Raw genomic sequence first — 230,686 nt, forward strand, 5'->3', positions numbered from 1 at the left:
AAAAGCAAGCAGAAAGATAATCACCTTGTGGATAGGCATGATGCTCGAATCCGGTTCTGCCACGCATATCGGCGATGCAGGCTAACAGAAGTTGCTCCAGCCGTTCTGGTTTACGCCAAAAATCGGCTTTATCGAAGAGCTTGATGATGGTCTCGCTTCTTAACTCAAAAGCTTGGTGCACATTCTGATGCTGATCGCTCACTAAGAGCGCCAGATCGCGATACTCGTTCGGGATCCGCAGGCGTTCACACAGACTTTTTATAACGGGTAAGCCCTTCTGTCCATGACCATGGTGTTTAGGCCAATGCTCTTTAGGGCTTAATGCTTTACCCAAGTCATGCACTAAGGCGGCAAAGCGCACTGCTTTTTCCTCTGTCAGAGAGCTAGCTTGGGCTAACACCAACATAGTGTGCAAACCCGTGTCTATCTCTGGGTGCCATTTTTCCGGTTGTGGCACACCAAAAAGCGCCTCAATCTCAGGGAACAGAATATTCAAGGCGCCACATTGGCGTAGCACTTCGAAAAAGACTTCTGGGTGAGGGCCGCCAAGACTCTTATCGACTTCTTGCCAGACGCGCTCAGGCGTCAGCGCTGTTAACTCCTCGGTTTGGCTCATGTGCTGCATTAACGCCATGGTTTCATCGGCAATCACGAAACCTAAGTCATGAAAACGTGCGGCAAAGCGAGCAACCCTTAATACTCTGAGCGGATCTTCAGCAAAGGCGGCCGACACATGTCGCAGCTGACGCGCGTTGATATCTGCGATGCCATGGTAAGGATCGTACAAGTTACCCGCCTCATCTTGTGCGATGGCATTAATGGTTAAATCGCGTCTCAGCAAGTCTTGCTCTAGGGTGACATCCGGACTGGCATAACAGCTAAAGCCGCCATAGCCGAGACCGACTTTGCGCTCCGTTCGCGCTAAGGCATATTCTTGTTGGGTTTTAGGATGCAAAAAAACTGGGAAGTCTTTACCCACTTGGCGATAGCCTAACTGCTGCATTTGCTCCGGAGTGGCACCTACAACCATAAAATCTTTATCTTTTATTGGGAGATTGAGCAGGCTGTCTCGTACAGCACCGCCCACTAAATAAATTTTCACAGGAATATTTTAGCTAGTGTGTCATAAAGCTAGCTTAACATGATGAGGCGATGGCGAGGCGAATTTGGATGCAGATATTTATTGGGATGTCACATCCATGTTGCGGATGTTTTGACAATATCCCTGGGACGTTTTAACGTGGGGCGTTATTTTTAGCTTAGGATGATTGGTGGTATGTACAAGGCCTTTTATGGACTCAGTGATAACCCTTTTTCGATTGCACCCAATCCCCATTATTTATTTTTGAGTGACAGGCACAGAGAGGCCTTAGCCCATTTGACCTATGGACTGGGTGAAACTGGGGGCTTTGTGTTGTTGACGGGGGAGGTCGGCACGGGGAAGACGACAGTATCTCGTTGTTTGCTTGGGCAATTACCCGATCATACTGATACGGCTTTTATCTTAAATCCTTCGCTGACGGAGTTGGAATTACTCGCCACACTCTGTGATGAATTGAAGATCAGCTATGGTGAAAACCCGACTCTTAAACAACTCACTGACCATCTGAGTCGTTTTTTACTGGCCAATCATGAGAAAGGCCGCAATACCGTACTCATCATCGATGAGGCGCAGCATCTGCGTGCTGAAGTGTTAGAGCAATTAAGGTTGCTTACCAATCTCGAGACTGACACGAAAAAACTGCTACAGGTGATCTTAATTGGTCAGCCTGAGCTGCAATTGCTGCTTAAACGGCAAGAGCTTAGACAGTTAGCCCAGCGTATCACCGCTCGTTATCATCTATTGCCTCTTAATGAAGATGAAATCGCACTCTATGTGTTGCACCGTTTGCAGGTGGCAGGTCGTTTTGAACCGCTATTTACCCGTAAAGCGATTAAAGTGCTGCACAAATACAGTGGCGGTATTCCGCGGTTAATTAACTTGCTGTGTGAACGTGCTTTGATGGCGGGTTATGCACAATCTAAGGTGCCAATCGATCACCATATGGTGAGACAAGCGGCGGCCGAGGTACTTGGGGAAGAAGAACCACAGCCAAATAAACTCTTGTGGCCGAGCGCTATCGCGGCGGCATTGGTTGTGGCTTTCGGTGTGTCTTATTGGTTATTTACTGAAAGCCCAGCGGTTGCCAATGTGGCCAACTCGTCTGTGACACAAGCGAGCCAAGCGACTCAGTCAGTAACTCAAACATCGATTCAAGAGAAGAGTATTCAGCCGGAGCAAACATTGGCTTCGATGCCTAGTGCGCCAGTGGCTAGCGAGCCGCAAACCCTTGCTGCGCCGGATCCGAGTGTGCGGGTGTTGCAGGAGGCTATTAAACAAAGCCGCAGTATCGATACCGCCTTTGCTGGCCTCTTTAATGTGTGGGGTAAGGTTCCCTTTAAAGGCCTAACCGCGTGCCAGTCGGCGCTAGAACAAGGGCTTTCCTGCTATCAACAGCAGGGCAATTGGATGTCGCTGACAAGGCTCAATTATCCTGCGGTTGTGTATTTAGTGGATGATAATCAACAAGATTTTTATGGTGCAGTGATTGCCGTCGATGCTGACCAACTCTTAATGCAGTTGGGCGAGCAGCAGCTTTGGGTCGATAGGACCTGGTTTAATCAACATTTTAGCGGCACCTTTGAAATTCTCTGGCAGGCGCCTAATTTACCTATGCTGGAAATCAGCCAGAAGTCGAGTCCTGGGCAATTACAATGGCTTGAAAACGCCCTTGCCCATGTGGCTAACCGACCTTCGCGCCGGGTGTCTCAATTCGATCTGAAATTAGAGAATGATCTGAAAGCCTTCCAAAGCCAACATGGTTTAAAGGCCGACGGTATTGCCGGTAATCAAACCTTAGTGAGACTGAATTTGTATTTAAGCGATCAGGGACCGCGCCTTACCGATAAGGGAGCGCAGAGTTAATGTCCATTTTACTCGATGCGGTAACCCGTAATAAGCAGCAACAAACTTCCCCCTTACCCGATGCGGTATTAACGCCAAGGGCTAGTTATCCTTCGGTGCGTAAACCTGCATTCCCCGTGGCAAAATTATCCTTGCTCGCCGTCGCGGTGGCGCTTGGGGTAGGTGTGGCGTGGGGCGTGGCGAATTGGCAGCAGCAACATGCGATGCCGATAGTAAATGCGGCGCCTAGCAGTAGTATCAATCCAAGCATGGCTGATAGAACGGTTGAAAACACGCCGCAGACAGCCTCCACCGTGCAGCCATCTGCCGAAGGTGTTCGCGCCTCATCAGGTGCAGTTACTAGCGCTGCGTTGCAAACAGGTGTATCAGAGCAAACCTCAGCAGAATCATCAGGGTTTCGATTAGCGGGCAAAGTGGCACTGCCAAGGGAGCAGGTATTAAATGAAGCGCCTGCAAACGTGCAGCCTTATCAGAACCCCAACATGAGTTCGGCTCTATCTACCACAGCATCCGCTTCTACGAGTGCGGATCCGAGCTACGATGACTATCTGGCAACCTCTGCCGCCTTAGATGAAACGACCCGAACGCAGCAATCCTCTGCCGAAAACCTTGCGCCACAGGATACGAGCGAGTCAGAGCCTATTATGTTGGGCGCTAATGCGAATCGTCAGGGCTTAGCGACACTCGAGGCATTGCGTGAACAAGTTAATGCAGCGGCGGCCGATGTGGGCTTAGAAACGGCGCAGAGCCGCAAAGAGGATGAGTTAGTCGCGAATTTTCAGGATGCGCTCAAGGATGTGGAATATGTGAAAGCGGCTAAGACGCCAGTGACAGAGCCCAAGCTTGATCCTATTCCTAAGGTCGAAAACGACGACATTCCTAAATATGGGCAACTGCCCGCGGGGTTACAGCTACAAGTGCCTGAATTTAATATTGTTGCCCACGTTTATTCGACGGATGCGAGTCAGCGTTGGTTGAATGTCGATGGTGCCGAGTTACAGGAAGGCGACCAGATTGGGGGCAAGTTAAAGATTATTGCGATTCGCCCGCGGGATGTAGTGCTCGAAATCCAAGGCTCGCAGTTTAGGGTGCCAGCAATTTAACTTGTTATATTACAAACAAAAAAGGCGCCGATGGGCGCCTTTTTTATCGCTTAAAATCAAAACTTAAGCGAAGAAGTTGTAAGCCAAGAATAAGGTCAGGGCGTAACCCACGCTGTAGCATAGGAACAGGGCTGGCACATATTTCAGGTAGCTTACGAAAGTCAGCTCTTTTACTTTGCTCATGGCGACGATACCCGCAGCCGAACCAATCACTAATAGTGAACCACCCACGCCCACACTGTAGGTTAAGCCTAACCATTCTGGGGTGTTGAGCACAGGCTCTGCTTTAAGCAGCGCAGCCGTCAATGGCACGTTATCGATAAGGGCAGAACCCATACCAGTAACGAAGTTAGAGATGTTTGGATTAAACAGGCTGTAAGCTTCGGTCAGCATATCTAAGGTGCCGATTTCTTTAAGCATACCTACCAGCAGTAAAATTCCTAAGAAGAACAACAGAGTGTCGTATTCGACTTGGCGAATATATTCGAGGATCTTGATTTCTTCTTTATCACTGCGGGTGGTGTGGCCGATAAGGAACATAATCGACAGACCGGTTAAGAAGGTCAGTACCGGTGGAATACCGAAGAGAATGTTCAGCAGCATGGTCATCAGGATCGTGCAGAAGAACACTAAGGCAATTAGCAGATCCACGGTTTGATAGCTGTGCTTAATCGGGGTGGTGGACACCACGCCTTCAGCCTTCAATGAGAACAGCGTTGCCAGTAAAATCACACTCACGGCTGATGGGATAAACAGCATTAACAGTTCGGAGATGTGTACGTGGCCGCCTAAGAAGATCATCAGGGTGGTAACGTCACCGGTGATCAGGGCGACACCGCCGGAGTTCACGGCGAAAATAATCAACACCGCCATTCTGCGGCGCATTTGCTTTTCGAGCTTAAAGGTTGTTAACAAGCCTAAAGACACTAAGGTCGCGGTGACGTTATCACAGAAAGCCGACAGGATAAGCGCGAATAAGGCCACTTGGATCATTAACAGGCGTACAGAGACCTTCTGCGGGAACAGCTTCTGCACCATGATTTGGATCATACCTTTGGCGTTAAGATAGGCAACAAAGGTCATTGTCGACATCAAAAACAGCCACAGGGTGGCAATTTCGAGCAAGTTTTCATTGAGTTGATGGGCAACCAATTTCTCATGGTTGGCGTCTCCGGCAGCCATAAACAGTGCTACCCAGGAAATACAGCCAAAGAATAAGGTGGTTTTTGCTTTATTAAGGTGGGTGACTTCTTCGAAAATAATACTGAGCAATGCGAGCACCGCCAGTATGATCAGAAAGGTATATAACATAACTGCAATTCCAACTGCTGTTTTAATGTCGTGGCAAGCCAAAGGCGAGCTATTGAGTGGCATTATCAAGGCTAAATTAAGCTTGCCGTGTTAATGCGTGCGGATCAGAACATAATGGGGTGAATAACGCAACTGTTAGCTGTAACTCGGTTTTGCGTCATTTTGTGATATTGGTCTCAGTGAAAATGATTGTTTTTTAGTGTTAAACACTGTTTGGTTTTTAATGTGTAGTTTTTTATCTTGTTTAGTTGAGATTGCCAAAGGACTGTAAAGTAAGATCTACGATTAAAGTCTAAGCAGTTATTTTGCCGATCCCGCAATTAATTTTTCTTTATGAAGGAAATATTGCACGAAAATGCAGTCACACAGCTGAAGGATCGGATTTTGTGCTGTTTACGGTGCTGAGTGCGGGATTCTTTAGCTGTGTCACAAAAATGACCAAGTCAAAATATTGACTGGATAGAAAGTGAGCTGTATCTTGTGCCACTTTAGTAGTTAAGACACTGGATGTTGTATCTTAAGGATAACGCAAAATGACATTTGTGCTCCGCAGTCTGATGTTATTAGGCTCATTAGTGTGGTTAACATATAGTGGCAAGCAGCTGATAGCATTAGGAATATTACATAATCCTAGCCTGATGGTTGACCATATCACTTTGACTTTACAGGTCTTAGTCGCGGCGGTGGTATTTAAATCCGCTTTAGGCTCGAAACGATCCGATAGCTATTGATGGGGTCAAGGCTCACGCAATATCCAGTTCAAACGCCAAGCAATAAAAAGGGACGCTACTGCGTCCCTTAGTGTTTTTAGCTATCGCTTACATTGCCGCTTTCATACGACCTAATACACGGTCCGCCGCTTCTAGCGTGAGGCGCAGTTCTTCTTCGCCATGGGCCATCGACAGGAAGCCTGCTTCATAGGCGCTCGGGGCTAAGTAAACCCCTTCATCTAACATACCGTGATAGAAAGTGCGGAAGTGTTCGATATTGCACTTAGTCACTTGGTCGAAGCGCGTGATCTGCTCTTGCTCGGTAAAGAAGAAGCCGAACATGCCACCGACATAGTTGATGGCCATTGGAATACCGTGTTTGTCGGCAGCCGCTTTAAAGCCTTCGGCGATACGTTTGGTTTTCGCGCTTAGCTCCTCGTACAGACCTTCTTCACACAGGGCTTCCATTTGTGCTAGACCCGCTGACATCGCAATGGGGTTACCTGACAGGGTACCCGCTTGGTACACTGGACCCGTTGGAGCGATAAACTGCATCACATCTTTACGACCGCCAAATGCACCCACAGGCATGCCGCCGCCAATCACTTTACCCAGTGTGGTTAAGTCAGGAGTAACGCCATAGTGGCCTTGAGCGCCGCTTCTTGATACACGGAAACCTGTCATCACTTCGTCGATGATGAGCAGCGCACCAAACTCATCACACATAGCACGCAGACCTTCGAGGAAGCCTGGGATAGGTGGGATACAGTTCATGTTGCCAGCGACAGGCTCGATGATGATACAAGAGATTTCAGTCGGATATTGCTCGAACAGGCTACGAACTGAATCGAGATCGTTATACACAGCGGTTAAGGTGTGCTTGGCGAAATCTTCTGGGATACCTGGAGAGCTTGGTTGACCTAAAGTTAGAGCACCAGAACCTGCTTTAACTAATAGGCAGTCAGCGTGACCGTGGTAGCAGCCTTCAAACTTTAAGATCTTGTCACGATTGGTAAAACCGCGCGCTAAACGAATCGCACTCATGGTGGCTTCAGTGCCTGAGCTCACCATACGCACTTGCTCGATAGAAGGCACCATGGCGATGACTTTCTCGGCCATTTGCACTTCAAGTTCGGTTGGCGCGCCAAAAGACAGACCATTGTGCACCGCAGCTAATACGGCTTCACGGATTTTTGGATGGTTGTGGCCGAGGATCATCGGGCCCCAAGAGCCAACATAGTCGATATAAGCTTTACCATCGGCATCGTAAATATAAGCGCCATCGGCTTTTTCAATAAACAGCGGCGAACCACCTACACCGTTAAATGCACGAACCGGAGAGTTAACACCGCCGGGGATGGTTTTTTTAGCCTGTTCAAATAGCGCTTCGGAACGGGTCATGTTAAGTCCTTAAAGTAAGTAGCCGATTAGCGATCGGCTTTACGTGAATACCAATTAACGGGACACTCATATTTTTCGAGTTGCGAGTCAACCCCGAGTGTCAATGCAAACAGTGCCATACGAATTAGCAGTCCATTGTCCGCCTGTCTGAAGATAGCGAGATTAGGATGGCTGTTCAAATCATTATCTAACTCATTAGCTTGCGCACGCGAATCCCGTGGCAGCGGGTGCATGATCACAGTGTTAGATTTGCAATGTTGGGTATAAATACTGCGATTCAAACGGAATTTACCGCGGTATTTGTTCGCTTCTTCCTGGGATGGGAAGCGTTCTTCTTGAATGCGGGTCAGATAAAGAATGTCGGCTTTATCTAAGTGGCCTTCAAGCTGGTCTGTTATTTTGATGCTATGGCCAGCATTTTCAATGTCGGAGATCACATAGTCAGGCATTGCTAATTCAGCAGGCGAAATCAGTGTGAAGCTGATGTTCTTGTACATGCACAGTAGGCGCGACAGGGAATGAACGGTACGACCAAATTTTAAGTCACCGACCATAGCGATGTGCATGCCATCGATACCGCGGCCAGCATGGCCTAACTCTTTTTGAATGGTGAACAAATCGAGCAGGGCTTGAGTCGGGTGCTCGTTCGAACCATCACCACCGTTGATCACCGGAACGCGGCTACCTTCGGCAAACTCTTTTACTGAATAAGAGTCTGGGTGGCGCATCGCGATCACATCGGAATAGGTCGAGAGTACACGTGCGGTATCGTACAGTGACTCGCCCTTAGATAAGGACGAAGAGGCCATGCCTGTGGTTTCACGCACATGGCCGCCGAGTAAGTTAAAGGCACAGCCAAAACTCACACGGGTACGGGTACTAGGCTCGAAAAACAGGTTACCTAAAATGGCGCCTTCGAGCACCTTAGTGCGCTTCTCACGAAGTGCATAGGGCATCATACGATTGGCAACATTAAAAATAGTTTGGATTGAATCAAGATCTAACTGGTTTACGGAGAGGATATGAGATCCTTCGAACTGGTTCATCAGCCTGTTTTCCAATTGCTAGGGGGCGTTAAAGTGCAAGGTTGCGCTTTGTGCCCTGGTGTATATGTAGGGTGGCTGAGGCGCGATTGTAACAGATGCACTGGGGCAGCGAAATAGTCGCCGCCCCCTCGTATAGATTTTTTAGGCAGCTAATACAGGATTTTGTGAATCAAAGCCCATCTTCGCAGGGCTTAGACTTGGCCGGAGCGAATTTCCTGCTGTAGGTTCGACCAACTGACCACCCCCACCACATTGTCAGGGGTATCTTGATAGATAAACACTTCACCGCTGCGTTTGGGCGACAACAAGTTATACACCTCATCGAGGGTTTTAGTGTCACTCAGCCCCTGCATCGGATGGCGGGAGAGGGTGATGTTGTCATCGTAGGATTGCATCTCAAGGCTGAGCATTTCAATCACCCCATCGGCGTTACGTACTAACACTGGGCGACCTTCGGCGCGCTTTAACACTTCGAGCAGCAGCTCGTCGTTGTTGTTGACGATAACAAAACGCTTATCCATCAGGGCGCGCACGCCTTTTTTCTGTAGCGCCAAATTCACAGGGGCGACTTTATAACCTAAACCCATAATCTCTAGCTGCTTGAAGAAGATAGAGTTGGTTTTAAATCCTTGATAGGCAATCAAGAAGGCGGGAATCGTAACAAACATTGCTGGCAGAATGATACTGGCATCGTTGGTCATCTCAAGCAGCGCTACTAGGGCAGCGAGCGGCGCACTGAGGCAAACGCCCATCATCGCTGTCATGCCGATAACCGTATAGAGGCCAACGTAAGGTGCAATCGAAGGGAATAGAATGGCGCTAACTAAAGCTAAAATTGCGCCGATCAAGGCGCCGATGCCATAGAGTGGACCAATCAAACCGCCCGGGATACCAAGTCCGATTGCCGCTATGGTGGCGATAATCTTGGCCGCAAGCAGGGCGATTAACAGCAATAAACTGGGGTGTTCGCTAATGGCTTCACTGATCGCTAAATCACCAGTGCCGAGGGCTTGTGGCAAGATTAAGCCAATCAGCGTAGTGATACTGCCCGCCAATAATAGTCGATAAATCAGTGGCCAGTTTTGCCCAGTGGCGGTGACTTTAAGGAGGGCGAAATTGAAGAAGGCGGCCGCGCAGCCCAGTGCAACGCCGCCCAAGGCTAAAATGGGATAGTGATCTAATGGAATATGGATCACCTGAATACGGTCAAACTCGTGCACATTACCAAAAACCAGCTGGCTGGAAACCGCACCACAAATGGCGGACAGCATTATGGGGAAGAAGTAATGTACCTTGTACTCGCGCACTATCACTTCGAGTACAAATATTACTGCTGCTAGCGGGGCGTTAAAGGTTGCGGCTATCCCTGCGGCAATCCCACTGGCGCACATAATCCGCACACTATTATCGGGAAGATTAAATTTTTCAGCCAAAACACTGGCACTCACGGCGCCGAGGTGAATGGCGGGGCCTTCGCGCCCTACCGAGAAATTAGTACCTAAGGCAAACAGCGCCTGAAAAAATTGCCCCGCAGCAGATTGCAGTGGAATTTTGCCATAGTGCAATTTAACCCTATGTAATACATAGGCAATCCCCATGCGCTTGTAACGTTTGGAGCCGAGTTTGGCGACAATCCAGATCAACAAGGCGCCAAAAAGTGGCAACAGTGCTCGCCAGTCGGCGATGTTACCCGTAAAATCCAGCGTCTCGATTTGGGTGTAATGGTTCGCCCACAGGAGCAAGAGTCGAAACAACAGGATCACGCAGGAGGCGAAGATGGCGAATAGCAAGGCCAGTAAGCACAACTGCGCACTGATCTTGGCTTGGGATAAATGATCACGCAGCTCGTTAGTTAAGTACTTTTTAGCTGTGCTGATGGCGTCTTGAATCGCGGCTTTATTTATCGTTAATTGCACTGCATTGGCCTGAGTTGTATTGTATCGAACTCGTTCTTGAGTTGATTGTATTTTATATAAGGGGCTGTTACCTAATGCCAAATTATCATCGTTGGCTAGATCGGCTGCAAGTCATGGATCTAAAGTATCGTCCATCGACCAAGTATTTATTGTCCTTAGTCTTAGTGGCATTTCTGTTAGGCGCTTGGGTAAGCTTTATTGTGCTCAACAGTGACGAGCCCGTCGTAAAGCATATTGGCGGCGGTAAACTGCAACGTGTCACCGCGGAACTTGAGGCGCAAACCCAGGAACTTGCGACACGTAATTTAGAATTATCTGTCGAGCGTGAAGCCAATGTGCAAATGCAGGATATGTTTGCGCAGCAGATGAAAAAGCAAAAAGAGTTAGAGCGCGAATTAGCCTTTTATCGCAGTATCATGTCGCCGGATGACAATGCCGAAGGGGTGGCCATTCACGGTTTAGAAATGACTGCAGGTGCCTTGGCGGATGAATACAATTTAAAACTGATTTTGACTCAACTGCAAAAACGTAAGCAGGCGATTCAAGGTCGTACCGAAATCACCCTCATTGGCGTGCAAGACGGAAAATCCGTTGAGTTAAGTGTGAACAAACTCACGGGTTCTAAGCTCGAGTTTGATTTTCGCTATTTTCAGGTCATAGATACCAAAGTGAGTGTGCCTGCGGGATTTAACCTAGTGCAGGTTAAAGTCAAAGTTGTGGTGCCTTCGAGCCGCTGGACCAAAAATTCACAGACAGAACATGTCTATAGTGTCCCTGAGCTTTTACAGGGTGAAAAAGAACCGCGGGTAATACTTGAACAAAATAGTCAGGTAACGGATAATTTGCCCCAGAAAACTGATGTAAGAGGTAGTAATGACTGATCAAGCTGACGCAGCAATGCCTATCAAATTTACCGATGCGGCAGCCGCTAAGGTAAAGGGCTTGTTGGAAGAAGAGCAAAATCCTGCACTTAAACTACGTGTGTATGTGACGGGTGGTGGTTGTTCTGGATTTCAGTACGGCTTTACCTTTGATGAAAAGGTCAACGAAGGCGACTTCACCGTTGAGAAGCAAGGCGTCCAATTGGTCGTCGATCCCATGAGCTTACAATACCTCGTTGGCGGTGAAGTGGATTACACTTCTGGCCTCGAAGGTTCGCGTTTCTTTGTGAAGAACCCCAATGCGACAACGACTTGTGGTTGTGGCGCAAGTTTCTCTGTGTAAGTTTGTTCTACGAATGTAGTGAACTGATATAGAAGATAAAAAAGCCGTCGAAATGACGGCTTTTTTGTTGGTCTTTCCTGTATTGCTAGGATTGGCAAAGCAAGGCGTAAGCGCCTTGCTTTGGAGTTAATTCATAATATTCAGATTAAGCTTAGGTTTAAACCAAGCCTTCACTTTCTTATCGAATGCCACCCACACCTGCAATAAAGATAAGACAATTAACACGATAAAAATCACGTAATCGGGGAGCTTTTCTTGCCACTCGCCAAGATGCACTGTGGTGGGCCCTGCGACTAGGTTATCAGGATCATAAAGGATCACAGGTAACATGCTAACTAGCGCCAATTGCACTAAGGTGTAACCCCTTAGCATTACCAACCCAGCCTTTTGGCGACCGATAATCCCGAGCACCATCAATAGGGTTAACAGGCAGAAAAGTACCCCTTGTTTGGCAATTAAGCCGCTTACCGATGCTGCGACATAGAGTAGCAGTAAGGCAATTAAGCGTTTAGGTAAACGGGCTTTTGCCAAGGGCGGCGTAGCCTGTGTTGCCAAAGAGGATTCTTGCTCGTTCAGCGACATTGTGGTTTGCCCTTATGGATTAGTGGCTTTGTTTAGTGACTAAACGTTGATCTAATTCATAGGGTGGAATGACCACTCCTAAGTCATCCTGTACAGGGAATACGGCCACAAACAGGTCGTCTTCTTCCATGCCAGGAACCCATCTTTCATGCCATTCATCATAGGGAATCGCTAAGGTTTGGCAGTCACTCCAGTCATCGACTGCCCATGACTCGGCCGCTTCTTCGGTTGGCCACATTGGGATGCAATCTTCATCTTCTGTGGTCAGCATGACGCAACCATCTTGGTCCTGTAGCGTCCATAACACTTTGTGTTGTTTAACTTGTTCAACGAGGTAATCGTAACGACCTTCTGGAGTCATGCCAGCGGCTTCTGCAAAGGTTTTAACAGTCTTGCTCATGAAAATATCTCTTATGCGTGAATAGGGCGAAACCTGTTGTGCTACTCATGTATAGCGTCAGCACAGCAAAACTCACCAGTTGGCAAGATGGTAACATTAGAGCGGGGTTTGAAAAAGCACAACAGCGCCGCGAAGGCGCTGTTGCTAGCGGGGAATTACTCAGCAGCGTTGAAATAACGATAAATCATACCGGCGAGAACGGCACCTACGATAGGAGCAACCCAGAAAATCCACAGTTGCGATACGGCCCAATCGCCGACAAACAGCGCTGGGCCAGTACTGCGGGCCGGATTGACCGAGGTGTTTGATACAGGAATGCTGATCAGATGAATAAGGGTTAAACATAGACCAATCGCAATCGGCGCAAAGCCTTTAGGTGCGCGCTCATCGGTCGCCCCTAAAATCACCAATAAGAAGAACAAGGTCATCACGATTTCGCAGATTAACACCGACATCATGCTGTAACCGCCGGGGGAATGTTCGCCAAAGCCGTTAGAAGCAAAGCCTGCCGCAAGACTAAAGCCTTCTTGCCCTGAGGCGATGGCGTACAATACACCCGCGCCGACAATACCACCCGCCACTTGGGCAATGATATAAGGCAGCAGTTCCGATGCCGGAAAACGTCCGCCAGCCCAGAGTCCAAAGGATACCGCTGGGTTTAAGTGGCAGCCCGAAATATGACCAATGGCAAACGCCATGGTCAGAACCGTTAAACCAAAAGCTAACGCCACCCCGAGTAAGCCTATGCCGACTTCTGGAAAGGCTGCCGCCAGCACAGCGCTGCCGCAGCCGCCGAGAACGAGCCACAGAGTGCCCAAAAATTCTGCTGCCATTTTTTGTGACATATTCATTGATTGATTTCCTATTCAGTCGATTTATGCCGACATACGCTTCGCGCTCTTTGCATAAACCTTTGTTTATCTTGCTGGTTAAGTTGAGCTAGATAAATAACCATTCCCTTAATTGATATGTTTGCGCGCCCAGAGTGTGCAGGCACGAGTTGGCCTTCACAGTGAGTCAGTTGTGTATTTACTGCTTAGTTAACAATCACTTTAGCGAGTTTAGATGACACAACTGTGATCAAGCATAGATGGGTTTTTATATTGTGCATTTTTGAACGACTGTCATTGGTGCTATTTAAAGCATTTTTAGGCATCGTCTCTGCTGTTTTGTTACGTCTTATCGTGCCTATGTTCGGTAACAATGCAGCAGAACACTAACTGCTACACCAAGATTTTTAGCATTTTCAATAGTCGATTTATTCTCTTTGTTTATCTGTAATGCATTGAAAATAAATGAATAGATATTTAATAGATATAAAACGGGGAAAGAAACGAGGGACAGATGATTGCCGCTCTTCACTCGGCAAAGTACAAGGTTTTGGTTGCTGAAATGTTAATTGTGTTTTTGTGGTGTTGCTACCTCATATTCAAAGAACTTGATGAACATGAATAAGAAAACACGGTTAGCCGGATGAAGTAACAGCTCCAAATAACAACAAGAATGGCTTGCGCTGTAAAAGTGAAGGTGGGAAGGATGAAGAAGAAATTATTGACCTTGGCAATCCAAGCTTCGATGTTTGGTATTGCTCCTTCGGTAGCATGGGCTGCCGATCCAATAGAAGTGAATGCGGTGAATGAGAGCGCTAATCGGGTTGAAGTCGAGGTAGCGGATAAGCAAGAAAGCATTGAAAAAGTCACAGTCACGGGCTCGCGGATTAAGCGTGACAGCTTTTCCCTTAGCACTCCATTACAGGGCTTAGATGCCAAAGATATCGCCGATAGCGGTATTGGCTCATTGGCGGATATTTTAGTTGATCAAATTCCAGCGTTGTCGGAAGGCGTTAGCAGTACAAATAGCCAATCGAGCGTGCAAAATACGGGTCTTTCAACCATTGATTTACGTGACTTAGGAACGGATCGCACCCTGACCTTGATCGATGGTCGCCGTGTAGTATCAAACAGTTACAGCGGTAACTATGTCAGCTTAAGCACTATTCCTGCCGCTATGGTCGATAAGGTAGAAATCATTACCGGCGGGGCGTCGGCTGTCTATGGCTCCGATGCGATTGCTGGGGTGGTGAACATTATTACCCAGCAGAATAAGACGGGCTTTGAGATTAACGCCCGTGGCGGTGAAACCACCGAAGGTGGTGGTCGTGAAACTACTGTCGATGTAGGTTATGGCACTGATTTTAATGGCGATAAAGGTTATATCTTCGCCAGTGCGACTTATGATAAACAACATGGCTTATTTGCGACCGACAGGGAAAGAGCTCTGTATGAGTCAAGTTTTGCCTACGATGAAAAGCAAATGTGTAATGCCATGAACACGGTCGATGGCGACCAGTGTATGCGCGATATTACCCGAGACGACTGGCGCGAGCGCAGTAATGACATCGTCGGTGGCCGCTTTAAATCAAACTCTTGGTGGTACGATGGCACCGAGCTTAAAACCGACTTTAAAGAAGAACGTGATGGCTATAACGGTTACACCACGGGTCTCTTAAAGGTCCCCGAGGATACCTTGGCCGCTGCGGTCAAAATGAACTATGACCTCAGCGACGATGTGCGCGCGAATGTGCAAGTGCAGTTTAGCCGTAATACTGCGTTTCGTCGTACCGATGCCGAAGGCCAAGACTATAACGACGCTGAACTCTATATCGACCCTGTGACGGGTCTCCCTGGGACTATTGCTGCGGGCAGTATTTCTCCAAACAATCCTTATGTGCCAGCCGAAATTGCCGCGACAGCTGGCAAGAGCATCACTTGGGATCGCCGCTTCCAAGAAGTTGGCCCCGTTGAGAGCGATAACGAGCGCACCACTTTGCGGACTTGGGCGGGATTGCAGGGCAACTTATTTGAAACTTGGACCTGGGATGCCTCACTGGGTTACGGTAAGTTTGAACAGCGTCAGCGCCGCAGCAATGAAATCAGTATTCGTCGTCTGCAATATGCCTTGGATGCTGAATACGCCGACGATGGTGTGACTATCCAATGCGCCAGTGAAGAGGCCAGGGCTGAAGGGTGTGTTCCCGTCAATATCTTTGGTGAAGGTTCAATCAGTAAGGAAGGCGCAGACTACATCCGCGCCAATCCCTATATAAACACGGATATCACGCAATTTAATGCCCTAGGATTTATCTCGGGTGAATTGTTCGAATTGCCCGCTGGTGGCGTGCAGTCAGCATTCGGGGTCGAATATCGCCGTGATACTCAAGCCGTCGATACCGATAAAGCGATGCGTGGCGATGCGATAACCTTTAACGATGTACCGCCCTTCGAAGGGGATGTCACCGTATGGGAAGCCTTTGGTGAAGCGAATCTTCCTTTGTTAAGGGATGAGGCTTTTGCCAATAAGCTCGACCTAGACGTGTCATTGCGTCTTGCGGATTACAGCCAGAAAAACATCGACTTAATGTCGAGCTATCGCGCGGGGCTCCTGTGGGAGCCTATTGCCAACTATGCCCTACGTGCTAACTACTCTCGCTCGCAACGTGCGCCGAATATTACTGAGCTTATCTCTCCACCCCGTGGAGATTACGACAGTATCCGCGATATTTGTGATGGGGTAACAGCAACCTCAACTGGGGCTGGGCATGATAGTTGTCGCCAAGATCCTGGTATTGCAGCCGCAATTGCGACTAACGGTGTCTTTGAGGATGAGGGTGGTTCTAAATATTCGCCTAACGCCGGTAACGAAAACCTCACCGAGGAAACCGCGGATACCTATACCTTAGGCTTTACCATGGCGCCAGCCTTCCTCGAAGGCTTTAATCTGGCGGTCGATTATTACGATATTAAAGTCACCGATGCCATTGGTTCACTAAGCAACGAGGATATTCTGGCCGAATGTTATAACTCGAGTAATCCCTATGGCGCCGACAACGAGTACTGTCAGGTCATCAGCCGTGATACTGAAGGGCAAATCACTCAGGTTATCCAACAGGAACAGAACCTAAATGACATTGTCACCCGTGGTGTTGATATCGCCATGGCCTACGAGTGGCAATTAGACGGTTACGGTGAACTCAGCTTAAAAACGAATTGGACCCATGTGTTGGAATTCAGCACTAGCTACTACGGCGCCGATGGTTTAGTTGAAGATGACTACGTGGGTGAGCTTGCCAGCGGGATTTTTGAGGACAGAGGTGCAATCTCATTAACCTGGAGCAATGATGATTGGCGTGTACGTTGGAGCGCTAAGTATAAGAGTGCCATGGTCGATAGCCACGATAGAGTTGAAGAGTGGAACGTGCTGAAAGCCGAAAACCAAGCCAAACTCGATGCTGGCGATGCCAGTGCAGTGGCCAATCCAGAAACGCCCGCATTCCTATTCTACAGCTCGTATATCACCCACGATTTGTCGGTGTCTTACACTATGGACGTGAGTCAGGCTGAATTACGTTTATACGGCGGTGTGCGTAATATTTTCGACAATCAGGGTCCTTGGGTGGCCGATACTGGTGATTTAGTCGAAACAGGTAATGGTAACTACAGCAGCGCCTATGGCGGTGGTGTTGGTCGCTATGCCTACCTAGGTGCAGAGCTTAAGTTCTAATATCAGTTGAACTGATACTAACCACTTAAGTTTGCTCAACCGCATGTGGCTCCCTGCATGCGGTTTTTTATTGCCAATATCCGCAAGATATTGACATCAATAGGTTTGTCACACTCATCAAGCCTTAAGCCTTCAATGGGATAGATTGACACAGACCTTTGATACTTCTTCTGTCGAGAAGCGCTTAACGTTAACTCTTTCAGCCAGAGCTTGAGTTTCAGCCAGAGCTTGAATGAGTGCTGACTTGAAGTAAGTCGGCTAACGCGGAATAGTCAAAAGGCCAAAAAGGCAAAGCTTCGGTGCATACCTGAGGGGAGATACTCGCTTAAATACTGAATAAACACAGCATTTAAGGATAAGTGATAGCAGTAACTTGTTAAGCGATTGGCGGCTTATTATGCCGCCAATCATCTGATGGTGTGTTTTTGTGGAATGCTAAGCGCTGACTTCGCTCTTTGGCTTACAGGTTAGTGGATAGGCAGATTTGCCTTTAAGAACTGGCTTTGTTCCCAGAGCAAGTGTTCTAGGGATTCCTTAGCCGCATAACCATGCCCTTCAAAGGGTAGGATAACTAATCTTGCTTTACCGCCAAGGCCTTGAATGGCATCAAATAGTCGCTCCGATTGCAGCGGGAAAGTGCCTGAGTTTTGATCCATCTCTCCGTGAACTAAAAGCAAGGGCGATTTGATGTTGTCGGCATAATTAAATGGTGACATTTGTTGATAAATATCATTGGCTTGCCAGTAGTAACGCTCCTCATTTTGAAAGCCAAAAGGCGTTAGACTGCGATTATAGGCACCGCTACGGGCAATGCCTGCATAGAACAAATCCGTATGGGCGAGCAAGTTCGCCACCATAAAGGCCCCGTAGGAGTGTCCACCCACGGCGATTTGTTTGCGATCGGAAATGCCTAAATCCACCAAGGTATCGACAGCCGCCTGTGCGTTGGCGACGAGTTGTTCGCGAAAGCTGTCATTGGGCGCTTTATCCCCTTGAGCGATGATTGGCATAGAGACTTTATCAAACACCGCAAAGCCTTCGGCGACTAAAGGAATTGGGCCCCTTGGACTGATGCTGGGATATTGGTTGGCGCTAAAGCTGATTTGGCCCGCGACATCGGGATCGTTAAATTCCCGCGGATAAGCCCACATCAACACGGGTAAGGTGCCTTGTTCCTTGGTGTAATTAGCGGGTAAGTAGAGAGTGCCTGACAGAGGTACGCCATCGGCTCTTTTGTAGGTGATCAGCTGCTTCTGCATCCCCCGATACGCACTCAGTTCAGCGGCCTGTTGGTAGAGCACACTTTCTTTGGCGCCATCGATTAAGACAAGGCTTGGGGCTTCAGTCGGGCTTTCACGGTTAATAATCAGCTGTAAGGGCTCAAGATTGAGCACGTAGCGCACCGACTCTAATTGCTGGGCTGGCGATTGCCAAAGCAGTGACGACTCACCCGTCAGGAATGAGGTGCGCTTTAAGAAAGGCTTATCCCCCTGTGGCGATGCCCCTTGGCCGTAGTGAATAAGCCCAGCGGTTTGCGCCTGCTGCAGGCGGATCACATGCCCTTTACCTTGGGTATATTCTCTGGAGAATGTTCCAAGCTCTTGATATTTATCGCGCAGATTACGCTCGTTCAACGTTTGTAGGCTACTTTCTCCAAGGCGGGTGTCTAGGCTACTTAGTCGCAGTAACTGTGCTTTGCTATTGCGCTGGGTCACTAGGGCGATGTTGTTTTCCGCCCAGTCGATATCGATGATCCGCCAAGGGGTTTTGGCGATGAGTTTGGCCTTTTGGGCAAAGGGGGCATCGAGTTGCCATAGACTGTCCCGTAGCGGCGCCTCCTGCTGGCTATCGCCCTGATCTAGAGCCTCGGTAAAGGCTAAGGTTGCGCTTTGCCCTTGAACCCAATGGAACTGGCGTGGGCCTGGGAGCACAGAGTCTCTTCCTTGGGGCTTAGATTCTCCACTCTGGCTGTGGTGCAGTTGCGTAATACGTTGGCCATCAAGATTATAAATCTCTGTTAAGGTTGGAAAATCATAATACTTTACTTGGGTTGAGAAGGGCGCGGTGAGCTGATGGGTTAAAATGTAGCGCCCATCGGGTGACACCGAAAAATCCTCAAAAATACCCGGTGCGGCGATAGTTGTCAGCTTGCCATCTAAATCCACTCGGGCCAATTGACTGGTCGTCAGTTGGCTAAAGCGTTGTTTGTCGGCGCTGGTTTTCAATAAGTCCTGATAGGTGCGCTGCGGGCTTTGTTTGCCCGAGGTTTCCTTGGTTTTCGGTGCGTAAACGGCCTGAGCCATGCTTGTGTTGGCATTGGAGGCTACCACAAAGCGAGCGAGCAGACTGTTATTGTTAGCCCACTGATAATCAAGGCTAATCGTGCCATTCAATCGGTTGTCTGATAGGCGCTTGTGGCTATCTTGAGCGAGGTTGTAAACATATAAGTAACCGCCCTCTGGCGTTATGCTCACATAGGAGAGATAGCGACTGTCGGGGGAAAATTGCAGCTCGGTGATATCGTAGCCACCGGGCAAGCTTATCAGCCGCTGCCGCTTGTCCTGAATATTAATCAGCCTGAGTTGGTGATAGCGCTGGGTGATGCGACTCGGTAAATATTGCTCGGCGGCGATACGTAATCCTGCCAACTTTTGCTCTGGCTGGGCCAGCGTGGCAATGCTCGGCGCCGAAATCGGGCTGAGTAATGCCAGCCATTGATGATCGTTTGAGAGTCGAGTCGTGAGATTGCTACTGTGGCTGATGGTTTGCTGTAATGCGGGAGACGGTTTCTGGTAGTCCTGCGCTAAGGTTTTTGGGGCAAACAGCGGGCACAACATCATGCCGATGCAAATCAAGGCAAAGCGAAGCATATCTAGGTCCCTAAGATGTGACTCACGCCCGCACTACGCATTGGTAAACAGGTGTAAGACGTTGAGGTTTATGTTGTTATTGGTCATGCAGTTGTAATCAATCTGTTGCTTGGTCGCAATCGGCTTTGGCTCGTTTCTATATTGTTTAAATCTCTATTTTAGATTTTTTTCATGCTAATGTTTTGAATTTTAAATAGTTAGTTTAAATCATTCGTTTGCTAACCAGGCTCAGTCTTAGGTAGTATCTAGCCAAGATGTTGTACTCATTACCCTAACCATAAAAAGATGAATAACGCAGGTGTGAGAAAAAATGAAGGATAAGAGTAAGTTGAGTTTTTGTTTAGGAAGCTGTCGCATTGACCCTTCCGATAACTCAATTTCATTTCAAACGCAGGGGCAGGAAAGTGCCCAACAGGAATCGGCTAAGGTGTCACTTCAACCTAAGTTTATTGAAGTGCTTAGCTATCTCGCCCTGCGTCATCCTCATGTTGTGACCCGTGACGAGCTGATCGATAAAGTTTGGGAAGGCAATGCTTACGTTGGCACTAAGGCACTCACGAATGCCATTTGGCATTTACGTCAGCAATTATCGCCACTGGAGCTTGAAGGCGGCGTGATTGAAACCGTGCGTAAAGCCGGTTATCGCTTGTTATTACCGCCGGTGTATGACATTGCCGATGAGACAGATGACGATAAACTGCAGACCACAGAGGCGAAGTTACAGCACACCACACGACGCCTGTATTGGATGGCGAGTCTGATGGGGGCGGTCATGCTAGTGGCCGGTCTCTTTATGGGGGTGCATCTGTATCAAGATAAACAGCGGATGACGGAAACCCAAATCACAGTGCTTACGCGGGATCCGGGCTCTGAGCGTTACCCTAGGTTGTCCCACGATAGGCGTTGGCTTGTGTATGGTGCGAGTCGCCCCGGAGTGACATCCAGTCTGTATCTTAAAGATTTTAAACGTGAAGATGTCCCCGCCCGCCAGTTAACGCCTTCCACATCGGCAGAGCTTCGCGCAGTGTGGAGCTTAGATGACACTAAGTTGTTTTTTGCCTCCCGTATCCATGGCACGGGGAAATGCCATATCACTCAGTTGACTCTTGCGACCAACGAGACCCTCGCCTTAGCGCCCTGTAGTAGCGATATGGCGGCCATAGATATTTCTCCCGACGGTCAATATCTTGCTTATATTTCCTCCCACGAGGCGGATAAAGTGGGGGGGATTTACCGTTTAGCTTTGGCAAATGCGGACGCTAAGGCTGAAAGATTATCCTGCGAAAGCCAGTGTAATTATGAGGATAGAGATTTAGCCTTTAGCCCTGATGGTCGCTGGCTCGCGATAGCGAGGCGCTTTAGTAATATCTCTGAGGATATTTTTATTCGCGACTTAGCCAGTGCCAATGAAACACGCTTAACCCATGGGCTAGAAGATATTCGCGGCTTGAGTTGGACGCCTGATAGCCAGTCGCTGGTTTTTGCCACCGAAGATTCTGGCAGTCGCAACGGTTTTACTATCGATATTGAAACGGCCCATATTCGCCCACTCGATGTGGAGGGCATGAGCTATCCCAGTAGCGTATCCGATGAGGGCGAGCTGGTTTATCACCAGTATCGTCGTCAATTCCAGATGGCGTATTTTTCCCTCGGCGAATCCGTGCCCGGCAGCTTGTTTCCGCTGCTGTATTCCGGCATTAGCCACCGCAATCCCGATTATTCCCCTGAGGCGAAACGGATAGTATTTGTCTCCAGCGATACGGGCTATAACGAGATTTGGACTTCGGATGCCAAAGGCCAAAAGCTGGAACAACACACCCAGCTTAAGTCGCGTGTCGCTTATCCGCGTTGGTCCCCCGATGGTAGCAAAATCGCTTTTATCGCCCCCGACGATCGCAACGAAGGTAATCGTATTTTTATTTTAGATTTAACCAATAAGAACATTACCGCCTTAGCCTCGAGTTATCACAATCATGGCCGCCCCAGCTGGAATTGGCAGGGGACGGCGGTGTTGGCATCAACCAGCGATGGCATCACTGAATTCCATTTGGACAATAGTGCGCCTAAGGTGATTAGTCCGCTGAGTATGGCGGTGGGCTTTGCAAAATCGGCCAACGAATTTGTCTTTAGTCGCTATGGAATGAATGGACTCTGGCAGATAGACCTCACGCAGCCCGAACAGGTGCAAGAGATTATCCCGGGGAAGGTGTTTCGCGCGGGCAATAACTGGGTGCTTACTGCACACGGAGTGTATTTTAAATCGAGCAATGGTAATGAGCAGCGGTTGAATTTTTGGGATGCGAGTAGTCAGCAGCTGACATCACTCCTTAGGGGTCCCCGCTCTAGCCTAAGCGGCTTTGGCTCCATGACTTATATTCCGGAGTCAAACCGCTTAGTGATGACGCTCGATGGCTTTCCGCAGCGGGACATCATACAGCTTAAACACAAGCTACTTAAGTAGGTTTGAGTTTTATTTAGCGCTAAAGCGTCCGCCTAATACGGCTTCGCGCGAGGCGCCTGTCACTGCAGGTAGGTTAGCGGGCAAACCTAAATTGTGGCGCATTGCGAGCCACGCAAAGGCGATGCCTTCGGCCCATTTAGGGTCGACACCGAGTGCTGAGGTGGTATCGATGTGATAATCCGGCAGTAGCGCTGCTAAGCGCTGCATTAACTCGGTATTAAAGGCGCCGCCACCGCAGACAAATAACTCTCCCACTGGGGCAAGTTTAAGGATATCGCGGGCGATACTGTGGCAGGTTAAATCGAGCAATGTCGATTGGATATCTTCTTCATCCAGTTGATTAAACTGTGATAATTGCTGTTCTAACCAAGCCTGATTAAACAATTCGCGCCCCGTGCTCTTGGGATAGGCGAGGGAGAAATAAGGGTGCGATAGCAATTGCGCCAATAGCTGTTGGTCGGTATTACCCGAAGCGGCCCATTCGCCGTCTTTGTCATAGGGCTCATTTTTCACTTGCTGGATCCAGGCATCAATCAGCGTATTGCCAGGCCCTGTGTCGAAGCCTAGGACCTCTTCACGATTCCCGGTCAGATAGGTGATATTGGCAATGCCGCCGATATTGAGGATCACGCGCTTTTTACCCACTTGGGCAAAGGTTTGCTGGTGGAAGGCGGGCACTAGCGGCGCACCTTGGCCACCTAAGGCAATGTCTTTACGACGAAAATCGGCTATGACATCGATGCCAGTCTCGGTTGCTATGGTGTTTGGGTCGCCAATTTGCAGGGTAAAACCCACCTCAAGGTTTGGCATGTGGCGCACGGTCTGGCCATGGCTACCAATGGCAATGATGTCTTCTTTGGCTATCTGGGCTTTGGTAAGCAAGTTATTGACGGCGAGGGCAAATAATTTACCCACACTGCGGTCAAGGCGGCCAAGGCGGTTTATTTCATCATTGCCGGGCAGGCATAAACGCTGCAATCCCTTAAGCAAATGGCTTGGAATCGCCTCAGTGTGCGTTGCGATAAGCTGTGGCTGCTCGCCCGCAAAGTCGACTAACACCGCATCGACGCCGTCCATGCTGGTGCCAGACATCAGTCCAATATAATAAGCCTTGTTCATGTGAGGGGATCCGTCCGTCGTTATTGCATCGCCAATTGGGTTTGCTTGTTCTGTGAAATGCTGGCCATCAACTGTTTGCTGAGTGCATCGAATTGTGGCTTTTCTTTACGGGCAATCGATTCGGCCTTAGGTAAATCAACCGTTCTTGGATTACGGTGCACGCCATTAACGATAAATTCATAGTGTAGGTGAGCGCCAGTGACGCGTCCTGTTTTACCTAAGGTGCCGATAATTTGCCCCTGCTTAACGCTGGCCCCTTTACTGACGTTGCGTTTGGTCAAATGCAAATACTTAGTCGTGTAGGTATCGTTGTGCTTAATGAACACATAGTTACCGTTAAATTGATTGTAGCCGGATTCGATAACTCGGCCATTACCCGCCGCCTTAATGGGGGTGCCAATGGCGGCAACATAGTCAACGCCGCGGTGAGCCTTAACTTGCCCCGTCACAGGGTGTAGACGTTTCGGGTTGAAGTTGGAGCTGACATATTTAAAGTCGACCGGTGAGCGCAGGAAGGCCTTACGCATGCTAGTGCCGTTTTCGGAGTAATAGTTGCCGTCGGTATAGCGAATCGCAGTGTAGCGCTCATCTTGGTTGATAAACTCGGCGGCGAGGATATTGCCGTTACGTAAAAACTCGCCTTCGGCATATTCCTGCTCGTAGATAATGGCGAAGCTGTCGCCTTCACGTAAATCCAAGGCAAAGTCGATATCCCAGCCAAACACGGTCGAGAGCTGCATAATTTGGTTCGCGTTTAAACCCGCATCCACGGCGGCATTCCAGAAGTTACTCTTGATTTTCGCACTGGTGAATTGGGTGCGGATTTCAATGTCCTTTTCGGAGATTTTCTCGGAATACTTATCTTGATCCTTAGTGATGACTAAAGTCGATACCGCATCGACACGATAGCGGACTTCGGTTAAATCGCCCTTAGCATCCTTTGAAATCACGATTTCTTCGCCGGGGATGATTTTTAACAGATTCTGTTTGGCGAGTGGCAACTGGGTAATTTCATACACATCTTTGCTGGTGAGCCCCGCGCGCTCAAATACTGCAGCTAAGGTATCGCCATTTTTCACATTAAAATGTTCAACGTCCCTATGGTGGGCACTCTCTAAGGTTTCGCTGGCGGGCACATTGCCTGCGGCTAAGGCGTCGACAGAAGATAACGGCGTGGCGTTGGTGGATGCATCTTGTGATTGGCTCTCAACACCTTCTGGGCGCTCTGGTGAGCGAAAGGCTAAGGGAACATCGTAACGGGTATTGACTTGAGCTTGGTCTGCGACACCTTGAGTTTGTCTTGAAGCTTGCGCTTCTTCAGAGGGAAAGAGCAGGGTTATCGTAGTGATAACCGAAAGAATGCTGAGGAGAATTTGATGCTTTTTAGGCAGCAATTTAAATAACGTTATAACCTTTCCCATGTGACGCCGATACCGATTACCTAAGGCTTGAATAATCCCGTTAGTGTACACACTTTCAATTGTGGTGGCTAACAAGTAACATAAGTCTCCTCATTTTATGATCATGGCCTTAGGAGTCCCCGCCGAGATGGCTGATTTAGACCAAGTATTAGCAGAAATTAGACGTGGTACCGATGAGATCCTACTCGAATCGGATCTGCTGGAAAAACTCAAAGAAGGACGTCCACTTCGTATCAAGTTAGGCGCTGATCCTACTGCACCGGATATCCATCTTGGACATACAGTAATTTTAAATAAATTAAGATTATTCCAAGAGTTAGGTCATGAAGTCATTTTCTTAATTGGTGACTTTACCGGTATGGTGGGTGATCCAAGTGGTAAAAACAGCACGCGTCCACCCCTCACCCGTGAGCAAGTATTAGCCAACGCCGAGACCTATAAAGAGCAGGTCTATAAAATTTTGGATCCTGCAAAAACCCGTATCGAGTTCAACTCGAGCTGGTTAGAGCCATTAGGCGCAGCGGGGATGATCCGTTTAGCCTCGCAGCAAACCGTTGCTCGTATGATGGAACGTGACGACTTTAAGAAGCGCTATGCTTCGGGTCAGTCGATCGCTATCCACGAATTTATGTACCCACTTTTACAGGGTTATGACTCAGTAGCCCTGAAGGCCGACGTTGAATTAGGCGGAACCGACCAGAAGTTCAACCTGTTGATGGGCCGTGAGTTACAAAAAGCCGAAGGCCAAAAACCACAAGCCGTGATCATGATGCCACTGCTCGAAGGTTTAGACGGCGTGAAGAAAATGTCTAAATCGGCGCACAACTACATTGGTGTGAGTGAGCCCGCCAATGAAATATTTGGCAAGATCATGTCGATTTCTGACGAATTAATGTGGCGTTACTTTGAGCTACTGTCATTCCGTCCTTTGGCCGAGATTGAACAGTTCAAACAAGATATCGCCAACGGTGCTAACCCTCGTGATACCAAGATTGCGCTCGCGAAGGAAATTATCGCGCGCTTCCACGACCAAGCGGCGGCCGAGAGTGCCCATCAAGCCTTTATCGACCGTTTCCAAAAGGGCGCTATCCCAGATGATATCCCTGAGGTTGAATTAGCGGCGGGTGAAGGCTTAGCGATTGCTAACTTACTTAAAGATGCCGATTTAGTGGGTTCGACTTCTGATGCGATGCGTATGATCAAGCAAGGCGCGGTGAAGATGGACGGTGAGAAGGTTGACGATAGCCGTATGACCTTAAGCGCTGGCACGGTTGCCGTATTCCAAGTCGGTAAGCGTAAGTTCGCGAAAGTGACTCTGGTTTAAGCTCAATCGGATATCACCATGTGACTACAGCCAGTGAGTGCTTAAACGGTTAATAAGTACTTACCAAGCAGTAAAAAGAGCGCCTAAGGGCGCTCTTTTTATATCTGCATTTTATCTCGATAGCTTAAGAGACTGTGCTTAAGGTGCTGTGCTGGCCTCATGCTCGCCGATATTGCATCTGTCGGTACCGAAATGCTGACCATCGCGACACTTCCATGCCAGTTGGGCGGAATCCACTTGCCAGCGTTGGGCACTCTTCTTAAGCGACAAAATTAACAGCATTTGTGGGTGCTGCTGCGATAACTCGCTCACTTGGTAGGTAAATATTCCATCCTTGGTGGGCTGAGTACGAACAAGGGTAAATTTTTTACCTGCATATTGGCTGCTGATGGCGGTGGGATCTTCGCTCCAAGCTTGATGTTGCTTTTGGGCTGCCCGCAGTTGCTGGTTGAAATGGCTTACGGGTTGCACCGCGTAGGACACAATAATCGGCTGCTGCGCCTGTGCGTGGGGCGCGAGCATTAGGCCATTCAGGGCGAGTAGGGCAATCAGTCCAAACAACTTCATACAAACCTCATTGAAACGAAACGACCGTGGGCATAGGATGCCGCACCTCAGTCGTATTGACTCATTGCAGGTTTCGACTCGTTTTGAGGGCTCAAGTTTCAATAAAAGCTAAATTTTGTGACTACTGCATCGCTAATTGGTCTGACATGGTCTGGTAATCAATCAGATCCACATGCTCTGTGACCCTGTGATTACGCATATCGAGCTTAAGGCTAGTGACTCCAGGAATGGCGACATCAATAATTTTTCCGGGTTTACCAAACTGCTCGCCGGGCCCTTTAAAGTGATAGTTACCAATCATCACCACGAGGGAGCCTGCGTTATACATATGCTCGATATTGAAATCATATTCGAGCACACCTTCGTGGGCGCGCTCAAAGAAGTCGATAATAAACCGCCCACCCGTGTATTTACGATTGGCGGTTTTATCGAAGAAGACGGTATCACGGTTATAGAATTTGCCGAGTGTTTGATAGTCGTGCTCGGTTAGCGCGTTCATGTATTTTACGGCTAACTGCTGCTCTGCTGGCATTTCCCCTGAGTTAGCGTGTACTGACGCAGGAAACAAGGCCGGAACCCAAATAAGACAGACTAAAAGACACAATATTCGCAAACTATTCCCTCTTGGTTTTGAGATCAAAGGCGGGTAACGACAAATGCCATTTGATGGCGCATAGGCGAATGATTAAGGCACTGGTCATGGCTAAAAATAGTGCCGTTTTTTCGCCCATCCCGTAGGCAAGGCTTACGGTATAACCTATGCCGCCAATAATCGATGCTGTGGCATAGATTTCTGTGCGTAACACCATAGGGATTTGTCTGCACAGTAAGTCTCGAATAATGCCTCCTCCAACGCCCGTGATCAAGCCCATCACGACGGCAATCATGCCACTGAGTCCCATATTGAGGGCTTTTTCGGCACCAATCACAGTGAACAGGGCCAAACCTAAGGCATCGGCGACTGGCAGCGTATATTGAGGCATCTTGCGGGGACGGCGAACCAACAGCAAACAAGCTAGGACTGTGGCGAGTATCACTATGATGTAGTTAGGGTCGCGGATCCAAAACACCGGCGTGGCGCCTATCAGCGCATCGCGAATACTGCCACCGCCGACCGCAGTCACCGAGGCCAGTACGATAACGCCAAAGGGGTCCATACGGTGACGCCCAGCGGCTAAGGCGCCAGAAAGGGCAAATACCGCCGTGCCACATAAATCGAAGAAGTAAATCCAGTGGCTCATTTACTCATCTCTTTGATGTGGATATTCAGCGCGTCCACAGAGATACGAATTTCTATCACAGATAAAATCAGTGAATAGAGCAGCAGTAACAAGCTGGCACCGAAGATCACCGAGCCCGTCTTATTAAAACCGATATAGATGAAAATCATACAGAGCACACATAGGGCAAAGCTGGATACGCCAGCCTCCTGCATACGGCGAATAATCCGGATCCGCTGGCTTAAGTTTTTAATCTGATCCTTATGCACGGGTTTGTCGCCGTTACTCAACTGTCGGATCAGCGCGGCTAGCGCAAAGAAACGGTTGGTATAGGCGAGTAATAGCAGTGAGATCGCCGGAAATAGCAAGGCGGGAGTTGTTAATGAAACATGCATGTTTTCGAACAAGATAGTCAGCCTTTAACCTAATGTTAAGATTAAAGGCATCATATCACAGGGTTTGTAGCCAGCGTAAACCCGCCCAAATGATCGGAAGAAAGGTAATAAAACTAAACCAGATAGCACAGGCCCGTGAGGCGAGTTTTACCGCGGGGGCTATCATCTCTTGGTGCGGCTGCGGGCCATAGACTATCTTAGCCACATCAATGCGTTGCCCCGAAAACTTCTGCGGTCCACCCAATTCAATCCGTAAAATATTCGCCACTAAGGACACGCTCATCACATAACCACGCAGGGCTGGATGATTTTTAGAGGTGCGAAACAATAATGCTAAGGCCATGGGGCCGCCTTGAATCGCAATCGACAGGCTCCATAACCAAGCGGGGATTGCCAGTAGCGCCGTAGAAATCACGTGTACTGAACTGCAAAAGTGCTGGTACTTAGGTTGAATGGGCGGCCAACTGAGTTCGAGCTGTTTAATCATTCTCACCGCCAGCACCATAGGGGCGCCGGCGATCGCAAAGAAGAAGATAGTCGATGCCGTGCCATAAATCGGCGCGGTAGCGAGCTTTTCTATCGTGGCCTTGGTTAAGCCGACTTCCGACAGATTATCCGTATCACGGACAATCCACGGCTGTAATAGCTTTTTTGCGCTGGCATTGTCCTCGCGTTTCAATGCTTTAGCGATTTCGTCGGCGACTTGGCTAAAGCCTGCATCCGTCAAACACAGATACAGAACTAAAAATTCGAAGAACCAAGGGAAGGCGGCAAGCTCGAGTAAGAAAGTGATAATCGCCCAGAAGGGGAACACCAATAGCAACATGGCTAAAAAGCCGGCGGTTGCCTGTTGGCTGGGGGCGCGCCCGGGGCGATTGACTTTGGCGGCGAGCTGTTTGGCTAAGTGACTAAACCAAATCAGCGGCTGCATTTCCCTTGGCAATGGCGCTAAACGCGCCAGCAGTAAAGCAAAGAAAAGTACCAAGAAGCCCTCAAACAAAGCGCCATCAATTTCGACAAGTTGTTGATAAAAAGAACTGTGCATCAGGTACTTTCCGCAATCATGCTTTAGTCAATTACTTTACTGAGTTTGGGTCTAATTGCTCAAGCAGCAACATCACCATCAGTGCCGAATGGTAGCCTGCCTTCACAATGTAAGAATCGAAGTCGACCGGAGAGTCGTTGTTGGCGTTGTCAGAGAGCGAGCGGATCACCACGAATGGCACGCTAAACTGGTGACATACTTGGGCAATTGCCGCGCCTTCCATCTCACAGGCCGCCATGGTTGGGAAGTGCTCCAACATGGTCTTGGTGCGAACTGGGTCGCAAATAAAGCTATCGCCAGTACAGATTAAGCCTTCAATCGCTTTCACTTCGCCTAATTGTGCGATGGCCTTATTAGCCGCTTCGACTAAGTATGACGCGGGAATAAACGCCGCAGGTTGCTGCGCCATTTGGCCAATTTCGTAACCAAATGCGGTCACATCTACATCGTGGTGGCGCACTTCGGATGAAATCACGATATCGCCAATAGACAGTGAATCGACAAAACCACCCGCAGAACCTGTGTTGATTACCGCATCGGGGGCGTATTTCTCAATCAGCAGTGTGGTGGCGATACTGGCGGCGACTTTGCCAATACCAGAGCGTGTTACCACTACGTCTTTGCCCGCTAAGGTGCCAGCGATAAATTCAATGCCCGCAATCGTTTGTGAAGAGGCGTTTGTCATAGCCGCAATAAGATGGGCAACTTCTGGCTCCATTGCGCCAATAATACCAATTTTCATGGGAGACCCTTTTGATTCAACTGAATGTGTGATGCCACTAAAGCGTGGGATAACAGAATGGCGGCTAATATACCACAGTTATGCTTTGGCGTTATTGTGGGATTGCGATTGCTTGATTGGGATAGGATAAAACGCGCGGAAGATAAAAAAATGCGCACCCTAAGGTGCGCCAAAATTCACAAGCAAATGGTGGACTCGTGGGTACGAGTCCGAGACTCACAGGTACAGCGGTACAACAAAAAACAATTAATCTAAGTAGTTAAGAATGCCTTGCGCGGCATCACGTCCTTCGGCAATTGCGGTCACAACCAGATCCGAGCCACGCACCATATCGCCGCCAGCAAATACCTTTGGATTGGTGGTTTGGAATGGGTTATCGGCTTGTTTACTGGCTTTTACTCGGCCCCATTGGTCGAGTTCAATGCCGTAATCGGCAAACCAAGGCGCAGGGCTAGGTTGGAAACCGAAGGCGATAATCACCGCATCGGCGTCGAGTAACTGCTCACTGCCTTCAATCGCTTCGGCACGTTGACGGCCGCTGGCATCAGCTTTACCCATTTGGGTTTCAACGCATTCCACGCCCACCACTTTGCCATCCTGGGTTTTAATAGCCACGGGTTGACGGTTAAACAGGAAGTTCACGCCCTCTTCACGGGCGTTTTGCACTTCGCGGCGCGAACCCGGCATGTTGGCTTCGTCACGGCGATAGGCACAAATCACACTGCTGGCCCCTTGGCGAACTGCGGTGCGAACACAGTCCATGGCGGTATCACCGCCACCTAAGACCACCACGCGCTTACCGGCAAGGTTTAGGTAAGGAGTATTAGGGCTTGTGCTACCCATCAGGTGATGGGTATTGCCAATCAAGTAGGGCAGAGCTTGGTACACGCCTTGGGCATCTTCGCCCTCAAGGCCCGCTTTCATGGCGGTGTAGGTGCCCATGCCAAGGAAGACGGCATCGTATTCCTCAAGCAGTTGGTTAAAGGCGATGTCTTTACCGACAGTTACGCCCAGCTTGAACTCGATTCCCATGCCTTCTAACACAGTGCGGCGAGTCGCCATCACGGCTTTATCCAGTTTAAAAGAAGGAATACCGTAGGTCAGCAGGCCACCAATCTGGGGATATTTATCAAACACCACAGCCTTAACCCCATTACGGGCAAGAATATCGGCACAGCCTAAACCAGCAGGGCCAGCGCCCACAATCGCCACTTTTTCTTTACGGGGCGTGACCTTACTCATATCCGGACGCCAGCCTTGGGCGATGGCGGTATCGGTAATGTATTTCTCCACATTACCGATAGTCACGGCGCCAAAGTTGGCGTTTAGGGTGCAAGCGCCTTCACAGAGTCTGTCCTGTGGGCAGACGCGGCCGCAGATCTCGGGCAGAGTATTGGTCTCATGGACTAAATCCGCCGCCTCCATAATTCGGCCCTGCTGCGCCAGTTTCAGCCAGTTGGGAATATAGTTGTGCAGCGGACATTTCCATTCACAATAAGGGTTGCCACAATCGAGACAACGGTCCGCCTGTTCAGTCACCTGAGCTTGAGCAAAGGGCTGATAAATCTCAATAAACTGAGTCGAACGCTTTGCTGCAGGGTGTTTAGTTGGGTCTTTGCGACCCACTTCAATAAATTGAAAATCGTTACTCATCTGCTATTACCCCGCTTTAACTGCTAGTTCCGGGCTCGATTGCTCTAATTTGAGCAGATCTGCAACGGCGATATTTTTCGGTTTCACTAAAACAAAGCAATCTAACCAGTTGGCAAAGTCGCTTAAGATCATCTTCGCGTGCTCACTGCCAGTCTCGGCCACGTGTTCTTCAATCAAGCCTTTCAAATGCTGTTGATGAATCGGTGACTCGAGTTTTTGGGTGTCGACAAGCTCGTTATTCACGCGGCGATTAAAGCGGCCAAATTGGTCGAAGATATAGGCAAAGCCGCCCGTCATCCCCGCGCCGAAGTTCACCCCGGTTTTACCGAGTACGACTACGATACCGCTGGTCATGTATTCGCAGCCGTTATCGCCTAAGCCTTCAACTACGGCAATGGCGCCCGAGTTACGTACCGCAAAGCGTTCACCCGCTTGGCCCGCAGCGAAGAAGCGTCCGCCAGTTGCGCCATACAGACAAGTGTTACCGACAATCGCGCTGCGCTCGCTCTGGAACGGACTCCCTAGCGGTGGATAAATCACAATCTTGCCGCCCGACATGCCTTTACCGACGTAGTCGTTGGCATCACCGCAGAGCTTGAGTTCAAGACCTGGGCTGTTCCATACCCCAAAGCTTTGGCCTGCACTGCCATTAAAGCTGAGTTTAATCGGGGCCTTAGTGCCTTTTACGCCAAGGGTGCTGGCGATATAGCCCGATAGGCGTGCGCCCACTGAGCGGTCGGTATTGTTGATGCTGTAAGCGGCATCGAAACTCTCGCCCTTATCGACCGCACCTTGGCACTCGTTGAGCAGATGTTGGTTGAGTAAACCTAAATCCGCTGGTGGATTGGTTTCCTGCCAGGTGCGCGAAGTGCTGGCTCTGACCTTAGGCTGATACAGAATTGGCGCTAAATCGAGTCCACGTTGCTTATCGGTCTGGCCTTCTAAGGTATGTAGCCACTCACTGCGGCCCACTAAGTCTTCGAACTTGCTGACCCCTAGGGTTGCCATCCACTCGCGCACTTCCTCGGCGACAAACTCAAAGTAAGTCATCACTCGCTCTGGTAAGCCGTGGTAGTGGTTATCGCGCAGTTTCTTGTCCTGAGTTGCGACACCGGTAGCACAGTTGTTCAGGTGGCAAATACGCAGGTACTTACAACCTAAGGCAATCATAGGCACAGTCCCGAAGCCAAAGCTTTCGGCGCCGAGTAAGGCCGCCTTGATGACGTCGGTTCCGGTTTTTAGGCCGCCATCGACCTGCAAGCGGATCTTATGGCGCAGACCATTTTCCACCAGAGATTGATGTACTTCGGCAAGGCCGAGCTCCCATGGGCTGCCAGCGTATTTCACCGAGGTGATAGGGCTTGCGCCCGTGCCACCATCGTAGCCAGAAATAGTGATCATATCGGCGTAGGCTTTTGCTACACCGGTGGCGATAGTGCCGACACCTGGCTCAGACACTAACTTCACGGAGATCAGTGCCTTGGTATTGATTTGTTTTAAATCGAAAATCAGCTGGGCTAAGTCTTCGATAGAGTAAATATCATGGTGTGGCGGTGGTGAAATTAAGGTTACACCTGGGCGCGCGTGACGCAGCCCTGCAATTTCCACACTCACCTTATGGCCGGGGAGTTGTCCGCCTTCACCGGGTTTTGCGCCCTGGGCAACTTTAATCTGAAGCACATCGGCATTGACTAGGTAATGGGCGGTTACCCCAAAACGTGCCGACGCAATTTGCTTAATCGCCGAGTTACGTTCGGTGTTAAAGCGACGCGCATCCTCACCACCTTCGCCCGAGTTAGAGCGACCGCCTAAACGGTTCATGGCGATGGCTAATGCCTCATGGGCCTCGGGGCTTAGGGCGCCGATACTCATGGCCGCACTGTCAAAGCGTGGGAATAAATGGCTGGCAGCCTCGACCTTATCCAGTTCAATCGCGGCTTGGTCAGCCTTAATGCCAATCAAATCCCTTAGGGTGGCGACTGGGCGGTTATCGACTAATTCGGCAAACTTCTTGTAGGTCGCAAAATTCTTGTCGATTAATGACGCCTGCAGCGTGTTGACCACATCAGGGTTGAAGCAGTGGTACTCACCGCCATCCACGTATTTGAGTAAACCGCCTTGTGGTAGTGGCACATGGGCGCGGTAAGCGGCCTTATGCAGTAGCGCTTGATCTTGAGCGATATCCTCAAAGCTGGCGCCTTCGATACGGCTCACCACGCCTTTAAAGCAGAGTTCGATTACATCACTGGCAATACCAATGGCCTCAAACTGTTGGCTACAACGGTAGGAGCCGACGGTGCTGATCCCCATCTTGGACATGATCTTACGTAAGCCTTTTTCGATGCCGTAGCGGAAGTTCAGCATCAGCGCAGTGGTATCGGTCAACTGATGACGTTTCGCCAGATCTGAGATTGACTCATACACTAGATACGGATAAATCGCCGTGGCACCAAAGCCGAGTAGCACCGCAAAGTGGTGTGGATCCCGCGCCGATGCGGTCTCAACAATGATGTTGGTATCGCAGCGCAGGCTCTTACTCACCAGCATTTGTTGTACTGCGCCAACCGCCATGGCTGCCGGAATGACCTGCGCCGATTTATCAATCGCACGGTCGGATAAAATCAGCAGCGTAGTGCCACTGCGGGCTAAACGCTCGGCTTCCGAGGTGATGCGGCGGATAGCGTGTTCTAAGCCTTCCTTCGGATCGTAATTTAAATCGACGATATTGGCGCGATAGTAAGTGCTATCTAATCCGAGTAATTGATTGAAATCACTGAATAATAATATCGGCGAGTTGAACATTACCCGATAGGCATGACCAGTGGTTTCGTTGAAGAGGTTTTGCTCGCGGCCGATACAGGTCGCCAGAGACATCACGTGCTTTTCACGCAGCGGATCGATAGGCGGGTTTGTGACTTGAGCGAATTTCTGTCGGAAATAGTCATAGAGCGAGCGTGACTTTTTCGACAATACCGCCATTGGCGTATCATCGCCCATGGAGCCTGTCGCTTCTTCGCCTTGTTTTGCCAGCACCCAAATCACTTGTTCAAGCTCTTCGCGGGTGTAACCAAATTGCTTTTGGTATTGCAGCAGTTGCTCTGGAGTTAATTCGCTGGCGCCATGTTGCTCTGTTGCCAACTGCTCGGCTGGGACCAGAGTACGGCTGTTTTTTGCCATCCACTCTTTATAGGGGTGGCGACGCTTAAGATCGTTATCAATTTCGAATGACTGGTACAGACGGCCATTGAGAGTATCTAACACTAACAGCTCACCTGGGCCGACGCGGCCTTTTTCAATCACTTCATCGGCGGCGTAGTCCCAAATGCCCACTTCGGAGGCGAGGGTTAAGATACGATCTTTAGTGATCACATAACGTGATGGACGCAGACCGTTACGATCCACCGCGCAAGCGGCGTGGCGACCGTTGGTCATTACGATACCCGCTGGGCCATCCCAAGGTTCCATATGCATGGAGTTAAAGTCATAGAAGGCTTTTAGCTCATCATCCATCTCTGGGTTACTCTGCCATGCTGGCGGAATAAGCAAACGCATGGCGCGGTATAAGTCCATACCGCCTGAGAGCAGCATTTCGAGCATATTATCGAGCGATGAGGAGTCAGAACCCGTTTCATTCACAAAGGGCGCCGCCTGTTGCAAGTCGGGCAGCAGTGGTGAATTAAACTTGTAGGCACGGGCACGGGCCCATTGGCGGTTACCGGTAATAGTGTTGATCTCGCCGTTATGGGCAAGATATCTAAAGGGCTGAGCGAGTGGCCATTTAGGTGAAGTGTTGGTTGAAAAGCGTTGATGGAATAAACAAATAGAGCTCTTCAAACGGATGTCGGCAAGGTCGGGATAGAATGCGGGCAAGTCGGCAGGCATCATCAAGCCTTTGTAGACTATGACTTGGCCTGAAAGACTCGCGACATAAAAGTCTTTATCGTCAGTAATTTGTTGCTCTAAACGGCGGCGAGCCATGTAGAGGCGACGCTCAAGATCTTTCTCACGCCAGCCAATCGGGGCGTTGATCAGGACTTGATAGATTTGCGGCAGGCTCGATTTACCAATCTCACCCAATACCTCAGGATTGACGGGGACTTTACGCCAGCCGGCAATGCTTAAGGTTTCACGCTCGAGTTCGCGTTCGAGAATAAACTTGGCTTGGTCGGCCAGTTCTTCATCTTGGCTTAAAAACAACATGCCCACGGCGAATTTGCGGCTCAGGTGCCAGTCATTTTCCGCGGCAATGGCTTCAAAGAATTGCAATGGTAGCTGCATTAATAAACCACAGCCGTCCCCAGTTCGACCGTCAGAGGCGATACCGCCACGGTGTTTCATGCGATCGAGGCCATGGATGGCGGTGCGCACGATACGATGGCTGGCTTCGCCATCCATTTGTGCAATCAAGCCAAAACCACAATTGTCCCGCTCAAAACTGGGATGATATAAGCTCATACAAAAACCTCCCTTGACCTCAACGAAATTACTACTCGGGGAGAAATGTAAAGACTTTCTATAGATATGCACCCGAACCACCCAAATTATCCTGAGATTAACCAAAGGTCAAACCAAAAATTTGCATAAAATATGGGTATTCATTCATGTTTCATACACAAAATACAATTACTTGACGTTAACGTTAACTGATTAAAGTGCTGTATAACATTATGAATAAAAAGAATTTTAAAAAATGAAAAACGATGGGGTTACTAAAATGTAACATTGAAATCGATTGTTTTTGATTTAGAAATAGTGATTTTTATTGCAAATACAGTGATTGTATAAAAATTTATAATAAATGAATTGTTATTCTATTTGCTTGTGAGTGAAATCACGGAGTGTAAAGACACTGTGAGCAATGACTCAGGTTTTAAGCTTTGCCGCTGTGAATCTAACCGGAGTTTGATTTACAACCAAGAAAACGATGCTCGCTTTGTTTACCATGAGTTTTTTCATCTAAACACACGTCTTTATTTCTTCTTTTTTGTGATTTTATCTTGGTTATTTTTAATGAAACGACATGAAATTTGGCAGGCGAGCTAATGGGACTCGATGCATACGTAAACACATTCGGTGCCGTGTGTAAGGCGAAATACGGCGAGCGCTTACGCAAGTTGACTATCGATGCCAAATTCACTTGTCCTAACCGCGATGGCACCTTAGGGCGGGGTGGTTGCACCTTTTGTAATGTAGCCTCCTTTAGTTATCAGCAGGCGGAAACGCTCAGCATTAGTGAGCAGCTAGAACAAGGGAAAGCCCGTTATAAAGAGGCGAAACCTAAGCTGAATGCGGATAAGTTTATCGCGTATTTTCAGGCCTATACGAGCACCTATGATGAGTATCAAGTGTTGATGGCCAAATACGATGAAGCGGTCAAAGACAGTGAGATTGTGGGCCTGTGTGTTGGTACGCGTCCCGACTGTGTACCAGACAAGGTTCTCGATTTATTAGCCAGTTATCAGCAAAAGGGTGTCGATGTCTGGCTGGAGCTTGGATTGCAAACCGCCAACGATAGAACCTTGCATAAGATTAACCGTGGGCACGATTTTGCCTGTTATTGCGATACGGTTGCACGGGCCAGAAGCCGAGGCCTAAAAGTCTGTACTCACCTTATCTTAGGCTTACCCGGTGAAACTCACCTCGATTATATGGCGACACTGCAGGCGGTGCTGGCGCAGGGCGTCGATGGCTTAAAGCTACATCCATTACATGTCGTCGAGGGCAGTACGATGGCGAAGGCTTGGCGCGCAGGACGCTTGCCATTACTCAGTCTCGAAGAGTATGCGGCTTGTGTCGGCGAGCTGGTTCGGCATACACCTAAAGAAGTGATTTTTCATCGGGTGACCGCCTATGCGAAAAAACCAATACTGCTCGCGCCCGATTGGTGCGGTTATCGTTGGAATGGTTTAGTGGCAATTGTTGAGGATCTTGCGCGTAAGGGTGGACAAGGCGCTGCATTAGCGCGACCATAATGACCATATCGCTTGAAGGGATTCAGTTGGAATCGATTTATCGCTGAGAGTGTTTGAAATAGTTGATTTTTTGTTAAATAAAACATCATTTGACCACAAATGCTGCTATAAGTTGCACTGACAATTTTAGTGGGTATCATGTCATAAACGTGTTTTAAGCATTGGACTACTTAAGGGAGGCCTAGATGGCCACAGTTGAATTAGAAACAATCCTAGATCTCAATACGTTAGAACAGTATTGCAGTGCGATTGGTGCCGGAACTCTGCTAAAGAGTGTGGTCTTGTTTGAGCAATTAATGCCTGAGTATGTAGGGAATCTAGTCAAGGCTAACGAAGCTGCCGATAAGGACACTTTATGCGCCGAAGCCCATAAATTTAAAGGTGCAGCGGGCTCAGTGGGTTTAAAACGTATTCAGCAGATTGCCCAGTTACTCCAACATGGCGAAGAAGCACGTTGGGAAGCTGAACATGGAACCTGGGTCGCACAAATTGTTGAATTTGCAAGTGCCGATCTCCAGCAGTTAAAGCAATTCCTGCAGGCTAAAGCTTAGTCTGTACTATGGAGGTGCAGCTGCAGGTTGCACCTCAATAACCTCTATTCCAGTCTTTATCCCTTCCGTTTGTTCTTAGTAAGCGCTCTCTTAGGTTTTCCTTTGATTGAAAATCGATTTTGCTCACAGTATTGAGCAATTCAGCCGCGTTTTAGTTGATAACTTATGCTAGAGTTGATTAAATTTATTAATTCATAACCTTAGTGGCAATCGATTAAATGAAAAATTTACCTAGCCTCAAGAATTTATTCTATTTGGTGAATCTTCACCAAGAGCAGAATTTTAACCGCGCCGCTAAGGTGTGTTTTGTGAGTCAATCAACGCTGTCGAGCGGGATCCAGAATCTTGAAGAACAGCTTGGTCATCAATTGATTGAACGTGATCATAAATCCTTTATGTTCACCGCTATCGGTGAAGAAGTAGTGCAGCGTTCCCGCAAAATCCTGACAGATGTGGATGATTTAGTCGAACTGGTTAAAAATCAGGGCGAACCTATGACTGGGGATATCCGCTTAGGTTGTATCCCAACCATTGCGCCATTTTTATTAAGCCGCGTGGTTAAGCAATGCCAGCAAGCTTATCCGGCGATGAGTTTGTTACTCAAAGAAGATACCACTGAGCGTTTGCTCGATGCCTTAGGCAAAGGGGAGTTGGATTTACTGATCCTTGCTTTGCCTGTGGATACCAGTGGTTACCACAGCATGAAAGTTGGGATAGACCCCTTTAAGATGGTGATCCATAAAGACTTAGTGGGTGGCATTCATCAACCTATCGATTATCAGACCTTGCCCGATGAGAGTATCTTCCTGCTGCAAAGTGAACACTGTATTACAGGGCATGCGATTACCGCTTGTCAGTTAGGTGATAGCGCTAAGGTGAATCCCTTTGCCGCAACCAGTCTACACACTTTAGTGCAAATGGTGGATAGCAAGCTGGGCACCACCTTCTTACCGCAAATGGCGATCGATGCTGGCATCTTAAATGATACCGATCTGGTGGTGATGACACCGCCAGGTGAAGCGCCTTACCGTGATATCGGCTTAGTTTGGCGACAAACAACCAGCCGGATTTTGACCTTCCGTACCTTAGGTTTACTTATTCAAAAGCTGTTAACCAAAGAAATGGAATAATCGTTGTAAGTTAAAATAGTTAGGATATTAGAGAGGGGAAACACCAAACACTTCAATCGAGTGTTGTTTCCCCTTTAATTTGACTGGACCCAAATTGGTTAAGCGGTATTCGCTATTGGGATTGTCGAGTCGGCCCGCGAGCGCACCAGAAATCAACATGCGTTGCCCCAGTGGATTACACTGATCTTGAAGTCTGGCTAAGGTATTTAGCACATCACTAAAGAAGCTAATTTCTTGTTTTTGCACACCAACCACTGCAGCAACCACTTGTCCACAGTGCGCCGCTGCCTTAAATTTAGGCACAAAGCCATAGTGCTCTTCAAAATAACGTCGCTGCCAATTTAACTGCTGGCTAAATTCAAAATAGATATTCATGCAGCGGTCGTGTACCACGCCTTCTTCTAACGGCCAGTGGATCAATACTGCATCGCCCATATAACGGTAAATTTCGGCTTCGTTATTGGTCACAGTGTCGGATAGCAGGCTAAAGCTGTCTTGAATCAGGCGGCTAAAACGGTAATCTCCGAGGGATTCTGCGTGGGTTGTCGAGGCAACCATATCTAAATAAAGGAATAAACGCTGCTCGTATCGTGGTTTATGGTATTTACCTAAACCAATGTTGAGCAGAATACGCGGCCCAACTAAGAGTGCCATTTGTTCGACAAAGGCTAAGCTGACCCGTACAACCACTAAATAGACAATGAGCGCTTGGAAGGATGGACTATAGAGAATATGCGCCGTAAGCATTTGCCTTAGGGTCGACATATGATTTTCAATGGCCCACATATTCAAGAACTGGGTCATATAGGCTAAGGTCGTTGCCCCGAGTAGCAGGAACAAACCTTTAAAAATCACTGAGAATACATAGGGAAGACGATTGATGGCGCTGAAGTCGGCGATCAGGTTTGACATCCAATGTAGGCTGCCAAAAATGATGCCCATGTAGACGGCAAGCGTCGCGAGATCGGCCGAACCGACAGCCCATTGTGGTAACTCCGGCGACTGTGCATATCGGAAAAACACGAACGCAGCCATGGCTATCGCCCAAGCTAATATCGCAAAAAGAAGTTTTTTCGCTTGTCTACGTGCTCTCACAACGGGTTTTGTATCCGAATACGACCATATATTTCAGGATGCCGTAGTTTATAGAAAATCATCACTAGAGTGCCAGTGATATTTGTGATCTGGATCAATCCAACGCTATATAGCTACGAAAATTTAACCAAATACCTTATTTAATAGCGTGGCGGTAAAAGCGGTCTTTAAATAGAAACCCCGTGGATTGGTCATTTTTAGGCTACCGTCCTCGGCAATGCTCTGGGTCAGCGCCTTACTGTTGGCGGCTTTAGGGCGCAGTTGCAACACTTCGCCATGCCTTGCGGTGAGTTTTTCCACTTTACCTAAGGCGATAAGTTCCATTATCTCCTCCCAATCCTGTTGCAGTAACCTTTGCTCTTGGAGATCGGGTTCCCACAATATGGGTGTGCCCACTCTACGATCTCCCAAAGGAATATGCCGCTCACCCTCAACGGGTACCCAGAGTACACGCTGCAACTTGTGACACACTAAGCTGTCTTGCCAGGTTAGGCCTTCGATATTGGTTAGCGGCGCCACACACACATAGGTGGTTTCCAGTGGTTTGCCTTTGCTATCGATGGGAATGGTTTTTAGCTCAACACCGAGGTGAAGAAAATCCTGCTCGGGTTTTGAGCCGGCCGTCGCACCTAACTCCATTTCAATGAGTTGTCCGACCCAGCCCTTATCTCGCTTCAGATCCTTAGGGACCGCAATCCCGCGGTGAGCAGCAATTTGCGCCAAAGAGATGCCGGCCATCATATTGGCACGTTCGAGCAGTTCGCTCAGATTTTGAGGGGGGATTATCGGTTTCATAAGGCGAATTTTACTGGAAAATAGGTGCTTAGCAACAGAGGTTAAAAATTAAGCACTCGAAAAAGGATAAGATTGTACTCACAGATAAATCTGTAAGTGCATGATTTTAATGTTAGTTGTCGGTTTGCATTCTAATGCCTGTGAAAGTGTTCAAAGTTACTCTCGGTTTTCCCTTGCGTTTCTCACATATTTATCCACAGATATTATGGATAACTCACAATGCAGTGGGCTCTAACCGATTAAAAATCGTGAGTCAATGGCAAAAAGGGGCATTTTTCCACGGGAGTGTGGGTAATTTGGGGTGAGCTCTGTGTATAACATTTAGGTATTACTTTGATTAAATCGCTTAATTTGCATTAGGTTAAAAAGTGAGCTTTTTAGTTTTTGAGTCACATGTTTTTATACTGCTGATGTATAACTTTATAATTTTCATGTTTTTATTTTATTTGAACAAGCAGGCTGCCGTGAATGATATTTGCTGTTTTTTGAACGATATACCTAGTTTACCCGAGTTTCAAACAGAGATATCCACAGAAAATGTGGATATCCCCAAGGTTGAACCCCTTGGATTGTTGATAAAGTAGTAAGTTGAAGGTATTTATCCAAAAAATAGCTGTAAATAGAGGTTTGCTGAGAGACAGGCTTTGTGAAACAATCGGTTTATTAAAAGTTATCCTTATTTGGAGTCCATGTGATTGATAGCGACGGCTTTCGCGCAAATGTGGGCATAATAATTTGTAATAGATACGGCCAAGTGATGTGGGCCAGACGATTCGGACAACATTCATGGCAATTTCCTCAGGGCGGTGTCGATGATGGTGAGACGGCCGAAGAGGCGATGTACCGCGAATTGTATGAGGAAGTAGGCTTAAGACCCGAGCATGTCACTATATTAACCTCGACCCGTTCTTGGTTAAGATACCGCTTGCCCAAGCGTTTAGTGAGACAGGACAGCAAGCCTGTGTGCATTGGCCAAAAACAAAAATGGTTTCTGTTACAACTCAAAAGCCAAGATAGTGCGATTAATTTAAGTTCTTCAGGCCACCCTGAGTTTGACGATTGGCGTTGGGTAAGTTATTGGTATCCCGTGCGGCAGGTTGTCTCATTTAAGCGTGATGTTTATCGTAAGGTAATGAAAGAGTTTGCGGTAACGGCATTGTCATTCCAAACCCAGGAAATTCCGAGGAAGCGGGTAAGACAAAGAACAACGGGCTGATTTTCAAAAGAGGATTGAAAACAGTGTTAAATACGCTCAGGGATATTACGCAAGCTGTGGCGTCCGCCCACAGCTTAGAAACCGCATTAGAAGTCCTAGTTTCATCGACCAAAGCGGCGATGGAAACCCAATGTTGCTCGGTCTACATCCTAGATCAGCAAGAACTCGTATTATCAGCCACCGATGGTCTCGAAAAGAGTGCCGTTGGGCGCGTGCGCATGCCGTTAACCCAAGGCTTGGTTGGCTTGGCCGCAGAACGCGAAGAAGCGGTAAACCTTGCCGATGCCCGTTTGCATCCACGCTTTAAACTCTTCCCCGAAGTCGCTGAAGAAGAATACCGTGCCTTTTTAGCCGTCCCCATTATTTATCAAAAAGCCGTCGTCGGCGTAATTGTGGTGCAGCAGGCCAGCGCGCGGCAATTTAGCGAAGGGGAAGAAGCCTTCTTAATGACCTTGGCTGCGCAGCTCGCGATGGCGATCCGGGGATTAAAGCAAAAGGCGCAGGTCAGTTCGCTGCATCAACAGATTTTATTTCAAGGAACCTCTGCATCCAGCGGTATCGCCATTGCCCACGCCTTGGTGCTCGGTGGTGAAATATCCCTCGAACAGCCCGATGTGCGCTGTGAGGATATTGCCCTCGAATCCAGCCGATTAGTGGCGGCAATGGGGCGTTGTAAAGAGGCTATTGGTGCCTTATCTCAACGTTTCGACCGTGAGCAGGATGAAGAAGTCGCCTCAATATTCAACGCCTTGCAGCTGCTGCTCGATGATGCCAGTCTAGGTGGTGAATATGCCCGTGAAGTGCAGCAGGGCTGGGAAGCAGAATCGGCGGTTAGCCGGGTTTCGCTGCGTTATATTCAACAGTTTTTGGCGATGGAAGATCCTTACCTCAAAGAACGGGCGAGCGATATTCGGGATCTGGGGCAAAAGGTATTAAGGCAGTTAATCGAACCCGAACGTTTAGAGCTTGAACCCGATAAGCCGGTGATTCTAGTGACCCGTGAAGCGGATGCCACTATGTTGGCCGAATTCCCTCGGCAAAAATTGGCCGGTATTGTCACTGAATTAGGGGGCGTTAACTCCCATGCGGCCATTTTAGCGCGCGCACTGGGCGTACCTGCGATTACTGGCGTCGAGCAGTTATTGTCGGCTGATATTGACCAGAAGCTGTTAGTGGTCAATGCCAGCCGCGGGCAATTAATGGTGTCGCCATCGCCTGCGATTGTTAGCGAATACCGCAGTTTGATTTCGGCGCAAAAGGCGTTGCAACGTCAATACGCGCAGGAGTTAGCCCTGCCGTCGGTGATGCTCGATGGCACTCGCATTCGTTTGTACCTTAACGCTGGGTTACTCAGTGGTGTCGCCTCTGAAATCGCCGAAGGTGCCGATGGTATCGGACTGTATCGCACCGAAATTCCCTTTATGTTGCAGCAGCGTTTTCCGAGTGAGTCCGAGCAGGTAAAAGTCTATCAGCAGGTGTTATCGGCGGCATCGGGTCGCCCTGTGGTGATGCGTACCTTAGATGTGGGGGGCGATAAGCCGCTGCCTTATTTCCCGATCAAAGAAGATAACCCCTTCCTCGGCTGGCGCGGTATCCGCCTATCATTGGATCACCCAGAGCTATTCCTCGTGCAGTTAAGAGCGATGTTGCTAGCGGGGGGAGAGGGCAAACAGCTCAGTATTTTACTGCCTATGGTCAGTAACTTAGATGAAATAGATCAATCCTTGGCCTACCTAGAGCAGGCCTATGTTGAACTTAAAAATGATGTAAACAATCTGATTGAAATGCCGCGCATTGGCATTATGCTCGAAGTTCCAGCGCTGTTATATCAGTTAGATGAAGTGGCAAAACGCGTCGATTTTGTGTCGGTCGGCAGTAACGATTTGACCCAATATTTACTCGCGGTGGACCGTAACAACCCAAGGGTGAGTTCCTTATTTGATAGTTATCATCCAGGCATTCTTCGGGCACTGCATCAGGCAAGACTCGATTGTGACTATCATGAACTCGATATCAGTATCTGTGGCGAGCTGGCGGGGGAACCCATGGGGGCGATTCTGTTGGTGGCGATGGGATACCAGCATTTGAGTATGAACCAAGGCAGTTTAGCGCGGATAAATTACCTGCTGCGCCGAGTGTCCCGCGCCGATTTGACGCAACTCTTGTCGCAGGCCTTAAGTCTGTCGAACGGTTTCCAAGTGCGTGAGTTGGTTAAAGAATATTTAACACAGCAGGGATTAGCCACAATTCTTAATTAACTAATCGCGCCTTTTGCTTTAAGCTAAGGCTTCACTTAATCACGCTGTAGGTACCCGTGTGGATAGTTTGCTGTCGGTGTTCTTTATTTGCTTGGCTTTAGGCGCGTTTGTCGGTTTTATGGCGGGGTTATTGGGCATCGGTGGCGGCTTAATTGTCGTGCCTGCACTGCTTTATATCTTACCTTCGGTTGGCATCACTTCGGCTCAGTTACCCCATATTGCGATTGCCACATCCCTTGCGGCGATTATTTTAACCTCGATTTCTTCAGCCAGAGCCCACCATAAACGCGGTAATGTGCCCTGGGGATTGTTTCGAACCATGTTCCCTGGGATTATTCTCGGCGCCTTAATGTCCGGCTTTATTGCCGAGCAAATCCCTGCTGCGACGCTTAGACAAGGGTTTGCGGTGTTTGTGATGTTAATGGCGATTCAAATGGCTTATCCCTTTAAAACCGAATCGAATCGAGAACTGCCAAACTCGATGATTCTGTTTGTAGTGGCCGTGATTGTTGCCGCGATTGCAGGATTGATGGGGATCGGCGGCGGCGTCTTGTTAGTGCCGTTTTTAACCTATTTTGGTTTACAGATGCGCCTAGCTGTAGGATTTTCCGCCGCGACCGGATTATTAATCTCCTTGTCGGGCAGCTTAGGGTATATAATCGCGGGCTTTAACGCGCCGGATCTCCCAGAGGGAACCTTAGGGTATATCTATTTACCTGCGCTGTTTGGCTTAATAATAACCTCAATTTTAATGGCTCCAGTAGGCGTTAAGGCGGCAAGCACTTGGCCTACCTCGGTCCTTAAAAAAATATTTGCACTTTTACTCTTGTGTGTCGGTCTCAAATTAATTCTGAGCTGATTTTTAGTGTTTAGCCCTCGATTTGAGGCTGTTGATGGATAAGTTATGGCATTGAATTTTCCCAATATCGATCCCGTGATCGTGAAGTTTGGTCCCTTTGATATTTTTGGACAAACCTTTGAACCCGCCCTGCGTTGGTATGGATTTACTTACCTAGTTGGCTTTGTCGCCGCCATGTGGTTACTCAATCGTCAGGCCGACCGCTCCAATGGTTTATGGTCGAGGGAACAGGTTTCCGATCTGCTGTTTTATGGCTTTTTAGGGGTGATTTTAGGTGGCCGTATCGGCTATGTGCTCTTCTATCATTTCGATTACTTCCTCGCTAGCCCAATGTATTTGTTTAAGATTTCAGAAGGCGGTATGTCTTTCCACGGCGGCTTGATGGGGGTGATTACCGCCATGATATATATCGCCTGGAAGCAAAAGCGTACCTTCTTTGCGGTCGCAGATATGGTGGCGCCCGTGGTGCCCATTGGCTTAGGCGCGGGGCGGATCGGTAACTTTATCAATGGTGAGTTGTGGGGCCGTGTCACCGATGTCCCTTGGGCTATGGTGTTCCCAAGTGGTGGACCAGAACCTCGTCACCCATCTCAACTCTATCAATTCGCCCTTGAAGGGGTGGCCTTATTCCTGCTCCTCTATTGGTTCAGTAAACGAACGAAGAAAGTCGGCGCCGTGTCGGGCATGTTCTTACTCGGATACGGGATTTTCCGTGTGATTGTTGAAACCGTAAGACAACCCGATGCGCAGTTAGGTCTCTACTGGGGCTTTATGACGATGGGGCAGATCCTCTCTGTGCCGATGATCCTCTTCGGTTTATATTTAATTCTTCGTCCAGAGGGTAAGCAGTAATGCAACAGTATTTAGACTTGATGAAGCACATCTTAGCCGAAGGTGTGGATAAATCAGACCGCACAGGTACCGGCACTCGCTCGGTGTTTGGTTATCAAATGCGTTTCGATTTGAGTAAGGGGTTCCCCTTAGTCACTACCAAGAAATGCCATATGCGATCGATTATTCATGAGCTATTGTGGTTCCTGAAGGGCGACACCAACATTGCTTATCTGCGTGAGAATAAAGTCAGTATTTGGGACGAATGGGCCGATGAAAACGGCGATTTAGGCCCTGTTTATGGCGCACAGTGGCGCAGCTGGCCGACCCAAAGTGGCGATGCTATCGATCAAATTGCTCAGGTGATTGCACAAATCAAATCTCAACCCGATTCACGTCGTTTAATTGTGTCGGCGTGGAACGTGGGTGAACTGGATAAAATGGCGCTGGCACCTTGCCATGCCTTTTTCCAATTCTATGTTGCCGATGGCAAATTATCCTGTCAGCTGTACCAGCGTAGCTGTGATGTGTTCTTAGGCTTACCTTTCAATATTGCCAGTTATGCGCTGCTGACCATGATGGTGGCACAGCAATGTGATTTAGCTTTGGGTGACTTTGTGTGGACGGGCGGCGATACCCACTTGTACTCCAACCATATGGAACAAACGGCGTTGCAGTTAAGCCGCGAGCCAAGACCGTTACCCACCATGACAATCCTGCGTAAACCTGCTTCAATCTTTGATTATCAATTCGAAGATTTCGAGCTAACTCACTACGATCCACACCCGCATATCAAAGCCCCTGTCGCCGTTTAATGGCGAATTAATCGACTAACACCTCGGAATTACCGAGGTGTTTTGTCGAAACTATCGATTATACTTGTTTTTTTTCTTCGTCTACACTCAGTTCATTATGATTTTTTGGAGTGCAAGATGGAAAAAGCAATTAGAAATTTTCTGAGCCAAGAATCGGCTGGCGGCATCCTGTTATTGGTTGCTGTTGTCTTAGCTATGCTAATGGCCAATTCTCCTCTAGCGGGACTCTATCAAGGTTTTCTCGGTACTGAAGTACAAGTGCGCGTGGGTGCGCTCGATTTGCATAAGCCGCTGTTGCTGTGGATTAACGATGGCCTGATGGCATTGTTTTTCTTACTGATTGGCTTAGAGGTGAAGCGTGAACTGTTAGAAGGTGCCTTATCCAGTGTCGCTCAGGCTTCACTGCCAACCTTCGCGGCGATTGGTGGTATGTTAGTGCCGGCTGGCATTTATCTGCTATTCAACTACGGCGATCCTGTAACCCAAGCGGGCTGGGCCATTCCTGCTGCAACCGATATTGCGTTTGCACTCGGCATCATGGCGTTGCTGGGTAGCCGCGTGCCTGTGGCATTGAAGGTCTTCCTACTGGCGCTCGCTATTATCGATGATTTAGGTGTGATTGTGATTATTGCGCTCTTCTATAGCAGCGATCTGTCAACCATTAGCTTAATTATTGCCAGCATTGCGATTGTCGGTTTAGTGGCCTTAAACCGTAAAGGCGTGACCGCATTAGCACCCTATGGCGTGTTGGGACTCGTTCTGTGGGTCGCGGTATTGAAGTCAGGCGTCCACGCCACCTTGGCTGGGGTGATTATTGCCTTCTGTATCCCATTGCGAGCAAAAGATGGTAGTTCACCCTCTGAGCATTTAGAGCATAGCCTGCACCCTTGGAGCACCTTCCTTATCCTGCCAGTCTTTGCCTTTGCCAATGCGGGTGTGGCCTTAGGTAACATGAGTTTAGATACCCTGATTTCCCCTGTACCTGTCGGGATTGCATTGGGACTCATGTTAGGTAAGCCGATTGGTGTAATGTTGTTTAGTTATGTGGCCGTCAAACTGAAGTTAGCACAATTACCCGATGGGATTGGTTGGAAGCAGATTGCGCCAGTGGCGGCAATGTGTGGTATTGGTTTTACGATGTCGATGTTTATTGCTTCGCTGGCATTTGAGCAAGCAGACCCTATGTACGGCGACTTAGCGCGCCTTGGCACCTTGATAGGCTCAATTCTGGCGGCCTTGATCGGGTATTTCTGGTTATCAAAAGTGTTACCTAAAAAAGGAGTATAACTATGATAAATATGAAATTAGTAGGAATGGCAGCACTGTTAACACTTTCTTCAAGCGCAATGGCTTCGCAGATTGATGCCTGTAACAAGGATGTCGCATCACAAACCTGTCAAAGCTACCTTGAGGGCATAGTCGATGGCGCGTTAATGTTTAAATCTGAGGCATTAGGCGCGCGGCTTGAAACCAATGGCTATGAGTCTAGGGCGCTTAAGTACCGCGGCGGTAAACGTTTCCAAGAGGCTAATCGTACTTATTGCGCCAACCGTATTCCGGATAGAGACAGTTTAGTCTCTGGCGTAACGGAAGCGGTTAGCACGGGGACTGCAGCCGATTTAGAACAGCTGCAGGGAATAGTAGTTAACTTATTGGATTGTCAGCGTTTAAAATAGCGCAATCGACTCATCATTTGTTAAGCTGAGTCACTGCGATCCGACATACCGCAGCCCTTCAGGCTGCGGTATCCATTAGAGGAAGCTCATTGGCGATGCTGCATCTTAATTACAACCATCTTTATTATTTCTGGATGATCAAGAAGAAGGGCTCTGTGGCCAAGGCGGCCGAAGCCCTTTGTCTGACACCTCAAACCATCACGGGGCAAATTCGCGCCCTTGAAGATCGCCTTAACGGTAGTCTATTCAAACGTGTCGGACGCAATTTAGAGGCGACGGAACTCGGTGAGCTGGTATTTCGTTACGCCGATAAGATGTTTTCCCTCAGTTATGAGATGCTCGATTTACTCAACTATCAAAAAGATGACGCCATTTTATTTGAAGTGGGTATCGCCGATGCCTTGTCTAAAGCTTTGGCGAGTCGCGTATTACTTTCTGTGGTGCCTAATGACGGCTCTATGCACCTTGCTTGTTATGAAGCAACCCACGAAAGTTTAATGACCCGTTTACGCGAGCATAAACTGGATATGATCCTCTCGGACTGTGCGGGTGAGTCATTGAAATATCCTGAGATTTTATCGAAAAAACTGGGTGAGTGTGGCGTGAGTTTTTTCTCCGCCGAAACCTACAGCGCCGATTTCCCGGCTTGTTTAGAGCAAGGGCAATTGCTGATCCCCGGCCGTAGAACATCACTTGGGCAACAATTATACCGTTGGTTCGATGAACAAAATCTAAAAGTTAGCATCCTCGGCGAGTTTGACGATGCGGCGATGATGAAGGCCTTTGGCTACCTGAAATGCGGGATCTTCGTCACACCGTCGGTCTATCCTCAAGAGGTGATTTCCCATGGTATGCATCTCCTAGGTGAAACCTTAGATGTGAAGGAAGAATACCATGTGATGTTTGCCGAGCGGATGATCCAACATCCCGCGGTGAAACGTTTATTAGAGACGGATTTCAGTGATTTATTTTCCGGATTAGACAGCCAAGTTCAGCGGTGTTAAACCGAGTTTCAATACGGCTTGCATCGACACTCTACGGCGTGAACTGGTAAACTAAGGCGAAATTAGTTTTGGGAGAATTAACTTGGAGTTAATGAACATTGCACGGGTCCGCTGGGCATGTCGCCGCGGAATGCTCGAATTGGACGTCTTGTTCCAGCCTTTCGTCGAAAATGTTTATCAGGATTTGTCGGATGACGACAAGGCCCTATTCATTCGTTTACTCGAGTGTGAAGACCCTGAATTATTTGCTTGGTTTATGGGTCATGAAGCCTGTCCCGATGCAGAGCTTGCCCGCATGGTAGTGCAAGTCCGTGGCAGAGCGGCGCCATAGTTTTAGCGTAAAAGCCTCTCGCGACCAACGACTCTCGTTGGTCGTTTTTGTTTGTGTCTGCAGTACCTCTTTACTTATCTGGCCTGAAACGGATGTCGTATTTTGGCGTGTGCTTAAGTTGGTCTTCGCCGTTTTAATCCTCGGATTCTTGGGCTATCAGTTATGGCTACTGAGAAGTTGGCATTGCCGTTTTGAGCTGAATGGAAAAGGGGAAGGCTGGCTCTCGACGGGGGAGGCGTTTCATGTGCTCCCGAAAACTTGGGTAACGCCCTTTGTTTGCTTGGTTTATTATCAGTCCGCCGATAAGTTGCATCTGTTGCCCCTGTGGGCCGATATGTTTAGCGATACAGATTACCGCCACTTATGCCGGCTATTACTTAAAGTTAAAACTCAGACGACGAGCCAACGCGAGTCCTTGTAATTTAAATCTAAATTGGTTCCTTCAGCCTAAATAAAACGGGCTAAATCTGAGTAGATTTAGCCCGTTAAAAGTATCCCTTAAGCAACTCGGTTATTTTTCAGGTTGCAGAATCGTTGGTTGCGGTGAGTCTACTTTCTCGGGATGGTCGATATTGTAGTGCAGGCCACGGCTCTCTTTACGATCCATAGCGCAGCGGATAATTAGCTCCGCCACTTGCACTAAGTTACGCAGTTCCAGCAGGTTATTGCAGACTCTGAAGTTGCTGTAATACTCTTGGATTTCCTGCTGCAACATCAGGCAGCGGCGCAATGCACGCTCCAAGCGTTTATCTGAGCGGACTATCCCCACATAGTCCCACATAAACAGGCGCAGTTCGTGCCAGTTGTGGGCAATTACTACTTCTTCATCGGAGTTGGAGACTTTACTCTCGTCCCACGCCGGAATTTGCCCCGGTAATGGAATTTTGTGCATTTGGCTCTCAATATCCTGCGACGCAGCGCGGGCAAATACCAAACACTCTAGCAGCGAGTTACTCGCCAAGCGGTTCGCACCATGTAAGCCGGTATAGGCGACTTCGCCGATGGCATAGAGACCATTGAGGTCGGTTTGACCGTGTAAGTCCGTCATCACTCCACCACAGGTGTAGTGGGCGGCAGGCACCACTGGAATGGCATCCTTAGTGATATCAATACCCAGTTCCAAGCAGCGACTATAGATCGTTGGGAAGTGCTTGATGATAAAGTCGCTATCTTTATGGCTGATGTCTAAGTAGACGCAATCGGCACCTAAACGCTTCATCTCATAGTCGATGGCGCGGGCCACGATATCGCGGGGCGCGAGTTCGGCGCGCTCGTCAAAGTCAGGCATAAAGCGGCTGCCATCGGGGCGACGCAAATAAGCTCCTTCACCGCGCAGGGCTTCGGTTAGCAGGAAGTTACGCGCATCGGCATGGTAAAGGCAAGTTGGATGGAATTGATTAAATTCCATGTTGGCCACACGGCAACCTGCACGCCACGCCATGGCAATACCATCGCCACTCGCCACGTCGGGGTTTGAGGTGTATTGGTAGACCTTAGAGCTACCGCCCGTGGCTAATGCGACAAATTTTGCCTTAATGGTTTCGACCTGCTCGGCATTACGGTTCCACACATAAGCGCCTAACACACGATTGCCAGGGCGATTTAATTTACGGGTGGTGATGAGATCGATGGCGTTGTAACGTTCTAAAACTTGAATATTGGGATGGGCGAGGGCGCGTTCTTGCAGTGTAGTTTGCACTTCTTTGCCCGTCGCATCGGCGGCATGCAGAATGCGTCTATGGCTGTGGCCGCCTTCGCGGGTCAAATGATAAGGCGCGTCTTTGGCATTATCGCCAGCGGTTTCTTCTTTATCGAATGCCACGCCACATTCAATTAACCATTGCATGGCGCTTTTGGCGTTTTCAGCGGTAAAAGTTACCACTTCCTTATCGCACAAGCCGGCACCAGCCACTAACGTATCGGCCACATGGGATTCGATGGTGTCACTTTCATCGAACACGGAGGCGATACCGCCTTGGGCGTAGTATGTTGACCCTTCCGAGAGTGGGCCTTTTGAGAGCAGAATTACGTTTGCTTTTTCAGCAAGATGCAAAGCTAGTGTCAGACCTGCGGCACCGCTACCTATGACTAATATGTCAGATTGGTGTTCAACTACTTGTTTCATCGGGTATCATGCTATGACTGAGAGTGCCATCTATGGTAAACCAACTCACCGATTATGGGTACTTTCCTTTTAACCTTACTTTTTTTGTATAATTCTTAGAACTTTTTCAAAGCACGCTAGTCTACATAAGTGAATATGATTCGAGCGACTGAGAAATCAGCATTTTAGATTTGGGAGAAGTCGGCTCGGATGAGTGGACAAATAAGTGATCAACAATTAGTTGAGCGCGTACAACGGGGAGATAAAAACGCTTTTAACCTGTTGGTGCTTAAATATCAGAGTAAAGTAGTGAGCTTGATTTCACGCTATGTGCGTAACCAAGCCGACGTTACCGATGTGGCACAGGAAGCGTTTATCAAAGCTTATCGAGCTTTGCCAAACTTTCGCGGAGAAAGTGCGTTTTATACCTGGTTGTACCGCATAGCCGTAAACACGGCTAAGAATTACCTCGTGTCACAGGGGCGCAGAGCGCCTGCAAATGATGTGGATGCCGAGGATGCCGAATACTACGAAGGCAGTGATGCGCTAAAGGAGTTTGCCTCCCCAGAGCGACTAATGTTATCGGACGAAATCAAAAAAGTGGTTTTCGAGACATTAGAAACCTTGCCGGAAGAATTACGTATGGCGATTTCGCTGCGTGAACTCGATGGGATGAGTTACGAGGATATTGCCATCATCATGGATTGCCCTGTGGGTACCGTAAGATCTCGTATCTTCCGCGCCCGTGAAGCAATCGATAAAAAACTCCAGCCATTACTGGAAGAGTAACACCCTTAAATTTAGACAGGTGAACAATGGATAAATTAGGTCAAGAATGGGTATCTGCCGCTGTCGATGGAGAGACAGATCTGCAGACTATGGCAGAACTTGCTGCCGATACGCATTCACATAATAAATGGCGTAACTATCATGTGATAGGTGATGCTATGCGGGGTGAATTGCCCCAGGCTATGGCGTTAGACCTTTCCGCCAGTATTGCAGCTGCAATCGAACTTGAGCCTGCCATTGTCTCGCCTCAAGTGAGCGCGCCTGAAGTCACAGCGGCTCCACAGCAAGTGGCTGTAAATGCTGGTCAAAGCCGTGTTGTGCCCTTATTCAAGCAGTTTGGTCAGTATGCGATTGCCGCTACTGTTGCCATGTTCGCCATCGTAGGCGTACAGAACTTTAACCAAACCGCCGATGATGCCGCCTCGCCATCGCCTGTGCTCATCACCCGTCCCTTGGTCGGTAGTGCATCGCCAGTGAGTTTACAGACAGGTCCAGTGCAGCAAAATCAGAGCTACACTAATGATCAAATGAATGAGCAACGTCGCCGAATTAATACTTATATTCAGGACCATATGTTGCAACAACGATTGAATACGGGTGCCGTTGTAGAAGACAATAGCGAGGTTATTCCCGTTCCTGTCAATCAGTAGTAAGGAGTTAGCTTGCGTCTAATCCTGTTGGCTTTGTTAGCCTTGGTATTCCCTGCAGTGGCGCAGGAAGATATGCCTGCCAAAGTCTGGCTTGAGAAAATGAGCCAGGCTTTAAAAGAGAAAGAGTTTAAAGCATCGATTATACAACTTCAGGCCGACCATATTCGGCCTTTGGTTTATCTTCACGGTAAGGTGAATAATCAAGAAGTTGCGTTTCTTGAGTACCTCAATGGCCCGCCAAAAAATGCGGTCAGAGTGGGCAATAGAGTCACCTTTATCGAACACGATCAACCCGCCTATAGCATCCTTTCTAATCATATTCAGGGCGTGTGGCCTGCGGCTTTCTCGTCAAAGATGAGTGACTTAGAAGTGGGGTATCAGTTTGTGCTCGGTGGTCGTACGCGCATTGCGGGACGTCCTGGTCAAATGATCCGTTTACTGCCAAATGATGAGTACCGTTACGGTTTCCAAATTTGGCTGGATATGGACACCTATCTGCCGCTGAGATACGACATGCTGACTCAAGATAAACAATTACTTGAACAGCTGATGGTGATTGAGCTGATTGAGTTAAATGAGCCGCCATCGATTCTACAGGAAGCCTATAAGCAAGAATGGCCTGCGGTTATCGACCAAGCTGAACGCCAAGATGGACAAAATTGGCAGTTTTCTTGGTTACCAGCTGGATTTAGCGTGGTAGTGCGAGATCACCACCGCTTAATTGGCAGTCACGAGGCGGTTGAATATATTGCCTTAACCGATGGCTTAGCCAGTATTTCTGTCTATGTCGCCCGAGCAGGTTCCACGCCATTACCCGAAGAGTTAATCACTCGTAATGGTTTGTCTTTGGTGTCTGAAAAAGTGGGTAATGCCGAAGTAGTTGCCGTGGGTAAAGTACCGACCGAAACCTTAGCCCGTATCGCAAAAAGTCTGATGTTAGAATAAGGCCTCTTATCATGATGGAAGAAGTGGCGCGGGTTGTCGCCTGCGATAATCAAGGTTGGCTGACCGTCGAGGTAGAGCTTAAAAGTACTTGTAAGAGCTGCAGCAGTAGCGAGTCTTGCGGTACATCGGCGGTAGCTCAGGCTTTTTCGGCAAAGACACAACAATTCTCCATTCAAAGTGAACGAAACTGCGAGGTTGGCGAACTGCTAAAGCTCGGTTTGCCTGAGAGCGTGATCCTGAAAGCGGCGGCCTTAGTTTATTTGATACCGCTGCTTGGTTTATTTGCTGGCGCGGTATTTGGCCAGTTTTTCGCAGGTTTGTTTGAAATCAATTCGGATCTCAGTGCGATAGCCTTTGCAGCCTTAGGTGCGTTAATGGCTTGGTTCTTTGGAAAGCACAAGGCAAAACAACTCGAAGTCGATTCGCAACCTGTCATTTTGGCTTATTTAGGCTCAGTGATCAGTTTAGAAAAATTACCCGTTTAATTTCATGTTGTTATTGATTTTAATCTGGCAATAAACTCCGGCTGAGAGCCACATTTCCCGACTTAAAGAGAAGGATGAGTGAATCTGATTGGTATTGAAACCGCAATCAGGTACAATTTCGCACCTTTGAACCGTATCCATTTTTCAGTATTAGTCATAGCAGCATAATGAAACACATTAGAAACTTCTCAATTATTGCCCATATCGACCATGGTAAATCGACGCTATCAGATCGTCTGATTCAGGTTTGTGGCGGGTTAAGCGACCGTGAAATGGATGCGCAAGTTCTTGATTCTATGGATCTAGAGCGTGAGCGCGGTATCACGATTAAGGCCCAGAGCGTCACGTTGGAATACAAAGCCAAAAATGGCGAAACTTACCAACTTAACTTTATTGATACCCCTGGCCACGTTGACTTTTCCTATGAAGTATCTCGTTCATTAGCCGCCTGTGAGGGCGCGCTGCTCGTGGTGGATGCGGGGCAAGGCGTTGAAGCTCAGACGCTTGCAAACTGTTACACCGCGCTGGATATGAATCTGGACGTAGTTCCTATCCTGAACAAAATCGACTTACCCCAGGCCGATCCTGAGCGCGTAGCCGCTGAGATTGAAGACATCGTGGGTATCGATGCGATGAACGCTGTGCGTTGCTCGGCCAAAACCGGCGTGGGTATTGACGAAGTATTAGAAGTCATCGTTGAGCAAATTCCGCCGCCAGAAGGCGACCCAGAGGCGCCGTTACAAGCGCTGATCATCGACTCTTGGTTTGATAGCTACTTAGGCGTTGTTTCTCTCGTACGTATTAAAAACGGCGTGTTGAAGAAAGGTGACAAGTTTAAGGTGATGTCTACCGGACAAAACCACACCGCAGACCGCGTCGGTATTTTCACGCCTAAACAAACCGATAAAACCGAACTGAAAACCGGTGAAGTAGGTTTCGTTATTGCGGGTATTAAAGAGATTCATGGTGCACCAGTGGGTGATACCTTGACGCTGGCTAAGCATGGCGCTGAAAAGCCATTACCCGGCTTTAAGAAAGTGAAGCCTCAGGTTTACGCTGGTGTGTTCCCAATCTCGACCGATGAATATGAAAACTTCCGCGATGCGCTGAACAAACTCAGCCTCAACGATGCGTCATTATTCTTCGAACCTGAAAGTTCATCAGCCCTTGGTTTTGGTTTCCGTATTGGCTATTTAGGCCTGCTCCACATGGAAATCATTCAAGAGCGTTTAGAGCGTGAATACGATCTTGACCTTATCACGACGGCACCTACCGTAGTGTATGAGGTGCTGTTGACCAGTGGTGAAACCATCTATGTTGATAACCCTGCAGACTTGCCGGCGATTAACAACATCGAAGAGATGCGTGAGCCAATCGTTGAAGCTAACATTCTGGTGCCAAAAGAATACTTAGGTAACGTGATCACCCTGTGTATCGAAAAACGCGGTACCCAAGTGAACATGGTTTACCACGGCAATCAAGTGGCCGTGACTTACCATCTGCCAATGGCGGAAGTTGTGATGGACTTCTTCGACCGCTTAAAATCAACCAGCCGTGGTTATGCATCGTTAGAATACAACTTCATCCGCTTCGATCCTGCGGACATGGTGCGCTTAGACATCTTAATCAACGGCGACCGTGTAGACGCATTGGCGATGATTATTCACCGTTCAAACATTCGTCACCGTGGTTTGGCGCTGGTTGAGAAGATGAAAGAGCTGATCCCACGTCAGATGTTTGATATTGCGATTCAAGCCGCTGTTGGCAGCCAAATTATTGCCCGTTCTACCGTAAAAGCCTTACGTAAAGACGTAACGGCTAAGTGTTACGGCGGTGACGTTTCCCGTAAGAAGAAACTCTTGAATAAACAAAAAGAGGGTAAGAAACGGATGAAACAAGTGGGTAACGTTGAGGTGCCGCAAGAGGCCTTCTTAGCGGTACTTAAGCTAAACGAGTAACACTCGAGATAACACAATTTAGCTATTATTGCGCCGCAGTTTGCGGCGCTTTACTTAGCTTATCGTATGTTTTGTGGTGTTTTTTTAGAAATACGGTAAGTTAACTAAAGTTCGCGAGTCGAAATACAATAGTCGCTGAGTTTGGATCTTTACATTTCAAGGCAGGAGTTCAATAAGCAATGGCAGCCTATTTTTCCATTATTTTAGTGCTAGTCACCCTGATTTCTGGGTTGATCTGGTTAATCGATGTGCTGGTATTTGCGCCTAAACGCCGCGAAAGCTTAGCCTTAGCCAAGGCTTCGCAGGCTAATTTAACCGAGGAAGCTGAATATAACATCATCCGCGAACCCACAGTGGTTGAAACCGCGCACTCCATCTTCCCTGTGATTGCCTTTGTGTTGATCCTGCGCTCGTTTATTTACGAACCATTCCAAATTCCCTCAGGCTCTATGATGCCAACCCTGTTGGTGGGTGACTTTATTCTGGTGGAAAAGTTTAGCTATGGCCTAAAAGATCCCGTATGGCGCACTAAACTGATTGAAACGGGCGAGCCGAAACGTGGCGATGTGATTGTGTTTAAATATCCTGAGAACCCTCAGATTGACTACATCAAGCGCGTGGTGGGTTTACCGGGCGATCGGATTATCTACCGCAACAAGCAGTTGATGATCCAAAAAGCCTGTGGCGCCGAGCAAACCCATTGCCCTGAGCCAGAACTGGTGGCGCGTACCGAAATCAGCCGTGGTGATTTCAGTCAAGATGGTGTGCCATTAATTCGTTTTAAAGAACAACTCGGTGAAGTGGCCCACGATATTTTAATCAATCCAAGCCGCCCCGATATGCTGGGATACTTCAAGCGTGAAGCGAACTTACCTGCGGGTGAGTTCCTTGTACCAGAAGGCCATTATTTTGCGATGGGTGACAACCGGGATAACAGTACCGACAGCCGTTTCTGGGGCTTTGTCCCAGAAGAAAATCTTGTGGGTAAAGCGGTCGCTATCTGGATTAGTTTTGAGTTTGACCGTTCTAAAGCCGACTTCCTGCCAACTTGGGTGCCAAGTGGAGTACGTTTTGAACGAGTAGGTGGAATTCACTAGTATGGAACCGATTAAAAATTTGCCACGTTTGTGTCGTACTTTGGGCTATGAGTTCAAGAACCTTGAGCTTCTCACCCAAGCATTGACCCACAGAAGTGCGGCAAATAAGCACAACGAGCGGTTAGAGTTTTTAGGCGATTCGATTTTATCGATTGTGATTTCTGATGCCTTATACCATCAGTTTCCTAAGGCGACTGAGGGTGACTTGAGCCGGATGCGCGCGACCTTAGTGCGTGGTGATACGCTCACCTTGATTGCTAAGGCCTTTAAGCTTGGGGATTATTTATTCTTAGGCCCCGGCGAGTTAAAGAGCGGTGGTTTTAGACGTGAGTCCATCTTGGCCGATGCGGTCGAGGCGATTATCGGCGCAATCTACTTAGATTCCGATCTCGAAGTGTGCCGTAAGTTATTACTGCATTGGTACGCCGAGCGTTTGGCCGAGATCCAACCCGGTGTGAATCAAAAAGACGCGAAAACCTTACTGCAAGAATATTTACAAGGGTTAAAGAAACCGCTACCCGATTACCAAGTAATCAACATAGAAGGCGATGCCCACGATCAAACATTCACCGTTGAATGTCGTATAGATGACTTGAGCGAAAGCGTGATTGGCGTAGCGAGTTCGCGCCGTAAAGCCGAGCAGATTGCCGCGGCTCAAGTATTGGAGTTACTGAAGAAATGACCAAAAAAACAGACTTGCCAGCTGTCGATGCCGCTAACGCGAGCAATGAGCCGAGCTTAGATGAATTACTGGCAAGGATGAATGCAGCGAGCGCGGCGGCGCCGTCTGTTCACTATGATGTGACCTACTGTGGCATGGTGGCCATTATTGGCCGCCCTAACGTGGGTAAATCGACCCTGCTGAACCGTTTGCTTGGGCAAAAGATCAGTATTACCTCGAAAAAGCCGCAAACGACGCGTCATCGTATCATGGGGATCCATACCGATGGCCCGCGTCAAATCGTGTTTATCGACACACCGGGTCTGCATATTGAAGAGCAGCGTGCGATTAACCGTTTGATGAACCGCGCGGCGGCGAGCTCGCTTGCCGATGTGTCTATGGTGATTTTTGTGGTCGATGGTATGACATGGACCGCCGATGATGAAATGGTGTTAAGCAAACTTCGCCGTGGCGGTGAAGAGCGTAAAACTGTGTTAGCCATCAACAAAGTCGATAATATCAAAGACAAAGAAGCCCTTTTCCCTTATTTGGAAGAAGTGGCCAAGAAGTACCCCTTCGATGAAATTCTGCCGATTTCTGCCAGCAAGGGCACTAACGTTAAGCGCATTTTAGAGATGGCGGCAGAGTCTCTGCCCGAGAATCCCTTCTTCTTCCCAGAAGATTATGTGACCGACCGTTCGCAACGTTTTATGGCTTCTGAAATTGTCCGTGAAAAACTGATGCGCTTTTTAGGTGATGAATTGCCCTACGATGCGACGGTTGAAATCGAGCAGTTTAAGATGATGGAAAACGGCGTTTATCAAATCAACGCCCTGATCTTGGTTGAGCGCGAAGGCCAAAAGCGGATGGTGATTGGTAGCAAAGGTGAGCGCATTCGTACCATCGCCACGCAAGCGCGCCTCGATATGGAAACCTTGTTTGATAACAAAGTGTTCCTCGAAGTGTGGGTGAAGGTCAAATCCGGTTGGGCCGATGATGAACGCGCCCTGCGAAGCTTAGGCTATGGTGACGATTAATCGTTACTGATGATAGGCCGAGCCTTACCATGAACGAGCGCGCAGACCGATGAAACGGGGGTATGTTTTGCATCATCGCCCTTACCGGGAGTCTAGCGCGCTGGTCAATCTCTTGGTTGACGGTATTGGTCGTGTCGATGCTGTCGCGCGAGTCGGGAGCGGTAAACGCTCCATCAAAAGTATTCTCCAACCTTTTCAGCCGCTGATTTTTGAATTTAGCGGTAAGTCTGAACTCAAAAACATCAGCCAAATTGAAGCGGCCGCGCCAGCCGTGCCTTTATCGGGTTACAGCCTGTATGCCGGCATGTATATCAATGAGTTGCTGATGCGTACCCTGTCGGTTCACCATAATGCCGAGGCGTTATTCCTCATCTACCATCAAGCCTTGGTCGGGCTCGCAGCGCAATTCTGTGAGTCGAAGCTGCGCTACCTTGAGCTGGCGCTTTTGCGGGAACTCGGGGCTATGCCATCCCTTATCCGCGATACCCAGGGCGAACCGCTGATCCCTGAGCATTACTATCAGCTCGTGCCAGAACTGGGCTTTCAATTTGTGCTGAACAGCAGGGCAAAGCATACCTATCAAGGCGCGATGTTAACCGCTCTTAACGATAATCAATTGTTGCAAGAACAGTTTTTAGAGGCCAAACGATTGATGCGGTCTATGCTGCAACCCTTGCTCGGAAATAAGCCGCTGGTGAGTCGGCAGCTATTTATTCAAGCAACCGCCTCAAGCAGAGATGGGAATAATTAGCCCTAGCTCCTGTTTTTTACTGTCTGTCCCAGTACAATAGGGCGCAAATCAGCGTTAATTCTAGCCTTACAAACATAAAGGAGTTCCCGATGAGCCGTATCTTATTGGGTGTTAATATCGACCATATTGCGACCCTGCGTCAGGCTCGCGGCACCAGTTATCCTGATCCTGTCCATGCGGCGGCGGTTGCCGAGCATGCGGGTGCCGACGGTATCACGATTCATTTACGGGAAGACAGACGTCATATTATCGACCGCGATGTGTATCTGTTGGCAAAAACCTTAAAGACGCGGATGAACTTTGAATGTGCCGTGACAGAGGAAATGCTCAACATCGCCTGCGAAGTCAAACCGACCTACGTTTGCTTAGTCCCTGAAAAACGTCAAGAAGTGACGACTGAAGGTGGTTTAGATGTGGCTGGTCAACTAGATAAAATCACTGCCGCGGTAAGCCGTTTAGCCGCCAATGGTATTCAAGTGTCACTGTTTATCGATGCCGATAAGACGCAAATCGATGCCGCCGTCGCCTCTGGCGCGCCACTTATCGAAATCCATACCGGTTGCTATGCCGACGCTAAAACAGCTGAAGAAGAAGCCAAAGAGCTTGCACGTATCAGCGAAATGGCGAAATACGCCCATGGCAAAGGCTTAGTCGTGAATGCGGGCCACGGGCTGCATTATCACAATGTTAAGCCGATTGCGGCGATCCCAGAGCTGTATGAACTCAATATTGGCCATGCCATTGTCGCGCGTGCGGCCATTGATGGCTTAGTGACAGCGGTTAAAGACATGAAAGCGCTGATGTTAGAAGGTCGTCGAGGCGAATAATGGCAATCGTTGGGCTTGGCACTGACATAGTTGAAATCGAGCGTATCACTGCCCATGTAGCACGTTCCGGCGATAAGCTGGCCAAACGTGTACTGACAGAGGCTGAGTTCGATATCTATCAACAGCATAGCCAACCGAGTCGCTATTTGGCTAAACGTTTTGCCGCCAAAGAGGCCGCAGCTAAAGCCTTGGGGACGGGGATTGGTCGAGGGGTGTCTTTTCAGCATATCCACATTGGGAATACGCCCGATGGTGCGCCGACGATTGATTTTACACAAGGGGCGCAGCAGCGTTTAGCCTTGCTCAACGGCGTGGTCGGGCACATTTCAATCGCGGATGAAAAATCCTACGCCATTGCGACGGTTATCCTTGAATCTCGCTAATCTGTTACCCGTTACCATAAAGGGAGCCTTAGCTCCCTTTTTTACTGCCTCAAAAAACCTAGCAACATTTTTGTTACTTTTTACTGTTCAGTCTCGTATTTTTGGGCTAGGTTAGGTCAAAAGTGGTATCTAGACACTAATTTGCAGGGACACAGCAAAAGGAGCCCCAGATGAAATCCGCCGTAGAGCAGCTATCAACCTATAAGAGTGTGCATTTGAATCAGCGCAATATACTAACCCATTTCGTTGGTATCCCATTGATTATATGGTCTGCTTTTCTATTACTAGCGACTATCCGTATTCCACTTGGCGGCGCGAGTGATGTGAGTTTAGGTGTGATTTTAGGGGCTGGTGTGTTGGTTTATTACTTTCGCTTACATGCGAAGTTAGCGATTGGCCTAGCTTTATTTATCGCCCCCGTCGTATATACCACTGAGCTAATGGCAGATTCTCCCAACGCCTTCTGGTTGGCTATATCGGTATTTATCGTGGGATGGATTTTTCAGTTGATTGGCCATCAATACGAGAAGGCCAAACCCGCTTTTGTGGACGATTTAAACCAACTGTTAATTGGCCCGTTCTTCTTAATGGCCGAAGTGTATTTTATCTTGGGGTTGGAAAAGGAGTTAGACGCCGAGATTACACCTATCGCTATCGAAAAGCGCCGAGCACTCGAAGCACGTCTAAAGACGCAAAGCGTTAAATAATTTCTTGGGGGAGAGGAGAATCGGCTGAATTCCATTTGGATTCAGCCGATTTTTTATATGGGAACGTTAGCGTGGAGACTGATAATGCTGCGGAATGATACGTACTGTTTTGACCATATTGTCAGCAACTTCAATGACTTCTAATGGGTAACCCGCTAGGCGCAGGCTAGTGTTCTCGGCGGGGATATCCTCTAAATACTCTAAGATCAGGCCATTGAGGGTTTTAGGGCCATCGGTTGGGAAATCCCATTTCATTTCTTTATTCAAATCACGGATAGTGATACTGGCATCGACTAAGTAGCTTCCATCCTGTTGTGCTGTAATATCTTCACTCGGTGTGGCTAGCATAGAGGTAGTGAAGTCGCCGACAATTTCTTCGAGAATATCTTCGAGTGTCACCAATCCTTGAATATCACCGTATTCATCGACCACTAGGCCGATGCGCTCCTTATTGTGCTGAAAGTTGGCTAATTGCACGTTGAGCGGCGTACCTTCGGGAATAAAGTAGAGTTCTTTTACCGCACGTAGCAATGAGGATTTACTGAACTGCTCTTTTGATTGCAGACGCAGCGCGTCACGCAGATGAATAAAACCAACGGCATCGTCAATGGTATCTCGGTATACCAACACTCGAGTATGCGGGCTTTGGATCACTTGGCGATTGATAAACTTAAAGTCATCGTTGACGTTAATCGCGTAGATATCCGAGCGCGGCACCATGATGTCTTCAACGGTCACTTTTTCTAAATCGAGAATCGATAGCAGCATTTCTTGGTGGCGTTGGGGGATCAAGGCGCCAGCCTCATGCACTACGGTGCGAAGCTCCTCTTGGCTGAGGGCCTCATTAGTCTTGACCGAATGCACCCCAATCAGGCGCAACAAGGATGAGGTGATGATGTTCATGATGCGCACTAATGGCGACAGAATCACGAGTAACCAGCGCAGTAAAAAACTGGAGGGGAAGGCGATAGGTTCAGGGTGCAGCGCCGCCAAGGTTTTGGGTGTCACTTCGGCAAAGACCAGTACTAACAGGGTTAATACACCAGTGGCAATGGCTAAGCCCATCTCGCCGTATAAACGCATGCCTATAATGGTAGCGACCTGGGCCGCTAGGATATTAACGAGGTTGTTGCCGATGAGGATCACACCAATCAGCTTATCTGGACGATCGAGAAGTTGCAGTGCACGCTGCGCCCCTTTGTGACCGTTGGAGGCGAGATGTCTTAAGCGATAACGGTTAAGGGTCATCATGGCGGTTTCTGAGCCCGAAAAGTAGGCTGAGATGAGAATAAGCACCAGCAAGAAAATGAGGAGTGCGCTTGTCGATATAGCGTCCAAAAATAGGCTCCAATCAGGCCGATAAGGTTAAGTTGATACCGAGAAATAAACGGGGTGTCAAGTCAGCTCAGGGAATTAGCGCCTAAGCTGACTCGAAATTATTAACTAAGAATTAACTCTTTGACAATCCGAGCGCCAAAATAAGCTAAGGATAACAAGGTCGCGCCGGTTAAGGTGTAAATGACCGCGGTGCGAATTTTACAGCCAACCCAATACTGCTGCCATAACATGGCGATGTACACAAACCACGCGATGATAGACAGAATCGCCTTATGGCCTTTGCCATCGGCAAACATATCATCGAGGAAGATAAAACCAGTGGCGAGGGATAAACTCAGTAAAATTACGCCAATAATCACAAGATGATAGAGCTGTTTTTCTACCGTCATCAGCGGCGGAATGCCTGGGCTTAGCATTAATTGTTTCTTCTTGAGTTTATTTTGGATCATCGCCAGCTGAATCGCGTACAGGGCGGCGATCATCAGGGCGCTGTATGCCATAAGTGAGAGCACTACGTGGGCCAAGACCTCAGGGTACAGTTCAAAGTGAGTAATAAACTTAGGCGGCAATAACCAGAGTAGGGCTACAGAGAGCACAGAACAGGCGTAAACCACGGGCACAACCACAATCACTTTTAGCCTAAACATCATCACGGTAAAGGTGAAGGCGATGATCCAGTTCACTAACGAGATCACATTAGTGAGGCTGAAGTTTTGTCCATCGGTTGTAAAAATCGCTTGAGAAAGGGCGGCAGCGTGCAAAATCACGGCGATGGCGGCGACACCGGCAACGGCCTTTCGATTAGGGCCTTCAGGATGGAACAGTCGACTTGTCACTAATACCAATGCGATGCAATAAAAAAACATGGCTGAGGCAGAAAAAATGACCATGGGTAATTAACCTATTTGTGTTGTTAATGGTGCCTTGAAAACGGGGCATACAGATCAATATTTTGCCTAGAATAACATGAGCCGTCGGCAAATGGGCAGTGACATAAGTTGCAAAATTTAGCAGATTCTTATTGTTAGACGTAAATAGTCGTAGGCGAATCGCAAAATATGACCTAAAGCAGGTTAGTTGCCGAAGTTAACGCAAGTAGGGCATAGCAGTAGCATAATGCGCCCGCATCGTTATAATACAGCCCATTAATCGAGATCCTAAAGGTATAGAGCAGGACGATGTTTGAGAATCTAACCGACAGACTGTCACGCACGCTGAAAAATATCAGTGGCCGTGGTCGCTTAACCGAAGAAAACGTTAAGGAAACCCTGCGCGAAGTGCGTATGGCGCTGCTGGAGGCCGATGTTGCCCTGCCTGTGGTGCGTGAATTCGTTAACAATGTAAAAGAACGTGCCGTTGGTCAGGAAGTGGCGAAGAGCTTAAGTCCTGGTCAAGCCTTTATTAAGATTGTTCAAAGTGAACTTGAAAAATCCATGGGCGAGGCAAACCAAGCTCTGGATTTAGCCACTCAGCCGCCTGCGGTGGTGATGATGGCGGGTCTTCAAGGTGCGGGTAAAACGACCAGCGTTGCCAAATTAGGTAAGCTGCTGCGTACGCGCCATAAGAAATCGGTTCTGGTCGTCAGTGCCGACGTTTACCGCCCTGCAGCGATTAAGCAGCTAGAAACCTTAGCGACCGAAGTCGATGTGGAGTTTTTCCCATCGGATGTGAGCCAAAAGCCAATCGATATCGCCAAGGCGGCCATTGCCCACGCTAAGCTTAAATTTATCGATGTGGTGATCCTCGACACTGCGGGCCGTCTGCACGTCGATGAAGCCATGATGGATGAAATCAAGGCGTTGCACGCGGCGGTTAAACCGATTGAGACACTGTTCGTGGTCGATGCCATGACGGGTCAAGACGCGGCAAACACGGCTAAAGCCTTTAACGAAGCGCTGCCGCTCACCGGTGTGATTTTAACTAAGGTCGACGGTGATGCGCGCGGCGGTGCGGCATTATCGATTCGTCATATTACCGGCAAGCCGATTAAATTCCTTGGTGTTGGCGAGAAGACCGATGCCTTAGAGCCTTTCCATCCAGACCGTATCGCTTCACGTATTCTCGGCATGGGCGATGTATTATCGCTTATCGAAGAAGTTGAGCGCGGTGTCGATAAAGACAAAGCGATGAAGCTGGCTTCCAAAGTGAAGCAGGGCGGAAGTTTTGATCTCGAAGATTTCCGCGAGCAGCTACAGCAGATGAAAAACATGGGCGGCATGATGAGCATGATTGAAAAGCTGCCCGGTGTGGGTCAATTGCCACCCGATGCCTTAGCGCAAATCCAAGACGGTAAAATGACCCGTCAAATGGAAGCCATCATTAACTCAATGACGGCCAAAGAGCGCAAAAACCCCGATTTAATCAAGGGCTCACGTAAGCGCCGTATCGCTGCGGGTTCTGGTACGCAAATTCAAGACGTGAATCGTTTATTGAAACAGTTTACCCAAATGCAAAAGATGATGAAAAAGATGTCGGCCAAGGGCGGCATCCAGAAGATGATGCGCGGAATGCGTGGCATGATGCCTGGCGGCATGAAATTTCCAGGCCGTTAATTCCGGCGATTTTCATCAAAGTTGATGTTTTATCAGTTGGTTGATTCTATTTGAAATGAGGCGGGCAATCCTAAGGCAGGTTTAATAATCGCCAGATTTGGTTGCATTCGTTGAAAAGTCAGGTAAAATCTTCCGGCTTTCTATCTGGGACTCTTCGCGAACACGGGGTTCCAGTTTTTATTTTTGCTTCAAGCAAATCATTAGAGGATTGAAAACGCATGGTTACCATTCGTTTAGCTCGTGGTGGCGCTAAAAAGCGTCCATTTTACAACATCGTTGTTGCTGACAGCCGTAACGCTCGTGACGGTCGTTTCATTGAGCGTGTCGGTTTCTTCAACCCATTGGCTCGTGGCCAAGAAGAAACTTTACGTTTAGACCTAGCTCGCGTTGAGCACTGGGTTGCGAACGGCGCTGCGACAACTGATCGCGTAGCAAAATTGATCAAAGACGCTAAAGCAGCTGCTTAATAGCGTTAAGGTATAGATTGATGAGCAGTAACCAACAGCCAGTCGTACTGGGGAAATTAGGCTCCTGTCATGGCATTAAAGGTTGGCTGAAAATCACCGCCTATACCGATTCTGTTGAAGGTATCTTTGACTATTCACCTTGGCTTATTAAAGAAAATGGTGAATGGCGCGAAGTAAAAGTCATTCAGTGGCGTTACCAAGGTAAGGCGGTTGTCGCCGAGCTTGAAGGTGTCACCACGCGGGAGCGAGCACAAATGCTCACCAATTGCGAAATTGGGATCCTGCCAGAGCAGATGAACGATTTGCCAGAAGACGAGTTCTATTGGCGTGACCTCATCGGTTGTGAAGTGATTAATACCAATGGCTACAACATGGGTGTTGTCGATCAAATCGTGGAAACCGGTTCGAACGACGTGCTCTTAGTGAAAGCCAATGCGAAAGATAGCTTCGGCAAAGTGGAACGTATGCTTCCCTTTGTCCCAGGACAATTCATCTTAAAGGTGGATGTCCAAGGTAAACAGATTTTAGTGGATTGGGATCCTGACTTTTAAGTCGAGGTACAACATATGTGGTTAGGGGTAATTACCCTGTTCCCAGAAATGTTTCGTGCCGTAACAGACTTTGGGGTTACGGGTCGTGCCGTGAAGAACGGTCTGCTTGAGTTGCACACGTGGAATCCTCGCGATTTCACCCATGATAAACACAGTACGGTAGATGACAGGCCTTACGGCGGTGGTCCCGGAATGTTGATGATGGTGCAACCCTTACGCGATGCCATCCATGCTGCGAAAGCGGCGGCAGGCGAAGAGGCAAAGGTGATTTACTTGTCACCTCAAGGACGCAAGCTGGATCAGCAAGGCGTTACTGAGTTGGCTGAATCATCCCGGTTGATTCTGGTGTGTGGTCGATACGAAGGTATTGATGAACGCATCATTCAAACGGAAGTGGATGAAGAATGGTCGGTTGGGGATTACGTGCTTTCGGGCGGCGAATTACCTGCAATGACCTTGATAGATGCAGTATCGAGATTGGTTCCTGGCGTGCTAGGAAAACAAGCTTCGGCGGAGCAAGATTCTTTCTCCGACGGTTTACTGGACTGTCCTCATTACACGCGCCCTGAAAGCTTAGATGGACTCGATGTACCCGCAGTACTGCTAAGTGGCAACCACGAACAAATTAGACTCTGGCGTTTGCAGCAAAGCCTTGGTAGGACTTTTCTAAGACGGCCAGAATTATTTGAAAATCTAGCTCTGACTGACGAACAATCGACTCTTTTAGCGCAGTTCGTTGAAGCAATGGACAAGAATGCTTAGTCGTAGCTCAGTTAATTCTAGAACGGAGTAAGTTATGAACAACATCATTAAAATGCTCAACGATGAGCAAATGAAACAAGACGTACCTGCGTTTGGTGCTGGTGATACAGTAGTAGTTCAGGTTCGTGTTAAAGAAGGTGATAAAGAGCGTTTACAGGCTTTCGAAGGCGTTGTAATTGCTAAACGTAACCGTGGTCTGCACTCTGCATTCACAGTACGTAAAATCTCTAATGGCGAAGGTGTTGAGCGTGCATTCCAAACGCACAGCCCTCTGATCGCTAGCATTGAAGTTAAGCGTCGTGGCCGCGTTCGTCGCGCCAAACTGTACTACTTACGTGATCGTTCAGGTAAATCTGCACGTATCCGTGAAAAGCTGGCTACTAAGTAATAGTACCCGCTACAGAAAACAAGACGTAGTGTTCGCACAGAAAACCGCCCTCGTGGCGGTTTTTTGTTGCCTGCAGTTTGTCTTTTTAGCCATTTCGAGTGCGTTTCGGGTTAAGTGCCGATTTTATTAAATTCTTCCTTGATCTTCTGCCAATTAATAGGCATATTGGTCGCTCGTTGTAATGGTGTATCATTACAATATTACATGGTGGCCTCGGCTATTTATTCTTCCCCGCAGCGGTTTGAGATCCAGACTCCTGTTCACATGGGGATATGACTTCAGTTTTAGGTGGTAAGCATGCAACAGGATACGATCAATAACGTACACATCAGTTCAGAGAAAGTTCTTATTACACCGCAGGAGCTAAAAGCGGCTCTGCCACTCTCTGAGCACGCGTATCGTTATATCCTCAATGCACGCAAAACCGTGGCGGATATTGTCCATAAGCGCGATAACCGCGTGCTTATCGTCACTGGGCCTTGTTCTATCCATGATATCGATGCCGCCAAGGAATACGCCTTAAAGCTTAAAAAATTACACGATGAACTCAGCGATGAGTTTTACATCTTGATGCGAGTGTACTTTGAGAAGCCACGTACCACAGTGGGTTGGAAGGGGATGATTAACGACCCTGATATGGACGAATCCTTCGATGTCGAGAAGGGCTTAAAGATGGCCCGTGAGCTGATGATTTGGTTGGCCGAACTCGAACTGCCTGTGGCAACCGAAGCGCTCGATCCTATCAGCCCGCAGTACATCTCAGAATTAGTGACTTGGTCAGCCATTGGTGCTCGTACTACTGAGTCGCAAACCCACAGGGAAATGGCGTCGGGTTTATCTATGCCCGTTGGCTTTAAAAATGGCACAGACGGTAAGCTTGATGTAGCCATTAACGCGCTGAAATCGGCGGCCAGTAGCCACAGATTTATGGGGATTAACCAACAGGGCCAAGTGGCGTTATTGCAAACCGCGGGAAATCCAGATGGGCATGTGATCCTCCGCGGCGGCGCAACGCCAAACTACGATGCTAAGAGCGTCGCCGAATGTGAGGCGCAGTTACATAAGGCCAAACTCAATGCGCGCCTTATCATCGATTGCAGCCATGGTAATTCCTCTAAGGATTACACCAGGCAAGTCCCAGTGTGTGAGGATGTATTTACCCAAATCTACAACGGCAATAAGTCCATCATTGGCGTGATGTTAGAAAGCCATTTAAACGAAGGTAATCAAAGTTGTGATAAACCATTGAGCGAACTGGCCTATGGGGTTTCTGTGACAGACTCCTGTATTAATTGGGAAAAGACCGAAAGCGTTTTACGTGCGGGCGCATCGAAGTTATCTTCGGTATTAGCAACGCGTTTCGATATGCTCAAAGTGGCCAATGCTTAAGAGTCAATCTTAAGAGCCGAATGTTTAAACACCTGACTTAGGTGTGTAGTGGACTGATAAGATGAACGAAAAAACCACAACTGAATTAGAACACCTTCGCGGACTTATCGATGGTGTCGACCAGCAATTGCTGCATTTACTGCGTAAACGCTTAGATTTAGTTGCGCAGGTGGGCACAGTTAAACACGCCGCAGGCCTGCCGATTTATGCGCCGCAACGTGAAGCGGCAATGTTGGCAAAACGCCGCGAAGAAGCCAAAAACATGGGCATTGCGCCGCAACTGATTGAAGATATTTTGCGCCGCTTGATGCGTGAGTCCTATCTCAACGAGAAGGATGTCGGCTTTAAGCAAGTCAAAAACGATCTCGGCTCGGTTGTGATTGTTGGTGGTAAGGGTCAGCTTGGTGGACTGTTTCAACAAATGCTGTCGCTCTCGGGTTACCAAGTTAAAGTGCTGGATAAAGACGACTGGCAGCAAGCGGAAACCTTATTTGCCGACGCCGGATTAGTATTGGTGACTGTGCCTATCGCCATCACCTGCGACATTATCCGTGAGAAACTGACCCAATTACCGCAGGAATGTATCTTAGCCGACTTAACCTCGATCAAGACTGAACCCATGAATGCCATGTTGGCCGCTCATAAGGGGCCTGTTGTCGGGTTTCATCCCATGTTTGGCCCGGATGTCGGCAGTTTGGCTAAGCAGGTGGTGGTGGTGTGCCATGGCCGCGAAGCCGATAAATACCAATGGCTGCTCGAACAAATTGGGATTTGGGGGGCGCGGATTGTCGAAGCTGAGCCTGAGCGTCACGATAATGCGATGCAGTTGGTGCAGGCGATGCGCCACTTCTCGACCTTTGTGTATGGTTTGAATCTTTGCAAAGAAGAGGCGGATATTGAAACCCTGCTGCAATTTAGCTCACCTATCTATCGCTTAGAACTCGCCATGGTTGGGCGTTTGTTTGCCCAAAGCCCAGAACTTTATGCCGATATTATTTTTGCCCAGCAGGATAGTCAGCATGCGATTGGCGATTATTTGGATAACTACCGCGAGGCATTAGAGCTACTGAAACGGGGCGATAGGGACGCGTTTATCAGCCAGTTCCAAACGGTGGCAAAATGGTTTGGTGATTTTGCACCGCAGTTTCAGCGTGAAAGCCGCATGATGCTGCAATCGGTCAGTGATATGAAAACAAACTGATAATGAATAAGTTAGCCATAAAATGCCCATCTTTGATGGGCATTTTTTTTAGGTTTTTCAGGCGGGCATCACTGTGTTAATTAGCAATTACTGAAGGTGATCTCTCTCTAAGATTTCGCATTCGAGCCAAGAAAAGGCTATCGCTTATTTACGGTTTCGGTAGACTTATTTTAAACATGCAAAAATAAAGCATGAATTTAAATTAGGAGTCTATCCATGTTTTGTATTCAGTGTGAGCAAACTATTCGTACCCCAGCTGGCAACGGTTGTAGCTATGCCCAAGGCATGTGTGGCAAATTGGCCGCGACCTCGGACCTGCAAGACTTGTTAATCTATATGCTGCAAGGTGTTTCAGTGTATGCGACTAAGGCGCGTGAACTGGGCGTCATTAACCCTGAGGTGGATACCTTTGTTCCTAAAGCTTTTTTCTCGACCCTAACCAACGTCAACTTCGATGATGAACGCATCATCGCCTATGCCAAGCAGGCGGCTGAATACCGTGAAAGTTTAAAAAATGCCTATGAAGCGGCGTGTGAAGCTGCGGGTAAACAGGCAGAATCGCTCCCGCCTGTGGCGCAATTTGTATTGGGCACGAGTAAGCCTGAAATGTTGTCTCAAGCACCAGTCGCCTTACTCAATAAAGATAAAAATGAAGTCCACGAAGATATCCTTGGGCTGAGACTACTGTGCTTATATGGCCTTAAAGGGGCGGCGGCTTACATGGAACACGCCCGTGTTTTAGGTAAAACTGATGCTGAGATTGCTGGTCGCTTCCATGAGATTATGGCGTTTCTCGGTGAGCCGAGTGTCGATGCTGACAAACTGTTCACCACGGCCATGGATATTGGTCAACTGAACTACCGCATCATGGCGATGCTCGATGCGGGCGAGACCGAAGCCTTTGGTCATCCAGAACCGACTGTCGTCAATACTAAAGCCGTTAAAGGCAAAGCGATTCTGGTTTCTGGCCATGATATGAAGGACTTAGAGCTTATCCTCGAGCAAACGGCGGGCAAGGGCATTAATGTTTATACCCATGGCGAAATGCTGCCTGCGCTGGCGTATCCCGCCTTTAAAAAATACGCCCATTTAGTGGGTAACTACGGCAGTGCCTGGCAGAACCAGCAAAAAGAATTCGCTAATTTCCCCGGCGCCGTAGTGATGACCTCAAACTGTATTATCGACCCGAATGTGGGCCAATACAGTGACCGTATCTTTACCCGCAGTATCGTGGGTTGGCCAGGTGTGACCCATGTAATTGGGGATGATTTTTCAGTTGTGATCGATAAGGCGCTCGCACTCGATGGTTTCCAATACGATGAAATCCCACACAATATCACTATCGGTTTTGCCCGAAATGCCTTAATGGCCGCGGCGCCGACTGTGGTGGAAAACGTGAAAAACGGTTCTATCAAACACTTCTTCTTGGTCGGTGGCTGTGATGGTGATAAGTCGGAGCGGAGTTATTTCACCGATTTAGCGAAATCGGCGCCGAAGGATTCCGTTATCCTGACCTTAGGTTGTGGTAAGTACAAATTCAACAAGTTGGAATTTGGCGATATCAACGGTATTCCGCGCTTACTCGACATTGGCCAATGTAACGATGCCTATTCGGCTATTCAGTTGGCTATCGCGCTATCACAAATCTTTGAATGCGATATCAATGAATTACCATTGAATCTCGTCCTTTCATGGTTTGAGCAAAAAGCCATTGTCGTGCTGCTGACGCTGTTATCGCTCGGGGTGAAAAACATCCGCACCGGCCCAACGCCGCCAGCGTTTTTAACGGCCAATCTTGCCAAAATTTTGGAAGAAAAATTTGGTTTGCGTAACACCACCACAGTTGAAGCCGATCTGAAGACCATGCTGAACGTGGCCTAGGCCGATTGATGCATGGAGTCACTGCGGCTTTGCGCTAAAGCCGCAGTGTTATGGATACAAAGACGATGAATATCAGTACTATGCAAAATATCATGCCAAGTCCCGTTTTATCTTCTGCGCCTGCAAGTGTTGTGGGCTTTAGCCAGTTAGTGTGTGTGGAGCGCTGGAACGAAACCGCCGATGTTGTGAGTTTTCGCTTTCAAGCGGGTGAGCCGATGAAGTTTGATTATAAGCCGGGGCAATTTATGACCTTAGTGCTAGAGATCAACGGTGAGCAGGCTTACCGCAGTTACACCTTGTCCTCAACCCCTTCGAGACCCTATTCCTTAATGTTAACCATTAAGCGAGTCGATGGCGGACTGGTGTCGAATTACTTGATTGATCATTTACAACCGGGGCAAACGGTACGAGTCCTGCCGCCAACGGGGCAGTTTAATCTGTTTGATATTCCTGCCAAAAAATACCTATTTTTGAGTGCTGGCTGTGGGATTACGCCCATGTATTCGATGTCGCGTTATTTAACCGACAGCCAAATGAATGCCGACATTGCCTTTGTGCATAGCGCTCGCACCCAAGCCGATATTATTTTTAAAACCTCATTAGAGACCATGGCTACGCGCCATCGAGATTTTAAGCTGCGTTATATTGTTGAGGATGTCACCGCTGACACGGCTTGGCATCCCGAGGCGGTATTACATGATGTCGGCCGTTTAAGTGCCGACAATCTACGAGATTTAGTGCCCGATTTTGCCGAGCGAACCGTGTTTTTGTGCGGCCCAGAGCCTTATATGCAGGCGGTCAAAACGATTCTAGCTGAGCTTAACTTCGATATGACTCAGCTGTATCACGAGAGTTTTGCCACTGCGGTGAAAGAGGCGCAAAGTCGCGTAAAACAGGCTGAAATGCAGGCTGAAGCTCCTGTTAGTGGCAGTAACAGCTTTATGTTATCCATTGGTGATAAAAAGCGGGCTTTAACGGCCGAGCAAACCTTGCTTGAGGGGATTGAAGCCGAAGGCTTACCGATTATTGCGGCCTGCCGTTCGGGCGTATGCGGCGCGTGCAAATGCCAAGTGCTCGAAGGGGAGACTGAGTCCACAAGCAGTATGACCTTAACACCTACCGAAATCGAAGCCGGATATGTGTTAGCTTGCTCGACTAAACTCAAGTCGGATGTGACGCTGTCTTTGACCTGACATTAGGGCGTGTTGACGTTTCAGGGTTATTTTTGCAGCAATTTGGCTGGTTTTTATGCAAGGCAAAGTCCGTGCAGTGTAGTTATTCTACATAAACGGACGATAACGCGGCAGAAAAGCCAGCCAAATGCTGCCCGAAGGGTTCGTCTGGCAAGCCCTTGCTCTTTGTCACTCGTCATTTGAGTAGAATAACTACACATCATTCCTCGTTTCGCGAGCACGTGCTTGCCAGAACGAACAAAATCTAATCTCGAAACGTCAACATGCCCTAGCCTTTGAAGGGCATAGGTTGATCCAAAGCATCGGTGGTTTAAAAGATCTAGCGTGGAAATATTTTTGCGCCTTAGTTGCGATTATGTCTGCGAGAACGTAAGGTTAAAGACGAGGGCGGAGTAAAGCCCTGTCCCATCGTCTGGCTGGAGTCTCTCAATGACAACGACAACCACATATGCCGCAAAAATTGAAGATCGCAGCTTAGGCCATTTGCTTTACGCCTTAATGTCAGGCTTTCCGCTGTTACTGCTGCCGGTATTGCTGAGCCTATTTATCAACTTGTCTCAACGACATACGCAAGGTAATGCCTTGCTGGCATCACATCTACGCTGGCAACGTCACTCCAATGTGATATTTCTTGGTCTGTTGGTGTTGGGCTATTGCCTGCCCATCACTTGGCTCAGCCTTTCGATTTATCTCTTTGGTATCATTTGGTTTTGCCATCGGATTATTAAAGGCTGGCTAAGTCTGTTGGATGGTTTAGAAGTCTAAAACTTGTGCTAGAGTCTCTTCATCTTAGGGTGATTAGAGACTCTTATGACTAGTTATCAAATTCTCTGTATTCTCTGTGCGTTAGCCTTAGTCACGTCTGTGGCATCCTCGCGTTTACATAAGCTGCAAGAAACCGTCGCCATTACCGCATTGGCGTTGGGCATGAGCCTGTTACTTTTACTGGGGGGTAAAGCGCTTGACGGCCATGTTTATGGTTACTTTGTGGCGGGGCTGGAGAAGCTCGACTTTCAGGCGCTATTGCTCAATGGCATGTTAGGTTTTCTCTTGTTTGCCGGGGCATTGCAGATCCGCTTAAAAATCTTAAGGCATCAGAAATGGGAAATTCTCATTCTTGCCTTTGTCAGTACCTTGCTCTCGACTTTTATCGTCGGTGGTTTGCTTTACTACATTGCTCCCATGCTGGGATTACCCTTGGCCTTAAGCCATTGTTTGCTCTTTGGCGCCTTGATTTCACCCACAGATCCAATTGCCGTGTTAGCCATTCTGAAGAAGATGGGCGCGCCCGAAGATATTGCCATTCAGGTAGAAGGGGAGTCGCTCTTTAACGATGGCATAGGGCTGGTGATTTTTGTGGCCATCTCCCATCTGGCTTTTTCAACTGAGCCGCTGACCTTCTCGCAAATCTCGCTATTGTTTGTCCAAGAGGCACTCGGGGGCGTCGTTTATGGCGCCGTGCTCGGCGTATTGTTGCACCATTTCTTTCGCTACTGTGAGGAAGAAACCCAGTTGATGCTGGTCACTTTGCTGATCCCGACGGCGGGTTATGTCATAGCCGAAGTGTTAGGGGTATCGGGGCCGCTGGCGATGGTTAGTGCAGGGATGATTATCGGTAACTACAGCGTGCCTAAGTATTTTGTGCGCCATGAGCGGGTGAAACTCTACACTTTTTGGTCGCTGATTGAATCCTTCTTTAATGCGCTGTTGTTCCTTCTGCTCGGATTATTACTCTTGCTCGTCACCTTTAAGGCGCCATTATGGTGGTTTATGTTAGTGGCTATTCCTCTGGTGTTAACGGCGCGGGCGGTGAGTGTATTTTTGCCCTATATCGGATTTAGGTTAGTGAAGTCTTACAATCCCTATGCCGAGTCGATACTTATTTGGGGCGGGCTCAGAGGCGGTTTAGCCTTGGCCATGGCGATGAGTTTACCCGAGGGTGTGATTATCGATTCACAAAGCGGTGTCGAGCTGCGTGAGCTACTGCTCGTGATGACCTATGCTGTGGTGGTCTTTTCAATCCTAGTGCAGGGCTCGAGTATGACGGGGTTAATTCGTCGCAGTAATGCGGTGGCAACAGAGGCTAATCACCAGATTGCGCCTGAGCGGACCTAGGTTAGCAGAGTTTAACCTTGAGGGGGAAAACCTTAAGCGCTAAATCTACAGTCCTAAATCCACAGCAATAAATCCTAAGTTCTAAACAAAACAGCCACGATATTCGTGGCTGTATATGTTCCTCAGTATCGTTATACGCTCAAATTAACGATACAACTCCCTCACGACTTCGGCCATCAATGCTAATGAATCATTTGCTTTATCTTCCTCGAGGGGGCAATTCAGCACTAGGCCATCGGCTTTGAGCTGTTTAATCCCTTGAGTTTGCAGTGGCAGCGCATCTTCGCTGATGGCATAACAAGGGTTAATCACAATGGGGAGATGACTATTGGCCTTAATTTGGATAAGGCTTGCTAAATCCAAGGTGGGTAAGTTGGCATTGTTATAGGTACGAATGCCAGAGTCACATAGGATAAGCTGTTGGTTACCTTGACTTAAAATCGCCTCCGTTGCCGCCATAAACTCCTCATAACTTGCCATATCGTTACGTTCGAGGAATAGCGGGATCGGCAAGGTGCCTGCCTGAGTGAGTAAAGCCTGATTAAACATTTGTTTGCCCGTTAAGAACAACATGTCGGCATGACCAGTCGCCAATGGCATGTCCGTCGCCTGTTCGATGGCGATGACACAAAGCAAATCATACTGATGCAGGGTTTGGCGCAGCTTAGGGATGATAGCTTCGGCCGAGGCGAGTGAGTGGCATCCGTCTAAAATTACCGCTTGAAAACCCGCTTCTTTTAGCTGTTTTACTCTGCGCTCAAAGGCGGATAAGGCGGCCTGTGACGACTCTAGCAGCAGGCTTTTACTCAGCGTGATCTTGGCAATGGCACCAATATGGCCTGCGCCAATGGTAAAGGGGCCGCAGTGAATTTCACTCGCCTGCGCCTTGTACGCCTTACTGAAGCGATAGGGAGACGGATCAAGGCTCATCGTACTTATCACCTCAGCTTTTGAGGTGCTCGGCTCGATAAGTAATTGGCTATTACTGAGTTGTGTCGGTTTGACGGTTTCACAGGGGTAACATCCTAATACTTTGATAAAACGCGTGATCCTCTCGAGCTGCTTGAGCCCTTGCTGCATGGCTTCGCTGGAGATATTGGCATCGATATCCAGATAGAACATTTCTTCCCACGGCGTGCCAGGAATAGGGCGAGATTCAAGTTTGCTCATATTCAGCTGATGCGCCTTGAGCACCAATAGGGCTTCAACCAAGGCGCCAGCCTTTTGGCCAGTGGCCATAATCAGGGTGGTTTTGGCAGGCAGTTGCTCGGGTACGGCTACGGCTTTTCGAGCCACCACGATAAAGCGACTCTGGTTAATTTTTTGGTTCGCAAGACCCGACTCAATCGACTCGAGTTGGTACAGCGCGCCACCTTCAGTGCTACCAATTGCAGCGGCGCTATTGTCGGCAGATTGATTGACCTTCTCCATTGCTTCGGCGCTGCTTGAGCAATATTCCAGTCTTAAGTCTTTGTGCTGGCTCAGATAACGGCTGCACTGACTGATTGGCTGCGGATGGGCGTAGACGGTTTTGATATCACTCAGTTTGCTGCCCGGTTTGCCCAACAAACAATGGCTGACTTCGATAGTTGTCTCGCCAACGATGGAGAGGCTCGTATGTTGCAGCACGTCATATACTTCGTTGATTGAGCCGGACGAAGTGTTTTCAATCGGCAAAAAGCCATAGTCGGCGTGGCCTGACTCAACCGCTTGGACAATCTCATCGAAACTTTGGCAGCCTAAGTCGAGCATCTCAACCTGACGACGTTGGCAATAGCGAGAGGCGGCTAGGTAAGAGTAGGAGCCGCGGGCGCCAAGGTAAGCGATACAGTATTGTTGTTTTTGCGTTTCTGGATTGGCGCGGCCGTGGAGATAAGCCTGCTGGTTGAGGACTGAGTCTTCGATAATGCTTTGATAAAGTGAAATCACGTAATGGGCATCTAAGCCTTTTTCTCGGCCAGCGGTGACTAATCTTGCCAGCAGTTCTTTTTCCCTTTGGGTGTCGCGAATGGGTCTCACATCCACTTCTTTACTGCGGGCCACTTCAAGGCTTAGGCGTCGACGTTCGGCGAGTAACGAGAGAAGCTCATTGTCGAGGTGAGTAATTTGTTCTCGCGTTTGATTTAAAGGCTGTGGTTTTTGCATTCTGACCTCATTTGCCACCGTATTATCGAGCGTTTAAGACGAAAAAGCCTCCCAGTGGGAGGCTTTGGATTTTTACTTTCGTTTTTACACAGTAAATCCGCCTCCTAGAGTGGGGGTGTAAAAAAGAAAGTAAAAAAAGCTGCGGTATTTGTTTTCATAGGGAGTAAAACTAAAGGGCGAGGGCGTGGCTGTCAATCAAAAATTATTCAATCGCGGTTTTCTTTCCTCTTAGTGTTGCTAGGCTGTAATTATTCCTGGGCCAATCCTCATTTCGCCTTCGAGCCAAATAAAAAAGGCGAAGAAATTCTTCGCCTTTTCAGTGTTGTTAGCGATTACTCGCCTAATTCTACGCCAGCTCGATTGATCAGGAACTGAGTCAAAATTGGCACAGGGCGACCGGTTGAACCTTTACTCGCGCCGCTGTTCCACGCAGTACCCGCCACGTCTAAGTGAGCCCAGTTGTACTTCTTGGCGAAACGAGACAGGAAACAAGCCGCGGTAATCGCGCCCGCTGGACGACCACCTAAGTTGGTCATATCGGCAAATGGGCTATCGAGCATATCTTGGTACTCATCCCACAGAGGCATGCGCCATGCGCGGTCACCACTCTGCTCACCTGCATTGAGTAGCTCGTGTGCCAGAGGGTTGTGTGATGAGAACAGGCCTGAGGCATGTTTGCCTAAGGCAATCACACAGGCGCCCGTCAGTGTTGCCGTGTCGATAACTAGCTCTGGGTCGAAACGCTCAACATAGGTTAATACGTCACACAGTACCAGACGGCCTTCGGCGTCGGTGTTGAGGACTTCAACGGTCTGACCCGACATTGTGGTTAAAATGTCACCTGGGCGATAAGCATTGCCCGATGGCATGTTTTCACAACCCGCGAGAATACCGACGACGTTGATGGGCAGCTTCATATCACAGATGGCTTTCATGGTGCCGATAACACCCGCAGCGCCGCCCATGTCGTATTTCATTTCATCCATGGCTTCGCCTGGTTTTAATGAAATACCGCCTGAGTCGAAGGTTAATCCTTTACCAATCAATACGATAGGTTTCTCTGTGCTATCGACTGCACCCTTGTATTCCATCACTGTCATAATGGATTCATTGGCACTGGCACGGCCAACGGCAAGGTAAGAGTTCATGCCGAGTTTCGCCATTTGCTCTTCGCCCACAGTCGTGACATGCAGGTTTTCGTGAACTTCGGCCAATTGGCGAGCTTGAGAGGCTAAATAGGCTGGATTACAGATATTTGGTGGCATGTTAGCCACATCGCGGCATAAATGCATACCGGCAGACACGGCCATGCCGTGCTCAATCGCACGCTCACCTAAGGTTAGTTCGCGGCGAGTTGGGACATTAAACACTAACTTGCGCAGCGGACGACGGGTCTCACCTTTACGGGTTTTGAGCGCATCGAAGCTGTATAAACTGCTATTGGTCGTTTCGACTGCTTGGCGAACTTTCCAATAGGTATCGCGACCTTTCACGTGTAACTCGGTCAAGAAGCACACGGCTTCCATTGAACCTGTTTCATTTAAGGTGTTGATGGTTTTAGTGATGATCTGCTTGTACTGGCGCTCGTCTAGTTCTCGTTCTTTGCCGCAACCGACTAACAGCACTCGTTCACTCAATACGTTAGGAACGTGGTGCAGTAATAACATTTGGCCAGGCTTACCTTCTAAATCGCCGCGACGCAGTAGATTACTGATATAACCTTCGCTAATCTTGTCTAATTGCTCGGCGATGCCGGATAGACGGCGGGGTTCATAAACACCGACAACGATGCAGGCTGAGCGTTGTTTTTCGGGGCTACCGCTCTTTACGCTAAACTCCATGAGCACTCCTAGATTCTTAAAGACAAATTTTTATATTTATTGGATAATGTCTGCTTGTCCCGAAAAGGGCCTAAGTTATTACTCCAAAGGTGATTTATTCTCGGCACTTGAGTCACGTTTTTGTGAAATATCCGTGACATTTATCGTTTGCCAGGAACCCCTGAAGCTGGTCAGAAAACTACCAAAAGTAAACAGTTTACATGAAAGTTAGTCTGTTACCAGCAAAAAGATAAGTTTAGAGACCGGATCCTACCTGTGATTGTATTTAGATACCTTATTCGAGAAGTTTTAAAGGCGCAAATTGCAGTACTTTTCGTACTGTTAACTATTTTTATTAGCCAGCATTTCGTGCGCATATTGGCCGACGCCTCAGACGGTGAATTTCCTGCTTCTCTTATCGCCACCTTGATAGGCCTCAACTTACCCTATCTTGTTGTTCTCGTTTTACCTTTAAGTTTGTTCCTTGGGATCCTCATGGCCCACGGCCGCATGTATGCCGAGAATGAAATGGTCATTCTGCACGGTGTTGGCGTAAGTGAATGGTATGTTACCCGAGTAACGTTGATCCTCGCCGTTATCAACATGTTGTTTACTGGCTATTTATCCCTCTATGTTGCGCCTTGGGCGGAGGAACAGCAAAACCAAGTGCTCGAAAAAGCTCAATCCGAGGCGGGTCTTGCCGCAATAGTGCAAGGGCGTTTTCAGGCGAGTCCTAACGGCCGTGCAGTGCTGTTTGTCGAGCGTATCGGCAAGGATAACGACTTGGATAAAGTGTTTGTGGCCCAGTTGCCCGACCCCAATGACGAAATTGGTTTAACCAACGTGGTCGTGGCTAAAGGCGGACGGGTTTTGGAAGATCAGAACGGCTCGCAGCAATTACAACTCAATGATGGGGTGCGCTATCAGGGCAGCCCACAACAGAAAGACTACCAAATGATTGAGTTTGGTGGCTATAAAATGCAAATCAAAGAGCAACAGGTCGATGAGCGTCGCCGTAAACTCTCTGCCTTACCGCTCACAGAATTGATGAAAGTCGAAGGACCAGAAGCCGTGGCCGAATTCCATTGGCGTTTAGCGATTCCGCTGGCGATTCCTATCATGACACTCATTGCCGTGCCGCTGGCGCGAGTCAATGTGCGCCAAGGTAAATTTGCCAAAATGCTCCCGGCAGTACTGTTATATCTTGGCTACTTTGGCCTGATGGTCGCGGGACGTAAAGCCTTGCAGGATGGGGTGATCCCACAGTATTTAGGCATGTGGTGGATCCATTTGTCGGCACTCATTATGGGGATTTTACTCCTAGGTAAAGACAGACCCTTATTTGCTCGTTTATCGACGGCAATGGCGCGTAAAAAGGTGGCCGCATGAAGATTTTAGACCTTTATATCGCCAGAGTTTTATTAAGCACTTCGGCGCTGTGTTTGCTGGTGCTGACGGGCTTGTCGGGCATCATTAAGTGGGTTGACCAGCTGCGTTTAGTGGGGCGTGGTTCCTACACTATGATGGATGCCGGCATTTATGTGTTATTCCTCGTGCCTCGCGATATTGAAATGTTTTTCCCTATGGCGGTGCTGCTAGGCGCGCTGATCGGCATGGGGATGCTGGCCTCGAACTCTGAGCTAGTAGTGATGCAAGCCTCAGGGATGTCGCGGTTGCAGATCACCTTATCTGCGATGAAAACCGCAGTGCCATTGATGTTGATGGTGATGGCATTGGGTGAGTGGGGCGCGCCAGTGGCCGAGCAAAAGGCCAATGAACTCCAAGCCATTAAACTGTCCGGCGGTAGTTTGATTAAATCCCACCGAGGCATTTGGGCTAAAGACGGCGATTTGTTCGTGAATATCGGTGAAGTCGCCGATATTGATAAGCTGAATAATATTACTTTGTATAAGTTTAACAGTGAGTTAAAGCTTACGAATGTTGTGCATGCCAAGAGTGCCTTGTTCAGTAAGGACAGCTGGCATCTTATGGATGTAAAGCGTACTGACTTAAGCTATGACGAAGTTAAGCTCGAACACTTAGACGAAGATATTTGGCGCTCAAGTCTCACGCCCGACAAGCTCAGCGTAGTATCGGTCAAGCCTGAGGCGTTATCGATTCGCGGCTTAATGGGGTACTTAGATTACCTTAAAAATAACAGCCAAGATCCAAGCCGTTACGAATTAGCCCTCTGGCGTAAGGTGATGCAGCCTGTGACTGTTGGGGTGATGATGCTGGTGGCCTTATCTTTTGTGTTTGGGCCGCTGCGGACCGTGACTATGGGCGCGCGGGTGTTGCTTGGTGTGGTTGCTGGGTTTAGCTTCTATATCAGTAACGAGATCTTTGGTCCCATGAGTATGGTGTATGAGTTGCCGGCCTACGTGGGGGCCATCGCGCCGAGTCTGTTATTTACCGGCATTGCCTTCTACTTTATCCGGCGGTGATACACACGGGTAATAAAAAACGACGCCATGGCGTCGTTTTTTATTGGGGCAATGTTAGCTCAATCACGGTTGTGAGGCTTAGGTGCTAGGTTTAAGCACTATGGTTTAAGCGCTATGATTTAACCGCCTGTAGTTTATGCACCATGCCAATTGCGCATTTGGTTAGCTTCCTTAGAAAGAACAACCACTTCTGAGCGGGTCATCATATCCTGTAGTGCGAGTTTATCGTCGTTGATCAGCACCCACAGATTACCAATGCCGAGTAAAGACCAGACGATGCGCGCATAGGCGGTGATAAGGCTTAGGTTTTGGCCATTAGGATGTTGGATCTTAAGGCGCCAGGCGCGCATCCCGAGGGTTTGACCGCCCTTACTCCAAAAAAGCGCATAGAAAGTGCCTACGCAGAGCACTAACCAAAGTTGATAAATCCCATGGTAAATCGGCGTGCCATTGAGGGCGTCGGACACATGTTCAAAGCCATTCATGCTAATCAGGCCCGAGGCTGTGAGTCCGAAGAAAATACCAAAGCCGATGGCGCCAGCAAACATATACACGGCTACTGCGAGCAGCAGGTCATAGATCATTGCCCCTAAACGACGGAAAAATCCTGCACGGGGGAAGTTAGCATGTTCAGCATTTAACATCTGCAATCCTAATTCTAAATGGATAAATGACGATAAGGCTTAGGCCTCGGGTTCTTCATCACGTACAAAGTGGATATTGCTAAAACCAAAGCGCGCAAATTCGACCTTACGATAGTCTTTTTCAGCTTTAGCACCTTTGCGTGAGGTCATGGCAATTTGTTGTTCCATCGCGAGAAACTTAGTTAAGTCAATGCCTTCGGCTTCGGCCGCTGCTTCGTATAAATCGCGGTGTTTATCATAACTAAAGGCGATGGTTTTCGTCTCACCTTTGAAGGTGTAAGTCACTTGACGCGCCATGGTTTTCTCCTGAAAAAGTCCTGAAATAAGTCTGGAATTAGTTAAATTCGCTTCTAAAAATAAAATACACCGCACCGAGAATACACAGGCCAGCCCAGAGATAGTCGAGTTTGAGTGGCTCCTTCATGTAGAAATAGGCGAAGGGCACAAACAAGCTTAAGGTGATGACTTCCTGCAGGATTTTTAATTGGCCGACATTCATCACTGTGTAGCCGATGCGGTTAGCGGGCACTTGCAGTAGGTATTCAAATAGGGCGATGCCCCAACTGACTAAGGCGGCAATAATCCAAGGCTTTGAACCTAAAGACTTTAAATGCCCATACCATGCGAAGGTCATAAAAATATTGCTAAGACAGAGTAAACCAATAGTCGTTAGGGTGGGGTTCATCATTCTTCTCGATGATTAAGCTTATAAATCATATACATTGCATCGTCGGTGTAGCTGCCAAGGCATTTCTCAATGGCCTTAGGTTTAAAGCCCATTTTACGCCAGTAGCTATCGGCGCCTTGTACCGCGACCAAAGAGAGGGAGCTCAAGTTAAAACGATCCGCGAGCTGCTTTAAGCACATTAGGGCCTTGGAGCCAGCGCCTAAACCTTGAGCCTTTACCGAGATGGCAATATCGTGCAGATATAAGGTATCGGCCTTAGGTAACTGAGTGATGGGCTCATACAGTGCGGGAGGCATATTGGTGGTCCAAGGGTGGGCGAGGCAATAGCCCACCACCGACTCATTCACCTCAAACACAAAGCAGGATTGAGGTGAGACGTGCCACTTGCTTTGCAATACATGCAGGGGTTCAGGATCCAGTTGGGAGTAACATTCTTCCTGGATCTGTAAAATAGCATCCCAATCCTCTGGGGTGATTGCACGCAGTAACATGGTCGACCTTTTTCCGTCCAAAACAGTGTGAATAAATAAGTTGGGGATTATATACCCAAATCGCAGCAAAAGCTTTGAAACTCGGCAGTGCTGCGATTGTCTAGGCGGTTTACCGCGCTTATCCCAAATAACGTTGCTTCAAATGTTTAGCAAGATATTGGCTATTGAGCGGTTCGCCAGTGGCTTGAATGATGAGCTCATCCGTTGTCAGTAATGAGCCTTTGGACCAAATGTGGGTGCCAAGCCAGTCAAATACTTGGGATAACTGCCCATTATCGATAAGGTTTTCAATCGGGCCTAAGCTTCGCTCCAGCGCAAAACGGCATTGGGCGGCATACATGGCGCCTAAGGTATAACTTGGGAAATATCCCAATTCACCCACGGCCCAATGGATATCCTGCATACAACCATCGCGATAATTACCATCGGTATTGATCCCAAGCAGTTGTTGCATCTGGCTTGACCAAAAATCGGGAAGGTCATCCACACTCAGGCTACCGTCGATAAAGGCTTTTTCGGCCTCAAAGCGCAATAGAATGTGGCAAGGGTAAGTGACTTCATCGGCATCGACACGGATAAGCCCCGGATTGACGCGGGTATAGTGTCTTGCCAAGTCTTGGGCGCTGAACTCGCAGCCCAAATGCTGTTTAATCAGTGGTTGTAATTGGCGTAAAAACGCGGGATTGGCACCGAGCTGCATTTCACAAAATAAGCTTTGGCTCTCATGGACGCCCATGGAGCGAGCCAATCCTGCGGGCTGACCGCGCCATGGTTTCGGTAAGCCCTGTTCATAACGGGCGTGGCCAGTTTCATGCACTATGCCCATGATAGCGCTGCTAAAATCGGCTTCATTATAACGCGTCGTGATGCGTACATCGCTTGGCACTCCACCACAAAATGGGTGGCTGCTGATATCGAGCCTGCCATGGTTAAAGTCAAACCCTAAATAGGCCATCACCGCTTGGCCTAGGGCTTGCTGTGCCTTGATTTCGAAGGGGCCGTTAAGGGTAAGCTTGGGTTCACTGGCTTGTTTTGCCAGCACATCTTGGATAAGACTGGGTAACCACGTTTTTAAGTCGCCAAAGGTCTGTTCGAGCTTTGCGGTGGTCATGCCGGGCTCAAATTTATCGAGCAGGGCATCATAGGGGGAGATGTTAAGCGCCTGCGCGCGAATTAAGGCTTCTTCCCTCGCGAGGGAGATCACTGCTTTTAGATTCGGTTTAAAACCTTGCCAATCATTGTTTTTGCGTTGCTCGCGCCAGGCATTTTCACACTGGTAGGCCATTTTCGTTTTGGCCTGTACTAGCTCACCCGGCACTAAGGTCGCCTGTTGATACTGATATTGCATTTCCCTCAGATTGGCCTGTTGCTCTGGGCTCAGCGCCTCTTGTGAGGCTTGTGCGAGGTTATCGCCAAGCTCTGGCGCCGTTTTAAGGTTATGGATATGTAATGCCAGCTCAGCCATGGCATCGCCACGCTCACTGCCGCCACCGAGGGGCATCATGGCGGCCTGATCCCAATCACCTAGCGCACTAAAATGTTCAAAATGTGAAATTTTCTGGAAATGGGCCGTGAGTTTATCGTAACTTGGCGTAGGTTCTTTGGTGTTCATAGCGGTATCCATAGACTCAATCTTAAGGTGCTGTCGTTATCTATTAGCACGAAAAAATAACAATAACAGGATGATAATATCATGCAGCCAAAATCACATCACACTAAAACCCTTATGTCCATGACCATGGCGCTGTTGGTCGGTTTATCCAGTGCCGCCCATGCCGGAGCAGAGAGCTTTGCGCCTGGAACGGCTATCCCCGAATTTGGTCAAGTGGCTAAGGTCGAAAGCACCCTTGCTATCCCAGCGGGGATGAAGTTTAAGGTGGCATTCGATATGAGCAAGACGGCCGAGGTCGGCCAAGTGAATCGTCAGCTCGACAGCCTTGCCCGTTTTATTAATATGCACGTGGCAGCTGGCGTGAAAGAAAGCGATATTGAGCTAGCGATGGTGGTGCATGGCAGTGCCGTTGGCGATTTAGCCGATGATAGCTTTTATGCCAAGCAGCACAACGGGGCGCCAAACCCCAATAAAGCCTTAGTGAAAACCTTAGTGGCCCACGGGGTGAAGTTTTATATCTGTGGTCAGAGCGCCGCTTATTTTGACTTACACAACGCCTCTTTGTTACCGGGGGTCGATATGGCCCTGTCCGCGATGACGGCCCATGCGATTCTAACGCAGCAAGGATTTAGTCAAAATCCGTTTTAGGGTAAATTTTTTGTTTGGAAACTTTTTTGTTTGGAAACTTTTTTGTTTGGAAACTAGGCTCGCCTTGCTATTCTGTCGCTCGTAAGTTGATAATTACAGTGAAGTAAATGGAATGCTGTATCGTTCAAGGAGATGACTATGTGGGCGTTTTTAGTTGAACAGCCTAACCTACCTTACACTATTGCCTTCGCCTGCGTGCTTGTCCTTGGTGTGTTTGAAGCCTTAGCCCTAGTGATAGGGTTAAGCATGATGAGTGCGCTCGACCAATGGGTGCCCGCCGATGTGGATTATGATGCCGAGATTGGCGGTACTGGCCTGACGGGGATTGCGGGCTGGTTGTGTCTAAATCGATTACCCTTACTTATCTGGTTTGTGCTGGCACTGACCAGCTTTGCGATTGTCGGTTATATTGCAAATTACCTGAGCCTGCTCTTCACGGGCGTCTTGTTACCCCAACTCTTTACCTTACCGATTGCCGTGGTTGGCAGTGCGTTTGCCTGTCGCTATCTCGGGCGGATATTGGCTGAACTGCTCCCTAAGAATGAGTCTACCGCCATATCCCTTGATGATTTAAGCGGTTATGTCGGCACTATCACCTTAGGCTGCGCTATGAAGGGCATGCCATCGGAAGCCGTGGTGCGCGATAAACATCAACAAAAACATTATGTATTAGTCGAACCCGAAACCTCGGGGATCGAGTTTGCCAGCGGCACGCAAGTGGTGCTGCTGAAACGAGAAGGAAGAGTCTGGTCTGCGACTCGCTTTGATAATTAATTTTCCAAAGCCATTAACGAAAAAGGAAAGCAAATGGATGTGTTAAACGATGTAACCAGTTCGAGCAACTTCGTGTTGTTAGTTGCCGGAATGGTATTGATTGGCCTGATTGTGATTGGTCTGATTTTCGCCAAGTTATATAAACGTGCAACGAAGGAAATGGCCTTTGTTCGTACGGGGTTTGGTGGTGAAAAAATTATTAAGGACGGCGGCGCAATCGTCTTACCCGTGCTGCATGAAACCATCGCGGTAAATATGAATACCCTGCGTATCGAAGTGGAGAAAACCCAAAAAGATGCGCTGATCACTAAGGATAGAATGCGCGTCGATGTGAAGGCAGACTTCTATCTGCGTGTGGCACCCAATGCCGAAGGCATTTCAATGGCGGCACAAACCTTAGGTACCCGTACCACGCGCGTGGAAGAGCTGAAAAAGCTGATGGAATCTAAGTTTGTTGACGTGTTACGTGCGGTCGCGGCGGAAATGACCATGACCGAAATGCACGAGCAGCGCGCCGATTTTGTCCAGCGGGTGCAGAATAACGTCGCTAACGATCTCGAGAAAAACGGGCTAGAGCTCGAATCCGTTTCTTTGACGGGTTTTGACCAGACTGATCTGCAATTCTTTAATGAAAATAACGCATTCGACGCTGAAGGTCGTGCACGTTTAGCCAAGATTATCGAAGAAAAACGTAAAGAAACCAACGATATCCAGCAGGAAAATCGCATCAAGATCGAGCAGCGTAACCTAGAGGCTGAAAAAGAATCGCTAGAGATTGAAAAGGCCGAAGAAGAAGCGCGTCTGGTGCAGCAACAGTCGCTCGAATTTAAGCGTGCCGAGCAAAAAGCGGAAATTATTAAGCAAAAAGAAAACAAGTCCCGTGAAGAACGCGAAGCCGAGATTGCCAAAGAGCGTGCAATCGAAACTGCGGAAATCGAAAAGACTAAAGACATCGAAACCCGCGAGATTGAAAAGCGCAAATCTATCGAACAGGCCCGTATTCAACAGCAACGTGATATCGAAGTCGCCGAGCAGGAAAAACACATCGCGGTAGCCGCGAAGTCGGAAGAAGAGTCTGCCGCCCGTGCCCGCGCCGCTGAAGCGGAAAAAACCAAGGTAGAGAAAGAAGAAGCGGTTATTACAGTGCGCCAAGTGGCTGAAGCGAATCGTCGTAAAGAGATTGAAGTAATCGATGCTCGCAAAGAAGCGGAGCGCGATGCGGTGGGCGTGACAGTACAAGCCGAGGCGGAAAAACGTGCCGCCGAAGACAGATCGAGCGCGATTCTGATTGAAGCCCGCGCCAGTGCCGATGCCAAGAAGCTGCAAGCCGAGGCCGACGAGAAGGTCTATGCGGTTGAAGCTGCGGGTAAACAAGCTCTGTACGAAGCCGAAAACGTGCTGCGCGATGAGCAGATTGCACTGCAAAAATCCCTCGCTATCTTAAAAGCACTGCCTGAGATTGTCGCGCAGGCAGTTAAACCGCTGGAAAATATTGAAGGCATTAAAATTCTTCAAGGTTATGGCACTGGTAATCAACTGGCATCGGGAGCTGATGGCGCGGTCGCGCATCAAGGCGGTATCGCCGAGCAAGTAACCAGCGCCGCGTTAAACTACCGTGCCAATGCGCCAGTGGTGGATGCCATGCTGCGGGAGTTAGGTTTAGTGCAATCTGAGTCTGGCACCTTAAATGACCTACTCAATGGCAATAATGCTTTAACTACCGAAGCCTTAAATGTAGTGAAGTCGGCGAATAGCGGATTAAATGGTTATAGCCAGCAACATACTGTGATAGAGCCAAAGATAAGTAATTGATATTAATGGCTTAGATTAAAGCGCCTGCGGGCGCTTTTTTTATGCCTGAAACCGCAGCGCCAATTTGTAGTATTCCACTATTACCCTAAATTTAATGGTCGGAGTAGAGTGAAATCCGATGTTGCGTTTTCCCTTATCGAATAAAAGGAGTTTCTCATGGCCAATATTTTGATCATCGCTGGTGATTTTGTTGAAGATTATGAGCTAATGGTACCGTTCCAAGCCCTACAAATGGTGGGGCACAGCGTAACGGTTGTCTGCCCTGATAAAGTGGCGGGACAAACCATTAAAACGGCTATCCATGACTTTGAAGGCGATCAAACCTATACCGAAAAACCAGGACACTTATTTGCCCTAAATGGCAACTTTGCCGGTACCAACGCCAGTGATTTTGATGCGCTGCTGCTTCCCGGTGGCCGTGCGCCTGAGTATTTACGCCTAAATCCTGCGGTGATCGCCTTGGTGATGGACTTTGCTGCCCAAGATAAACCCATAGCGGCGATTTGCCATGGCGCGCAGTTACTGACGGCGGCCGATGTGGTACGCGGTAAGAAAGTGTCTGCCTATCCAGCTTGTGCGCCTGAGGTGAAACAAGCGGGCGCCGAGTATTGCGAGATTGAGGTGACGGCGGCAATCACCGATGGCAAGTTAGTCACGGCGCCCGCTTGGCCAGCGCATCCTGCATGGTTGGCGCAGTTTAACAAGTTATTGAATTAACGATATTCATCTAACGTTATTTATGGCATAACAGTTCGGGTAGGGCTTAAGTTGAGTATTCGCTGGGGACTTAAGCTAAGCGCAATGCTAGAGCTTAGCGCAATCGCCGCTTGGGGAGTGATATTGTGTGTGAAATCTATTCCGGTGCCGAACCCGAACTGTTTGAACTCAAAACCCGCTCTATTCGAATAGATGGGGTCGTGACGAGCGTGCGGCTCGAGGCGATTTTTTGGCAGATTATTGAAGAGATTGCCGAAGATGCCGAGCTGAGTGTGGCGGTGTTTTTAACCCGTATTTATCGTGAAGTGTTAACTCGCCACGGAGAAGTGGCAAACTTTGCTTCTTTATTGCGGGTTGCCTGCACCACCCATCTTAATCAGGGGCAGCGTTTGGTGTTAAAACCTAAGGTTGCGCAAAACGCAAAATCCTCTTAAATACCCATCTCATCGTTATGATTTACAAAAACTAAGCTTGTCACGTTATTGCAGAGCTAGTTTCTTGTGAGCTCCTAAAAACATGAGCTTTTTTCGGTTTAGCTGGCAAAGGCTTGGGTGTATTTTTGGATAATTTGTTCCACTTTTCCGTCGGCTTTTAGCTGTGCTATCACGTGATTGAGTGCGGGCAGTAGATCGGCATGCTCCTTACGTAGCCTGAGCACCAATACGCCATCGGAATGCACCGCCGCCAATCCTACGGGGATCTTAAGCTTGTTCGACCAATATAAGGCGGGATAGTTACCCGAGATAATGGCCGTGATGCGGTGTTTATCCAATGCCTTAATCAGCTCTTGCTCCGAGGTAAAATCGACACGGATAAACTCCTTGTCATCGTGGTACAAATATCCCCTGACGGTACCGATTTGCTTACCTTTAATTTCAGTGACTTCCTTAAAGGATTCGACATTCTCGGGTCTGGTCACCACGTATTCTGTGATGGGCATAATGGGATCGGATTTAACAAATAAGGGGCCAAAGTCTTGATCCGTAAACCAACTTGGGCTGACCACATCAAAGTCTAACTGGCCGGTTTCAAGGGCGTTGTTCGTCCGTTTTGGCGGCAAGGACAGGTTTTCGCCCTCGATATTGGCTAAGGATAAAATCAGTGGGATTAACTCAGACACCATGCCGGGGGCTTCGGGCTGATTCGCAATAAAATAGGGATACCAAGAATAGGAGCCGGTGATGTTGTACTTGAGTAGTTGGGCAAAGGAAGGCGGTGTAAACAACAGAAGTAATAAAACGGCGTGCGCTCGCCAACGACAGAGAATACGTCCTTTAACCATCTTATCCTTCACTCCTTGGTTGAACGAGCTTGGCGGTGACTGCGCTATATCTTACCTAGTCATTGTGAAAAATTTGTTATCTATAGCGCAGTTTCCCTATTCAAGCAGCTTTTTGGGCTTAAGCCAAGAGTAGGCACAGGGCTGGCAGCTGATTGTGCGGGTAAATTTGAAAGGTCTTATGGTGTTTAATCAGGCTAGTTTTCTTATTACCTTGGCTTATCAGCAAACCATGGGAGAGGGCGATTTGAGTCAACAGCTGCTCATCGGCGCGAACATAAAAGTTGATGGGTTTGATAAGCTGATTGTCTTGAATATGTTGAGTAAACTCTTTTACATCAATAACTAAGCTCGATTGGCCATCGGCGTCTAGCTTAAGCTTGGTGTTAATTTCGGTGTCAGTAAACACTAGCCATTCGAGCTGAGTTAACTCGGCAATCATAGCGTTTAATGCTGTACCTAACTCCACGTGCGAGTTTTCAACGCTCTGATATTGATGAACAATTCTTTCCAATAACCGCTTAAGTTCGGCGCCAGCACCTTGGCTGCGCGCCATACGGATCCATGCCGTGAGATCGTCGGCCACCAGTTTCGAGAAACGCTTCTCTTTGAGCGCCTCAACCATCCAGTTACACAGAAAATGACTCTCCTGCGCGGCTGTTCGTTGGGCTTTTTTAGCTTGGGCTGAGGCGGTTAAATCGGCAAGACCCGCGCGGGCGAGTTCGAGTACGGCTTGGTTATAGGTTTGAGAATTCATTGTGGCTCCGCCGCGGGCTAAAGGATTGATCTAATGGAACGTGTGGTATCGATTGCGGCCAAGCTAGTTTAGCAAAGCAGCCGCTAAATCGATAACGATTCTTAGCGACTGCTTAGATGATGGATAGATTATTCTGTCGTACCCACGAGGCTGGCGGCCGTTAGAATCAACTTAGGCGCGGGTCTCACTTTGTAGTTGGGATTCACATATTGGAAATGGATTAATCCTTGGGTATCAGCGATATAAATTGCTGGTACTGGCAGAACTAAGCGCTTATCGCCTTCGGGTGTGGTCCACAGTGGGTTATCCAGTTTTAAGCGACTCAGGTAAGTATCTGTCACTTGTTTACTGGTGTAAAAGGCAAGACCAAAGGCTTGCGCTGCCTGCATTTTTTCATCGGAAAGCAGCTGATATTTAAGTTCGTTTTTAGCGGCTGATGCCCTTAATTGTGCGGGTGTATCGGGTGAAATACCCACCAGTTGAAAGCCCATGTCGATAAGCTTAGGTTCGATGGCTTTAAGCTGGCCCATCTGGTTATTGCAAAACGGACACCAGCCGCCACGGTAAAAGAAGAAAATGGTTGGCTTTTGTGCTGTTAATTTTGCTAAATCAATACTTTGGCCATTCATGTCTTGCAAAGTGATTGCGGGGATGTGCTCGCCATTGAGCAATGGGCTCACCGAATATTCATCCTTGGCGATAGGTTGGGCTAACGTGGTAAAACTGCCGAGTAATAGGCTGGTGGTCAGTAAAAAGCGCTGTAGTAGGGACTGCATCAGTCATCTCTCCGTGTTATTTGGTTATTCTTTTTAATCAAGCTATTGAGCTAGGCTTGTGTCTTTGAGCCGGTCTAGGTTGTGGTGACTCAGATAAGAACGGCTAAAGGGCCAATTTATTGCAGTTTTAGTGGCACCTTTTATTAAGGAGAATGAATTAATCGTCAACGTGGTGGTGCGCTGTGGTGTGACTCAAGGGTGTGGTGGAGAAGCATGTAGTGATACTATTGCTTGCATGTTTATAGGTTACAGAGCAATTCACTCAATTTTTCAATAGGAAGCAGTAAATGGATAAGGGATTATTTAACACATTAAAGAAAGTCTATTATAAAAAGTCCTACCGCAAAGATGAGCATGGCTATCAGCAAAGAATCGATAATGGCGATGTGTTCGATGTCGATACGGGAACCTCTATCTATTCCTATCAAGGTTTGTCAGACGCCGAAATCGCATTGATTGAACAGAGTGGCTATCCGGTCAATAACAGGGTTAAGCTGAGCCATGATGATGTGGTGCTCGGCTATAAAGCGATACTAAAGCAGCCAAATCTTTCCCTCGACAATTTACTGGCGGCCTATTTATGTGGTTTTTCAAGCTTCCCCCGCGGTCGACAGCCCATACTCAGCTATCTGTTTGCTAAGGCGCTGCCAGAACATACGATGGCAACGGATAGTGACATTTGTCCTGTGTGTTCCATCAAGCGCGTTAATTGGATTGAGCAGGGGCAAGAAATCTTTTCCTGTTACGCTGGCAGTGTGTGGAACGAGCGCTGGGCGCACAAACTCATAGAATTACAAGAATTTTGTACGCTGGCGCCTTGTAAACCTAGTGCCGAGGACGTGGCCGTCTTCAGTGCTTTAATTGAGGCAATTCGTCAGGCTCCTGTAGATGAAACGCCCGGAAAGCTAGAACAAAGAATAAAAAAAGCCAAAATCCTTCCTCAATTTGAAAAGTACAGTTTCCGCGGTCAGCTAATGGTATTGGCAGAGCTTGGCATTATGCCGAATCCCTATGTTGCACCGCTCTACGAGACTTTTACGCCATTTGAGGATATCTGCAATATTAAATATCCCGGCAGTATCCGCTCTGACATCATCTTACCGCTTGCGGGCTGGCGCGGTGAAAATCCCATTGATGAGGCTCGACTTAACCAATTGTTTGCAAAGTATCTCTAAGTTTATTGTCTTTTCGGTGTTAGGGGCGCAGTTACCGTTAATCGGCGCAGTTTGAGGGGAAGTAGGCTTGAGTACTTGTACAATGGATAAAACGTGAGTTAGAACCGACGGGGTTAATGCGGGAACTCATGTTGAATTTGATAGTGGATTGAACAACTTATATACGCTTGTGATTGAACTTAAACGGGTCTAGGATAAATCTCGAGTAGCGTGACTGGCATTTGTTGGCATCTGGATAGATAAGCTATTGGCTGTTGATAGATGAGCTTGGATTTTTACATAATTTCAAGTCTATACAAGGAGTTGTTGATGAAGAAAGTACTGTTTTCCCTCGCTGCCATCATGGTGAGCCAAGTCGTTTTGGCACAATCTATTTCGGATAAAAATGCTCAGGATGCATTTATCTATGGTTACTCGATAGATGAAGCCTATAAATTTTTCTACGAAACCGCAGTTAAAACCGATACTCCGCTGAACCGCTTCCAAAATATTCGTCATATTGCCGACGATACCTACACAGCGCACCCCACCATTAACAACGATACCCTGCACTTAATGGGATGGTTGGACGTGGCCGCTGAGCCTGTGATCGTGAGCGTGCCCGATATGGATAAAGGACGTTATTGGATCCTCCATACTATGGATATGGGCCATTACACCACCTCCATGATTGGCTCTCGTTTAAGGGGCAATGAGGGCGGCCACTTTATGTTTGCCGCCCGTTCATGGAAGGGCGATGTGCCAGCCAGTGTGGACGAAGTGATTTATGTGGATTCGAATCTGATCAAGCTGATGGGCCGCATTATGGCCGTTGGCAAGGAAGATGAGAAAGTCGCGTTAAATTATATGGATGATTGGAATATCCGCACTTTGTCTGCCTATCTTGGTGTGGCTGGCCCTAAACCTAAGGAGCGCACTTACCCCGATCCCGAGAAGACCAATTGGTTGCAACGGGTCAACTATATGCTCTGCGATGGCGATATGGGCACGGCCGATAAACAATGGTTAGAGCAGTTTAAGGATATTGGTCTGGTCCCCTGTAAGGAGGATTTAACGGCCGTTCAAATCGCTGCCGCTAAGGTCGGTGAAACGTTAGGGATGAAACATATCATCGACTTAGCGCCAAAAATGACCAATGCGGGTAAGTTATTAGGTACACGTGAGCAATTGAGTGACGGTGCGCGCGATCTCTTCGCCGAAGGCACTTACCTTGGTCAGTGGGGATTGCCGCCCGATGAGTCCGTTTATCTGAAGGAGGAAAAGGGCGATGACGGTAAAAATCTCAATGGTTCAAATGGCAAAAAATACCAGATGCACTTTAAGGCGCCCGAGGTGAGTCAATTCTGGTCGTTTACTGTGTATGGATCGGATAATCGTTTAATGGCGCACAATGAGATTAACCGCCACAGCCGCGGCGATCGTACTCTTAAACCCGGCGCCGATGGCATGTATACCATCGAATTGAGCGCTAAAGGGGATGAGAGCAACAGCAATTGGCTGCCGATTCCTGAAAAGGATGCCTACATTATTATGCGGATGTACGGCCCTAATAAGGAAATCCAAGAGGGCAAGTACCCTTTCCCTAAAATTCAAGTGGTTAAGTGATACAAAACCAATCGCTTAGGCCCAATAAAAAAGCGTCCACTAGGACGCTTTTTTATTGGATAGGTGATAGTTCACTCTATTTACTTAAGCTTTTTCGCCTTGCTTGGGGCTTGGCCAACCTTCATTTTCACGCGGCGGCCCTGCATGCTTTTCTCGGCGATGATCTGCTCACTAACGTTGTCGAGTCGCTGTTGTTTCTTAGCAAAACTACGGCGGGTTTGTAGCTGCTTTAACAGCAAGTCGCGGCTACCGACTTCGTATCCGGGCACGGTAATACGACGAATTTTTTGGCCGATTAGCTTTTCAATATCAGCGAGTGTGCGCTCTTCTTCACGGCTCACAAATGAAATCGCAACCCCTGATTTACCCGCGCGGCCGGTGCGGCCAATACGGTGCACATAGTCTTCGGCAAGGAAAGGTAAGTCGAAGTTGACTACATACTCAAGGCTTGGAATGTCTAAGCCGCGGGCGGCGACTTCGGTGGCGACTAATACGCGCACTTTGCCTGAGACAAACTCACGCAGCGCGCGGCGACGGCTACCTTGTGCCTTTTCACCGTGGACGACTTCAGAGGGAATACCATCTAAATTCAATTCTTTCACTAAGGTGTCGGCCGCATCGCGCGTTGCGGTAAAGACCAACACTTGTTGCCAGTTCTTCTTACCAATCAGTTCGGATAAGAGTTCGCGCTTACGGCGCTGTTCAACCGGATACACCACTTGGCTCACGGTATCTGCGGTGGTGTTTTGCTTATCGGCGCTGATCACCTGAGGTTTGACCATCATGTCGTTAGCCAGTTTTTTCACCGCACTCGAGAAGGTGGCTGAGAATAATAGGTTTTGACGCTTCTTATTCACCGCTTGAAGGATTTTTTGAATATCTGCATTAAAGCCCATGTCTAACATACGGTCGGCTTCATCGAGCACTAAAAAATCGATGCTAGAGAGGCTTAAATTACAGGCGGTCAGGTGCTCGAGTAAGCGCCCTGGCGTCGCGACAATAATATCGGCACCACGCTTAAGTTTTTGCGCCTGAGTCTCAACCTTTACACCACCGTAAATGGTTAATACGCTGAAATTTAAATACTTGCTGTAGGCTTCAACGTTGTCGGCGACTTGAGCCGCTAGCTCACGAGTCGGCGTGAGGATTAATACCCGCGCGTTCGATTTTAAGGTCTCGCTGGGATTTTCCACCATCTTTTGCAGTATCGGCAGGGCGAAGGCCGCCGTTTTGCCCGTGCCTGTTTGCGCACTAGCCAGCACATCTTGCCCGCGGCGGATAGCGGGGATCGCTTGCTGCTGAATAGGTGTCATTTTTTGATAACCGCAATCTGAGATAGCGCGTAAAATCTCGGGGCAAAAACTAAAAGATTCAAATCTCATTTTGGATTCCTGTCAGTCACTTATTCAATCATTCAAGCGCATCATTCTATTGTTGAAAGCGCACTCTGCCGCACTTTATTCATTACAACAGCGCTTCACTACAAGAGTGCTTCAAACCTATGCACTTGCTTACGCATTTCCGCCACACAGTATTTTTGCACTTTGTGTAGCAGAAAAATGGCGGGCGCGGAGTATAGCAAAATTTTCGGTTAAAACCTGTACTTTTTAACCCTTTGGGATTTTATAACAATCTGTAAGCGGTTTTAGATGTGGTTGAAACTGTAGAGGGGCAAACCTAGAGGGAGAGTATCGCGCCATCATCTTAGCTGATAATGGCGCGACGGGAGTACTAGCCAAAGGCGCGGCGTAGACCAAGGGCCTTTTCGGCATTGTGTTTTAAATGATTCGCGGCATCACCAATTTGATGGGTGGCGGCGAGGTTTTCGCTGCTGGTTTGGGTGATGGAGTGAATGTTGTTAGTGATTTCATGTACGACTTGGCGCTGCTGATCGGCGGCCACCGCGTTTTGCTGGGCAAAGGTGTGGATCTCGCTCACCTCTTGGTAAATGGTGTTCACGTTCTCGGCGGAGGTTTGAATGTCGTTAGCACACAACTCGGCATGCTGACGGCTCTGCTCCATCTCCTTCGCCCAAGCATTTAGCATGCTGAACATCTTGTCGACGCTCTGGGAAATACTGTTAGTCGACAATTGGGTACGGCTCGACAGCGCGCGTACCTCGTCGGCGACAACCGCAAATCCACGGCCTTGCTCGCCTGCGCGAGCCGCCTCAATCGCGGCGTTGAGCGCGAGTAGGTTAGTCTGCTCGGCAATCGAGTCAATCTCGCCCATGGCGCTGGCCACCCGTTCGGCTTCCTTATTGAGTTGATGGGCATTATTGGCGGCATCGGCCACGGATTTGGCTAATTGCTCAACCTTTTGGGTATTGGCCTTCATATTGGCGCTGCTTTTGAGGCAGAGATCGTAGGCGGTGTTGATACTGGTCGAGGTCAGTTGAGTATTTTGCGCGACTTCGGCAATGGTAGAGCTCATTTCTTCCATTGCACTGGCGAGTTGCTCAAGCTGGTTTTTCTCTTGATCTAGACTGACATAGGTTTGCTCAGTGGTCACCACCAACTGATCGGCAATCGCATGTAAGTGGTGGGCCTGATCTTGGGTGCGGCCAAGCACGCCGTTCATCTTGGCTTGCAATAGGATCAATTGGAAATCGAGAATCGATGAGGTATCGGCGCCTGAGTAAATATAGCGGCTGATAGAGTCATATTTCTCTTGCATTTCAATCAATTTGGCTGGAATGCGAAAGGCCTCATCGTAGAAGATCGCCAGATTGAGGCTCATCAGAATCGCCCCTGCGAAAATCACTCCCCAACCCCAAAAGTAACCCGCAATCAGTAAACCTGTGGTAGCAACAACGGCAGAGACAAAACGTTTTTGCATTAAGCTGAGTGGTTTAGGGATGGGTTTGTTTTGTATTAGCCTGCGATAGATATCCGTGGCTTTACTGACATAGGCCGCCTGCGGCTGAATACGCACCGACTGATAACCTATGATAGTCCCATTCTCAAACAGGGGAGAAACAAAGGCATCGACCCAATAGAAACCGCCATTCTTACAGCGGTTTTTGACTATGCCTCGCCAGGATTGGCCGGATTTCAGCTTTTCCCACATTTCTTTAAAGGCGGCGCTGGGCATATCTGGGTGACGCACCTTGTTATGAGGCTGGCCGATCAATTCCTCGGGCTTATAACCCGAGACTTCGGCAAAGCGTTGATTAACGTAGGTAATAATCCCACGGGTATCTGTGGTTGAAATCAATTCGTCTTGGGGTGTGAGGCGGACTTCCTGTGCGTTACTGTGGAGTTGGCTGGTTTTACTGCGGCTAGGGTTACTCTGGCTCATTTAGTGTGTCCATTCAGGGCCGATACGACTTTTGGGGTAAATGTAACTGGTAAAACGGGTGCCAGCTCTCATTGGAGTCGGCTTATTATGTGATAATGGTATCATTTTAGTGTGGGTATTGGAGAGCGGTTTTTAGCTTTACCCGCAACAAAAGTAATGATTTTTAAATTTTGTAAGTTTCTGCAAATATTGCATTTTTAATTCGCTTTCAAACGAGTGTTTATCCTGTTTAAAAGCAAATTTTAGAGTTTTGTATAAGGTCTGTTTTTAGCTTATGCCTGGCTAAAGCGGTTATAAGTTCATTTGCCTAAATAGTGGTAGGAGCTTAGGTGAAAAACATCAGCCTGACTATTGGACTAATGTCGTGATTTAGCTTGTCAGAACAGTAACATCATAGGTGGAACGGGTCTTGAAGCGACTCTAAATAAAAAGCCCAAGCGTTGGCTTGGGCCTTAGTTTTGTGCCACTTAACGTTAGATGGCTTTTGTGACCTTTGTTAGCCACTCAAGCTCACTGCCCGACATTAATGGCGATAAGGTGTTAAACACTTTCTGATGGTAAGCATTAAACCAGTCGATTTCGCCTTGGGTTAACAGGCTCTTATCGATAAGGCGAGCATCCATTGGGATCAGCGTTAAGGCATCAAATTCATACATTTCACGCTCGGCGCCCTTTAAGGCTTCGCAGTGTTGCACTACCACTAGGTTTTCTAAGCGGATCCCAAAACTGTCGGCGCGGTAATAACCTGGCTCGTTGGATAACACCATGCCAGGCATTAGGGCGATGGCATTGAGGTTTTTACCAATGCGCTGCGGACCTTCGTGCACGCTGAGGAAATGACCGACGCCATGGCCTGTGCCGTGGTCGTAATCAAACCCATGTTGCCATAGATATTGGCGGGCGAAGGCATCGAGTTGTTGCCCCGTAGTGCCTTTCGGATAGCGAGCCTGATCTAAGGCGATATGGCCTTTTAATACCAAAGTGACCATTTTCTTCTGTTCATCGGTCACTTTACCAATGGCGATAGTGCGAGTGACATCCGTGGTGCCGTCCAGATACTGAGCGCCAGAATCCACAAGGTAAATGCTGTCCATCGTCATCATGGCTGGTGTGCCATTGTTATGGTTGTAGTGGCACATGGCCGCATTGGCGCCTGCGGCGGAAATGGTATCGAAACTTGGCTCGCGATATTGTGGATCTTCGAGGCGGAAGCTTTCTAACTTGTCGGCGAGGGTTGCTTCATCGTGCAGACGATTGGCGACGACTTCGGTATCGAGCCAAGCGAGGAAACGACTCACGGCCACACCATCACGGATATGGCTGGCGCGCATGCCTGCTAATTCGGCGGCATTCTTCTGTGCCTTAGGCAGGGAGACGGGATCAATACCGGCGATTAACTTAGCGCCAGCATCGCGGGCGATATTTTGTGCCCAAGCGTTGGCAGAGTTCGGATCGGCGAGCAGTTTCACGCCCTGTAAGCTTGCCAAGGTATCGGCAAGTGCAGCTTCGCTCTTAAAGCTCACACCTGTACCAACGTGTTCCTCAATGCCTTCAGGGAGTTTGTTCAAATCCGTAAATAGCTGCATATCGCCATTGGCGTGAAGTAGCGCGCAGCCGAGCACGACCGGCAGTCGCGGCACGTCATTACCACGGATATTGAGTAGCCAGCAGAAGGAGTCCAAAGCGGCGATCAGCGCGACATCGGCGCCCGCTTTTTTGACTAGTGCGCCAATCTCGGTTCGTTTTTGCAGACTGGTCTTACCCGCGCTTTCATTACTAAATAACGTGATAGCTGCGCTCGATGGTGCAGGTCGGTTTTGCCAGTGTTTATCAATCGGATTCTGTTCGACGGCAACCAGTTCAATTTGAGCCTTCGCTAACATCGCTTTAGCGTTTTCAAACCAAGCTAAGGTGTGTAAACGGGCATCGAAGCCCACACGTGAACCTGCGGCAAGCGTATCGCATAGCCATTCGATTTGTGGTGTGTCGGTCAGGCTTTCATAACTAAAGAGATTTGCATCCACCTGCAGACGCACTTGTACCGTATAACGACCATCGGTAAAGATGGCTGCTTTGTCTTTTAAGACAATCGCCATGCCCGCTGAGCCAGTAAAATCGGTTGCCCAGTACAGACGCTCGTTATGCTCAGGTACATATTCGCCCAAGTATTCATCCGCGCGCGGGATGATAAAGGCATCTAAATTGGCACTGGAAAGTTCACTACGAATGGCGGCAAGACGGTTAGCAATCTTATTAGGCTGTTGGGATGATGATGGTAACGACATAGGGGCTCCAAATATTGGCATTGGCGGCTGACGTAGGCAGCCAAAATTATAATGCGTAATGCTGGCGAAAAGGATGCGAATTGGCGGCGATTATCGCAAGCTCAACGGCTAAGATGCAAGGGGATGGAATAAAGGATTTTGTATACAATTTTGTTTTTGAAGTATCACTTTGCAGTAACAAGGGGTGTGATCTTAGGCGAATTCTCAAATTGAAATGTTATCTTTATCACTCAGTCCTTCCGACTAATTCTTACAAATTAGCTACTTAAGTTTTATTCAATCGCTAATATTGGCCCATTATGCTAACATTCGCCATCTCCGCTCGGGGTCAGAGGGGAGCACATGTATCAGTGGAGTTGGCGATGCAAACATTAACAATAGACGTGGGCGGTAGCAAAGCCCTGTTCGAACTTCAACTCAAGGGGCATACAGAACAATATAAAATCCCCACGGGTGAAGGCTTTAAAATTGAAGATTTAAATGATCAAATCGCGGCGCTGGAACGGGATTATGATTTACAGAACTACCATTTAGCGATCGCTGTACCTGGACTCGTGCAACAGAATCGTTTGGTGTCCTGTAAATCTTTGCCCGGTCTCAATGGGCTAAGCTTTGAAACCTTGAAAACCCAAGGCGAACTTAAGTTTATCTGCAATGATATCGACGCTGGTATGCAGGCAACCTGTGATGAGAAATATGCCTGTGAGTTGTTAGTCATGTGCGGCACTGGGATTGGCATGTCGATCGCATTGAGCGGCAAGGCTTTTACGGGAGCCACGGGAGTCGCGGGGGAGCTTGGACATTGCCGGGTGATGACGGAGGCGGGGGAGTTTAGTCTTGAGCAGCTCGCCAGCGGCGATTCTATCCGCAGCCGTAAGATTGCTACCGCCGATGATTTATATCTCGCTGGTACTTATCTGGGGATGGGGCTCGCGTGGGCGGTCAATTTGTTTAATCCTAATCGGATCTGGTTAGCGGGCGGCATGATGAACAGCGCGCCGTACTATAAGGGTTGTCTCGATAGTTTAAGACGCATGGCCCTCAGTGCACCGTTAGCCGAAATGAAGATTAATCGTGTCGATGATATGGAAACCTTAGTGTGCCGTGGCTTATCGGTGATCTTGGGAAGGGATTACTCGAAGGACGCCGCCTAACGGCATTCGATTGAGGTGCGAATGGGCCAAGATTGAGGCGTGATAGGTTCGTTCAGGCTATCAATCTTGGCTTGCTGACGCTGATATTGATTCGAACATTGACTCAGATATTGATTTCGTTTGGGTCGAGAACAACAGCATGCGGCCATCGGATTTGTGTGTTTGCAGTGCACTCTGCAAATCACCTTGTTCGATGACCGCATTTTTGTTTGCACGAGTTATCGAGCGGCGTCTTGCATAACCTCTTTCTTAAGACTTTCGATTTATTTTTATTGTCTCTCCTATTGGCAACGCGAGTCGATGATACGACTCTATGGTTTAAGCAATCCTTTTAAATACAATTCACTGCTTATTTTTTGAACTCAATAGTTCTACCTTTCTTTAAAGCCAATCCTGCGTTGATAATCGGTACAACGGCCTGTTTGTTAATATTTAGTTGCAATTTAACGCTATCGCGGCATATGCTAATTAACGTAATGACAACGTTGTCATTAGTGTAAAAGGCAAACCAATCGAAAGATTGGGACGCAAAGCCTCCGGTCTAAGGGTTCGTTTGTACCTATGATAGCGGGGATACCACAGGTTGTTTCTTCATGCTGCCGTTGTACGCACATGGTTTTAAGAGTGTTGTTTCCTGTCTACGCTTTGTTTGCCTTATTGATGCATAACTTACTCAATAGGGAAATCTCATGTTTAAGACTCAAATCTCCACCTCGGCGATGCTGGTGGCCTCGGTGCTGGCCTGCGCTGCCAGTTTTCAAGCCTTTGCAGCGCTCCCCGGTAAACCGACGTTAGGTTGGGGGGAAACCAAGTTTGCCATTATCGAGGTGAATCAAGCTGCCTCAGCCTATAACCAATTAGTGACGGTTAAAGATGCTGCCGATGTGTCCGTGACGTGGAACTTATATAACGGCGACATCGGTAATAAGGCGCAGGTATTACTCGATGGAAATGTGGCATGGGAAGGTCCATCGAGTGCGGCGGGGACGGCCAATTTCAAGGTCAATAAGGGCGGGCGCTACCAAATGCGCGTGCAGCTTTGTAATAACGAAGGTTGCAGTGCCAGTGATGCGAGGGAAATTTTAGTCGCCGATACCGATGGCAGCCATTTACTGCCACTTAATGCGCCTTTGAAGGAAAACAATCGTCCCTATGCGAATAAATCCGGCAAAGTGGTGGGAAGTTACTTTGTGGAGTGGGGTGTTTATGGACGTAAATTCCCCGTCGATAAGATCCCTGCACAAAACTTAACCCATATTTTATATGGCTTTACCCCGATTTGTGGTGGCAATGGTATCAACGACAGCTTAAAGGAAATCGAAGGTAGCTTTGAGGCATTGCAGCGCGCCTGTGCTGGCCGTGCCGATTTTAAAGTGGCGATTCACGACCCTTGGGCGGCGGTGCAAATGCCGCAGGCGGGGGTGAGTGAGTATTCCGATCCCTACAAAGGCAACTTCGGTCAATTGATGGCGTTAAAACAAGCCTATCCCGATCTGAAGATCCTCCCCTCCGTTGGTGGCTGGACACTCTCCGATCCCTTCTACTTTTTAGGGGATAAAACCAAGCGCGACACCTTTGTGGCCTCAGTGAAGGAGTTTTTACAAACTTGGAAGTTCTTCGATGGTGTCGATATCGACTGGGAATTCCCTGGCGGCAGTGGTGCTAACCCAAGCTTAGGGAATGCCAACGACGGCCAAACCTATGTCACCCTGATGCGTGAACTGCGGGCGATGCTCGATGAGCTCAGCGCCGAAACCGGACGCAGCTATGAGTTGACCTCGGCCATCAGTGCGGGCGGCGATAAGATTGCTAAGGTCGATTATCAGGCGGCGCAGCAATATATGGATTACATCTTCCTGATGAGTTACGACTTTAATGGTGGCTGGACCAATACTGAGCTTGGACATCAAACCAATCTCTATGAGGCGAGCTGGGATCCTAATACCCGTTACACCACGGACAAAGGCGTAAAAGCGTTGCTCTCTCAAGGGGTGACGCCGGGTAAGATTGTGGTCGGCGCCGCTATGTACGGCCGCGGCTGGACTGGGGTGAATGGTTATAGCGGTAACAATCCTTTCACGGGCACCGCCACGGGCAAAGTGAAGGGCACTTGGGAAGCGGGCGTGGTGGATTATCGCCAGATTGCTAAGGATTATATGGGTGCAGGTTGGAGCTATGCCTATGATGAAACCGCCGAAGCGCCATCGGTCTTTAATGCATCGACGGGCGATTTAATTACCTTCGACGATGCACGCTCTGTTAAAGCCAAGGGCCAATACGTGCTGGCCAATCAGCTCGGTGGTTTGTTCGCCTGGGAAATTGATGCCGATAATGGCGACATACTCAATGCCATGCACGAAGGTTTAGGTCATGGTGAGGGCACCACGCCACCAGCGAATAAAGCGCCGATTGCCAACGCGGGAGCGGATATCACGGTAACGGGCACTGCGGATGTCACGTTAAATGGCAGTGCGTCGCGGGATCCTGAAAACGGCGCCTTGAGTTATCAATGGAGCCAAGTCTCGGGCCCAAGCTTAAGTATGAGTAATGCGGATATGGCCAATGCTGTGGTGCAACTGAGTGAGGCGGCCTCGGATGTGGTGTATGTGTTTAGCCTGCAAGTCACAGATCCCGAAGGATTATCTTCAACCGACACTGTGACTCTCACCCATAAGGCCGAGACGGCAAACCAAGCGCCTGTGGTGACTGTGCCAGCGAGTGTAACGGTTGAAGCGGGGCAATCGGTGAGCATTAACGCGACGGCAACCGACGCCGATGGCGACAGCCTCACCTACGCATGGACAGTGCCCAGCGGCGTGGCGGCGAGTGGACAAAACACTGCCACACTGTTGGTGACGGCGCCAGCTGTTACTCAATCGACCCAATACAGTTTGAGCGTATTGGTTTCCGATGGTGCCTTAGATGCCAGTGCAGCCTTAACCTTAACCGTGACGCCCAAGGCGACGGGCGGTCAATGTGACGCAACTGACCCCAATGCGGCCAACTATCCCGCCTGGAATGCGACAAGCATTTACAACACGGGTGATACCGTGAGTTATAACCAACTGGTTTGGAAGGCGAAATACTGGACTCAAGGTAACACACCTTCAAGAACCGCCGATCAATGGCAATTGTTGAGTCAGGTCGAGTTAGGTTGGGATGCGGGCGTCGCCTACAACGGCGGAGCAACCACCAGCTATAACGGTCGTCAGTGGCAAGCCAAATACTGGACTAAGGGAGATGTCCCCGGTGTCGCTGCGGTATGGACGGATATCGGCGCGGCGTCTTGCCCTTAGTCGATAGGGATTAAATACATTAAAAAAGCCCTGCAATGCAGGGTTTTTTATTAAGGATTACAGCGTCAGATTAATTAATCTTTAGCAGCTCAACATCAAAAATCAGTACCGAACCGCCGCCAATTTTGCCAGTGCTGCGGTTGCCATATGCCAGTTCGCTTGGAATAAAGAAGCGGTACTTATCGCCTTCGACCATCAGTTGCACGCCTTCAGTCCAGCCTTTAATCACGCGATTGAGTGGGAAAGCAATGGGTTCACCGCGCTCGACCGAGCTATCGAACACAGTGCCATCAATTAAGGTGCCGCTAAAAACACAACTACAGTTTTTTATATGACTTATTCTGCAATGTTAAATCTTCTGTAAAAATATGATTAGAATCCAAAAACTAATTCTTCTAATATTGGTTTTTGTATGTCTGGGTCAACTTGTTGTAACGCTTCAAACGCTAATTGGATTTCACGGAAAATAGGATCGTCTTTCTTTGAGTCAAGTTTAGGTCCAAGTTCAATATAAGTATTTGCTTTATCATGTAAGTAATAAGTTTCTATACCATTTTTAACATCAGTAGTAGTAACGAAATCATTTGTTGCAAGCAAAAATTCATACCAATATTTGTGTTCTTTGGGGTCAGGAAGTTCGTCAGCACTCCATGCTGATATGATATTTGAGTCGAACAAAGTTGCTAGCCAATTTGGGAAACTTCTAGCTTTAGCTATTAACTCAATCTTGCTAATTTTATCCTCTACTTGTTCGGCATCAGTTGTTCTAAGTAATACCTTGATTAACTCTTCAGATTTCTTCGCAGCTATTGTCAGATCATCAATTAACCTATTGGTTATTTTGGCATTACCGTTTCTGGTTCTTTCCGCGAGCAAGTCATACATCATACCTGCCCACTGTTTCTTCAAATATGTTTCCATATCAGAAAAATCGTTGAATGAAACTATTGCATTGTTAAGGCTATTTTTTCTAACTTCGTCAATGAAACCAAAGATTTTGATGTTATCTATGCTTGGATAGGTGATTTTTTCGTAGAAATCAGGGTTGCTTATTTTGTTGGATAAGTATGTGTAATGGTCGGAATACACTGCACTTTCAACCAAAGCAAAAATTGGCGTTTTATTTTTAACCGCTTCACGATATTCGTTGTTAGTGATAGAGCCTTCTTTATCTTTATGTTCACCACCATAACGCCCACCTATGATTAAGATAAACAGTTGGCAAGTTGAGACTTCCGCAAGGCAAGCATCATGTGTGTTCTTATCGACACTGTAGTAAACATCACCATCATCGGATAGAACAGGCTAGTAACCTATAGTTTTAACAAAGTATTTCAGATTTTCTCTGATGTGCTTTAAGTCGTAACAGGTGGAGCTGATGAATACTCTGGGAATGGCCAATGTGCAATCCTTTACAACTGAAGTCTAAAAATATCGAGGTGATTAGGGTTATGTTTAAACTATTGGCGAGAGGTGTCAACAATTGTTTGAAGTGAATAAGAGCTAAGTGGCTTATAGTACAGGCTAAATTGATAAATTATCCGTTTGGATTAACTTATTAAGTCAAATAAAAAGGCCCCCGTTGAGATTGGAGGCCTCCATTTGTAGAGCATACATTTAGTTAATCTTGATTAGCTCAACATCAAAAATCAGTACCGAACCACCGCCAATTTTGCCAGTGCTGCGGTTGCCATAGGCCAGTTCGCTTGGGATAAAGAAGCGGTACTTATCACCTTCGACCATCAGTTGCACGCCTTCAGTCCAGCCTTTAATCACGCGATTGAGTGGGAAGGCTATGGGCTCGCCGCGCTCGACCGAGCTATCGAACACAGTGCCATCAATTAAGGTGCCGTGGTAATGCACAGTCACTGTATCACTCGCCTTAGGATGAACCGTGCCAGTGCCTTGCTGTAACACTTGATATTGCAATCCCGAGGCGGTTGTTTTCACCCCTTCTTGGTTTTTGTTTTGCGCTAAAAACTCATTACCTAAACGGATATTTTCTTGGGCCGCTTTTTGGTTATTCATCGAGGTAAAGAAGTAAAAAATCACCCCAGCAATCACAACAACGGCAAGTAACATTTTCATTTTAAGGAGCACCTCAGTCAATTTTGGCCATATTATCAGTTTTTTAGCCGAAGTGGCTAGCGCCTCGGTTTGGCGCGGTACTGGATGATCCGCGTTACATTTTCTCACTTTTTAAAACGGCTAAAGGCTTTATCCCGTTTTAGAGATCGCTTAACCTGTGGCATTAGACTCTACAAAAACTCAATAAAAACAGATAAGAAGAATAAACAAGGACAGTCTTATGTTAACCAAAGCGGCAAAACCTCTGGTCAAACTCGTCGACCGTTATTTACCCGACCCTTATATCTTTGTCTTGCTCTTAACCTTAGTGGTGTTGATTTCGGCCGTGGTGGCTGAGCAGAAAACCCCACTCGAAGTCATCAATTACTGGGGCGATGGCTTTTGGGCCCTGCTGAGTTTTTCGATGCAGATGCTATTAGTGCTGGTGGCGGGATTTATGCTTGCCAGCTCGCCACCGATTAAGAAATTACTCGATGGCATCGCTGGATTTGCTAAGTCGGCGCCACAGGCGATTATCTTAGTAACGCTGGTTTCCCTCGCCGCCAGTTGGATTAACTGGGGATTTGGCTTAGTGGTCGGCGCCTTATTCGCGAAGGCCTTAGCGCGTAAAGTGCGTGTAGATTACCGTTTATTGGTCGCCAGTGCTTACTCGGGATTTGTGGTTTGGCATGGCGGCTTAGCGGGCTCTATTCCGCTAACCATTGCCACGGCGGGGCATTTCTCTGAATCACAAATCGGTATTATTCCCACCAGCGAGACCATCTTCGCGAGCTTTAACCTGTTGTTAGTGCTGATTTTGTTTGTGGCGATGCCATTGGTGAACCGCTTTATGCTGCCCGAAGAGAAAGACAGTATTTATGTCGATCCTAAGGCGCTTGAGGATGGGGGCGCAGACGATAACGCGGCACAGTTAACGAATGATACGACTCGTCCAGCGGATAAATTAGAAAACAGTCGCTTACTCGGTTGGAGCGTGGGCGGCGCGGGACTCGTTTACTTAGGCTATTACTTTGCGGTGCAGGGCGGCAGCTTAAACCTTAACCTAGTCAACTTCTTATTTTTATTCCTCGCCATAGTGCTACATCAAACGCCACGCAGTCTATTGCTGAGTCTCAACGAAGCCATTAAAGGCGGCGCGGGTATCGTCATCCAGTTTCCTTTTTACGCTGGCATTATGGCGGTGATGGTGCAATCGGGGTTAGCCCAGAGTATTTCCGAAGGTTTTGTGGCCATCGCCAGCGCTGAAAGTCTGCCATTTTGGAGCTTTATCAGTGCCGGGATTGTGAATATTTTCGTGCCTTCGGGGGGCGGACAATGGGCCGTGCAGGCACCGATTATGTTGCCTGCGGCCGAAGCCTTGGGCGCCGATGTGGCACGGGTTGCTATGGCTGTGGCTTGGGGTGATGCGTGGACTAACCTTATCCAGCCTTTCTGGGCGCTGCCAGTGTTAGCGATAGCCGGATTAAAGGCGAGGGATATCATGGGGTTCTGTTTAATGCAGTTGCTGATAACCGGGGTGATTATCAGTATCGCCCTAAGCTGGTTTTAAACGAAAGCTTACGGTTTTTGATAAAGGGCAATCTAACTTGCCCTTTATTTTATGCACTTTTTTATTCTCTTCTTTATCCAGTTCATGCCCAAATGCGTTAAACGCTTAGGTTTTAGTGTTTTGACGCAGCTTAAAACCATTTCTGCGGATAGGGGCGTCGACACAGCAGATTATGATACAGCCAGCCAAAGGACAGGATCAGCACTAGACCACTGGCGACTGGCGAATATAAAAAGTCCCACCCTTGTGCGGTCAGCATAATAACCAGCGGGTTTGCTCCAGCTGGAGGATGCACTGTGTGAGTGAGCATCATCAATGCAATTCCCGCCCCTACGGCTAATCCTAAGCTTAGCGGCGAGACGCCTACACTGTGGAGGATGATAAGTCCCATCAGACTGGTCAGTAGGTGGCCGCAGACAATATTTCTTGGCTGTGCCAATGGGCTATCGGGAAGGGCAAATAAAATCACCATAGTGGCACCAAAGGGGGCCATCAGCCACAACAGCTGCGAACTCATTTGCTCCAAACTTGCTAGGGCACTGATACATAACATGGCTCCTATGCCTGCGAGCAGTGCCGGTTTTAATTGTGGTTGGCTTATCACTTTCATTGTGTGTCCTTTGAGCCCAACTTGGCTATCGCGCAAGGGCTGTGGTTTATATGGTGAATATCAATGGCTTCGGCTTTGGCGGGCAGTGTTGGGTTGCCCGTTGACTCCATCCAGGTGGCCGCGTTGCACTTAATTGTGTTGAATCTTCAATAGGTAGACCAATCTGTCTACTTAATATCATTGCATGAGTAGACTGAGTTGTCTACCTGTGAGAAGATACGTTTAAATCCTAATTGCAGAGGAAGGCGATATGCCGCAACCCGAAGTCTTGTCAGATATGCCCTTAGATAAACGTCAACAGCTGATCACCACGGCATTTAAACTGTTTTATTTTCAGAGCGTACATGGGGTGGGCATTAACCAGATTTTGCAGGAGTCGGCGATTGCCAAAAAAACCTTGTACCATCATTTTGCGAGTAAGGATGAGTTGGTCGAAGCCGTGGTGCTGTACCGCGACCAAGTGTTTTATCAATGGTTAAGCGAGCGAGTGCAGGCGGCCGAGGTGGGTAAGGCGGGGATCCGCGCGTTATTTATGGCGCTCGATGACTGGTTTAATCAAAGAGTGCCGCAGTTGTGTGAGTTTCGGGGCTGTTTTTTTATCAATGTGAGTGCCGAATTTACCGATGCTAGCCATCCAGTGCATCGTTTATGTGCCGAGCATAAACAGCGGGTGGCAGATTTAATGGGTCAGCAAGTGGCGGCCTTGGGCTTGTCCGAGGCAAAAGCGGCTTATCTTGTCGATACCCTATGCCTATTGAAGGAAGGCGCCATCGTATCGGCGCAGCTGCGCGGCGACACAGGTGCCGCTATGCAAGCGTTAAAAGCTATCGAGCAATTGATTGAAATAGAAACGAATTAGGGTGACGGTTAAATCAATCTATCCATGAAGCCCGTTTGGATGCCATAACCTAGCAGTGCTAAGTTGGTCACGACCGTGAGCCAAAACAGTTGGCGAAAGGCGGCTTTGACCGATTTATGCCGTAGTAGCTGCTGGGCAAACAGTGCGCCGGGCCAGCCACCCAGGATAGACATCAGATGCAGGGTGCTTTCCTTGGTGCGCCAGCGGCCTTTACGCGCCGCCGATTTGTCGAAGGCGTAGGCGATAAAGGTGCATAAACTCAGCAGCAGGTATAAACCCACAATCGCGATAGGCAGCATATGCCAGCAAGCGGCGCCGATTAGCATGGCCAGAAAAACAAGCGCTAATAATAAAGGCATCGAACTCTGACGCGAGCGCGCGGCTCTGGGTTTTGCCACTTTTGATTTCGCGGCTCTTGGTTCTGTGGCTCTAGATTTAGTCACTCTTCGCTGATTCACTCTTTGTTGAGTCGCTCTTCGTTCATGTACTGGAGCGGAAGGCGTTTTACTGGCTCTTTTGTTGTTCATTGTTCGAGTTCAAATGGCTACTAGCGTTGATTGACTTAAAGGCGAGCTGGCGCCAGAGTTTTTCGAGTGGCCCTTGATTAAAGTAGCGTAAATACAGACCTGCGAGTACTAATTGCAGCAGAGAGTAACCCAGCGCTATCGCCATATAACCGCCCCTATCGAGGGTTAATAGTAACTCGGGAGCAAAGTGGCGAAAGATAAACACACCGACAATGGATTGCAATATATACAGACTAAAGGCGAGTTTGCCTACATTTTGCAAAGGCCTTAACACTGTCGAGCGGTTTTGGCAGATTTTAACCAATATATGGATGTAAATCAGTGCGGTAGGGATAGCGCTTAGCATGACTATGATGTCCGAAAACATCACCAATGTTGGGTTTTGAGTCAAGCTCAGCAGGGTATCTAGGGCGGAGAGCACTAAGCTTGCTAAAACCAGCTTAATTAAGGTGTTACGCTCAAATCCCTGCTCGAAACTACCTTGGCGATAGAGCGCCATTCCGAGCAGCATCAGTCCGCCCGTGAACCACATTAAGGTGAAGGGAATGACCAGCGCCATGTAACCGACCTGCATGACATGCAGCAGCAGTTGATTGGCATAACCCGATGTCCAAGCGCTGTATTGTTCGGTGAATAAGGGCGATTCGCGGGTAAAGAGTTCGTCACTGCCCATGATACTGATTAAGCAGATAACCACTAACGAACTGAAAATAAAAATATTGGCCTTACGTTTTAACTCGGCGATGCTGGCATTTCGGTAGCAGAGTGCTAAAAAGCCGCTGATACCATAGGTCAGTAAAATATCACCGGGCCAGATAATGATGCCGTGGATCAAGCCAAAGACAATCAACCATTTCAAGCGTGAGCGCAACAGCGAATAGGCCGATAAACCTTTATCGCTAAACCGTTGGTACTGAATATAAAGCCCGACACCAAATAAGATGGAAAACAGGCTGATAAAGCGCCCTTCAATAAAGAAATTGCTAAAGGCTTCGAGCACTTGGTCCGAGAGCAATGGGATTTGATGGGGCGCATAGCCATAAAAGCTTATCCCCATAAAATAGATATTCATAAAAAATATCCCCAATACCGCTAACCCACGTATGGCATCGAGGTTGGCATTACGTCCAATTGGGATAGGCAGATGGGGCGTGTGAGTCGCATCGATGGGATTTCCCCAAGGATCCTTGGCAGCTTGAGTGATAGGTTTGATAGCAGGCATCCTTTTGCTATTGGGGATAATGAACCGAGTCTGCTCGGCGTGATTCGAGTTGATAATACAAGGCGCTAGCTTAACAGGCGCTCAAACCAATGAACACTCAACTAATTAAAGCGTTAGGCGCGTGGATCGCTTTGAAAGCTATTGGCTATTCACCAATATCTTCGTTCCACAGCTGTGGCTTGGCGGCGATAAAATCGTGCATCAACTGTTTGCACTCGTGATTGTCCACCACTGTTACCTCTACTCCGCGGGACTGCACATAGGCTTCTGGTCCTTGAAAGGTGACATTTTCACCGACCACCACCTTAGGGATGCCATAGAGTAAAATCGCGCCACTACACATATCGCAGGGGGAAAGGGTTGAATAGAGCGTGGCCTTTTGATAATCGGCGGCGGTCAATCTGCCGGCATTTTCGAGGCAATCCATTTCGGCATGCAACACGGTGCTGCCTTGCTGCACGCGTTTGTTATGGCCGCGGGCGACAATTTTCCCGTCGATCACTAATACTGAGCCAATGGGGATACCGCCTTCGGCGAGTCCTTGTTTGGCCTCATCAATCGCGGCCTGTAAAAATTCATCCATCTCGATCCCCTGTCTTAGGTTGTTTGGCTTAGCATAGCAGCCTGCAAGCGTTGAGCAAGACAACCTAAGTGGTGATTTCGATTGATGATTAAGCTTGGGTTGATGTGCCTTGGCTTACTTCTGCGGCTTTTCTGAAATCCATAACTTGATATGTCCTTTCACGACCACCACGCCTTGGGTGTCGTAGGCGGTAACGGGCACCAACATATCGCCGGGCGTCCACTGCTCTGGCGTGACTTCGGCAACACATAAAATATCACTGCCCGCCTTGGCGGTGTAATCTAGGCTCATGCCCTTAGGGATCCAACGCAGGTGGGCCGGAATCGATGCTTCGGCCATCACGCCCATCGCCATTTCTAAGCCGTTACAGATGGCGATAACATGCACGGTTTTTATATGGTTATGAACGGCATGACGTTTTTTAATCAGGCAAGCACAGTGGTTAAGGCGCAATTCAGTGATCAGTGGTTTGATGGTGCCAAAATAAGGCGCCATGCGTGATACCATGATGGAGAAGATTTTTTGGCCAAAGGGCCAGCCTTGGGTTTTATGGTAAAGCGCGAGAACCTTATTAGGCTTAGCGTTTGGGGTTTGTGCGTTAGGGCTCATGGTTATCCTTCATCGGAGTGCAAACTTAAGGTGTTAGTCTTGGGCTGCTGATATTTTTAATGCTTAGCGGTGTGTCTGTTTCTTTCTGGTCGGATGAGTGTAACATTGGGATAACATTAAATGCCAGTCGGCCGAATTAAGTAAACTTCATTTCGCGGTTTTTACGCTAACACCGTATAATCACGACAAATTTGTCATCAATGACACGTCATAATGATTTAACTACAAGGACTCACAGTGAAATATTTGCTGACCTATTTTAAGGGAATGGCCATGGGTGCCGCCGATGTGGTGCCTGGGGTTTCGGGGGGCACTATTGCCTTTATCACCGGGATTCTCGATACCCTGCTCGAAAGCGTTAAACGTATTAATCCTTCACTTTGGGGCGTGATTAAATCGCAGGGGATTAAAGGCGCGTTTGAACATATTAATGGTGGATTTTTACTGAGTTTGTTGGCGGGGATCCTAACCAGTATTTTTACCTTCGCTAAACTGATTTCTTGGTTGCTGGTGGCCCATCCCATTCCGATTTGGTCATTCTTCTTTGGCCTTATCATCATCTCTGTGGTGCACATGCTTAAGCAGGTGAGTGGTTTTACGCTGGCGCGTTTGGGATTATTCGCCTTAGGAGTTTTGGCTGCTTGGGTGATCACAGTGCTAAACCCAGTATCGGTCGAGGCCAGTTATTTAAATATTTTCTTCGGCGGTGCGATTGCCATTTGTGCCATGGTATTACCGGGGATTTCGGGCAGTTTTATCTTATTATTGCTCGGCTTATATCCTGTGGTACTCGCGGCGGCAAAAAATATCCAAATCGATATCTTGGCCTGTTTTGCCGTAGGCGCTTTGCTGGGGATTTTAAGCTTTAGCCATTTACTCTCGGCCTTGCTGCGTAAATACCATGATGCGACCGTAGTGTTTCTCACGGGCTTGATGCTCGGCACCTTAGGTAAAATTTGGCCTTGGAAACAAACCTTAACCTGGCGTACTAACTCACACGGTGAACAAGTGCCGTTATTGGAGCAAAATATTTCGCCGCTGAATTTTGAACAAGTGACGGGCCAACCTTCACAGCTGATGTTAGCTGTGGTGTGTATGTTGGCGGCCATCGCCTTAGTTTGGGGTTTAGAGAAGGTCGGTAAACGGGACTAAGCCAATCCTGTGGATGATATGAATAAAAGCAGCGATATTCGCTGCTTTTATGTTTTAAGGCCAATGGAATGTCCTCGACTTTTGGGCAATGTTATTTTGCTGGTCCGTTAAGTTACAATCGCGCCTCAGAGTGCACGCAGTCGATGTTGTACATCCGTTTAAACTCAGTGAGAGTTTGCAGTTACGATAAGGATATAGTTGTGGAAAAAAAACAGGTTCCCTGGGTTGGCGTGGCGCTAGCCATTTTTGCCTTAGGTCATGTGATTAACTTAATCATAGATAAACAAGATTCTGAAATATCCCCAGAGTTAAAGCAGCAAATTTCTGACACTATTCAGGCTCACAGAACACCCGCTTTAGCGAATAATGTCTTGATTCATGAGCCAAACAACCGTGAGATTGCCGAGACTTCGTCCAAAATCCCTATGCCTGCAGAATTAGCCGATGTGAGTCAAATCTACAGCAATCTCAATGCATTTGCGGCGCTCAAACGAGACGGTACTGTAGTCACATGGGGTGATGGCGAGTGTGGTGGCGATAGCAATAACGCCGCCGAGCCTGTACTTAATGTAAAACAACTGTATGCGGCAGAGGATACCTGCGGCTTTGCCGCGTTAACCCATGACCACAAACTGATCCCTTGGGGAATGGGGGATGAAACTATACCTTGGACTCGAGGAGTGAGACCTGTACTGCATGATGTGCGCGAATTTGTTGTGGCTAAGGGGCTCTATGCTGCCATTAAGCAAGATGGAAGTGTCGTCAGTTGGTCTTTTGAAGATGCATCAACTGCCGAGCTAGGCTCTGGTCAATACGCAGCGCCTGCGATGACGGGCGTCGTGTCTGTCTCTGTTAACCATGGCGCTTTTGCCGCCTTAAAACGGGATGGAACAGTCGTGACATGGGGGCTGGCGGATTACGGTGGCGACAGTCACGAAGTCGCCTCAGCGCTTAACAATGTGAAACTCCTCTATGCTAACGATAATGCTTTTACCGCTATGACAGCGACGGGCAGATTGGTGTCGTGGGGTAAGGTCAGAGCGGAGCAAAAAGGTCGTGAGCAAGTGGCAAAGCTTAACCAGCTTGCGCCTGCCGTGAAAGTTGTTGCTTCCAAAAATGGTTTTGCAGCGCTGCTGGCTGACGGTAGTGTTTATGCGTGGGGGGAAGGGGAGTTAACTGAGTATGATGTGCCATTCCCTGCTCGTTTATCTCGCCCAAATCGTGCCAATAAAGTGATTGATATTTTTGCCAATAATGACGCGTTTGCCGCCTTAACCATCAGCCGTCAACTTATCGTTTGGGGCAGTAAATATCATGGTGCTGATACGACGGTCCTTAAAGATAAATTACAAAGCGTGCTTAAGGTTTATCCCTTTGATGAAGGATTTGTCGCGTTACGTAGGGATAATACGGCTATCGCTTGGGAAGGATGGGAATTGGCAGAAAACCAGCCGCGTTATCAAGAGGTCACTCAGGTGAGCAAAGTGGTGACCTATGAACGTGAGTTTGCCTTTTTAAAGCAAGATGGCACTGTGGTTGATGGCCACTCTGGCCCCAAAACTGACATAACTCAAGCAACGGATATTTTCCCTACGGGGTTAGGCTTTACGGTTAAACGCCAAGATGGCTCGATTGCAGTATGGATGCGGGAAGATCCCGCGGTGACGCTAGATAAGCAAGCCGTTGATTTGAGTCACATGCGGGATATTCGCAGTAATTTGCTGGATGTGATTGCCCTCATGGACGATGGTACGGTACAGGCTTGGGATGTAACAGGTAGAACGAGCAATGTGCTCTAAGCTAATGAGTAACCCCATTTGAAGCTAGCAAGCTAATAAAAACAAAGGGCTAAGATGAATATCTTAGCCCTTTATCTTTAAGCGAGGCTTTTGTCGCTTTCTGCCTGATTGGCTTTAATTTCACGCAAATAGCGGTAAATGGAATGCACTGAAATCCCCAATCGAGTGGCGGCCACTTGGGCGCTATCCTTGAGTTCGAAAATCCCTAACTCATGGAGTTGATTGACAATTTCACGACTCTTTTGTGAAGGAGAAATCGCAGGATTCGCACGCACCTCGTGGTTAACACTATCGATAGTGCTGTGCAGCGCCTCATCAATATTGCGCGCAAACACCTCGGGCGAACTGGTCAATTCGCTGCCGAGGAGCTGCTCCGGCATCATAGTGCGCAGTACAGATTGCAGCGGCGCATCCATATCGGTATTGATGCACAGCAGCCCAATCGGCAGGTTTTTAGGATTACGGATAACAGTGGTTATCGAACGTAAGGTCTTACCGTTGGCACACTTGGTAAGGTAAGAGTTGGAAATATCCTGACCCGTTTTGAGCTTAAGCAAGGCCAGGTTAGTGATGGGCGCACCGACCTCACGGCCAGTGACATGACCATTGGCAATTTTGACCACTGAAGGGTGCTTAGCATCTAAGCTGTGCAGCACGACCTCTGTATGTTGGCCATACATGGCGGCAATCCCATCGACGATATTTTCGATGGACTTGAGTATATCCAGATCGCTTTGGGTTAAGTCTTGCAATTTCACAATATTCGGCCTTTTTCAGCAGCTTATCAGGAATAACCGTCTTATTCAGACATGATGTTAATGATAGTGACATCCGTAGATGACATGCCATTGAGTACCATCTTGCCTATGTTCTTAATGGTTTTCTCAACATCTTTGGCGATGATACCTTGGCCTGAAACGTTTTGGCTGTTGAGCGCCATTAAGAAGGAGCGAACCGCCGCACTCGATGAGGTACTGACCTTCATGGCGCAGGAGGCTTTGGCACCATCACAGACCATGCCCGAGCTGTCGCTGATGACGTTTTGAATCGCAAAGCAAGATTGTTCGAAACTACCGCCCGCTAAATACACCATGGCCATAGAGGCTGCGGCGCTGGTGACCGTATTGCCACAGAATGCCGATAACGGCGGATAGTGGGACTTGATATAAATCGCCCCAAGGTGGCTCATGATCAGCGCGCGAGCCAGTTTCTCTTCGCTGACTTTATAACACTGAGCGGTGATCACTACAGGAATCGTCGCTGCAATTCCTTGGTTACCACTGCCTAAATTGCTCATGGCGGGCAGATTGGCACCGCCCATACGCGCATCCGAAGCCGCTGCGGTGAGCATCACAATCTTATTGAGTAAGTCCTCACCGATGATCCCTGCGGCAATGCCGTTTTTCATGGTGCGGCCGACTTCCAAGCCATAGGGTTTGGACATGCCTTCATCAGATAATTTACTGTTTAATTCAGAAGCTTTAAGAATAAATTGGATTTCTTCGAAGGGCACTTCTTGGGCGAAGCGGTAAATCGATTCAATATTGATATCAACGCCGTCGCAGATTGAGCCTGTGGCCTTGGTTTGGGCGCTATCGGCGGTAAAGACTAACTCACCATTTAAGCGCTTCTCGGCAATTAAGGTATGGCCGCCGCAGATTTTCACCATGGCTTCTTGTTCGCCTGCGGTTAAGCTCACGCAGCAATAGATAAATTCGTCGGTCTCGGTACGTTCAACCTTCACTTTACCCGCATCGATAAGGGTTTGCGCCTGTGCCACTTGTTCAGGTGTCACGTTGGCCAAGACTTCTAATCCCGCATCGGCATTGCCTGCAAGCGCGCCTGCGGCTGCGGCGATAGCAAGGCCGATTTTTCCTGTACCGGGGACATAAACGCCCATCGAGTTTTTATATAAGTTATCAGAAACTTGCACCGCAATTGACTCGGGAGCTACCGGTAATAAGGTACGGGCCACGGCCGCCGCATAGGCTGCGGCAATCGGTTCGGTACAGCCTAAGGCGGGTTTAACCACTTGGTTAATAATCTGAATGTATTGCTGCCATAAAGGTTTCATCGGGCTACAACCTTACCAATTTATGCGTGAACGTGGGCGATGGCTTCAACTTCCACTTTGACACCCAGTGGAAGATCTTTTACCGCAAAACAGCTGCGGGCAGGGCAGTCGGTTTTGAAATAGGTTTTATAGACTTCATTAAAGGCGGCAAAGTCACTGATCTCACTCAAGTAACAGGTGGTTTTAAGCACGGTTTCTAGGCTGCCACCGCCAGCTTCAATCACGTATTTCAGATTCTCAAGGCATTGCACCGATTGTTCGCTGATCCCGCCATCGACAACGCCACCTTTCTCTTTACATACAGGCAGTTGTCCAGAGGTAAAAATCAGGTTGCCATAACTCGTGCCGTGGGAATAAGGGCCAATGGCGGCTGGGGCACGTTCTGCATGAATGATGCTTTTCATTATCTCTCCAATCTGCAAATAAAATTGAATGCTGTCGAATTTCTATGTGCAATATTATTTGCATATTTTGGTTTGGTTGCAATTATTTTTTAATGTTTCATGCCGTAAAGACGAGTTTATGCGTCTTTTAGCGGGTTTTGGACCGAATTGTGAGCAACGACACTTTGTTCAACAAAAGTTGAGCATTTTGTTTGCTGAGTTTGTTTTGTTCAAATATATTTGCAAAAAAATAACATCAACTCGGTTAGGATGAGATATGGATGCAAGGCTAACGGCGGCACAATGGAAAGAGGATACCCGCTTCGACAGTACGGATTGGGGCTGGATAATTATGAGTATCGGCATGGCGATTGGGGCCGGGATCGTATTTTTGCCAGTGCAGGTGGGCTTGATGGGCTTGTGGGTGTTTTTGCTCTCCAGCGTGATTGGTTATCCCGCTATGTATTTGTTTCAACGTTTGTTTATCAATACCTTGGCCGAGTCGCCCGAATGTAAGGATTACCCGAGTGTGATTTCGGGGTATCTGGGCAAAAACTGGGGCATCTTACTCGGCGGCTTGTACTTCATTATGTTGGTGATTTGGGTGTTTGTGTATTCCACGGCCATCACTAACGATAGCGCCTCCTTTTTACAAAGCTTTGGTGCGACTACGTCATTGTTGTCTGAAAACCCCTTCTATGGCTTAGCGCTGATCTGCGGTTTAGTCGCATTGGCTTCTCGGGGTGAAAACCTACTGTTTAAGATCTCCACTTTTATGGTGCTCACAAAGCTTGGGGTAGTAGCAGTGCTCGGGTTAATGATGGTCGATAAGTGGGATATCAATAACATCGGTAGCGTACCCAGCACGGGCGATTGGCTAAAGGATGCGATTGTGATGTTGCCTTTTACGCTGACATCGATTCTATTTATCCAAAGTTTAAGTCCTATGGTGATCTCCTACCGCTCGCGAGAAAAATCCCTTGCCGTTGCCCGCTTTAAGGCGATGCGCGCGATGAACATTGCCTTTGGAGTGCTGTTTGTGGTGGTGTTTTTCTACGCCGTATCTTTTACCCTAGCCATGGGGCATGAGCAGGCGGTGCGCGCCTCCCATGAAAATATCTCCGCCTTAGCCATGGTGGCCCAGGGGATGCCAGGGCAAACCTTAAAACTGCTTAGCCTGACCTTAAATATCTTTGCGGTAATGACGGCGTATTTTGGTGTGTATTTAGGCTTTAAAGAGGCGTGTCAGGGATTGACCATGAATATGCTGCGCCGAGTGATGCCCGAGGAGCGGATCAATAAGTCGTTAGTGGGTTACGGCATCATGATCTTTACCATTTTACTGTCGTGGGGCGCGATTGTATTAAATGCCCCTGTGCTGAGTTTTACCTCTATATGCAGTCCTATCTTCGGTTTAGTGGGTTGTTTGATCCCTGCCTATTTGGTCTATCAAGTGCCTGCGCTGCATAAATATAAAGGGGTGTCGCTGTATATCATTATTGTTACTGGCTTATTGCTATGTATTTCGCCTCTGCTTGCCTTTAGTTAATGCTTTACCTCCTTTACAAACAGGTATAGCAGTCGTGCTGTACCTGTTTTTTTGGCTTCTATTGAGACAAATTGTCTTAATTTCCCCGCTATTTACTAGGCTCATTGTGCGCTAGTAGTGGTTTTTGTCATGCTGTTCGCGCTGGATGAAATTTGGTGATTGTGCCGGATCGATAACTTTCTATAATCCTTGGCAACTACTTTAGTGGTATCTTTTTTTCTAATGCTTATCAAACTAAGGAATGCCTAATGCAAAGACGTGATTTTTTGAAGGGTGCAGCCATTCTGTCGGCGGCGGGAACCGTGATGCCAGTGTTAGCGGCGTCGACGCAAACCCATGCGATGACCGATAAAACCTGTGGTCGCCGCCGATTTACCTTAACCAATACCTATCAGCTCGTCGCGCCAGAAGGCTCTGCGGGCGTGGTGAAGTTATGGGTGCCACTTCCTGAAAACACAGCTTTCCAGCAGGTTGAAAAACTTAACTTTAGCGGGACTTATCAAGACGCCTATATCAGTGCCAATAACCACTATGGTGCTAAAACCCTGTTTGCCACTTGGCCCGATGCCAAGGGCAAGATGACCCTAACGCTAGAATTAGTGATTGAAACCCAAGATTGGGAACCGGTGAAAAGTGGCGAGTTAAGCCATTACCGCGCGCCAGCTAAACCTGAGTATCCCGCCGACGTCGCGATTTACCTTAAGCCAACCAAGCATATGCCTGTGGATGGTATCGTGAAGCAAACCGCGGATAAGATCGTGGGTAAAGAAACCGAGCCGCTCAAGCAAGCACAGTTGATTTACAACTGGGTGAGCGCCAACATGTACCGCGATAACGATGTTATCGGTTGTGGCAGTGGCGATGTGGCCGCCATTCTTGAAAGTGGCAAACTCGGCGGCAAGTGTACCGATATCAACTCAGTATTTGTGGCGCTGATGCGCGCAGTCGGTGTGCCTGCCCGTGAAATGTTTGGTATTCGCCTAGGCCAAGCCATCAAGATGGGCCATTATTCCAAAAAAGCCTTTGGCAGCGCCGACGATAAGGGCTTTGCCGATGTGACGGGGGGTCAACACTGCCGTGCCATGTTCTATCTTGCGGGTTATGGTTGGTTACCTGCCGATCCTGCGGATGTCACTAAAATGCGCCTCACCGAGAAGAAGGAGCATAGCGACCCTGCGGTACAAGCGGTGAATGATTACCTATTTGGTAACTGGGAAATGAATTGGGTTGGCTTTAACTATGGCCGCGACTTTGACTTATTCCCCGTGGCGGAGCAGACTCCACTGAACAATTTTGGTTATCCCTATGCCGAAGTGGACGGCGATCCTGTTAATTACTATGAGCCAAAAGTCTTCGCCTATGACTACAAGTCAAGCGAGCAGCGCTAAACCGCTGCTTGCCACCATCGCCGCCGCCGTTGTTGCGGCGGTTGCCTCTAGCCTTTGCTGCATTGCGCCCTTAATCTATTTAGTGTTTGGCGTGTCTGCGGCGGGGCTGTCGGGGTTATCGAGCTTAGCTTGGTTACAAGTACCCATGTTGCTCCTATCAACTGGGCTAATTATGCTAGGTTTTTGGCGCTTGTACTTTGCGAAAAAGCCGCTCTGTACCGGTACATTTAGTCGAGGACAAATGCTATTCGCCTATTGGCTGACTGTGCCTATTGTGCTGGCGTTCCAACTGTATCCCTTTGTTTTACCTTGGCTACTTGAGGTGTTCGAATGAAGCCACTATCACGTATTACACGACTCGTGCTCATTACATCGTTGGGATTTACGCCATTCACTTGGGCGGATAACGTGCAGGTGACACTCGATGTTAAAGGCATGACCTGCCCACTGTGCGTTACCGTCGTTAATCAGGCGCTGCGCAAAACCGATGGGGTGCTCAAAGCCAAGGCGAACCTGAAAACCGAGCAGGCCGTGGTCACAGTCGCCGATGATTTTAACCTCGATAAGTTGATTACCGCCGTCGACGCCACTGGCTATAAAGGCACTATCAATAAGGTCGAAAAGCAGAGCTGATATTGATTAAGTACAATTTCGGTATTTAATCAAAAAAGCACAACCTAATTGGGTTGTGCTTTTTTGTTTGCGACTCTTAGGTGCTGGATTCTATTAAGCAGAACAATATTAATATTGAGTTTTTCATTCACTCACTCTGCCATGGTTAATGCTGACCAAATTACTACTTTTGACTGAATAAAGTCTCTAGGTCGCCATACTGGCAATTTCACTGCCAGCAGTAATATGCGATGTAGACCTTGCTCTATTATTGGCACAAATAAAATCAGTAATTAATTATGAGGGCCTGAATCTTATCGATACCCTTGAGTTAACGCGTTTGAATAAGGAAAGAATCTAATGGCATGCTTACTAGATGAATATTTGTGCTTAAAGGTATCGCTATGATTTTAAATGTTTAATTGTATTTGTCTCGATACTGAAATTTGAGCTTGCAATGGGTATTCTTAGTACTATTAATGAATATATGTGATTATTATTTTATTAACATCTGTGTTACTTTTTTTGAGGTGAGTTAGTCGCTACAGTCGTCATCGAATGTTATCCATTTTAAGCCGTTGTAATCCTATTTTGGGATACTTCGAAGAGCTATTTTTACCGTCGAATTCCTACTGCAGAACAGAGCAGATTGAATTCGAAATCGCGCTCATTTTCCATCAATAATATGCTTCTCTCAAATAGATATTCCGATAAAAATCGCCTCAAAAATGTATTTATGTTCGATTAACGGGCATAATGCGGCGTTTTAATATTCAGTTACAGGGAATAACCATGAAGTATTTGGTTAGCGTAGTTACATGTTTTCTATTATCTGCCTGCTCATTTGGCGATGTCGATGTGGAGTTTAAGCCACAAAAAGGTGATGAGCGCGCGTATCAAGTCTATAGCACTGCCCGCATCTCGGTCGAGGCAGGTGGTCGTAATGAAACGGTGGACACCACATCCCATCAATTACTGCGTTATAAGGTGCTCGAGACGGGTAAAAATAGCCGCTTCGAAGTGCACGTCGATTATATGAAAATGCAAGATGGCCAAGGGAGTGGCGTGAGCAGCGGCGAACGGGCTGAGCGAAATCCCGAAATGCATGCAATTTTCTCTCAGGGCTTTGAATTTTCATTAAATTTAGACGATGGCAGCGTTAAAGAATTTAGCGCATTAAATAAACCCGCCTGGCAAGCCATGCTGGCAGAGCGCGGCCTTGAGCTCGAGCAGGAACTTAAAAAGCTCTTTAGCTCATCGGTTTTTATTAATTCGATACCCGCTGAAGTGGGGGCTGTGGTGATGCTTCCGGCCTATCAAGGCCATGCAAATTCAAAGCTTACCGTGTTAAAGGTCACTGACACCCATGTTCTGGCTCAGGTGGAAAGCGAAGGTGAGCAAGCCAAAATATATGGCCAACTGATGCTCGAGCGCGACAGAGGATGGCTAGTGCAGATGGGGCTAGTGGCTGAGGTGCCCTTTGAGCGTTACGGCTTTAAGGGAACGATGCGCAGCAATGTGATTATGGTGCCTAAGGATCGTGAGCTGGGCGACTTGTCGCAGCGAGTGGCTTTTGATTACGATTTCCCACCGGGCGAGTATGAAAAACAGCCCGAATTATCACTTGAAAAGGCCAATAAACCCTTAACCCAAGAGGCGGTTTTTGCCTACGATGCGGGTTACTTTGACCTTTATGATGACCAACTCAGCCTTACCTATCAGCATGATTTCTCAGGTTTAAAAGCATCGGGAGAGTTTCATCTAACTGATATTACGGCGCACAGTGCCGATGGCAGCATTTTACCGATACAACTCAGTAAGATTTATCGCTTTAATTTTGCAGAGAAGGATGGTTTTTATAAATCCGTAGAGCAACAGTTACTCGTCGGCTGGAATGAGCCCTCAGAGCTGTTTTCCCAAGTGACTGAGTTTCGTGCTAAGGCCCACTATCAGGGCGCCAAGCTGGTTAAACTGGCATTAACACCTGATCCAAACAAAACGGTGTCTTTGCAGTATAAAGATTTACAGCTGGAATTTGCCCCCATTCCCGATAAGCCTTTTTCTTATGTGCTGACATCACGCGATCCAACCCATAAATCTTGGTTAGCGGGGCGATTTGACGGTGCCGAAGGTGCCATGATGAAGTACCAATCGCCGTCGGTAGAAGGGCCTGCTTGGTTAACCGCAGCCGAACGGAATATGTTGGGGTTAGCTGCATCGATGCAATTTGAACCCACTACCTTCTTTAGTTTTCCGGCCGAGCCACAGGCGCTAACCATCTATGTGAATACACCGGATGAGAGTAGCGAGCTGACTAAAAATGTTCGTTTTATTCCTATGATGGATTACATGAAGAACGTCGCTTATCCCCCAGTGGATCAGCGCACGCTTTACCGTGATGATATGTATGCGCGCTACAATGAAGCGCCGCAAGAGACATTAGCTGCGGATCCCGCCTTACTCGAACCCCAAATGGTGGCTAAGTATGGCGTAAGCCTACAGTTAAGCGCCGAGCAAGCCGCCGTGTGCTCGCTAGCTGTGGTGGATGCGCCTCAAGTTGACGGCCACAGCTTGCAATGGACGCAGATCAAATCCGAAAACAGTATGGCGGAACATCTTGAGAAGACTGTCCTATATCAACTCACCAGTGCCGATGGGATCCGTCGTAATTTTTACGATATTAAAATCAGCAGTGCCCTGAGCTGTACGGGTACGCCCGAATGGCATGAGCTTGCGTATCAACCTAAGCAAGGTTGGCTGATTGATACCACTCAATTACCTGAACTCGATACCACGCAAACCGTAGGCGAGGTGATGCGCCATTATCGTTTTTTAAATGCGCAGAACATTCCACTCGCGCCTTTTATGCCGGCTGAACGCGACGATTTTTATCAACGACCGTTACAGCAAGTGCTACATCAAGACCGTTGGTTTGAGCTGCAAGGGCGAGTGCAGGCGATTGAATACCTGAAGGTTAGCGGCGAGCCCGTTAATAAACAGTGGGTTACTACATTCCCAGCCTTGCCTTAAGGAACTGATATGAGAGCCTTATTACTATTATCTGCCCTATTTCTGTCGTGTAATGTGTTGGCTGATCGCATCTTACTCGACGAACAATGGCAGCCTAGCGAGGTGCCAGGTGAAGCGATTTATTACCAGAAACAGCTAGCGACTGAGCAAGAGGGCGTGTGGCCAGTAGCGCTTTTTTATGTAGAGACAGATAAACCCGTTTTTAAAGGGACAGTTAACGGCCCCTATTTAGCGGAGAGTGCTATTGTTGGTGATTTCGAATTTTATCACCCCAATGGTCAACTCTCTCGCACGGGATGTAGCGATGCACAAGGGCGTTATCAGGGAACGCATCTGTATTACTGGGAAGATGGAACACGCTCGGGTGAGTACCAATATCTGAATGGTAGGCTCCATGGTGAGCAAAAACGTTATCACACCAATGGTCAATTACGCGACCTTCAACATTATGCGAATGGTGTGGAGTCCGGATTAGCACAAAGTTATTTCGACAATGGCCAGCTGCAAACACGAGTCACCTATGGCGTTAACGGTATGGAAGGTCTATATGAAAGCTTCCATAGCAATGGTCAGCCAGAGCAAACCGTGAATATGGTGGCGGGAAAAAGAGAAGGCGAGCGCCTTTATTGGACAAAAGAAGGCTGGTTATTCACTAAAGAGTTTTATCTTAAGGGGAAATTACACGGTGAAGTGTTGGTTTATCATGCCGCTGATGTGCCTCGAGAAATTGAACATTATCAGCATGATAAGCTGGTGGGTATCCAGCAACGTTTTGATCAGCAAGGGCGATTAACGCAGCAGCAGAAATACGATACTCATGGCCGTGAAATTCAGGATATGACCTATGCGAGTGCGGGCCATGTAACCTCCCAACTTGACACCCAATATCTTGCTAAAGGTCATATTACCAACGAGCAGCGCTTCGATGAGAGTGGAAAGTTAACCTATCAATATCAGCGCGATACCGTAAAAGATTGGAGTCTGCGTCAGCGCTTTGATGCCACAGGCTCGCTGCTTGAACGAGAAGAGCGAGTTAAAGGCAGCTACGAAGGGGTATATGTTGACGCAGGCTGGAATGGCTCTGTCAGGCGGATAAATTACCGTAAAGGCAAAATGCACGGCGCATATCGTGAAGATAACGCCGAAAATGGCAGTTTTGTCACTGGGCAATATCAATCGGATGTAAAGGTCGGAAAGTGGGTGAGCCAAAATCCCGATTCGACGCGTATCGAACAGTTTAATTCGCAAGGGCAGCTCAACGGCGAACAGAGCGATATCGCCGCCGACGGCACGGTAATGTATCGAGCGTTTTATAAAAACGATAAGTTGCATGGCGCTTTTGTACAGCGAGGCTTCGATAAACAACTGCAAGCCCAAGGCCAGTATGTTAACGGCCAGCGTGAAGGTAAATGGTTAGTGCAAGACGAGAGCAGTTACAGCGAGGTGAAGTTATGGCACGGCCAGTACCAAGCGGGGCACGAAGTGGGACCGTGGCGAGCCATGTCCGCTAACGGCCACTTATTGGGTACGATGCAATACGATAATAAGGGTCTTTTGCAAGGGAAAAGCTACAGCTTCAATGAAGACGGCAGCCTGCAGCGAAGCGAAGAGTATGTCGATAACCAGTTACACGGCAAACTGGTTTACTACTTAAACGGCGAAGTCTCATCCGAATACCATTATCAAAATGGTGTCGATGTGGGCCAATAACGTATCTGTACTCGCTCAGATCTAAACTGGCTGAGCCCATTTTTAGGGGCCGCGGTCAGTTTGGATTTGAGCTACACTCTTTCTGCCTAAATCGCCTTCCAATCGAAATATCTCTCTTGAGTAGTCATGTGCGGCTATGTGACCACATCTAAATCAATGCGTGTTTAATTCCAATAATGAGGAATTGAACCCGCGTCCATAAAAAACCACACAGACAAAACACTGCTCAACCACAGTAAGGTACGTAGACCAGCGCAATAGAGAAACTAAGCCACGAAATTCGCACTCTTGCTCCCCCTTCTGCACGGTTTGTATCTTAAATTTTTTTCAGTTTTGGTTTATTGCAGTTCGTAGGCGCAACCAGCGTCATTCCTAGGGGGAGTTAAAGGAGCAAAGATCTGAAATGATTTCGTTGTTGCGCTGTTCGTAGATTTTAAGCAATTGGCAACAGCAATTGTGGACATTGGTAAATCTGTGTGGGCAATCGGTGGACACTGAAAAGAAAAAGGACTTAGCATTTCTGCTAAGTCCTTGTTTTATTTGGGGCGGCGTCATCTGAATTTCAATCGTATCCATCTGATTTTAAATGATATTGTTGATTTAAAAGCTAATTAATGCACCTATTAATGTACCTAAAAACTTTTTGCATAAAAATTACCCTAAATTTGGGCGAACATTGTATTGAAGTTTTTAGGATGTTGGTGAAACCGAATATGCCCTTTACGATTCAGTTTTACACGTCCTTGGAAAGGTGGGGTAATGTAGCCCCAGTTCCCTACGCGAGAAAAGTACAGCACATAGTCAATCTTATCCTTCAGCCATTGGGCATCCACTTCAGTATTTTCATCATTGGTTTGCAGTGACTTTACCTGAATAGGATAAAACTGTCTGCCATCTGAGATAAGTAAATCCGTTTTACTGCCATGGTCAGTAAGTGCATAGCAGCCGTCAGCATGTAAGACGCTACCGAAATGCAGAAATGCTCTCAATTACACTTTCAGGTTTACATTTAACTATCTGTTTTAAAATATTAATTTAATATTTTGATATTAGCGTAGTGATTAAGGCCATACTTATATCCATGTGAACTGATAAATATATCCATAATTATGTTCATATTGCTATCCAATTGTGTGGCCGTAAATCATTTATCTATATGAAAAAATGGATGTTTTATTAATTATTCCTAGGGCTATAGTTTTAAGTGTCATCACATTTGGAGCATTAACATGAACACATCAGCACATGCGATTCAGAGAATGGGTCAACGTGGAGTAAATCAATTTATGGTCGATTTGGTCATGGAGTTTGGATGCTGTGAATATCATAAAGGCTGTGAAATATATCTCATGACGAAGTCTTCTTGTCGGGAGGTTAATGATTATCCTGGCCATCAGTTTGCAAAGCAATTGTTATCAAAAATAATTGGGGTTTATGTTGTTATAAGCGGCGATACAATATTAACTGTTGCACGAAAAAACAAGCATTTCAAAAATAATAGAAAGTAATAATATAAGGAGTAGTAGATATGAATAGTGAAAATAAACCCAATGTCATAGATTCCAAAGAATCATTTCGTGGTGAAAAGATTAATGCAGAAAAGCTTCAGTATATGGAGCTGGATAGCAAGGATATGGCTCAAAAAGAAAGAGTTATCAGTAATAAGTTTAAGAGTTTTATAGGAAAAATCCCCTCTAATGATAGAAGATTAATGGCCTACAGATTTAACTCTATAGCTTCTAAATATGAGTTGACAGCATCCAAGGTTGATTTTTCAAAAGACTATGGGAGCGAACAGGCATTTAATGTTGATTTCTCCAGGTGTCGTTTAAATAGCATCGATAATAAGAAGAAAAGGATCACTGGTGATAAATCAATTTGGCTTAGATTTATTAATTATTTACAAATAAAAATGAGCAGCGATAGACGTTACGTTTCATTGGACCGACTGTTAAGTGAGATTCTTAAAGGCACTAATTTTTTAGGTGGTAAAGAGAAGCTAGGTTTGACAGAGATGATTGAAGATCAAGTTTACAATATGGCAGACAGAGTTGATGAGAAATATGACTTGATTCCATTTTATAAAGAGGTAGCAAGATTACAAGTAGAGTATTTTATTGGAAATGGTACTCTTTTAGAAAAGGACATAAACTTTGCTGGTATTGACCTTTTTAGTCTAACTCCAAATCAATTGTTTTATTCAGTTGAGAAATTGGATTCAGATTTTCTCGATAAACCATTATCTTCATTGTCAAAAAAAGAGTGGAATAAGATAGTTGTTGATGATTTAGGTTTGAATATATTGAGCAACTTTTATCATGAACTACTTAAATTTGGCTATGTTCAAGGTAATGAGTCCGAAGGTGTAGACGAGGATGAATATTTACCTGAAGAATTCGACCTTGACAGACTAAGCCGGAGTTCATTGCGAGCTTTGTTAGACTACTTTGCTACACAATTGGAAATTGCAGAGATATCCGAATTAAAATTTAAATTTTTTCAAGAAAGGGATTGGGTGTTGTTGAGTGAATGCATACTTGAGGTCTTTGTTTTTAAGAAGGTAGGCGGCTATTTGCATATGTTTGAATTTCGGATATCTAAGTATTTTGAAATTGCTGAGGAAGATTCGACCATAGTTAAGAAGATAGCCAATTATGGCGCTGGAGAGGATTTTTTTCTGAAACAATTTCCTCACATGCTAATAGGTATATGCGAATATGATATATTGGATAATCCTAGCCAATATGTTTCTACATCTAAACATGCGCAAGAATTAGCCAACTTATTGAGTTTAGCTAGAGAATTATCTAGCCAAAGAAAAGATGTTCCTGATGATTATTATGGATTATTGTATTTTGTTCTAATTCCAGACCTAAATAACGGACGAATGCTGCCTTGTTTTTTTTCTGATATTGATGGTTTTTGCCTTTTAACTCTCAATGATTTTATTTATTCAAGTGTTGATGATTACGATGGCAAAGAAATCCCAGAATATAGATTTTTTACAGATATTGGTTCCAGTGGTTTTCCATCTGTAAGATTTTTTAAAGATGTTTTTCGTGAAAATTTTAAAATGATTATGGATGAGATGATGCTAACTGCTGAGTATTCTTTAAAGAAAAGTCCATATGTAAATAGATATTTGTCTTTTAATAAAGAGATTATAAATATGGAAAGATATTTTGAGAGTTATTCAAAACCAATATTGTAGGAGTGAATTATGGATGCTAAATTTGACGCGTTATTAAAAGGTTTTTATTCAGAGGCTAACTTGGTTTGTGGTTCTGAGGGGGTGTTCCAATCGATTTTTTATCATGAGGCCAGGAAGTATTTTGATCAAAGTCAGATCTGGCGAGAACAATCAGTCAATGGCGGCGCTATCGATTTTTGTATTGACAGTGGTGAAAAGATATTTGCCATTGAGATTAAAGCGGGTGCAAATGGTCATCGAAATTCCTTAGCTAAGATGAAAGAAGTTGAAAGTAAAGGTAAAGGACTTAGTCACGATCTCAGTAAACTACAGCTTTTTGCTTCAGAATCTACCAAACCTGTTGAAACTTGGTTGATTTGTGTTGACTTATCTCCATTGGGAATAGCATTTAACAAAAATGATATAATTTACTATTCCGAGCTTGCATCCTCATATGGAGCAAATTTTTCATATGCCTCACAGTTAGAAAGTTTATTTTATTGCTGGTATGAAAATGGAAAACGTTGCATAGAATTAAATTATTCTAATTCTGAGAGCGTTTCATCTATACAGGATTTACTTTCGTCAGGTAGGTTTTGGTCTCAGTTTTTTGATGAGACGGTTTCTGACTTTGGGCCTGAGTGTTCTCACGTTGGGTTACTTTATCATCATCTTAGAAAAAGTGGACTTAACCATAATCAAGTTGCGGTTGAAATATTTTTTAACTGTAATAAGTATGGCGATAGAAAATATAGAATACCGGATCTTGCTATTTTTGATCGACGTTTTAATGCACAGTTTCAGCTCTATGGTGATAGTAAGAAAATAGTCAAGAATGATCAGTTCAAGCTACCTAGTTTGGTATCAGTTATTGAGTTCAAAGGAGGAAGTTCATTTATATCAAAGCCTCTAAGTGAACGAGAGAGACTGATTGAGGCTGATATTGATAAGATGTTAAGTTACATCATTCCAAACATCAAAATTGCCTCACTGTCATTTAGTAGGGACTCTGCGCAATCTAAACCAATATATATACTTGTTGTGACTGACTTTGACAAAAGACTTGAACTAATTATTTTTAACTTAAGACAGCGAGTAGGTGGTAAAATAGATATTCGCTGGATAGGCGATTATTTATAGTGCGATATATACTGGAGCTTTGGTCTTTAAGGGAAGTAACTAAACCGTTTGCTGAACAGTTGCTTCCCTGTGTTCTATTACGCAGATATGGAGTATTTAGCAACTGTTTTGTAAAAATGGTTTTGGTGTCTCTCTGGTATATTGAGGTACACCAACTATCTCGGCTCCAAATCCCGCGCAAGGTCTGCGTTTGTCCGCGCCAATCCATGTGTGTTTGATTAATTTTAAATATCTATCCCATTGTCTTAAATCAAATAACTCAGGTTCACGGCTACCTGAATCAATTTCTTTGTGCGAGAATCAAAAGACATTCCAACCCATGGATGATAGTGGAAGCCTACTAATGCAAAAAGCCTTGTTAACCGAAGCCGATATCATTTCCAAGTTCATTTTACCAGCCATCAAGCAAGCAGGATGGAACGATATGACGCAAATCCGTCAAGAGGTAAAACTTCGAGATGGTAAAGTGATTGTTCGTGGTCAGGTGGCTGCAAGGCGCAAAGTAAAATCAGCCGACATAGTGCTTTATCACAAGCCATCCATGCCACTGGCTGTCATAGAGGCCAAGGCCAACAAGCACGAAATTGGCAAGGGAATGCAACAGGGGCTGGATTATGCAGCCTTACTGGAAGTGCCCTTCATATTTGCCTCTAACGGCGACGGTTTTATTTTTCACGATAAAACCAATCCAACAGCCCTCGAAACCACCATCACCCTCGAAGATTTTCCCACACCGGCGCAGCTGTGGGACAAGTACTGCACTTGGAAGGGATACAAGACAGAGCATTTGCCGGTTATCACACAGGATTATTATCCTGATAGCAACGGTAAGGCGCCGCGCTATTATCAGCTTCAAGCCATCAATAAAACCGTTGAGGCTGTTGCAGCAGGGCAGGACAGAGTGCTTTTAGTTATGGCAACTGGCACAGGGAAAACATACACAGCCTTTCAAATCATCTGGCGCTTGTGGAAGTCCCGCGCTAAAAAACGCATCCTGTTTCTTGCTGACCGCAACATCCTAGTCGATCAAACTAAAACCAATGATTTTCAACCCTTTGGTACGTCCATGACCAAGGTTAGTGGCAGAACTGTAGACCCTGCCTACGAAATACATCTCGCGCTTTATCAGGCGCTAACAGGCCCAGAAGAAAGCCAAAAAGCGTATAAACAAGTTGCCCCAGATTTTTTTGATCTTATCGTAGTGGACGAGTGTCACCGCGGTAGCGCCGCCGAAGACAGTGCCTGGCGTGAAATACTCGAATATTTCTCCGCTGCGACTCAAATTGGCCTTACCGCTACCCCAAAAGAAACTGATGAAGTCTCCAACACCGAATACTTTGGTGATCCTGTGTATACCTATTCACTCAAGCAGGGCATTGAAGATGGTTTCCTTGCACCATACAAGGTGATCCGCGTCGATATTGATGTGGACGTTCAGGGATGGCGCCCAAACAAAGGCCAATTGGATAAAGCTGGGCACGAAATCGAAGACCGCATTTACAACCAAAAGGACATGGACCGTACCCTGGTCATTGATGAACGCACCGAGCTGGTCGCTAAAACCATCACCCAATATTTGCAGCGCACCGACCCCATGGCCAAAACCATAGTGTTCTGTAATGACATCGATCATGCGGAACGCATGCGCCGCGCCTTGGTAAACCTCAATCCTAAGCAAGTGGCCAAAAACGATAAATACATCATGAAGATCACCGGTGATGATGAAATCGGCAAAGGCCAATTGGATAACTTCATCAATCCCAAAAAAGCCTATCCGGTCATTGCCACTACCTCAGAGCTGATGACCACCGGCGTCGATGCCAAAACCTGTAAGCTGGTGGTGCTCGACCAATCCATCCAGTCAATGACCAAGTTCAAGCAAATCATCGGCCGTGGCACCCGAATTGACGACAGATACAACAAATTGTGGTTCACCATTCTCGATTTCAAAAAGGCTACTGAACTCTTTGCCGACGAGCTCTTCGATGGTACCCCCGAGCGGGTTAAGCAGGTCAAGCCAGAGGACTTCGATACCGAAGAAGGTTTAAACAGCATCTCGGGAGATGATGTTGATGCAACCAGCGACGATCCCGCCTCAATCTTTGATGGTGAGGATATCGATCCCGGCTCGATTCAGGAGCCGCCATCCAGCTATCAGGTGGTGGGGGCAGGCAATAACAAGCAGGGCAACGATAGTGATTGGGAAAGTGAAGATAAAGTCCGCAAATTCCATGTTAACGGCGTGGACGTAAAAGCGCTGGCGGAGCGGGTACAGTATTACGACACTGATGGCAAACTGGTTACCGAGTCATTTAAAGATTACACCCGTAAAACCCTGTCTAAACAGTTTGCCTCTATGGACGAGTTTATCAAGTGCTGGCATGGCGCCGAGCGTAAGCAGGCCGTCATAGAAGAACTGGCAACTCTGGGGATCGTCTGGGAGCTCTTGGAGCAGGAGGTCGGCAAAGAAATGGACCCCTTCGACCTTATTTGCCATGTGGTGTACGATCAGCCGCCACTCACCCGCCGCGAGCGTGCCGAGCAGGTGAAAAAGCGCAACTATTTCACCAAATACTCAGATACCGCCCAGCAAGTGCTCCAAAGCCTACTTGATAAGTATGCCGACGTCGGAGTACAGGAGATTGAAAACCGTCAGGTATTGAAGGTGGCCCCCTTTACTGAGTTGGGACGCCCTATGGAAATTGTGAAAAAGAGCTTTGGGGATGTCGCTGATTACGAGCAGGCTATCAGCGAACTTGAGGCCGCTATCTATCAATCGGTGGGGTAGTTTAACTGCCTATGTGATTGACTTTTCTGCCCTGACATCAAGCTCAACAGAAATTTGCCTCATGACCTCGGTCATTTCATCACTTAAGCAGGTGTGAGGTACATAGCGGCTTTTAATGTACCCAAGTTGCAATGCCTCAAAGCCTGGCTGCTCAGCCAGTATCTCAAGGTATTGATCCAGAATCTCTTCAGGTGTCGTCTTGCGGCTCAGCTGCTTTTTTATTTTTTCTGCAAACTTGCGATCTTCATCGGCATCACTTACGCCCAAATCACCACAGTCATCTATATAAAGCGCTTCGTAAACCAGCCCAGCAAAATTCGGAATACTCAGCCCTAACTTGCTCAATAGCTCTTTAATTTGCTTTTGTTTTTGTGCTGTCCCCATTTGTCCCCGATCCCTATGCGATTCTGTGCCTGTCTTAGCGAAGACACCCATTTAACTCATTAAAGGAATTGATTATGTCCAACAATAAAACCCCAATGACACCCGCAGCCGCTGCTCGTATTCAGTCTGGTACCGCCAAGCAGAATGGTGGCCAAGTTCCTAAAGGTTCTTTCGCTGCCCGCGCCCAAAGCGGAGCAGCAAAAAACCAAAATGCCGGTAAATAAGGAGACAGTGATGACAAAATCGCCTGCTAATGCGCCAGCAAAGCCTCAGCCAAACCCCAATTACCCAAGCAAGACGGGTAATCCATCCGGCCCTGGGCGTGGTAACACGCCCAAAAAATAATCTGAACTGATAAAACAAAGGCCTGCACATGATGTAGGCCTTTTTACTCTTTAGATTAACTGCAGTTGTGGGCATTTAGCCGAAGTGCGGCCTTAAAATTGTCGATATTTTTTTGTGCCTCGCGATAGCTCAATTGTTTTTGAGTTTCTTTCATCGCGCATAAACACACCTTACGTTTATCCTGATACCTGCTGGTGGAAAGCAGGTTATTACTGCCATTAACGCAGCTGTCCAAAAAGGCATATTCCACATCCAACGGATAACGATCGGCATTGTCGTGCAATAGGTGGTCTTTGCCCGTATGAACACCAAAAACTACGCCAACAACAAGGGTCCCGGTAGCAATCCATTTGCGCTTTGAAAATTTATAGCCCTTATAGTCCTTCTCACACTTTTTACAGCGGATATGTTCTGCATACTCTATTTCGTTATCGTGTCGGCAGTGGGGGCATTCAATGATCATCGTGTCTCACGTTCGTCCATGTTAATGAGTTGTAGTGACGCGCATTTAAGCACAAAGACTTATTCCTTAACAGTCCTTGTTATCTAGAGACATTGATTTTGTGATGTATGTTATTAACTATTTGCTATAAGGCGATTTTTTATTCACGCTATCCAATTATATTGCTCGTAAATATCCCCTCAATTCGTGTATTGACGCCACTAATTTGCTACTATCCCAAGCATTTTCCGGTATTCAGGTATTTCTCTCATGTCCATCAGTTCCGTTATCAAATCCATCCAAGACATCATGCGTAAAGACGCCGGCGTCGATGGCGATGCCCAGCGTCTTGGTCAGTTGTCGTGGCTACTGTTTCTTAAAATATTTGATGCGCAGGAACAAGAACTGGAATTTGAGCAGGGCGATTACCGTTTACCTATACCCAGTGAATACCTGTGGCGCAACTGGGCCGAAGACAAAGAAGGCATCACCGGTGATGAGCTGCTGGAGTTCATCAACAACGAGCTGTTTGTTGACCTCAAAAACCTAACCGCCCCGAAAGACACCAACCCCCGTGGTTATGTGGTGAAAGAAGCCTTCAGCGATGCCTTCAACTACATGAAAAATGGCACCCTGCTGCGCCAGGTGATCAACAAGCTCAACGAGGTCGATTTTACCGACTCCAGCGAGCGCCATCTGTTTGGCGACATCTACGAGCAAATTCTGCGCGACTTGCAAAGCGCTGGTAATGCCGGTGAGTTCTATACCCCTCGCGCCGTCACCAAGTTTATGGTTAATCGCATTAACCCAAAGCTTGGCGAAAAAATCATGGACCCGGCCTGCGGCACCGGTGGCTTTTTGGCCTGCGCGGTCGAGCACCTGAAAGCCCAGGTAAATACCGCCGCCGAGCATCAGTTACTGCAGCAGCAAATCCATGGCGTTGAGAAAAAGCAGCTGCCGCACCTATTGTGTACCACCAACATGCTGTTGCACGGCATCGAGGTGCCGGTGCAAATCAAACACGGCAATACCTTAAGCCAGCCGCTGTCCAGCTGGGATAACGATGTCGATGTCATCATCACCAACCCGCCCTTTGGCGGCACCGAAGAAGACGGCATCGAAAAGAACTTCCCGGCCGACATGCAAACCCGCGAAACCGCCGATCTGTTCCTGCAGCTCATCATCGAGGTGCTGAAAGATGGCAGCGCCAGCAATGGCAAAGGCGGCCGCGCCGCCGTGGTCCTGCCCGACGGCACCCTGTTTGGCGAAGGCGTTAAAACCAAAATCAAAAAGCTGCTCTGTGACAGCTGCAACCTGCACACCATAGTGCGCCTGCCAAACGGCGTGTTTAACCCCTACACCGGCATCAAAACCAATATTCTGTTCTTCACCAAGGGAGCGCCCACCAAAGACGTCTGGTTCTACGAGCACCCCTATCCGGAAGGCGTTAAAAACTACAGCAAAACCAAGCCGATGAAGTTTGAAGAGTTTGAAGCCGAAATCCAGTGGTGGGGCGACGAGGCCGACGGCTTTGCCGCCCGGGTCGAGAATGAGCATGCCTGGAAGGTCAGTATCGACACCCTTATCGAGCGTAACTTCAACCTCGATATCAAAAACCCCCATGTCGGAGAGGTCGAAAGCCACGACCCGGACGAACTGCTTGCCCGTTTTGCCGCCCAGCAGCAGCAGATAAGCGCGCTGCGCACCCAGCTGAAAGATATTCTCGGTAAGGCGCTTAGCGCCGGCACTCAGGGAGAGTTCAACTGATGTCAGTCGAGAACTTGATAACCGAGCATATCGATATCTGGACTTCAGCTATTCAAGCCAAGTCCGCCTCCGGCCGTGGCAGTGGCAAAAAGCTTGAGCTGTACGGTATCAAAAAGCTGCGCGAGCTGATTTTGGCGCTGGCCGTGCGCGGCAAGCTGGTGCCACAGGATCCAACCGACGAACCCGCGTCTGTGCTGCTGGCGCGGATCGCCGCCGAAAAGACGCGGCTGGTGAAAGAGGGCAAGATTAAAAAGCCCAAGGCGTTGCCAGAGATTGGTGAAGACGAGAAGCCGTTTGCGCTGCCGGTGGGGTGGGAGTGGGTAAAGTTAGGGGAAATCGGCCATGATCACGGTCAGAAGACGCCTGACTCTTTATTTACGTACATTGATGTGGGCGCAATTAATAAAGAAATGGGCTTTATTGATTCACCGACAGTAATTTCAGCTACCGACGCACCATCTAGGGCAAGAAAAATTGTAAAGTCTGGAACCGTTATTTATTCGACAATTAGACCTTACCTTTTAAACATAGCTGTAATTGATAGGGATATATCGCCAGAGCCAATTGCGAGTACCGCATTTGCAATCATTCATCCATTTGAAGGTATTTTAAGCAGTTATGTCTATAGATATCTGCGCTCCCCTTGTTTTGTCAGTTATGTTGAAAATGTCCAAACCGGAGTCGCTTATCCGGCCATTAATGATAAGCAGTTTTTTAATGGGATAATTCCTATACCTCCAACAGAAGAACAACACCGCATCGTTGCTAAAGTGGATGAGTTGATGGCGTTGTGCGACCAGCTCGAGCTGCAAACCGACGCCAGCATCGAGGCCCACCAGCAGCTGGTCACCGTCCTGTTGGACTCTTTATTGTTGCCTCCGGCAACGGCTGAGGGCTCTTTACAGTCGCCTTCGGCAACGGCTGAGGGCTCGCTTATAAATTCTGCTGCCGATGACTTCCTGGCCAACTGGGCCCGCATCAGCGACCACTTCGACACCCTGTTTACCACCGAGGCCAGCATCGACGCCTTAAAGCAGACCATACTGCAACTGGCCGTCATGGGTAAGCTTGTGCCCCAAGACCCAAATGACGAACCTGCATCTGTGTTGCTGGAGCGCATCGCCGCCGAAAAAGCGCGTTTGGTGAAAGAGAAGAAAATCAAAAAAGACAAACCGCTCCCCGCCATCACCGACGACGAAAAGCCTTTCTCCCTGCCCAAAGGCTGGGAGTGGTGCCGTTTTGAGGATGTAGTAGATATCCAGAGTGGCATTACAAAAGGGAGAAAGCTCGTAGGTCGAGAGCTTAAAACGATCCCCTATCTCAGCGTAGCAAATGTTCAACGTGGTTATTTGAGTCTTGAAAACGTAAAGGAAATCGATTTACCTGTTGATGAGCTGGAAAAGTACGCTGTAGAAAAAGGAGATTTGCTGATTACCGAGGGGGGGGATTGGGATAAAGTTGGGCGTACAGCTATTTGGCGCTCTGAATTGCCGTATATGGCTCATCAAAACCATGTTTTTAAAGCAAGACCCTTCCTTAGTGAGCAGAGTGAAACTTGGCTAGAAATGTATCTTAATGGTCCTTTTGCTAGAGATTATTTTGCAGGTTCAAGCAAACAGACTACGAATCTTGCCTCGATAAACAAAACCCAGTTACGTGCTTGTCTAATTGCCGTGCCTCCAGCAGGGGAGAAGCAACAGATAACAGCAAAAGTCGATGAGTTAATGGCCATCTGCGACCAACTCAAACAACGCCTCAGCGACAGTCAGCAAACCCAGCTCAAGCTCACCGATGCGCTGGTGGACGGAGCTCTTGCCTGATGCCCTACAGCAAACCCTGGCTCAGTTACCAAGCCCAGCTTGACCAGCTGAAAGCCCGTGGTATGACGGTGACAGATGAACCATCTGCCCTCGATTATCTTGAGCGTATCGGGTACTACCGCTTGAGTGGCTACTGGTATCCGATGCGTGAGCGCAGTGGCGAGCTGGTGCTGCTGAGTGAGCAGGGCACCAGGCCCAAAAAGGTACGCCCAACCCGTTTGGCACTCGAGCATTTCAAACCCGGCTGCCGTTTTGTGGATGCAGTAGAACTGTACGTGTTCGATAAGCGCTTGCGTATGCTGGCAATGGATGCGCTGGAGCGGATTGAAATTGCCATCAGGGTCGATATTTCCCACACCCTTGGCGAGCAGGACCCGTTTGCGTACCTTAAGCCCGAATTTCTGTTTGCGGATTTCTGCCATAAACTGGACCCTCAAACAGGCGTAAGTGAACACCACAGTTGGCTGGGTAATCACGCCAGGCTGATTGGCCGCTCCAAGGAAGAGTTTGTTAAACACAATAAAGCGCGCTACGGCTTGCCCTTGCCAATTTGGGTCGCCTGTGAAGTGTGGGACTTTGGCACCATGTCTACCCTGTATGCGGGCATGACCGAGGCCGATCAGGACCGCATTTCGGCCGCCTATGGGGTATCCAACGGCCGGGTATTTGCCAGTTGGCTGCGAAGCCTTAACTATTTGCGTAATGTGTGCGCCCATCACAGCCGCTTGTGGAATCGCAACATGAGCGACCAGCCCAGATTGCCCCCAGAGGCGGAGCTGAATTGGGTGGCGGCTTACCATGGCAATGCTCACCGGTTGGCGCGTTGCTATTTATTGTTGAGAATTTGCCAGCATTTGCTTGCCCAGATTAACCCCAACTCCACCTGGCCAGAACGGATGCGGAATCACTTGCAGTCATTTCCCAATCTTGACCATCTTGGGCTCAACTTATTTGGCATGGGAGCCCCGCAAAACTGGCTGGATGATTGGTAATAAGTGATTGAAATAAAAGGTAGATAATAAAAAACCCCTGAGCAGTTCTGCTACTAGGTAGCGTCACCGACAGGGGCCGTGTTGCTGAGAAGGGTAGTCCAACATATGGACTTTTGTCAACAAATTTTACTTGCGGGACCGTAACTTTTACTGCCGTCATCTACGGTCTGTTTTACGCAAACTTGCACTGACTCCGGTGAGCGCATTGCTTGTTTCCTATCAGTGGGGATATCACATTCACGATTTAATTTGTGCGATGACAAAGCAGGGCTATCAAATTGATAAAATCTGGTTTAAGAATCGACGCTCTTGTGTTTGTGACGTAAAGGATGTTGAGTATATTCATTTTGATCAAGGATGGCTGAGATGAAATTTGGTGTACCTTTCGGACAGGATAAAACCACTGGCGAGTGGAAAGATGTTGCAGAGGTCGAGCGGGGGCTTGCCTGCGATTGTATTTGCCCTTCCTGTGGTTTGCGCTTATCTGCACGCCATGGTGATGAGCGCGAGTGGCACTTTTCTCACCATACCCGCAACATCCCCAAAGAAGAGATAGTCGATTGCGAGTACTCGTTTGAAGTGTCGCTTAGGATGATGGCGCATCAACTGCTAAGTGATGGCGCCGGATTAACTGTGCCAGAGTACCAAATTCAAGTAACAATTCCCCTCACTTTGCAGCACCGCTTTAAGCCTGAGGTTAAGTGTGCCAAACAAATGCTGTTAACGGCCAATGATGTTAAGTTGACGGTCGATGCCGACTTTATGGGGCACAAGGTCGATGTCTTGTATGAGTTTCCTGAGGCGTTCTTAATTGTGTATTTCGTCTACCAGGGGCGCAGCTTTCCGATAGATAAGAATCTGCTGCGGCAAATGGGAGCAGGTGCGATATTGCTGGATCTGGAGGTGTTATCCCACCACTTTTATCGCGATCCTCTGGCCGAAGGGGGTGTACTTGGCACTGCCAGAGCTCAATTACTTGGCTGGCTTAACACCGGCACCATAGCCAAGTGTTGGAAGTACCATCCAAGAGAGGATGGACGTCTTGCCGAAAAACATCGACTGATTGATGAGGCGCTGAAGGAGCAGAAATTGGCCGACAGTCTGATATCTGAGGATGTGGGTTTGGGGAAACGCACTGTGGCTGCAGGGGAACAATCAACCAAAGGTTCTCATATTGACCCGCGCAAACTTGTGCGCTGCACTTGTGTTTGCGGTAAGACATTCACGGGGATTAAAGGCATGGCAAATGCCTGTCCTATTTGTTGTACTCACCTCTATGTGACTCATAAGCGCTATATCTCTTCAGGCTTTGGTGGTTAAAGAAAGTGAAGCACCATCATGACGTGAGATGGCGGTGTAAAGTAAGTGTTTTAAAGATTTGATATCTTTTTGTCTCCCAAATATCGTTAGTCACATCTTCCAGAGTGGAGAGGTTGTAGTCTAGTCAAGTCTATGCGCGCAAGTATCCGCGCAGGTTTGCGTTTGTTTTTCAGCGTGTTGAAATGTGTGGGAGGCTATTCAATCATTGATTGCAATTAGAGATTGCTTTTCTTCAACCTGAAGAGGCTTTGAAGGGGCTTTGAAGGGGCTTTGAAGGGGCTTTGAAGGGGCTTTGAAGGGGCTTTGAAGGGGCTTTGAAGGGGCTTTGAAGGGGCTGTTAGTTTTGTTTATTGAATTGAAGAGATAACCTGTTACTCTGCCGTGCTTGACGCGTGCTTGACGCGTGCTTGACGCGTGCTTGACGCGTGCTTGACGCGTGCTTGACGCGTGCTTGACGCGTGCTTGACGCGTGCTTGACGCGTGCTTGACGCGTGCTTGACGCGTGCTTGACGCGTGCTTGACGCGTGCTTGACGCGTGCTTGACGCGTGCTTGACGCGTGCTTGACGTACTTTACAGAGCGGATTTTATTGCGTAATTTTTTAGTTCGCATCGGGAGCAACTAAAATTTTTGGTTTGTTCTGGTCGATTTTCTTTATCTTTCCCTTTAGCGAAATAGCTTACCCGATAGATTAACTGGGCTAGTCTGCGTACATCGCTTCGAGATACCAAGTAATACAGATTTTCTGGAAAGAAAATGCTACCGCTCATTTCCTGCCAAATCTTTGTACAAATCATCGTAATATTATGAGGGTGGCGTACAGTTTGCCCATTGAGTAACAATAAAATGTGATAATGCGGTGCATTTGCTGTGGCTTGTTCTCTGACCCAGGCATAGCGCATATCGATGCCTTGGTACTTTGCATTGAGTTGTTTGTTCAAACGTCTAAAAAATACCGTCATGCGTTTGTTGCTATCAACGCTGCTGGCTTGATGTAAATCGTATCGAATGGCGAGTAGCCGGTAGTGTTGCTGCTGATAGCTAATAATTAATTTAAAGAGTGAATTGAGAATGTTCAAATAACATCCTGAGCCTTTGTTATTGATTTTCCAATCTTGTCCTGCATAGTGAAAAAAGTCCGCATGGGTTATATGCATTGGTTGTTGTCCAATATTATTTCGGCAAGTGTGGTATGGGGGATAGAGATATTATTAATATCCCCGATTGTCTAACCATGTGTATTAACTTCCCGAGTGGCGTTTTCTGTGGTGTTTAGGTGTTTACTGTGTTTGTATTTTGAGGGTTAAAAACCTATCGGAATTATCGAAAACAACCGAACTCGTTCGATAATGAGCGCTAGACGTCCTTGTCTGATGCGTCATTGTGCTCATTGTTAGCGTCTTAATGCTGCCCAGGCATCTTTACGTTGTTTCAGAAGACTGTTTACTACCAGCGCAAGTTCATCATCTGATTCTTCTGCGGCCAGCGCCGCGAGAATATAGTGGATTTCATACTCGTACCAACCTACAGCACGACCCGATAAACGAAAGGGAGGAGGTATCAACCCAGCATTGATACGTTCATGCAAGGTGCTGTGGCTAATCCCAAGCATTGTTTTGGCTTCGTGTTTACGAACGATTCTTTTAACTTCAGACATAATTAACCCCGTAATGGATGTTGTTGAATGACTTCGGAAGCATCATGCCGAGAAGTTAAATAAAGGTCTGGTACAAAACAGCATTGAAATATTGCAGTTTTGTACTTGCATTGAGTTGCTAAAGCCTAGTTGTTAAGTTTGGGTGGGGAGGCTAGATAGGTTTTATTTCCTTGATCATCGATGAAGCTGATGATAGGAAAGCGCAAGCGTTTAGCATTTTTCAACTCAGGTTTACGAACTTTATTCCACCACCCTTTGCAAGTGTCGTGATCAACGACTTCTACATCCTTGTTATCGGAGCTCATAAATAAAATCGCGATAAAGTTGATGAAGTTAGCGCTGGCATCAGCTAAATCTTCTGGATGCTTTTGCGCCCAAATACTGCGTAAACTAAGTAATAGGCGCTCTTTCCCCGTCGTTTCCTTTATTTCCATTAGGGTCTGATTATATTGGAACAGCATTGGTGCTTTGCAGATTTGTAGCTGGTGTTTGATGGTCGATTCTAGGCTACTAAGCCCTGATAATAATTCTTGCTCTGCTTGTTTCGCGTCTGGTGTTTGACTCGAGTCCATAAACGAAAAGCCTTCGATAAGGCTAGGAGATGCGTTTTGGCTAAATTGTTTATTAAGATGGTTTAACTCTAAAGTTAAGGCTGGAAGTGTTGCCGTTAATCGTAACAAGGTTTTTTTGAACGCATCGATATTCGCCTTCATTTCAGCCAGTTTGTCATATACTGCGTTAACTTCATTGATTTCCCATGGGCTGGACATGACCCACTGCCGTAGTCTATCTATCTCGAAATCACTAAAGCCATATTGGTGTAGGGTTTGGCGATCATCTTGATGAATATTAGTTGTTTTGAGAGTTGTTTTGTCTACCATGGTTCCTCCTGAGATATCGCTAAACTAGCATTCGATATAGCAGCTTTAACAATATGTTTGCTCCACCAATCCATCATTTCTTTACGTCGTTCCAGATACTTTGCACGGTTATAGGCACTGCGAACCTGATTGCGGTCGGTATGGGCAAGCGCCGCTTCCACCACATCCCAATCAAATCCTTGTTCGTTTAACGCTGTGCTGGCTAATGAGCGTAGGCCATGGGCGGTCGTTCTATCCTGTAATCCCATACGCTTTAATGCCGCATTGGCTGTTTGCACATTGCAGTGGGTTTTAGGATCCCTATCCGCGGGGAAAAGATATTCACGATTGCCGCTGATGTGTTTTAGCGCGGTTAATATTGCGAGGCATTCATCCGAGAGCGGGACTATATGTTCACGGCTCATTTTCATTCGTTCAGCTGGGATCACCCATAGGCGCTCGTCAATATCAATTTCATCCCAGCGCGCCGCTGCAGCTTCGTTTGGTCGAGTCATAGTATGTAGCTGCCACTCGATTAAGAATCGTGTTGTCCGCCGAATGCTGGCATTAGCAATGGTGCGCATCAGTTCGGGGAGTTCTGCTGGTGGCATTGCCGCCATATTTTGCTTTTTAGGTTTCTTGAAGGCTGCTTTAATTCCCGACAAGGGGTTAGCATGGATTAAGCCTGTGTTGACGGCATAAACCATGATTTCGTTAATGCGCTGCGAAAGACGCTTTACCGTTTCGAGTGTACCTTTAGCCTCAATAGGTCGAAAAATCTTGATAACCATTGGCGCGGTGACCTGTCCTATCGGCGTTTTACCCAAATAGGGGAGGACATGCAGTTCTAGTGAGCTCCAGGTTTTTGCCGCATGTTCGCTAGTAATGCTATCCCGTTTTATTTCAAACCAGTCACTGGCTACTTTTTCAAAGGTGTTGACCTTTAATGCCGTTTCAGCGGCAATAGCTTGTTCTTTATGGAGTTTAGGGTCGATATTCTCAGCAAGAAGGGTTCTGGCATCTAAAACTAAAGCACGGGCTTTAGCGAGGGATATTGCGGGGTAGCTACCTAGACTTAGGTTGGTTCGTTTCTTATCTGATGGGCGAGTGTAGTTGAGTAGCCACAACTTAGAGCCATTGGGTTTGATCCTTAAACGTAGCCCTAAGCCATCAAACAGGTTGTACTCTTTTTCTCTAGGTTTAGCCGCGCGGATTTCGGTATCGCTAATTTGCTTGGTACTTTTTGCCATTTTGATACACCAAGTAGAACAAACTTCAATCAGTGTAGCCCTGGATGTATCTATTGCAAGCGGATATTAACGGATGAAAAAAGATGAAATAAAACAAGTAAAACTTGTAACTTATTGATTTTTGATAAAATAAGGCAAGAAAAAAGACGTCCTAGGACGTCTTCGTTCTTATATTTGGTGGAGGCGGCACTTGTTGAGCCAATTCTCTAACACACTGATTCTTATAGAAACCTGACGAGGTTTATGTAGCACAGAGTGTGGCACAATCGTTATGGCTGCACAATTGTTTATTGACCGACAGTATTATGTTTGACTCGAATCATTGAATTTTTAAGATTTTTCAATGATATTGGCGGTAAGTAAGGGTGAATATTATATAACGAAGGATGAATCGATGAAAAAAGTTAGGTCGCTGGTTTGTTTGATGTTTGTCTTTTGTTCGAGCAGTTATGCAGAATATGATCTGTCGCAAGCATGGCAATCAGACACATCAAAAGATGAATTTACAGGTAAGGTTACTTATTCTGCAACTGCTTATGCTGGAAGCTTTTTTAAGGGAGCTGATAAAAAGACGATATTTCTGGCTGATACCAGTCATTCTTTAGGTATCCGCTGTGATATAGCAACAGCTAACAGTATAGATTTCATGTTTACCTTTGGAGTTAAGGACGCTCTAGCAACCCCTAATTCAGCAGTCAGTGTACTTTTGAAAGTTGATGATAATCAGCCAGTTGAGCTATTAGGTCAACTTTATAGTAACTCTTACCGAGAGGGCTTCATTCGTTTAACTCCGAATAATCGGCAGCAGCTTCTTTCTGTAATCTCACAGGCTGCAGTAGGTAATAAGGTATTGATTCGTGTGTACGATGAAGGCAAGTCTACGATAGAAAATTATTCGGTGCTATTGAAGGGCTTTACTAAGAGCACATCTGAAGCATTAAAAGCATGTGCTGTTAACGGTGAAGATAAAAAACTTAGTGATGAAAATATAAAGCGTTTAACTGAAATAGAAAATGAAATCAAGCTGTTACAGTCAGAGCGAGATAAGATAAAAGCTGGATATTAGTTGATATATGTCTGCAAATAGAGAGGAAGTTTTAGTCGCTAATCTTTTGGCGAAACATGGGTTTGACGTTATATATGAACCTGATGGGAATATTCCTCCAGATATTTTGCTGGATGGACGCATTGCTGTTGAAGTTACAAGATTGAACAAACTGATATGCATTAATGGTCAGTACCGTCGTATCGATGATGACGCAAGCTCGATAATTGGAGTTCTCAAGAAAAGTATTAACTCTTCTAACGATTCTCTCCCTCCTAGATATCGAGTATCAGCCCATGTGCGTCGGCCTTTTGGGAACGCTAGGAAGTTATCGAGGAATGTCTCTAATGCTCTAGCAAATGCCGAGAAACGGTTATTATCAGGATCAAAGGAGTTTGTTAGGGAGTATGTTCCTAATACAAACGGTATGTCATTGTTTGTTCGCAAGAGTCCTTTGCAGCATAGCGAAGGTTTTTTATTAACTGGGGTTTCTGATTTAGATGCCGCATATCATGATGCATCCACCATTTTGGAAAGTGTCCGGTACTGCATATCAGAGAAGGAGAGCAAAGTTAAGAATTATCTGGAGCGTTATCCTGAATGGTGGCTGGTCTTAAGCGATACAATCACCTATGGTGGAGTGAGTGAATACATTGAATACATTAAAGAAAATTTATCAAAATCATGCTTTAGTCGGATAGTTATTATCAATAGTCTGTCGGGTGATATCCAAGCTGAAATACTCAGTGCTGACTAAAAGCAACTTCATCGTTGCTTTAGAATAATTCGCCTTACGCTTGAGAGAGATATACCAGTTTTCTTAGCTATATCTGTCTTAGTTAAACCCTCAGCAAGATACGATAATACTTCATCCGATTTAGCCTTTGCTGTCGGAGAACGCCCTTTGTATAGTCCTTTTTTTTTAGCTAATGCAATTCCTTCGGCTTGCCGTTCAAGCATTAACTCTCGCTCAAAGGTAGCTATAGCACCTACCATAGTTAGCATGAGTTTTCCTGTGGGAGTCCCTGTATCAATCCCAAGGTTCTGGATTTTCAGGGTGACTTTCTTAGCCGCAAGGAACTCTGCGATTTCCAGTAGGTGCCGAGTGTTTCTTGCCAGTCTGTCTAGTTTGGTAACGACGACTGAATCACCTTCACGTACGAACTCTAGCATCAGCTTGAGCTGTGGGCGGTCATCTTTAGCGCCGCTGACTTTCTCCTGAAATACCTTATCGCATGTACTCAGGGCGGCGAGCTGGGCGTCTAGGCTTTGTCCTGTGGTTGATACTCGGGCATATCCAATGGTTGCCATAATGGCTCTCCTTAGTTGGTCAATAGGGTCTAGGTTCACTGACCAAACGTGTCAAAAGTCGGAAATGGACCCATGTGACATGGTCTATGGGGTAATTCCCAAGGTGTCACATGGGCTTGGTTTATTGACTATGAATACAATGAGTTACTCAGCTTCTTGATCTGAATCACTCTCCTCGTTTTCCCATCGTTCTTCATCTGATAAATACCGCTCGACAAAGGCTTGGATGAGGATCGGCACTATGGTCAGTAGTGCGGCTTTAGCGACCGACTTCATTAATTCGCTAATGATGTTTCTCCTGTATGGCTGGCATTCAGGCAGCCGAAAGCCCACCACATGAACCCATGTAGTGATTTTCTGGTTAGTGCTGAATGGAATGGTGTTGGGGGATCAGTCCCAGTTGATGGTTATCAGATAGATATCATCGACTACGTAGCTTCTGAAGTTGGCTTCCCATAACCGATAAAGACCACTGAAATGGCTTAGCGGGTGAAATCCAACATAAGCCTGATACCCCGAACTCTCAGCGAAATTGAAGTCGATATCCTTTTCGAGTTCAGGGTAGTAGCGGCCTTGGTAGGCAAAGTCGGTGATATAGCAAACTTGCCACATGCTGGTGGCCTGTGAGTATTCCAAGCGGATTTCGACTGGGTGAAAGCCACCAGCATCGGCAGAGTAGCTTGGGTCACGAAAGTTAATCGTCACACCATGACTCACAATGGGCGGCAGATTCTTGAGCAGCAACCGCCGAATGATTTGCGTTAGGCTTAGCGTCATCGGCAATAAGCTTCTCGCGGCTTTGAGGTCAATCTGAATTGTTGGGGTCATATCCAGCCCCTCTCAGCAAAAGACACAACTTCATGGTGGCCAATCACTAGATGGTCTAAGGCTGGTACATCAATCGTTGCTAAGGCTTTCTTAAGACGCTCTGTGATGCGTCTATCAGCCTGTGATGGTTCAGATATGCCAGAGGGATGATTATGGGCAAATATCGCTGCTGCGGCATTCCTGCTAAGCACTAGCTTCACGACTTCCCTTGGATAAACCGAGGCTGCATCTATGGTGCCAAAGAACAGTTCTTCATAGGCTATCAAGCGGTGCTGGCTATCTAAGAGCATAACGGCGAATACTTCACGCTCGTAGCCACTCATACGTAGACGTAGATAGTCTTTCGTCAGGGTTGGTGTCGTGAATGCCGTTTGATATAGGGCAGAGTGACAATAACGATGCTCTATGATCGTGATTGCTTCCCTGATAATAGAATCTTCGCAGTTAGGGGAGGGGATATCGGGTTGATGATATGACATATTAACTCCTAATGTAATGTATTTACTCAGGATTCTTATGCCAGCTTCATTCGTCCGACTTGACTCGGGTATAAGGGATAAAACGGTCAGACATCCTTGTCTTAGTCGGACAATTTCAGTTTTGCGGGATTTGTTCGATCTCCCCATTTTCTAGGGGGATTCTTAGGAATTACTCATATAAAGAAAAGAACTGGTGCGAGTAATTTACCCCTATATAGAGTATTTTCAGACAGAGGAATTGGAATTGTGGTACAAACTTTATAACTTCATGTTTATAAATGATTAAGTTTGTACCACAAATTATGTCTTGTTGTTCCAATGTGCCAATTTTTTGAAACGGCTTGCACATAAAATGTCACTCGCAGGGGAGGCGAAGTACTCTTTGCTCCTTACCATCGATCAACATTTTGCTACGGCGGTATGGCTGTCCCTCTGTATCCAATAACTTCGCAAATTGAGCTAACTTTTGGTTGGTGTCTTTGATTAAGTTAGCGGTAACTGCTCGATCAAATGCGTCCCAATTATCTATCGAATCCACCGAAATATAAGGCTCTTTAGTTCTCGGGTGGATATAGGTTGCATTCTCTATACACTCCCTGCGTATAGTTGGTTCATGGAGTGGGTAGTCGAGTAAACGAGTTATTTTTAGCCAGTTATTCGCTTCACTCTCCTTCACCCTTATAATCTTATAGCCAAGTTGTTGTAGGTGAGCGTCTCGTTGCTTGTCTTTCCGCTGTTGCCTCACTGTTTGATGATAAGCTTCGTCAAACTCAAGGATGAATTGATCGGTAACCTCCCCTTCATCTAGCACTTTTACTATAAAATCAACACGATAATTTTCGATTTGGGCTTGTTCTTCTAGTTCACAGGAGCGAGCACATATACTTGTTCCTAGTCTTTCTATAAGTTTTCTCAGCTTTACTGCAAACAGTTGTTCAGCTCTCGCTCTACAAACAGGCGGTATGGGAACCCCTGTATATTCAGAGAGCTGTCTTAGCAAGTCACGATTATAGATAGCATTCGGGCCATGGGTGAGTAATATCATCGCATGCTTGACATTTAACTTATTGATATTTTTATAATCTTCGCACATTAACCATCTAGCATCCCCCCTTTCCGATATCGCTCCCTTGTCAATAGCCGCTCGTATGGCTCTACCTATCCATTGGGCATAGCGTTTATTTGAGCCGTGAACCAGTAGATAAAGCTTTCTCATGTTAAGAAACGGTTGCTCGTATTGGTTGTGTTCTTGAAGTATTCGTTTCTGCTCATCTAAATTATGGACACTTTCTAGTTCTGGAGGGCGGCACCAATATCCTCGAAACAGTTCGGCTAATTTGGTATCACTGAAATGGCGCTTAGTTCGTGAGTTCTCGATTAAGGACTGCCGATTCCTAAGGTATTCTTCTCTGTCAAACGGAGCTTCAACTACTCTATGCTGAGTAAAAGTTCGTGCTACAACTAGCGAAGCAGTATTCTTGAGAGGTCTTTGATTGGTACTATCTAGCTCATTAGCTGTATTAAGAGTGTTGTCATACTTTGAGCTTGAGAGTTTCAGTAAGTCGTTTAAAGTATTCATCTTACACCTCCACATCGCTAAGAGTTGACACGGGAGAGTAATGGAAAGCATCAGGCACTATTGGCTGAATATGTGCTGTGGCGGCTCCGTAGTCGATAGCATTTATCAGTGGAACTAAATGCGAAACTTCAGTACTGACTAGTCCACCATACTGACCGCCAGCGTGACCTAGCAAGCGGGAAATGTTTTCAGGATTTGCTTCAACTCGGCTTAGTTTGTCTTTGACAGAATGCCTAAAAGCATGTGGGGTAACATGCAGAGGTAATCCTAAATTATCCCTAAGTTGCTTAATAAACCATTCACTAGGCTTGTTGCTGTAGTTACCTTGTAGCAGACGAATGTTAGTAAATAAGCGTTCGCCTCCGTTTGCCCTTACATAATCAACAAAGGTGATAAACCCTATTCTTATCAGCTCATTATGAACAGGAATTGCTCGTTGGGCATTAGGTGTTTTCAAGTAATGATCTTCAGAGCTTTGTTCGACCATGAAGCACCAATGTTCTCCAAGCTTACGTATATTTCCCACACTAAGCTGCGAGATTTCACCTAGTCGCATGCCACTATAAGCGGCAATCAGCGGCAGCCAGAAATGGCTTGCATGCTGGATTTTCCTTGTCTTGATCCCTTTATGCTCAGCAAATAAGGGATGAGCAAAGATCTGCTTGGCTTCTTGGTCGGTTATCGGGTTACGTTTCGCCTGTTTCGATACTTTCGGCATGGGAATGTTATCGTCTGGCAAGGGATTTCGATTGATATACCCCATTGACTCACTCCATCGGAAAAACTCCCTGAGTCGATTCATATGATTATTGGCGGTGACAGAGCTAATTTGCATGCTGGCGGTATCAGTAGTGCAGTTTTTGATGCCATCCTTGTGGAGATCTTCTTGGGTCTTTCCTTTAATGAGTTTGGGCAGAATCCCTCTTAATGCTCTGCCGTGTTCACGGGTGAGAGTGCCGATTGCGACATCACCAAAAAAGCTGCTCGCAACCACTAGCGAGTGCTGGTACTGATTTATCGTCCTGACTTTCCATCCTTTGGCTTGATTCTCGCTAAGGTATTCCCCAATGGCCTGACCGAGTGGGACTATATTGGTGGAATTTATGGACGCGGGTTCAGTTCCCTTTGCGACATCTGAAGATGATTTTTCAGTTGACTGCTTTTGTTCTTCTTCTAAATCAATGGGTTGGTGATTTAGCATGGCCGAATAGATATCAGGTATACGGTCACAGACCATACGGGTGAGTTGATTGAGTTGTTCTGGGGGAAGAACTGGCTGCTCAGTATCAGCGAAATAGTCGTTAACGAGCCGTTGAGATTGACGTAGGTCGTTCAATCTTGCGGCTTCGGTTGTTTGACTTTTGAATAGTTGTAAGAAATCTATCCATATTTCATATTCATCTTCGGTTCTGGGGCTCGATTGCCAATCGGCCAGCTCCATACGATGGTAATGATGGATTATGTTTCTAGCTTGATTTTTCAGGGTTTCATAACAAGACGTCATTTGAGATTCCTCATGTGTTGACTGGTTAAACGTCTCGTAATTCAACCAAAAGCTGACTTTATTGGGGGGTTCAGGCCCGTCAACTCCACCTTTATGTTCGGTGGCAGCACTATGTCGTGTTCTCAAATAACTATCTGATAAAGAGATAGTTTGCTTGCTAATGAAACAATTGAGCAATAACGCTAACGTCCTAGCCTCTATTAAGTTGGCTGTCCGAAGCGAAACTCTCAACGTCGCATTTATACGCCTGTTGGGTAGCCTTTGTCTATACCACCAGACCGCATTTCGTTGATAGAGATAAGTCGGGAAAAGGGAAGCCATGTAGCACACTCCTGTAGCACAGTTGTGTCAGGCTCAGAAAAGAAAAAAGGACTGAAACCGTAATGGAATCAGTCCTTTAGGAAGGTGGTGGAGGCGGCGGGACTTGAACCCGCGTCCAGAAAACCTACATCCAAGGCGCTACATGCTTAGTCTTTCTATTGTTTAACCGTTTGAACTCCGAAAGACAGGATCCCACACGGTGAGTCCGGTACTGTTTCGCGGTTCACCCCCGGACAGGGTTCCCTCGCTAGCACGATGTGAGATGACCATCAAATCCACTGCCCATGTGCGAAACGTGTGGTAGATGGCTAGCGGCATTAAGCGGCTAGAGCGTAGTTATCGTCGTTTGCAACTATAACTTTGCGGCTTTTAACGAGGCCAACCGCCCCTCGGCATGCTCCCAGGGTTTCGTGAATCCTGTCGAATCCAGAATCGCCCCCAAGAAAGTTGATTGTAACTCGTAGCGTGGCGATAACCTAGTATCATTTGCTGCAAGTTCAATCGTTTGTTCATTATCCGCGCGTTTTTTCCTTTTTCATTACGCGGGCTTTTTCCACTTCCCACTCGCGTGCTTTGGTATCTTCACGCTTGTCGTGGTCTTTTTTACCTTTACCTAGGCCGATTTCTACTTTGACCCAAGCCCCTTTACGCCAGTACATGGAGATAGGGATAATCGAGTAACCTTGGCGCTCAACAAGACCGGCTAATTTGTCTAACTCTTTACGACTTAACAGCAATTTCTTCAGTCGAATCGGGTCGCACACCACATGGGTCGATGCGGTATTAAGCGGAATAATGGTACAGCCATGCATAAAGGCTTCGCCATTTTTTAAGAAGACGTAGCAGTCCGATAGGTTCACTTTACCCATGCGGATAGACTTCACCTCCCATCCCATGAGGGAAATGCCAGCTTCCATTTTTTCTTCGAAACGGTATTCGAAGGTTGCGCGCTTATTGCGTGCGATCGTCGCAGGCGCGGCTTTTTTTGAGTTTTTCTTTACCATAGTGGCGCCATTATACGCACGGTGAATCAATTTGAAATGGATATAAGGGTTTATTTGAGCTATTTCAAGCCCTCATCAATTTATTGCTGTTTTTTTATGCGGTTTTGCTTAGTCATCATAGGGATATGTGAGGGGTGCGTTTTTTAAGTATCGTGGTAGAATCCAAACCAATTTTGTTAGCTTCCCTAGAGAGTAGGGCGCGCGGAGTTCGCTTGAGACAGCGTGTTTACTTAGATTGAGAGTGCCAAGCCCTATGCCGCAAATTTCTCGAAGTGTGTTAGTTCGTTTTAGTGCGATGCAAATGTATGATTTAGTCAATGATGTTGAGTCGTACAAAGAGTTTTTACCCGGTTGTGTTGGCGGTAAAGTGCTTGAGTTTGATGGTAAAACCATGGTGGCCTCGGTCGATGTGAGTAAGGCGGGGATCCGTAAGACCTTCACTACGCGCAATCAGGTGGTGCCGGGAAAGAGTATCGAGTTAAGACTTGAAAATGGGCCTTTTAAACACTTATTCGGCCAGTGGCGTTTTACCGAATTGACTGAAGATGCCTGTAAGGTGGAGTTTGACTTAAATTTCGAGTTTTCCAGCTCATTGGTCGATATGGCTTTTGGTAAAGTGTTTAATGATCTTATGGTGTCAATGGTGACGGCATTTACCAGCCGCGCTAAGGTAATTTACAGTGACAAATGAAGCAGATAAGTTCGTCGTCGATGTTATTTATGCACTGCCGACTCAGCAAAAGGTGATTTCGGTTAGCGTATTGCCCGGCACGAGCGCGATTGACATAGTGCGTCAAAGCAATATGGTGAGTTTTTTCCCTGAGATTGATTTAGAAACGGTAAAGCTTGGGGTGTTTAGCAATGTGGTTAAGCATGACCAAGTGATTTTACCGGGGCAGCGTGTGGAGATTTATCGCCCGCTGATCGCCGATCCTAAGGATGTGCGCCGTCGCCGTGCCGATAAGGCTAAGGATGAAGGTCGTGCCAATAAAGTGACTGGTGGACGGGTGTCTTAATCTGTCCGCAACACGAACAAACAAAAAGCGCCATGAGCGCTTTTTGTGTTTAAGGCAAGTGTTAAACCAGTGTGCTTACTTGATTGGCTTTTGAACTTGCGCTTCGGTTTGATTTTCTTTCACTAATGGCTTTTCATCCGGGCGCTGTGCTGGCACGAGCGGCGCAGATTCAGCGGTGTTGGCCATAGGTAACTTACTCTGCTCAAGCGGCGTATTAAACTCTGGGCTTAATTCATAGTCGCCCTTCACTAAGCTTAATTTGTTACCGGTAAAGTGCAGGATCAGTTCTTTGTGGGTAATGCTCGCATCACGGCCACTCTTATAGTGGTACACATAATACCAAGTGTCATCGGCAAAGCTGTCACGCAATACTGGGCGACCAAGAATGTATTCGGCCTGCTCTTTGGTCATGTCGATACGCAACTTTTCAACCTGTTGCGGCTCCATGTAGTTGCCTTGCGGAATATCGGGCTTATAGATCAGCCAATCAAACACGCTACAGGCACTGAGCGAAACTGAGAGCGCAATGGCGCTCAGCAGGGTAAGACTTTGCTTTTTATTGATCATTGTATGCGCTACTTCTGAAAATCTGGCGGCCATCATACCCAAGCACTCCCCCTTATGACAAGGGTAATTGGGCGTTGCGGCGCTTATCGTTGCAATTGTGTGAGTTTTCGACCTAAGCGGCGCGTTTTAGTTCGCGATGAGTGAAGATTTTTATGCTGATGATTGCGCCTAAATAAGCTGCCCCGCGGTAAATTGCGCTGAAAAACCGTAAAGTTAAGCAAAGTCGAAATAGTCATGTAGCAATGTTGTGAAAACATGGGTAAAGTTGTGAAAGTGTTTTACTTTGATGGTGTTAGCATTTTCTCGCGACTTTAGGGAGTAGCATAGGGTTTAGCGGTTGCTATCAAAGTTATGGCTTGAGTTCATCAATAAGCCTGCGGTAGTGCATTTTTAGGAGAGACCATTGGGATCACTCGTTTGTGTGGGTACGGGGTTACAGCTCGCGGGGCAAATTAGCGTATTAAGCCGCAGCTATATTGAACATGCCGATATTGTATTTTCACTCTTACCCGACGGTTTCTCGCAGCGTTGGTTGACGAAGCTCAACCCCAATGTCATCAATTTGCAGCAGTTTTATGCGCAAAATGGTGAAGTTAAAAATCGCCGAGACACCTACGAGCAAATGGTCAATGCCATTCTAGATGCGGTGAGAGCGGGTAAAAAAACCGTGTGTGCACTCTATGGTCATCCGGGCGTGTTTGCCTGTGTATCCCATATGGCTATCACTCGCGCCAAGGCCGAAGGGTTTTCGGCCAAGATGGAGCCGGGGATTTCGGCCGAAGCTTGCCTGTGGGCAGACTTAGGGATTGACCCAGGTAACTCAGGGCATCAAAGCTTTGAAGCCAGCCAGTTTATGTTTTTCAACCATGTGCCGGATCCCACCACTCACTTATTACTCTGGCAAATCGCGATTGCGGGCGAACATACCCTAACCCAATTTCATACCTCGAGTGATAGGTTGCAGATCCTCGTGGAGCAGTTAAATCAATGGTACCCGCTCGAGCATGAGGTGGTCATCTACGAAGCGGCTAATTTGCCAATCCAAGCCCCGCGTATCGAGCGTTTACCTTTAGCTAATTTACCCCAAGCACACTTAACGCCGATTAGTACGTTGTTAATTCCGCCAGCAAAAAAGCTGGAGTACAACTATGCTATTTTGGCTAAGTTAGGGATCGGTCCCGAAGATTTGGGCTAAATTGAAGTGTGATATTGAGTCATTATTAACAATAAGGAATAAGTATGTCTGCATTATCGGATTTTTTTACCCAGTTAGGCCAAGATGCGCAGTTAATGGAAGACTATAAGCAGAATCCTGAGGCGGTGATGCGTGCCCATGGATTAACTGATGTAGAAATTAACGCTGTAATGACTGGGGATATTGAAAAGCTAAAAGTCTTGAATGGCGACCAAAATTATCAAACCTTTGTTTTAGTTAATCACGGTAATAATTAACTTATCTTGAAACGGTTGCGTTGCGCCCTATTAGCCATCTTTGCTTTGTGTTCGACAGCGTTGATGGCTAACTCTCTCGATTTTGATCAGGCACTCAATGAGCTTGATGTATTACTGCAATCTGATCTTAGCGCAGCGCAGAAAAAACTGGCCGAATATGAGACCGTATTTAGCGGATTAACCCCGACACAAAAAGGCAGACTAAGAATTGACAGAGCCATTAGTTATATTTTTGTCAGTGAATATGCCAAAGCGTTAGACGATTTACATCAGGCCGAAACCTTAATCACAAGTTCTGAGTTATTAGCGTCAGTTTATAGCTATCAAGCCACTGTCTATATAGGGATGCGCGACTATGACAAAGCCTTGTCGGCTGTCGCCAAAGCATTAGCCCTAGTGGTGAATATCGATGATATTACGATTAAACGTCACTCCTATCTAAGAATTGCCAATATTTATTCTGAAATGGATGCTTATAGCGATATGGGCCTCTATGCCAATAAGGTGTTACAACTCGCTCAGGAAACCGATATCCGCGATATTTGCCATGCCAAATTGCTGCGGGCGATTTACTTGCTCGGTGTGAAAAGTCCCGACGCCTTCGATGCCTTCGAAGATAGCCGTCAATATTGTGATGCGAAGCAATTTCCCCTTTTAGCGACTATGTCGATGAAAGGCAAAGGGATGGTTTTGCAGGAGCGGGGTGACTATTTAGACGCGAGAGCGATTTTACTATTAGCGTTAAAAGGGTATGAAGCTTTTCAATTTCAATTAGAAATCAGCCATGTGCATGCACTACTTGCTGAGAATTACTTTGCAACGGGTGAGCTGGTTCAAGCCAAAAGTCACGCAGTTAAAGTGCTCACATTTCCCGATGATAATAGTTATATCGAACATAAGCATATTGCCTACAAAGTGTTTGCCGAGTTGATGGCGGCGGACAAACAATTTGAGCAAGCCTATGAATACTCCAGAAAAGAGCAACATTATAATCAACTGATTTTTGATGAGTCGAAGATGAAAACCCTTGCTTATCAATCGGCTAAGTTTAATGCTGATGAGCAGGCGCGTGAAATCAACTTGCTGAATAAAGAGCGTGAACTTTACATCGCCCAGCAAACGGTAAAAGAGCGTGAGTATACTAATATGCTGATGTTTATCACGATATTAGTTGGCGGGCTGTTTTTCCTCGCGATTTTGTTAGTCGTGGGCAATTTGCAAAAACGGCGTTTTATGCGCATGGCCAGAATGGATGCATTGACGGGCGTGCTTAACCGTGGTGCGGGGCAAGATCTGGGTGAAAATCTGTTTGTGCAAGCCGCTGCCCGAGGGGGCGATTATTGCGTGATTTTATTCGACTTGGACCATTTTAAACGGATTAATGATTCCTACGGCCATGGTACGGGTGACTGGGCGCTGAAAAAAGTCGTGGAAGTATTAAAACCCCATGTCCGCAATGGTGATGTGTTTGCCCGGATTGGCGGCGAAGAATTTGCGTTGTTTTTGCCCTATGCCAATGAGGAAAAGGGGATGGAAGTTGCCGAACAATGCCGTCGACGACTCGAAGCCATTGATACGCATCTCTCGGGGCATAAATTTACTATCACCGCGAGCTTTGGGGTTAGCGGTATGACAAAAGAAGACTTAAGCCTAGACCCTCTGCTGCACCGTGCCGATATGGCGCTGTATGCCGCAAAATCCAATGGTCGTAACAGTGTATTTTGTTATGAGGACGCTTTAGCCTCAGATAAACGCGCCACCAATATTACCAGTCAGTTTGCAAGGCAGTAGGGTACGAGTTGTGTTTTCTGTGTAACTGACTGTTTAGGCTAATGTGACGCGGTTTTCTTCTTTCGCTGTTTCGCTTGTTTCTTGCGTTTTTTCGATGATTTTTAGGCCAATTTTTCACACTTTTTCCTGCCTAACTAGAGTATGATTGCCAGCGGTAGCCGAAGCTTTTTTGCTTATGGCTATACCTATTTTTGCCTTTCGCTAACGTTGTGGAGCCCTAATGGAAGAGTCGAGTCTGCTCACTTCTGTACTGTTATTTTTATTGGCCGCGGTGATTTTTGTGCCCTTGGGCAAACGTTTTGGCGCAGGACCGATTCTGTCTTACCTCGCTGCCGGGGTGATTTTAGGCCCCGGAGGCATGGCGCTGGTGTCTGATCCCGCTGCCGTGCTGCATTTTGCCGAGCTGGGTGTGGTACTGATGTTGTTTGTGCTTGGGCTTGAAATCAATCCGAGCAAGTTATGGGAGCTGCGCAGTGCCATCTTTGGTCTCGGCAGTGGTCAGTTACTGCTTTCTTGGGCGGCAATTGGCGGTTTAGCTTGGGGATTTGGCTTATCCATAGAGGCGGCATTAGTGGTTGGCGCGGCGTTATCATTATCATCGACGGCTTTCGCGGTACAACTGATGAGCGAACATCGACTACTGACCACTCCGCTTGGCCGCGATGCCTTTGGGGTGTTGTTAATGCAAGATCTCGCCGTGATCCCCATGTTGCTATTAACCGCTTACCTTGCACCTAATTCGGCCCAGATTGAGCACCATGCGGTGCCATGGTATTGGACCTGCGTGGCCTTAGTGGGCTTTGTGTTAGTGGGCAAATATCTGTTACCGCGGGTACTTAAGCTTGTTGCCAGCAGCGGGGTTCGTGAGGTGTTAACCGCCTTTGCATTATTGCTGGTGATGGGTAGCGCCGAATTGATGGAGTGGCTAGGGTTGTCGGCAGGTATGGGCGCATTCTTAGCCGGAATTATGTTGGCGAACTCCAGCTACCGGCATCAGCTCGAAACCGATATCGAACCTTTTAAGGGCTTACTGCTTGGGCTGTTTTTTATGGCCGTGGGCATGAGTATGGATCTCAAGCTGTTTTTAACCGATCCCTTACTCATTCTCGCAATTTTGCTGGGCATGCTGCTGATTAAGACTCTCGTGCTGATGCTGCTTGGCCGTTTACGACACCATGCATGGCGTCCGAGTATTGCTCTAGGCCTTATCTTGGCCGAAGGCGGTGAGTTTGCCTTTGTGCTGCTGTCGCAGGCGCAATTATCCAGCATAGTGGATGATAAAATCGCCCAAATCTTAGTGCTCGCCATCGGTTTATCCATGGCAGTCACGCCGATGATTTTCACGCTTTTTAGAGCCACTAAACCTAAGGTGGTGGATACACGTTTGCCCGATACTATTAATGTGACTGAATCTGAGGTGGTGATCGCCGGATTTGGGCGGGTGGGGCAGATCACTGGGCGTATTTTAGCGTCATCGGGTATTCCGTTTGTGGCCTTGGATAAGGATGCCAGCCATGTGGATGTGATCCGCAAATACGGTGGTGAGGTCTATTTTGGCGATGCCAGACGTTTAGATATGTTGATGTCGGCGGGGATTGCACGTTCGCGCCTGTTGCTGCTGGCCGTTGATAATGTTGAGGATTCGATTGAAATTGCCCAGCAGGTGAAAACCCATTTCCCCCATATCAATATCGTTGCTCGGGCGCGGGACCGTAACCATGCCTATCGATTAATGAGTCTTGGGGTGACCGATGTGTTCCGTGAAACCTTTGGTTCGGCTTTATCCGCTAGTGAGAAGATTTTGCAGGGCTTAGGTTTATCGCAGGTGCAAGCCAATGAACGGGTGAAGATTTTTGCCGAGCACGATAAAAAGCTGGTGATAGCCAGCTCGGCCCATCAACATGATTTAGCCAAGCTCCTTGATTTATCCAATAAAGGAAAAGCTGAGTTGGAGTCGCTGATGCGTGGCGACCGGGAGAATGTCAGTTAAGTCAGCTGGCTAAAACAAACAAGAGAGCCGATGGGCTCTCTTGTTGTTTATGGGCTTAAGGAAAATGCTTAGAAACTGTAGCTATATTGCAGCTTCACATTACGCTCTTCGCCTGGCATACCACCGAGGAACATGGCCTTACTGTAATAGTCTTTATTGAATATGTTGTTGATATTCAATTGTAACTTCCAGGAGTCGGTGGCGTAGCTGATGGCTGAATCGACTAAGGTGTAGCTAGGCACATAACCATCAGGGATACCGAATGAGCTTGAGTGCGTGCTTCTATCATCCACATACTTGGCACCTAAACTCAGCTCAATAGGGCTTGAGAAGGCAAACCAGTCTGCACCATAGGTTACCCAAGCACTGGCGGTCACATAGGGCACACCTTTTTGACGGCTGTCGTAGTTGGCTTTGTCGTTCGGGTTTTGTTTATCCCTCGCATCCTGATACATGCCGTTCAGGTTGATGCGCCAGTTATCGTTTAGGTGGGCATTGAGATCCAACTCGACCCCTTGGGTATCTTCGCTGCCATCGTAAAAGTACACCGGCACCTCGGCACCTGACACACCAGCGTTATAGTCGGGGTTGGTGTAAGGCACATTTGTGCGTGAGCTTTTAAAGAACACCAGTGATGCTAGCATCTGATCGTCAAAGGCTTTAAAGCGCATACCGAGATCGTTACTGACAGATTCTGAGTCTTCGCGGTCGGTATTTTCCCCAGTGATAGAACCTAAAATGCTATAGGCGGTGCGGCCCTTTGAGTGATTGACGAAAAATGATAAATCGTCAATGGGCATATAAGTTAAGCCCAAGTTGTAGGTGGCACCGTTATCTTTGCTATCTTCCTCTGGAGTGGGGCTCGCTTGACTCGCGCTGTAGCGCTCATCCACACCTAAGTGCTCATAGCTCTGTTTGATTTCGTTAAAGGCCACGCCAACACGGGTGGTAAAGCCATAACCTAAATAACCCACATGTTGCACGCCTAAGCCCCAAGCGCTGACTTTTTTGTTGTAGTTGGCGGTTTTGAGCGGATCGTAGTCGGCAAATTTACCCGTTCCCCAGTTTGGATTGCGGATATCGTAAATGTACGGTAGCGAACCACGGTAAATCACTTCACCTTGTTTGTTTTTAATGACTTGATCCGCATCGTAAATCGAGAATTGCTCGAGGCGAATATCGCGGTCTTCGTAGTTAGCATTCACCAGCAATTCGTTGTCGATATTGCCGATTTGGAAGTCGTAACGTAGATCGGCAAAATACTGCCACGAGGTTTCTTCGGCATCGAGCTGGCGGTATTCCTGACGTCTGGCGGCAAAGGGATAGAGCACACCATTTTCAACCAGTGGCGCGCGGGGATCTTCGTTAATCACATCAGTCGGTACGCCGCCAATCTTGATTTTGCGCTTCCAGTACACATAGTTGTAAGCGCCAGTTTGACGAGCAAAACCTGTGGTGTAGTCGCGATATTGCAACTGCTGGTTGAGGAACAGATTATCGGTAAAGTAGATATTGTGGGTCAGCTTGAATCTCAGCTCTTCACCTTCGTTATCTTTTGCCATGGGAGAAATTAATCCCGCGTCACCGAAGGAATAGGGAGTTAAGCCATCACCACTGGCGAGTGATGCCGCCAATTGCTGACGCTGCTCGTCGGTTAGCTGTATGCCTTGACCCTTAGGATCGTTAATCAAATCTTGCCAAGTGACTTCGCCCGCGGTTTTACCGCCGACAGAATCGGCATTGTAGATACGGATTGGATGGCCGATGGAGTCAACGGCAATGGCGTCTTTGATATACGCACCTGATAGCATCAGATCTTGGCTATCACTTAATACCCACTTGAGTGAGCCGAACACTTCATCACGGTCGGCGCCTAAATCACGGTAACCTTCACTGCGGGCAGTTTTGGCAACTAAGCGATAAGCAAGATCATCTGTGATTCCACCCGTGCTATCGATGGCGAGCGAGTAGGTCTCCCATTGGCCAACTTCAGTGGTGATTTTGTGTTTGGATTCAAATTGCGGTTTCTTTTCAATCAGGTTGATCACGCCGCCCGCGCTGCCCATGCCGTAGAGTCCAGTAGCAGGCCCTTTTAAAACCTCAACGGATTCCACATTGGTTAGGGAGCGAGTGGGGTTAAAGGTATTGCCAAGGCCGGCACCGCCATACATGCCGTCATAGGTGTAGTTTGCGCCAAGACCGCGAATAACCAAGTTATCCCCAATGCCGTAGTTATTGCCTGCTTGAGTCACCCCACTGATATTGCGGATCAAGTCCTGCAGATTATCGACTCCTTGGCTGTTAATCAGCTCTTGGTCAATGATAACAACCGCCGCAGGGGTTTCCATTAAGGACATATCTGACTTAGTCGCCAGCCCTGAGTTTTTCACCACAGAGTTTTGTCTGCCGTATACCGTTATGCGTTCGACGTTTTCATCGCGAGCGGAAGGTGTGTTATCGGCGTAGGCTGTGTGTGGTAAAGCACTGAGGCAGGCGAGTGCAATAAGTGATAAGCGAAATACAGGCTGTAATACTGGCATTGAAAGTCCCCCAATCAGAAAGGTCGCGAATGATAATGATTTTCATCTACTTTGCAACCCCTTGTTTGGCGCTTAAAAGACCATGAACCTTGGTTATCTTTACATACGAAATACGGTTAACTGCGTTGGGGATAAAGACCTTCACTATCACCTGTTGCCCTCATTTGAAGCAACACAGGGTCAGAATTCTAATTTGTTTCATTTTTTTTATAAAAAAGTGATTTATTTTTTGGGTTAACCATATCGACTCGGGTTTTTGATCGAGAAACATAACCCGTGATCCCTGTCACTCTCTCCCTATTTATTTGACTGTTTACGTAAACGTAATAGTTAAACGAGTGTTTAAATTTTTATTCTGTTTCTATTTTGTTAATTGCTTGGTTTTGTTGATTTTTACCGCTTTCCTCCGGGTGGAGTTCAAAACGCGCACAGGTTTCTACTTAGGTCGAATAGGTCAAAAATGCTGTATATTTAAATTTTCAATTGGTAATTAAATTACGTGTAAAATTACAATGAGCTTTGAGTGGTAAAGTTGTCTGACAAATTTCACGATAAGAAAAAACTCATTTAGCTTAAATTTTTAAAGTTGTTGTTTATCAGTCATTTGAGTTGCATTCTTTGTCTTGGTCAGACCAATTTTGAGAGGTTTTTTGGTCAAGTTATTGAGCGGTTATGGCACTTTTGGATAGTTGCAAATACAAATGTTTGTCTGTAAGTTTTGGTTCTAAACGAACATTTGAATGTTTTTAGGTGAATGTTTGTACATGTTACTCATGTCTTTGCTGGTAACGAGTCGTAAACGAGCAAAAGGTTAGCCTCTTGGGAGGGCGAGAAGATGACGGAACACACTTTAGGTGAACAGCAATTGAATTCGACACAGAATAAGGCCACTGCGAATGGCACTCTGGCCTTAGTGGGAAATACCATACCAGGGCAGGAGGTGATTTTTACCGAAGGCGCGCTGGCGTTGCTTGAGTCACTTTGCCGTGAATTTGCGACAGAAGTGCCCACCTTACTCGCCAAACGTAAAGATAGACAGGCGCGTATCGATAAAGGGGCTTTGCCTGACTTTTTGCCTGAGACTCGCGCTATTCGTGACGGTGCATGGAAGATCCGTGGCATTCCGAATGACTTACTCGACCGCCGTGTCGAAATCACCGGACCAGTTGAACGTAAGATGGTGATCAATGCACTCAATGCCAATGCCAAAGTGTTTATGGCGGATTTTGAAGACTCCTTAGCACCGAGCTGGCAGAAAGTGGTTGAAGGTCAGATTAACCTGCGTGATGCCGTGCGCGGTGAGATTGAATACACAGCGCCAGAAACCGGTAAACACTACAAGTTAGGCCCAAATCCTGCAGTATTAATCTGCCGTGTGCGTGGCCTGCACTTAAAAGAGAAGCACGTTGAATTTAACCAGCTGTCCATTCCCGGCGCGTTATTCGACTTTGCGATGTACTTTTATCATAACTATCGCCAATTGCTGGCGAAGGGCAGTGGTCCTTACTTCTATATTCCTAAACTCGAGAGCCATATTGAAGCGCGTTGGTGGGCAAAAGTGTTTGCTTTTGTTGAAGAAAGATTCTGCCTGCAGCCTGGCACAATCAAATGTACCTGTTTGATTGAGACCTTACCCGCGGTGTTTGAAATGGACGAAATTCTCTATGAGTTACGCTCAAACATTGTCGCGCTGAACTGTGGTCGTTGGGACTATATCTTCAGCTATATCAAAACATTAAAGCGTCATAGTGACCGTGTATTACCGGACCGCCAAGCGGTGACCATGGATACGCCTTTCTTAAGCGCCTATTCAAGACTGCTGATCAAAACCTGCCATAAACGTGGCGCACTGGCGATGGGCGGCATGGCAGCCTTTATTCCAGCGAAGGATCCCGCTCAGAACGAAACCGTGTTGCAACGAGTGCGTAAGGACAAAGAGCTTGAGGCTCGTAATGGTCACGATGGTACTTGGGTCGCTCACCCTGGTCTTGCGGATACGGCGATGGGGATCTTTAACGAATACATAGGCCAAGATCATCAAAACCAATTGCATATCACCCGTGATGTGGATGCACCGATTCTCGCCGCAGAGTTATTAAAACCCTGTGATGGCGAGCGTACTGAACAAGGGATGCGCCTGAATATTCGCATCGCACTGCAATACCTTGAGGCGTGGATCTGTGGCAACGGTTGCGTGCCGATTTACGGATTAATGGAAGATGCGGCAACGGCGGAAATCTCCCGCGCCTCGATTTGGCAATGGATCCAACATGGCAAGTCACTCTCAAACGGCAAACCCGTCACTAAACAATTGTTTAAGGACATGCTGGTGGAAGAGTTAGCGAATGTGAAAAAAGAAGTGGGCGGTGACAGATTCACCCACGGCAAATTTACTCAAGCGGCGGTATTGCTTGAGGATATTACCACTTCGGATGAGTTGGTCGATTTCTTAACCTTACCCGGTTACGAGATGCTAACGGCTTAATGATTAGCGTTTTAATGCTGTAACACTGAATGCGTTTACATGGAATGCGTTATGGCGGTCAAGCCGCCAATTAAACCAATGGGCAGGGTGAGGCTGTGGGGCAGCTTCACTTGCTACAACATCACAGAGAAAGGAGTGACACTATGACTAAGGCAACACAGACTTCACGTCAGGCACAGATTGACGCGATCAAAAAAGATTGGGCTGAGAATCCACGTTGGAAAAACGTGCGTCGCCCATACACTGCAGAGGAAGTTGTGGCACTTCGTGGTTCTATCGTACCCGAAAACACCATTGCTAAACGCGGTGCCGCTAAACTGTGGGATTTAGTCAACGGTGGCGCAAAAAAAGGTTATGTGAACTCGTTAGGTGCACTGACTGGCGGCCAAGCGGTACAACAGGCGAAAGCCGGTATCGAAGCAATTTACCTGTCTGGTTGGCAAGTGGCGGCCGACGCTAACTTAGCGGGCACTATGTACCCAGACCAATCTTTATACCCAGCAAATTCAGTACCTGCTGTCGTTGCTCGTATTAACAACTCTTTCCGCCGTGCAGACCAAATTCAGTGGAGCAATGGTGTTAATCCGGAAGAAGAAAACTTTGTCGATTACTTCCTGCCGATTATTGCCGATGCGGAAGCGGGTTTTGGTGGCGTACTGAATGCGTTCGAGTTGATGAAGTCGATGATCGACGCTGGCGCCGCCGGTGTGCACTTTGAAGACCAATTGGCCTCAGTGAAAAAGTGCGGCCATATGGGCGGTAAAGTATTAGTGCCGACCCAAGAAGCGGTACAAAAGTTAGTTGCAGCGCGCCTTGCAGCCGACGTGAGCGGTGTTGAAACCTTAGTTATCGCTCGTACCGATGCGAACGCAGCTGATTTATTGACCTCTGATTGCGACCCATACGATCGTGACTTCGTGACTGGCGAGCGCACCAGTGAAGGTTTCTACCGCGTGAAAGCGGGTCTGGACCAAGCGATTTCTCGCGGTCTTGCCTACGCACCTTATGCGGATTTAATTTGGTGTGAAACCGCTAAGCCTGACTTAGAAGAAGCCCGCCGCTTTGCTGAGGCAATCCATGCTCAGTACCCAGACCAATTACTGGCCTACAACTGTTCACCTTCGTTCAACTGGAAGAAAAACTTGGACGACGCGACGATTGCGCGCTTCCAACAAGAGCTGTCGGACATGGGCTACAAGTACCAGTTCATCACTTTAGCGGGTATCCATAACATGTGGTACAACATGTTTGACCTGGCTTACGACTACGCTCGTGGTGAAGGTATGAAGCATTATGTCGAGAAAGTTCAAGAAGTTGAGTTTGCTGCAGCGAAGAAAGGCTACACCTTCGTCGCGCATCAACAGGAAGTGGGTACTGGTTACTTCGACCAAGTCACCACAGTGATCCAAGGCGGTCATTCATCGGTGACTGCACTGACTGGCTCGACCGAAGAAGAGCAGTTTTAAGCGAAGTCTGTTGTATCGTGAATAGGTTCTACCCGTAAGATGTTGTACCCGTAAACCCTGTGTTTAGCTGCATTGCAGCTGTTGTCCCCCGTGCAGTTCGCCTACATGTGCTGCACGGGTTTTTAAGTCAAACCTTGTGACTTAACTTCCTACCCAGTCAATACATTGCTTGCCTGAGCTTGGCGACTCTTTGAGTCGCTATTTTTTATCTAATTGATTATTCTGGTGCAACTCTGACTCGAGTTGGTGCAAATTTTTAACCGTTTTACAATAACTTAATTCTATCTCATTGTTATTCAATGGCTATTTATCTTGGCCTAAATAATGCTGTGAATTGACGGTAAAACTTGGCATTCATAGAGAGGTCACCGTCATGAAATATTACAGTCGTCGTTTAGTCAAACCTGAACATTTAAATCCTGCAAATACCCTATTTGGCGGCCAGTTATTGAGTTGGATTGACGAGGAGGCGGCCATATTTGCTGCGTGCCAGATGAAGAGCAGCAGCCATGTGACTAAGTTGATTTCTGAGATCAATTTTATGACGCCAGCGCGCCAAGGGGATGTGTTGGAATTTGGCTTGGAGCTTGTCAGCCTTGGCCACAGTTCCATTACGGTTAGTTGCCAAGTGCGTAATAAGATGACGCAAGCGCCTGTAGTCAGTATCGATAAGATGGTGTTTGTGAATGTGAATGCACAGGGGTTACCCGTGCCCCATGGTATTCGTGCCAATGCGGCCTAGGGGTTGAGACCCGATAAAGCAGAGTGACGCATGGGCGTCACTCCGAATCTTCTGTCAGTTCTTCTTTGACCGATTTCACCGCATCCCGTGAGGCATGACCTATGGCTTTGGTGGTGTCGCGGGTGGCGTGGCCAATCTCTTTGGTGGTGTCGCGAGTGGCATGACCAATCTCTTTCGTCACATCTTTAGTGGTGGTGCCTATGGCGCGACCCGCATCCTTTAAATCGGCGCAGGCAGTGGTGGCCAGTAGCAGTGGTAATATTATGAGCGTGGCTTTTTTCATTGTACTCATCCTGAAAACTAACGGTTGTTAAGCAAGATACCAAATACTGCTGTACCGCGCCTTAATAATCTGAAAATCCAATCATCGAACCCCAATCTTTTGAGCCCAATTTTGGGAGTAGGGATAATGCATAAGTTTGCTTGAGTGAAGCTTAAATGTCTCTGGCTCAAGATAACGAGGCGGCGGATTAACGACGGTTTAAGAATGGTTTGATTAACAAGGTTAAAACAAAATGCCAGAGTATTAACTCTGGCATTGTTGCTATTTCACTTAGCGATTAATCGCTTGTGTGATACGTCACTCTCAAGCAAAGCACTATGAGGCTTGGTCAAGTTTAGCTAAACGCTGCTGATAGTCATCAATCAGGTGCTGCATAATTTCTTCTGGCGCAGCCTCGTCACAGCAGGTATCGAGGAAGATTTTAAAGGTGACGAGCGCGTGACCATCATTTTTAAGCCTATCACTTTGCATGGAGAAGTAGGCTTCTTCATTGTCGGCTTTACGGACAACAAACTTACTGGTTTCGAAGGATTTACTGCCTGAGAGTTCGTGCCATTTGGTGATACGGTTTAAGGCAATTTCACTGGATTGATTTAATTCGATGTGGTTTAACCAACTCACTGGATGTTCGGGATCTTTGTAATGCGGACATCTAACTGTGTAGTTATATACATGAGTAATTGCTGTCATAGCGTACCTACCTGTTGAGGATGTTGCTGCCATCATAGGCATCGTTTTTGAATTCGGTCAATCATTAATTGCGCTGATATCGTCCGAGTTAAATCACAGTTTTTACAAGTGTTTTTATATAAAAATGAGTCGGTTAATTCATTTCTATTCAGTGTTATTTAGCATGAGTTTTTAACGAATATCTATGTGCTATCTCTCAGTTTTGCACTCAAATTCGTTTTTGCTTAATTACTGCGCAATAAAGCAGCAAATAAGCAACAGGATCTACATGGTGCTGTGAGTCATTAAACAGTAGCAAATTATTGGGGAGGTGTAGGGGCGGGCGCTAAAAGGGACAGAGGCCCATTCCTTAGAATGGGCCTCTGAGCTGGCTTCATCTTTTGCAGGGAAAAAGCGAACTGGAGCCAGTCTAGCGGATTTGTAACAGCATGTAACCCACCAAGATCACGTTTTTACGCTATTGGAGCGATTTTTCGATCTATGGGATCCCAACTGTCGAAGATTAAGGCGCTACGGCGGTTTTTTACATAATGGCGTAGTGAAAAATTGGTTGGAACAGCCCAAAAGAAAGGCCCAAACAAGATCCCTTGTTTGGGCCGATTCTCATGTCGTTAGCTTGCGCTAGCCGAACAACATCCTGTCAATTGGCGCGCGACAGACGGCATTAATGCGAATGCTCTATAACGCGGGTTTATAACGCGTTAGTGAAGATCTGGCAGATCTCTTCATGGGTTGCCTGTTTAGGGTTAGTGAAACCACAGGCATCCTTTAAGGCGTTTTCGGCCAGCGTTGGAATATCTTCCGCTTTAACCCCGAGTAACGTCAGGTTTTCTGGAATGTTTACCGCAACGGATAGGGCCTTAATCGCGGCGATCGCCGCCGCAGCACCTTGTTCATCGGTCATATTGGCTACATCGACACCCATCGCCTTCGCAATATCTTTTAAGCGATCTGGTACCACTTTGGCGTTGTATTCTTGCACATGGGGTAATAACAAGGCGTTACATACACCGTGGGGCAGATCGTAGAAACCGCCTAATTGGTGCGCCATCGCATGCACATAACCTAAGCTGGCGTTGTTGAAGGCCATACCCGCTAAGAATTGCGCATAGGCCATCTGCTCACGGGCTTCAATATCTTGGCCTTGTTTTACCGCATTCACTAAGTTGCCTTGGATAAGTTCAATGGCTTTAATGGCGCAGGCATCGGTGATTGGGTTCGCAGCGATAGACACATAGGCTTCAACCGCGTGGGTTAGCGCGTCCATACCTGTTGCAGCTGTGAGGCTAGCTGGTTTTTTCAGCATCAGCTCAGGGTCATTCACAGAGAGTAATGGGGTGGTGTGTTTATCGACAATTGCCATTTTGATATGGCGAGCTTCGTCAGTGATGATACAAAAACGGGTCATTTCACTGGCGGTGCCAGCGGTAGTGTTAATGGCCACTAATGGCAGTTGTGGCTTAGCGGATTGGTCTAACCCTTCATAGTCTTTGATACTGCCGCCGTTGGTGGCAACTAGGGCGATACCCTTAGCGCAATCGTGGGGGGAGCCACCGCCTAATGAAATCACAAAATCACATTGATTGGCTTTTAATAGCGCAAGACCGGCTTCGACGTTACCGACGGTTGGGTTGGGTTGCACGCCATCGAACACGGTTGAAGTAATGCCGTTTTGACCGAGTTTTTCGGCCACTTCACCAACCAGACCAATCTTGACAAGAGGTTTATCCGTCACGATTAACGCGCGTTTAAAGCCTAAGGTTTTGATATCTCCGATAGCGTCATCGACGGCGCCTTTGCCTAATACGTTGACGGAAGGGATAAAAAATTTAGCAGCCATAAGTCCACCTATTTGCTTGTAAATTAAATTTGTTTCTTTCTGGTGACCAAGCTACCAATTTAGGGGTATGCAAGATGTGATCTAGATCGGCTTAGGCAGTTTATTGGGGTGAAATTCCCACTAAAGTTGGAACTAGATAACTAAATAATGAACTTTTATGACAGGGATCAGGCTTGATATACGCTATGTTTTTTAAGGTTTTTTTCAGCTTATGCTTGTTTAGTTATCCTAGGACGAATGTGCGATAAAATTGCCCACCGAGGTGAGTTGTGGCTGAGTTTCTGGTAAGGTGCGGCCGTTGGGTTGATGAGGAGCACGCGAAGCACGATGGAAAAATACGAACAACTGCTGATTTCACTGCGCAGGGTGATCCGCGCTATCGACATTCATTCCCGGCAACTCAATAAACATTCAGGCCTGACGGGGCCGCAGTTAATGGTGATGCAGAAAATTGCCCAGCTCGGCGCTCCCTTAGCCAAACAGGTGGCCGAAGAAATCACCCTCAGCCCTGCCACTGTGACGACAATTATTGATAGGCTTGAAGGGCGGGGATTAGTGATCCGCAAACGCAGCGAGTCCGATAAGCGCAAGGTGCATTTACATTTAAGTGAGGCGGGGCGGGCATTATTGCAAGAGTCTCCTAAACCACTTCAAGAGCATTTTATAAAGCAATATCAAAATCTTGAAGAGTGGGAGCAGAGTCAGTTGCTCTCATCGGTGGAGCGTATTGCCGCAATGATGGACGCCGATAAAATTGATGCCGCGCCTATGCTGTTGGTGGGTAAAATTCAAGGGGACGAATAATCCCCTTTCGGTGCTAAATAATACAAAAGCACTGTATCTACAGTGCTTTGTTATTTTTGCTAGGCGGCGGGGCAGGTCGTTTCCGTCACGCTATTGATCAAAATTTCATTCACTGGTGTGTCGCTAAAACCGTTGCTGGTTTTGGTCGGCACAATGCTTATCTGATCGACCACATCCATTCCTTCGACGACTTTACCAAACACGGCATAACCATAGCTGCTCGCCGAAGCATCGAGCTGCGGATTATCTAACACATTAATAAAGAACTGTGATGTTGCGGAGTCTGGCACTGTGGTACGCGCCATCGCGATAGTGCCGCGTTTGTTGCTGATGCCGACGGCGGCCTCGTTTTTAATCGGCGCGCTGGTCGGCTTGCTTTGTAATCCCGTGGTGAAACCACCGCCTTGGATCACAAAGTTATTGATGGTTCTGTGGAATAAAGTGCCGTTATAGAATGACTTATCGACATATTGTTTAAAGTTCTTACCCGTGATCGGCATATTGGTGAGGTCGATGGCTAAGGTCAAATCCCCCTTAGTAGTGCTCATTAAATAACAGACATCGGCGCTTAAGTTCGGTGGGGTTGGATCGGGAGTTGGGATCGTTGGTGTTAATTCATCGTCGCCACTGCCGCCGCAGGCGCCAAGGGCTAAGCTCAAACTGCTGGCGAGTAAAAGTCCCGTGATTCTTTTCATATCAATTTCCTTATTTTGCGTCGTTCGCCATTCATCCCCGCCACTTTGAATGATGTAAGTCGCTATGGGGAAATGTTGCGATTAGGTGTTGTTTTTGTTTTGAACGCGCATAGTGACAGAGCGATGAACTGGAGTTCAAGATGAAAAACACAATTGATACAAAGTGTTGCAGCTAGTTGCTGATACGGGATTTGTTGTTTGTGCGGGGGATTCAACCGATGCGATGCTTCTGGAAATACTGCTCCAAGATAAGACGCTGTTTTACTTGCGCCATTTAAGCGCGTTGCACCTTTTTTAATCACTCCCTGCTTCAAACTAGTGCGTTTACGAGATGGCCCTGTGGGCTAAGGCTTGGGCGATAAAGACACGCATTTTATTCAAGATGCTGATTTATAAGTTGTCTTTGTTGTCATTTGGCTGACATAAATCTGTCTTCATGCTGTTATTTTGCGCTGGCATGGTTACTGCCTATCTAAGGCTATGGATGAGCAGTCGCGGGGGCGACAAATATGGGGCTGGAGAAGTTGCTGTATTTGCGGGGCGTAGGAGCAGACTTTACCGACTGCTTCGGCCAGTACATCCGCATTCCCGAGGCTGACAGGCAAGGGATTTTGACCTGTATGTTGCAGGAGAAAAATACTCAGGCCTGCGAGGCAAAGGATGAACCATTAACGAGTTTACCCAGTGGCGACGAGCTTGACGCTCAGGTGTATCAACTCGATGCACATCATTGGACACAAGTGTTGCCGGCGTTTCATTGGTGCTATGTCGACGAACCTTGGGTCTGTCTGTATTTACCTCAATCTTACCGTGGCGATCTGCTGCTCACCTTTACCTGTGAGCAAGGGGAGAGGGTTATCCTCGAAGTGCCGTTTTCGGCGCTAAAACCGATTGGGGATTATCGGATTCAGGCGCAGGAGTTGGCACAGTTTGGCAATAGTCTCTTTGCCAATGAGTGTCAGTTCCTGCAATACCGCCTCGACCTCTTAGGTCATGAGTTTCATTGCCGTGATGCGGGCGATGCCGCTGAGCAAGATAGCAAGGCTGAGCCGCGCCGTTCATGGGAAAATGTCAGCGCCGCGCCAAACACATCTAGCAATAAAGACAACTTAAGTGATTTATCTTGCTTGGGGCTGGGGTACCACACTCTGAGCGTCAGTTTGCTTGGGCTGGCAGATGATCATCAAGCTGTAGCATCGGCAAGCACCTCAGCAGCAAGCAACTCATAAGTAAGCATTTCTGCAGCAAGTAAGGCGACTGAGTTCCATGGCACTTTTATGGTGGCACCGAGAACCGCCTATCAAGGGGTGATGAGCGCTGTAGCTCAAGGAAAGCGCCATAAACCTTGGGGCGTGAGTCTTCAGCTATACAGTCTGCGCAGCGAAAGCCAATGGGGCATGGGCGACTTTGGCGATTTAGAGCAACTTATCGGGTTAGTGGCCGAATATGGCGCCGATTTCATTCAACTCAATCCATTACATGCCTTAGATATTGCCGCGCCGGAACATCCGAGTCCCTATAGTCCCTGCGATCGTAGAAGGCTGAATCCGCTGTATATTCATTTACCTAGCGTGCCTGAATTTGAGCCTTTAAAGATGGAGTTTGCGGCGAAGGAGTGGCAAGAAATCATTGCCCTACTCAACGCGGAGAACTGGCTCGATTACCCCAAAGTCAGCGAGCTTAAGTACCGCGCCTTTGCACGTTTATACACTGTCTTTTGCGAACACCATTTACAGCCAAAAACACCCAGGGCGCAGCGATTTGAGGATTTTGTGGCAGAGCAGGGCGCGCCGCTCAGGGAATTTGCCCAAGCCGAATCGCTCCGCAGTCCACGGGCCATAGCGCAGGATGAAGGCTTTTATTTGTACCTGCAGTTTGTGGCCGAAGATCAACTGCAATTGTGCCAGCTCAAAGCTAAAGAAGCGGGAATGGGCATTGGGCTTATTCGTGATTTGGCCGTAGGCGCTGCGTTGCAAGGCGTTGAGGTTCAAGCCAATTCGCAGCAGTTCTGCTTAAACGCCAGCATAGGCGCACCGCCGGATCCCTTCGCGCCGCAGGGACAAAACTGGGGACTTACGCCCCTCGATCCAGTCAAGCTAAAACAGCATCAATATCGCCATTTTATTGAACTGACTCGCGCCAATATGACCCACTGCGGTGCGCTGCGAATCGACCATGTGATGGGGCTGTTGCGACTCTGGTGGTGGCCTCTGGATAAGCGCCACGGCCATGGCGCCTATGTGTATTACCCGGTCGAAACCCTGTTGGCGATTCTCTGCCTTGAGAGTCAACGTGCCCGCTGTGTGGTGATTGGTGAAGATTTAGGCCTAGTGCCGCCCGAGATTATTCATCGCCTGTATCAGGCGGGGGTTTATTCCAACGAGTTGTTCTACTTCTGCAAAGACCATCAAGGCTTTAAGCCGCCGAGCCACTATAAGTTCCAGAGTTTGATGATGCTGGCAAACCACGATGTGCCGACCTTAGTCGCTTGGTGGACGGGCAGCGATTTGCACCTGAGGCGACAACTCGAACTGTTCAATACCGACGAGCAATTAGGTGAGGCCTTAGCCGGACGTGAGCAGGAAAAACACCAGCTCGCGCAGCGCTTAATCTCCCAGGGCTTATTGCCGGAGACAGATATTCAACAGATTGATATTGAAGACTTATTAACGGCGTGGATGCCCTTTGGCGCCTCGGGCAACAGCGCACTTTACAGCGTGCAATGGTGCGATCTGCTAGGGGACCGCCATGCGGTGAATATCCCCGGCACTTGGCTCGAGTACCCCAATTGGCAGCGGCGATTGCCCATCAGCCTAAGCGAAGCTGCAGCTAGGCCTGCGCTGGCTGAGCGTTTGCAACGCATTGCTGCGGCAAGACATTTGCCAGAAGCGGCTGCGCATATAGATACCCTTTGACTAAAAATGGAAGCCAAATGATGACTCAAGCCCAGACTTACTTCTATGACGGTAGCGATGTTGCGCTGTTAAACGGTCAATATACGGATGTGTTTTCCCTGCTTGGTATGCACAGTATCAACGAGGGCAAGGCCTTGGTGGTGCGCTGTTTTTTACGCAATGCCCACAAGGTTGATGTGATAAGTCTTAAGGATGGCCGTAAGGTGGCGAGCCTTGAGCGCGTCAATGAGGCGGGGCTCTTTGCGCGCACGCTTGGCAGACGGGTTAAGCCTTTTTTGTATGCGCTACGGGTGACTTATCCCCTTTGTGAGCAGGATATTATCGATCCCTATCAGTTTGGTTCTCTTCTCGATAGTCAGGACTTATACCTCTTCGGTGAGGGAAGCTCTGAACAGGCCTATCGCTTTTTAGGTGCGAATTGGCGCCAAGTCGATAGCGTCGAAGGCGTGCATTTTTGCGTATGGGCGCCCAATGCTAAGCGGGTTTCTGTGGTGGGGGATTTTAATCACTGGGACGATACTCGCCATGTGATGCGTCAACATCTGGCCAACGGCTTATGGGAGATTTTTCTGCCTGATGTTGCCGAAGGCGCGCACTATAAATTTGATTTGGTTTATCAAAATGGCGAGCGCCACGCCAAATCCGACCCCATGGCGACCCAAATGGAATGTGCACCGCACAATGCCTCCATAGTGCCGAAAAAACACCAACACCCGTGGGCGGATACACAATGGATGCACAAACGGGCGACCACGGCTTGGCATCGCGCCGCTATGTCTATCTACGAAGTGCAGCTAGGCTCTTGGCGCCGAAAAGGTGAGTTCGGTGAGCAATATTTTGATTATCAAGACTTAATCGAGCAATTGATCCCCTATGTGAAGGAGCAAGGTTTTACCCATATAGAGTTGATGCCAGTCAGCGAGTATCCCTTCGACGGCTCTTGGGGGTATCAACCCGTTGGCCTGTATGCGCCGACCCATCGTTTTGGCGATGCCAATGGCTTAAAGGCCTTTATCGATGCCTGCCATCAGGCCGAGATTGGTGTGTTACTCGATTGGGTCGCGGCGCATTTCCCTAAGGATCCCCATGGCCTTGTGCGTTTCGATGGCACTTGCCTCTACGAACATGAAGACCCGCGTAAAGGTACGCACCCCGATTGGGACACGCTGATCTATAACTACGACCGTGGTGAGGTACGCAGCTTTCTGCTCAGCAATGCCTGCTATTGGCTGCGGGAATTTCACCTCGATGGGCTCAGGCTTGATGCGGTGTCATCCATGTTGTACCTCGACTACAGCCGTGAACCCGGGCAATGGCTGCCCAATGCCTATGGCGGACGGGAGAATTTAGAGGCGATTCATTTTCTGCAAATGTTGAATCAACGTTTGTATCAAGCCTTCCCTGGCATTTGCATGATAGCCGAAGAGTCGACCGCCTTTGCGGGGGTGACTAAGCCGACGGATTGCGGCGGGCTGGGGTTTGGTTTTAAGTGGAATATGGGCTGGATGAACGACAGCCTAAGCTACTTGGGCCGCGATCCCATCTATCGCCAGTATCACCATAACCAGCTGACCTTTAGTTTGATGTATGCCTATTCGGAGCAATTTATGCTGTCGATAAGCCACGATGAAGTGGTGCACGGCAAGGGCTCTTTGCTGCATAAAATCCCTGGCGATGACTGGCAAAAATTCGCCACCCTCAGGGCCTATTACGGCTTTATGTGGGGGCATCCGGGCAAAAAATTACTGTTTATGGGCGGCGAGTTCGCCCAGCGCGACGAATGGAACCATAACCATAGCCTCGATTGGCATTTGCTCGCTTTTGAACCCCACCAAGGCGTACAGCGCTGGCTTCGGGATCTGAATTGGCTTTATCGACAATTCCCCGCCTTATCCGTGCTCGACTATGAGTCACAGGGGTTTCGCTGGCTTGATTGTGACAATGGTCGCGACAGTATTTTTAGCTTTGTTCGCTATGGCGAGGGTAGTGATGTGCCCTTGGTGTTTGTGGTGAACATGACGCCAACCCTGCACCAAGGATTTCGTATCGGCTTGCCCCAAGGCGGGGATTTTTGTGAGTACCTCAATAGCGACAGCCATCTCTATGGCGGTAGCAATCAGGGGAATGCGGGCAAGGTGATTGCCGAAGATTTACCTTGGCAGGGCATGGCATCGAGCGCGTTGATCACTGTGCCGCCCCTGGGTTGCTTAATCCTCGGGCCTGCGACGGATGCGCCAAGAGATACCAGCCTATGACGAATCCTGTGCCTGTAAATGCTGATGGCTCAACCGCGTATAACCTAAGTGCGGGGCAGCCCTTTCCCTTGGGGGCGACGGTCGATGATGGCGGGGTGAATTTCGCCCTGTTTTCGGCCCATGCCACTGGGGTGGAGTTATGTCTGTTTAATGCCCGAGGCGAGGTGGAAATTCAGCGCATCGCCTTGACGGAGCAGACCCAGCAGATCTGGCATTTGTATGTGCATGGACTGAGTGCCGGCCAGCTTTATGGCTACCGTGTTTATGGTCCCTACGAGCCGCAATTAGGCCACAGATTTAATCCGCATAAGTTGCTATTAGACCCTTACGCTCGCCAGCTCGTGGGACGCTATCACCACCATATCGCCAACTTTGGTTATGAGATTGATAACCCCAACGAGGACTTATCTTTCAGTACCTTAGATAACGCGGACTTTGTCCCAAAATGCAAAGTGGTCGATACTCGACCCCTTTTGGATGCCGCTAAGGCCCATACTATTCGGCCGCTTGCAAGCAAGCGTGAGCCATTGCCACTTGAGCAGTGCATTATCTATGAGATGCACTTAAAGGGATTTACCGCGCTGCACCCTGAGATAGATGCGCCGCTGCGTGGTACCTTTGCTGGGCTGGCATCGAATGCCGCGATAGATTACTTAGTCAATCTCGGCGTGAATTGCGTCGAGTTACTGCCGGTTCAGGCATTTTTCTCCGAGCCCTTTCTGCTTGAAAAACAGCTATCTAACTATTGGGGCTATAACAGCATTGGCTTTTTTGCGCCTGAGCCGAGTTATCTCTCGGGTGAGGATATCGGCGAGTTTCGCAACATGGTGGATGCGCTGCACGGTGCGGGCATCGAAGTCATTCTCGATGTGGTCTATAACCACAGCGCCGAGGGCAGTCGTCTCGGACCGACTTTTAGCTTTCGCGGCATCGACAATCTGAGTTATTACCGACTGCATCCAAACGATAAACGCTTTTATATCAACGATACCGGCTGCGGCAATACCTTAAACCTCAATCACCCACGCATGTTGCAGTTGGTGTTAGATTCGCTGCGTTACTGGGTCGAAGTGATGGGGGTCGATGGCTTTCGTTTCGATTTAGCCGCCTGCCTTGGCCGTGAAGCCTATGGATTCGACCCAGGTAGTGGTTTTTTCGATGCGTTGCTGCAAGACCCAGTACTTTGCCGGGTGAAGCTGATTGCCGAGCCTTGGGATATTGGTCCGGGTGGGTATCAGCTGGGTAATTTCCCGGTGGCCTTTAGCGAGTGGAATGACAGATACCGCGACACTATGCGGCGTTTTTGGCGGGGCGATCACGCCATGTTGCCCGAGTTTGCGAGGCGATTTCATGGCTCGGGGGATTTCTTTGAGCATAGCGGTCGTCCTCCTGCCGCCAGTATCAACTTTTTAACCAGTCACGATGGTTTTACCCTTAAAGATTTAGTGAGTTATTGCGAGCGGCACAATTGGGCCAACGGTGAAGAAAACCGCGACGGCCACCATGAGAACTTCAGCCATCACTACGGAGTAGAGGGCGACACCGACGACGCCACCATTCTTGCGCTGCGCGCTCGCCAGCAACGCAATCTATTGACCACATTATTCCTTTCCCAAGGGGTGCCCATGTTACTCAGCGGCGATGAGACGGGCCGCACCCAAGGCGGGAATAATAACGCCTATTGCCAAGATAACCCATTGAATTGGTTCGATTGGTCATCGGATGGCATGGATAGCTCATTGCTGAGTTTCACCTCACAGTTGATTGCCTTGCGTAAACGCTTTCCGCTCTTGTGTGCCAAACGTTTTATCCATGAGCAGCTAGTGGCCAATGCTTTCGATTGGTCGTCTGAGTCATCTTCAACTCAAGCAGCAAGCCCTGTATCAACCCCATCGGGGGCGAGGCTGGGTTGGTTTAGTCGCCAAGGTGAACCTATGAGCAAAAGCCTGTGGAGTGAGTCCATGGGCCGCAGCCTCTGCGTGGTGCTATCGGGCAATTTAACCGCCACTCAACCACAGACTCAGGGTGACAGCCTTCAAGCACTGTTGTTAATGGTCAATGCCGATGAGCATCCCTTGGCCTTTACTCTGCCGATTTTTGACGGTTTAGGGCCGTGGCAATGTCTGCTGCATACCCAAACCGACCCACAATTTTTAACTCCCACTGAGCCGCTGGATGCTCAGTCCTCACCGACGCGGTACTTGCTACAGGATCGCAGTCTTATGCTGTTTCATGCTGATTTTATAAGGAATTAACTATGAGTCATAACAGTGAGCTGAGCCCAAATACCAGCGGCGTTCCCCCCAAAAAACGTGCCACTAAGGCCGCGCCGAGTAAGCCAAAAGCGACACTCGAACCCTGCGAGCCCTGTGATGCCCTGCCCGCGACCTTTAATCGCCATGTGCGTTATGGATTAAGCCGCGGCGAAGTGGCTCACGGTGAGTTATTTCAAGCACTGGCACTCAGCGTTAAGGAGCAAATGTTGGATGAGTGGCGTGAGACGCGCATCAAAGATAGCTGCTATGACAACAAGCAAGTGGCCTATTTATCGCTGGAGTTTCTGATGGGCAGGGCATTAGGTAATGCCTTGTTAAATCTAGATTTAGAGCAAGACAGCCGCGAGGCGCTTAGCCAATATTCCGTGTCTCTTGAGGAGCTTGAGGAGGCCGAACACGATGCGGGGTTAGGCAATGGTGGCCTTGGGCGACTCGCCGCGTGTTTTCTCGATAGCTGCGCCAGCATGGATTTATCCGTCACGGGCTATGGCATTCGTTACGAATACGGCATGTTTGCTCAGAAGATTGTCGATGGCTATCAGGTGGAGCGCCCAGATCGTTGGCTGCGTGAGGGCAACCCCTGGGAGGTGCGCGTTCCACACCATAATGTGACGGTAAAGTTTTTCGGTCACACCGAATCCTATGTGGATAAACAAGGGCGCAGGCACATGATTTGGGTCGACACTCAGGATGTGCTCGCCGTGGCCTATGACATGCCCGTGCCTGGTTATCGCAATGGTCGGGTGAATAGCCTCAGACTTTGGAAAGCCGAAGCGACGGATGACTTTGATTTAGCAGAGTTTAACCAAGGGGATTACACAGAGGCGGTGGCGTGCAAGAACCTCGCTGAACAAATCACTATGGTGTTGTACCCCAACGATGCCAGCGAAAACGGTAAAGAGCTGCGCCTGCGTCAGCAGTACTTTTTGTCTTCCGCTAGCTTACAGGCAATTTTAAAACGTTGGGTGCATCACCACGGCCATGATTTCAGCGATTTTGCCGCGAAAAATGTGATCCAACTGAATGACACTCACCCCAGTATTGCCGTCCCCGAATTAATGCGGCTGCTGGTGGATGAATATGGCCTCGAATGGGACGCCGCCTGGGCGATTACCAGCCAGACTATGGCCTATACCAATCACACATTGTTGCCCGAGGCGTTAGAGCGCTGGCCCGTGCGTATGATGGCGCTGATGTTGCCGCGAATTTTAGAAATCATCTATGAAATCAATGCCAGATACCTCGATTTAGTTGCCCACCACTGGCCGGGGGATGGCGCCAAACTGGCCAGCATGTCGATCATTCAAGATGGCCCCGATCCCCATGTGCGCATGGCGTACCTAGCCATAGTGGCGAGCTTTTCGGTAAACGGTGTGGCAGCGCTACATACCCAGTTATTAAAGTCGGGCCTGTTTAAGGATTTTTATAGCCTGTGGCCGGAGAAATTTAACAATCGCACCAATGGCGTGACCCCAAGACGTTGGTTAGCCCACTGCAATCCCGCGCTCGCCAAACTGTTAACTAGCCATTTAGGCAAGGGCTGGGTGACGGACTTAAGCCAGCTGACGGCGCTCAATGCCTTAACCCAAGACGCTAGCTTTATTCAAAAGTGGCGTGAGGTGAAACAAGCCAACAAGGTGCAACTCGCCAAGATGATCGCCAAGGAATGTGGCGTCGAGTTTGACCCTGCAATGCTGTTTGATGTGCAGGTTAAACGGATACATGAGTACAAGCGTCAGCTACTCAATATTCTGCATGTGATCCATCTCTACCATCAAATCCAGCAGGGGCATACAGAGCACTTAGTACCACGCTGCGTGCTGATCGGCGGTAAAGCGGCGCCCGGTTACTTTATGGCGAAGCTCATCATCAAACTCGCCAGTAATGTTGCCCATATGGTCAACTGCGATCCTGTGGTGGCGCCTTATCTGCGCTTTGCGTTTCTGCCCAATTACAACGTCAGTGCCATGGAAAAAATCTGTCCCGGCACCGATGTCTCCGAACAAATCTCCACCGCGGGTAAGGAGGCCTCTGGTACGGGCAATATGAAGTTCATGATGAACGGCGCACTCACCATAGGCACCTTGGATGGCGCCAATATCGAGATGCTCGAAGAGGTGGGCGAGGATAACTTTTTCCTCTTTGGCCTCAACGCCGAGCAAGTGACCCAAATGCGCTGCGATTACCAACCGCAGCGGATTATCGCCGAGTCTCACGCCTTATCCGAAGTCATGGCCTTACTCAAGAGCGGCCATTTTAACCTGCTGGAGCCGGGGATTTTCGACCCCATTATCGCCTCGATTGAAAGCGCTGACGATCAGTGGATGACGGCGGCGGATTTCGACAGTTATCGCCTCGCCCAAGAGGCTGTGGCTAAGGCCTATAAAGATCCAAAAAAGTGGACACAAATGAGTATTCGCAACACGGCGGCCAGTGGTCGCTTCTCCAGTGATGTGACGATTGCTGGCTATAGAGATGATATTTGGAAACTGTAACGGAGAGGTTGATGAGCAAAGGAATGCGCAGTTGTATGCAATCCTGCGGCCTAAGGGCGGCAGGGAAGAGTCGTTGTGAAGCAATCGGCACTGATGTGCTATTTGGGGAGTAGAGCCTATGTCTAATGTACGTTATATCAGTAATTTAACTCGTGAAACCTATGCATTGATTCTGGCTGGTGGCCGAGGCTCGCGTTTACATGAACTCACCGACTGGCGCGCCAAACCCGCGCTGTATTTCGGGGGGAAGTTTAGGATCATCGATTTTCCGCTGTCGAATTGCATCAACTCGGGGATCCGCCGCGTTGGGGTGGTGACCCAATATAAGTCGCACTCGTTAATTCGCCACGTGATGCGCGGTTGGGGCCACTTTAAAAAGGAATTAGGTGAGTCGGTGGAGATTCTGCCTGCCTCACAACGTTACTCTGAGAATTGGTATCAGGGCACGGCCGACGCGGTATTCCAAAATATCGACATCATCCGCCATGAGTTGCCTAAGTATGTGATGGTGCTCTCGGGTGACCATGTGTATCGCATGGATTACGCTGGCTTATTGGCGGCCCATGCCGAATCCGGCGCCGATATGACAGTCTCCTGCCTCGAGGTGCCCGTGGCCGAAGCGGCGGGCGCCTTTGGGGTGATGGAAGTCGATGACGAGATGCGCATTCTAGGATTTGAAGAAAAACCCAAGCATCCTAAACACTCCCCTGGCAATCCAGAGAAGTGCCTCGCCTCGATGGGCAACTATGTGTTTAACACTGAGTTTTTGTTCGAACAGTTAAAGAAAGACGCGCAAAACGCCAATTCCGATCGCGATTTTGGTAAAGACATTATTCCCTCGATCATCGAAAAACATAAAGTGTTTGCCTACCCCTTTAAGAGTGCTTTCCCCAACGAGCAAGCCTACTGGCGCGATGTGGGCACCTTAGATTCTTTCTGGCAGGCCAATATGGAATTGTTATCGCCCACGCCCGCCTTAAACCTCTACGATGCCAAATGGCCGATTTGGACCTATCAGGAGCAATTGCCTCCCGCCAAGTTTGTGTTCGACGATGACGATAGACGCGGCATGGCGGTGGATTCGATTATATCCGGCGGCTGTATTATCTCGGGGGCGACCGTGCGCCGCAGTGTATTGTTTAACGAGGTGCGGGTTTGTTCCTACTCTGTGGTTGAGGATTCAGTCGTGCTGCCCGATGTGGTGGTGCTGCGCCACTGTAAGATTAAAAACGCCATCATCGACAGGGGCTGCATCATCCCCGAAGGCACAGTGATTGGTTATAACCACGACCATGACAGGGCAAAAGGCTTTAGGGTGTCCGAGAAAGGCATCACCTTAGTCACCCGCGATATGTTAGGGCTGCCCGTGGGCTATGAGTAAGGCCAAGCCGGTAATTTGCTTGAATATTAACCCTGTTGGAGTATGAAGTTAGGTGAAACGCATATTAATGGTCGCGGCAGAAAATGGGGCGCTGAAAGGGGCGAAAGTGGGCGGGATGGCGGATGTGATCCGTGACTTGCCCCAAGCCCTCGCGGGTGTTGAAATCCAAGCCGATGTAATTATGCCAAGCTACGGATTTTTAACCGGCCTTGGGGCTAAACTTATCCATGAGTTTGAGGTGAGTTTTGCCGGGCGACAGGAGCCGATTAAGTTGTATTGGCTGGCGCACCCCAAGGTGCAGGGCGCCAATATTTATTTGCTCGAGCATGGGCTGTGGCAATCCAGTCCCGGGCAGATTTATAGCCAAGGCACGAGTGACCGCCCCTTTGCCGATGATGCGACTAAGTTTGCGCTGTTGTGTGCAAGCGTAGCCAAAGCCTTAGTTGAAGGGCTTGTGCCTATGCCTCAGCTTTTACATTTGCACGACTGGCACACGGGATGTTTAGCCATGCTGCGGGCGCTGGCGCCTGAGTATCAAGCATTGCAAAGCATAGAATGTGTGTTTTCGATTCATAATCTTGCGCTGCAGGGGATAAGGCCGCTGAGCCATGATACCTCAAGCTTTGCGGCTTGGTTTCCTCACTTATTCGCCCAGTTGGATGAGGGCCAACGCGCCCAGATTATCGACCCCCGTTATCCCCATTGCATCAATCCGATGCGGATGGGCATTACGCTGGCGGGTAAGGTGCATCTCGTCTCACCCACCTACGCCAAGGAGGTGTTGCTTCCCTCTCGCCCCGAGTTGGGGTTCTTCGGTGGTGAAGGTTTAGAGGCGGATTTACAACGCAAAGCCGAGCAGGGGCGAGTGCTTGGCATTTTAAACGGTTGCGAATACCCAGAGGCTTTAGCGCAAACCTCCCTCGAACGTATGGGATTAACCGAGTTTAGGGCGTTACTGAGTTGCATCGAGTCGGCCCTAGTACAGTGGCAGGGCGGGCGAAGTCAGGTCAGTGGCGTCGATATGATTGCCTTTACGCGGCTGCAAGCCTTGTGGCGGCAAGCCTCTGCGGGGGCGTTTCCGGACTTTCTGTTGACCTCGGTTGGTCGACTTACCGATCAAAAGGTGCTGATCCTGCGCCATATTTTACCTTCTGGCTTATCGGTATTAGAGACGTTACTGCAACAGCTGCAGCAAACGCAGCCTAAGGCACTGTTTGTACTACTTGGCAGTGGCGCCCCTGAAATAGGGCAATTTTTTCAAACCCTTGCGGCCAAGTATGCCCATTTTGTATTTCTGCAGGGATACCATGAGGAGCTCTCCCAGTGTCTTTACCAAGTGGGTGATTTGTTCTTGATGCCAAGCTCCTTCGAACCCTGTGGTATTAGCCAAATGCTTGCTATGCGTAGCGGTCAGCCTTGCCTTGTGCATGGGGTTGGCGGATTGCGGGATACGGTCGAGGATAATGTCGATGGCTTTGTGTTTTATGGCGACGATATCAAGGCGCAGGGTGAGGCTATGCTAGCAAAGCTTAGCGACGCGCTGGAGATATTTGGCGGTAATGATTGGATGCAACTCAAACGTCAGGCGAAAGCACGACGCTTCGACTGGCACGGCATTGCCCTCGAATACCAGACTCGGCTCTACGCTTAAGCTTGCCTGCACGGGATTTTGGCCGCGTGCCAAGGCAAGATTTTGTCGGCAAGCTACTGTAATTAGATCATGATTTGTAAGCAATTCTGCTACACTTGTGAGGGAGAGTTTTCGTAAGATAATCCGTTCCCTCATTTTGGAGTTGCTTCCACATCCATGGATAAAAGCATTTTCTTACCCTTAGTACAAAATGCGGCGTTACTGCTCGCCTTGGTATTTTTGTACGATGCGATTCCTAAAAAGCATCAGCGGCAGTATTTTCTTCTGTGGCGGCTGGGGATCGGATTACTCATAGGTGGCATAGGCGTCACGATTATGAGTACCCCATGGATGTACGAGCCCGGCATTATCTTCGATACTCGCTCAGTACTTTTATGTGTTACCGGCCTCTTTTTTGGTGGTTTGCCTACTGCGGTGGCGGTGATTATCACCGGAATTTATCGTTACAGTATTGGCGGCGCCGCCATGTGGGTGGGGTTAGGCGTGATTATGTCCTCTGGCTTGATTGGCGTACTCTGGCGTCAACAGCGTAAATCTTACCTTGCCAATATCTCGGGCAGAGAAATCTTCAGTTTTGCCTTTGTTGTCCACATCGTTATGTTGTTGTGGTTCTTTTTGCTGCCGGACAAGATTGCCATTCCCGTGTTGCAAAAAATCATGCTGCCCGTGCTAACCATTTATCCCCTCGCGACTTGGCTACTGAGCCGTTTGCTGTCCCGCCGTTTTGAGCTGGAACGTGACGAGCAGATCCGTTTGCAGGATGATTTTTTATTCCGCAGCCAATTTAACGTCGGCAATATAGGGATTGCTATTACTGGCGTTGACCAAAAGTGGATGAAGGTGAATCCAAGGCTTTGCCAGATGCTGAAATACTCAGAGGATGAGTTGCTGCATATGACCTGGAAACAGCTCACCCATCCCGATGATGTCGAGGCTGATATCGTCAAGTTTGAACTCATGCTCGCGGGCAAGATTGATAACTATGAGATGGATAAGCGTTTTATCGCTAAAGATAATTCGATTGTGTATACCCATATGACGGTCGCCTGTAAGCGCGCGAACCATCAGGTGTTATTGGTGATTGCGGGCTACTTAGATGTCACTGCACAGACCCTAGCCGATAGGGAAGTGCTCGCCAGTCGTGAACAACTGGAGTTGGTGTTAAGCAGTAGCGACTTGGGTGTTTGGGACTGGGATATCCGTAATGACCATATCGAGCGTAACGCCCGCAGCGCCGATATCCTAGGTTGCGATATCGACATGCTCAACGCCAATAGCCGTCAATGGATGGACTCGATTGTCGCCGAAGATAGGCCCAAGGTGCTGCACTCCATCGAGGCCCATATTCGCGGAGAAACGCCGCAGCATAAGATGGAATATCGCTTGAAAACCCTCAACCGCGATATTCGCTGGATTTTGGATACGGGCAAAGTGGTGAGCCGTGATGCCAATAACAATGCCTTAAGGATGTGTGGTACCTACACGGACATCACCGAGGCCAAGCTTATTGAAGAATCCTTAAAGCTGTCGGCACTGGTGTATGACAACAGCTCCGAGGCCATGAGCGTGCTCGATGAAACCGGCATTATCATCACAGTCAACGCCGCCTTTACCGCGATTACGGGTTACAGCGAGTCAGAAATTCGCGGCCAGCATATTCGCATGCTTTATTGCGATCTCAACGGCCATGGTTTTTATACCGAGATGAATAATGAAATCCGCGAAAAAGGCGAGTGGCAGGGGGAAATGCGCCAACGACGTAAGAACAATGAAGAGTACGTTATTTGGCTGACCATCAACACCATTAACGATAAAGATGGTCAACCCTATCGCCGTGTGGCGCTGTTTTCCGATATCACAGATAAAAAGCAGAGCGAGCATTTGATCTGGAAACAGGCCAACTACGACACGCTCACGGGCCTACCGAATCGGCGCATGTTGCTCGAATATTTGGGCGCCGAAATAAAGAGTGCGGATCGCAATCGCAATCACTTTGCCTTGATGTTCCTCGATCTGGATTACTTTAAAGAAGTGAACGACACCCTTGGCCATGCCATGGGGGATCTATTGCTGATTGAAACCGCCAGTCGCTTAAAATCCTGCGTGCGGGATACCGATGTGGTGGCTCGCCTCGGAGGGGATGAGTTTACTGTGGTGCTCAGCGGCATGGAGGATCACAAGGGCATTGAGCGGGTCGCCGAACACATTTTACGCCGCATTGCCGATCCCTATGTGCTGGGTGAGGAAACCGCCTATATCAGCGCCAGTATTGGGATCACCCTTTATCCCGATGATGCGACCAGCATAGAAGGTTTGCTCAAACATGCGGATCAGGCCATGTATGCGGCGAAAGATCAGGGCCGCAATCGTTTTAATTATTTCACCCCTTCGATGCAGGAATACGCCAAATATCGGATGCGCTTAATCCAAGATTTGCGCCAAGCCGTGTTGAATAAAGAATTTGAGCTGCACTACCAGCCGATAGTGACCATGACCACGGGCGAGGTGCTTAAGGCCGAAGCGCTATTGCGTTGGTTTCACCCTGAGCGGGGTTATGTATCCCCTGCGGAATTTATTCCCGTCGCTGAAGATACCGGGCTGATTGTCGAGATTGGCAACTGGGTCTTTGAGCAGGCGGCGCGTCAAAGCGCTCAGTGGCGTAAAAACCTTGGGGTTGAAATTCAAATCAGTGTTAACAAATCCCCGATCCAGTTTCGCGATGAAGGCACGCTGCTGCACAATTGGCTCGAGTTACTGCAGGAATTGGATGTGACAGGTACAGGGGTGTGCGTCGAGATCACCGAAGGGTTACTCCTCGATGCCAGTATGGGCGTGACCGAAAAACTCTTGGCCTATCGGGACGCGGGTGTACAAGTCTCCTTGGACGACTTTGGTACGGGCTATTCCTCCTTGGCGTATTTGAAGAAGTTCGATATCGATTATTTAAAAATCGATCAATCTTTTACCCGTAATATCGACACGGATGAAAGCGACCAAACCCTGTGCGAGGCGATTATCGTTATGGCCCATAAACTCGGGATGAAAGTGATCGCCGAAGGGGTCGAAACCGAGGCGCAGCGCCAAGTGCTGCTCAATGCGGGCTGTGACTATGGCCAAGGCTATTTATTCTCTAAGCCTGTGAGTGCTACCGAATTTGCGCGTCAGCATTTGGTGAAAGAGGCATAGGCGAGCATAGCGTGAACGCAGCCTTGAGTTTATGCCCATTTTTTGCCTATAAATGCGTCGCAAATTTTGCTAGACTCCGCGGCCCCGTAAAGGGCATATTGCGGCTGATTCGAATAGCAGTTGATAAAGCCTGCTAACGACGTCGCACTTTATGGAACCAAGCTGCATTTATCGGTTTTGCATTAACACTTCGCACTCACAAAAAGAGCTTTTATGAAATTTGACACACTCGGCTTATCTTCCCCTATTTTGAATGCGATAGCTGAGTGTGGCTATCAGCAGCTCACGCAAGTGCAGCAGCAGGTGATCCCCCTCGCGCTCGAAGGAAAAGACATTATGGCCTGCGCCCAAACGGGCACGGGCAAAACCGCATCCTTTGCCTTACCCGTGCTTGAGCAACTGTCAAAGCAGCCAAATGATAAGCCTTTACTTAGGGCGTTGGTGATGACGCCGACCCGGGAATTGGCGATTCAAGTTTGCACTAACATTCAGAAATACAGTCAGTTTTTACCCCTGAAAACCCTAGCCGTTTATGGCGGCGCGAACATGAATCCGCAGCGTAAAGGGGTGGAGCAGGGCGTGGATATTCTGGTTGCGACGCCGGGGCGACTCTTCGACATTATTGGCCAATTCCATTTAGATCTCTCGAGTGTGACCACCTTAGTGATCGACGAAGCGGATCGCATGCTCGACTTAGGCTTTGTGCGCGACATTGAAAAGGTAAAACGCCTTATCGCCACAGAGCATCAAACCATGTTGTTTTCAGCCACCTACAGCGATGCGGTCAAGCAGCTTTCCCATAAGATGCTCAATCAACCCGAGTGGGTCAATGTGGCCGAAAATACCACGGCATCTACGGTTGAGCAGCTGGTCTATCGAGTCGATAAACGCCGCAAGGCCGAATTATTGTCTGAGCTTGTCGGGCGCAACAATTGGCGTCAGGTGCTGGTGTTTGCCAGCACTAAAGAATGCGCCGAACATCTATTGCAGGAACTCACCCTCGATGGGATCAGCGCGGGCGTGTTCCACGGCGATAAAACCCAAGGCGCGCGTAATCGCGTACTCGATGATTTCAAAGCGGGCAAATTGCGAGTGCTGGTGGCGACCGATGTGGCGGCGCGCGGTTTAGATATTCAGGCGCTGCCCTTAGTGATTAACCTCGAATTACCATTCCTTGCGGAAGACTATGTTCACCGTATTGGCCGCACCGGCCGTGCGGGGCTCTCGGGCCGCGCGATATCATTTGTGTCTCCTGCAGATGATGAGATGCTAGCCGAGATTGAGGCCTTGATTGGCCAAACTCTGCCAGTGACGGTACAGCTCGGTTACGAGGAAGGCACACCGTTGCCTGCGTGTTACCGTGAGGTGCCGACTGCCACCACTAAGACCGCTAAGTGGAATTACAAGAGCAGTCGCAATACGGGGGCTAAAGGCGCGGGCGGCAATGGCACTAAAGCTAATGGTGCGCGGGGCAAGGGCGGCTTTGGCGGCAACGCCGGATTTGGTCAATCGAGCGAAAGCCAAGCACGGGCGCGTAAATCGCCTGCCCGTGAAGGTAAATATGCCAAAAATAAGCCGAATACTCAAAAGGGTAAATAATCCCTCTGTATCGGTTTATCCATTTATCAGCGCGCCATTGGCGCGCTTTTTGTTGAGCTTTAAAGGGATAATCCCTACACTCGAGTGCCCTCAATTCTGTTCGTTGCCATGAGAGTGTCGTCCATGATAGTCAAAGCCATTCCCACCAATATCATCACAGGTTTTTTAGGCGTAGGTAAAACTAGCCTTATTAAACAGCTGCTTAAGACCAAACCCGAAGGCGAAACCTGGGCAGTATTAGTGAATGAGTTTGGCGAAGTCGGGATTGATGCTGGGTTGATGGATGCTAGCGACAGCGGCGTGCAAATTCGTGAGGTGGCGGGGGGCTGCATGTGCTGCGCCGCAGGTGTACCGACTCAAGTCGCCATTAATCAACTGATCGCCCGTGCTAAGCCAGACAGATTGCTGATTGAGCCGACGGGGCTTGGGCATCCCAACGAGATTATCAAAGTCCTTAGCGCGCCCCATTATCAAAATGTCATCAGTTTGCAGAGCACTTTATGCCTTATCGATGCCCGCAAATTACGGGATGAACGCTACCGTGGGCACGACAATTTTATCCAGCAGTTGCACGTCGCCGATATGATAGTTACCACGAAAACCGATTTATACCCCGAGTTTGAAGTGGCTGCGGGCGGGCACTTGGCGGACGACTTAAACCAATATTTGAATGAGTTACAGCTGAGTGATACCCGTGTGATTGAACACTGTGCGACAAAGGGATTATCCGAAGCCTTGCTCGACGGCCTTAGACAGCCACGGCGTCAAAATGCCTCGAATGGCAAATCCGCCGCTTTTCGACCCGTGACAACATCCGCAAGTCTTTTGCGAAATACTCGCGACAGTTTAGGGTTGCAGGGCGTTTTTGCCGAGGATGCGAGCGAGCAAACATTTCAATTCGATGCGCGCGGCCTAGTGCGTAAGCACAATCAGGGCGAAGGCTGCTTTAGCTGCGGCTGGGTTATTGAGCCAATGCAAGAGTTTGATTTTGATAAACTCATGCAGTTTATCTCGGCGCAGACTCAAGGTCATTCTGCACTTTTGCGGCTAAAAGCTGTGATGATCACCAGCGATGGCATTGCTGGGATCAATTGGAGTGATGGCGATATGGCGGTGACTGAGCTGGACGATAGCCTAGATTCACGCTTAGAAATGATCGCGACCCAAGCGCTCAATTGGGATGAGATTGAGCAAGGTTTGTTGGGCTGTTTAGCGCGCTAGGCTAAGTACGCCATTTCATCTGCAGTGGGGAGTCGTGCTACTCGGTCAGCATAGTATCGGGGATAGACACGCCCCTCGCCTTGGCGAGGTTTGCTAATTCACCACTTTGTACCATGTCTTGCAGAAACAGATCAAAACTCTCCAGAAGCGGTTGAAATTGAGCGTATTTTGGAAAAGCCATAAAGCCATCTTGAGTATCAATTGCGGGCGAAAGTGGCATGATGGCCTGTGGGATCTTGATTTGCGCCAGTAGCGACTGAGTATTACGGACATTGCTCGCGAGCAGATCGAGATCCCCACGGGATAAGCGTTCAATGCCACTCTTAAGATCGGTAAATTCATTGATGGTGAGCGACTTAGTGCGCTCGTTAAACAGATAGCCGTAACTCCACCCCTGCATTTTACCAATTCTTAGGCCACGGATACTGGCGTAATTGCCATCCCAAGACGTGGGATGATGGGTTCTGGCGTAAAAGACAATGTCGTCACGGTAAAAGGCGAGGGACGAAAAGGCTAAGACTTTCTGACGAGCTTCTGAAATGTAGGGGCCAATTAGGATATCCGCTTGCCCTCGTTCGACCATAGATTGGGCGCGGCGCCAGGGTGCAAGTTGATAGTGAATCGTCACTTTTTGGCGTTCGGCAAAGCGATTCAGAATATCTACAGCTAGACCGTTGTATTCGCCCTTGGCATTTTGTTCAAAAATCTGGCTAAACGAGGTACCGACGGCAAGCAGCTCCTCCGCCTGTGCGGGTGGGCACAGGCTCGAGAGGATAAAAAGGCTGCAAGCGATAAGCACTCTTTTACATGCCATTGAGGGTTCCTTTATGACGACTATAGGAATTTAGTTCAATTTCGAGGTAGTTATTAGGTAAATGTTCTTTTTCCTCAATACTGGCAAATTGTACACCGATTTTTATGCTTACTCGCAGTTTGCAAAGTGACTATACGGGATAAGAGTGTTTCTTTAAATGGACGATAAGCGGCTAAATTTATGGATGTTTTACTTATTTTGCTTATCTGGCTATACCTGTTTCAATTTGTATCTTGTTAGAGTGGCTATAGATGAAGACGCGGATATTCAGGCAGATTCAAGCAATCTGAGGTATGCTGCGCCGCCATGCGTTTTTTCGATAAGAAGTGAGCCGATGAAGTTACAGCAAATAGATAAAACGATTTACCGCAGCAATATGAACCTGTTTATGGTGGCCTTGGTATTAGGCTTGATTGTGTTATCCCTCAGTTTTGGGGCGGGATTGATTGCGCTCTTTGGCGTAGAGGCTGTGCCCGGTGAGCCGACGGGGAATTTCCATTGGAATCTACTCGGGGTGATTCTGGCGGTGTTGCTCTGTAGCGCCATAGTGTATCAGCTTAAGACTCAGCCCTTTTTTAAAGAGATTTATTACGTTTGGCAGTTAAAGCAGCTGCAAAATCGCATTTACCGTAAGCTAAATAAGATCCGAGCAGCGGCGGCGACTAATGATGTAAATGCGTTGATTACATTGCTGTTTTACTTCACCAGTTTACGCCAAGTCTATCTGCTCGATGATAATACCTTGACCTTATCCAGCGTCGATAAGGAATTCAATCAACTGCAAGAGCAGTGCAACGCCTTGGGATTAACCTTGTCGGCCGAGCAATTTGAAGTAGCGCTGTTAGCGGGCTTTTAGTGACTTTTCAGTCAAACATCCAATAAAAAAGTGAGTGCCTACACACTCACTTTGTTAGAACTTACTTTTTAGGGCTCACTTTTAATATAAGTCTATTTGGGGCAGAACGTGCCCCCCTAAAGACCTCATTTGTTAGTGCGCTGCTTGCTGCGCCCGTTGTAGCGACAGTAACCACTTACCATAGATATAAATCCCTACAGCCGAAATGGTGCCGATCGCGGCGATAATATACCAAGCCATACCGATATTGTGGCTGTGGTAGAGCAGCTGAGTCAGGTCGTGGGCGTTTTCGCCAGTAAAGCTGACTAAGGTGGTAAAGGCTTCGCCTTGCGGGATGGCATTCACATCCGTTGAACTCATGCCGCGCTCGAGTAATAACTCGCGTGAGAACAACTCTTTAGAGGCGAAAATTTCATAGAGTTTAGGGCCAAAATAACCTTCTAAGCCCCAACCAATTCCTTGCGGTAGCATCACAAAGCCAAGGTACATGGCTTTTTTACCTTCGGGAGCTATGTTACCCATAAATTCGTTCTTCTTCGGGCTTATCATCATCTCGCCGATAGAGAACATGGCAATCGCGAACACAATAAACCAAGCGGCATGGAAGGCGCCGATAAACACAAAGGCCAAGATACTGAGTAAACAGCCAATCAGCATTGCCGTGGTGATGCGGTATTTGGCGGTCAGCGCGGCAATTAAAAAGCAGCTGGTCATAATCAGGCCGGCGTTGAGGTTCAGCATGCCTTCTGGCATCACCTTAGTGCCTTCGTTATTTAACCCGAGCCAGAACTGTAAAATGCCGTTGCTGGTGCCTTCGCTGCCAAACAGACTGGTGACAATCACGCTGGTATCGACCCACTCGGAGATGTGGATCGGCAGTACGTCAAACAGGGCGTTAAAGAGGAACCAAAAGCCTGAAAACACTAGCATGTAATAAATCACGATAGGTTTTTTAAGCTCATGCCAAGCGTCGCGCCAGAGTGCTTCTTGCTTAATTTCGCCGTTTTTAATTTGCTGATTGCGCGCAACGCGCTCGGCCTTGCCCGGCTCGGTATACGTCAATAGGAACAAGAAGTTTAACGAGATAATCGCGGCGCAGGCATAAAACACATTATCCCAAGAAAGCTGGCGCATATGCACAGCAACTAATGGCCCTAAGAAGCCACCGATATTCACGACTTGATAAAATATCCCCCAGGCCATGGAGGTGTTATTGCGATTGGTGGAGAGCACTAAGGTGCCTTGTATACCGGGTTTAAATATCCCAGTGCCGATGGCGAGTAACAGTGCCCCCGATAAGAAGCCCCAAAAAGTGGGGAAAAACGCCATGGTGAGGTAGCCCATGATTTTAATCACTGTTGAGCCGAAAATCGTTTCCTTGTAGCCGACTCTATCGGAAATCCCGCCGGTAAACACGGGCACAAAGGTCTGCATAATGGCCCAGAGCGAGATAATGATGCCATAGTCGCTGAGGCTGATCCCCAGACCGCCCGCCGACTCGGGGGCTTTGGCGTATAAGCCCGCACTGGCTTTGACACCGTAATAGGCGATACGCTCGACCAGTTCCATCCCGCCCACTAACCAAAAAATATAACTTAGGCTAGTGATCGAGGCCCACATGCCTAACTGCTTGACTTCGCGCAGATCATTCTCTGCATTTGGACTGCTGTGACTCATGTCCTTCCCTTTATTATTGTTATTGAATTTAATTCCACTAATTCATTATTAATTAAATGGTTAACGCAATTGCTTGGGCAAATAACGCCGTAATAATTAACCGATTTCGGGCAATTTAAGCCTACACTTTACCTAATTAAGGGTTAAATACCAAAAAAGTAGTGAAAAATGATGACTTTCACCACATCTGTTATTAAGTGATGCTTGCTTGTTGCAATCACGGAATAAATATGTGCTATCAGTAAGGTATTGTGCTGATTAGTTTTTGTTACAAGTTTCTCCCGTTAAACGCGATTGGTATTAAGGTAAAATTTAGGTACAATCCACTGCCGCATTTTTGTTCATCCTTTATTTCTCTGTGTAATACCGCCAGAACAAGCTGAGTGCGCGCCCGCCTTTATTTTTGTGAGATTAGGTTATGACTGCTATTTCCGCTGCCGAAACGGACCAACGCCTGCTGCAAGAGCCGATTTCAAAGCTTTTTTGGCGCTACACCATTCCAACGATCGCCTCCATGCTGGTGACTGGGGTGTATGTCACCATTGATGGTATCTTCGTTGGCCATTATCTCGGTGAAACTGGATTAGCGGGCATGATGTTGGCCTATCCCGTGGGCGCGATTCTCTATGCTGTTGGCGCCATGTTAGGCATGGGTAGCGCGGCGTTAGTCTCGATTAACTTAGGGCAAGGTAATGTCGCCAAGGCGCGCAAGTTGCTCGGCAACGCCTTTAGCTTGTGTTTACTGGCGGGGGCATTTTTTGCCTTAGTGGGCGGGATCTTTTCTCGGGATATTTTAATTGCCCTCGGCGCCGAGGGGGAGATACTCGAAAACGCTAACGAATACCTGTTCTGGTATTTTGCCTTATGTCATTTCCCTATTATTTCAATGGCATTCACCACCTTGCTGCGTAACGACGGTCGTCCGTCTATGGTGACCTTTGTGCTGATTTTAGGTGGCGTGCTGAACACCTTTTTAGATTGGCTGTTTATTGTGGTGTTTCCCTTCGGTTTAGCGGGGGCGGCGATTGCCACCATGTTGTCCCAGGCCGTGACTGGTTTACTCTGCCTGCAGCATTTCTTTGGGGCGCGCACACAGCTCAAAATCAATCTTGAGCAGATGAAGCTAAAGCTCGACAACTGCCTCAATATTGCCCGTGTTGGCCTGCCAAGCTTTTTGATGAACCTGTATTTGTCGATTGTATTGACCCTGCATAACACCGCATTTTTATGGGTCGGTGGTCCTCTGCATGTGGCGGCATACGGGGTTGTAAGTTACACCGAAGCGTTTTTCTATCTGATTTTTGAAGGCATTGCCCTCGGTACTCAACCGATTTACAGCTTTAATGCGGGGGCAGGGCGCTTCGACAGGGTTAAGCAGGCACGCAATATCGCCTTTGGCATGACCCTACTCACCGCCGCACTCGGCTTAGTGTTGATTTATTCCCGCCCCGAATGGTTGGTGTACCTGTTTGCCGGTGACAACCCAAGCTTAACGCCGGTCGCGATTGAAGGAATGCGTTGGTATTTCTGGGGCTTACCTATGGAAGGCTTGATTCTTGTGGGCGCCAGTTTCTTCCAGGCGATAAATTGTTCTAAGCAGGCATCGATACTCACAGGGGCGAAACTGCTGCTTATCGCCGCCATTATCTATTGTTTTGCCTGGGCCTTTGGCGTGATTGGCGTGTGGGTGTCGCTCGCGACCTGTAGCACTATGCTGGTGATTTGGATGTTTATCGCGATGGGGCGGCTCCAAGTGAACGCTAAAGTCTGATGTTGTTTACGCATTATCTTTACCTTTGAAACCGACTTAGTACTGGCGTGTCGGCATGCGCTCTGTTACATTTCGCTGGTTTAATCCCAGCTTAAATTTAGCGCAGTTTTTAGCGTGTTTTTTATCACTAAAATACGGCTGCCGACTGACGGTAAAAGCGTGCGGATAGGATAGAATTCTGGGCCTTTTCAGGCTCGTCGTTTGTTATTTATGTTTTATGAGGCTCTTATGCGCACCGCTGCAGTCATCTCTATGCTGTTGTTTGGCGTGTTAACCAGTGTTAATGCCAGTGCCAAGGATAATGAGCTAGTGTTTGCTAGCGATTTTGAGGGTAACCGCTTATCCCAACCTTGGTCTTGGATCATGGGCTGCCAATTTGAGGGCGCTGAGCCCCACAGTGGTGAGAGCGCATTGTTATGTGCCGAAGGCAATAGCAGTATCGTCAGTAAATTCCCTGTCTCCGAAGCGGGCCTATTGGAGTTCTGGGTCAAGACCCAAAATATCCAAACCCAATATCGGATTAATGTACTCACATCACCGGTATTAAAACTGGATGCCCAGTGGCAGCATGTGGCGCTGATTGATATCACCCCAGCAACAACCGAATATTTGGCCCACAGGGTGTCGATTGACGATCCGAGCCGCCAATACATTCGCCTCGATATCGAAGCCATTAATGGCCCCATCAGTTTGGATGACTTAACCCTAGATAAAATTCGCCTCGATATTGCGCTGCAAAAGAACGAGCAAAAAATCATTGGCGGCATTTTAGATAAGCTTAAAGAAGACAAAAACTACGAGGTTCAGGCCGAATCCTTTAGAACCCTAGGTAAAAACTACGCCGCTCAGCTCGAAAGCCAAAGACAGTACCTCGAATATTCCAATGCGATTTACTCGAGCATCACCTTTGTGTTGGCGACCTCTGAGCGTAACAAAATGTCTAACCCATTGGGTTATAACACCTTTAGGTCGGTCTTAACCGATGCTAAGCGGGTGGCATCGCCGATCCAACAGGCGCGTTTAGGCTCTATGGTCAAACCCTTTGGTGACTTAGCCACCGCCACTTTAAATGTGGTGAGTGCGGGCGCTTATTCTGCATTTGCCGAACCCTTTAAATCCTTCCTCGCGGCCACCTTTGACCGCTCAAACTATGACAATAGCGACTTAAGCCGCAGTGATAAAAAGTTTGCCGAGGAAAATGGTCTTAAGATTTATCAGCAGGCCGAGCGTTTTATGGCTGAAATTGAGAAAGAGTTGCAACAGGTTACGGCGCTCGATAACGATTTAGTCAGTATGCAGAAGAACTTAGATACGTTTCGCAAGGATTTAGATAAGCATCTGCGTAGCTACCTGCAACACGCTAGCATTGCCCGCACTCCCGAAAATTACAGCAAGGTGATGAGCAAAGATGAGCAAACGCGGGCGCAGATTATGGCCGACGTGAATGCCAATATCAGCGCTAAGGCCGATGCCTTATTAGCCGCAAATAGCAATGCTGAATTAGTACAGTACATGATTAAAACCACTGAAAAGATGGATGAGTTTCAGGAGTTTAAAGACCGTTTCAATCAAATCACTTCGGCGATGTTAACCTTCTACGATCGCTTCGAGCGCTCGATTGCCGCCGAACAAAACCCCTTCACCGACCCAAGCGATAGGGCGGTATGGGAACAACATGCCCAAAGTGCACGCAACTATATTCGCCAATCGAAAGAAGCCTTTACGAAAGCCTTTATGTAGCGACTTGTTGTAGATACATAGATTGAGCTTTTTCATAAAAATGGCGGAGAAAGAATTTTTCTCTGCCATTTTTATATGCGTAATTTACTGAAGTGATCGTTTAATCAGCCATGTTAATCTGACTGTGTTGTATGCAAATCGAAAGTGCATTATGTTGTTGATTTAAATCGCCAGCAGAAGGTGCGGATGATAACGTCAACCAACTGCGGTGATTGTCGCACTGAATCTAGGCGTTAATTATATGAATATTACACGCACATTTTTCTATTATGAAAGAAACAGAAAACAACAAGCCAAAATTCTCGCTTTTAATATGCTTTTTTTGCCCGTTATCTTCTGGCTTTTTTTGATATTGATTCCAAAAAGTAATCCTTTTTATAACGAGTTTTTGTTTTACGCAAAATATATTGTTGTGGTTTCTGAGCTTGTCCTGTTATCGATAGCGGCATGGTTGCTTACTCATCCTGCGAAATTTTATATCAAGCTGACAAACTCCGAGTTCAGTTCATTTCACCCTACTTTTAAAGAATGGACGTTTAGCGTAAATCCACAAGATATTATTGAAATTGAGCACAGCACAGATATAGGCTCAAACGCTAGCCTTATTTTAGTGAAAATGAGTAATGGTTCATCAGTGTTATTGAGCCCTAACTATCCATATAAGCGAAGCGAACTATACGGTGCATTGCGGTTAGTTAACTCAAATATAAAAACGCCCAAGAATACTTGGTTGTTCCCATATAAAAAGTAAAAAATCAATTATTGACTGGCCAATCTCTAAATGGGATGTCATGTCCTGCAACTCATTGTAATCCTGTTTATCTAAACCAATCACTGCCTATTTGTTTTATTGGGTTAATATGTTTTAAATACACCAATATTTTAATGAGTTAGCTCAAATTTATGCCTCAGCTTTAGCCCTTTAACTTTTGATTACTCTCATTTAACGCGTACAAGTTGTAGACAAACCAAAAGTGCATATGTTGTTGATCTAAAATGGATGGCCAGATTTTTACTGAAATCACATAGAATGATGGACACGGCCATATCTTAACTTCGCTCTGCGATGGAGTTCATAGACTTCACAACCTAACAATGGCTCAGTTCTATTCAGCACCGCGCCAAAACGCTCAAAGTAGTCCTCATTAACTTGCTTTGCACTGATCAGTGGTACTTCCATACTGACATCTACACGACCTTTACGTATCAACGCTGGGTCAAGATGATCAAGATGATTTGTGGTCATTATGACTAGGCAGTCATCAAGAGGAATTATCCCGTCTAACGCGTTTAGTACGCCACCTAAAGTGAGTGGTGGGTTGTCTACATTGCTTTCAGCTGCACGTGATACCGTTGCCTTTACACAATCACAGTCCTCTATTAACAACATAGCTCCGGGCGCTACCTTTCTAATCGCCTTATGAATAGTGGCATCATTGACAGTCGATAGATTTAATATGTACAGATCGCGATGATACTCAACCGCTAAGGCCCTCGCGATACCCGTCTTACCCGTGCCCGTTTTTCCATGTAGCAGAATGGTTAGCTTACTGACAACCGATTTTCCCCGACTTGCGAAGTTATCAACTTCCCTCATCAACTCCTGCTTAAACCCTTCATCTAGCACTAAGTCACTAAACCCCGATGATTTTAATGTGCCATAGCGACACCATTCGGTTTCTTCGAAAATATTCACTTTCGGCTCAGTAGAGATGTCTCCACGAGTGTCTTCTAAAAAACTATGTAGTTTATCTTTTGCCCACCATGGTGCTCTTACCGTAATAGAATCGTATGCCATCGTACTATCGACCTTAGTGCGGGTTGCCAACATAAAACAACTATCGTATTTAAACAGGTGTATACCGTAGCCGATAGATTTAACACTGACACGCCCGTCGTAATTCACACCATAGTCAAAGTACACAGCCTCAGAGATAGAGCGTGAAAAAAACGGAATGGTAGTATTACTGATCAAAAAGGACAGCTTATTGAATATCTCTGTGCGTGCCTGATGGCTATCGTCTATAGTGAGCCGCACAAATAGCAGGCTACTGAGCCAACTTAACAGTTTCGCGGGAACATCTTTTAGTATGTAGCCTATGAGTCCAATTAACGTAAATGTTAATACTCCAACAATGACAGCCGTCAACAAAGGATCACTATTGGTGAGCGCCTTTATTTGTAGTAATACCTCGTTCATTTACTCACCTTTACTATAAATGCCTAATAGATATAGTCGAGAATACGACCAGCCGCGTAGAGGTTACTCGCAAGGCATCCTCAGTATTGCGCTATCGCACTTGGTTAAAGCGACTTGATAAAGATCCTTTACTTATCACTAGCTATTGCATTGGCTGCGGCGCTTATCAAAGAGTAGGGCGCCTGAATGTCGTGCAATGCAGGGATGCGTGAGAACGACCATGGCTCTCGTTCATAAGCTTGGAAATCCTAGATTTCTCTATTCACCTAGTCGGCGAGCGAATGCCATCGCAAGCCTGTACCTTTAGGTGATTAAACCTTGCAAATCAAATGGTTAAAATATCGTTATGCTAAATTTTAAATAAGAAAGCCGCCAATGAAGGTCGGCTTTCTTGTTTCGATTGTCCCGTAACCTTTGCGTTTTATTGGTTACATAAAATCTTGAGGTATTACAGCAAATACACGTTCAAGCTACAGGCACCGTGGGCGCCGACGACGAGGGCTTGCTCGATATCGGCGGTTTTTGAGGGGCCTGCGATAAACACACCAAACTCACCGGCATCTAAGGTGATGTCTTTTGCCGCTTGGTGCATGTTTGGAACAATCTTATTGGTTGGCAAGGCTAAGATCAGGTTTTCACAGATAAAAGGGGTTACTCTGTGGCCGAGGTTTTTGTTGTTGACCCAAATGGCGCCATTTTCGGCAACACCAACATCCCCAGGGATCACCGCATAATCGATATCCCTGAGCTCGTGAGCCGTTGGTGGCACATCACGGTTTGCTGTGACGCCCTCAACGAGTGAGATGACTTGTAAGCCTTTGGCGAGAAGCTCATCCACTTTGGCTTGCAGTGCCGCAAGACCGCCTTCGCGGTGCAGTGTACCCGCCACTGTTTTAAGATTGGTTTCAAACTGGCCAACCAGATCTTCTACCCTCGGGGCGACATCGATGCTTGGCATTGGATGGTTTGTTAAAGCCGACAGTTTGAGCGCATTGAGAATTTCGTGCTTACTAGACATCTTATAGGCTCCTGTGTTTCTTAAACCAAGCTTCGAAGCTGGAGTTGGGGGCGACGGGCAGTTCACGGTATTTACCCCAGGCGCCGCTAAAGGGCTTGAGCAGACTACCCGGCAGAATGCGCAGTGCAGTACGGGCTGCGCCCATTGAGCAATTGAGCATGGTCGGGCTTGCCATAAATTTACCCACTAGTGGCATATAACTGTTTTTGCCGTAAGGGAGTTTTCCGGCTTCGGCCTTAAGACGTCTGTGGTGGAAAATAATCTTATCGAGCGGCACTTTTGTCGGGCAAACATAGGTACAGCTACCACACAGGGTACAGGCCCAAGCGATGGAGTTAGTGTCATCGCTCTTGGCACCTACGGCAATCCCAATCGGGCCGGGAATAGTGTAGTTGTAGCTGTAACCACCAGAGCGGCGATACACTGGACAAGTATTTAAACAACCGCCGCAGCGAATACATTTCAATGATTCGGCAAGGATTTTATCTTTCATCATCTCGGTGCGGCCATTATCGACGATGATCACATGCATCTCTCCATCGACCTGTGGTCCACGGTAGAAGGCGCTATATGTAGTGACGGGTTGGCCGGTCGCATTGCGTGCTAAGGTGCGCAGTAACACGGCAGCGCTGTCGATATCGGGGACAATTTTGTCGATACCCATTGAATGCAACTGCAACTTGGGCAGGTTAGCACCCATATCGGCGTTACCTTCGTTGGTACAAACGACCACTGCGCCCTTATCGGCAATCGCCATGTTTACCCCTGTCATCGCGGCATCGGCGCTGAGGAACTGCTCACGTAGGTGAGCACGGGCGGCACGGGTTAAATACAAGGGATCTGCTGCCCCCGCTTTAGTGCCGAGTTTCTCATGGAAGAGGTCACCGACTTCTTCTTTTTTCATGTGGATAGCGGGCACCACAATGTGCGAAGGCGGCATTTTCGCCAGCTGAATAATCCGCTCGCCCAAGTCGGTGTCGATAACTTCAATCCCGTGTTGCTCTAAGTAAGGATTGAGGTGACATTCCTCGGTCAGCATGGATTTTGACTTAACTAACTTCTTCACCTGATGGCTGGCTAAGATGCCGTGTACGATACGGTTGTGCTCGGCGCCATCTTTTGCCCAGTGGACTTTGATACCGTTTGCTAGGCAATTTTGCTCAAAGGTTTCAAGATATTGCGCAAGATTAGTTAAGGTATGCAGTTTGATTTCGGAGCCTAACTGACGCAGTTGTTCCCACTCGGGTAAGCTGCCTGCGGCGCGGTCACGTTTTTCCCGCAGCACCCAAAGGGCCTTAGAGTGCCAGTCAACACGGGTTTCATCACGGCAGAAAATATCGGCCTTGTGGGCGTGAACCTGTGAACCCGTTGCCTCGTGATTATGTTGATATGCCATAGTGTGTCTCCTAGAGCGCGGCGTTAAGCACTTGCGCTATGTGGCGAATTTCAATCGGCAATTGTTGTCTGCGGATCATGCCATCGAGGTGCAATAGGCAAGAAGGGTCGAAGCCAACCACATATTGCGCGCCCGTTGCCGCGTGGGCTTGGGCCTTGTCTTTACCCATCTTGGCCGATACGGCGCCTTCGTCAACGGCAAAAGTCCCACCAAAGCCACAGCATTCGTCGCGACGGTCTGGATAGACAATGTCGATTCCGGCGATATTGGCGAGCACAGCTTCTACCTTGTTGAATCGTGGGCCCATTTGCTCGCTTGGCGTGGCAAGGCTCAACATACGAATGCCGTGACAGCTTAGTTGCAGGCTGATCTTATGGGCAAAAGGCTTGTTGAAGGCAGGGATTGGGGCGACATCGTGGAGGAACTCGGTCAGCTCATAGAGTTTGTCGATAACGGCTTGGGCTTCTGGGCTGTTGTCAAACTCGTGGAAGTTTTCTTTGGCGGCCACTAAACAAGACGCGGCAGGGCAAACAATGGCATCACATTCCACACCCTTGAAAGCATTGAGTAATTTCAAGGTAGTACTGCGTGCTGCATCGAAGCAACCCGAGTTGGTCATAGGTTGGCCACAGCATGTTTGGCCTGCGGGTAGAATCACTTGGTGTCCCAGTTTTTCGAGTAATTCCAGAGTGGCAATCGCCACATCTGGCATCATTTGGTTAACTAGACACGGGATGAAAAGAGCGATTTTCATTGTGTTTTCTCTTTCTTGTTAGTGAACGACATTGCCTTGCACTGTGACCCCAAAGTCCACACAAATGCTAAGGTAGTTGATCAAATATAGGCTTATCTTAAGTAAATAAGTAGCGCTAATTTAGTAAATGATCTTGTAGATTTTTTCAAAAATGAGAATATTTTAATGTGTTGATTTTTAATTGTTTATCTAGGTTTTTGTTTTGTGATTTTGATCCTCTTTTTGTTGTGTTGCTCGATAAATGAGAATAGTTTTCTTCTAACGAAAAACGGGGCTATTTCTAGCCCCGTTTTGCATTTTTTTAGCGGCTGCACTCTTCGAGCAAATACGCTAAGTGGCGGTAGGAAATGCCACTGTGCTGCGTTAAGCCAACCTCACACATACGGTTGGCGTAATAGCCTTCCTTAATCTCGACGGGAATGAGTTTTTTGATATTACGCAGGGCGCTGGCGTTGATTTCTGGCTTATACAGGCCTTTTTCGCCGGCGTAACCACAGCAGTCAATGCCCGCAGGTTTGAGCACTTGGCTCGAACAAGCATCGGCAATGGCTTGCATCTTAGGCTCTAACTTCATCTTACGAGCGCTACAACCTAAGTGCAGAGCCACATTGACCTTTTTGTTGATGCTCAGTTTATCCAGCAGCTTGTCGTGCATAAACTCAACCAAGTCGGTAATTTGCACCTGAGGGTTACCCGTGAGGGTACGATAGGTACAAGACAGGGCATCGACTAATACTGGGATTTTGCCGCCATTACTCATTTTGCTGACCACATCGATAAGCTCTTGGCGTTTGGCGTCGGCGTTTTTAAAGTCGCCCTTAGATTCCCACATTTGGCCGCAGCATAAATCGCGGGTCTTCTCTGGGGTAATAACGTTATAGCCCGCACGCTCGAGCAGGGTCACAACCACCTCTGGCAAGGTGCGATTATCGGGATCCTTAGGTGTTGGACCAAAGGTACGGCCGCCGCAGGCAGGGAAGTAAACCACAGTTTCTTGGCCCGCTTTGGCTGGTGATGGTTTAGGCAGTTTGCCACCTTTAGGGAAGTCTGGATTCCAATAGGGCACTTCTTTGGAGAGTAAACGGCCAGTTTTCATCAGCGCGTTGGTGATACCATCGCCGGTGATTTTATGGATAACACCCAACACGTCAAAGCCAGTGCTGATCACTTGGTTGACGGCGCCAAAGTGTTTGGCTTGGAAATCCAACACTTTTTGCTCAGTGGTGCTGATATAGGGCGTGCGTAGCTTACGGACTAACTGACCCATGCTGTTATCGACTGGGCAGGCAATAGTACAGAGCTGGCAAGCCGCGCAGGTATCAATCACATCATACTTGGCATCGGCACGCATTTTATCGGCGGCGGCTTTGTCGCCAGATTGCTCTAAGCGCTCGATTTCACGCAGGGTGGCGATCCGCTGACGTGGCGAGAAGTTCAGCGCCGAAGTGGGACAGGTCTTTTCGCAGAAACCACACTCGATACACTTATCGACAAAATCATCGACCACAGGGCAAGGCTTGATGTTTTTCACGTGCACTGTGCTGTCGTCGTTTAAGATAACGCCGGGGTTGAGCAGGCCTTCTGGGTCGAAGATATGCTTGATGCGTTTCATCAGAGTGTAAGCATCGGCGCCCCATTCCATTTCAACGAAAGGTGCAACGGCGCGGCCAGTGCCGTGCTCGGCCTTCATCGAACCATCGTATTTATGGATCACCATCTCGGCCACGTCCTGCATAAAGCCTTGGAAGCGCTCGATATCGGCTTGGGAGGCGAAGGTCGGGGTGATAATAAAGTGGAAGTTACCCGCCAGTGCATGGCCGTAAATCACGCCTTCGGGATAATCGTGCTTATGGAATAGCTCGGTTAAATCGGCGGCCGCTGCGGCTAAATGTTCGACGTTAAAGGCCACGTCTTCGATAATGACTGAGCTGCCCTTTGGCCGTTCGCCACCAATAATGGGGAACAGGCCGGAGCGCATTGCCCAGTATTTGCTGTACACGTTGGCGTCGCTACTGAAGCTAATCGGACGCTCGGTTTTGATGTGCGCCAGTTTGGCAATCACATCTTGGGTATAGCTTTCTAAGGTTTGGGCATCGTTTGCGCGGGACTCAATCAATAGAATGGCCGCGCCTTCTGGCAGCTCATTGAGCCAGTCTGGCATACCTTTTTTACCGGTCACGGCCTTGATAGATGCCCAGTCGAGTAATTCGGCGGCGGCAACGCTATCGCCAATAATCGGCGGAATGGCACTCGCCGCATCCACCATGTTGAAGAATACCGCCATCGCCGAGGCTTTAAATTTGGCCTCATCAACCGTGTGGTAAGTGACTTCTTCGACAAAGGCTAAGGTACCTTCGGCGCCGACGATCAAGTGGTTAATCAAATCAAACGGATCTTCAAAATCCACTAGGGCATTGATGCTATAACCCGTGGTGTTTTTGATGGAGTATTTTTTGCGGATGCGCTGCGCGAGCACTTCATTGCTGCGGGTCAACTTAGCGAGTGAAGCCAGTGAATCGAGCAGTTCGCCGTGGCTTTGGGTAAAGGCGGCCTTAGACTTATCACAACCCGTGTTGAGCTCAGTGCCATCGGCAAATAATAGCTTGGCGGAGGCGATAGTCTGGTAACTGTTTTGCGCCGTACCACAGCACATGCCTGAGGCGTTGTTAGACACAATACCGCCGACCATGGCCGAGGCCAGTGTTGCAGGATCGGGACCGATTTTTTTATTGAGTGGCTTAAGTGCGGCGTTGGCATCGGCACCGATAACGGCGGCGCCTAAGGTGATTTTATTGCTGTCGGGGCTGATGTCTATGGTTCTAAAACCATCGTGGCCCAAGATCAATAAAATCCCTTCACCAATGGCTTGGCCCGATAAACTGGTGCCTGCCGCGCGGAAAGTCACAGGCACTTTATGGGCGCGGGCGATGGCTAAGGTCTGTTTGGCTTGTTCTAGGGTATCTGCGTGAACGACGATTTCTGGCACGATACGGAAATAACTGGCATCCGTTGACCAAGCAAAGCGGCGCACAGGGTCATTTGAGACGGCTGACTCACCGAGTTGTTGAATTAGTTCTTTATAAACAGCGTCATAATTAATAGACATAAGTTACTCTCTCAACGCTAAAAATGACTAAGGCCGCCAACGCGGCCTTAGGTTTAGATTGGCTTAGAAGCCACCCCAAAGTGTTGCGATAGTGCCTGCAAGTAACGCGTAGCCAATGGCAACAGGCATAGTTTTACGGATGATTTCAGATTCTCTACCCGCCATACCCACAACGGTCGCGGCTGCCACTACGTTCATTACGCACATCATATTACCGGCGTTAGCACCGATACCTTGTAGTGCTAATACCAGTGTGTGGTTCATGCCAATATTGTCCGCCACACTGTATTGCAGGCTGGAGAACATCATGTTGGAGAAGGTGGCCGAGCCTGACAGGAAGGCACCAAAAATCCCCACAATCGGTGCCATCCATGCCCAAACCGCGCCCATAGATTGGCCTAACATATCGGCTAAGGCGACGGGCATAGACGCAAGACCCGCACCATTAACACCTGAGTTTAAGAAGATTTTCACCATAGGCACGGATGCGCCTAATGAAATGATAGTCGGTAACATAGACTTGCATGAAACGCCGATGGATTGCTTAATCGCAGGGCTTTTCATCTTGAACAGGAAGAAACCTAAGATACACACGGCCACAAAGAAGGCGCCAGGAGCATATAAGGTCGCAAAGCTGGCTTTAAGCTCAGTGCCCATTAGGCCAGTCCAGCTGATATTGAAACTGGATAACCAGGCTTTGAGTGGTGCTACGGTGCGTGAAAGCACTAATAGCGCGGCCATGATGATATAAGGTGTCCAAGCGGCAATTTGTGAGAACTTAGCAGTGGTCTCAATTTTCGCGCCTTCTTGGCTATCATTTTCGGCAAAGTCGTTCCAAGGGGTTTTTGGTAATAGGTATCCTTTACGGGCAACAGGGATGACTAAGGCCATACCGACCAATGAACCGATAACAGATGGGAATTCAGGACCCGCTAAGTAGTTGATAATCCATGCTGGAACGGTAAAGGCAAGACCGGCGAAAATCGCAAATTTCCAAATCGCTAAACCTTCTTTAAAAGACTTATTGCGACCGAAGAATCCTGTCAGTATGGTCACCATGACCAGTGGAATTAAGGTACCTGTGATTAAGTCGATAGTGATCATATGCATCACGATAAAGCGAGCATAACCAACGTAGCTACCGCCATGGGCTGCAAACTGCTCAGCTGCTAAGCTCACACCACCTTGAGTTAAGCCTTGCTCCATACCAAATAGCACGGGTAGACCAATCGCACCGAATGACACACAAGCTGAGTCGGCAATCAATGCCACTACGGCTGCGGCAACTGGGGGAACGCCCAGTAATACTAGCAGCGGCGCACCAATCGCGGCGGGCGTCCCAAAGCCCGCACTACCTTCGATAAAGGCACCGAATAACCAACAGATGATGATCACCTGCACACGGGCGTCGGCACTGATGTTAGTGAAGCCCGCACGGATGGTATCCATGGCCCCTGAGTATTTCAGGGTGTTGAGCAGGAATACCGCGCCGAAGATGATGGTTAATGGGGTGATGGCTGACAGCAGTCCTTCGAGAACCGATGCGGCTAATAGTGTGGTATCCATTTGCCAAATAAACACGGCGGCCAGCGCTGTGATTATCATGGAAATGGGCATAGCTTTGGACGCTGGCATTCTGAGTAATACGAGAAAGATCATTACACTGATTACTGGCGTCAAGCTGGCGAGGAGTTGAAGTATTGTCATGCTTGCCTCTACATAAAGTGGTCTGTCTTATTATTTATATTTGGATCTTACTAGTGTTTTCCTGTCAGACTCTCCGACTGATAAATCAGCAGGTTTCACTGCCAATACCATGAGTCACAACATTCTGTGGTGTGTACTAGACGCTATTCGGGGCTTAACTAATATGATCTAGATCATTTTGGCTGCTGTATAGAATGCTAATTTACAGTGCTGCGGGAGGCTTCTCTCATGGGATTTTCTTAACTGTGATCCATGTCACTCGAAGGTGGTTTTTTATATTTCGATAATGGGATGTTTCGCTAATTTCTATTCCTTCAGGTTATAAAAATCGACATATTCACTAAATTAGCTATCAGTATTGCAATTAACTGATCCATTTATTTCATTAATGAGCACTTAATGGATTTTTAAGACAATATTAAGATGTGACTTATCTCTCGCTTTGGAGTGAGTTGAAAAATCACTAAGTTAGATATTATTTATTAACAGTATGAATAAATAGGTTTTTATTGGGTTTTACACCGCGAGGGATTATGAGGGCTGGATCACGTTTTAGTAATAGCTAAATTTCGCGTGATGAATATCACTTAATGAAATTTGTTTTAATCTGAAATTTAATAACGGTTAATAAAGCAGTTTACAGTCATGCAGCCGCAACACTCCATTCTGTTAACAACTGCCGTTGGCCATTATCTTTTGCTACTTAACCATGTAAGCGATGTAAGCTTTAGCTACGTTTTAGGCTTTATTATTGAGCAGACTAAAACAGCTTACTGCCCCAACCGAGTTTACTGCGTAACACATGGAAGTAATTATGGCCTTTAGGGTGGATCAGCCTGAGCTGCTCGGAGCTGCGGCGCACTATGATTTCATCGCCGGGTAAGACGGCTAAATGCACGTGGCCATCACAACTTACTTCGAGATTTTCGCCATTTTCAGGGGAGACGACCATCTTAATGGTGCTGCAGGCATCGACCACTATGGGGCGACACGACAGTGTATGTGGAAACATAGGCACTAAGATTAATGCCTGTAAATTGGGGGTCAGAATGGCGCCACCCGCCGACAGGGCATAGGCGGTAGACCCCGTCGGGGTTGAGACTATCATGCCGTCGGCACGTTGACTGTACATGAATTGATTGTCTATATAGACTTCAAATTCAATCATATGGGCGATTTTACCAGGATGCAGCACTGCCTCATTCACTGCGGTATTGCTCGCTTTTAACATGCCGTGACGATAGACCTCGGCTTCGAGTAAAAAGCGGTGCTCGGTATCAAATTCCCCATCGAGCACTTTGGCGAGCGCTTCTTCAAAGGCATCGGGCGGTAAATCCGTTAAAAAACCTAGATTGCCACGGTTTACACCAATCACGCCCACATCGAAGCGGGCCAGCACTCTGGCGGCGCCGAGCATATTGCCATCGCCACCCACGACTATCGCTAAATCGCAGCGTGCGCCAATCTCTAATAAATCGACCGCGATGATATTGGTCCCTAACTCGCTGGCAACGCGCTCTTCCACGAGGACTTCATACCCTTGCACCGTCAGCCAGTGGTGCAGACGTTTGAGGGTTTGATTTGTCCCTGGGTGGTGCGGCTTGCCAATCAGGCCAATGGTGTGGAACTTTGTGGTCATATTTATGCTAGATCTGGCCTTAGGCCTTGAAACGTCAAAATTGATCCCCATAATATGCCCAGAGTATTTAGAAACAAAGCATTTTTAGCTGGAGTGAAAATGAGCAACGAGTCGATTAAAGCAGAACAGGATCTGATCCAAGAGGGTGTAGAGTCTGAAGTTTCTACCGAAGAAGCGAGTCTGATTGACGAGCTTACCCAAGCCAATTTCCGTATTGAAGAGCTGGAACAGTTACTCGCTGACGCTTTGGCGAAAGTTGAAGAGCAAAAAGATTCAGTTATCCGTGCTGCTGCCGAAGTAGACAACATTCGCCGCCGTGCTGCGATGGATGTGGAAAAGGCGAACAAGTTTGCATTGGAAAAATTCGCCAACGAATTACTGCCAGTGTTAGACAATATGGAACGTGCGCTGCAAGGTACTAATCCACAGGATGAAACCACCAAAGCACTGTTCGAAGGTGTTGAGCTTACGCAAAAGAGCTTCTTGACCGCCGTGGCTAAGTTTGGGGTAAAACCTATCGATCCACAGGGGCAAGCCTTCAACCCTGACCAACATCAAGCCATTGGTATGCAGCCAAGCGCTGAGTATCCAGCCAATACTGTGATGTTAGTGATGCAAAAGGGTTATGAGCTGAACAGCCGTTTACTGCGTCCTGCCATGGTGATGGTGTCACAGGGCGGCCCTAGCCAAGAATCTGCTTCAATCAACATTGAAGCCTGATTGAAGCCTAAGTTAACGCACTGAGCGTTAAAGGTTACGTAATAAAAAGGACTGCAGATGCAGTCCTTTTTATTTGTCTGTTTTTTGCCTGCTAATCGCGATTCATCACGCTTTGCACTGTTGCTGGGAGCTTAGCTCCCATAACACTTAATCGGCAAGAAAGGCATTAATTTGCGCTAACATACCTTCGGCATCGAGTTGTAAATCATGGGTCACTTCTTCTGGAGAGCCATGTTTAATAAACTCATCGGGTAGGCCTATTTGCAGCACAGGTTTCGGCATTTTAAGCTTTTGCAGCAGTTCTAATACACCAGAGCCAGCGCCGCCCATAATGGCGTTTTCTTCCACTGTGACGAGCACATCGTGGGTTTGCGCCATCTCTTTGACTAAATCCACATCTAACGGCTTCACAAAGCGCATATCGACGACGGTGGCGTCTAAGCTTTCTGCGGCGGTTAAGGCGGCGGCTAAGGTGGTGCCAAAGTTCAGCATGGCGATACCTTTGCCTAAACGCTTAATCACGCCTTTACCAATTGGCAGCGCCGTCATGGCTTCTACCTGAGTCGCGCCTGTGGCGCTTCCCCTTGGATAACGCACCGCGCTCGGGCCTGCATCATAGCAATAACCTGTATAGAGCATTTGGCGACATTCATTTTCATCCGATGGCGCCATGATCACCATATTCGGAATGCAGCGCATAAAGCTTAAATCGAATGCTCCTTGGTGGGTTGGGCCGTCGGCACCGACGATACCGCCACGGTCAATGGCGAACAATACCGGTAAACGTTGTAGTGCCACATCGTGGATTAGCTGGTCATAGCCCCGTTGCAGGAAGGTCGAGTAAATGGCGACCACAGGCTTAAAGCCTTCACAGGCAAATCCGGCCCCTAAGGTCACCGCATGTTGCTCGGCAATGGCGGCATCGAAATATTGTTTCGGGAAGCGTTGTGAGAACTCCACCATGCCCGAACCTTCACGCATGGCTGGGGTAATGCCTAAGACTTTTTCATCCTGCTCGGCAATATCACATAACCATTTGCCAAACACTTGGGAGAAGGTTGGCAGTCCCGGCTTAGTCGCTGGCTTCTTAAACTGTGATGGGTCAAATTTAGGTACTGCGTGCCAACCGATAGGATCTTTCTCGGCCGGTTCATAGCCACGACCTTTTTTGGTCATGATGTGCAGCACTTGTGGGCCCTTTAGAGAGCGCATATTGCGCAGGGTTTCCACTAAGGCATCGACATCGTGGCCATCGATGGGGCCGATATAGTTAAAGCCTAGCTCTTCAAACAGAGTGCCAGGTACAACCATGCCCTTGAGGTGCTCTTCGGTGCGCTTGGCCATCTCTTTGATGACCGGCATGCCCTTGAGGACTTTCTTGCTGCTTTCACGAATGGTGGTGTAGAGGCGGCCCGACATCAGTTGCGCTAGGTGATTGTTGAGCGCGCCGACGTTTTCTGAAATCGACATTTCGTTATCGTTCAGCACCATCAGCATATCGTTGTGCAAATCACCCGCGTGATTCATGGCCTCGAACACCATACCGCCCGTCATGGCGCCATCGCCAATCACGGCAACCACTTTGCGGCCAGCCTGTTCTTTTTCGGCGGCAACGGCCATGGCTAATGCGGCACTGATGGATGTACCGGAGTGTCCGACGCTAAAGGTGTCGTATTCACTTTCTTCCCGCCAAGGGAAAGGGTGTAAGCCGTTCTTTTGCCTAATGGTGTGCATTCTGTCGCGGCGACCGGTGAGAATTTTATGGGGATAGGCTTGGTGGCCAACGTCCCAAATCAAACGATCAAACGGGGTGTTATAGACATAATGCAGGGCGACAGTCAGTTCGACCGTGCCAAGTCCAGAGGCAAAATGTCCGCTGGACATGCCAACGGACTTAAGAAGAAACTCCCGCAACTCATCGGCCAATTGAGGTAACAGGGCCTGAGGAAGCTGGCGGAGTTCATTAGGAGTGTTGGCCTGAGCCAACACGGGAAACTGTGAAATGTCCAAACTCATAGCGAGATACTTCGTCTCTTATTATATTCTTCGCTCAATGATATAGCGGGCGAAGTCTGCGATTAACTGGCTATTGTATGGCAATTTAGCCAGCGCTGATAGTGCCTCTTGGATCAGTTGCGCGGCGGTATCTTTGGCGCCTTGCAGTCCAAGTAGTTGCGGAAAAGTACTCTTATTGGACTCGGCGTCAGAGCCTTGGGGTTTGCCGAGTTCTTCCGTGGTGGCAATGATGTCCAGAATATCGTCTTGCACTTGGAAGGCAAGTCCTACCGCATGGGCAAATTCCATCATAGTCTGATATTCATCTTTTGGCGCATTAGCGGCGATCAGGGCTAACTCAACGGCGCAGCTGATAAGGGCGCCCGTTTTCATATTATGCAGTTGAGTTAAGGCCTTAAGGTCGATGAGCTTATCGGTTGAGGCTAAGTCAATCGCTTGGCCGCCACACATACCACGGTAACCCGAGGCTTTCGCCAGCGCCCTCACCATAGCGATATGTTGCTCGCTGCTGATCCCAGGTACGGCTTCGGTCACAATTTCAAAGGCTAAGGTTTGCAGTGCATCCCCAGCAAGGATGGCGGTCGCCTCATCGAAGGCGATATGCACTGTGGGCTGACCACGACGAAGGTCGTCATCGTCCATGGCGGGTAAATCGTCATGGATTAACGAATAAGCATGAATACACTCAATGGCGGCGGCGCTGGCGTCGAGCTTTTCAAGCGGCACGCCAAACATTTGCCCCACGCTGTAAACCAAGAAGGGACGAATACGCTTACCGCCTAATAGCGCGCCGTGGGTCATGGCGGCCTTTAACTGCGGCGCAGTGTCTTCGAGTGTGCTGAAACGTTGTTTTAATTGGTCATCAACCCGTAGTTGATATTCTTTTATTGCATTGACTAACACGCTTATTCGCCCTCAACGGCATAGGGAGAGAGGGGCGCATTTTCATCCTGCTTGAGTAAAATGGCCACTTTTTGCTGAGCTTGCTCGAGTTTTGCTTGGCTGTTACGCACCAGATTGATGCCACGTTCAAATTGTTTTAACGCATCATCCAGAGAGACATCGCCCTGTTCTAATTCGGCAACGATGCGCTCGAGTTCACCAAGGGATTCTTCAAAACTGAGATTTTCGGGTTTCTTCGCCACGTTAATAATTCCTTTGAAAGAGCGGACACAAGGTATATCAGGGCGACTCAAGGGTCAAATTCAGTCGACGGATATTTGCTCAATAGCACGCTTTGTTGCTGAATTTTTTTCAGAAAATAGAAATTGTCGCTAAACTTGCTTAGTGCTTGTCCGATAAATGACAATAATAGCATTATGCTTTTAATCATCCTTTGACATCATAGAGTAAGGCTCAGGTTAAAACCAAAGTGTAATCCCTATGCGGATGACATTTTGTGTTATTTTGCGAATAGAGTCAGTATCATGTCGTTTATACCGAATATTGAGGAGCCGTTGTGGATTTAGCTACAGTTATAGGACTAGTCGGGGGCTTTGGTTTTATCCTTTGGGCTATGATGACCAGCGGCGGCCTGGCAATCTTTATCGACGTACCCTCAGTGTTTATCGTATTCGGTGGTTCATTCTTCGTCGTAATGATGAAATTCAATCTCAAACAGTTTTTGGGCGCGGTAAAAATCGCCGTCAAAGCCTTTATGTTTAAGATTGATAAGCCTGAAGATCTTATCGAACAATCCGTGACTATGGCGGACGCCGCTCGTAAAGGCGGATTCCTTGCCCTCGAAGAAGCGCAAATTTCCAATAGTTTTATGCAAAAAGCCGTCGACATGTTGGTCGATGGTCACGATGGTGAAGTGGTGCGCGCCGCGCTTGAAAAAGACATTGCCCTCACCGAAGAGCGCCATCGCAACGGCATTGCGATTTTTAGGGCCTTCGGTGACGTTGGCCCAGCGATGGGGATGATTGGTACCTTAGTGGGCTTGGTGGCCATGTTATCCAACATGTCAGATCCTAAATCGATTGGTCCTTCGATGGCAGTGGCCTTGTTAACGACACTGTACGGCGCCGTGGTCGCCAACATGGTGTGTATTCCCATTGCCGATAAACTCACCCTACGCATGGGTGAAGAAATGCTGAACCGCAACCTGATTATGGATGCGGTATTAGCCATTCAAGATGGTCAAAACCCGCGGGTGATTGAAGGTTTCTTGAAGAATTATCTTGCTGAAAAACAGCGGAAAATCGATACAACGGACGGAGAGTAGCCCATGGCTAAGTGCAACTGTCCACCGCCCGGAGCGCCGCTCTGGTTGGCAACATTTGCCGATTTGATGTCCCTCTTGATGTGTTTCTTCGTGCTGCTGCTGTCATTCTCCGAAATGGACGTGATGAAGTTTAAGCAGATCGCAGGCTCGATGAAGTATGCCTTCGGGGTGCAAAATAAGGTCGAAGTCAAAGACATTCCTAAGGGGACGTCTGTGATTGCTTTGGAGTTTCGTCCTGGTCGTCCCGATCCCACGCCGATTGAAATCATTAACCAACAAACCAACGAAATGACCGAGCCTGTATTGGATTATCAAGCGGGTGAAGACGATAGCGCGGGTGGTGTGCAGCAGCAAAATGGTTCGCAGCGGGGCGGTGAAGCCTCGGCGACGGCCCAAGAAACGGCGGATGCGGTGAAGGCCGAAGCTGCGGCGGCGCAGGATAAAATCAATCAGCAAGTGAAGAAAATGGCACAGGAACTCAATAATGAGATCACCGATGGGGCGATCGAAATTGAGTCACTTGGGCAGCAAATCATTATCCGTATCCGTGAGAAGGGCTCATTTGCCTCAGGATCTGGCTTCCTGCAGCCACGATTTAAACCTGTGGTGCGCTCGGTCGGTGAATTGCTAAAAGATGTGCCGGGGATCATCACGGTATCGGGTTACACCGATGATATGCAGATAAGTGATGAGCTCTATAGCTCGAACTGGGATCTCTCCAGCAAACGCGCTGTGGCGGTAGCCGATGTGCTGCTGCAAGTGAAGGGCTTCGATCCTAAGCGGATGAAAGTGGTCGGTATGGCGTCGAATAATCCCATCGTGCCTAATGACTCACCTGAAAACCGCGCGCGAAATCGCCGCGTTGAGATTGCGATTGAACAGGGTAAAGCTAAAGAATCCGAAGAAATTCAAGTGGGTAAATAGCTTTTAATCCAAACCTGTAATTCGATAAAAACGCCGTGACTTGCTCACGGCTTTTTTATTTGTGATTTTTTGACTATAAGTTCAACTGTGCATAAGCGCACGCCACGAGCAGCCCGAGTGTGGAAACAGGTGCGCCAATCGCCGTGAGTTTGTTATAATCCGGCGATTATTCTTTTAACCAATTTTGCTGTTTACAAAATTGCCCGCGGAAATCCCATGAAGTTTATTGTAAAGCTGTACCCAGAAATCATGATGAAGAGCAAGCCCGTGCGCATGCGCTTCACCAAAATGCTTGAAACCAACATCCGTAACGTGCTCAAAAAAGTTGATGAAGATGCCAAAGTGCAACGTCAATGGGACCGTATTTGGGTAAAGGTGCCAAATGATAAACCTGAATTAGCTCAGGCCTTTGGTGAGCGTTTAGCCTGTATTCCTGGGATCGCCCATGTGGTGCAAGTGGATGAATACAGCTTTACCTCAGTCGACGATATCTACCAGCAAGTCTTACCCGTTTACCGTGACCAAATTGCCGGTAAAACCTTCTGTGTGCGCGTTAAACGCACAGGCTCACACGATTTTAACTCTATCGAAGTCGAGCGTTATGTCGGTGGCGGTTTAAACCAGTTTACCGATGCGATTGGCGTGCGTTTGAAGAACCCAGAAGTGACAGTTAACCTCGAAATCGAGGGTGATAAACTGTATATGGTGACTAAGCGTATCGAAGGCTTAGGCGGCTTTCCTATGGCGACGCAGGAAGATGTATTGTCTTTGATTTCGGGCGGTTTTGACTCAGGCGTGTCGAGCTACCAATTTATTAAGAAGGGCGCTCGTACCCATTACTGTTTCTTCAACCTCGGTGGCGCGCAGCATGAAATTGGCGTGAAACAAGTCGCTTACCATTTGTGGAAAACCTATGGTGAATCCCACAAGGTGAAGTTTGTGTCTGTGCCGTTCGAGCCTGTGGTGGCTGAGATTTTAGAGAAAATCGACAACGGTCAAATGGGCGTGGTGCTCAAGCGTATGATGATGCGCACCGCGGCGCGTATTGCCGAGCGTATGGGCATTCAGGCGATTGTGACAGGTGAGAGTTTAGGCCAAGTATCGAGCCAAACCTTGACCAACTTAAACGTGATTGACCGCTGCACCGATATGCTGATCCTGCGCCCGCTGATCGCCATGGACAAGCAGGACATCATCAACGAATGTCGCCGTATCGGCACCGAAGATTTTGCTAAATCTATGCCCGAATATTGCGGTGTGATTTCGCAAAAGCCAACCGTTAAGGCGGTACTGGCCAAGGTTGAGGCTGAGGAGACCAAATTCTCTGAGGACTTGATTGACCGTATCGTTGAGCAGGCCGTGGCCATTGATATCAGGGAGATAGCAGAACAAATGAATACGCGTATCACTGAAACTGAAACCGTTGTTGCTATCGACACCAATGAAGTGGTGATTGATATTCGCGCCCCAGAGGAAGAAGAGAATAAGCCGCTGGAGATTGAAGGCGTGGAAATCAAGCGCATTCCTTTCTTCAAATTAGCGACTCAGTTTGCCGATCTCGATAAGCAGAAGACTTACCTGCTGTACTGCGAGCGTGGGGTGATGAGTAAATTACAAGCGCTATACCTGATTGAACAAGGTTATCACAATGTTAAGGTTTACCGCCCTTAAGCGATAGCCAGTAAAACGCGAGCTAAGGCCAAACATCAACTTTGGCCTTAATGCGTATGAATTGGGGCCTCGATGCGCCAATAAGCAGGTAAACGAATACAAAAAAGCCGCATTGGAATGCGGCTTTTATTTTACTGATAAGCTGTGCAATTTATTCGGTCTTGACCACTTGCTGGGCCGGTAACACGTCATCGGCAAGCAATAAGGTTGGATCCTGCAGCGCTTCTTCATGCATTTTTTCCATCGTCGCAGTCAGTTCGGCATTGATACTTGCCTGTAAATCACTGGTGTCGATGATAATTTCTGCATCGATAACATTTGCGCTGACATTGGCACTGAGTGCGCTGACTAACACTAACGCAAAAGCAGATTTTAAATTGAACATAGTCGCCTCCGGGCTGACAAAGTATTGCTGTCAGACATTCCCATCACCCGTTCGAGATTGTCCAACTCATGTGTTTCGTTGGCGCAAAATTTAATCAAAAACGCTGGCCTTTACAAACGATTAAATGTAACAATACGGATTAGAAAAACTAATTAAAAATTGAGATAGAGATCACTATGTCAAGACGCTTACCACCACTGAATGCGGTTAAAGCATTTGAGGCCGCCGCACGGCATTTGAGCTTTACTCGAGCGGCTGAAGAATTGTTTGTGACTCAGGCTGCGGTGAGTCACCAAATTAAGGCGCTAGAAGATTTTCTCGGATTAAAATTATTTCGCCGAAAGAATCGTTCGCTGCTGCTGACCGAAGAAGGCCAGAGCTATTTTCTCGATATTAAAGATATCTTCACCCAACTGGCGGATGCGACCGACAGGCTGCTTGCACGCAGCGCCATTGGTTCGTTGACCGTGAGCATGTCGCCAAGCTTTGCGATTCAGTGGCTGGTGCCGCGCCTATCGAAGTTTAGTGAAAAAAATCCCGATATTGACGTACGAATTAAGGCGGTAGACACAGAGGCTAGCTCCTTAACCGACGATGTCGACGTTGCCATTTATTATGGTTTAGGCAATTGGCCTGGGCTTCGCGCCGATAAACTCCGTAATGAAGTGCTGATCCCCGTATGTTCGCCGATGCTGTTAAACGGCCCTAAGCCCTTGTCTAAGCCCGAAGATTTAAAACACCACACGTTGCTGCACGATATGAGCCGTCACGATTGGCAGGCTTGGTTTAGACAATGTGGCATTCACGATATCAACGTCAACCAAGGGCCGATTTTCAGTCACTCTTCCCTCGTTTTGCAGGCGGCAGCCCACGGCCAAGGTGTGGCCTTAGGTTATAGCGTACTCGCTCGCCCCGATATTAAGGCGGGTCGACTGGTGTGCCCATTCCAAGAAGTGTTAGTGAGCAAAGATGCCTATTACCTTGTCTGCCAACAGAATCATGCCGAGCTGGGTAAAGTGGTCGCGTTCCGTGAGTGGATGTTAGATATGTTTGCCGAGGAGTCACGCAGTGAGTTGTTGCCCGGATAACCCCTTGGTCAACGAGGATATGGTGCCAAGTGACTATGTGTTAGATGGCGAGCCCTCAGAGACCTTGATTTTATTTGCCCACGGCGCGGGAGCGAATCGAGATTCAGACTTTATGTGCCAAATGGCCGCAGGTCTTGTCGCAAAGGGTTTTCAAGTGATGCGCTTTAACTTTCCCTACATGCAGGCCAATGCTGAGGATGGTAAAAAGCGCCCGCCTGACAGAGCGCCAAAGCTGCTTGCCTGTTTTGGCGAGATGCTCGATGTGGCACACGCTCAGCCTAAGGTTAAGCGTGTGGTCTTGATGGGTAAATCCATGGGCGGACGCATGGCTGCGTTACTGGCCTGCGATAGCGCGCAAGCCAGCCGTATCGATAGTGTGATTTGTTTAGGTTATCCCTTTATCCCAATAAAGGGCGGTGAACCTAGGTTAGCCCCCTTAAACGACTGCCAAGTGCCGGTGTTAGTGGTGCAGGGTGAGCGGGATAAGTTTGGCACTCAGGCGCAGATCCTAAGTTGGCCGCTTAACAGTGATATACAAATTGGATACTTAGCCGATGGGGATCATAGTTTTGTCCCAAGAAAGTCGTCAGGCACGACCGAAGCGGCTAACCTTGCATTGGCTGTTGATTTATCAGCAAAATTTATTGGCTAATGCTTATTCTTAATATGGCCTAAAGCGCTCAGGCGTTACAGCTAAAGCGTCGTCTGTCGTAAAGCCTATTGGTTTTTGGAGGTAAAAATGCGTAAAGGATTGTTGTTACTCGCCGCGGTAAGCGGATTTTTTGCGGTTGCGCTAGGCGCTTTTGGTGCCCATGGACTCAAGGCTGTCGCGCCGCCGGAGCTGATTGATGTGTTTAATCTAGGCGTGCAATATCACTTCTACCATACCTTTGCGCTGATTGCCGTGGCCTTTGCCGGGCAGTGGTTAACCTCACGCTTGCTAGATTGGGCGGCGTACCTGTTTATGGCCGGCATAGTGCTGTTTTCTGGCTCGCTCTACGGTTTAGCACTGGTCGGTAGCAAATGGTTAGGCCCCATTACCCCAATGGGTGGTGGCTGTTTCCTCTTAGGTTGGTTATTGCTGGCTGCGGCCGTATGGCGCCATAAAGTGGTGGATGGCAACGAGTCATAATACTTGTGTGGCGCAGCCATTGCGCTGTGCGTTCATGCTGCCAATCACACAAAAGCCCGATAGCAAATCGGGCTTTTGTGTATTGAAATTGCTATACTGGCGCCCAAATCGATAGTCGGCCATGTTTATGGCTTGGATTTCTTAAGGATCTCCATGAAAAACCTATTTTTATTTTGCCGTGCAGGCTATGAGAAAGAATGCGCTGCAGAAATCCAACAGCGAGCCGCCGAGCTCAATGTGGGTGGCTTTGTTAAGGCCAACAACAACGATGCCTACGTGGTATATCAATGTTTTGAAGAAGACGGCGGCGATACCTTAGTGAAGCAACTGCCGTTAGATTCACTGATTTTTGCCCGTCAGATGTTTGCCGCAAGCGAGCTGTTGGCGGATTTACCCGAGTCTGATCGTGTCAGCCCGATTGTGGCGGCGCTCAGTGAGGTGAGTAAAGCGGGTGAGCTGAGGGTTGAAACCCCTGACACCAACGAAGCGAAAGAACTGTCGGCATTTTGCCGTAAGTTTACCGTGCCTTTGCGCCAGCATTTGAAAAAATCCGGCAGTTTGCTGGCACAGGAAAATCCTAAGCGTCCGATTATCCACGTGTGTTTTATCGGCCCAGGTCGCGCCTACGTAGGTTATTCCTTCAGTAACAACAGCTCACCCTATTCTATGGGGATCCCGCGCCTGAAAATGGCTGCCGATGCGCCGAGCCGCTCAAGCTTGAAACTCGATGAAGCCTTCGCGCAGTTTGTGCCTAAAGAAGAGCAAGAAGTGCGGGTTCGCAGCGGCATGAACGCAGTGGACTTAGGCGCTTGCCCAGGCGGCTGGACATATCAGTTAGTGCGTCGTGGCATGATGGTCTCCGCAGTCGATAATGGCCCTATGAACGAAAAGCTGATGGAAACCGGACAAGTGAAACATTTCCGCGAGGATGGTTTCCGCTTCGAGCCACAGCGTAAAAACATTTATTGGTTAGTGTGTGACATGGTTGAAAAACCCGCGCGCGTGGCTGAGCTGATTGAAGCTTGGGCCATCAATGGCTGGTTTAAAGAAGCGATTTTCAACCTCAAACTGCCGATGAAGAGCCGTTATAAAGAAGTGATGGCAATTTTGAATACCATGCAGGAAATCCTCAAGGAAAACGGCATCAACGAATTCCAGTTACAGTGTAAGCATTTATACCATGACCGTGATGAAGTGACTGTGCACCTGTGGATTAGACCGAGCCAGGCTTGGAACTAATCAGCGGTTTTTAGCGTTCTGTTAGTGAGTGAAGCCCCAAGTCATGTCTGGGGCTTTTTATTTGGCAGTTCTGCAAGATTGCGGCTATAAAAAAACGCACCCTAGGGTGCGTTTTTTGTTTCGCGCAAAGCGATTATGACAGACGGTCAAGCACCGCTTGAGTGAAGTCAGTCGTACCGTGGGTGCCGCCTAAATCGCGAGTAGTACGGTCGCCTTCTTCAATCACTGCCGATACGGCTTTACGGATCAGATCGGCTTTATCGGCCATGCCTAAGTATTCCAGCATTTGGATAGAGGCTAAGATCACAGATGTTGGGTTCGCGAGATTTTTACCTGCGATATCTGGCGCACTGCCGTGAACCGCTTCGAAAATCGCTGCGTCACGGCCAATGTTGGCACCAGGAGCCATACCTAAACCACCGACTAAACCAGCACACAGATCCGACAGAATGTCACCAAACAGGTTGGTGGTTACGATGACGTCGAAGTTTTCTGGGTTCATCACTAACTTCATGCAAGTCGCATCGACAATCATTTCTTCGGTTTTGATGTCTGGGTAGCGTTGGCTCACTTCACGGGCCACTTTCAGGAACAGACCTGAAGTTGACTTCATGATGTTTGCTTTGTGCACGATAGTGACTTTCTTACGGTTTTCTTTGCGGGCCAGTTCATAGGCGAATGTCGCGATCTGCTCAGCACCTTGGCGAGTGACGATACTGGTTGCTTCAGCTGTGGTGCCGTCTTCAGAAACTTTTTGACCGTGGCCAGAGTACATGCCTTCGGTGTTTTCACGCACTGTGATGATATCAATGTTTTCATAACGGGCTTGAGTGCCTTTGAAAGACAACACTGGACGTACGTTAGCGTACAGGCCGAATTTCTTACGTAATGTCACGTTGATAGAGGTGAAACCTTCGCCGACCGGTGTAGTTAGCGGGCCTTTCAGGGTGATGCGGTTTTTTTCGATCAGTTCTAAAGTACGCTGCGGAAGTAGTTCACCCTGCTTCTCGAGAGCAGTTAAGCCGGCATCGGCAAATTCATATTCAAAATCACAACCTGCTTTATCAAGAATTTTTAAGGCTGAATCAATAATACTTGGGCCAATTCCATCACCTGGAATTACGGTTATCGTTCTTTTTGACATGGAGAAGTCCTTCCACGGTTCGTCGTTACTGCAATTGTCCGACCCGGGATTAGCCGGGTAACATGACTATGAATTTGGTGTTTTTTCTCCCCATTATTTTAACCGTCTTTGGTCAAACTTCACAGTAAATAGTGAGCAATATCACGATTTTTTATCGGGTATAACTTGTAAAAATACTGGGTTATAACGATGATGGAGGACCAATGGTTAAAAAAGTCTACTTTAGTCTAACAACTACATAAAAGAGGAAGACATTGAAGTTATTACCTATCACATCGCTAGTGCTTTTATCCCTCGGAATACTGCCCAATGCTCATGCAGAAACCAGCACTAAACCGCTTACCCTGACCGACATTATGCATTTTGAGTCCCTCGAGAAGCCCGTTATCGCTGACAATGGTCAAGTGTTTGCGGTCGAGGTGGCGCCGGATCGTGGCGATAGCCATGGTTTAATTAAAAATCTGCAAACAGGAAAAGACTTTCAGATTGAAGGCGGCTCAGACCCTATCGTGAGTCACACTGGCCGTTATGTGGCGATGGCCGTTAAGCCTAGCTTGCTTAAAGTCGAAACCAGTGATGCTAAGGCCAAGAAAAAGCTCAAAGCCGATATGGTGCTGCTCGATACCCAAACCGGTACGCAAACCAAATTTGAACGGGTAAAGGAATTTGTCTTTAGCGACGATGGCGCGCATTTAGCCATTTGGTTTGAAGCCGACGAAGAGGCCAAGAAAGACGCCAAAGAGAAAACTGAAGGCGCCGATGATAAGCCCAAAGCCGAGAAGGTGAAGGTCGATAAGTTCGACCAAGGCCGTCGTTTGAGTTTAGTGAATTTGTCTTCGCCATCGCAGCGGGTGGATCTGGAGCATGTGACCGCCTATCAGTTTGATAAAGACAGTCGCCGCTTGGCTGTTGCGGTCAATGATATCGAGGCGAAACAACATCAACTGCAACTGATTGATTTGAAAGACTACAAAAAATCAACGGCATTTGAATCTCAAACTCAACAAATTGGTGCGGTTTCACTGTCGAAAAATGGTCGCTGGCTGGCCTTTACCCAAGGGGATGCTAGTGAATTACCCTATGGCCGCAGCTATCAGTTAAGCCTAGTCGATATCGCTTCGGGCAAAGTTCGCCCCGTGCCAAACACCAAAGAGTGGACGTTAAACCGTTACGCCAGTTTAAACTTCTCCCTAGACAGTGAGCGACTCTTCTTTGGTCGCGTGCCCGAGGTGAGCCAGCAGCTCAGCCTGAAGAAAATCGCAGAAGAAAAAGACCTTTACGACAAAGAGATAGTCACAGGTCAACGTGGGCTTAAGGTCTGGCATGGGGACGATCCACGGATTAAACCCCATGAAATCAAGCAATATGATAAAGAGCAAAAGCGCACTTATTTAGCCGTGCTGCATTTAGGTTCAAACAATGTAGTGCAGCTTGGCGATAAAACGGTGCCGGATGTGACTCTGTCACAGCATAAGCGTTATATGCTGGCCAGCTCAGACTTACCCTATCTCAAGATGATCACTTGGGCGGGCTTTTATCAAGACTATTACTTGGTGGATATCAACACGGGTCGCAAGTTACCGCTGTTAACCCAACAACCAAGCGATGCTGAGCCGAGCTTATCGGGCGACGGTAAATATGTGGCCTATTATCAGCAAGGTAATGTGTATTTATATGATATTGCCGAAGGTCGTCGCACCAATCTGACCAAGTCTTTAAAGGTGAGTTTTGCCGATGAAGACCATGATTATCCCTCCAATGCGCCGGGTTATGGTTTTGGCCCTTGGCTGAAGGACGACGCAGGTTTCCTCGTCTACGACAAATACGATGTGTGGCAGTTTAATACCGCATCGAAAAGCGGATTTGCCTTAACCGCAGGGCAGGGACGCGCTCAAAAAATTCAATATCGTGTTGAAGGTTTAGTCGATAATCCCGATGAGCCAACCACACTAGCTTACAACGCCACTGTGCTACTGCATGGTTACAGCGACAAGACTAAAGCCGATGGTTTTTATCAAGCGACCTTAGGCGAAGCGGGCGTTAAGACTTTGATGGAAGGCGAGTATAAGCTAACTGTGCTTGGGCGCAGTAAAGATACGGATACCTTAGTGTTCTCTAAGGAGCGCTTCGATCTGTTCCCTGACTTGTATACCGCTAGCTATCAGACCCCACAAAATGCCGTGAAGCAAACCGATTTAGACAAGCAACGCCAAGCCTTTAATTGGAGCCAAGCCGAATTAGTGCATTGGACCAATGGCGATGGCAAGCCGCTCGATGGCGTGTTGATTAAACCGACTAACTATCAAGCGGGCGAGCGTTATCCTGTGCTGGTTTACTACTATCGCTTTATGACTGACAGACTGCATGCCTTCCCGCAAATGAAGGTTAACCACAGACCAAACTTCGCTTGGTATGTGAATAACGGTTATGCGGTATTCTTGCCGGATATTCGTTTCGAGATCGGTTACCCCGGCGCCAGTTCGGTTCAAGCGCTGACCTCGGGTGTGCAAAAGCTTATCGGCATGGGCGTTGCCGATGCTAACGCCATTGGTTTACAAGGGCATTCTTGGAGCGGTTATCAAACGGCGTTTGCCATCACTCAAACCAAGATGTTTAAAGCCGCGGTAGCTGGTGCCCCAGTGGCTAACATGACCAGTGCTTACAGCGGTATTCGCCATGGCACTGGGCTTGCGCGCCAATTCCAATACGAAACGGGCCAAAGCCGCATAGGTGAAAGCCTCTTCGCTGCACCGCAAAAGTATATTGAGAACTCGCCAGTATTCTATGCCGATCGCATTCAAACGCCGCTGATGATCATGTTTGGCGATAAAGACGATGCGGTGCCTTGGGAGCAAGGCGTTGAAATGTACTTGGCGATGCGCCGTGCGGGTAAAGATGTGGTGTTTTTACAATATGAAGATGAACCCCATCATCTGAAGAAATACCCTAATAAGCTCGATTACAGCATTCGGATGATGGAATATTTCGACCATTATCTTAAAGGTAAACCCGCGCCAGCCTGGCTAAGCCAAGGCGAAGCCTATGTCGAATATAAAGCCGATGATGAGTAACCGTCTGTTTTAGGTTTATCTATAAAAAAACGCCACCGTAAGGTGGCGTTTTTTTATGGGAATAAAGGACCAAAGCGAGCGAGTTTTTACTCTAATAAGTTGCTTTCGGATTAAGATATCTATTGAGTAACGTCTTAAACACTCGCTGGTTTAAGTTTGTGACTTGTTGGAGCCCAAAAGATCACAGCTTTACCAAGCCCACTTGTTTTTATTGGTTATGTGTTGGTATTAGCACTGCCATAAAAAACTTGCAGAACCATTACAACGGCAGACGAACGAATACGCCACCCCACCTCCGCCAAAATTCATTTCTGTTTCCCAGTTTGGTCCTTGTTCTAGTTGAGCGACAAATTCCATTGGTTCATTACATGCAGTGCAATTGGGTGTTTCATCACCTTGAATCCATGCGGGTTCACCGGAAATTTGACCTAATACCTCTCGAGGGCTAACGCCATTTTCTTCCGCCCATTCTCTTCTTGCTGCTTCGTAGTCATCTCCATCGACCGATACTACCTGAGCTGAGTGTGCTGTATCTCGAAGCGTTTTGCCTTCAGATGGGACTTGGACAAATTCAAGGTCAAATGGTTTTATTACGATTACAGCGTTGCCGCCGCCATCAGCATCCGAATCGTCGCACATTCCAGGATCGTTTTGGCACATAAAAATTTGATGTAATTCTTCTTCAACCGAGATTTTCGCCAAAAATTGCATTGGAAGGTTACAGCAAGCACAAGTCGGCCAGTGAAAATCTTCACCTTTATTCTTAACTGGTTTTCCACCAAAAGAGGTTTCGCTCATTTCGGCCAAATCAGATTTATTTATCAATAGGTTAATCATATTAATTACTTCCGTTGTATAAATTACGCTTGAATAACGCCGAGCCACTAAACGGCTTCGGCTTGAATGAGTTATTAGGCCCCATCTGGAGAATGGGCAGACAAGAGTCTCTCGACGTCCCGAGCGCTAATGCTAGCGCCGTTGAACACAAGATATGGGCTGCTCTCCAAAAGAGAGGGGACCTCAGCACGCCAAGCTCGGTGCAGGGATAATTCATGTGCTGCAAAGCCCAGCTTGTCATCGAGGAAGAACTCAAGTTTGCAGATCTCATCGCGGCGGGATCAAGCTCCGACACCTGTCGTACAGGGTAAGCGGCGTTCTTATGTATCCATTCAACGTCGATGTGTTCCATGGGGCCTAACATGTGATTAGTGCACGTTTACTTTGTTAGATCAGTAAAAGTACACAATTAACCATTTGTATATAAAGAACTTATCAGTTTCCCCTTTAATAAACCATCCTGAAACGCACATCCTCGTTTTCGAAATCGATTAACTAAAACCAACGCTTAAATAATTAATTGATTCCAAATGTTTTTATTTGTTAGCGGTTGAGTTGATATGCACTAACCTTGGCCTAAAATCACTCAAAAGTATCTAAATTCGAATACGACTGTATACCTTGCATGGTAAGTAGCCGTGCGATAGTTGTTGCAGATGCCGCCATCGACCCTGTAGGGATGATTCTTGTTAAATAAATCGGTGGCTTGTCACAGGGGAAGTAATGGCAATGAATTGGTATTACATTGCCATTTGGGGATATTGTTTAAACGCTTACGATATTTAGCTTAGGGATGATAGTTATACCAGAGTTAAATCAATTTTTGCTTGAGCTTTCGGCTTCTTTGGCTGTGCGGCTTACGATATCGGTGCCAGCTTCGAGATATTGTTTATAGGTATCATCGCCCCAGGCCACGAGTTTATCGTCTTTAAAAATCAGTGGGGTGCATTCTTCTTTGGTGGTCACGCCATCGGATTTCTCATGGTGAGTACGATAAAAGAGCACTTGTAGTTGGCCATCTTTAAGGGATTTGGCTTCTGTAAAATCGGCTTTGCCAAAGAGGGTTTTGACGGTGGAAATATCCTGTCCTAGGGTTAACTCATTTAATTTCTGGCTGTTATAGACTTGTCTATCTTCCCAATCCATTTCATCCGGGGTGGGCTCATATACCAGCACCACAACAGCGACGAAGGCGACATACGCGGCAAATATACTGCCAATAATGACCGAAGTTTTTGATTTCATTGAATCTAATTCCTTTGCATATCCAATGTACTATCTGGCAAGTCAATAAAATACGCCTTTGATGGCCTAACGTAAACGGCTTTATTGCAACTTAGTGTTAACAAGGTGCGTTAATCGAGCTGTGGCGTATTGGCGGGGCCATTGACCCTAAAATCCTTGAGGTTGATGTTTAAGGGCAAATCGATTTGCAATTGGGCTAATTTATAACTGAGGCGAGCCATATCTCGTCCTTCGGCCAGCTTCTTAGCTTGTTTCGCGCCAAGATTGGGCAGAGAAGAAAACAGCGCCGCTAAGGTTCTGAAGGTTCGCAGCAATTCTGCTGCCGATTTGGGGCCTATACCTGCGATACCGGGGATTTTATTGCCGCTATCACCCGCCAGTGCCATTAAATCAAGAAATTGGCTACGATCGACTCCGAGCTTTTGCTCAAGTTCGGCGATGTTAAGGTATTGCTGATTAAAATGATCCCATTGACTGATACGCGGATGATTGAGTTGGCTAAAGCCTTTATCGGTCGACACGATAACGGCTTCACCTTGGGCTTTGGCGGTTTTCATCGCAAGGGTGGCGATAACATCATCGGCTTCGGCGGCGGCATAAATCGATTGAATTTGTACGCTTTTAAGGTGTTCCTGCAGTGCAGGTAAGCCCGCGGCCAGTGGCTCTGGCATAGGTTTACGGCCCTTTTTATAATCGGGGTAAAGCTGTTTTCGCCAAGAGATCTCATCACCATCCCAGACGATAGCGACATGGGTAGGGTGGTGAATGCGCAGCAATTTAGTGCAGGCGACACTCACACGCTCCGTTAAACTGTCCATATCGTTCTCATCTGGGATCGCCGCATAAATCCGGCGAACTAAGTTGAGACCATCGATAATTAAAAACTTATTCATTGGCGGTTATTGTTTTATTTCACTATTTGATAGCAGGGAACGTAAGCGCTTCCCGGCAGTTTCATCCTATGTTGGGCAACAAAGGCCCCCAGCAAATTGTCCATCAGTTCCATTAAATGTGGGTCCCCTTTAATGTGGAAGGGGCCTAAGTGCTCAATCTGCTTGATGGTGTCTGATTTTACATTACCTGCCACGATACCCGAAAACGCTTTGCGTAAATTAGCGGCTAATTCCGCTTTATTCGCTTGAAAATGTAAATCTAAGTTAGCCATCACCTCATGGCTAGGGATAAATGGCAATTGGAACTCGGGTTCTATCTTAAGTCCCCATTGATATTGATAGGCATCGCCGGTGGCGCGGCGATGGTTTTTCACTTGTTCCATGCCTTGCTTCATCACTCGGGCGACTTCGTCAGGATTGTCTATGATGATTTGATATTTTTGCTGCGCCTCCGACCCTAAGGTCGCAGCGATAAACTCATCAATTTTAATAAAATAATCCGCACTCTCACTGGGCCCTGTCAACACCAGTGGGAAGGGGGTCTCTTGATTTTCTTTATTGAGCAAAATCCCCAGTATATACAGTAGCTCTTCGGCGGTGCCCGCGCCGCCGGGGAAGATAATAATGCCATGGCCTAAGCGTACGAAGGCTTCGAGGCGCTTTTCGATATCGGGTAAAATCACCAGCTCGTTCACAATTTGGTTAGGCGGCTCGGCGGCAATAATACTCGGCTCAGTAAGACCAATATAGCGGGCATTTTTAATCCGTTGTTTCGCATGCCCAATGGCCGCGCCCTTCATTGGGCCTTCCATCGCGCCAGGGCCACAGCCGGTGCAAATATCGAGTTCCCTTAGGCCGAGCTGATAACCCACCTCGCGGGTGTATTGGTATTCGACGGCATTAATACTGTGGCCGCCCCAACAGACGACCACATTGGGGTCTTTCATCGGTGCGATGGCGCGGGCGTTACGCAAAATATCGAACACTACGTTTGTAATGTGGCTGGCGTTGGTCAGATTGATATGTTTAAGGGTGTCGTACTTGTCGCTGATGTAGAGGATATCCCGCAGCACCGAAAACAAGTGTTCTTGGATCCCGGTGATAATTTGGCCGTCTACAAAGGCTTGTTCAGGGGGATTGATAAGCTCTAACTTAACCCCGCGTTCACGTTGCAACACATTGATATCGAAGCTCTGGTATTGCTCGAAAAGTGCTTTAGAGTTGTCGGTCTTAAGGCCTGCGGCGAGTACGGCGAGTGAGCAGTTACGATACAGTTGATATAGGGCGCTCTTGGCGCTTTTTTTGAGGCGATCAACTTCGAGTTGTGAAAGCTGATCCATGCTGCCCTTTGGGCTGACTTTTACTATCATTTATCACTCCTTCGTCTCGACAGGAGTGATAAGAGGCGACGTATAGGCTGACTTTGTTATACGTCAATCACAACCCTGTCTCTGCTTTCATGTTTTGCTTTGTAGAGTGCTGCATCGGCACGCTCGAAGGTTTCATGTATGAGCTCGTTCCCCATAACCTGCGCAGCCCCTATAGATACTGTAACTGTAATTCGCTGATTTTTAAATTTAAATGGAATATTTTTTACTTTCTCACGGACTCTGTTTAAAAGTTGAGCAATATCGCCGCCGTCAATTTCAGGCAGGATGAGCACAAACTCTTCGCCGCCGTAGCGAGCAACAAACTCGGTATCCCGTAGGGAATTCTTTAATGCCATGGCGATAACCTGCAGGGTTTTATCGCCCGTGCTGTGACCAAAGCTGTCGTTGATGCTCTTGAAATGGTCGATGTCTGCTACTGCAATCCACAGCGGTGTTCTGTGGCGTTGGTAATTGCGATACTCAAGCTCCATGCGCTCTTCGAGGGCGGCGCGGTTAGGCAGTTGAGTTAAGCTATCTAATAGATTGAGTTTTTGTTGCTCGAATAGCCGTTCTTTATAGGTATTCGCTTCGCTACTGAGCTCATTCAGCTCTTTGCGCATGGTCTCCATTGATTTGCGCAGCAGGGCCTGCTCACGCTGCTCTAATGCCTCTTTACGGGCGAGGGCGGAGCGAATCGAGCTAAGTTGTTCGGTTAA

194 protein-coding genes, 1 other RNA gene, 2 pseudogenes, 1 riboswitch and 1 other annotated feature (2 of these 199 cut by a window edge) are annotated in these 230,686 nt (G+C 47.9%); of the genes and pseudogenes, 108 read left to right on the forward strand and 89 right to left on the reverse strand.

Annotated features, from left to right (window positions below):
• On the reverse strand, positions 1-1,102 hold the 5' portion of the coding sequence (locus B5P39_RS03380; protein ID WP_088210471.1) for a multifunctional CCA addition/repair protein. The gene continues 149 nt to the left of window position 1, outside the view; only the first 1,102 of its 1,251 coding nucleotides appear in the window; it begins with the start codon at positions 1,100-1,102; the stop codon falls past the left edge of the window.
• A 174-nt stretch (positions 1,103-1,276) separates the two neighbouring features.
• Here B5P39_RS03380 and B5P39_RS03385 point away from each other — a divergent pair, with 174 nt between their 5' ends.
• Positions 1,277-2,965 (forward strand): ExeA family protein, encoded by a 1,689-nt coding sequence (locus tag B5P39_RS03385; protein WP_088210472.1) that lies wholly within the window; start codon positions 1,277-1,279, stop codon positions 2,963-2,965.
• Entirely contained in the window at positions 2,965-4,068 is a 1,104-nt protein-coding gene (locus B5P39_RS03390; RefSeq protein WP_088210473.1) for a general secretion pathway protein GspB, read from the forward strand. The genes B5P39_RS03385 and B5P39_RS03390 overlap by 1 nt, the downstream gene beginning before the upstream one ends.
• Positions 4,069-4,131: 63 nt before the next feature.
• Here the strand turns inward: B5P39_RS03390 and nhaD are convergent, their stop codons facing one another.
• Positions 4,132-5,379, reverse strand: coding sequence for a sodium:proton antiporter NhaD (nhaD, locus tag B5P39_RS03395; protein WP_041412728.1), 1,248 nt, complete (start codon positions 5,377-5,379; stop codon positions 4,132-4,134).
• A gap of 533 nt (positions 5,380-5,912) precedes the next feature.
• On the opposite strand from nhaD, the gene B5P39_RS03400 reads away from it, so the two are divergent.
• Complete coding sequence (locus B5P39_RS03400; protein ID WP_011717913.1) at positions 5,913-6,110, forward strand: hypothetical protein; 198 nt, start codon at positions 5,913-5,915, stop codon at positions 6,108-6,110.
• 87 nt (positions 6,111-6,197) lie between these two features.
• Here B5P39_RS03400 and hemL read toward each other — a convergent pair whose 3' ends face one another.
• The 3 genes from hemL to B5P39_RS03415 form a co-directional block, all read right to left on the reverse strand.
• On the reverse strand, positions 6,198-7,490 hold the full coding sequence (gene hemL, locus B5P39_RS03405) for a glutamate-1-semialdehyde 2,1-aminomutase (RefSeq protein ID WP_088210474.1): 1,293 nt from the start codon (positions 7,488-7,490) through the stop codon (positions 6,198-6,200).
• Positions 7,491-7,516: 26 nt separating this feature from the next.
• Positions 7,517-8,536, reverse strand: coding sequence for an aspartate carbamoyltransferase (locus B5P39_RS03410; protein WP_088210475.1), 1,020 nt, complete (start codon positions 8,534-8,536; stop codon positions 7,517-7,519).
• Positions 8,537-8,727: 191 nt separating this feature from the next.
• A complete protein-coding gene (locus B5P39_RS03415; protein ID WP_088210767.1) occupies positions 8,728-10,452 on the reverse strand; it encodes a chloride channel protein in 1,725 nt (574 codons plus the stop codon).
• A gap of 74 nt (positions 10,453-10,526) precedes the next feature.
• Here B5P39_RS03415 and B5P39_RS03420 point away from each other — a divergent pair, with 74 nt between their 5' ends.
• Both B5P39_RS03420 and erpA read left to right on the forward strand, forming a co-directional pair.
• Positions 10,527-11,333: a DUF6776 family protein gene (locus B5P39_RS03420; protein WP_088210476.1), complete on the forward strand. Its 807-nt coding sequence runs from the start codon at positions 10,527-10,529 to the stop codon at positions 11,331-11,333.
• Positions 11,326-11,676 carry an iron-sulfur cluster insertion protein ErpA gene (gene erpA, locus B5P39_RS03425; RefSeq protein WP_011623639.1) on the forward strand — a complete coding sequence of 117 codons (351 nt, stop codon included), beginning with the start codon at positions 11,326-11,328 and terminating at the stop codon, positions 11,674-11,676. The genes B5P39_RS03420 and erpA overlap by 8 nt, the downstream gene beginning before the upstream one ends.
• Positions 11,677-11,802: 126 nt before the next feature.
• Here the strand turns inward: erpA and B5P39_RS03430 are convergent, their stop codons facing one another.
• The 3 genes from B5P39_RS03430 to aqpZ form a co-directional block, all read right to left on the reverse strand.
• Positions 11,803-12,258: a hypothetical protein gene (locus tag B5P39_RS03430; protein ID WP_088210477.1), complete on the reverse strand. Its 456-nt coding sequence runs from the start codon at positions 12,256-12,258 to the stop codon at positions 11,803-11,805.
• Positions 12,259-12,277: 19 nt separating this feature from the next.
• A complete protein-coding gene (locus B5P39_RS03435) occupies positions 12,278-12,658 on the reverse strand; it encodes a DUF2750 domain-containing protein (RefSeq protein WP_011717908.1) in 381 nt (126 codons plus the stop codon).
• Between the two features lie 155 nt (positions 12,659-12,813).
• Positions 12,814-13,509 (reverse strand): aquaporin Z, encoded by a 696-nt coding sequence (gene aqpZ / locus B5P39_RS03440; RefSeq protein WP_088210478.1) that lies wholly within the window; start codon positions 13,507-13,509, stop codon positions 12,814-12,816.
• 685 nt (positions 13,510-14,194) lie between these two features.
• Here aqpZ and B5P39_RS03445 point away from each other — a divergent pair.
• Positions 14,195-17,218: a TonB-dependent receptor domain-containing protein gene (locus B5P39_RS03445; protein WP_088210479.1), complete on the forward strand. Its 3,024-nt coding sequence runs from the start codon at positions 14,195-14,197 to the stop codon at positions 17,216-17,218.
• A 467-nt stretch (positions 17,219-17,685) separates the two neighbouring features.
• Here B5P39_RS03445 and B5P39_RS03450 read toward each other — a convergent pair whose 3' ends face one another.
• Entirely contained in the window at positions 17,686-20,088 is a 2,403-nt protein-coding gene (locus tag B5P39_RS03450; protein WP_088210480.1) for a S9 family peptidase, read from the reverse strand.
• 310 nt (positions 20,089-20,398) lie between these two features.
• Here B5P39_RS03450 and B5P39_RS03455 point away from each other — a divergent pair, with 310 nt between their 5' ends.
• Positions 20,399-22,549 carry a winged helix-turn-helix domain-containing protein gene (locus B5P39_RS03455; RefSeq protein ID WP_088210481.1) on the forward strand — a complete coding sequence of 717 codons (2,151 nt, stop codon included), beginning with the start codon at positions 20,399-20,401 and terminating at the stop codon, positions 22,547-22,549.
• Between the two features lie 9 nt (positions 22,550-22,558).
• On the opposite strand, the gene B5P39_RS03460 is transcribed toward B5P39_RS03455, so the two are convergent.
• The gene (locus B5P39_RS03460; protein ID WP_088210482.1) at positions 22,559-23,668 is read right to left on the reverse strand and encodes an anhydro-N-acetylmuramic acid kinase; all 1,110 of its coding nucleotides are present in this window, start codon (positions 23,666-23,668) and stop codon (positions 22,559-22,561) included.
• A 20-nt stretch (positions 23,669-23,688) separates the two neighbouring features.
• Positions 23,689-25,089 carry a peptidoglycan DD-metalloendopeptidase family protein gene (locus B5P39_RS03465; RefSeq protein WP_088210768.1) on the reverse strand — a complete coding sequence of 467 codons (1,401 nt, stop codon included), beginning with the start codon at positions 25,087-25,089 and terminating at the stop codon, positions 23,689-23,691.
• Between the two features lie 127 nt (positions 25,090-25,216).
• Between B5P39_RS03465 and tyrS the strand changes: the two genes are divergently transcribed.
• Positions 25,217-26,413 (forward strand): tyrosine--tRNA ligase, encoded by a 1,197-nt coding sequence (tyrS, locus tag B5P39_RS03470; protein ID WP_088210483.1) that lies wholly within the window; start codon positions 25,217-25,219, stop codon positions 26,411-26,413.
• A gap of 138 nt (positions 26,414-26,551) precedes the next feature.
• Here tyrS and B5P39_RS03475 read toward each other — a convergent pair whose 3' ends face one another.
• The 8 genes from B5P39_RS03475 to gltB form a co-directional block, all read right to left on the reverse strand.
• On the reverse strand, positions 26,552-26,980 hold the full coding sequence (locus B5P39_RS03475) for a hypothetical protein (protein WP_088210484.1): 429 nt from the start codon (positions 26,978-26,980) through the stop codon (positions 26,552-26,554).
• A gap of 121 nt (positions 26,981-27,101) precedes the next feature.
• Positions 27,102-27,593 (reverse strand): nuclear transport factor 2 family protein, encoded by a 492-nt coding sequence (locus tag B5P39_RS03480; RefSeq protein WP_086903126.1) that lies wholly within the window; start codon positions 27,591-27,593, stop codon positions 27,102-27,104.
• A gap of 1 nt (position 27,594) precedes the next feature.
• Positions 27,595-28,221: a trimeric intracellular cation channel family protein gene (locus B5P39_RS03485; protein WP_086903127.1), complete on the reverse strand. Its 627-nt coding sequence runs from the start codon at positions 28,219-28,221 to the stop codon at positions 27,595-27,597.
• Positions 28,218-28,595, reverse strand: a complete 378-nt coding sequence (locus B5P39_RS03490) for a DUF2721 domain-containing protein (RefSeq protein ID WP_011623626.1) — start codon at positions 28,593-28,595, stop codon at positions 28,218-28,220. Before B5P39_RS03490 ends, B5P39_RS03485 begins: the two co-directional genes overlap by 4 nt.
• Before the next feature lie 55 nt (positions 28,596-28,650).
• The gene (locus B5P39_RS03495; RefSeq protein WP_088210485.1) at positions 28,651-29,640 is read right to left on the reverse strand and encodes a cobalamin biosynthesis protein CobD/CbiB; all 990 of its coding nucleotides are present in this window, start codon (positions 29,638-29,640) and stop codon (positions 28,651-28,653) included.
• A 31-nt stretch (positions 29,641-29,671) separates the two neighbouring features.
• Entirely contained in the window at positions 29,672-30,382 is a 711-nt protein-coding gene (locus B5P39_RS03500) for a 5'-methylthioadenosine/adenosylhomocysteine nucleosidase (RefSeq protein WP_088210486.1), read from the reverse strand.
• 246 nt (positions 30,383-30,628) lie between these two features.
• Positions 30,629-32,035, reverse strand: a complete 1,407-nt coding sequence (locus tag B5P39_RS03510) for an FAD-dependent oxidoreductase (RefSeq protein WP_088210488.1) — start codon at positions 32,033-32,035, stop codon at positions 30,629-30,631.
• 6 nt (positions 32,036-32,041) lie between these two features.
• A complete protein-coding gene (gltB, locus tag B5P39_RS03515; protein WP_088210489.1) occupies positions 32,042-36,490 on the reverse strand; it encodes a glutamate synthase large subunit in 4,449 nt (1,482 codons plus the stop codon).
• Positions 36,491-37,077: 587 nt separating this feature from the next.
• Here gltB and B5P39_RS03525 point away from each other — a divergent pair.
• The 3 genes from B5P39_RS03525 (at position 37,078) to oxyR (ending at position 39,688) form a co-directional block, all read left to right on the forward strand.
• A complete protein-coding gene (locus B5P39_RS03525) occupies positions 37,078-38,007 on the forward strand; it encodes a TIGR01212 family radical SAM protein (protein ID WP_088210491.1) in 930 nt (309 codons plus the stop codon).
• 185 nt (positions 38,008-38,192) lie between these two features.
• Positions 38,193-38,558, forward strand: coding sequence for an Hpt domain-containing protein (locus B5P39_RS03530; protein WP_011717892.1), 366 nt, complete (start codon positions 38,193-38,195; stop codon positions 38,556-38,558).
• A gap of 218 nt (positions 38,559-38,776) precedes the next feature.
• On the forward strand, positions 38,777-39,688 hold the full coding sequence (oxyR, locus tag B5P39_RS03535; protein WP_086903133.1) for a hydrogen peroxide-inducible genes transcriptional activator OxyR: 912 nt from the start codon (positions 38,777-38,779) through the stop codon (positions 39,686-39,688).
• Positions 39,689-39,715: 27 nt separating this feature from the next.
• Here oxyR and B5P39_RS03540 read toward each other — a convergent pair whose 3' ends face one another.
• A complete protein-coding gene (locus B5P39_RS03540) occupies positions 39,716-40,783 on the reverse strand; it encodes an adenylate/guanylate cyclase domain-containing protein (RefSeq protein WP_041412723.1) in 1,068 nt (355 codons plus the stop codon).
• 123 nt (positions 40,784-40,906) lie between these two features.
• Entirely contained in the window at positions 40,907-41,578 is a 672-nt protein-coding gene (gene mutH, locus B5P39_RS03545; protein WP_088210492.1) for a DNA mismatch repair endonuclease MutH, read from the reverse strand.
• Between the two features lie 691 nt (positions 41,579-42,269).
• Between mutH and rppH the strand changes: the two genes are divergently transcribed.
• The 10 genes from rppH (at position 42,270) to B5P39_RS24865 (ending at position 50,989) form a co-directional block, all read left to right on the forward strand.
• Positions 42,270-42,794, forward strand: coding sequence for an RNA pyrophosphohydrolase (gene rppH, locus B5P39_RS03555; RefSeq protein WP_011623615.1), 525 nt, complete (start codon positions 42,270-42,272; stop codon positions 42,792-42,794).
• 23 nt (positions 42,795-42,817) lie between these two features.
• Complete coding sequence (gene ptsP / locus B5P39_RS03560) at positions 42,818-45,052, forward strand: phosphoenolpyruvate--protein phosphotransferase (protein ID WP_088210494.1); 2,235 nt, start codon at positions 42,818-42,820, stop codon at positions 45,050-45,052.
• Between the two features lie 58 nt (positions 45,053-45,110).
• Complete coding sequence (locus tag B5P39_RS03565) at positions 45,111-45,911, forward strand: sulfite exporter TauE/SafE family protein (RefSeq protein WP_086903298.1); 801 nt, start codon at positions 45,111-45,113, stop codon at positions 45,909-45,911.
• 45 nt (positions 45,912-45,956) lie between these two features.
• Positions 45,957-46,763 carry a prolipoprotein diacylglyceryl transferase gene (gene lgt / locus B5P39_RS03570; RefSeq protein ID WP_011717885.1) on the forward strand — a complete coding sequence of 269 codons (807 nt, stop codon included), beginning with the start codon at positions 45,957-45,959 and terminating at the stop codon, positions 46,761-46,763.
• Complete coding sequence (gene thyA, locus B5P39_RS03575; protein ID WP_086903299.1) at positions 46,763-47,557, forward strand: thymidylate synthase; 795 nt, start codon at positions 46,763-46,765, stop codon at positions 47,555-47,557. Before lgt ends, thyA begins: the two co-directional genes overlap by 1 nt.
• A gap of 117 nt (positions 47,558-47,674) precedes the next feature.
• Entirely contained in the window at positions 47,675-48,844 is a 1,170-nt protein-coding gene (nhaA, locus tag B5P39_RS03580) for a Na+/H+ antiporter NhaA (protein ID WP_088210495.1), read from the forward strand.
• 2 nt (positions 48,845-48,846) lie between these two features.
• Entirely contained in the window at positions 48,847-49,233 is a 387-nt protein-coding gene (locus B5P39_RS03585) for a hypothetical protein (protein WP_011717882.1), read from the forward strand.
• A gap of 95 nt (positions 49,234-49,328) precedes the next feature.
• On the forward strand, positions 49,329-50,237 hold the full coding sequence (gene nhaR, locus B5P39_RS03590; RefSeq protein ID WP_088210496.1) for a transcriptional activator NhaR: 909 nt from the start codon (positions 49,329-49,331) through the stop codon (positions 50,235-50,237).
• Between the two features lie 82 nt (positions 50,238-50,319).
• Positions 50,320-50,568 carry an FAD assembly factor SdhE gene (locus tag B5P39_RS03595; protein WP_084294861.1) on the forward strand — a complete coding sequence of 83 codons (249 nt, stop codon included), beginning with the start codon at positions 50,320-50,322 and terminating at the stop codon, positions 50,566-50,568.
• The gene (locus tag B5P39_RS24865) at positions 50,549-50,989 is read left to right on the forward strand and encodes a protein YgfX (RefSeq protein WP_088210497.1); all 441 of its coding nucleotides are present in this window, start codon (positions 50,549-50,551) and stop codon (positions 50,987-50,989) included. Before B5P39_RS03595 ends, B5P39_RS24865 begins: the two co-directional genes overlap by 20 nt.
• A 90-nt stretch (positions 50,990-51,079) precedes the next feature.
• On the opposite strand, the gene nadB is transcribed toward B5P39_RS24865, so the two are convergent.
• Positions 51,080-52,693 carry an L-aspartate oxidase gene (gene nadB / locus B5P39_RS03605; RefSeq protein ID WP_088210498.1) on the reverse strand — a complete coding sequence of 538 codons (1,614 nt, stop codon included), beginning with the start codon at positions 52,691-52,693 and terminating at the stop codon, positions 51,080-51,082.
• Positions 52,694-52,882: 189 nt separating this feature from the next.
• Between nadB and rpoE the strand changes: the two genes are divergently transcribed.
• From rpoE to B5P39_RS03665, 12 genes are all read left to right on the forward strand, one after another.
• Positions 52,883-53,461 carry an RNA polymerase sigma factor RpoE gene (gene rpoE / locus B5P39_RS03610; RefSeq protein WP_011623604.1) on the forward strand — a complete coding sequence of 193 codons (579 nt, stop codon included), beginning with the start codon at positions 52,883-52,885 and terminating at the stop codon, positions 53,459-53,461.
• Between the two features lie 26 nt (positions 53,462-53,487).
• Positions 53,488-54,111 carry a sigma-E factor negative regulatory protein gene (locus tag B5P39_RS03615; RefSeq protein WP_088210499.1) on the forward strand — a complete coding sequence of 208 codons (624 nt, stop codon included), beginning with the start codon at positions 53,488-53,490 and terminating at the stop codon, positions 54,109-54,111.
• A gap of 12 nt (positions 54,112-54,123) precedes the next feature.
• Positions 54,124-55,056 carry a MucB/RseB C-terminal domain-containing protein gene (locus B5P39_RS03620; protein WP_011717876.1) on the forward strand — a complete coding sequence of 311 codons (933 nt, stop codon included), beginning with the start codon at positions 54,124-54,126 and terminating at the stop codon, positions 55,054-55,056.
• A gap of 11 nt (positions 55,057-55,067) precedes the next feature.
• Entirely contained in the window at positions 55,068-55,541 is a 474-nt protein-coding gene (locus B5P39_RS03625; protein WP_088210500.1) for a SoxR reducing system RseC family protein, read from the forward strand.
• Between the two features lie 167 nt (positions 55,542-55,708).
• Complete coding sequence (lepA, locus tag B5P39_RS03630) at positions 55,709-57,499, forward strand: translation elongation factor 4 (protein WP_088210501.1); 1,791 nt, start codon at positions 55,709-55,711, stop codon at positions 57,497-57,499.
• 179 nt (positions 57,500-57,678) lie between these two features.
• On the forward strand, positions 57,679-58,596 hold the full coding sequence (gene lepB / locus B5P39_RS03635; RefSeq protein WP_011623599.1) for a signal peptidase I: 918 nt from the start codon (positions 57,679-57,681) through the stop codon (positions 58,594-58,596).
• Between the two features lies 1 nt (position 58,597).
• Positions 58,598-59,278 (forward strand): ribonuclease III, encoded by a 681-nt coding sequence (gene rnc, locus B5P39_RS03640; protein WP_011626882.1) that lies wholly within the window; start codon positions 58,598-58,600, stop codon positions 59,276-59,278.
• Positions 59,275-60,294: a GTPase Era gene (gene era / locus B5P39_RS03645; RefSeq protein WP_011623597.1), complete on the forward strand. Its 1,020-nt coding sequence runs from the start codon at positions 59,275-59,277 to the stop codon at positions 60,292-60,294. Before rnc ends, era begins: the two co-directional genes overlap by 4 nt.
• A 49-nt stretch (positions 60,295-60,343) precedes the next feature.
• The gene (gene recO, locus B5P39_RS03650) at positions 60,344-61,045 is read left to right on the forward strand and encodes a DNA repair protein RecO (protein ID WP_088210502.1); all 702 of its coding nucleotides are present in this window, start codon (positions 60,344-60,346) and stop codon (positions 61,043-61,045) included.
• An 89-nt stretch (positions 61,046-61,134) separates the two neighbouring features.
• Positions 61,135-61,872, forward strand: coding sequence for a pyridoxine 5'-phosphate synthase (gene pdxJ / locus B5P39_RS03655; protein WP_088210503.1), 738 nt, complete (start codon positions 61,135-61,137; stop codon positions 61,870-61,872).
• Positions 61,872-62,255 (forward strand): holo-ACP synthase, encoded by a 384-nt coding sequence (gene acpS, locus B5P39_RS03660; RefSeq protein ID WP_011623594.1) that lies wholly within the window; start codon positions 61,872-61,874, stop codon positions 62,253-62,255. Before pdxJ ends, acpS begins: the two co-directional genes overlap by 1 nt.
• Positions 62,256-62,425: 170 nt before the next feature.
• Positions 62,426-62,962 (forward strand): Mpo1 family 2-hydroxy fatty acid dioxygenase, encoded by a 537-nt coding sequence (locus tag B5P39_RS03665; protein WP_088210504.1) that lies wholly within the window; start codon positions 62,426-62,428, stop codon positions 62,960-62,962.
• Positions 62,963-63,028: 66 nt separating this feature from the next.
• Here B5P39_RS03665 and B5P39_RS03670 read toward each other — a convergent pair whose 3' ends face one another.
• Positions 63,029-64,300, reverse strand: coding sequence for an HlyC/CorC family transporter (locus tag B5P39_RS03670; RefSeq protein ID WP_088210505.1), 1,272 nt, complete (start codon positions 64,298-64,300; stop codon positions 63,029-63,031).
• A 101-nt stretch (positions 64,301-64,401) separates the two neighbouring features.
• On the reverse strand, positions 64,402-65,190 hold the full coding sequence (locus tag B5P39_RS03675) for a cytochrome C assembly family protein (protein ID WP_011717866.1): 789 nt from the start codon (positions 65,188-65,190) through the stop codon (positions 64,402-64,404).
• Between the two features lie 288 nt (positions 65,191-65,478).
• On the opposite strand from B5P39_RS03675, the gene ffh reads away from it, so the two are divergent.
• The 11 genes from ffh (at position 65,479) to B5P39_RS03730 (ending at position 76,799) form a co-directional block, all read left to right on the forward strand.
• Positions 65,479-66,852, forward strand: a complete 1,374-nt coding sequence (ffh, locus tag B5P39_RS03680) for a signal recognition particle protein (RefSeq protein WP_011623589.1) — start codon at positions 65,479-65,481, stop codon at positions 66,850-66,852.
• 218 nt (positions 66,853-67,070) lie between these two features.
• Positions 67,071-67,319 (forward strand): 30S ribosomal protein S16, encoded by a 249-nt coding sequence (gene rpsP, locus B5P39_RS03685; protein ID WP_011071566.1) that lies wholly within the window; start codon positions 67,071-67,073, stop codon positions 67,317-67,319.
• Positions 67,320-67,339: 20 nt separating this feature from the next.
• Positions 67,340-67,870, forward strand: coding sequence for a ribosome maturation factor RimM (gene rimM / locus B5P39_RS03690; RefSeq protein WP_011717865.1), 531 nt, complete (start codon positions 67,340-67,342; stop codon positions 67,868-67,870).
• 15 nt (positions 67,871-67,885) lie between these two features.
• The gene (trmD, locus tag B5P39_RS03695; protein WP_088210506.1) at positions 67,886-68,632 is read left to right on the forward strand and encodes a tRNA (guanosine(37)-N1)-methyltransferase TrmD; all 747 of its coding nucleotides are present in this window, start codon (positions 67,886-67,888) and stop codon (positions 68,630-68,632) included.
• Between the two features lie 34 nt (positions 68,633-68,666).
• Positions 68,667-69,020, forward strand: coding sequence for a 50S ribosomal protein L19 (rplS, locus tag B5P39_RS03700; RefSeq protein WP_006080791.1), 354 nt, complete (start codon positions 68,667-68,669; stop codon positions 69,018-69,020).
• A gap of 297 nt (positions 69,021-69,317) precedes the next feature.
• A complete protein-coding gene (locus B5P39_RS03705; protein ID WP_088210507.1) occupies positions 69,318-70,409 on the forward strand; it encodes a 3-deoxy-7-phosphoheptulonate synthase in 1,092 nt (363 codons plus the stop codon).
• A 61-nt stretch (positions 70,410-70,470) separates the two neighbouring features.
• Positions 70,471-71,610 carry a bifunctional chorismate mutase/prephenate dehydrogenase gene (tyrA, locus tag B5P39_RS03710; RefSeq protein ID WP_088210508.1) on the forward strand — a complete coding sequence of 380 codons (1,140 nt, stop codon included), beginning with the start codon at positions 70,471-70,473 and terminating at the stop codon, positions 71,608-71,610.
• A gap of 216 nt (positions 71,611-71,826) precedes the next feature.
• Positions 71,827-73,491, forward strand: coding sequence for a hydroxylamine reductase (hcp, locus tag B5P39_RS03715; RefSeq protein WP_088210509.1), 1,665 nt, complete (start codon positions 71,827-71,829; stop codon positions 73,489-73,491).
• Positions 73,492-73,571: 80 nt separating this feature from the next.
• A complete protein-coding gene (locus B5P39_RS03720) occupies positions 73,572-74,684 on the forward strand; it encodes a hybrid-cluster NAD(P)-dependent oxidoreductase (RefSeq protein WP_088210769.1) in 1,113 nt (370 codons plus the stop codon).
• 429 nt (positions 74,685-75,113) lie between these two features.
• Positions 75,114-75,449 (forward strand): hypothetical protein, encoded by a 336-nt coding sequence (locus B5P39_RS03725; RefSeq protein WP_011623581.1) that lies wholly within the window; start codon positions 75,114-75,116, stop codon positions 75,447-75,449.
• Between the two features lie 45 nt (positions 75,450-75,494).
• On the forward strand, positions 75,495-76,799 hold the full coding sequence (locus B5P39_RS03730; protein ID WP_088210510.1) for a cation:proton antiporter: 1,305 nt from the start codon (positions 75,495-75,497) through the stop codon (positions 76,797-76,799).
• Between the two features lie 144 nt (positions 76,800-76,943).
• Here the strand turns inward: B5P39_RS03730 and B5P39_RS03735 are convergent, their stop codons facing one another.
• Both B5P39_RS03735 and pepA read right to left on the reverse strand, forming a co-directional pair.
• Positions 76,944-78,944: a chorismate mutase gene (locus B5P39_RS03735; RefSeq protein WP_088210511.1), complete on the reverse strand. Its 2,001-nt coding sequence runs from the start codon at positions 78,942-78,944 to the stop codon at positions 76,944-76,946.
• 37 nt (positions 78,945-78,981) lie between these two features.
• Positions 78,982-79,100: a sequence feature (Phe leader region), on the reverse strand.
• A 176-nt stretch (positions 79,101-79,276) separates the two neighbouring features.
• Positions 79,277-80,785: a leucyl aminopeptidase gene (gene pepA, locus B5P39_RS03740; protein ID WP_088210512.1), complete on the reverse strand. Its 1,509-nt coding sequence runs from the start codon at positions 80,783-80,785 to the stop codon at positions 79,277-79,279.
• A gap of 255 nt (positions 80,786-81,040) precedes the next feature.
• On the opposite strand from pepA, the gene lptF reads away from it, so the two are divergent.
• Together lptF and lptG are read left to right on the forward strand one after the other, a co-directional pair.
• A complete protein-coding gene (lptF, locus tag B5P39_RS03745) occupies positions 81,041-82,153 on the forward strand; it encodes an LPS export ABC transporter permease LptF (protein ID WP_088210513.1) in 1,113 nt (370 codons plus the stop codon).
• Positions 82,150-83,208, forward strand: coding sequence for an LPS export ABC transporter permease LptG (lptG, locus tag B5P39_RS03750; RefSeq protein WP_011717857.1), 1,059 nt, complete (start codon positions 82,150-82,152; stop codon positions 83,206-83,208). The genes lptF and lptG overlap by 4 nt, the downstream gene beginning before the upstream one ends.
• A 134-nt stretch (positions 83,209-83,342) precedes the next feature.
• Here lptG and B5P39_RS03755 read toward each other — a convergent pair whose 3' ends face one another.
• From B5P39_RS03755 to B5P39_RS03775, 5 genes are all read right to left on the reverse strand, one after another.
• Complete coding sequence (locus B5P39_RS03755) at positions 83,343-83,852, reverse strand: RDD family protein (protein ID WP_011717856.1); 510 nt, start codon at positions 83,850-83,852, stop codon at positions 83,343-83,345.
• Between the two features lie 39 nt (positions 83,853-83,891).
• The gene (locus tag B5P39_RS03760) at positions 83,892-84,149 is read right to left on the reverse strand and encodes a DUF2960 domain-containing protein (protein WP_088210514.1); all 258 of its coding nucleotides are present in this window, start codon (positions 84,147-84,149) and stop codon (positions 83,892-83,894) included.
• Between the two features lie 37 nt (positions 84,150-84,186).
• Positions 84,187-84,537 (reverse strand): DMT family protein, encoded by a 351-nt coding sequence (locus tag B5P39_RS03765; protein ID WP_037415674.1) that lies wholly within the window; start codon positions 84,535-84,537, stop codon positions 84,187-84,189.
• Positions 84,537-85,031: a GNAT family N-acetyltransferase gene (locus tag B5P39_RS03770; protein ID WP_088210515.1), complete on the reverse strand. Its 495-nt coding sequence runs from the start codon at positions 85,029-85,031 to the stop codon at positions 84,537-84,539. Before B5P39_RS03770 ends, B5P39_RS03765 begins: the two co-directional genes overlap by 1 nt.
• 118 nt (positions 85,032-85,149) lie before the next feature.
• A complete protein-coding gene (locus B5P39_RS03775; RefSeq protein WP_088210516.1) occupies positions 85,150-86,643 on the reverse strand; it encodes a carboxypeptidase M32 in 1,494 nt (497 codons plus the stop codon).
• Positions 86,644-86,724: 81 nt separating this feature from the next.
• Here B5P39_RS03775 and B5P39_RS03780 point away from each other — a divergent pair, with 81 nt between their 5' ends.
• The 5 genes from B5P39_RS03780 to B5P39_RS03800 all read left to right on the forward strand — a co-directional run bounded on the left by B5P39_RS03780 (position 86,725) and on the right by B5P39_RS03800 (position 91,028).
• Positions 86,725-87,291 (forward strand): DsrE family protein, encoded by a 567-nt coding sequence (locus B5P39_RS03780; protein ID WP_088210517.1) that lies wholly within the window; start codon positions 86,725-86,727, stop codon positions 87,289-87,291.
• Between the two features lie 138 nt (positions 87,292-87,429).
• Positions 87,430-88,065: a YqiJ family protein gene (locus B5P39_RS03785; protein WP_088210518.1), complete on the forward strand. Its 636-nt coding sequence runs from the start codon at positions 87,430-87,432 to the stop codon at positions 88,063-88,065.
• A 33-nt stretch (positions 88,066-88,098) separates the two neighbouring features.
• A complete protein-coding gene (locus tag B5P39_RS03790) occupies positions 88,099-89,877 on the forward strand; it encodes a flotillin family protein (RefSeq protein ID WP_088210519.1) in 1,779 nt (592 codons plus the stop codon).
• 156 nt (positions 89,878-90,033) lie between these two features.
• A complete protein-coding gene (locus B5P39_RS03795; protein WP_088210520.1) occupies positions 90,034-90,594 on the forward strand; it encodes a DJ-1/PfpI family protein in 561 nt (186 codons plus the stop codon).
• 125 nt (positions 90,595-90,719) lie between these two features.
• Positions 90,720-91,028, forward strand: coding sequence for a ribbon-helix-helix domain-containing protein (locus tag B5P39_RS03800; RefSeq protein WP_088210521.1), 309 nt, complete (start codon positions 90,720-90,722; stop codon positions 91,026-91,028).
• 98 nt (positions 91,029-91,126) lie between these two features.
• On the opposite strand, the gene B5P39_RS03805 is transcribed toward B5P39_RS03800, so the two are convergent.
• The 3 genes from B5P39_RS03805 to B5P39_RS03815 all read right to left on the reverse strand — a co-directional run bounded on the left by B5P39_RS03805 (position 91,127) and on the right by B5P39_RS03815 (position 93,406).
• Positions 91,127-91,876 carry a substrate-binding periplasmic protein gene (locus B5P39_RS03805; RefSeq protein ID WP_088210522.1) on the reverse strand — a complete coding sequence of 250 codons (750 nt, stop codon included), beginning with the start codon at positions 91,874-91,876 and terminating at the stop codon, positions 91,127-91,129.
• Between the two features lie 118 nt (positions 91,877-91,994).
• A complete protein-coding gene (locus tag B5P39_RS03810) occupies positions 91,995-92,630 on the reverse strand; it encodes a DUF2913 family protein (RefSeq protein ID WP_088210523.1) in 636 nt (211 codons plus the stop codon).
• A 128-nt stretch (positions 92,631-92,758) separates the two neighbouring features.
• Positions 92,759-93,406 carry a peroxiredoxin-like family protein gene (locus tag B5P39_RS03815; protein WP_088210524.1) on the reverse strand — a complete coding sequence of 216 codons (648 nt, stop codon included), beginning with the start codon at positions 93,404-93,406 and terminating at the stop codon, positions 92,759-92,761.
• Positions 93,407-93,693: 287 nt separating this feature from the next.
• Between B5P39_RS03815 and B5P39_RS03820 the strand changes: the two genes are divergently transcribed.
• Both B5P39_RS03820 and B5P39_RS03825 read left to right on the forward strand, forming a co-directional pair.
• Complete coding sequence (locus B5P39_RS03820; protein WP_088210525.1) at positions 93,694-94,581, forward strand: hypothetical protein; 888 nt, start codon at positions 93,694-93,696, stop codon at positions 94,579-94,581.
• Between the two features lie 309 nt (positions 94,582-94,890).
• On the forward strand, positions 94,891-96,186 hold the full coding sequence (locus B5P39_RS03825; RefSeq protein ID WP_088210526.1) for a DUF1254 domain-containing protein: 1,296 nt from the start codon (positions 94,891-94,893) through the stop codon (positions 96,184-96,186).
• An 80-nt stretch (positions 96,187-96,266) separates the two neighbouring features.
• Here B5P39_RS03825 and B5P39_RS03830 read toward each other — a convergent pair whose 3' ends face one another.
• From B5P39_RS03830 to B5P39_RS03840, 3 genes are all read right to left on the reverse strand, one after another.
• Positions 96,267-97,568, reverse strand: a complete 1,302-nt coding sequence (locus tag B5P39_RS03830) for a DEAD/DEAH box helicase (RefSeq protein ID WP_011717843.1) — start codon at positions 97,566-97,568, stop codon at positions 96,267-96,269.
• Between the two features lie 349 nt (positions 97,569-97,917).
• Complete coding sequence (locus B5P39_RS03835; protein WP_088210527.1) at positions 97,918-99,486, reverse strand: methyl-accepting chemotaxis protein; 1,569 nt, start codon at positions 99,484-99,486, stop codon at positions 97,918-97,920.
• A gap of 473 nt (positions 99,487-99,959) precedes the next feature.
• Positions 99,960-101,771: an aminopeptidase P family protein gene (locus tag B5P39_RS03840; protein ID WP_088210528.1), complete on the reverse strand. Its 1,812-nt coding sequence runs from the start codon at positions 101,769-101,771 to the stop codon at positions 99,960-99,962.
• Between the two features lie 362 nt (positions 101,772-102,133).
• On the opposite strand from B5P39_RS03840, the gene B5P39_RS03845 reads away from it, so the two are divergent.
• Complete coding sequence (locus B5P39_RS03845) at positions 102,134-102,925, forward strand: ROK family protein (protein ID WP_088210529.1); 792 nt, start codon at positions 102,134-102,136, stop codon at positions 102,923-102,925.
• A 492-nt stretch (positions 102,926-103,417) separates the two neighbouring features.
• Positions 103,418-103,506: riboswitch (cyclic di-GMP riboswitch) on the forward strand.
• Positions 103,507-103,614: 108 nt separating this feature from the next.
• On the forward strand, positions 103,615-106,221 hold the full coding sequence (locus tag B5P39_RS03850) for a glycosyl hydrolase family 18 protein (RefSeq protein ID WP_088210530.1): 2,607 nt from the start codon (positions 103,615-103,617) through the stop codon (positions 106,219-106,221).
• A gap of 70 nt (positions 106,222-106,291) precedes the next feature.
• Here B5P39_RS03850 and B5P39_RS03855 read toward each other — a convergent pair whose 3' ends face one another.
• From B5P39_RS03855 to B5P39_RS03870, 4 genes and pseudogenes are all read right to left on the reverse strand, one after another.
• Positions 106,292-106,561, reverse strand: a complete 270-nt coding sequence (locus B5P39_RS03855) for an FKBP-type peptidyl-prolyl cis-trans isomerase (RefSeq protein WP_254915708.1) — start codon at positions 106,559-106,561, stop codon at positions 106,292-106,294.
• Between the two features lie 32 nt (positions 106,562-106,593).
• Positions 106,594-107,130: a hypothetical protein gene (locus tag B5P39_RS24870; protein WP_254915687.1), complete on the reverse strand. Its 537-nt coding sequence runs from the start codon at positions 107,128-107,130 to the stop codon at positions 106,594-106,596.
• Positions 107,131-107,364: 234 nt separating this feature from the next.
• Positions 107,365-107,622, reverse strand: a pseudogene (locus B5P39_RS25160) (DUF4062 domain-containing protein); the annotation flags it as partial.
• Between the two features lie 216 nt (positions 107,623-107,838).
• Complete coding sequence (locus B5P39_RS03870; RefSeq protein WP_088210532.1) at positions 107,839-108,309, reverse strand: FKBP-type peptidyl-prolyl cis-trans isomerase; 471 nt, start codon at positions 108,307-108,309, stop codon at positions 107,839-107,841.
• A 220-nt stretch (positions 108,310-108,529) separates the two neighbouring features.
• Here B5P39_RS03870 and B5P39_RS03875 point away from each other — a divergent pair, with 220 nt between their 5' ends.
• Positions 108,530-109,858 carry a short-chain fatty acid transporter gene (locus B5P39_RS03875; protein WP_088210533.1) on the forward strand — a complete coding sequence of 443 codons (1,329 nt, stop codon included), beginning with the start codon at positions 108,530-108,532 and terminating at the stop codon, positions 109,856-109,858.
• 130 nt (positions 109,859-109,988) lie between these two features.
• On the opposite strand, the gene B5P39_RS03880 is transcribed toward B5P39_RS03875, so the two are convergent.
• A complete protein-coding gene (locus tag B5P39_RS03880) occupies positions 109,989-110,468 on the reverse strand; it encodes an HPP family protein (RefSeq protein WP_088210534.1) in 480 nt (159 codons plus the stop codon).
• Positions 110,469-110,718: 250 nt separating this feature from the next.
• Between B5P39_RS03880 and B5P39_RS03885 the strand changes: the two genes are divergently transcribed.
• Positions 110,719-111,327: a TetR/AcrR family transcriptional regulator gene (locus B5P39_RS03885; RefSeq protein WP_088210535.1), complete on the forward strand. Its 609-nt coding sequence runs from the start codon at positions 110,719-110,721 to the stop codon at positions 111,325-111,327.
• An 8-nt stretch (positions 111,328-111,335) separates the two neighbouring features.
• On the opposite strand, the gene B5P39_RS03890 is transcribed toward B5P39_RS03885, so the two are convergent.
• The 4 genes from B5P39_RS03890 to B5P39_RS03905 all read right to left on the reverse strand — a co-directional run bounded on the left by B5P39_RS03890 (position 111,336) and on the right by B5P39_RS03905 (position 114,268).
• The gene (locus tag B5P39_RS03890) at positions 111,336-111,854 is read right to left on the reverse strand and encodes a DUF1294 domain-containing protein (protein WP_176399854.1); all 519 of its coding nucleotides are present in this window, start codon (positions 111,852-111,854) and stop codon (positions 111,336-111,338) included.
• Positions 111,832-113,076, reverse strand: a complete 1,245-nt coding sequence (locus B5P39_RS03895) for a DUF418 domain-containing protein (RefSeq protein WP_176399855.1) — start codon at positions 113,074-113,076, stop codon at positions 111,832-111,834. The genes B5P39_RS03890 and B5P39_RS03895 overlap by 23 nt, the downstream gene beginning before the upstream one ends.
• Before the next feature lie 145 nt (positions 113,077-113,221).
• Positions 113,222-113,659, reverse strand: a complete 438-nt coding sequence (locus B5P39_RS03900; protein ID WP_088210537.1) for a nucleoside deaminase — start codon at positions 113,657-113,659, stop codon at positions 113,222-113,224.
• Between the two features lie 114 nt (positions 113,660-113,773).
• Positions 113,774-114,268 carry a hotdog fold domain-containing protein gene (locus tag B5P39_RS03905; protein ID WP_011717831.1) on the reverse strand — a complete coding sequence of 165 codons (495 nt, stop codon included), beginning with the start codon at positions 114,266-114,268 and terminating at the stop codon, positions 113,774-113,776.
• A 237-nt stretch (positions 114,269-114,505) separates the two neighbouring features.
• On the opposite strand from B5P39_RS03905, the gene B5P39_RS03910 reads away from it, so the two are divergent.
• A complete protein-coding gene (locus B5P39_RS03910; protein WP_011626843.1) occupies positions 114,506-115,420 on the forward strand; it encodes a DUF368 domain-containing protein in 915 nt (304 codons plus the stop codon).
• A 200-nt stretch (positions 115,421-115,620) separates the two neighbouring features.
• Entirely contained in the window at positions 115,621-117,219 is a 1,599-nt protein-coding gene (locus B5P39_RS03915; RefSeq protein WP_088210538.1) for a hypothetical protein, read from the forward strand.
• A gap of 77 nt (positions 117,220-117,296) precedes the next feature.
• On the opposite strand, the gene B5P39_RS03920 is transcribed toward B5P39_RS03915, so the two are convergent.
• Genes B5P39_RS03920 through B5P39_RS03930 form a run of 3 tightly spaced genes read right to left on the reverse strand, consistent with a single transcriptional unit; the run spans position 117,297 to position 119,697 of the window.
• Entirely contained in the window at positions 117,297-117,977 is a 681-nt protein-coding gene (locus tag B5P39_RS03920) for a helix-turn-helix transcriptional regulator (protein WP_088210539.1), read from the reverse strand.
• Positions 117,978-118,018: 41 nt separating this feature from the next.
• A complete protein-coding gene (locus tag B5P39_RS03925) occupies positions 118,019-119,293 on the reverse strand; it encodes an L-cysteine desulfidase family protein (RefSeq protein ID WP_088210540.1) in 1,275 nt (424 codons plus the stop codon).
• A 20-nt stretch (positions 119,294-119,313) separates the two neighbouring features.
• Entirely contained in the window at positions 119,314-119,697 is a 384-nt protein-coding gene (locus tag B5P39_RS03930) for a RidA family protein (protein WP_086903343.1), read from the reverse strand.
• 256 nt (positions 119,698-119,953) lie between these two features.
• Here B5P39_RS03930 and B5P39_RS03935 point away from each other — a divergent pair, with 256 nt between their 5' ends.
• From B5P39_RS03935 to B5P39_RS03960, 6 genes are all read left to right on the forward strand, one after another.
• Positions 119,954-121,225 (forward strand): amino acid permease, encoded by a 1,272-nt coding sequence (locus B5P39_RS03935; protein ID WP_088210541.1) that lies wholly within the window; start codon positions 119,954-119,956, stop codon positions 121,223-121,225.
• Between the two features lie 248 nt (positions 121,226-121,473).
• Positions 121,474-122,613 carry a transglutaminase domain-containing protein gene (locus B5P39_RS03940; protein WP_088210542.1) on the forward strand — a complete coding sequence of 380 codons (1,140 nt, stop codon included), beginning with the start codon at positions 121,474-121,476 and terminating at the stop codon, positions 122,611-122,613.
• A gap of 16 nt (positions 122,614-122,629) precedes the next feature.
• A complete protein-coding gene (locus B5P39_RS03945) occupies positions 122,630-122,947 on the forward strand; it encodes a hypothetical protein (protein ID WP_088210771.1) in 318 nt (105 codons plus the stop codon).
• Positions 122,944-123,246 (forward strand): heavy-metal-associated domain-containing protein, encoded by a 303-nt coding sequence (locus B5P39_RS03950; RefSeq protein WP_088210543.1) that lies wholly within the window; start codon positions 122,944-122,946, stop codon positions 123,244-123,246. The genes B5P39_RS03945 and B5P39_RS03950 overlap by 4 nt, the downstream gene beginning before the upstream one ends.
• Before the next feature lie 771 nt (positions 123,247-124,017).
• On the forward strand, positions 124,018-126,255 hold the full coding sequence (locus B5P39_RS03955) for a hypothetical protein (RefSeq protein WP_088210544.1): 2,238 nt from the start codon (positions 124,018-124,020) through the stop codon (positions 126,253-126,255).
• A 9-nt stretch (positions 126,256-126,264) separates the two neighbouring features.
• Entirely contained in the window at positions 126,265-127,965 is a 1,701-nt protein-coding gene (locus tag B5P39_RS03960; RefSeq protein ID WP_088210545.1) for a toxin-antitoxin system YwqK family antitoxin, read from the forward strand.
• 659 nt (positions 127,966-128,624) lie between these two features.
• Here B5P39_RS03960 and B5P39_RS03965 read toward each other — a convergent pair.
• Positions 128,625-128,954, reverse strand: coding sequence for a hypothetical protein (locus B5P39_RS03965; protein ID WP_217895738.1), 330 nt, complete (start codon positions 128,952-128,954; stop codon positions 128,625-128,627).
• Positions 128,955-129,194: 240 nt separating this feature from the next.
• Between B5P39_RS03965 and B5P39_RS03970 the strand changes: the two genes are divergently transcribed.
• From B5P39_RS03970 to hsdR, 4 genes are all read left to right on the forward strand, one after another.
• Positions 129,195-129,473: a hypothetical protein gene (locus B5P39_RS03970; protein WP_088210546.1), complete on the forward strand. Its 279-nt coding sequence runs from the start codon at positions 129,195-129,197 to the stop codon at positions 129,471-129,473.
• Between the two features lie 20 nt (positions 129,474-129,493).
• The gene (locus B5P39_RS03975) at positions 129,494-131,176 is read left to right on the forward strand and encodes a hypothetical protein (RefSeq protein ID WP_088210547.1); all 1,683 of its coding nucleotides are present in this window, start codon (positions 129,494-129,496) and stop codon (positions 131,174-131,176) included.
• A gap of 9 nt (positions 131,177-131,185) precedes the next feature.
• Positions 131,186-132,295: a hypothetical protein gene (locus B5P39_RS03980; RefSeq protein WP_088210548.1), complete on the forward strand. Its 1,110-nt coding sequence runs from the start codon at positions 131,186-131,188 to the stop codon at positions 132,293-132,295.
• Positions 132,296-132,614: 319 nt separating this feature from the next.
• Positions 132,615-135,083 (forward strand): EcoAI/FtnUII family type I restriction enzme subunit R, encoded by a 2,469-nt coding sequence (gene hsdR / locus B5P39_RS03985; protein ID WP_176399856.1) that lies wholly within the window; start codon positions 132,615-132,617, stop codon positions 135,081-135,083.
• 9 nt (positions 135,084-135,092) lie between these two features.
• On the opposite strand, the gene B5P39_RS03990 is transcribed toward hsdR, so the two are convergent.
• Positions 135,093-135,467, reverse strand: a complete 375-nt coding sequence (locus B5P39_RS03990; RefSeq protein WP_140418321.1) for an elongation factor Ts — start codon at positions 135,465-135,467, stop codon at positions 135,093-135,095.
• 74 nt (positions 135,468-135,541) lie between these two features.
• Between B5P39_RS03990 and B5P39_RS03995 the strand changes: the two genes are divergently transcribed.
• Complete coding sequence (locus tag B5P39_RS03995; protein WP_011626831.1) at positions 135,542-135,691, forward strand: hypothetical protein; 150 nt, start codon at positions 135,542-135,544, stop codon at positions 135,689-135,691.
• 176 nt (positions 135,692-135,867) lie between these two features.
• Here B5P39_RS03995 and B5P39_RS04005 read toward each other — a convergent pair whose 3' ends face one another.
• The gene (locus B5P39_RS04005) at positions 135,868-136,275 is read right to left on the reverse strand and encodes a hypothetical protein (RefSeq protein WP_088210551.1); all 408 of its coding nucleotides are present in this window, start codon (positions 136,273-136,275) and stop codon (positions 135,868-135,870) included.
• Positions 136,276-136,524: 249 nt separating this feature from the next.
• Here B5P39_RS04005 and B5P39_RS04010 point away from each other — a divergent pair, with 249 nt between their 5' ends.
• The 4 genes from B5P39_RS04010 to B5P39_RS04025 all read left to right on the forward strand — a co-directional run bounded on the left by B5P39_RS04010 (position 136,525) and on the right by B5P39_RS04025 (position 142,153).
• On the forward strand, positions 136,525-138,021 hold the full coding sequence (locus tag B5P39_RS04010; RefSeq protein WP_088210552.1) for a type I restriction-modification system subunit M: 1,497 nt from the start codon (positions 136,525-136,527) through the stop codon (positions 138,019-138,021).
• The gene (locus B5P39_RS04015) at positions 138,021-139,841 is read left to right on the forward strand and encodes a restriction endonuclease subunit S (protein ID WP_088210553.1); all 1,821 of its coding nucleotides are present in this window, start codon (positions 138,021-138,023) and stop codon (positions 139,839-139,841) included. Before B5P39_RS04010 ends, B5P39_RS04015 begins: the two co-directional genes overlap by 1 nt.
• Entirely contained in the window at positions 139,841-140,833 is a 993-nt protein-coding gene (locus B5P39_RS04020; protein ID WP_088210554.1) for an Abi family protein, read from the forward strand. The genes B5P39_RS04015 and B5P39_RS04020 overlap by 1 nt, the downstream gene beginning before the upstream one ends.
• A gap of 366 nt (positions 140,834-141,199) precedes the next feature.
• Positions 141,200-142,153: a hypothetical protein gene (locus B5P39_RS04025; RefSeq protein WP_088210555.1), complete on the forward strand. Its 954-nt coding sequence runs from the start codon at positions 141,200-141,202 to the stop codon at positions 142,151-142,153.
• Between the two features lie 571 nt (positions 142,154-142,724).
• Here the strand turns inward: B5P39_RS04025 and B5P39_RS04030 are convergent.
• The 4 genes from B5P39_RS04030 to B5P39_RS04045 all read right to left on the reverse strand — a co-directional run bounded on the left by B5P39_RS04030 (position 142,725) and on the right by B5P39_RS04045 (position 145,919).
• A complete protein-coding gene (locus B5P39_RS04030) occupies positions 142,725-143,309 on the reverse strand; it encodes a YagK/YfjJ domain-containing protein (protein WP_088210556.1) in 585 nt (194 codons plus the stop codon).
• A 236-nt stretch (positions 143,310-143,545) separates the two neighbouring features.
• Positions 143,546-143,809, reverse strand: coding sequence for a helix-turn-helix transcriptional regulator (locus B5P39_RS04035; protein WP_088210557.1), 264 nt, complete (start codon positions 143,807-143,809; stop codon positions 143,546-143,548).
• Between the two features lie 125 nt (positions 143,810-143,934).
• Positions 143,935-144,690 (reverse strand): hypothetical protein, encoded by a 756-nt coding sequence (locus B5P39_RS04040; protein WP_088210558.1) that lies wholly within the window; start codon positions 144,688-144,690, stop codon positions 143,935-143,937.
• Complete coding sequence (locus B5P39_RS04045; protein WP_088210559.1) at positions 144,684-145,919, reverse strand: integrase domain-containing protein; 1,236 nt, start codon at positions 145,917-145,919, stop codon at positions 144,684-144,686. The genes B5P39_RS04040 and B5P39_RS04045 overlap by 7 nt, the downstream gene beginning before the upstream one ends.
• Before the next feature lie 394 nt (positions 145,920-146,313).
• On the opposite strand from B5P39_RS04045, the gene B5P39_RS04050 reads away from it, so the two are divergent.
• Together B5P39_RS04050 and B5P39_RS04055 are read left to right on the forward strand one after the other, a co-directional pair.
• Positions 146,314-146,985 (forward strand): hypothetical protein, encoded by a 672-nt coding sequence (locus B5P39_RS04050; RefSeq protein ID WP_140418323.1) that lies wholly within the window; start codon positions 146,314-146,316, stop codon positions 146,983-146,985.
• Between the two features lie 7 nt (positions 146,986-146,992).
• Positions 146,993-147,721, forward strand: coding sequence for a hypothetical protein (locus tag B5P39_RS04055; protein ID WP_088210561.1), 729 nt, complete (start codon positions 146,993-146,995; stop codon positions 147,719-147,721).
• An 8-nt stretch (positions 147,722-147,729) separates the two neighbouring features.
• Here the strand turns inward: B5P39_RS04055 and B5P39_RS04060 are convergent, their stop codons facing one another.
• From B5P39_RS04060 to smpB, 8 genes are all read right to left on the reverse strand, one after another.
• Positions 147,730-148,275 carry a recombinase family protein gene (locus tag B5P39_RS04060; protein WP_088210562.1) on the reverse strand — a complete coding sequence of 182 codons (546 nt, stop codon included), beginning with the start codon at positions 148,273-148,275 and terminating at the stop codon, positions 147,730-147,732.
• Positions 148,276-148,419: 144 nt separating this feature from the next.
• Entirely contained in the window at positions 148,420-148,551 is a 132-nt protein-coding gene (locus B5P39_RS24875; protein ID WP_254915692.1) for a hypothetical protein, read from the reverse strand.
• A 114-nt stretch (positions 148,552-148,665) separates the two neighbouring features.
• Complete coding sequence (locus tag B5P39_RS04065; RefSeq protein WP_088210563.1) at positions 148,666-149,103, reverse strand: DUF2787 family protein; 438 nt, start codon at positions 149,101-149,103, stop codon at positions 148,666-148,668.
• Positions 149,100-149,582, reverse strand: coding sequence for a RadC family protein (gene radC / locus B5P39_RS04070; RefSeq protein WP_088210564.1), 483 nt, complete (start codon positions 149,580-149,582; stop codon positions 149,100-149,102). The genes B5P39_RS04065 and radC overlap by 4 nt, the downstream gene beginning before the upstream one ends.
• Before the next feature lie 355 nt (positions 149,583-149,937).
• Positions 149,938-151,161 carry a DUF559 domain-containing protein gene (locus B5P39_RS04075; RefSeq protein WP_176399857.1) on the reverse strand — a complete coding sequence of 408 codons (1,224 nt, stop codon included), beginning with the start codon at positions 151,159-151,161 and terminating at the stop codon, positions 149,938-149,940.
• A 1-nt stretch (position 151,162) separates the two neighbouring features.
• On the reverse strand, positions 151,163-152,665 hold the full coding sequence (locus tag B5P39_RS04080) for a site-specific integrase (protein WP_176399858.1): 1,503 nt from the start codon (positions 152,663-152,665) through the stop codon (positions 151,163-151,165).
• 406 nt (positions 152,666-153,071) lie between these two features.
• Positions 153,072-153,426: a transfer-messenger RNA gene (gene ssrA, locus B5P39_RS04085) on the reverse strand.
• Between the two features lie 72 nt (positions 153,427-153,498).
• Positions 153,499-153,990 (reverse strand): SsrA-binding protein SmpB, encoded by a 492-nt coding sequence (gene smpB, locus B5P39_RS04090; protein ID WP_011623527.1) that lies wholly within the window; start codon positions 153,988-153,990, stop codon positions 153,499-153,501.
• A 253-nt stretch (positions 153,991-154,243) separates the two neighbouring features.
• Here smpB and B5P39_RS04095 point away from each other — a divergent pair, with 253 nt between their 5' ends.
• Both B5P39_RS04095 and B5P39_RS04100 read left to right on the forward strand, forming a co-directional pair.
• The gene (locus B5P39_RS04095; RefSeq protein ID WP_011623526.1) at positions 154,244-154,681 is read left to right on the forward strand and encodes a type II toxin-antitoxin system RatA family toxin; all 438 of its coding nucleotides are present in this window, start codon (positions 154,244-154,246) and stop codon (positions 154,679-154,681) included.
• The gene (locus B5P39_RS04100) at positions 154,671-155,006 is read left to right on the forward strand and encodes an RnfH family protein (RefSeq protein ID WP_011623525.1); all 336 of its coding nucleotides are present in this window, start codon (positions 154,671-154,673) and stop codon (positions 155,004-155,006) included. The genes B5P39_RS04095 and B5P39_RS04100 overlap by 11 nt, the downstream gene beginning before the upstream one ends.
• 75 nt (positions 155,007-155,081) lie before the next feature.
• On the opposite strand, the gene B5P39_RS04105 is transcribed toward B5P39_RS04100, so the two are convergent.
• A complete protein-coding gene (locus B5P39_RS04105; RefSeq protein ID WP_039978606.1) occupies positions 155,082-155,573 on the reverse strand; it encodes an outer membrane protein assembly factor BamE in 492 nt (163 codons plus the stop codon).
• Between the two features lie 403 nt (positions 155,574-155,976).
• On the opposite strand from B5P39_RS04105, the gene B5P39_RS04110 reads away from it, so the two are divergent.
• The 4 genes from B5P39_RS04110 to B5P39_RS04125 all read left to right on the forward strand — a co-directional run bounded on the left by B5P39_RS04110 (position 155,977) and on the right by B5P39_RS04125 (position 160,806).
• Positions 155,977-156,768 (forward strand): SAM-dependent methyltransferase, encoded by a 792-nt coding sequence (locus B5P39_RS04110; protein ID WP_088210567.1) that lies wholly within the window; start codon positions 155,977-155,979, stop codon positions 156,766-156,768.
• A 44-nt stretch (positions 156,769-156,812) separates the two neighbouring features.
• Positions 156,813-157,025: a hypothetical protein gene (locus tag B5P39_RS04115; protein WP_088210568.1), complete on the forward strand. Its 213-nt coding sequence runs from the start codon at positions 156,813-156,815 to the stop codon at positions 157,023-157,025.
• A gap of 63 nt (positions 157,026-157,088) precedes the next feature.
• Positions 157,089-158,816: a tetratricopeptide repeat-containing diguanylate cyclase gene (locus B5P39_RS04120; RefSeq protein WP_088210569.1), complete on the forward strand. Its 1,728-nt coding sequence runs from the start codon at positions 157,089-157,091 to the stop codon at positions 158,814-158,816.
• 220 nt (positions 158,817-159,036) lie between these two features.
• Complete coding sequence (locus B5P39_RS04125) at positions 159,037-160,806, forward strand: monovalent cation:proton antiporter-2 (CPA2) family protein (protein ID WP_088210570.1); 1,770 nt, start codon at positions 159,037-159,039, stop codon at positions 160,804-160,806.
• A 68-nt stretch (positions 160,807-160,874) separates the two neighbouring features.
• On the opposite strand, the gene B5P39_RS04130 is transcribed toward B5P39_RS04125, so the two are convergent.
• Positions 160,875-163,346 (reverse strand): TonB-dependent receptor, encoded by a 2,472-nt coding sequence (locus B5P39_RS04130; protein ID WP_088210571.1) that lies wholly within the window; start codon positions 163,344-163,346, stop codon positions 160,875-160,877.
• 835 nt (positions 163,347-164,181) lie between these two features.
• On the opposite strand from B5P39_RS04130, the gene aceB reads away from it, so the two are divergent.
• The 3 genes from aceB to B5P39_RS04145 all read left to right on the forward strand — a co-directional run bounded on the left by aceB (position 164,182) and on the right by B5P39_RS04145 (position 168,039).
• Complete coding sequence (gene aceB, locus B5P39_RS04135; protein WP_088210572.1) at positions 164,182-165,831, forward strand: malate synthase A; 1,650 nt, start codon at positions 164,182-164,184, stop codon at positions 165,829-165,831.
• A 143-nt stretch (positions 165,832-165,974) separates the two neighbouring features.
• Positions 165,975-167,297 (forward strand): isocitrate lyase, encoded by a 1,323-nt coding sequence (aceA, locus tag B5P39_RS04140; RefSeq protein ID WP_086904378.1) that lies wholly within the window; start codon positions 165,975-165,977, stop codon positions 167,295-167,297.
• 373 nt (positions 167,298-167,670) lie between these two features.
• Positions 167,671-168,039: an acyl-CoA thioesterase gene (locus B5P39_RS04145; RefSeq protein WP_011623516.1), complete on the forward strand. Its 369-nt coding sequence runs from the start codon at positions 167,671-167,673 to the stop codon at positions 168,037-168,039.
• 37 nt (positions 168,040-168,076) lie between these two features.
• On the opposite strand, the gene B5P39_RS04150 is transcribed toward B5P39_RS04145, so the two are convergent.
• From B5P39_RS04150 to yiaY, 3 genes are all read right to left on the reverse strand, one after another.
• Positions 168,077-168,322, reverse strand: coding sequence for a hypothetical protein (locus B5P39_RS04150; protein ID WP_011717801.1), 246 nt, complete (start codon positions 168,320-168,322; stop codon positions 168,077-168,079).
• Between the two features lie 315 nt (positions 168,323-168,637).
• A complete protein-coding gene (locus B5P39_RS04155; protein WP_011717800.1) occupies positions 168,638-169,012 on the reverse strand; it encodes a hypothetical protein in 375 nt (124 codons plus the stop codon).
• Positions 169,013-169,703: 691 nt separating this feature from the next.
• Positions 169,704-170,852: an L-threonine dehydrogenase gene (yiaY, locus tag B5P39_RS04160; protein WP_088210573.1), complete on the reverse strand. Its 1,149-nt coding sequence runs from the start codon at positions 170,850-170,852 to the stop codon at positions 169,704-169,706.
• 327 nt (positions 170,853-171,179) lie between these two features.
• Between yiaY and B5P39_RS04165 the strand changes: the two genes are divergently transcribed.
• The gene (locus tag B5P39_RS04165) at positions 171,180-171,656 is read left to right on the forward strand and encodes a MarR family winged helix-turn-helix transcriptional regulator (protein ID WP_041408827.1); all 477 of its coding nucleotides are present in this window, start codon (positions 171,180-171,182) and stop codon (positions 171,654-171,656) included.
• Between the two features lie 59 nt (positions 171,657-171,715).
• On the opposite strand, the gene B5P39_RS04170 is transcribed toward B5P39_RS04165, so the two are convergent.
• Positions 171,716-172,351 (reverse strand): peptidylprolyl isomerase, encoded by a 636-nt coding sequence (locus B5P39_RS04170; protein ID WP_088210574.1) that lies wholly within the window; start codon positions 172,349-172,351, stop codon positions 171,716-171,718.
• A 509-nt stretch (positions 172,352-172,860) separates the two neighbouring features.
• On the opposite strand from B5P39_RS04170, the pseudogene malQ reads away from it, so the two are divergent.
• The 9 genes and pseudogenes from malQ (at position 172,861) to B5P39_RS04215 (ending at position 191,330) form a co-directional block, all read left to right on the forward strand.
• A pseudogene (malQ, locus tag B5P39_RS04175) lies at positions 172,861-175,266 on the forward strand (4-alpha-glucanotransferase).
• 17 nt (positions 175,267-175,283) lie between these two features.
• Positions 175,284-177,521 carry a 1,4-alpha-glucan branching protein GlgB gene (glgB, locus tag B5P39_RS04180; RefSeq protein ID WP_176399859.1) on the forward strand — a complete coding sequence of 746 codons (2,238 nt, stop codon included), beginning with the start codon at positions 175,284-175,286 and terminating at the stop codon, positions 177,519-177,521.
• Positions 177,518-179,776 (forward strand): glycogen debranching protein GlgX, encoded by a 2,259-nt coding sequence (glgX, locus tag B5P39_RS04185; protein WP_088210575.1) that lies wholly within the window; start codon positions 177,518-177,520, stop codon positions 179,774-179,776. Before glgB ends, glgX begins: the two co-directional genes overlap by 4 nt.
• Before the next feature lie 2 nt (positions 179,777-179,778).
• The gene (locus B5P39_RS04190; protein WP_088210576.1) at positions 179,779-182,292 is read left to right on the forward strand and encodes a glycogen/starch/alpha-glucan phosphorylase; all 2,514 of its coding nucleotides are present in this window, start codon (positions 179,779-179,781) and stop codon (positions 182,290-182,292) included.
• A 118-nt stretch (positions 182,293-182,410) separates the two neighbouring features.
• A complete protein-coding gene (gene glgC / locus B5P39_RS04195) occupies positions 182,411-183,673 on the forward strand; it encodes a glucose-1-phosphate adenylyltransferase (protein ID WP_011717793.1) in 1,263 nt (420 codons plus the stop codon).
• A gap of 67 nt (positions 183,674-183,740) precedes the next feature.
• Entirely contained in the window at positions 183,741-185,324 is a 1,584-nt protein-coding gene (locus B5P39_RS04200) for a glycogen synthase (RefSeq protein ID WP_176399866.1), read from the forward strand.
• A gap of 156 nt (positions 185,325-185,480) precedes the next feature.
• Complete coding sequence (locus tag B5P39_RS04205; protein WP_088210578.1) at positions 185,481-188,510, forward strand: EAL domain-containing protein; 3,030 nt, start codon at positions 185,481-185,483, stop codon at positions 188,508-188,510.
• A gap of 213 nt (positions 188,511-188,723) precedes the next feature.
• The gene (locus B5P39_RS04210) at positions 188,724-190,109 is read left to right on the forward strand and encodes a DEAD/DEAH box helicase (protein ID WP_088210579.1); all 1,386 of its coding nucleotides are present in this window, start codon (positions 188,724-188,726) and stop codon (positions 190,107-190,109) included.
• 123 nt (positions 190,110-190,232) lie between these two features.
• Entirely contained in the window at positions 190,233-191,330 is a 1,098-nt protein-coding gene (locus tag B5P39_RS04215; RefSeq protein WP_088210580.1) for a CobW family GTP-binding protein, read from the forward strand.
• Positions 191,331-191,367: 37 nt separating this feature from the next.
• Here B5P39_RS04215 and B5P39_RS04220 read toward each other — a convergent pair whose 3' ends face one another.
• Complete coding sequence (locus B5P39_RS04220; protein ID WP_088210581.1) at positions 191,368-192,144, reverse strand: substrate-binding periplasmic protein; 777 nt, start codon at positions 192,142-192,144, stop codon at positions 191,368-191,370.
• A gap of 334 nt (positions 192,145-192,478) precedes the next feature.
• Between B5P39_RS04220 and B5P39_RS04225 the strand changes: the two genes are divergently transcribed.
• Positions 192,479-193,000: a DUF3087 domain-containing protein gene (locus B5P39_RS04225; protein WP_088210582.1), complete on the forward strand. Its 522-nt coding sequence runs from the start codon at positions 192,479-192,481 to the stop codon at positions 192,998-193,000.
• A 132-nt stretch (positions 193,001-193,132) separates the two neighbouring features.
• Here B5P39_RS04225 and B5P39_RS04230 read toward each other — a convergent pair whose 3' ends face one another.
• Positions 193,133-194,677 carry an MFS transporter gene (locus tag B5P39_RS04230; RefSeq protein ID WP_088210583.1) on the reverse strand — a complete coding sequence of 515 codons (1,545 nt, stop codon included), beginning with the start codon at positions 194,675-194,677 and terminating at the stop codon, positions 193,133-193,135.
• A gap of 418 nt (positions 194,678-195,095) precedes the next feature.
• Between B5P39_RS04230 and B5P39_RS04235 the strand changes: the two genes are divergently transcribed.
• The 3 genes from B5P39_RS04235 to B5P39_RS04245 all read left to right on the forward strand — a co-directional run bounded on the left by B5P39_RS04235 (position 195,096) and on the right by B5P39_RS04245 (position 198,939).
• A complete protein-coding gene (locus B5P39_RS04235; protein ID WP_088210584.1) occupies positions 195,096-196,448 on the forward strand; it encodes an MATE family efflux transporter in 1,353 nt (450 codons plus the stop codon).
• Positions 196,449-196,676: 228 nt separating this feature from the next.
• Complete coding sequence (gene bdpA, locus B5P39_RS04240; RefSeq protein ID WP_088210585.1) at positions 196,677-198,188, forward strand: BAR domain-like protein A BdpA; 1,512 nt, start codon at positions 196,677-196,679, stop codon at positions 198,186-198,188.
• Positions 198,189-198,429: 241 nt separating this feature from the next.
• Positions 198,430-198,939 carry a hypothetical protein gene (locus B5P39_RS04245; protein WP_088210586.1) on the forward strand — a complete coding sequence of 170 codons (510 nt, stop codon included), beginning with the start codon at positions 198,430-198,432 and terminating at the stop codon, positions 198,937-198,939.
• A gap of 270 nt (positions 198,940-199,209) precedes the next feature.
• Here B5P39_RS04245 and B5P39_RS04250 read toward each other — a convergent pair whose 3' ends face one another.
• From B5P39_RS04250 to nadK, 7 genes are all read right to left on the reverse strand, one after another.
• Positions 199,210-200,388, reverse strand: a complete 1,179-nt coding sequence (locus tag B5P39_RS04250; protein ID WP_088210587.1) for an AAA family ATPase — start codon at positions 200,386-200,388, stop codon at positions 199,210-199,212.
• Positions 200,389-200,836: 448 nt separating this feature from the next.
• The gene (locus B5P39_RS04255; RefSeq protein WP_011626790.1) at positions 200,837-201,406 is read right to left on the reverse strand and encodes a LutC/YkgG family protein; all 570 of its coding nucleotides are present in this window, start codon (positions 201,404-201,406) and stop codon (positions 200,837-200,839) included.
• A gap of 1 nt (position 201,407) precedes the next feature.
• Entirely contained in the window at positions 201,408-202,802 is a 1,395-nt protein-coding gene (locus B5P39_RS04260; RefSeq protein ID WP_088210588.1) for a lactate utilization protein B, read from the reverse strand.
• A gap of 10 nt (positions 202,803-202,812) precedes the next feature.
• On the reverse strand, positions 202,813-203,556 hold the full coding sequence (locus tag B5P39_RS04265; protein WP_011626788.1) for a (Fe-S)-binding protein: 744 nt from the start codon (positions 203,554-203,556) through the stop codon (positions 202,813-202,815).
• Between the two features lie 301 nt (positions 203,557-203,857).
• Entirely contained in the window at positions 203,858-206,662 is a 2,805-nt protein-coding gene (locus B5P39_RS04270) for an FAD-binding and (Fe-S)-binding domain-containing protein (protein WP_088210589.1), read from the reverse strand.
• Between the two features lie 63 nt (positions 206,663-206,725).
• Entirely contained in the window at positions 206,726-208,369 is a 1,644-nt protein-coding gene (locus tag B5P39_RS04275; RefSeq protein ID WP_011717767.1) for an L-lactate permease, read from the reverse strand.
• 760 nt (positions 208,370-209,129) lie between these two features.
• Positions 209,130-210,008: an NAD(+) kinase gene (gene nadK, locus B5P39_RS04280; protein ID WP_086017265.1), complete on the reverse strand. Its 879-nt coding sequence runs from the start codon at positions 210,006-210,008 to the stop codon at positions 209,130-209,132.
• A gap of 99 nt (positions 210,009-210,107) precedes the next feature.
• On the opposite strand from nadK, the gene grpE reads away from it, so the two are divergent.
• Positions 210,108-210,728, forward strand: a complete 621-nt coding sequence (gene grpE / locus B5P39_RS04285; RefSeq protein WP_011717765.1) for a nucleotide exchange factor GrpE — start codon at positions 210,108-210,110, stop codon at positions 210,726-210,728.
• Positions 210,729-210,875: 147 nt separating this feature from the next.
• Here grpE and dxs read toward each other — a convergent pair whose 3' ends face one another.
• The 3 genes from dxs to xseB are packed head-to-tail and all read right to left on the reverse strand — an operon-like array spanning position 210,876 to position 213,889.
• A complete protein-coding gene (gene dxs / locus B5P39_RS04290) occupies positions 210,876-212,744 on the reverse strand; it encodes a 1-deoxy-D-xylulose-5-phosphate synthase (RefSeq protein WP_011717764.1) in 1,869 nt (622 codons plus the stop codon).
• Between the two features lie 21 nt (positions 212,745-212,765).
• Positions 212,766-213,647 (reverse strand): (2E,6E)-farnesyl diphosphate synthase, encoded by an 882-nt coding sequence (gene ispA / locus B5P39_RS04295; RefSeq protein WP_011717763.1) that lies wholly within the window; start codon positions 213,645-213,647, stop codon positions 212,766-212,768.
• Positions 213,648-213,649: 2 nt separating this feature from the next.
• A complete protein-coding gene (xseB, locus tag B5P39_RS04300; protein WP_011623480.1) occupies positions 213,650-213,889 on the reverse strand; it encodes an exodeoxyribonuclease VII small subunit in 240 nt (79 codons plus the stop codon).
• A 314-nt stretch (positions 213,890-214,203) separates the two neighbouring features.
• On the opposite strand from xseB, the gene pomA reads away from it, so the two are divergent.
• From pomA to thiI, 3 genes are all read left to right on the forward strand, one after another.
• Positions 214,204-214,971, forward strand: a complete 768-nt coding sequence (gene pomA, locus B5P39_RS04305; RefSeq protein ID WP_011717762.1) for a flagellar motor protein PomA — start codon at positions 214,204-214,206, stop codon at positions 214,969-214,971.
• 3 nt (positions 214,972-214,974) lie between these two features.
• The gene (locus B5P39_RS04310; protein WP_011623478.1) at positions 214,975-215,895 is read left to right on the forward strand and encodes a flagellar motor protein MotB; all 921 of its coding nucleotides are present in this window, start codon (positions 214,975-214,977) and stop codon (positions 215,893-215,895) included.
• Between the two features lie 216 nt (positions 215,896-216,111).
• On the forward strand, positions 216,112-217,566 hold the full coding sequence (thiI, locus tag B5P39_RS04315) for a tRNA uracil 4-sulfurtransferase ThiI (RefSeq protein WP_011717761.1): 1,455 nt from the start codon (positions 216,112-216,114) through the stop codon (positions 217,564-217,566).
• A gap of 151 nt (positions 217,567-217,717) precedes the next feature.
• Here thiI and B5P39_RS04320 read toward each other — a convergent pair whose 3' ends face one another.
• On the reverse strand, positions 217,718-217,951 hold the full coding sequence (locus B5P39_RS04320; RefSeq protein WP_088210590.1) for a hypothetical protein: 234 nt from the start codon (positions 217,949-217,951) through the stop codon (positions 217,718-217,720).
• Positions 217,952-218,127: 176 nt separating this feature from the next.
• Between B5P39_RS04320 and B5P39_RS04325 the strand changes: the two genes are divergently transcribed.
• The 4 genes from B5P39_RS04325 (at position 218,128) to rlmM (ending at position 221,410) form a co-directional block, all read left to right on the forward strand.
• Positions 218,128-219,039, forward strand: a complete 912-nt coding sequence (locus tag B5P39_RS04325) for a transcriptional regulator GcvA (RefSeq protein ID WP_023268106.1) — start codon at positions 218,128-218,130, stop codon at positions 219,037-219,039.
• The gene (locus tag B5P39_RS04330; RefSeq protein WP_441347600.1) at positions 219,020-219,691 is read left to right on the forward strand and encodes an alpha/beta fold hydrolase; all 672 of its coding nucleotides are present in this window, start codon (positions 219,020-219,022) and stop codon (positions 219,689-219,691) included. Before B5P39_RS04325 ends, B5P39_RS04330 begins: the two co-directional genes overlap by 20 nt.
• A gap of 87 nt (positions 219,692-219,778) precedes the next feature.
• Positions 219,779-220,171, forward strand: coding sequence for a DUF423 domain-containing protein (locus tag B5P39_RS04335; RefSeq protein ID WP_011717758.1), 393 nt, complete (start codon positions 219,779-219,781; stop codon positions 220,169-220,171).
• 153 nt (positions 220,172-220,324) lie between these two features.
• Positions 220,325-221,410, forward strand: coding sequence for a 23S rRNA (cytidine(2498)-2'-O)-methyltransferase RlmM (gene rlmM, locus B5P39_RS04340; protein WP_088210591.1), 1,086 nt, complete (start codon positions 220,325-220,327; stop codon positions 221,408-221,410).
• A gap of 133 nt (positions 221,411-221,543) precedes the next feature.
• Here the strand turns inward: rlmM and B5P39_RS04345 are convergent, their stop codons facing one another.
• Positions 221,544-222,554: an isocitrate dehydrogenase gene (locus B5P39_RS04345; RefSeq protein ID WP_011717756.1), complete on the reverse strand. Its 1,011-nt coding sequence runs from the start codon at positions 222,552-222,554 to the stop codon at positions 221,544-221,546.
• Positions 222,555-222,808: 254 nt separating this feature from the next.
• Here B5P39_RS04345 and B5P39_RS04350 point away from each other — a divergent pair, with 254 nt between their 5' ends.
• Complete coding sequence (locus B5P39_RS04350; protein ID WP_088210592.1) at positions 222,809-225,625, forward strand: S9 family peptidase; 2,817 nt, start codon at positions 222,809-222,811, stop codon at positions 225,623-225,625.
• 228 nt (positions 225,626-225,853) lie between these two features.
• Here B5P39_RS04350 and B5P39_RS04355 read toward each other — a convergent pair whose 3' ends face one another.
• From B5P39_RS04355 to B5P39_RS04375, 5 genes are all read right to left on the reverse strand, one after another.
• Positions 225,854-226,462: a hypothetical protein gene (locus B5P39_RS04355; protein WP_088210593.1), complete on the reverse strand. Its 609-nt coding sequence runs from the start codon at positions 226,460-226,462 to the stop codon at positions 225,854-225,856.
• Between the two features lie 816 nt (positions 226,463-227,278).
• Positions 227,279-227,707, reverse strand: a complete 429-nt coding sequence (locus B5P39_RS04360) for a DUF3192 domain-containing protein (RefSeq protein ID WP_088210594.1) — start codon at positions 227,705-227,707, stop codon at positions 227,279-227,281.
• Positions 227,708-227,817: 110 nt separating this feature from the next.
• Entirely contained in the window at positions 227,818-228,600 is a 783-nt protein-coding gene (gene xni, locus B5P39_RS04365) for a flap endonuclease Xni (RefSeq protein WP_088210595.1), read from the reverse strand.
• A 14-nt stretch (positions 228,601-228,614) separates the two neighbouring features.
• Positions 228,615-229,970 carry a nucleotide 5'-monophosphate nucleosidase PpnN gene (gene ppnN / locus B5P39_RS04370; RefSeq protein ID WP_088210596.1) on the reverse strand — a complete coding sequence of 452 codons (1,356 nt, stop codon included), beginning with the start codon at positions 229,968-229,970 and terminating at the stop codon, positions 228,615-228,617.
• Between the two features lie 56 nt (positions 229,971-230,026).
• Positions 230,027-230,686, reverse strand: partial view of a GGDEF domain-containing protein gene (locus tag B5P39_RS04375; protein ID WP_011717750.1) — the final stretch only. It continues 897 nt past the right edge of the window; the window shows 660 of its 1,557 coding nt (coding positions 898-1,557); its start codon lies beyond the right edge, outside the window — the gene reads right to left on this strand; its stop codon occupies positions 230,027-230,029.

It is taken from the genome of Shewanella sp. Shew256 (assembly GCF_002196695.1).
Taxonomy (GTDB): Bacteria; Pseudomonadota; Gammaproteobacteria; order Enterobacterales; family Shewanellaceae; genus Shewanella; species Shewanella mangrovisoli.

Bases quoted from the DNA above. Each gene is read 5' to 3' on its own strand.
- B5P39_RS03385 (WP_088210472.1), top strand. From the start codon at position 1,277: ATGTACAAGGCCTTTTATGGACTCAGTGATAACCCTTTTTCGATTGCA.
- B5P39_RS03390 (WP_088210473.1), top strand. From the start codon at position 2,965: ATGTCCATTTTACTCGATGCGGTAACCCGTAATAAGCAGCAACAAACT.
- nhaD (WP_041412728.1), bottom strand. From the start codon at position 5,379: ATGTTATATACCTTTCTGATCATACTGGCGGTGCTCGCATTGCTCAGT.
- B5P39_RS03400 (WP_011717913.1), top strand. From the start codon at position 5,913: ATGACATTTGTGCTCCGCAGTCTGATGTTATTAGGCTCATTAGTGTGG.
- hemL (WP_088210474.1), bottom strand. From the start codon at position 7,490: ATGACCCGTTCCGAAGCGCTATTTGAACAGGCTAAAAAAACCATCCCC.
- B5P39_RS03410 (WP_088210475.1), bottom strand. From the start codon at position 8,536: ATGAACCAGTTCGAAGGATCTCATATCCTCTCCGTAAACCAGTTAGAT.
- B5P39_RS03420 (WP_088210476.1), top strand. From the start codon at position 10,527: ATGCCAAATTATCATCGTTGGCTAGATCGGCTGCAAGTCATGGATCTA.
- erpA (WP_011623639.1), top strand. From the start codon at position 11,326: ATGACTGATCAAGCTGACGCAGCAATGCCTATCAAATTTACCGATGCG.
- B5P39_RS03430 (WP_088210477.1), bottom strand. From the start codon at position 12,258: ATGTCGCTGAACGAGCAAGAATCCTCTTTGGCAACACAGGCTACGCCG.
- B5P39_RS03435 (WP_011717908.1), bottom strand. From the start codon at position 12,658: ATGAGCAAGACTGTTAAAACCTTTGCAGAAGCCGCTGGCATGACTCCA.
- aqpZ (WP_088210478.1), bottom strand. From the start codon at position 13,509: ATGAATATGTCACAAAAAATGGCAGCAGAATTTTTGGGCACTCTGTGG.
- B5P39_RS03445 (WP_088210479.1), top strand. From the start codon at position 14,195: ATGAAGAAGAAATTATTGACCTTGGCAATCCAAGCTTCGATGTTTGGT.
- B5P39_RS03450 (WP_088210480.1), bottom strand. From the start codon at position 20,088: ATGCTTCGCTTTGCCTTGATTTGCATCGGCATGATGTTGTGCCCGCTG.
- B5P39_RS03455 (WP_088210481.1), top strand. From the start codon at position 20,399: ATGAAGGATAAGAGTAAGTTGAGTTTTTGTTTAGGAAGCTGTCGCATT.
- B5P39_RS03460 (WP_088210482.1), bottom strand. From the start codon at position 23,668: ATGAACAAGGCTTATTATATTGGACTGATGTCTGGCACCAGCATGGAC.
- B5P39_RS03465 (WP_088210768.1), bottom strand. From the start codon at position 25,089: ATGGGAAAGGTTATAACGTTATTTAAATTGCTGCCTAAAAAGCATCAA.
- tyrS (WP_088210483.1), top strand. From the start codon at position 25,217: ATGGCTGATTTAGACCAAGTATTAGCAGAAATTAGACGTGGTACCGAT.
- B5P39_RS03475 (WP_088210484.1), bottom strand. From the start codon at position 26,980: ATGAAGTTGTTTGGACTGATTGCCCTACTCGCCCTGAATGGCCTAATG.
- B5P39_RS03485 (WP_086903127.1), bottom strand. From the start codon at position 28,221: ATGAGCCACTGGATTTACTTCTTCGATTTATGTGGCACGGCGGTATTT.
- B5P39_RS03490 (WP_011623626.1), bottom strand. From the start codon at position 28,595: ATGCATGTTTCATTAACAACTCCCGCCTTGCTATTTCCGGCGATCTCA.
- B5P39_RS03495 (WP_088210485.1), bottom strand. From the start codon at position 29,640: ATGCACAGTTCTTTTTATCAACAACTTGTCGAAATTGATGGCGCTTTG.
- B5P39_RS03500 (WP_088210486.1), bottom strand. From the start codon at position 30,382: ATGAAAATTGGTATTATTGGCGCAATGGAGCCAGAAGTTGCCCATCTT.
- B5P39_RS03510 (WP_088210488.1), bottom strand. From the start codon at position 32,035: ATGAGTAACGATTTTCAATTTATTGAAGTGGGTCGCAAAGACCCAACT.
- gltB (WP_088210489.1), bottom strand. From the start codon at position 36,490: ATGAGCTTATATCATCCCAGTTTTGAGCGGGACAATTGTGGTTTTGGC.
- B5P39_RS03525 (WP_088210491.1), top strand. From the start codon at position 37,078: ATGGGACTCGATGCATACGTAAACACATTCGGTGCCGTGTGTAAGGCG.
- B5P39_RS03530 (WP_011717892.1), top strand. From the start codon at position 38,193: ATGGCCACAGTTGAATTAGAAACAATCCTAGATCTCAATACGTTAGAA.
- oxyR (WP_086903133.1), top strand. From the start codon at position 38,777: ATGAAAAATTTACCTAGCCTCAAGAATTTATTCTATTTGGTGAATCTT.
- mutH (WP_088210492.1), bottom strand. From the start codon at position 41,578: ATGAAACCGATAATCCCCCCTCAAAATCTGAGCGAACTGCTCGAACGT.
- lgt (WP_011717885.1), top strand. From the start codon at position 45,957: ATGGCATTGAATTTTCCCAATATCGATCCCGTGATCGTGAAGTTTGGT.
- thyA (WP_086903299.1), top strand. From the start codon at position 46,763: ATGCAACAGTATTTAGACTTGATGAAGCACATCTTAGCCGAAGGTGTG.
- nhaA (WP_088210495.1), top strand. From the start codon at position 47,675: ATGGAAAAAGCAATTAGAAATTTTCTGAGCCAAGAATCGGCTGGCGGC.
- B5P39_RS03585 (WP_011717882.1), top strand. From the start codon at position 48,847: ATGATAAATATGAAATTAGTAGGAATGGCAGCACTGTTAACACTTTCT.
- nhaR (WP_088210496.1), top strand. From the start codon at position 49,329: ATGCTGCATCTTAATTACAACCATCTTTATTATTTCTGGATGATCAAG.
- nadB (WP_088210498.1), bottom strand. From the start codon at position 52,693: ATGAAACAAGTAGTTGAACACCAATCTGACATATTAGTCATAGGTAGC.
- rpoE (WP_011623604.1), top strand. From the start codon at position 52,883: ATGAGTGGACAAATAAGTGATCAACAATTAGTTGAGCGCGTACAACGG.
- B5P39_RS03615 (WP_088210499.1), top strand. From the start codon at position 53,488: ATGGATAAATTAGGTCAAGAATGGGTATCTGCCGCTGTCGATGGAGAG.
- B5P39_RS03625 (WP_088210500.1), top strand. From the start codon at position 55,068: ATGATGGAAGAAGTGGCGCGGGTTGTCGCCTGCGATAATCAAGGTTGG.
- lepA (WP_088210501.1), top strand. From the start codon at position 55,709: ATGAAACACATTAGAAACTTCTCAATTATTGCCCATATCGACCATGGT.
- lepB (WP_011623599.1), top strand. From the start codon at position 57,679: ATGGCAGCCTATTTTTCCATTATTTTAGTGCTAGTCACCCTGATTTCT.
- rnc (WP_011626882.1), top strand. From the start codon at position 58,598: ATGGAACCGATTAAAAATTTGCCACGTTTGTGTCGTACTTTGGGCTAT.
- era (WP_011623597.1), top strand. From the start codon at position 59,275: ATGACCAAAAAAACAGACTTGCCAGCTGTCGATGCCGCTAACGCGAGC.
- recO (WP_088210502.1), top strand. From the start codon at position 60,344: ATGAAACGGGGGTATGTTTTGCATCATCGCCCTTACCGGGAGTCTAGC.
- pdxJ (WP_088210503.1), top strand. From the start codon at position 61,135: ATGAGCCGTATCTTATTGGGTGTTAATATCGACCATATTGCGACCCTG.
- acpS (WP_011623594.1), top strand. From the start codon at position 61,872: ATGGCAATCGTTGGGCTTGGCACTGACATAGTTGAAATCGAGCGTATC.
- B5P39_RS03665 (WP_088210504.1), top strand. From the start codon at position 62,426: ATGAAATCCGCCGTAGAGCAGCTATCAACCTATAAGAGTGTGCATTTG.
- B5P39_RS03675 (WP_011717866.1), bottom strand. From the start codon at position 65,190: ATGGTCATTTTTTCTGCCTCAGCCATGTTTTTTTATTGCATCGCATTG.
- ffh (WP_011623589.1), top strand. From the start codon at position 65,479: ATGTTTGAGAATCTAACCGACAGACTGTCACGCACGCTGAAAAATATC.
- rpsP (WP_011071566.1), top strand. From the start codon at position 67,071: ATGGTTACCATTCGTTTAGCTCGTGGTGGCGCTAAAAAGCGTCCATTT.
- rimM (WP_011717865.1), top strand. From the start codon at position 67,340: ATGAGCAGTAACCAACAGCCAGTCGTACTGGGGAAATTAGGCTCCTGT.
- trmD (WP_088210506.1), top strand. From the start codon at position 67,886: ATGTGGTTAGGGGTAATTACCCTGTTCCCAGAAATGTTTCGTGCCGTA.
- rplS (WP_006080791.1), top strand. From the start codon at position 68,667: ATGAACAACATCATTAAAATGCTCAACGATGAGCAAATGAAACAAGAC.
- B5P39_RS03705 (WP_088210507.1), top strand. From the start codon at position 69,318: ATGCAACAGGATACGATCAATAACGTACACATCAGTTCAGAGAAAGTT.
- tyrA (WP_088210508.1), top strand. From the start codon at position 70,471: ATGAACGAAAAAACCACAACTGAATTAGAACACCTTCGCGGACTTATC.
- hcp (WP_088210509.1), top strand. From the start codon at position 71,827: ATGTTTTGTATTCAGTGTGAGCAAACTATTCGTACCCCAGCTGGCAAC.
- B5P39_RS03720 (WP_088210769.1), top strand. From the start codon at position 73,572: ATGCAAAATATCATGCCAAGTCCCGTTTTATCTTCTGCGCCTGCAAGT.
- B5P39_RS03725 (WP_011623581.1), top strand. From the start codon at position 75,114: ATGACAACGACAACCACATATGCCGCAAAAATTGAAGATCGCAGCTTA.
- B5P39_RS03730 (WP_088210510.1), top strand. From the start codon at position 75,495: ATGACTAGTTATCAAATTCTCTGTATTCTCTGTGCGTTAGCCTTAGTC.
- B5P39_RS03735 (WP_088210511.1), bottom strand. From the start codon at position 78,944: ATGCAAAAACCACAGCCTTTAAATCAAACGCGAGAACAAATTACTCAC.
- pepA (WP_088210512.1), bottom strand. From the start codon at position 80,785: ATGGAGTTTAGCGTAAAGAGCGGTAGCCCCGAAAAACAACGCTCAGCC.
- lptG (WP_011717857.1), top strand. From the start codon at position 82,150: ATGAAGATTTTAGACCTTTATATCGCCAGAGTTTTATTAAGCACTTCG.
- B5P39_RS03755 (WP_011717856.1), bottom strand. From the start codon at position 83,852: ATGTTAAATGCTGAACATGCTAACTTCCCCCGTGCAGGATTTTTCCGT.
- B5P39_RS03760 (WP_088210514.1), bottom strand. From the start codon at position 84,149: ATGGCGCGTCAAGTGACTTACACCTTCAAAGGTGAGACGAAAACCATC.
- B5P39_RS03765 (WP_037415674.1), bottom strand. From the start codon at position 84,537: ATGAACCCCACCCTAACGACTATTGGTTTACTCTGTCTTAGCAATATT.
- B5P39_RS03770 (WP_088210515.1), bottom strand. From the start codon at position 85,031: ATGTTACTGCGTGCAATCACCCCAGAGGATTGGGATGCTATTTTACAG.
- B5P39_RS03775 (WP_088210516.1), bottom strand. From the start codon at position 86,643: ATGAACACCAAAGAACCTACGCCAAGTTACGATAAACTCACGGCCCAT.
- B5P39_RS03780 (WP_088210517.1), top strand. From the start codon at position 86,725: ATGCAGCCAAAATCACATCACACTAAAACCCTTATGTCCATGACCATG.
- B5P39_RS03785 (WP_088210518.1), top strand. From the start codon at position 87,430: ATGTGGGCGTTTTTAGTTGAACAGCCTAACCTACCTTACACTATTGCC.
- B5P39_RS03790 (WP_088210519.1), top strand. From the start codon at position 88,099: ATGGATGTGTTAAACGATGTAACCAGTTCGAGCAACTTCGTGTTGTTA.
- B5P39_RS03795 (WP_088210520.1), top strand. From the start codon at position 90,034: ATGGCCAATATTTTGATCATCGCTGGTGATTTTGTTGAAGATTATGAG.
- B5P39_RS03805 (WP_088210522.1), bottom strand. From the start codon at position 91,876: ATGGTTAAAGGACGTATTCTCTGTCGTTGGCGAGCGCACGCCGTTTTA.
- B5P39_RS03810 (WP_088210523.1), bottom strand. From the start codon at position 92,630: ATGAATTCTCAAACCTATAACCAAGCCGTACTCGAACTCGCCCGCGCG.
- B5P39_RS03815 (WP_088210524.1), bottom strand. From the start codon at position 93,406: ATGCAGTCCCTACTACAGCGCTTTTTACTGACCACCAGCCTATTACTC.
- B5P39_RS03820 (WP_088210525.1), top strand. From the start codon at position 93,694: ATGGATAAGGGATTATTTAACACATTAAAGAAAGTCTATTATAAAAAG.
- B5P39_RS03825 (WP_088210526.1), top strand. From the start codon at position 94,891: ATGAAGAAAGTACTGTTTTCCCTCGCTGCCATCATGGTGAGCCAAGTC.
- B5P39_RS03830 (WP_011717843.1), bottom strand. From the start codon at position 97,568: ATGAGATTTGAATCTTTTAGTTTTTGCCCCGAGATTTTACGCGCTATC.
- B5P39_RS03835 (WP_088210527.1), bottom strand. From the start codon at position 99,486: ATGAGCCAGAGTAACCCTAGCCGCAGTAAAACCAGCCAACTCCACAGT.
- B5P39_RS03840 (WP_088210528.1), bottom strand. From the start codon at position 101,771: ATGTCGTTACCATCATCATCCCAACAGCCTAATAAGATTGCTAACCGT.
- B5P39_RS03845 (WP_088210529.1), top strand. From the start codon at position 102,134: ATGCAAACATTAACAATAGACGTGGGCGGTAGCAAAGCCCTGTTCGAA.
- B5P39_RS03850 (WP_088210530.1), top strand. From the start codon at position 103,615: ATGTTTAAGACTCAAATCTCCACCTCGGCGATGCTGGTGGCCTCGGTG.
- B5P39_RS03870 (WP_088210532.1), bottom strand. From the start codon at position 108,309: ATGAAAATGTTACTTGCCGTTGTTGTGATTGCTGGGGTGATTTTTTAC.
- B5P39_RS03875 (WP_088210533.1), top strand. From the start codon at position 108,530: ATGTTAACCAAAGCGGCAAAACCTCTGGTCAAACTCGTCGACCGTTAT.
- B5P39_RS03880 (WP_088210534.1), bottom strand. From the start codon at position 110,468: ATGAAAGTGATAAGCCAACCACAATTAAAACCGGCACTGCTCGCAGGC.
- B5P39_RS03885 (WP_088210535.1), top strand. From the start codon at position 110,719: ATGCCGCAACCCGAAGTCTTGTCAGATATGCCCTTAGATAAACGTCAA.
- B5P39_RS03890 (WP_176399854.1), bottom strand. From the start codon at position 111,854: ATGAACAACAAAAGAGCCAGTAAAACGCCTTCCGCTCCAGTACATGAA.
- B5P39_RS03895 (WP_176399855.1), bottom strand. From the start codon at position 113,076: ATGCCTGCTATCAAACCTATCACTCAAGCTGCCAAGGATCCTTGGGGA.
- B5P39_RS03900 (WP_088210537.1), bottom strand. From the start codon at position 113,659: ATGGATGAATTTTTACAGGCCGCGATTGATGAGGCCAAACAAGGACTC.
- B5P39_RS03905 (WP_011717831.1), bottom strand. From the start codon at position 114,268: ATGAGCCCTAACGCACAAACCCCAAACGCTAAGCCTAATAAGGTTCTC.
- B5P39_RS03925 (WP_088210540.1), bottom strand. From the start codon at position 119,293: ATGAAACCTTTATGGCAGCAATACATTCAGATTATTAACCAAGTGGTT.
- B5P39_RS03930 (WP_086903343.1), bottom strand. From the start codon at position 119,697: ATGAAAAGCATCATTCATGCAGAACGTGCCCCAGCCGCCATTGGCCCT.
- B5P39_RS03935 (WP_088210541.1), top strand. From the start codon at position 119,954: ATGGATGCAAGGCTAACGGCGGCACAATGGAAAGAGGATACCCGCTTC.
- B5P39_RS03940 (WP_088210542.1), top strand. From the start codon at position 121,474: ATGCAAAGACGTGATTTTTTGAAGGGTGCAGCCATTCTGTCGGCGGCG.
- B5P39_RS03950 (WP_088210543.1), top strand. From the start codon at position 122,944: ATGAAGCCACTATCACGTATTACACGACTCGTGCTCATTACATCGTTG.
- B5P39_RS03955 (WP_088210544.1), top strand. From the start codon at position 124,018: ATGAAGTATTTGGTTAGCGTAGTTACATGTTTTCTATTATCTGCCTGC.
- B5P39_RS03960 (WP_088210545.1), top strand. From the start codon at position 126,265: ATGAGAGCCTTATTACTATTATCTGCCCTATTTCTGTCGTGTAATGTG.
- B5P39_RS03970 (WP_088210546.1), top strand. From the start codon at position 129,195: ATGAACACATCAGCACATGCGATTCAGAGAATGGGTCAACGTGGAGTA.
- B5P39_RS03975 (WP_088210547.1), top strand. From the start codon at position 129,494: ATGAATAGTGAAAATAAACCCAATGTCATAGATTCCAAAGAATCATTT.
- B5P39_RS03980 (WP_088210548.1), top strand. From the start codon at position 131,186: ATGGATGCTAAATTTGACGCGTTATTAAAAGGTTTTTATTCAGAGGCT.
- hsdR (WP_176399856.1), top strand. From the start codon at position 132,615: ATGGATGATAGTGGAAGCCTACTAATGCAAAAAGCCTTGTTAACCGAA.
- B5P39_RS03990 (WP_140418321.1), bottom strand. From the start codon at position 135,467: ATGGGGACAGCACAAAAACAAAAGCAAATTAAAGAGCTATTGAGCAAG.
- B5P39_RS03995 (WP_011626831.1), top strand. From the start codon at position 135,542: ATGTCCAACAATAAAACCCCAATGACACCCGCAGCCGCTGCTCGTATT.
- B5P39_RS04005 (WP_088210551.1), bottom strand. From the start codon at position 136,275: ATGATCATTGAATGCCCCCACTGCCGACACGATAACGAAATAGAGTAT.
- B5P39_RS04010 (WP_088210552.1), top strand. From the start codon at position 136,525: ATGTCCATCAGTTCCGTTATCAAATCCATCCAAGACATCATGCGTAAA.
- B5P39_RS04015 (WP_088210553.1), top strand. From the start codon at position 138,021: ATGTCAGTCGAGAACTTGATAACCGAGCATATCGATATCTGGACTTCA.
- B5P39_RS04020 (WP_088210554.1), top strand. From the start codon at position 139,841: ATGCCCTACAGCAAACCCTGGCTCAGTTACCAAGCCCAGCTTGACCAG.
- B5P39_RS04025 (WP_088210555.1), top strand. From the start codon at position 141,200: ATGAAATTTGGTGTACCTTTCGGACAGGATAAAACCACTGGCGAGTGG.
- B5P39_RS04030 (WP_088210556.1), bottom strand. From the start codon at position 143,309: ATGCATATAACCCATGCGGACTTTTTTCACTATGCAGGACAAGATTGG.
- B5P39_RS04035 (WP_088210557.1), bottom strand. From the start codon at position 143,809: ATGTCTGAAGTTAAAAGAATCGTTCGTAAACACGAAGCCAAAACAATG.
- B5P39_RS04040 (WP_088210558.1), bottom strand. From the start codon at position 144,690: ATGGTAGACAAAACAACTCTCAAAACAACTAATATTCATCAAGATGAT.
- B5P39_RS04045 (WP_088210559.1), bottom strand. From the start codon at position 145,919: ATGGCAAAAAGTACCAAGCAAATTAGCGATACCGAAATCCGCGCGGCT.
- B5P39_RS04050 (WP_140418323.1), top strand. From the start codon at position 146,314: ATGAAAAAAGTTAGGTCGCTGGTTTGTTTGATGTTTGTCTTTTGTTCG.
- B5P39_RS04055 (WP_088210561.1), top strand. From the start codon at position 146,993: ATGTCTGCAAATAGAGAGGAAGTTTTAGTCGCTAATCTTTTGGCGAAA.
- B5P39_RS04060 (WP_088210562.1), bottom strand. From the start codon at position 148,275: ATGGCAACCATTGGATATGCCCGAGTATCAACCACAGGACAAAGCCTA.
- B5P39_RS24875 (WP_254915692.1), bottom strand. From the start codon at position 148,551: ATGAAGTCGGTCGCTAAAGCCGCACTACTGACCATAGTGCCGATCCTC.
- B5P39_RS04065 (WP_088210563.1), bottom strand. From the start codon at position 149,103: ATGACCCCAACAATTCAGATTGACCTCAAAGCCGCGAGAAGCTTATTG.
- radC (WP_088210564.1), bottom strand. From the start codon at position 149,582: ATGTCATATCATCAACCCGATATCCCCTCCCCTAACTGCGAAGATTCT.
- B5P39_RS04075 (WP_176399857.1), bottom strand. From the start codon at position 151,161: ATGAATACTTTAAACGACTTACTGAAACTCTCAAGCTCAAAGTATGAC.
- B5P39_RS04080 (WP_176399858.1), bottom strand. From the start codon at position 152,665: ATGACGTCTTGTTATGAAACCCTGAAAAATCAAGCTAGAAACATAATC.
- smpB (WP_011623527.1), bottom strand. From the start codon at position 153,990: ATGGTAAAGAAAAACTCAAAAAAAGCCGCGCCTGCGACGATCGCACGC.
- B5P39_RS04095 (WP_011623526.1), top strand. From the start codon at position 154,244: ATGCCGCAAATTTCTCGAAGTGTGTTAGTTCGTTTTAGTGCGATGCAA.
- B5P39_RS04105 (WP_039978606.1), bottom strand. From the start codon at position 155,573: ATGATCAATAAAAAGCAAAGTCTTACCCTGCTGAGCGCCATTGCGCTC.
- B5P39_RS04115 (WP_088210568.1), top strand. From the start codon at position 156,813: ATGTCTGCATTATCGGATTTTTTTACCCAGTTAGGCCAAGATGCGCAG.
- B5P39_RS04120 (WP_088210569.1), top strand. From the start codon at position 157,089: ATGGCTAACTCTCTCGATTTTGATCAGGCACTCAATGAGCTTGATGTA.
- B5P39_RS04125 (WP_088210570.1), top strand. From the start codon at position 159,037: ATGGAAGAGTCGAGTCTGCTCACTTCTGTACTGTTATTTTTATTGGCC.
- B5P39_RS04130 (WP_088210571.1), bottom strand. From the start codon at position 163,346: ATGCCAGTATTACAGCCTGTATTTCGCTTATCACTTATTGCACTCGCC.
- aceB (WP_088210572.1), top strand. From the start codon at position 164,182: ATGACGGAACACACTTTAGGTGAACAGCAATTGAATTCGACACAGAAT.
- aceA (WP_086904378.1), top strand. From the start codon at position 165,975: ATGACTAAGGCAACACAGACTTCACGTCAGGCACAGATTGACGCGATC.
- B5P39_RS04145 (WP_011623516.1), top strand. From the start codon at position 167,671: ATGAAATATTACAGTCGTCGTTTAGTCAAACCTGAACATTTAAATCCT.
- B5P39_RS04150 (WP_011717801.1), bottom strand. From the start codon at position 168,322: ATGAAAAAAGCCACGCTCATAATATTACCACTGCTACTGGCCACCACT.
- B5P39_RS04155 (WP_011717800.1), bottom strand. From the start codon at position 169,012: ATGACAGCAATTACTCATGTATATAACTACACAGTTAGATGTCCGCAT.
- yiaY (WP_088210573.1), bottom strand. From the start codon at position 170,852: ATGGCTGCTAAATTTTTTATCCCTTCCGTCAACGTATTAGGCAAAGGC.
- B5P39_RS04165 (WP_041408827.1), top strand. From the start codon at position 171,180: ATGGAAAAATACGAACAACTGCTGATTTCACTGCGCAGGGTGATCCGC.
- B5P39_RS04170 (WP_088210574.1), bottom strand. From the start codon at position 172,351: ATGAAAAGAATCACGGGACTTTTACTCGCCAGCAGTTTGAGCTTAGCC.
- glgB (WP_176399859.1), top strand. From the start codon at position 175,284: ATGATGACTCAAGCCCAGACTTACTTCTATGACGGTAGCGATGTTGCG.
- glgX (WP_088210575.1), top strand. From the start codon at position 177,518: ATGACGAATCCTGTGCCTGTAAATGCTGATGGCTCAACCGCGTATAAC.
- B5P39_RS04190 (WP_088210576.1), top strand. From the start codon at position 179,779: ATGAGTCATAACAGTGAGCTGAGCCCAAATACCAGCGGCGTTCCCCCC.
- glgC (WP_011717793.1), top strand. From the start codon at position 182,411: ATGTCTAATGTACGTTATATCAGTAATTTAACTCGTGAAACCTATGCA.
- B5P39_RS04200 (WP_176399866.1), top strand. From the start codon at position 183,741: ATGGTCGCGGCAGAAAATGGGGCGCTGAAAGGGGCGAAAGTGGGCGGG.
- B5P39_RS04205 (WP_088210578.1), top strand. From the start codon at position 185,481: ATGGATAAAAGCATTTTCTTACCCTTAGTACAAAATGCGGCGTTACTG.
- B5P39_RS04210 (WP_088210579.1), top strand. From the start codon at position 188,724: ATGAAATTTGACACACTCGGCTTATCTTCCCCTATTTTGAATGCGATA.
- B5P39_RS04215 (WP_088210580.1), top strand. From the start codon at position 190,233: ATGATAGTCAAAGCCATTCCCACCAATATCATCACAGGTTTTTTAGGC.
- B5P39_RS04220 (WP_088210581.1), bottom strand. From the start codon at position 192,144: ATGGCATGTAAAAGAGTGCTTATCGCTTGCAGCCTTTTTATCCTCTCG.
- B5P39_RS04225 (WP_088210582.1), top strand. From the start codon at position 192,479: ATGAAGTTACAGCAAATAGATAAAACGATTTACCGCAGCAATATGAAC.
- B5P39_RS04230 (WP_088210583.1), bottom strand. From the start codon at position 194,677: ATGAGTCACAGCAGTCCAAATGCAGAGAATGATCTGCGCGAAGTCAAG.
- B5P39_RS04235 (WP_088210584.1), top strand. From the start codon at position 195,096: ATGACTGCTATTTCCGCTGCCGAAACGGACCAACGCCTGCTGCAAGAG.
- bdpA (WP_088210585.1), top strand. From the start codon at position 196,677: ATGCGCACCGCTGCAGTCATCTCTATGCTGTTGTTTGGCGTGTTAACC.
- B5P39_RS04245 (WP_088210586.1), top strand. From the start codon at position 198,430: ATGAATATTACACGCACATTTTTCTATTATGAAAGAAACAGAAAACAA.
- B5P39_RS04250 (WP_088210587.1), bottom strand. From the start codon at position 200,388: ATGAACGAGGTATTACTACAAATAAAGGCGCTCACCAATAGTGATCCT.
- B5P39_RS04255 (WP_011626790.1), bottom strand. From the start codon at position 201,406: ATGTCTAGTAAGCACGAAATTCTCAATGCGCTCAAACTGTCGGCTTTA.
- B5P39_RS04260 (WP_088210588.1), bottom strand. From the start codon at position 202,802: ATGGCATATCAACATAATCACGAGGCAACGGGTTCACAGGTTCACGCC.
- B5P39_RS04265 (WP_011626788.1), bottom strand. From the start codon at position 203,556: ATGAAAATCGCTCTTTTCATCCCGTGTCTAGTTAACCAAATGATGCCA.
- B5P39_RS04270 (WP_088210589.1), bottom strand. From the start codon at position 206,662: ATGTCTATTAATTATGACGCTGTTTATAAAGAACTAATTCAACAACTC.
- B5P39_RS04275 (WP_011717767.1), bottom strand. From the start codon at position 208,369: ATGACAATACTTCAACTCCTCGCCAGCTTGACGCCAGTAATCAGTGTA.
- nadK (WP_086017265.1), bottom strand. From the start codon at position 210,008: ATGACCACAAAGTTCCACACCATTGGCCTGATTGGCAAGCCGCACCAC.
- grpE (WP_011717765.1), top strand. From the start codon at position 210,108: ATGAGCAACGAGTCGATTAAAGCAGAACAGGATCTGATCCAAGAGGGT.
- dxs (WP_011717764.1), bottom strand. From the start codon at position 212,744: ATGAGTTTGGACATTTCACAGTTTCCCGTGTTGGCTCAGGCCAACACT.
- B5P39_RS04310 (WP_011623478.1), top strand. From the start codon at position 214,975: ATGGCTAAGTGCAACTGTCCACCGCCCGGAGCGCCGCTCTGGTTGGCA.
- thiI (WP_011717761.1), top strand. From the start codon at position 216,112: ATGAAGTTTATTGTAAAGCTGTACCCAGAAATCATGATGAAGAGCAAG.
- B5P39_RS04320 (WP_088210590.1), bottom strand. From the start codon at position 217,951: ATGTTCAATTTAAAATCTGCTTTTGCGTTAGTGTTAGTCAGCGCACTC.
- B5P39_RS04325 (WP_023268106.1), top strand. From the start codon at position 218,128: ATGTCAAGACGCTTACCACCACTGAATGCGGTTAAAGCATTTGAGGCC.
- B5P39_RS04335 (WP_011717758.1), top strand. From the start codon at position 219,779: ATGCGTAAAGGATTGTTGTTACTCGCCGCGGTAAGCGGATTTTTTGCG.
- rlmM (WP_088210591.1), top strand. From the start codon at position 220,325: ATGAAAAACCTATTTTTATTTTGCCGTGCAGGCTATGAGAAAGAATGC.
- B5P39_RS04345 (WP_011717756.1), bottom strand. From the start codon at position 222,554: ATGTCAAAAAGAACGATAACCGTAATTCCAGGTGATGGAATTGGCCCA.
- B5P39_RS04355 (WP_088210593.1), bottom strand. From the start codon at position 226,462: ATGATTAACCTATTGATAAATAAATCTGATTTGGCCGAAATGAGCGAA.
- B5P39_RS04360 (WP_088210594.1), bottom strand. From the start codon at position 227,707: ATGAAATCAAAAACTTCGGTCATTATTGGCAGTATATTTGCCGCGTAT.
- xni (WP_088210595.1), bottom strand. From the start codon at position 228,600: ATGAATAAGTTTTTAATTATCGATGGTCTCAACTTAGTTCGCCGGATT.
- ppnN (WP_088210596.1), bottom strand. From the start codon at position 229,970: ATGATAGTAAAAGTCAGCCCAAAGGGCAGCATGGATCAGCTTTCACAA.